205 protein-coding genes, 3 tRNA genes, 2 pseudogenes and 1 riboswitch (2 of these 211 only partly in view) are annotated in these 230,686 nt (G+C 42.3%); of the genes and pseudogenes, 43 read left to right on the plus strand and 167 right to left on the minus strand.

Going from position 1 to position 230,686, the window contains the following annotated elements; translation table 11 throughout:
* From ppk1 to pheA, 5 genes are all read right to left on the minus strand, one after another.
* Positions 1-64: the 5' end (the start) of a polyphosphate kinase 1 gene (gene ppk1 / locus NQ488_09840; protein UWN94880.1), read on the minus strand. 2,024 nt of this gene lie to the left of the window's left edge; only the first 64 of its 2,088 coding nucleotides appear in the window; it begins with the start codon at positions 62-64; its stop codon lies off the left edge, out of view.
* A 165-nt stretch (positions 65-229) separates the two neighbouring features.
* On the minus strand, positions 230-1,714 hold the full coding sequence (locus tag NQ488_09845) for a beta-lactamase family protein (protein UWN94881.1): 1,485 nt from the start codon (positions 1,712-1,714) through the stop codon (positions 230-232).
* Positions 1,715-1,758: 44 nt separating this feature from the next.
* Positions 1,759-3,879: an RNA degradosome polyphosphate kinase gene (locus NQ488_09850; GenBank protein ID UWN94882.1), complete on the minus strand. Its 2,121-nt coding sequence runs from the start codon at positions 3,877-3,879 to the stop codon at positions 1,759-1,761.
* Between the two features lie 42 nt (positions 3,880-3,921).
* Positions 3,922-5,424, minus strand: coding sequence for an HD domain-containing protein (locus NQ488_09855; protein ID UWN94883.1), 1,503 nt, complete (start codon positions 5,422-5,424; stop codon positions 3,922-3,924).
* Between the two features lie 38 nt (positions 5,425-5,462).
* The gene (pheA, locus tag NQ488_09860) at positions 5,463-6,593 is read right to left on the minus strand and encodes a prephenate dehydratase (protein UWN94884.1); all 1,131 of its coding nucleotides are present in this window, start codon (positions 6,591-6,593) and stop codon (positions 5,463-5,465) included.
* 145 nt (positions 6,594-6,738) lie between these two features.
* On the opposite strand from pheA, the gene NQ488_09865 reads away from it, so the two are divergent.
* Together NQ488_09865 and NQ488_09870 are read left to right on the plus strand one after the other, a co-directional pair.
* Positions 6,739-7,761, plus strand: a complete 1,023-nt coding sequence (locus tag NQ488_09865; protein UWN94885.1) for a DUF5050 domain-containing protein — start codon at positions 6,739-6,741, stop codon at positions 7,759-7,761.
* Between the two features lie 64 nt (positions 7,762-7,825).
* The gene (locus NQ488_09870; GenBank protein ID UWN94886.1) at positions 7,826-8,932 is read left to right on the plus strand and encodes an iron-containing alcohol dehydrogenase family protein; all 1,107 of its coding nucleotides are present in this window, start codon (positions 7,826-7,828) and stop codon (positions 8,930-8,932) included.
* 111 nt (positions 8,933-9,043) lie between these two features.
* Here NQ488_09870 and NQ488_09875 read toward each other — a convergent pair whose 3' ends face one another.
* The 8 genes from NQ488_09875 to NQ488_09910 form a co-directional block, all read right to left on the minus strand.
* Positions 9,044-10,009 (minus strand): SseB family protein, encoded by a 966-nt coding sequence (locus NQ488_09875; protein ID UWN94887.1) that lies wholly within the window; start codon positions 10,007-10,009, stop codon positions 9,044-9,046.
* Between the two features lie 36 nt (positions 10,010-10,045).
* Positions 10,046-10,381: a cupin domain-containing protein gene (locus tag NQ488_09880; GenBank protein UWN94888.1), complete on the minus strand. Its 336-nt coding sequence runs from the start codon at positions 10,379-10,381 to the stop codon at positions 10,046-10,048.
* Positions 10,382-10,443: 62 nt separating this feature from the next.
* On the minus strand, positions 10,444-11,583 hold the full coding sequence (locus tag NQ488_09885; GenBank protein UWN94889.1) for a glycoside hydrolase family 88 protein: 1,140 nt from the start codon (positions 11,581-11,583) through the stop codon (positions 10,444-10,446).
* A gap of 191 nt (positions 11,584-11,774) precedes the next feature.
* A complete protein-coding gene (locus NQ488_09890) occupies positions 11,775-13,109 on the minus strand; it encodes a sensor domain-containing diguanylate cyclase (protein ID UWN94890.1) in 1,335 nt (444 codons plus the stop codon).
* A 31-nt stretch (positions 13,110-13,140) separates the two neighbouring features.
* Positions 13,141-13,665 carry an adenine phosphoribosyltransferase gene (locus NQ488_09895; GenBank protein ID UWN94891.1) on the minus strand — a complete coding sequence of 175 codons (525 nt, stop codon included), beginning with the start codon at positions 13,663-13,665 and terminating at the stop codon, positions 13,141-13,143.
* A gap of 54 nt (positions 13,666-13,719) precedes the next feature.
* Positions 13,720-14,556, minus strand: coding sequence for a sugar phosphate isomerase/epimerase (locus NQ488_09900; protein UWN94892.1), 837 nt, complete (start codon positions 14,554-14,556; stop codon positions 13,720-13,722).
* Positions 14,557-14,652: 96 nt separating this feature from the next.
* Positions 14,653-15,654 carry a phosphotransferase gene (locus NQ488_09905; protein ID UWN94893.1) on the minus strand — a complete coding sequence of 334 codons (1,002 nt, stop codon included), beginning with the start codon at positions 15,652-15,654 and terminating at the stop codon, positions 14,653-14,655.
* A gap of 14 nt (positions 15,655-15,668) precedes the next feature.
* Positions 15,669-17,789 carry a methyl-accepting chemotaxis protein gene (locus NQ488_09910; protein ID UWN94894.1) on the minus strand — a complete coding sequence of 707 codons (2,121 nt, stop codon included), beginning with the start codon at positions 17,787-17,789 and terminating at the stop codon, positions 15,669-15,671.
* Between the two features lie 205 nt (positions 17,790-17,994).
* Between NQ488_09910 and NQ488_09915 the strand changes: the two genes are divergently transcribed.
* Positions 17,995-18,066, plus strand: a tRNA-Thr gene (locus NQ488_09915).
* Here NQ488_09915 and NQ488_09920 read toward each other — a convergent pair.
* The 19 genes from NQ488_09920 to NQ488_10010 form a co-directional block, all read right to left on the minus strand.
* A complete protein-coding gene (locus tag NQ488_09920) occupies positions 18,058-18,669 on the minus strand; it encodes a sigma-70 family RNA polymerase sigma factor (protein UWN94895.1) in 612 nt (203 codons plus the stop codon). The two genes, NQ488_09915 and NQ488_09920, sit on opposite strands and share 9 nt — an antisense overlap.
* A gap of 24 nt (positions 18,670-18,693) precedes the next feature.
* Positions 18,694-19,434, minus strand: a complete 741-nt coding sequence (gene rlmB / locus NQ488_09925) for a 23S rRNA (guanosine(2251)-2'-O)-methyltransferase RlmB (GenBank protein UWN97141.1) — start codon at positions 19,432-19,434, stop codon at positions 18,694-18,696.
* A complete protein-coding gene (locus NQ488_09930; protein UWN94896.1) occupies positions 19,424-19,888 on the minus strand; it encodes a ribonuclease III in 465 nt (154 codons plus the stop codon). Before NQ488_09930 ends, rlmB begins: the two co-directional genes overlap by 11 nt.
* Positions 19,873-21,279 carry a cysteine--tRNA ligase gene (gene cysS, locus NQ488_09935; GenBank protein ID UWN94897.1) on the minus strand — a complete coding sequence of 469 codons (1,407 nt, stop codon included), beginning with the start codon at positions 21,277-21,279 and terminating at the stop codon, positions 19,873-19,875. The genes NQ488_09930 and cysS overlap by 16 nt, the downstream gene beginning before the upstream one ends.
* 1 nt (position 21,280) lies before the next feature.
* Positions 21,281-21,952 (minus strand): serine O-acetyltransferase, encoded by a 672-nt coding sequence (cysE, locus tag NQ488_09940; protein UWN94898.1) that lies wholly within the window; start codon positions 21,950-21,952, stop codon positions 21,281-21,283.
* Positions 21,953-22,076: 124 nt separating this feature from the next.
* Positions 22,077-22,628, minus strand: a complete 552-nt coding sequence (gene ispF / locus NQ488_09945; protein UWN94899.1) for a 2-C-methyl-D-erythritol 2,4-cyclodiphosphate synthase — start codon at positions 22,626-22,628, stop codon at positions 22,077-22,079.
* Between the two features lie 129 nt (positions 22,629-22,757).
* Positions 22,758-22,831 (minus strand) — tRNA-Met (locus tag NQ488_09950).
* Positions 22,832-22,865: 34 nt separating this feature from the next.
* Positions 22,866-22,938 (minus strand) — tRNA-Val (locus NQ488_09955).
* A 107-nt stretch (positions 22,939-23,045) separates the two neighbouring features.
* A complete protein-coding gene (locus NQ488_09960; protein ID UWN94900.1) occupies positions 23,046-23,390 on the minus strand; it encodes a HEAT repeat domain-containing protein in 345 nt (114 codons plus the stop codon).
* 106 nt (positions 23,391-23,496) lie between these two features.
* Entirely contained in the window at positions 23,497-23,970 is a 474-nt protein-coding gene (locus tag NQ488_09965; GenBank protein UWN94901.1) for an HD domain-containing protein, read from the minus strand.
* Between the two features lie 15 nt (positions 23,971-23,985).
* On the minus strand, positions 23,986-24,537 hold the full coding sequence (locus NQ488_09970; protein ID UWN94902.1) for a phosphatase PAP2 family protein: 552 nt from the start codon (positions 24,535-24,537) through the stop codon (positions 23,986-23,988).
* Between the two features lie 5 nt (positions 24,538-24,542).
* Complete coding sequence (locus NQ488_09975) at positions 24,543-25,307, minus strand: GTP pyrophosphokinase family protein (GenBank protein UWN94903.1); 765 nt, start codon at positions 25,305-25,307, stop codon at positions 24,543-24,545.
* 166 nt (positions 25,308-25,473) lie between these two features.
* Positions 25,474-26,787 carry an O-acetylhomoserine aminocarboxypropyltransferase/cysteine synthase gene (locus tag NQ488_09980; GenBank protein ID UWN94904.1) on the minus strand — a complete coding sequence of 438 codons (1,314 nt, stop codon included), beginning with the start codon at positions 26,785-26,787 and terminating at the stop codon, positions 25,474-25,476.
* Positions 26,788-26,803: 16 nt separating this feature from the next.
* Positions 26,804-27,238 carry an Rrf2 family transcriptional regulator gene (locus NQ488_09985; protein UWN94905.1) on the minus strand — a complete coding sequence of 145 codons (435 nt, stop codon included), beginning with the start codon at positions 27,236-27,238 and terminating at the stop codon, positions 26,804-26,806.
* A gap of 25 nt (positions 27,239-27,263) precedes the next feature.
* Positions 27,264-28,196 (minus strand): cysteine synthase A, encoded by a 933-nt coding sequence (gene cysK / locus NQ488_09990; protein ID UWN94906.1) that lies wholly within the window; start codon positions 28,194-28,196, stop codon positions 27,264-27,266.
* A 198-nt stretch (positions 28,197-28,394) separates the two neighbouring features.
* A complete protein-coding gene (locus NQ488_09995) occupies positions 28,395-29,186 on the minus strand; it encodes a ZIP family metal transporter (GenBank protein ID UWN94907.1) in 792 nt (263 codons plus the stop codon).
* A 3-nt stretch (positions 29,187-29,189) separates the two neighbouring features.
* Positions 29,190-29,621 carry a flavodoxin gene (locus NQ488_10000; GenBank protein UWN94908.1) on the minus strand — a complete coding sequence of 144 codons (432 nt, stop codon included), beginning with the start codon at positions 29,619-29,621 and terminating at the stop codon, positions 29,190-29,192.
* Positions 29,622-29,650: 29 nt separating this feature from the next.
* Positions 29,651-30,241, minus strand: coding sequence for a DUF3793 family protein (locus NQ488_10005; GenBank protein ID UWN94909.1), 591 nt, complete (start codon positions 30,239-30,241; stop codon positions 29,651-29,653).
* A gap of 427 nt (positions 30,242-30,668) precedes the next feature.
* Entirely contained in the window at positions 30,669-31,187 is a 519-nt protein-coding gene (locus NQ488_10010; GenBank protein UWN94910.1) for a histidinol-phosphate aminotransferase family protein, read from the minus strand.
* A 123-nt stretch (positions 31,188-31,310) separates the two neighbouring features.
* On the opposite strand from NQ488_10010, the gene NQ488_10015 reads away from it, so the two are divergent.
* Positions 31,311-31,673, plus strand: coding sequence for an amidohydrolase family protein (locus NQ488_10015; protein UWN94911.1), 363 nt, complete (start codon positions 31,311-31,313; stop codon positions 31,671-31,673).
* Between the two features lie 92 nt (positions 31,674-31,765).
* Here the strand turns inward: NQ488_10015 and NQ488_10020 are convergent, their stop codons facing one another.
* Both NQ488_10020 and NQ488_10025 read right to left on the minus strand, forming a co-directional pair.
* Entirely contained in the window at positions 31,766-32,893 is a 1,128-nt protein-coding gene (locus tag NQ488_10020; protein UWN97142.1) for an ATPase, read from the minus strand.
* Positions 32,894-32,921: 28 nt separating this feature from the next.
* Positions 32,922-33,467: a hypothetical protein gene (locus tag NQ488_10025; protein ID UWN94912.1), complete on the minus strand. Its 546-nt coding sequence runs from the start codon at positions 33,465-33,467 to the stop codon at positions 32,922-32,924.
* 152 nt (positions 33,468-33,619) lie between these two features.
* Between NQ488_10025 and NQ488_10030 the strand changes: the two genes are divergently transcribed.
* Complete coding sequence (locus NQ488_10030) at positions 33,620-34,519, plus strand: LysR family transcriptional regulator (protein ID UWN94913.1); 900 nt, start codon at positions 33,620-33,622, stop codon at positions 34,517-34,519.
* Positions 34,520-34,760: 241 nt separating this feature from the next.
* Positions 34,761-37,043, plus strand: coding sequence for a 5-methyltetrahydropteroyltriglutamate--homocysteine S-methyltransferase (metE, locus tag NQ488_10035; GenBank protein ID UWN94914.1), 2,283 nt, complete (start codon positions 34,761-34,763; stop codon positions 37,041-37,043).
* A 12-nt stretch (positions 37,044-37,055) separates the two neighbouring features.
* On the opposite strand, the gene NQ488_10040 is transcribed toward metE, so the two are convergent.
* Positions 37,056-37,820, minus strand: a complete 765-nt coding sequence (locus tag NQ488_10040; protein ID UWN94915.1) for a TIGR03915 family putative DNA repair protein — start codon at positions 37,818-37,820, stop codon at positions 37,056-37,058.
* Positions 37,802-39,292: a putative DNA modification/repair radical SAM protein gene (locus tag NQ488_10045; GenBank protein ID UWN94916.1), complete on the minus strand. Its 1,491-nt coding sequence runs from the start codon at positions 39,290-39,292 to the stop codon at positions 37,802-37,804. Before NQ488_10045 ends, NQ488_10040 begins: the two co-directional genes overlap by 19 nt.
* Positions 39,293-39,845: 553 nt before the next feature.
* On the opposite strand from NQ488_10045, the gene NQ488_10050 reads away from it, so the two are divergent.
* The 3 genes from NQ488_10050 to asnB are packed head-to-tail and all read left to right on the plus strand — an operon-like array spanning position 39,846 to position 43,178.
* Entirely contained in the window at positions 39,846-40,700 is an 855-nt protein-coding gene (locus tag NQ488_10050; GenBank protein ID UWN94917.1) for a dipicolinate synthase subunit DpsA, read from the plus strand.
* Positions 40,701-40,740: 40 nt separating this feature from the next.
* Positions 40,741-41,337, plus strand: a complete 597-nt coding sequence (locus NQ488_10055) for a dipicolinate synthase subunit B (protein ID UWN94918.1) — start codon at positions 40,741-40,743, stop codon at positions 41,335-41,337.
* Positions 41,325-43,178, plus strand: a complete 1,854-nt coding sequence (gene asnB / locus NQ488_10060; protein UWN94919.1) for an asparagine synthase (glutamine-hydrolyzing) — start codon at positions 41,325-41,327, stop codon at positions 43,176-43,178. The genes NQ488_10055 and asnB overlap by 13 nt, the downstream gene beginning before the upstream one ends.
* A gap of 79 nt (positions 43,179-43,257) precedes the next feature.
* Here the strand turns inward: asnB and NQ488_10065 are convergent, their stop codons facing one another.
* From NQ488_10065 to NQ488_10095, 7 genes and pseudogenes are all read right to left on the minus strand, one after another.
* Positions 43,258-44,613 carry a methyl-accepting chemotaxis protein gene (locus tag NQ488_10065; GenBank protein ID UWN94920.1) on the minus strand — a complete coding sequence of 452 codons (1,356 nt, stop codon included), beginning with the start codon at positions 44,611-44,613 and terminating at the stop codon, positions 43,258-43,260.
* Positions 44,614-44,767: 154 nt separating this feature from the next.
* Positions 44,768-45,787, minus strand: coding sequence for a magnesium transporter (locus tag NQ488_10070; protein UWN94921.1), 1,020 nt, complete (start codon positions 45,785-45,787; stop codon positions 44,768-44,770).
* Between the two features lie 222 nt (positions 45,788-46,009).
* Positions 46,010-47,341, minus strand: coding sequence for a Na+/H+ antiporter NhaC family protein (locus tag NQ488_10075; protein UWN94922.1), 1,332 nt, complete (start codon positions 47,339-47,341; stop codon positions 46,010-46,012).
* Between the two features lie 132 nt (positions 47,342-47,473).
* Entirely contained in the window at positions 47,474-48,685 is a 1,212-nt protein-coding gene (locus NQ488_10080; protein ID UWN94923.1) for a hypothetical protein, read from the minus strand.
* Positions 48,686-48,835: 150 nt separating this feature from the next.
* Positions 48,836-50,350: a glycosyltransferase family 39 protein gene (locus tag NQ488_10085; protein UWN94924.1), complete on the minus strand. Its 1,515-nt coding sequence runs from the start codon at positions 50,348-50,350 to the stop codon at positions 48,836-48,838.
* Entirely contained in the window at positions 50,350-52,689 is a 2,340-nt protein-coding gene (locus tag NQ488_10090) for a phospholipid carrier-dependent glycosyltransferase (GenBank protein UWN94925.1), read from the minus strand. Before NQ488_10090 ends, NQ488_10085 begins: the two co-directional genes overlap by 1 nt.
* A 75-nt stretch (positions 52,690-52,764) precedes the next feature.
* Positions 52,765-54,321, minus strand: a pseudogene (locus NQ488_10095) (NAD(P)/FAD-dependent oxidoreductase).
* 152 nt (positions 54,322-54,473) lie between these two features.
* On the opposite strand from NQ488_10095, the gene NQ488_10100 reads away from it, so the two are divergent.
* The gene (locus NQ488_10100) at positions 54,474-54,809 is read left to right on the plus strand and encodes a hypothetical protein (protein ID UWN94926.1); all 336 of its coding nucleotides are present in this window, start codon (positions 54,474-54,476) and stop codon (positions 54,807-54,809) included.
* A gap of 103 nt (positions 54,810-54,912) precedes the next feature.
* Here the strand turns inward: NQ488_10100 and thrH are convergent, their stop codons facing one another.
* From thrH to NQ488_10135, 7 genes are all read right to left on the minus strand, one after another.
* Positions 54,913-55,512 carry a bifunctional phosphoserine phosphatase/homoserine phosphotransferase ThrH gene (thrH, locus tag NQ488_10105; protein ID UWN97143.1) on the minus strand — a complete coding sequence of 200 codons (600 nt, stop codon included), beginning with the start codon at positions 55,510-55,512 and terminating at the stop codon, positions 54,913-54,915.
* A gap of 76 nt (positions 55,513-55,588) precedes the next feature.
* On the minus strand, positions 55,589-56,872 hold the full coding sequence (locus NQ488_10110) for a glycosyl hydrolase family 28 protein (GenBank protein ID UWN94927.1): 1,284 nt from the start codon (positions 56,870-56,872) through the stop codon (positions 55,589-55,591).
* Complete coding sequence (locus tag NQ488_10115; GenBank protein ID UWN94928.1) at positions 56,872-57,774, minus strand: dihydroorotate dehydrogenase; 903 nt, start codon at positions 57,772-57,774, stop codon at positions 56,872-56,874. Before NQ488_10115 ends, NQ488_10110 begins: the two co-directional genes overlap by 1 nt.
* Positions 57,771-58,550 (minus strand): dihydroorotate dehydrogenase electron transfer subunit, encoded by a 780-nt coding sequence (locus NQ488_10120; protein UWN94929.1) that lies wholly within the window; start codon positions 58,548-58,550, stop codon positions 57,771-57,773. The genes NQ488_10115 and NQ488_10120 overlap by 4 nt, the downstream gene beginning before the upstream one ends.
* A 48-nt stretch (positions 58,551-58,598) precedes the next feature.
* Positions 58,599-59,519 (minus strand): orotidine-5'-phosphate decarboxylase, encoded by a 921-nt coding sequence (pyrF, locus tag NQ488_10125; protein ID UWN94930.1) that lies wholly within the window; start codon positions 59,517-59,519, stop codon positions 58,599-58,601.
* A 33-nt stretch (positions 59,520-59,552) separates the two neighbouring features.
* Positions 59,553-60,827, minus strand: a complete 1,275-nt coding sequence (locus NQ488_10130; GenBank protein UWN94931.1) for a dihydroorotase — start codon at positions 60,825-60,827, stop codon at positions 59,553-59,555.
* 151 nt (positions 60,828-60,978) lie between these two features.
* Positions 60,979-63,159, minus strand: coding sequence for a sodium-translocating pyrophosphatase (locus NQ488_10135; GenBank protein UWN94932.1), 2,181 nt, complete (start codon positions 63,157-63,159; stop codon positions 60,979-60,981).
* A gap of 222 nt (positions 63,160-63,381) precedes the next feature.
* Here NQ488_10135 and NQ488_10140 point away from each other — a divergent pair, with 222 nt between their 5' ends.
* Positions 63,382-64,227 (plus strand): PHP domain-containing protein, encoded by an 846-nt coding sequence (locus NQ488_10140; protein UWN94933.1) that lies wholly within the window; start codon positions 63,382-63,384, stop codon positions 64,225-64,227.
* On the opposite strand, the gene pap is transcribed toward NQ488_10140, so the two are convergent.
* The 16 genes from pap to NQ488_10220 all read right to left on the minus strand — a co-directional run bounded on the left by pap (position 64,224) and on the right by NQ488_10220 (position 82,695).
* The gene (pap, locus tag NQ488_10145; GenBank protein UWN94934.1) at positions 64,224-65,702 is read right to left on the minus strand and encodes a polyphosphate:AMP phosphotransferase; all 1,479 of its coding nucleotides are present in this window, start codon (positions 65,700-65,702) and stop codon (positions 64,224-64,226) included. The genes NQ488_10140 and pap overlap by 4 nt on opposite strands.
* A 104-nt stretch (positions 65,703-65,806) precedes the next feature.
* Entirely contained in the window at positions 65,807-66,661 is an 855-nt protein-coding gene (locus NQ488_10150; protein UWN94935.1) for a S8 family peptidase, read from the minus strand.
* A gap of 116 nt (positions 66,662-66,777) precedes the next feature.
* Positions 66,778-68,367, minus strand: a complete 1,590-nt coding sequence (locus tag NQ488_10155) for a DUF4179 domain-containing protein (GenBank protein UWN94936.1) — start codon at positions 68,365-68,367, stop codon at positions 66,778-66,780.
* The gene (locus tag NQ488_10160) at positions 68,351-68,896 is read right to left on the minus strand and encodes a sigma-70 family RNA polymerase sigma factor (protein ID UWN94937.1); all 546 of its coding nucleotides are present in this window, start codon (positions 68,894-68,896) and stop codon (positions 68,351-68,353) included. Before NQ488_10160 ends, NQ488_10155 begins: the two co-directional genes overlap by 17 nt.
* Before the next feature lie 136 nt (positions 68,897-69,032).
* A complete protein-coding gene (locus tag NQ488_10165; protein ID UWN94938.1) occupies positions 69,033-70,475 on the minus strand; it encodes a glycoside hydrolase family 28 protein in 1,443 nt (480 codons plus the stop codon).
* Between the two features lie 58 nt (positions 70,476-70,533).
* Positions 70,534-71,169, minus strand: coding sequence for a methyl-accepting chemotaxis protein (locus NQ488_10170; protein ID UWN94939.1), 636 nt, complete (start codon positions 71,167-71,169; stop codon positions 70,534-70,536).
* A 41-nt stretch (positions 71,170-71,210) separates the two neighbouring features.
* A complete protein-coding gene (radA, locus tag NQ488_10175; GenBank protein UWN94940.1) occupies positions 71,211-72,572 on the minus strand; it encodes a DNA repair protein RadA in 1,362 nt (453 codons plus the stop codon).
* A gap of 93 nt (positions 72,573-72,665) precedes the next feature.
* Entirely contained in the window at positions 72,666-73,079 is a 414-nt protein-coding gene (locus tag NQ488_10180) for an endosialidase (GenBank protein UWN94941.1), read from the minus strand.
* Positions 73,080-73,225: 146 nt separating this feature from the next.
* Positions 73,226-75,685 (minus strand): ATP-dependent Clp protease ATP-binding subunit, encoded by a 2,460-nt coding sequence (locus tag NQ488_10185; protein ID UWN94942.1) that lies wholly within the window; start codon positions 75,683-75,685, stop codon positions 73,226-73,228.
* Between the two features lie 16 nt (positions 75,686-75,701).
* On the minus strand, positions 75,702-76,733 hold the full coding sequence (locus NQ488_10190; GenBank protein UWN94943.1) for an ATP--guanido phosphotransferase: 1,032 nt from the start codon (positions 76,731-76,733) through the stop codon (positions 75,702-75,704).
* 21 nt (positions 76,734-76,754) lie between these two features.
* A complete protein-coding gene (locus tag NQ488_10195) occupies positions 76,755-77,300 on the minus strand; it encodes a UvrB/UvrC motif-containing protein (protein ID UWN94944.1) in 546 nt (181 codons plus the stop codon).
* 12 nt (positions 77,301-77,312) lie between these two features.
* Positions 77,313-77,684 (minus strand): GntR family transcriptional regulator, encoded by a 372-nt coding sequence (locus tag NQ488_10200; GenBank protein UWN97144.1) that lies wholly within the window; start codon positions 77,682-77,684, stop codon positions 77,313-77,315.
* A 113-nt stretch (positions 77,685-77,797) separates the two neighbouring features.
* Complete coding sequence (locus tag NQ488_10205; protein UWN94945.1) at positions 77,798-79,372, minus strand: polysaccharide biosynthesis protein; 1,575 nt, start codon at positions 79,370-79,372, stop codon at positions 77,798-77,800.
* Positions 79,373-79,394: 22 nt separating this feature from the next.
* Complete coding sequence (locus NQ488_10210) at positions 79,395-80,504, minus strand: hypothetical protein (protein ID UWN94946.1); 1,110 nt, start codon at positions 80,502-80,504, stop codon at positions 79,395-79,397.
* Positions 80,505-80,517: 13 nt separating this feature from the next.
* Positions 80,518-81,621 carry a phosphodiester glycosidase family protein gene (locus tag NQ488_10215; protein UWN94947.1) on the minus strand — a complete coding sequence of 368 codons (1,104 nt, stop codon included), beginning with the start codon at positions 81,619-81,621 and terminating at the stop codon, positions 80,518-80,520.
* A gap of 15 nt (positions 81,622-81,636) precedes the next feature.
* Complete coding sequence (locus NQ488_10220; protein ID UWN94948.1) at positions 81,637-82,695, minus strand: bifunctional glycosyltransferase family 2/GtrA family protein; 1,059 nt, start codon at positions 82,693-82,695, stop codon at positions 81,637-81,639.
* A gap of 162 nt (positions 82,696-82,857) precedes the next feature.
* Between NQ488_10220 and NQ488_10225 the strand changes: the two genes are divergently transcribed.
* Complete coding sequence (locus NQ488_10225; protein UWN94949.1) at positions 82,858-83,112, plus strand: chorion class high-cysteine HCB protein 13; 255 nt, start codon at positions 82,858-82,860, stop codon at positions 83,110-83,112.
* Positions 83,113-83,197: 85 nt separating this feature from the next.
* On the opposite strand, the gene NQ488_10230 is transcribed toward NQ488_10225, so the two are convergent.
* Positions 83,198-83,386 carry a hypothetical protein gene (locus NQ488_10230; protein ID UWN94950.1) on the minus strand — a complete coding sequence of 63 codons (189 nt, stop codon included), beginning with the start codon at positions 83,384-83,386 and terminating at the stop codon, positions 83,198-83,200.
* Positions 83,387-83,494: 108 nt separating this feature from the next.
* Between NQ488_10230 and NQ488_10235 the strand changes: the two genes are divergently transcribed.
* Positions 83,495-84,070, plus strand: coding sequence for a hypothetical protein (locus NQ488_10235; protein ID UWN94951.1), 576 nt, complete (start codon positions 83,495-83,497; stop codon positions 84,068-84,070).
* Positions 84,071-84,073: 3 nt separating this feature from the next.
* Positions 84,074-84,319, plus strand: a complete 246-nt coding sequence (locus NQ488_10240; GenBank protein ID UWN94952.1) for a hypothetical protein — start codon at positions 84,074-84,076, stop codon at positions 84,317-84,319.
* Here the strand turns inward: NQ488_10240 and NQ488_10245 are convergent.
* The 14 genes and pseudogenes from NQ488_10245 to NQ488_10310 all read right to left on the minus strand — a co-directional run bounded on the left by NQ488_10245 (position 84,299) and on the right by NQ488_10310 (position 100,894).
* Entirely contained in the window at positions 84,299-84,589 is a 291-nt protein-coding gene (locus NQ488_10245) for a DUF1294 domain-containing protein (GenBank protein UWN94953.1), read from the minus strand. The two genes, NQ488_10240 and NQ488_10245, sit on opposite strands and share 21 nt — an antisense overlap.
* An 18-nt stretch (positions 84,590-84,607) precedes the next feature.
* The gene (gene leuS / locus NQ488_10250) at positions 84,608-87,055 is read right to left on the minus strand and encodes a leucine--tRNA ligase (protein ID UWN94954.1); all 2,448 of its coding nucleotides are present in this window, start codon (positions 87,053-87,055) and stop codon (positions 84,608-84,610) included.
* Between the two features lie 254 nt (positions 87,056-87,309).
* On the minus strand, positions 87,310-91,095 hold the full coding sequence (locus tag NQ488_10255) for a phosphoribosylformylglycinamidine synthase (GenBank protein UWN94955.1): 3,786 nt from the start codon (positions 91,093-91,095) through the stop codon (positions 87,310-87,312).
* A gap of 109 nt (positions 91,096-91,204) precedes the next feature.
* Entirely contained in the window at positions 91,205-92,140 is a 936-nt protein-coding gene (locus NQ488_10260; protein UWN94956.1) for a M14 family metallopeptidase, read from the minus strand.
* 60 nt (positions 92,141-92,200) lie between these two features.
* Positions 92,201-93,136, minus strand: coding sequence for a M14 family metallopeptidase (locus tag NQ488_10265; protein UWN94957.1), 936 nt, complete (start codon positions 93,134-93,136; stop codon positions 92,201-92,203).
* A 77-nt stretch (positions 93,137-93,213) separates the two neighbouring features.
* Positions 93,214-95,616, minus strand: a complete 2,403-nt coding sequence (locus NQ488_10270) for an ATP-dependent DNA helicase (protein ID UWN94958.1) — start codon at positions 95,614-95,616, stop codon at positions 93,214-93,216.
* A gap of 2 nt (positions 95,617-95,618) precedes the next feature.
* Positions 95,619-95,906, minus strand: coding sequence for a hypothetical protein (locus NQ488_10275; protein ID UWN94959.1), 288 nt, complete (start codon positions 95,904-95,906; stop codon positions 95,619-95,621).
* Positions 95,903-96,688, minus strand: a complete 786-nt coding sequence (locus NQ488_10280) for a hypothetical protein (GenBank protein UWN94960.1) — start codon at positions 96,686-96,688, stop codon at positions 95,903-95,905. The genes NQ488_10275 and NQ488_10280 overlap by 4 nt, the downstream gene beginning before the upstream one ends.
* On the minus strand, positions 96,672-97,844 hold the full coding sequence (locus NQ488_10285) for an aminotransferase class I/II-fold pyridoxal phosphate-dependent enzyme (GenBank protein UWN94961.1): 1,173 nt from the start codon (positions 97,842-97,844) through the stop codon (positions 96,672-96,674). The genes NQ488_10280 and NQ488_10285 overlap by 17 nt, the downstream gene beginning before the upstream one ends.
* A 64-nt stretch (positions 97,845-97,908) precedes the next feature.
* The gene (locus NQ488_10290) at positions 97,909-98,763 is read right to left on the minus strand and encodes a DegV family protein (protein ID UWN94962.1); all 855 of its coding nucleotides are present in this window, start codon (positions 98,761-98,763) and stop codon (positions 97,909-97,911) included.
* 32 nt (positions 98,764-98,795) lie between these two features.
* Positions 98,796-99,242 (minus strand): D-aminoacyl-tRNA deacylase, encoded by a 447-nt coding sequence (dtd, locus tag NQ488_10295; GenBank protein ID UWN94963.1) that lies wholly within the window; start codon positions 99,240-99,242, stop codon positions 98,796-98,798.
* Between the two features lie 18 nt (positions 99,243-99,260).
* Positions 99,261-99,530 carry a hypothetical protein gene (locus NQ488_10300; GenBank protein UWN97145.1) on the minus strand — a complete coding sequence of 90 codons (270 nt, stop codon included), beginning with the start codon at positions 99,528-99,530 and terminating at the stop codon, positions 99,261-99,263.
* Positions 99,531-99,767: 237 nt separating this feature from the next.
* Positions 99,768-100,442: a DNA alkylation repair protein gene (locus tag NQ488_10305; protein UWN94964.1), complete on the minus strand. Its 675-nt coding sequence runs from the start codon at positions 100,440-100,442 to the stop codon at positions 99,768-99,770.
* 191 nt (positions 100,443-100,633) lie between these two features.
* A pseudogene (locus NQ488_10310) lies at positions 100,634-100,894 on the minus strand (cysteine-rich VLP domain-containing protein).
* 218 nt (positions 100,895-101,112) lie between these two features.
* Between NQ488_10310 and NQ488_10315 the strand changes: the two are divergent.
* From NQ488_10315 to NQ488_10340, 6 genes are all read left to right on the plus strand, one after another.
* Positions 101,113-101,286 (plus strand): hypothetical protein, encoded by a 174-nt coding sequence (locus NQ488_10315; GenBank protein UWN94965.1) that lies wholly within the window; start codon positions 101,113-101,115, stop codon positions 101,284-101,286.
* Between the two features lie 44 nt (positions 101,287-101,330).
* A complete protein-coding gene (locus NQ488_10320; GenBank protein UWN94966.1) occupies positions 101,331-101,528 on the plus strand; it encodes a hypothetical protein in 198 nt (65 codons plus the stop codon).
* A gap of 130 nt (positions 101,529-101,658) precedes the next feature.
* Positions 101,659-102,183, plus strand: a complete 525-nt coding sequence (locus NQ488_10325; GenBank protein ID UWN94967.1) for a flavodoxin family protein — start codon at positions 101,659-101,661, stop codon at positions 102,181-102,183.
* 164 nt (positions 102,184-102,347) lie between these two features.
* Positions 102,348-102,959, plus strand: a complete 612-nt coding sequence (locus NQ488_10330) for an N-acetyltransferase (GenBank protein UWN94968.1) — start codon at positions 102,348-102,350, stop codon at positions 102,957-102,959.
* A gap of 70 nt (positions 102,960-103,029) precedes the next feature.
* Positions 103,030-103,653 (plus strand): class I SAM-dependent methyltransferase, encoded by a 624-nt coding sequence (locus NQ488_10335; protein ID UWN94969.1) that lies wholly within the window; start codon positions 103,030-103,032, stop codon positions 103,651-103,653.
* Between the two features lie 290 nt (positions 103,654-103,943).
* Positions 103,944-104,180 (plus strand): DUF6061 family protein, encoded by a 237-nt coding sequence (locus NQ488_10340; protein UWN94970.1) that lies wholly within the window; start codon positions 103,944-103,946, stop codon positions 104,178-104,180.
* 151 nt (positions 104,181-104,331) lie between these two features.
* On the opposite strand, the gene NQ488_10345 is transcribed toward NQ488_10340, so the two are convergent.
* From NQ488_10345 to NQ488_10380, 8 genes are all read right to left on the minus strand, one after another.
* Positions 104,332-104,940: an ATP-binding cassette domain-containing protein gene (locus NQ488_10345; GenBank protein UWN94971.1), complete on the minus strand. Its 609-nt coding sequence runs from the start codon at positions 104,938-104,940 to the stop codon at positions 104,332-104,334.
* Complete coding sequence (locus NQ488_10350) at positions 104,937-106,877, minus strand: DUF1430 domain-containing protein (GenBank protein UWN94972.1); 1,941 nt, start codon at positions 106,875-106,877, stop codon at positions 104,937-104,939. The genes NQ488_10345 and NQ488_10350 overlap by 4 nt, the downstream gene beginning before the upstream one ends.
* A complete protein-coding gene (locus tag NQ488_10355; protein ID UWN94973.1) occupies positions 106,878-107,327 on the minus strand; it encodes a hypothetical protein in 450 nt (149 codons plus the stop codon).
* Between the two features lie 67 nt (positions 107,328-107,394).
* Positions 107,395-107,739, minus strand: a complete 345-nt coding sequence (locus NQ488_10360) for a hypothetical protein (GenBank protein UWN94974.1) — start codon at positions 107,737-107,739, stop codon at positions 107,395-107,397.
* Positions 107,740-107,802: 63 nt separating this feature from the next.
* Positions 107,803-108,537 (minus strand): DUF6040 family protein, encoded by a 735-nt coding sequence (locus NQ488_10365; protein ID UWN94975.1) that lies wholly within the window; start codon positions 108,535-108,537, stop codon positions 107,803-107,805.
* Positions 108,476-110,197 carry a MobA/MobL family protein gene (locus tag NQ488_10370; protein ID UWN94976.1) on the minus strand — a complete coding sequence of 574 codons (1,722 nt, stop codon included), beginning with the start codon at positions 110,195-110,197 and terminating at the stop codon, positions 108,476-108,478. The genes NQ488_10365 and NQ488_10370 overlap by 62 nt, the downstream gene beginning before the upstream one ends.
* Positions 110,198-110,525: 328 nt before the next feature.
* On the minus strand, positions 110,526-110,840 hold the full coding sequence (locus NQ488_10375) for a DUF3847 domain-containing protein (protein ID UWN94977.1): 315 nt from the start codon (positions 110,838-110,840) through the stop codon (positions 110,526-110,528).
* Between the two features lie 140 nt (positions 110,841-110,980).
* Complete coding sequence (locus NQ488_10380; GenBank protein UWN94978.1) at positions 110,981-111,211, minus strand: helix-turn-helix domain-containing protein; 231 nt, start codon at positions 111,209-111,211, stop codon at positions 110,981-110,983.
* A gap of 171 nt (positions 111,212-111,382) precedes the next feature.
* Between NQ488_10380 and NQ488_10385 the strand changes: the two genes are divergently transcribed.
* The 6 genes from NQ488_10385 to NQ488_10410 all read left to right on the plus strand — a co-directional run bounded on the left by NQ488_10385 (position 111,383) and on the right by NQ488_10410 (position 115,389).
* Complete coding sequence (locus NQ488_10385; GenBank protein UWN94979.1) at positions 111,383-112,012, plus strand: helix-turn-helix domain-containing protein; 630 nt, start codon at positions 111,383-111,385, stop codon at positions 112,010-112,012.
* Positions 112,013-112,098: 86 nt separating this feature from the next.
* A complete protein-coding gene (locus NQ488_10390) occupies positions 112,099-113,394 on the plus strand; it encodes a site-specific integrase (protein ID UWN94980.1) in 1,296 nt (431 codons plus the stop codon).
* Positions 113,395-113,569: 175 nt separating this feature from the next.
* Entirely contained in the window at positions 113,570-114,220 is a 651-nt protein-coding gene (locus NQ488_10395) for a sodium ion-translocating decarboxylase subunit beta (GenBank protein ID UWN94981.1), read from the plus strand.
* Positions 114,221-114,267: 47 nt separating this feature from the next.
* On the plus strand, positions 114,268-114,669 hold the full coding sequence (locus NQ488_10400; GenBank protein ID UWN94982.1) for a hypothetical protein: 402 nt from the start codon (positions 114,268-114,270) through the stop codon (positions 114,667-114,669).
* Positions 114,670-114,732: 63 nt separating this feature from the next.
* Positions 114,733-115,140, plus strand: a complete 408-nt coding sequence (locus tag NQ488_10405; protein UWN94983.1) for a hypothetical protein — start codon at positions 114,733-114,735, stop codon at positions 115,138-115,140.
* A gap of 39 nt (positions 115,141-115,179) precedes the next feature.
* Positions 115,180-115,389, plus strand: a complete 210-nt coding sequence (locus NQ488_10410; protein UWN94984.1) for a hypothetical protein — start codon at positions 115,180-115,182, stop codon at positions 115,387-115,389.
* Positions 115,390-115,580: 191 nt separating this feature from the next.
* Here NQ488_10410 and NQ488_10415 read toward each other — a convergent pair whose 3' ends face one another.
* From NQ488_10415 to NQ488_10430, 4 genes are all read right to left on the minus strand, one after another.
* A complete protein-coding gene (locus tag NQ488_10415) occupies positions 115,581-116,798 on the minus strand; it encodes an IS256 family transposase (protein UWN97146.1) in 1,218 nt (405 codons plus the stop codon).
* 169 nt (positions 116,799-116,967) lie between these two features.
* Positions 116,968-117,141, minus strand: a complete 174-nt coding sequence (locus NQ488_10420) for a hypothetical protein (protein UWN94985.1) — start codon at positions 117,139-117,141, stop codon at positions 116,968-116,970.
* Positions 117,131-118,780, minus strand: a complete 1,650-nt coding sequence (locus NQ488_10425; protein ID UWN94986.1) for an ABC transporter ATP-binding protein/permease — start codon at positions 118,778-118,780, stop codon at positions 117,131-117,133. The genes NQ488_10420 and NQ488_10425 overlap by 11 nt, the downstream gene beginning before the upstream one ends.
* Positions 118,780-120,510, minus strand: a complete 1,731-nt coding sequence (locus NQ488_10430; GenBank protein UWN94987.1) for an ABC transporter ATP-binding protein/permease — start codon at positions 120,508-120,510, stop codon at positions 118,780-118,782. The genes NQ488_10425 and NQ488_10430 overlap by 1 nt, the downstream gene beginning before the upstream one ends.
* A gap of 161 nt (positions 120,511-120,671) precedes the next feature.
* Here NQ488_10430 and NQ488_10435 point away from each other — a divergent pair, with 161 nt between their 5' ends.
* Positions 120,672-121,517 carry an AraC family transcriptional regulator gene (locus tag NQ488_10435; GenBank protein UWN94988.1) on the plus strand — a complete coding sequence of 282 codons (846 nt, stop codon included), beginning with the start codon at positions 120,672-120,674 and terminating at the stop codon, positions 121,515-121,517.
* 496 nt (positions 121,518-122,013) lie between these two features.
* Here NQ488_10435 and NQ488_10440 read toward each other — a convergent pair whose 3' ends face one another.
* The 21 genes from NQ488_10440 to NQ488_10540 all read right to left on the minus strand — a co-directional run bounded on the left by NQ488_10440 (position 122,014) and on the right by NQ488_10540 (position 150,042).
* On the minus strand, positions 122,014-122,187 hold the full coding sequence (locus tag NQ488_10440) for a sortase B protein-sorting domain-containing protein (protein ID UWN94989.1): 174 nt from the start codon (positions 122,185-122,187) through the stop codon (positions 122,014-122,016).
* 90 nt (positions 122,188-122,277) lie between these two features.
* Positions 122,278-131,391, minus strand: coding sequence for a cell wall anchor protein (locus NQ488_10445; GenBank protein ID UWN94990.1), 9,114 nt, complete (start codon positions 131,389-131,391; stop codon positions 122,278-122,280).
* On the minus strand, positions 131,388-131,741 hold the full coding sequence (locus NQ488_10450) for a glycosyltransferase (protein ID UWN94991.1): 354 nt from the start codon (positions 131,739-131,741) through the stop codon (positions 131,388-131,390). Before NQ488_10450 ends, NQ488_10445 begins: the two co-directional genes overlap by 4 nt.
* Before the next feature lie 159 nt (positions 131,742-131,900).
* Positions 131,901-132,530, minus strand: coding sequence for a PrsW family intramembrane metalloprotease (locus NQ488_10455; GenBank protein UWN94992.1), 630 nt, complete (start codon positions 132,528-132,530; stop codon positions 131,901-131,903).
* A complete protein-coding gene (locus tag NQ488_10460; protein UWN94993.1) occupies positions 132,527-133,153 on the minus strand; it encodes a histidine kinase in 627 nt (208 codons plus the stop codon). Before NQ488_10460 ends, NQ488_10455 begins: the two co-directional genes overlap by 4 nt.
* A complete protein-coding gene (locus NQ488_10465) occupies positions 133,140-133,502 on the minus strand; it encodes a DUF4179 domain-containing protein (GenBank protein UWN94994.1) in 363 nt (120 codons plus the stop codon). The genes NQ488_10460 and NQ488_10465 overlap by 14 nt, the downstream gene beginning before the upstream one ends.
* Entirely contained in the window at positions 133,489-134,037 is a 549-nt protein-coding gene (locus NQ488_10470; GenBank protein UWN94995.1) for a sigma-70 family RNA polymerase sigma factor, read from the minus strand. Before NQ488_10470 ends, NQ488_10465 begins: the two co-directional genes overlap by 14 nt.
* A gap of 53 nt (positions 134,038-134,090) precedes the next feature.
* Positions 134,091-134,300, minus strand: coding sequence for a helix-turn-helix domain-containing protein (locus NQ488_10475; GenBank protein ID UWN94996.1), 210 nt, complete (start codon positions 134,298-134,300; stop codon positions 134,091-134,093).
* A gap of 299 nt (positions 134,301-134,599) precedes the next feature.
* On the minus strand, positions 134,600-134,908 hold the full coding sequence (locus tag NQ488_10480) for a hypothetical protein (GenBank protein UWN94997.1): 309 nt from the start codon (positions 134,906-134,908) through the stop codon (positions 134,600-134,602).
* On the minus strand, positions 134,887-135,420 hold the full coding sequence (locus NQ488_10485) for a hypothetical protein (protein ID UWN94998.1): 534 nt from the start codon (positions 135,418-135,420) through the stop codon (positions 134,887-134,889). The genes NQ488_10480 and NQ488_10485 overlap by 22 nt, the downstream gene beginning before the upstream one ends.
* Before the next feature lie 44 nt (positions 135,421-135,464).
* Positions 135,465-135,995, minus strand: coding sequence for a hypothetical protein (locus NQ488_10490; GenBank protein UWN94999.1), 531 nt, complete (start codon positions 135,993-135,995; stop codon positions 135,465-135,467).
* 34 nt (positions 135,996-136,029) lie between these two features.
* Complete coding sequence (locus tag NQ488_10495) at positions 136,030-136,575, minus strand: hypothetical protein (protein ID UWN95000.1); 546 nt, start codon at positions 136,573-136,575, stop codon at positions 136,030-136,032.
* Between the two features lie 44 nt (positions 136,576-136,619).
* Positions 136,620-137,153, minus strand: a complete 534-nt coding sequence (locus tag NQ488_10500) for a hypothetical protein (protein UWN95001.1) — start codon at positions 137,151-137,153, stop codon at positions 136,620-136,622.
* A 166-nt stretch (positions 137,154-137,319) separates the two neighbouring features.
* The gene (locus NQ488_10505; GenBank protein ID UWN95002.1) at positions 137,320-137,796 is read right to left on the minus strand and encodes a hypothetical protein; all 477 of its coding nucleotides are present in this window, start codon (positions 137,794-137,796) and stop codon (positions 137,320-137,322) included.
* Between the two features lie 15 nt (positions 137,797-137,811).
* Positions 137,812-138,066, minus strand: coding sequence for a hypothetical protein (locus NQ488_10510; GenBank protein ID UWN95003.1), 255 nt, complete (start codon positions 138,064-138,066; stop codon positions 137,812-137,814).
* A 110-nt stretch (positions 138,067-138,176) separates the two neighbouring features.
* Positions 138,177-139,097, minus strand: a complete 921-nt coding sequence (locus tag NQ488_10515) for a hypothetical protein (protein UWN95004.1) — start codon at positions 139,095-139,097, stop codon at positions 138,177-138,179.
* 187 nt (positions 139,098-139,284) lie between these two features.
* On the minus strand, positions 139,285-141,036 hold the full coding sequence (locus NQ488_10520; protein ID UWN95005.1) for a hypothetical protein: 1,752 nt from the start codon (positions 141,034-141,036) through the stop codon (positions 139,285-139,287).
* A gap of 28 nt (positions 141,037-141,064) precedes the next feature.
* Entirely contained in the window at positions 141,065-142,549 is a 1,485-nt protein-coding gene (locus NQ488_10525; protein UWN95006.1) for a glutamate synthase subunit beta, read from the minus strand.
* Between the two features lie 29 nt (positions 142,550-142,578).
* Positions 142,579-147,123: a glutamate synthase large subunit gene (gltB, locus tag NQ488_10530; protein ID UWN95007.1), complete on the minus strand. Its 4,545-nt coding sequence runs from the start codon at positions 147,121-147,123 to the stop codon at positions 142,579-142,581.
* 382 nt (positions 147,124-147,505) lie between these two features.
* Positions 147,506-148,408 carry a diacylglycerol kinase family lipid kinase gene (locus NQ488_10535; protein ID UWN95008.1) on the minus strand — a complete coding sequence of 301 codons (903 nt, stop codon included), beginning with the start codon at positions 148,406-148,408 and terminating at the stop codon, positions 147,506-147,508.
* 26 nt (positions 148,409-148,434) lie between these two features.
* On the minus strand, positions 148,435-150,042 hold the full coding sequence (locus NQ488_10540) for an MBL fold metallo-hydrolase (protein ID UWN95009.1): 1,608 nt from the start codon (positions 150,040-150,042) through the stop codon (positions 148,435-148,437).
* 131 nt (positions 150,043-150,173) lie between these two features.
* Here NQ488_10540 and NQ488_10545 point away from each other — a divergent pair, with 131 nt between their 5' ends.
* Positions 150,174-151,901 carry a S8 family serine peptidase gene (locus NQ488_10545; GenBank protein ID UWN95010.1) on the plus strand — a complete coding sequence of 576 codons (1,728 nt, stop codon included), beginning with the start codon at positions 150,174-150,176 and terminating at the stop codon, positions 151,899-151,901.
* A 33-nt stretch (positions 151,902-151,934) separates the two neighbouring features.
* Here NQ488_10545 and NQ488_10550 read toward each other — a convergent pair whose 3' ends face one another.
* Genes NQ488_10550 through NQ488_10560 form a run of 3 tightly spaced genes read right to left on the minus strand, consistent with a single transcriptional unit; the run spans position 151,935 to position 154,883 of the window.
* The gene (locus NQ488_10550; GenBank protein UWN95011.1) at positions 151,935-153,362 is read right to left on the minus strand and encodes a glycoside hydrolase; all 1,428 of its coding nucleotides are present in this window, start codon (positions 153,360-153,362) and stop codon (positions 151,935-151,937) included.
* Between the two features lie 41 nt (positions 153,363-153,403).
* Entirely contained in the window at positions 153,404-154,234 is an 831-nt protein-coding gene (locus tag NQ488_10555; protein ID UWN95012.1) for a hypothetical protein, read from the minus strand.
* The gene (locus tag NQ488_10560) at positions 154,215-154,883 is read right to left on the minus strand and encodes an ATP-binding cassette domain-containing protein (GenBank protein ID UWN95013.1); all 669 of its coding nucleotides are present in this window, start codon (positions 154,881-154,883) and stop codon (positions 154,215-154,217) included. The genes NQ488_10555 and NQ488_10560 overlap by 20 nt, the downstream gene beginning before the upstream one ends.
* A 176-nt stretch (positions 154,884-155,059) precedes the next feature.
* On the opposite strand from NQ488_10560, the gene NQ488_10565 reads away from it, so the two are divergent.
* Entirely contained in the window at positions 155,060-155,722 is a 663-nt protein-coding gene (locus tag NQ488_10565) for a phosphatase PAP2 family protein (protein UWN95014.1), read from the plus strand.
* A 131-nt stretch (positions 155,723-155,853) separates the two neighbouring features.
* On the opposite strand, the gene kduD is transcribed toward NQ488_10565, so the two are convergent.
* The 12 genes from kduD to NQ488_10625 all read right to left on the minus strand — a co-directional run bounded on the left by kduD (position 155,854) and on the right by NQ488_10625 (position 167,434).
* Positions 155,854-156,615, minus strand: coding sequence for a 2-dehydro-3-deoxy-D-gluconate 5-dehydrogenase KduD (gene kduD / locus NQ488_10570; protein ID UWN97147.1), 762 nt, complete (start codon positions 156,613-156,615; stop codon positions 155,854-155,856).
* Positions 156,616-156,679: 64 nt separating this feature from the next.
* Complete coding sequence (locus NQ488_10575) at positions 156,680-157,711, minus strand: glycosyltransferase (GenBank protein UWN95015.1); 1,032 nt, start codon at positions 157,709-157,711, stop codon at positions 156,680-156,682.
* A gap of 24 nt (positions 157,712-157,735) precedes the next feature.
* Positions 157,736-158,383, minus strand: coding sequence for a CPBP family intramembrane metalloprotease (locus tag NQ488_10580; protein UWN95016.1), 648 nt, complete (start codon positions 158,381-158,383; stop codon positions 157,736-157,738).
* Positions 158,384-158,415: 32 nt separating this feature from the next.
* Entirely contained in the window at positions 158,416-159,795 is a 1,380-nt protein-coding gene (locus NQ488_10585; GenBank protein ID UWN95017.1) for a HAMP domain-containing histidine kinase, read from the minus strand.
* A gap of 30 nt (positions 159,796-159,825) precedes the next feature.
* Positions 159,826-160,548 (minus strand): response regulator transcription factor, encoded by a 723-nt coding sequence (locus tag NQ488_10590; protein ID UWN95018.1) that lies wholly within the window; start codon positions 160,546-160,548, stop codon positions 159,826-159,828.
* Positions 160,523-161,197 (minus strand): UBA/TS-N domain protein, encoded by a 675-nt coding sequence (locus NQ488_10595; GenBank protein UWN95019.1) that lies wholly within the window; start codon positions 161,195-161,197, stop codon positions 160,523-160,525. Before NQ488_10595 ends, NQ488_10590 begins: the two co-directional genes overlap by 26 nt.
* A 115-nt stretch (positions 161,198-161,312) precedes the next feature.
* A complete protein-coding gene (gene argS, locus NQ488_10600; GenBank protein ID UWN95020.1) occupies positions 161,313-163,079 on the minus strand; it encodes an arginine--tRNA ligase in 1,767 nt (588 codons plus the stop codon).
* 67 nt (positions 163,080-163,146) lie between these two features.
* Positions 163,147-163,887, minus strand: a complete 741-nt coding sequence (gene truA, locus NQ488_10605) for a tRNA pseudouridine(38-40) synthase TruA (GenBank protein ID UWN95021.1) — start codon at positions 163,885-163,887, stop codon at positions 163,147-163,149.
* A gap of 105 nt (positions 163,888-163,992) precedes the next feature.
* Positions 163,993-164,856, minus strand: a complete 864-nt coding sequence (locus NQ488_10610; GenBank protein UWN95022.1) for a hypothetical protein — start codon at positions 164,854-164,856, stop codon at positions 163,993-163,995.
* A 66-nt stretch (positions 164,857-164,922) separates the two neighbouring features.
* Positions 164,923-165,093 carry a hypothetical protein gene (locus NQ488_10615; GenBank protein UWN95023.1) on the minus strand — a complete coding sequence of 57 codons (171 nt, stop codon included), beginning with the start codon at positions 165,091-165,093 and terminating at the stop codon, positions 164,923-164,925.
* A gap of 226 nt (positions 165,094-165,319) precedes the next feature.
* On the minus strand, positions 165,320-166,780 hold the full coding sequence (gene guaB / locus NQ488_10620; GenBank protein UWN95024.1) for an IMP dehydrogenase: 1,461 nt from the start codon (positions 166,778-166,780) through the stop codon (positions 165,320-165,322).
* A gap of 153 nt (positions 166,781-166,933) precedes the next feature.
* Positions 166,934-167,434, minus strand: a complete 501-nt coding sequence (locus tag NQ488_10625; protein UWN95025.1) for a DUF6106 family protein — start codon at positions 167,432-167,434, stop codon at positions 166,934-166,936.
* Between the two features lie 168 nt (positions 167,435-167,602).
* Here NQ488_10625 and NQ488_10630 point away from each other — a divergent pair, with 168 nt between their 5' ends.
* A complete protein-coding gene (locus NQ488_10630) occupies positions 167,603-167,836 on the plus strand; it encodes a small, acid-soluble spore protein, alpha/beta type (protein ID UWN95026.1) in 234 nt (77 codons plus the stop codon).
* Between the two features lie 121 nt (positions 167,837-167,957).
* Here the strand turns inward: NQ488_10630 and NQ488_10635 are convergent, their stop codons facing one another.
* The 4 genes from NQ488_10635 to glnA are packed head-to-tail and all read right to left on the minus strand — an operon-like array spanning position 167,958 to position 172,041.
* Positions 167,958-169,172: an LL-diaminopimelate aminotransferase gene (locus NQ488_10635; protein UWN95027.1), complete on the minus strand. Its 1,215-nt coding sequence runs from the start codon at positions 169,170-169,172 to the stop codon at positions 167,958-167,960.
* 58 nt (positions 169,173-169,230) lie between these two features.
* The gene (gene dapF, locus NQ488_10640; protein UWN95028.1) at positions 169,231-170,127 is read right to left on the minus strand and encodes a diaminopimelate epimerase; all 897 of its coding nucleotides are present in this window, start codon (positions 170,125-170,127) and stop codon (positions 169,231-169,233) included.
* Positions 170,128-170,140: 13 nt separating this feature from the next.
* Entirely contained in the window at positions 170,141-170,686 is a 546-nt protein-coding gene (locus tag NQ488_10645; protein UWN95029.1) for an ANTAR domain-containing protein, read from the minus strand.
* A 17-nt stretch (positions 170,687-170,703) separates the two neighbouring features.
* Entirely contained in the window at positions 170,704-172,041 is a 1,338-nt protein-coding gene (gene glnA, locus NQ488_10650) for a type I glutamate--ammonia ligase (protein ID UWN95030.1), read from the minus strand.
* A 210-nt stretch (positions 172,042-172,251) separates the two neighbouring features.
* Here glnA and NQ488_10655 point away from each other — a divergent pair, with 210 nt between their 5' ends.
* Positions 172,252-173,535 carry a CapA family protein gene (locus NQ488_10655; GenBank protein ID UWN95031.1) on the plus strand — a complete coding sequence of 428 codons (1,284 nt, stop codon included), beginning with the start codon at positions 172,252-172,254 and terminating at the stop codon, positions 173,533-173,535.
* A gap of 93 nt (positions 173,536-173,628) precedes the next feature.
* On the opposite strand, the gene NQ488_10660 is transcribed toward NQ488_10655, so the two are convergent.
* From NQ488_10660 to NQ488_10695, 8 genes are all read right to left on the minus strand, one after another.
* A complete protein-coding gene (locus NQ488_10660; GenBank protein UWN95032.1) occupies positions 173,629-175,314 on the minus strand; it encodes a GGDEF domain-containing phosphodiesterase in 1,686 nt (561 codons plus the stop codon).
* A 211-nt stretch (positions 175,315-175,525) separates the two neighbouring features.
* A complete protein-coding gene (locus NQ488_10665) occupies positions 175,526-175,924 on the minus strand; it encodes a metalloregulator ArsR/SmtB family transcription factor (protein UWN95033.1) in 399 nt (132 codons plus the stop codon).
* A gap of 18 nt (positions 175,925-175,942) precedes the next feature.
* Positions 175,943-177,808: a heavy metal translocating P-type ATPase gene (locus tag NQ488_10670; protein ID UWN95034.1), complete on the minus strand. Its 1,866-nt coding sequence runs from the start codon at positions 177,806-177,808 to the stop codon at positions 175,943-175,945.
* A 160-nt stretch (positions 177,809-177,968) separates the two neighbouring features.
* On the minus strand, positions 177,969-178,187 hold the full coding sequence (locus NQ488_10675) for a cation transporter (GenBank protein UWN95035.1): 219 nt from the start codon (positions 178,185-178,187) through the stop codon (positions 177,969-177,971).
* Positions 178,188-178,343: 156 nt separating this feature from the next.
* Entirely contained in the window at positions 178,344-179,273 is a 930-nt protein-coding gene (locus NQ488_10680) for an AEC family transporter (GenBank protein ID UWN95036.1), read from the minus strand.
* Positions 179,274-179,310: 37 nt separating this feature from the next.
* Positions 179,311-180,165, minus strand: coding sequence for a polysaccharide deacetylase family protein (locus tag NQ488_10685; GenBank protein UWN95037.1), 855 nt, complete (start codon positions 180,163-180,165; stop codon positions 179,311-179,313).
* Positions 180,166-180,224: 59 nt separating this feature from the next.
* Positions 180,225-183,902, minus strand: a complete 3,678-nt coding sequence (gene addA / locus NQ488_10690; GenBank protein UWN95038.1) for a helicase-exonuclease AddAB subunit AddA — start codon at positions 183,900-183,902, stop codon at positions 180,225-180,227.
* A complete protein-coding gene (locus tag NQ488_10695) occupies positions 183,862-187,137 on the minus strand; it encodes a PD-(D/E)XK nuclease family protein (GenBank protein ID UWN95039.1) in 3,276 nt (1,091 codons plus the stop codon). The genes addA and NQ488_10695 overlap by 41 nt, the downstream gene beginning before the upstream one ends.
* 444 nt (positions 187,138-187,581) lie before the next feature.
* Here NQ488_10695 and NQ488_10700 point away from each other — a divergent pair, with 444 nt between their 5' ends.
* Complete coding sequence (locus NQ488_10700) at positions 187,582-188,016, plus strand: hypothetical protein (GenBank protein ID UWN95040.1); 435 nt, start codon at positions 187,582-187,584, stop codon at positions 188,014-188,016.
* Positions 188,017-188,160: 144 nt separating this feature from the next.
* Here NQ488_10700 and NQ488_10705 read toward each other — a convergent pair whose 3' ends face one another.
* From NQ488_10705 to NQ488_10715, 3 genes are all read right to left on the minus strand, one after another.
* Positions 188,161-188,385 carry a phosphopantetheine-binding protein gene (locus NQ488_10705; protein ID UWN95041.1) on the minus strand — a complete coding sequence of 75 codons (225 nt, stop codon included), beginning with the start codon at positions 188,383-188,385 and terminating at the stop codon, positions 188,161-188,163.
* A gap of 87 nt (positions 188,386-188,472) precedes the next feature.
* Positions 188,473-189,723, minus strand: a complete 1,251-nt coding sequence (locus tag NQ488_10710; GenBank protein ID UWN95042.1) for an alanine racemase — start codon at positions 189,721-189,723, stop codon at positions 188,473-188,475.
* Positions 189,713-191,236, minus strand: a complete 1,524-nt coding sequence (locus NQ488_10715; GenBank protein ID UWN95043.1) for an amino acid adenylation domain-containing protein — start codon at positions 191,234-191,236, stop codon at positions 189,713-189,715. The genes NQ488_10710 and NQ488_10715 overlap by 11 nt, the downstream gene beginning before the upstream one ends.
* A gap of 80 nt (positions 191,237-191,316) precedes the next feature.
* Between NQ488_10715 and NQ488_10720 the strand changes: the two genes are divergently transcribed.
* Complete coding sequence (locus NQ488_10720; GenBank protein UWN95044.1) at positions 191,317-191,517, plus strand: hypothetical protein; 201 nt, start codon at positions 191,317-191,319, stop codon at positions 191,515-191,517.
* A gap of 67 nt (positions 191,518-191,584) precedes the next feature.
* On the opposite strand, the gene NQ488_10725 is transcribed toward NQ488_10720, so the two are convergent.
* Positions 191,585-192,880, minus strand: a complete 1,296-nt coding sequence (locus NQ488_10725; protein UWN95045.1) for an adenylosuccinate synthase — start codon at positions 192,878-192,880, stop codon at positions 191,585-191,587.
* 287 nt (positions 192,881-193,167) lie between these two features.
* On the opposite strand from NQ488_10725, the gene NQ488_10730 reads away from it, so the two are divergent.
* On the plus strand, positions 193,168-193,851 hold the full coding sequence (locus NQ488_10730; protein UWN95046.1) for a hemolysin III family protein: 684 nt from the start codon (positions 193,168-193,170) through the stop codon (positions 193,849-193,851).
* A gap of 90 nt (positions 193,852-193,941) precedes the next feature.
* On the opposite strand, the gene NQ488_10735 is transcribed toward NQ488_10730, so the two are convergent.
* The 3 genes from NQ488_10735 to NQ488_10745 form a co-directional block, all read right to left on the minus strand.
* Positions 193,942-194,658: a LytTR family DNA-binding domain-containing protein gene (locus tag NQ488_10735; GenBank protein ID UWN95047.1), complete on the minus strand. Its 717-nt coding sequence runs from the start codon at positions 194,656-194,658 to the stop codon at positions 193,942-193,944.
* Between the two features lie 40 nt (positions 194,659-194,698).
* The gene (locus NQ488_10740; GenBank protein UWN97148.1) at positions 194,699-196,249 is read right to left on the minus strand and encodes a DEAD/DEAH box helicase; all 1,551 of its coding nucleotides are present in this window, start codon (positions 196,247-196,249) and stop codon (positions 194,699-194,701) included.
* A gap of 194 nt (positions 196,250-196,443) precedes the next feature.
* A complete protein-coding gene (locus NQ488_10745) occupies positions 196,444-197,808 on the minus strand; it encodes an MATE family efflux transporter (protein UWN95048.1) in 1,365 nt (454 codons plus the stop codon).
* A 172-nt stretch (positions 197,809-197,980) separates the two neighbouring features.
* On the opposite strand from NQ488_10745, the gene NQ488_10750 reads away from it, so the two are divergent.
* The 4 genes from NQ488_10750 (at position 197,981) to NQ488_10765 (ending at position 202,239) form a co-directional block, all read left to right on the plus strand.
* Positions 197,981-199,918, plus strand: coding sequence for an ABC-F family ATP-binding cassette domain-containing protein (locus tag NQ488_10750; GenBank protein UWN95049.1), 1,938 nt, complete (start codon positions 197,981-197,983; stop codon positions 199,916-199,918).
* Positions 199,919-199,992: 74 nt separating this feature from the next.
* Positions 199,993-200,283: an HU family DNA-binding protein gene (locus NQ488_10755; protein ID UWN95050.1), complete on the plus strand. Its 291-nt coding sequence runs from the start codon at positions 199,993-199,995 to the stop codon at positions 200,281-200,283.
* A 148-nt stretch (positions 200,284-200,431) separates the two neighbouring features.
* Positions 200,432-200,932 carry a CYTH domain-containing protein gene (locus NQ488_10760; GenBank protein ID UWN95051.1) on the plus strand — a complete coding sequence of 167 codons (501 nt, stop codon included), beginning with the start codon at positions 200,432-200,434 and terminating at the stop codon, positions 200,930-200,932.
* A gap of 29 nt (positions 200,933-200,961) precedes the next feature.
* Positions 200,962-202,239 carry a chloride channel protein gene (locus NQ488_10765; GenBank protein UWN95052.1) on the plus strand — a complete coding sequence of 426 codons (1,278 nt, stop codon included), beginning with the start codon at positions 200,962-200,964 and terminating at the stop codon, positions 202,237-202,239.
* A 79-nt stretch (positions 202,240-202,318) separates the two neighbouring features.
* Here NQ488_10765 and dapB read toward each other — a convergent pair whose 3' ends face one another.
* Positions 202,319-203,074: a 4-hydroxy-tetrahydrodipicolinate reductase gene (dapB, locus tag NQ488_10770; GenBank protein ID UWN95053.1), complete on the minus strand. Its 756-nt coding sequence runs from the start codon at positions 203,072-203,074 to the stop codon at positions 202,319-202,321.
* 73 nt (positions 203,075-203,147) lie between these two features.
* The gene (gene dapA / locus NQ488_10775; protein ID UWN97149.1) at positions 203,148-204,035 is read right to left on the minus strand and encodes a 4-hydroxy-tetrahydrodipicolinate synthase; all 888 of its coding nucleotides are present in this window, start codon (positions 204,033-204,035) and stop codon (positions 203,148-203,150) included.
* An 83-nt stretch (positions 204,036-204,118) separates the two neighbouring features.
* Positions 204,119-204,316: riboswitch (Lysine riboswitch) on the minus strand.
* Positions 204,317-204,461: 145 nt separating this feature from the next.
* On the opposite strand from dapA, the gene NQ488_10780 reads away from it, so the two are divergent.
* A complete protein-coding gene (locus tag NQ488_10780) occupies positions 204,462-206,057 on the plus strand; it encodes a GGDEF domain-containing protein (GenBank protein ID UWN95054.1) in 1,596 nt (531 codons plus the stop codon).
* 139 nt (positions 206,058-206,196) lie between these two features.
* Here NQ488_10780 and NQ488_10785 read toward each other — a convergent pair whose 3' ends face one another.
* Both NQ488_10785 and typA read right to left on the minus strand, forming a co-directional pair.
* Positions 206,197-206,883: a single-stranded DNA-binding protein gene (locus NQ488_10785; protein UWN95055.1), complete on the minus strand. Its 687-nt coding sequence runs from the start codon at positions 206,881-206,883 to the stop codon at positions 206,197-206,199.
* Positions 206,884-207,154: 271 nt separating this feature from the next.
* A complete protein-coding gene (typA, locus tag NQ488_10790) occupies positions 207,155-208,981 on the minus strand; it encodes a translational GTPase TypA (GenBank protein ID UWN95056.1) in 1,827 nt (608 codons plus the stop codon).
* A gap of 199 nt (positions 208,982-209,180) precedes the next feature.
* Here typA and NQ488_10795 point away from each other — a divergent pair, with 199 nt between their 5' ends.
* Both NQ488_10795 and NQ488_10800 read left to right on the plus strand, forming a co-directional pair.
* Positions 209,181-209,762, plus strand: a complete 582-nt coding sequence (locus NQ488_10795) for a xanthine phosphoribosyltransferase (protein ID UWN95057.1) — start codon at positions 209,181-209,183, stop codon at positions 209,760-209,762.
* 35 nt (positions 209,763-209,797) lie between these two features.
* Positions 209,798-211,171, plus strand: coding sequence for a purine permease (locus tag NQ488_10800; GenBank protein ID UWN95058.1), 1,374 nt, complete (start codon positions 209,798-209,800; stop codon positions 211,169-211,171).
* A gap of 116 nt (positions 211,172-211,287) precedes the next feature.
* On the opposite strand, the gene thrS is transcribed toward NQ488_10800, so the two are convergent.
* The 4 genes from thrS to NQ488_10820 all read right to left on the minus strand — a co-directional run bounded on the left by thrS (position 211,288) and on the right by NQ488_10820 (position 217,089).
* Positions 211,288-213,045: a threonine--tRNA ligase gene (gene thrS, locus NQ488_10805; protein UWN95059.1), complete on the minus strand. Its 1,758-nt coding sequence runs from the start codon at positions 213,043-213,045 to the stop codon at positions 211,288-211,290.
* A gap of 359 nt (positions 213,046-213,404) precedes the next feature.
* Positions 213,405-214,613 carry a nicotinate phosphoribosyltransferase gene (pncB, locus tag NQ488_10810; protein UWN95060.1) on the minus strand — a complete coding sequence of 403 codons (1,209 nt, stop codon included), beginning with the start codon at positions 214,611-214,613 and terminating at the stop codon, positions 213,405-213,407.
* Complete coding sequence (locus NQ488_10815) at positions 214,610-215,443, minus strand: NUDIX hydrolase (protein ID UWN95061.1); 834 nt, start codon at positions 215,441-215,443, stop codon at positions 214,610-214,612. The genes pncB and NQ488_10815 overlap by 4 nt, the downstream gene beginning before the upstream one ends.
* A 329-nt stretch (positions 215,444-215,772) precedes the next feature.
* On the minus strand, positions 215,773-217,089 hold the full coding sequence (locus tag NQ488_10820) for an MATE family efflux transporter (GenBank protein ID UWN95062.1): 1,317 nt from the start codon (positions 217,087-217,089) through the stop codon (positions 215,773-215,775).
* A 396-nt stretch (positions 217,090-217,485) separates the two neighbouring features.
* Between NQ488_10820 and NQ488_10825 the strand changes: the two genes are divergently transcribed.
* Positions 217,486-218,823, plus strand: a complete 1,338-nt coding sequence (locus NQ488_10825; protein ID UWN95063.1) for an MATE family efflux transporter — start codon at positions 217,486-217,488, stop codon at positions 218,821-218,823.
* Between the two features lie 25 nt (positions 218,824-218,848).
* Here NQ488_10825 and NQ488_10830 read toward each other — a convergent pair whose 3' ends face one another.
* On the minus strand, positions 218,849-219,592 hold the full coding sequence (locus NQ488_10830; protein UWN95064.1) for a methyl-accepting chemotaxis protein: 744 nt from the start codon (positions 219,590-219,592) through the stop codon (positions 218,849-218,851).
* Positions 219,593-220,321: a hypothetical protein gene (locus tag NQ488_10835; GenBank protein ID UWN95065.1), complete on the minus strand. Its 729-nt coding sequence runs from the start codon at positions 220,319-220,321 to the stop codon at positions 219,593-219,595. It lies immediately after the preceding gene.
* A 226-nt stretch (positions 220,322-220,547) separates the two neighbouring features.
* On the opposite strand from NQ488_10835, the gene pckA reads away from it, so the two are divergent.
* Positions 220,548-222,152 carry a phosphoenolpyruvate carboxykinase (ATP) gene (gene pckA, locus NQ488_10840; GenBank protein UWN95066.1) on the plus strand — a complete coding sequence of 535 codons (1,605 nt, stop codon included), beginning with the start codon at positions 220,548-220,550 and terminating at the stop codon, positions 222,150-222,152.
* Between the two features lie 145 nt (positions 222,153-222,297).
* On the opposite strand, the gene NQ488_10845 is transcribed toward pckA, so the two are convergent.
* From NQ488_10845 to NQ488_10885, 9 genes are all read right to left on the minus strand, one after another.
* The gene (locus NQ488_10845; protein UWN95067.1) at positions 222,298-223,119 is read right to left on the minus strand and encodes a hypothetical protein; all 822 of its coding nucleotides are present in this window, start codon (positions 223,117-223,119) and stop codon (positions 222,298-222,300) included.
* An 11-nt stretch (positions 223,120-223,130) separates the two neighbouring features.
* Positions 223,131-224,204 carry a hypothetical protein gene (locus NQ488_10850; GenBank protein ID UWN95068.1) on the minus strand — a complete coding sequence of 358 codons (1,074 nt, stop codon included), beginning with the start codon at positions 224,202-224,204 and terminating at the stop codon, positions 223,131-223,133.
* Positions 224,205-224,207: 3 nt separating this feature from the next.
* Positions 224,208-224,975 carry a DUF6033 family protein gene (locus NQ488_10855; protein UWN95069.1) on the minus strand — a complete coding sequence of 256 codons (768 nt, stop codon included), beginning with the start codon at positions 224,973-224,975 and terminating at the stop codon, positions 224,208-224,210.
* Between the two features lie 117 nt (positions 224,976-225,092).
* On the minus strand, positions 225,093-226,028 hold the full coding sequence (locus NQ488_10860; GenBank protein ID UWN95070.1) for a hypothetical protein: 936 nt from the start codon (positions 226,026-226,028) through the stop codon (positions 225,093-225,095).
* A gap of 38 nt (positions 226,029-226,066) precedes the next feature.
* On the minus strand, positions 226,067-227,377 hold the full coding sequence (locus NQ488_10865) for a putative ABC transporter permease (protein ID UWN95071.1): 1,311 nt from the start codon (positions 227,375-227,377) through the stop codon (positions 226,067-226,069).
* 17 nt (positions 227,378-227,394) lie between these two features.
* Entirely contained in the window at positions 227,395-227,985 is a 591-nt protein-coding gene (locus NQ488_10870; protein UWN95072.1) for a nitroreductase family protein, read from the minus strand.
* Between the two features lie 57 nt (positions 227,986-228,042).
* The gene (locus NQ488_10875; protein ID UWN95073.1) at positions 228,043-228,552 is read right to left on the minus strand and encodes a CarD family transcriptional regulator; all 510 of its coding nucleotides are present in this window, start codon (positions 228,550-228,552) and stop codon (positions 228,043-228,045) included.
* 188 nt (positions 228,553-228,740) lie between these two features.
* Positions 228,741-230,111 (minus strand): NCS2 family permease, encoded by a 1,371-nt coding sequence (locus NQ488_10880; GenBank protein ID UWN95074.1) that lies wholly within the window; start codon positions 230,109-230,111, stop codon positions 228,741-228,743.
* Between the two features lie 55 nt (positions 230,112-230,166).
* Positions 230,167-230,686 carry the end of a hypothetical protein gene (locus tag NQ488_10885; protein ID UWN95075.1) on the minus strand. The gene runs 2,687 nt beyond the window's last position, so the window shows 520 of its 3,207 coding nt (coding positions 2,688-3,207); its start codon lies off the right edge, out of view — the gene reads right to left on this strand; it ends in the stop codon at positions 230,167-230,169.

A 230,686-nucleotide genomic window follows, 5' to 3' on the forward strand; every position in this document is an offset into this window, starting at 1 on the left:
GCACTCTTTCGTTAAATTTGAGCCATGACAGCTCCCTGTTCTGATAGCATCTGATATCTTCCATTGTACACCTCGCATAATTATTTATGCATAAGTATATAGTATTCACATATTCCGGAATATCCTGCTATCGTAAACGTAATGTAAAATTACCGTAAATTTAGGAAACTACATGCTGTGTATCTGCTGTATCTGCTGCATCTGCATCATATGCCGCATAATATTGCAATCACGCCTTATGTGCGCAGAAAAAGCCGCTGAATTCATTAAACTTGTTCTCCTCATGCTTGAGCATCATCACAACAGCATCATTATGTCTGAATGTTATCTGGATAATTATATTGCCTACACATTCATCAATAATCTGTGCATTAATAAGAAGTGTATCCCTTCCTGTCCATCCGGCAGATGACGCAGCAGTATACTCCTTACCATCATCAGGTATTCCGCATTCAATATTATAGTTCATACCGAATGGCAGGCTTATATCCATTCCGGCAATATCAAGCCTGAGCATTCCAAAATCATCCCTGAACTCTATATCGAATCCATTGAACTGTATGTCGTTATCATCGACGGCATACTGACCGCTTATATTCTTCATTCCGCCTGTATATTTATTTACCTCATCACCTGTACATTCATTTTTTACAGATGCAAGCTTTCTTCCTGCAAAGAATGTTTCATACTCTTTGCGACGGTTATCTGTAAGCGGCTCAAGCTCTCCGTCACCTGCATTATCATATATCTCATCCCAGAACGCATCATATATCTCCTGCGTTCCATCTTTGACTGCCTGCGTATCGGCAGTTGTCACATATATTATGTCCTTATCTGGAATATATACCGCATACTGACCGCCCATTCCGTAACATGCATAGCCACCGTGTCTTGTCATCCAGAACTGATATCCGTATCCGAAGCTCTCCTCGTATGTTGCTGCCTTTGCCGTTGTTGAAATCTGTTTTGAAGTTGCCTCTTTAAGATATTCTCCCGGAAGCAGCTGCTTTCCGTCATATACGCCTCCTGACGCAACCACGCTCATAACAGCCAGAAGATCTCTCGGAGTACACATAAGTCCGGAACCTCCGAGCGTATTGCCCACAGGGTCTTTAACAGCGTATGCATCCTTAGAAAATCCTATCTCATCCAGGAAAATACTCCTCAGATAATCAAGCATTGTCATACCCGTCAGCTTTTCCACAAGAGCCGCAAGCGTATGCGATGCTGACGTATCATATGAGAAGCATGTACCCGGTATATGATTAGGATGTGCAATAAAAAATGTCTTCACCCAGTCATCCATATCAAACTGTTTGTATGTAGTCTTATCATACGGTGATGCCATTCTCAGCATATCCCTGATGGTTGTCATTGCAAGCAGCGGATGTGCACCGCTTTTTGGAAGCTTATCCGCAAAATAGTCTGTTATCTTATCATCCAGCGATATCTTTCCTTCACGGACCAGGCAGCCTATTGCTATAGATGTAAAGCTTTTTGTTATTGAGAACATCCTATGCATCGTATTACGGTCATATGGTGCGTAGTACACTTCGCTTACCAGCCTGCCATGTCTCATAAGAAGAAATGAGTGTAACGGTATGTGTTTGTTCTCAAGCCTTGTAAGAAATCTCTTAACTGAATCAGTAGATATCCCCTCCTGTTCAGGTGTAGATAATACAAATCCGCTTCTGTTATCTGCCATGATATTCATTATTACTCTTTAAGCCTCCTGCGTTCTATATATGTAATTATTAATCATTCTTTCCCCATTCTCGGTTTGAATGTCCTTGTCTTACGTCCCTTACTAATCTCACTGTTTCTCCGGATTGCTTCTTCACAGAATATCTCCTGTGCGTTAATAACTTCCTTCCGGCCTCTTCTGTCGATTTTTTCATAGGAACCGTCAGGCTGCATTATATGCGCTTTTTCATTATCGGCAAGCTGTATCTCAAGAACATGAAGTACCTTTTTCTTAAGCTCTTCATCCTCAACCGGGAACATAATCTCAACTCTCTTGTCCAGATTACGCGGCATCCAGTCTGCACTTGCCATATAAACTTCCCAGTTACCGCCATTCTCGAAGTAGAATATTCTGGCATGCTCAAGAAAATTACCCACTATCGACCTTACTGTTATATTCTCGCTTAAGCCCTTTATACCAGGCTTGAGGCAGCATATACCTCTGACAATAAGCTCTATCTTAACTCCGGCGCATGACGCCTCATACAGCTTCTCTATGATTTCTTTGTCGCAAAGCGAATTCATCTTAGCCATTATGTGCGCCTGTGAGCCATCTTTTGCATTCTGTATCTCTCTGTCAATAAGCCTCATAAATCTTCCACGCAGCCACAGAGGTGCAAGAGCAAGCTTATTCCATCTTATCGGTTCGGAATATCCTGAAATCATATTGAATACAGCGGTCGCATCCTCACCAATCTGGTTGGCACACGTAAGCAAACCAAGGTCCGTATACAGCTTGGCAGTTGAATCATTGTAGTTACCTGTTCCAAGATGCACATATCTGCGTATACCATCCTCTTCGCGCCTTACAACAAGTGTAATCTTGCAATGCGTCTTAAGTCCCATAAGTCCGTATATTACGTGGCATCCTGCTTTTTCAAGCTTCTTTGCCCATATTATATTATTCTCTTCATCAAATCTAGCCTTAAGCTCTACAAGGACCGTAACCTGCTTGCCACTTTCCGCCGCCTCTGCAAGGGATGCTATTATAGGTGAATTACCGCTGACACGATACAGCGTCTGCTTGATTGCCAGTACCTTATCATCCTTTGCTGCCTGTCTCACAAAATCAACAACATGCTCAAACGAATCATACGGATGGTGAAGCAGTATGTCATGCTCTCTGATTCTTGCAAATATGTCTGCGTCATCCATAAGCTCCGGAAGCTGCTGCGGCGTATACTTCGGATGTTTCAGATGCTCGAATCCGTCAAGTCCGTATACCTTCATAAGAAATGTCAGATCAAGCGGACCATTTATATAATAAATGTCATCATCCGCAATATTAAGATTCTTCTTCAGGATCTTAATGAGCCTTTTATCCATGTCATCCTGAACTTCAAGCTTGATTGCCTCGCCCCACTGTCTTTTCTTAATCTGTCTCTGAATCTCCTGCAAGAGATCTGCAACCTCTTCCTCATCAATCTCAAAATCAGCATTACGCATAATTCTGTATGGATGCGTTGCTATTACATGATAGTTAAGATAAAGCTTCTGGATATTCTTCTCAATAATCTCTTCAAGCAGAATAACCATTCTCTTATTCTTTTCAGATGAAGGAATCTCCACAATTCTCGGAAGCACCGACGGTACCTGGACCGTTGCAAATTCAAGTTCCTTATCTCCGTTCTTTTTGCGCATAAGTGAAGCCAGATTCAGTGTCTTATTCCTTATAAGCGGAAACGGTCTTGATGAATCGACTGCCATCGGCGTGAGAACCGGATATATTTCATTCATAAAGTACTGGTCGACAAATTCATTCTGTTTTTCATCAAGCGCTTCATAGCTTTTTACAAAAATAAGATTATTTTTTTCAAGCTGCGGAATAAGCGATCTGTTAAGTGTTGAATACTGCAGATTAACAAATTCATGCTCTTTGCTGCTGATAAGCTCAAGCTGCTGCTTAGGTGTAAGACCTGCTATATCTTTTTTGTTATAGCCGGCATTAACCATGTCATTAAGTGATGCAACACGTATCATTACAAATTCATCCAGATTGGATGACGTTATGCTTAAAAACTTCAGCCTTTCAAACAATGGAATACTCTTATCTCTTGCTTCTGCCAATACTCTTGAGTTAAATTCCATCCAGCTTAGTTCACGGTTAATAAAATTTCCTGAATCCGAATAATTCATATCCTTCCTCCAATTCCACAGACGCTTAATGCACACACCTGGTTATCTTGTATTTTTGCGCTGTCTTAATACCGGTCTTACTCCATATATCTCCTCGAATAATTCTGTCTTTTCCTTAAACAATCCGTATTCCAGAGTTATATCCTCATAAGTTGATGTAGCAATTATAAGCTCGTCTCCCTCAAGTGATATCTTAAGGTCACTCATCTTCTGCTTGTGGCTTCTGTCAAGTGCGTTGGCAAGTCTTAACATTGCAGTAAGCTTCGACTGTGTCAGATTCATCTGCCTGTAATCAAAATCCCTTGTATTATATTTTATTATCTTGGCAACTGTCTCACGTTCTTCATGCGATATACCTATAATCTCTGATGCCATAATTATATCATATCCGGCTTCTGACGGATACATAAGACTTACGAACTTGCCGCTGTCGTGCATAATTGCTGCAAGCTGCAATATAAGCCTCTCGCGCTCACCAAGGCCATGAAGCTTCTTCATTGCGTCAAATATTCCAAGCGCTGCTTTCTCGACAAACCTGGTATGTGGAACATTGCACTGATAACGCTCTGCAATCTGTCTTGTTGCCGACAGAATATCATCATTAAAATTATGCTTAAGCTTAATCAGCCTGCTCTTCTGTGCATAATCAACCGCAAGACCATCTCCAAGCTTTACATCCGGCATCCACAGCCTCTTTGCATCAGTGAATGCAAAAAGTCTTGCAAAAAGCATAAGTCCCGGTGTAACCAGGCTTGCATGTGTCTGCGGTATATCCAGCTGCTGTGCTATCTCATCCTCGCTCTTGCCGATTATCCGGTCATATATACCGGCAAACTCCTTCTTTGTTACATACTTTTTGTCTTCTCCCGCAAGCTTGATATATGAAAGGTTCTCTCCCGTACCTACAATATTAGTTACTTTATATCCTTCAAGAAATATCTTTGTAAATGTCTCCAGGTCATTATCAATATACTCCTCAAGTATACATCTGTACTTGTCTGCATTCTGTGCAAGACGTGCAAGCAGCTCTCTTACTCTTAACACTCCGAGCCTTATATTCTGTGTTGTTATTAGCTTTCCGTTATTAAAAAGCGTAATCTGTGCACTTCCCGAACCTATATCCGCAAGCAGTGTACATTCATTCATAGCCTGCTCAATTATCTCATCCTGCATTGAAAATGCTTTGTAACTTATAAACCTTTGCTCTGAATTAGACAGAAGTTCAATATCAAGCCCCGTTCTTACCTTTACACGGTCAAGTACATTCTTTGAATTCACAGCCTCCCTTATGGCGCTTGTTGCACAGGCTCTGTATGCCTTAACCTTATATCCTTTCATTATATAGCTGAAATCATACAGAATACCACACAGCTTATCCACCATCTCAAAGCTTATCTTATCTTTGTTATATGTGTCACGTCCAAGCTCAATAACGTGTGATATACGGTCAATCTCACGTATTCCTGTCTTGGGAGATATCTCGAATATCTTCAGTTCAATTTCATAAGACCCGATACTTATTGCTGCAAATGTTGTTACAGACATCCTGTACACGCTCCTTCCCCACGCCGGTGTATTGTCTATTAATAATTCCCCAGAAACTTAAGCTTATTAGCTTCCTCCTGTATTCCGTGAAGTGCATTTATAACATTGGTGTCATCAATATTACCCATAAAATCAACAAAGAATCTGAACTCCCATTCTCTTCCCTCAATAGGTCTTGACTCTATCTTGGTCATGTTCAGTTCATTATATATGATATGGCTCAGCAGATTATACAATGCACCCGGTTTGTTATTCGTCTCAAAGCATATTGTCATCTTTCCTGCGCCCTTAACAAACCTTCTCTTATTGGATACAATAACAAATCTTGTAGTATTCCTGTCACTGTCATTAATCTTTGACTCAAGCACTTTAAGACCATACACTCTCGCTGCTTCTTCACTGGCTATTGCTGCCTTGGAGATGTCATTCTGCTCAACAACCATCTTCGCACTCACTGCCGTATTAAGCTGGCTTATCGAATTCCATTCCCTGTGTGAATCAAGATACTTCTGGCACTGCATCAGCCCCTGTGGGTGTGAATATACCGTCTTAATATCACTTATTGCTGCAGCCGGCAGCCCCAGAAGTGAATGCTCAACCTTAACAAACTGTTCTCCTATTATGTAATTGTCATATTCCTCAAGCAGGTCATATACCTGATTAACCATTCCGGTAGTCGAATTATCGATAGGAAGTACTGCATAATCAGCACTTCCATCCTTGACAGCTTCCATTGCATCACCAAATGTCTCAACATTAAAGTTATTGACATCTTCCCCAAAGAAACGCTTCATGGCAATGTAGCTGTATGCTCCGGGAACTCCCTGATATACAACAGTGCAATGCTTCTTATCTATCGCATCCATAGTCTCATATGGTTCTCTTAATGTAAGTCCGTGTTCTTCTATAAGCTTGTACTGCATCTTTCTGCTTGTAGACATAAGCTGTGAAAACAGCTCTCTTACGCCATGTATATTCTTCTCATCGGATACAAGCTCTGCAACCTTATCAAGCTTCTGCTTCTCTCTTGTTTCATCAAATACTTTCTTGCCTGTCTCTATCTTGTACTCTGCAACCTTAGTTGCAAGAGCAATCCGCTTCTCATATAATGCAGCAAGCTGTCTGTCTACGTCATCTATCTCTGTTCTTATCTCATTCAAATCAAGCATCTTATATCTCCTCGTTACTTAACATCATAATTATTGTCATTATAGCACATGTAGTGCTATAATAACAATAATTATGATAACAGGCTTCGCATCTGCGCACAGACTTGTTATGCCCTGAGAAGATGGGCAGGAATGGAGGATTAACATGAAAGAACGACGTGCCAAAATAATTGTTCTGTCAATTCTGGCTGTTATACTTGCTGCAGCCGGTGTATACATATATTCTTATATCAACAGGTTCGTATATAATGATCCGAATCTTGCCGGTAACACTGCCGGTAACATTAATAACGGCGGATTATTCTGTGAATATAACGGATATATATACTTTTCCAATCCTTACGATGACGGTGCTTTATACCGCATGAATTCCGATTGTACCAATGCCCGCAAGCTGAGTGACGACCGTGTGGCTTATATTAATGTTGACGGCAATCATATTTATTATGTCCGCAACAATTCAGGTTCTGACCGCGTTGCTTCAATTCTTCACGGATATCTCTTCGGTTTATATCGTTGTGAACTTGACGGTTCCAATCCGGCAGACCTGTATGAGAAGCAGTCAGGCACAGCTGCCCTATGTGGCAACTACATTTATTATCAGCATTATAATACAAAAGAAAGTCCTTCATTCACATTATACAGAGCCAAGATTGACGGAAGTGAGGATGTAAAGGTATCCAATACAACTTATGAACCTTCAAGTTATTACAACGGAAGATTATACTTTGCCAACATTGACGAGAACCACAATCTATGTTCTCTAGATGTCAACACAGGTTCAATATCAACCGTCCTCGAAGCCAATGCTTATATGGCCGATATGGAAGGCCAGTATATATATTATATTGATATGAACGACAACTACGCACTTATGCGCTACAACACAGCCAACCGCATAAAAGAAAAACTGATTGACGGCAGATGTGTACATTATAATGTATACGGCACAAAGGTATTTGCAATGATTGAGGGTGATGATGTCCACGGCATCTACAGGATGAATGTTGACGGTTCCCAGAAAGAACTTATCGCACAGGGTGATTTCAACAATATATCATGCACATCACAATATACATTTTTCCAGTATTTCAATGATAACGTAACTCTTTACCGTGTTCCGACTATCGGTAAGATTACAACTATAGAGCAGATTAATGTCCGGTAAAGTGTTGTATTCATAAAAGCATAGTGCTACAATTGTTGTAATTTTATTGAGAGGAAGCGATTTAATGTTAGGTTACAGCGTATTTTTACCAAGCTACAGTGTCGGGGAGAATTGTTACAAAGAGATTCCTTACGTGACAAGAAAGTTTGGCACCAGAGCCGTTGTTATCGGTGGTAAGACTGCAATGTCCAAGGCTAAGCCTGAGCTTGAAGCAGCAATTAAGGATTCAGATGTTGAGATTCTTGATTATATATGGTATGGTGGTGACTCCAGTTATGAGAATGTTGAAATGCTTAAGAACAATCCGCTCGTTACAGGAGCCGATATGCTTTTTGGTGTAGGAGGCGGACGCGCATGTGATACAGTCAAGACACTTGCTGATATGCTTGACAAGCCGTTCTTTACATTTCCTACGCTTGCATCTAATTGTGCAGCATGCACGGCAATAACAGTTATGTATAATCCTGACGGTTCATTCAAGGAATATTACTACATGCACGGACCTTCATATCATACATTCATAAACACAAAGATAATTGCAGACTCACCTGAGAAGCTCCTGTGGGCAGGAATCGGTGATGCATTGTCCAAAGAATGTGAAGTGCTTTATGCAGGCCGTGACAAGTTCATGTACCACACCCCGCTTATGGGACAGTGCATTGCAAAGATCTGCACAACTCCGCTTATTGAATATGGTGCAAAGGCTCTTGAAGCATGCCGCAACAACAAACCGGACTTTGCTCTTGAGCAGGTAGCTCTTGATATAATAATATCGACAGGAATTGTTTCTAACTTTGCAACACATGAGAATCAGCCTGACCCGGCAGATAATTATTACTATAACAGCTCTCTCGCACACTGCGTATATTACGGAGCTTCAACACTGCCACAGTGTGAGCGGCACCTTCATGGTGAGATTGTGGCTTTTGGCGTTCTCTGTCTTCTTACATACGACGGCCAGCTTGAAGAACGTGACCGCATTATGAAGTTCAACAAGAGTGTCGGTCTCCCTGTAACACTTGACGAGCTTGAGATTACACATGACGACCTTACAAAGATTGCTGACAAGGCTGCAAGTGTAGTTGAATGGACATACGTTCCGGGAACACCTTCCAAAGAGAAGTTTATCCAGGCTATGATTGATACTGATAAAGCCGGAAAGAACATGTAATTCATATCAGAACATAACAAAATAGCAGTCCGCATCTTATTTTAACCGGTGCGGGCTGCTATTTTATTATATGCCGGATAAATAAGCCGGCTATGATTCTGCAATGTCTCTCTACAATGCCTCAAGTGTCTTTACACTCATATAATGGCTTATTCCAAGTGCATTGATTATAATTCCTGACGCCCCGAGTTCAACGACAGTTGCAACAAGCTCATCAAATGTGCAGAGCATATCTTCTGTCTTGCCGGGATAGCACTTATTCATCTCAAATCCATCTGTAAATACCGGAATTGCTATTACCTTCTCTCCGTTATCGCTTCCTATCTGTTCTGTAACATCAAGATACTGGAATGATATCTCTATCTCTTCTCCATTCTCAGTCTTAACACATGGCACCATAAACTCAGCATTCTTGAGAGCTGTCACGAATTCCTCTTCACGCTTTTTAAGCATCCTTGTAAATGCCTCCTCAGGGGCACCCTCTTCTACCTTAGATGTCTTTCTTGTCTCCTGGAACAGCGCAATCATAGCCTGTGAAAGTGCCGGATTAGTTACATAATCTTCCTTCATGAACTTATCATACGGGTAGAGTTCTTCCCTTGATACAATGAACGGTGTCTCATTGCCACCGACAAATCTTACATTCTTATATCCGTTACGATACATATGAGCTACTTCATTAGCAAACTGTTCAGGTGTTGCAAGTGAAAGCACTGCAAGATATCCCTGTGCATTAAGTCTGTCTGTAATCTCCTTTGACTTATTGTAATCATATACAACAAGCATATCTCCGTCAACATCATACGGATATCCGTTAACATCACTGTATATTACCCAGAGGTGTGATTCATTGCGAATCTTATCGATTATTATAGGTCTGAATGCTTCCTGCATATCCCCGAAAAAAGCAGCATCATTTGCATTCTTCTTTTCGTCAGCTTCCTTAATGCATGCATTAAGGAGGTCACCTTCAACAGCAATTGCCTCGTCAAGCGGGAGCTTCTGCATCATTGCCACACCGTAATCTTCATCCCCTGTAATATGCTTTAATATATCCTGTGCCCTAAGTGAATTCATAATAATACAATTACCTCCAAATTTCGCTAACAACAATTATACCGCAGAATGGAACCATAATACTTTAACCGGTCTGTCAGCCATTTTACACTTTATGGTGTGCTTTACTCCGGCAAGTGCAACAAATGCATCTCCGGGCTTAATATCAATTTCAAGGTCTCCAAGTCTTGCGGTTCCTTCCCCTTCAAGCACATAAAACCCTTCCTGATCCTCATGTGCGCCATAATCGGGAGGAAATTCCGTATTATCATATACTGATACGCCGCATCGGCATCCATTGGTACATCCGTTCTCCCCATCAAGAAGTGTATATCCCTTTTTCCCCGGCTTTCTTGAAGCTAATGCTTCTTCAAGTGTTGTATATGGCTTCATATTCAGGCCTCCTTATAAAATAAGGGCTGTGATACACAGCCCTATAGTATTCTGATAAATGATTAATCCATCTTCTTATATCTTAAAAGCTCTGTATATGCAAGAAGGAATGGTCCAACTCCCTTAGCATCATCCTCAACAACAGGCTCTGACATGTAATAATCATATGTACCATGACGTCTTGTCTTGCCGCCAAGTCCACCTACAAGGCAGATACCACCAAGATGCATCTCGCCATCCTTAGTTGTAAGGTACTTGTCACAGATTCCATCAATAGCTTTTTCAGCATACTGTCTGTAGCTATCAGGAAGATATCCGAATCGTACACCCTTGAGAATTGCATATGCCATAATTGAGCTTCCGCTTGTTTCAAGATAGTTACCATCCATTCCGCCAAAGTTAACTATCTGATACCACATTCCGCTCTCATCCTGATACTTAAGCATTGAATCAATGAGATCAACGAATGCATCTCTCATAAGCTTGATATCATCAGCGTACTTCTCATCTGTCTGGTCACACTTATCAATAGTGTCAAGAAGTGCCATTGAGAACCATCCGATAGCCCTGAGCCAGCTAAGCTGTGAAAGTCCTGTAACCTTATCGCACCAGAACATCTTCTTAGATGTGTCTATTGCGTGGAAATATAATCCATTAAGAGGGTTACGCATATTCTCTATAACGAATCTGAACTGCTGGAAAATATCAGGATAATTCTTCTTATTATTATATCTTGTCTCATATTCCATATAGAATGGCATACCCATGTAAAGTCCGTCAAGCCATACCTGTTCAGGGTATATATCCTTATGCCAGAAGCTTCCGTTCTTCGTTCTTGGCATGATTGAAATCTGATTGTAAATGAGGTCGATTGCCTTACGGTACTTCTCCTTACCTACAACATCATACAGTTCAAATAATGTCTTGCCTGCATTAACATTATCTATATTCTTCTCATTAATATCATATCCTTCAATTGTTCCATCATCATGTACACGATAATCAATAAATGCATCTGCAAAATCAAGATACTTCTTGTCCTTAGATATAGAATACATCTCAAGAACTGCCTTAATCATGCATCCGTCGATATAATTCCAGTTTGACTTCAACCCCTGCTTAATCTTCTCGATGTTCCACATTGGAGCTTCAGGAGTACTTCTCTCAAGCAGCTCATCAATATACTTAACAATCACGTCCATTATAACTAGCACCCTTCTATTGTATTTTGGTCTGTATCCCACATATATTCATTGCAGACCGGATATAATTATTATATACTAAACCATGCTTTTTTGCAACACATATGCCATTTATTAATCTCTGCCGCGAATGTGCACATACCGGCCATCAGCCAATACATGTAATGCCTTTACTGCCGGCATATTCCTCCTTAACGTCTGCGGTCAATATTTGCATTCGCATAATATCTCGCTTTATCTTCATACATTAGTTTTTCAGACTCTGACAACAGCCTGTCCATGCTCTCTTTGTTGCTGCTGCGCCATATTGCGCCAACTGCCATAATTACATTATAATCCGGCATGTCAGTACGGAGTTTTTCTACAAGAGCCGTCATATCATGTTCGCTGATTCCGGGACACAATGCAAGAAGCTCGTCACCGCCTATTCTGAACACACCATATCCGTCAAATGTCCTTGCAAGACACTGTGAGGCCCTTATTATGAGGTTATCTCCGGCAATATGTCCCTGACTGTCATTAACTCTCTTGAGGCCTGTTATATCACAATATACCGCACCTATACTGCTCTCAGGTCTTATCTCAGATATATATCTGTCCATTGCAAATCTGTTGCCAAGCTTGGTCAGCTGGTCTGTCATTCCCATCGTCTCAAGTTCTTTTACCAGATCACGGCGCTTCAGTGCAGATACTATAAAATGCCCCATTATCTTGAGCATATTGGTCGAATACTCAAGTGATCTGGCCGGTGGATTGTCAACACCGTAGAAGCCGATTATCTTTCCATCGTCATACAGCGGTACTACCGCCAGCGAATGAATATTCTGCGGTGCAAGCACATTGTAAAGCATCCTGTTGCTGTCCTTAATATCCTCCAGATACTCTATCATTATATTCTTATCATGGCTGAAATTGTGGTACCAGCTCTCACAGACATCCGGTGACAGATTCTTCAGGTTCTGTATCTGTGGTTCTACTCCGCTTGTACACCACTCGTATGTATTATTATCGTATCCCCTGTCATCCTTTTCAAATATATATATTCTCTCACAATCAAGCTCTTTGCCTATGTATTCCAGAAGAACATTAATCGAATCATCCGGCATAGGTGCTCGAAGCGCAAGTCTCAGCCCTTCGTTCACAATCTCCTCAAGATTCTGATATTCCCGAATCATTCCGTTCTTCACTTCTTCTGTTGTAGCATCCAATGCCAGCTCTATTCTGTATCTTCTGCCATTATCCTGCATCATTGTATCCTTAAGCAGCAGATGCTTGTTCAGCAGCGGATTAAAATATCTCCATTCCTTGAATCTGCCTTCTTCAAGCATGGCATTATTGCATATTGTGCATGGCGTTGCGCTTTTTTGCAACACTTCATAACATTTTTTCCCTTTAACTTCATCCAATGAGCTGTATCCATATTCATCAAGTGTTTTTCTGTTCATATACACTATCTCATATGTGTCTATATCAGCAACATATACAAACTCATCAAGGTTTTCAAAAAACTTACATAATTTTTCCATACACGTAATCTCCGCAATATATAAAAGTACTCTATTTGCCCGGATATTTAATTACGGAATCCATTGAATATCCTGCAAGCTTATCTCTTCCCTTAAGGCCTTCCAGCTCCATAAGGAATGCAATTTTAACAATCTTTCCACCAAGTTGTTCTACAAGCTTTATGATAGCTTCAGTTGTTCCGCCTGTTGCAATAAGATCATCAATAATTACTACCTTCTGTCCCGGTCTGATTGAATCCTTATGCATCTCTATTGTTGCCGTACCATACTCAAGTGCATATTCCTGTGAAACGGTCTCACACGGAAGCTTTCCCTTCTTACGCACCGGAACAAATGCCTTGTGCATATTATATGCAACAGGAACTCCGAATATAAATCCTCTTGATTCCGGACCTACTACAACATCAAAATCAACACCATCAAGAATATTCTGTAATCCATCTATTGCCAGATGCAGTCCGTCCGCATCCTGAATAACACTTGTTACATCACGGAATATAATTCCTTTTTCAGGAAAATCCGGTATACTTCTTACATATTCTTCTAACTTTTTCATTACAATCTCCATTTCTTACCTGATATCCGGGTATCTTAAGTCTGTATGCAGCCATTAAACCTCTGCATATAACTTTTCCATAAATTCTCTTGTTGCCACTGCATTAGATGGAACTGTGTTCTCAAGCGTAACATGTACATATGGCTTATGTTCCTTAATCTTCTTAAGGAGAAGAGGATAGTTCATCCCGCCTGTACCTGCTGCTATAGACTTAAGTTCTCCATTCTCTATAACATAATCCTTGGCATGCACAACAGCAATATCAGGTCCAAGCAGGTCAAATGCCTGCTCTATAATCTCATCCTGCTGCTTATAATTATCAATACTGAGCAGATTGACAGGATCAAATATTATCTGCAGGTTAGGCGAATTGATTGCATCAAGCACCTTTCTTGCACGCTCCACGTTATATACAATATGCTTGTAAACAGGTTCAATAGCAAATATAACTCCCATCTTCTCCGCATATTCAACAATCGGTCTTACGTTCTGTATAAAAAGCTCAAGTGCCTCTTCTGAATGGTTAGCAGGTTCATACTTATACTCTGTATTAACCGCACCTGTCTCCGTTCCCACGACACCGCATCCAAGCACACTTGCAAAGCGTATATGTGTCTTATACTGCTCAACAATTGCTGCATGCTGTACGCTGTCAGGATTACAAAGGTTCTTGTAGCATCCAAGCACAGCAACATCAACATCGTTCTTGCGGCATAATTCCCTGATATAACATGCAAGCCCCGGTGTCATTGTCTCAAGTGCCGGGTTGAATTCTTTTATTGATTTATTAAGCGCTATATGCATACAGTGAAAGCCCTGGTTATGTATATTAGGTATAAGCTCTGCGAGCGGTGCATATGCAACATCATGCGCACGAATTCCTATTCTCATCGTATATTAACCTCCGTACAATATTAGTCTATTACCTATTAATTATAATATAAAACAATCATAAAAAAAAGAGCAAATATATAAATATATTTACCCTTATTCTCCCGAAAGATATTTGTGCGCAAGCGTCTTTGTATTCTTTATCCAGTTCTCTTTATACAGCTTCACAGGCGAAGATTCGGGATGTCCCGCCATCCACGCAGTAAGCTGGAGCCTTCTCATCATTACGAATGTATCTATCATCCCTATGTCCCTGTCAGAGAGTGTCCTCACCGCGCTATATCCGTTAAGCCATGCATCTTTGAGGTACGGCACGATTGCCCTCTCTTCCATAAAGCTTACTGATGACGCAAAATCACTTACAAACCATCCAAACCCACAGTCATCAAAATCGATTACTCTCATTGAATTATCGTCATTTGCAATAATAATGTTGGCAAGCCGCATATCTGCATGGATAAGTCCGTAATTTGCATTATTTATGCCATAATCCGACAGTCTCAGCTTTATTATATCAGACGCTTCTGACATTACGTATGCCGAACACCTGTCTATATCCTTTCTATCCTGCCACCTTCCCCAGTCAACTTGTTCTCCTATTATATTTTCGTAGTTAAAATGCATTCTGTGAATGGATACTATATCTTTCCAGGATGCAGACTGTATATGCATCCACGCTGTCATATGTCCGAGTGTTTTAAAGCATTCCAATATCTTTTCATTGATGCATTCTTCAAGACATACACCATTAATATATTCAAACATAATGCAGTAATATTCAACTCCATCATCACCAATGATGCTCCGGATGCAGCTTCTATCAAGTGACGGCAGGACTTTTGCAGGATTTATCCCATGTCCGTATCCGGCAAGTGCATCTATCCATCTTACCTCAGAAACAAGCTCAGCCAGGGTATGATACCCCGGCCTGCTTATTCTAAGTACTGCGTCCGTACTTCCCGTCATTCTGTTAATAATTGCATATGATGCATTCTCAGAGACCATTATCATCTTTGCAATGTGTGTGTGCTGCCACCCGTATAACGGAAGCACTCTCCCGGCAATTCTGTCTGTAACGGTTCTATCCTCAAATGCCATTCTAAAGTGACCTCTTATAATGTAAATTTGTTAATTGAAGCCTTAAGTTCCACTGCAATGTTATTAAGCTTCTCTGCAGCACTTGCAACATCTTCCATAGTTGTGTTAACCTGGTCTGCCGATGCAGTTACTTCCTCTGCAGCCGCAGCTGACTGCTCTGACACATTAGCTATATTCTCCATGCTGTTAACAACAGTAGTCTTGTTATCTGCCATGTTGTCGTTGAGTTCACCAATCTTGGAAAGTCCTTTAATAAGCTTACCGAGTGATTCCGAAATCTTATTAAAGAGCTGAAGCGTCGAATCAATTGTCTTACTCTGCTCTGCCTGAAGCTTATTACTCTCTTCAAGTGTATCATTAACCTCACCTGACTTAGTTGCAATCTCAGCTATGATAGCCTTAATCTCATCAGTTGATGTTCTCGACTGTTCTGCAAGCTTACGAATCTCGTCTGCAACAACTGCAAAGCCCTTGCCAGCCTCTCCGGCTCTTGCTGCCTCGATGGAAGCATTAAGTGAAAGAAGATTCGTCTGCTCTGTTATATCGGCAATCGCATCAGATATGTAGTTAACCTTCTCTATGCTCTGAAGCATCTCATTTATAATCTGGCTTGATGCCTTGGCATTCTCTACAGTCTTGTCTGACTTTTCAACAAGCTCCTTAACAACATCCATGCCCTGTGCACTAAGCTTGTCAGCCTCTTCTGACTCTTGGTTGATATTCTCAACATAAGCCTTAGTCTCTTCAAGACTTGCAGCAAGCTTATCCACTTCACTGTTGGCATCCTGTGTACTCTGAGCCTGTTCCGTAGCTCCCTGGGCAACACTCTGTATTGCCAGTGACACCTGGCTAGTTGTCTCCTTTGTATTGCTTGAAATTCCGGAAATATTCTCTGCTACTCCAAGTACGACCGTGAACTTATCATTAACTTCATGAATCAGTGCAGACACCGCCTCTACCATATCATTAAAGTTAGCCTGAAGCTCTCCGAGTTCATCATTACGTGTCACATCCATATGTACAGTAAGGTCACCCTTTGAAATCTTCTCTGTAGCACCCTGAATCTTCTTAATAGCCTTGGCAATTGAGAATGCCACGAATATTGCAATTGCTGTTCCGATGAGTGCACCTACAACAGCTGCTATTATAACTGTATTAAGAAGTGCTTTCTGGCTTGATGCGTTCTCAACACGGCTCTGTATAAGCCCTACAAGCTTCCATCCCGTAATCTCATCCTGAAGAACTGTTACATAATAGTTCTTACCATTAATCTTTTCTTCATAGCTTACAGCCTCATTATCATCTGATGCTTCTGACCAGCATTTAAGATTTGAAACACTGCCCTGAACTGCATCGTTGGCATCATTATCAACAATTATATTGCCGCTGCCATCTACGAGGAGAACATAACCTGTATTCATAAGACTGATATTCTTCACATACTCTTCAACGGTACTGAAGTCAATATCCATGCCGACTACACCGACCACTTCATCATTAATCTTAATCTCCTGTGATACAGTCATAATCTTAGAGCCTGCAGGTCTGTCAGTCTGTGACTGTGTATCTGTATAAGGCTCTGTAAACGTAGCATATATATTAGCTCTCTTCTTGCTTCCGATACACTTTGTATACCAGTCCTTAGAAGTATTGTTAACACCTGTCTTGATTTCCTTAGTCTGCTTAACCTTGCCCGTTCCCGGATCATTCCAGAGGTAAGCATTAAGCAGATATCCTGATTTTGTTGAATAATACGCTCTTACCGGATTCTCAGTAACCTTCAGTGACGCAACAAGTGAATCCTGGATTGCACTGACATTCGTGTCAAAATCACCCTGATCCTCAAGATGTTTTACTTCCTGTTTACGGGTAAGCAGATCGACAGGAATACTGATCGTATTCAGGTATGTCTGAAATCCGTCAAGTGCCTCATCAAGCGTCTGCCGGCTTGTAAGCTTCATGTTATCGTCAAGTATTGCCGTTACACGATTGTCTACAAGTACAGCACTAAGAATCATCGATATAAGTATAACAAGCAGGAAATATGCCACAAGTTTTACTCGTATAGGCGTCCTGATGCTCCTGATACCTGTTCCTTTGATACCTGTTCCTTTACTACTGTTTTTCTTTTTCATTTTCCTCTCCGTTCCGGCATCACCGATGCCAAATCCATTCATATCACCAATCTATTATATTTTAACAGAAATCCATTGAACTTACAACCTTTCAAATGATATCCGGCTGCACTCATGCTGACATGCACAATAAAACATATTGACAATATATTATCTGTTGTAATATACTTTAATGGTTGGTTTGAATATAACACATACATCACATGCTGCCGTAGCTCAGTGGTAGAGCACTTCATTGGTAATGAAGAGGTCGGGGGTCCGACTCCCCTCAGCAGCTTTTTCTTATTTTGGAGCGTATGCGCTGAAGCGCATTATCTACTGATTTGGGCTGTTTATTAAGCAGCCGTGCAATCGCAACATAATCATTACCGTCAATATAAAGATCAAGGACCTGTTTCTCATATTCACTGAGGCAGGTCCTTATTGCTTCATATATTACATCAACGCGCTCCTTGTCAATGTACATATTCTCAGGGTCCTGAGCCGAAGACGCTACAACCACATCTATAAGATGAGTCTGCGGTTCATCATATGCCTCCTCATCAACCGCTACCGGCATATCAAGAGAAAGCGACTCATTAAGGAGCTGATACTTCTTGCGGTTGGATTTTGCTACTGCAGTGCACATATTCCTGTTTATGCACATACTTGCAAATGTTGCAAATGAAGCCTCCCTGCCTGCGTCATAATCCTGCACCGCCTTATACAGACCTATCATGCCTTCCTGAATCAGGTCCTCTTCATCGCCTCCGGCTATATACATTGCATGTGCCTTGCGCCTTACACAGCCTTTGTAACGCTCAAACAGCTCATCTATGCTATCCCTGCTGCCATCCCTGTACATCTGTATAAGTGCTTCATCACTAAGCTTACCAGTCAAAATTCCCCCTTGTACAAATAACATTTATAACATTCTCTGTCTTACTATCTCATAAGCAAGTACTCCCGCAGCAACAGAAGCGTTGAGTGAGTCTATATTGCCCTTCATAGGAATTGAGGCCGTAAAATCACACTTTTCACGGACAAGACGGCTCACACCTTCACCCTCTGCACCTATTACAAGGCCTATAGGACCTTTGAGATCAAGATTATACATAACCTCTCCATCCATAGCCGCGCACACAAACCACATTCCCTCTTTCTTGAGTTCCTCAATTGTCTGTGCTATATTGGTAACCTTGGCTACGGGAGTATAATTGATTGCCCCTGCACTTGTCTTTGCGACCGTAGCAGTAAGACCTACAGCTCTCCTCTTAGGAATAATCACACCATGTGCTCCCGCAAGGTTAGCTGTTCTTATTATAGCCCCAAGATTATGCGGGTCTTCTATTCCGTCAAGAATAAATATAAACGGCGGTTCGCCTTTTTCCCCGGCTGCATCAAGAATATCCTGCACCTCAGCATATTCATAAGCTGCGGCATATGCAATAACACCCTGATGTTTACCTGTCTCAGACATTGAATCAAGACGCTCTTTAGATACAAAATTAATTATTGTATCATGCTTCTTAGCTTCACGTATTATTGTCCTTACAGGGCCATCCTGACATCCGTCAAGCACAAACAGCTTATCAACCGGTCTTCCCGAACGCAATGCTTCCGTGACGGCATTACGTCCTTCTATTGTAAGTTCTTCATATCTCATCTGCATCCAACCTTTCAATAATACCTGCCCTGATAAGTTCGACCATTCGCACATACCTTCCCTGCAGGTACAGATATCCCATAAGTGCTTCAAAACCGGTTGCGCGTCTGTAATCTGCAACAGTAGCATTCTTTGCCTTTGTATAAGACTTGGCATTGCGTCCGCGCTTATACACCGCATGTTCCTCCTCATCGAGCATAGGCTCTATAACGTCCATCATATCTGACTGTGCTTTGGCCCTTACCAGTCCGTCAGCCATTCTGTTAAGCTTATTAACAGGCATGTTGCCTTTGCCAAGCAGATATGTCCTTATCACAAGGTCATATGCGTCATCACCTATATACGCAAGTGTAAGCGGCGAATATGACATGACATCAACCTGCTTTACATCGAGCACCTGCCTTATTATTCCAATGAAATCCTTATTATCTTCCACAATCAGCTTCTCTTCCATCTCACGCCTTCTCTTGTATCCTCAAGCACAATGCCTTTGTCAAGAAGAAGCTGCCTTATCTCATCAGCTCTTGCAAAATTCCTGTCTTTTCTTGCCTGCTGTCTCTCCTGAATAAGATTGTCTATATCTTCATCCAGAAGCTCCTTCTCACTTACAACTTCAAGTCCTAGTATCCCGCATGTTCCGGCTATCTTATCAAGGACATCCTGTAAGAACTTCTTTGAGTCTGATGACTTGCACGACGTATTGGCAAGCTTAACCATATCAAATATTGCCGTTATTGCATCAGCTGTATTAAAATCATCATCCATTGCATTTTCAAACTGCTTAATCATGCCATCAAGCTGCGCAAGAATATTCTTTTCTTCTTCTGAGACTTCCCTGTCCTGTGCATTGTCTATCATATGGTTAAGATTGCCGGCTGCAGTTGTAATTCTCTCAAGACTGTTCTTTGCTGACTCCATAAGCTCCTCGCTGAAATTAAGCGGATTGCGGTAATGGGCACTAAGCATAAAGAATCTGAGTACCTGAAGATCATACTTAGCTGCTATATCTCTTACCGTAAAGAAATTGCCAAGTGACTTTGACATCTTTACATTATTAATCTTGAGGAATGCATTATGCATCCAGTATTTTGAGAATTGCACACCATTAGCTGCTTCGCTCTGTGCTATCTCATTCTCATGATGAGGAAATATAAGATCCTCTCCGCCTGCATGTATATCTATGCTCTCTCCAAGATACTTCTTGGCCATTACAGAACACTCTGTATGCCATCCCGGACGTCCTTCACTCCATGGTGATTCCCAGTAAGGTTCTCCTTCCTTCTTAGGCTTCCAGAGTACAAAATCAAGCGGATCTTCCTTTTCTTCTCCGCCTGCGACCTTAATATCCCTGTGTCCTGCCTCGAGGTCATCAATATTCTTCTTGGAAAGTTTGCCGTAGCCCTTGAACTTTCTTGTTCTGTAATATACAGTACCATTGACATTGTATGCATATCCTTTATCAATAAGGGTCTGTATAAGTTCAATCATTCCGTCTATCTCTTCTGTTGCAAGGGGATGCTTTGTTGCAGGCTTAACATTCATTCCTGCCATATCCTTCTTACATTCTGCGATATATCTTGTTGATATCACATCAGCTGTAACACCTTCTTCATTGGCAGCCTTAATAATCTTATCATCAACATCAGTAAAGTTAGATACATAATTAACTTCATATCCCTTATACTCAAGATATCTTCTTACAGTATCAAAAACTATCATTGGACGTGCATTGCCGATATGGATAAGATTGTATACTGTAGGCCCGCACACATACATCTTCACCTTGCCTTCTTCAAGTGGCACAAATTCTTCCTTTTTCGCCGTAAGTGTGTTATATATTTTCATGTTAGTCTTCTCCTCCACTCTGCGCATTCTTGTGCGCATCTCTGCGCAATTCATTTATCTCTCTCTGAAGTCTTACATTCGCCGCCTTAAGTGACTCTATATCATTCATTACAGGGTCAGGAAGATGTATCTGGTCAAGGTCATTAACCCTTACATCATTCTGTATTACAACTCTTCCCGGCACTCCGACAACAGTTGAATTATCAGGAACATCCTTAAGTACAACCGAGCCTGCACCAATCTTAACATTGTTGCCTATTGTTACCGAACCCAGTATCTTGGCACCTGCTCCTACCATTACATTATCACCGAGCGTCGGATGTCTCTTGCCTTTTTCCTTACCCGTGCCTCCAAGTGTCACTCCCTGATAAAGTGTAACATTATTGCCAAGAATGGCTGTCTCTCCTATTACGACTCCATGTCCATGATCGATAAAAAGGCCTTCCCCAATCCGTGCACCCGGATGAATCTCTATTCCGGTCTTTCTTGCACACCTCTGTGATATCCACCTTGCAAGGAAGTAATGCTTCTTAAGATAAAGCTTATGAGCTGTCTTATACTTTATTATTGCTTTAAAGCTCGGATACAGAAAAACTTCCGCTGACGTCCTTATGGCAGGATCACGGTCCTTAATTACTGCCATTTCCTGTTTTATAAATGTTATCATTCCCATGTCTACATTCCGCTCCTGATTATTGCATTAATATGATATGCATTATGCTCACTTATGTGCATTGCTCATTTATGTGCATTATGCTCATTTATGTGCATTTCATATCATATTACATAGCTTTCTCTTATCGTCTTGTACAGCCCTGACATCCTGCACATCCGCCATCCGAACCTGTTACATAGGAATTCTCATACATATAGTTAGCTACAGAATTAATACTTGCAACAGCCTGTGCGCTTATTCCTTCACCATTTCCTGTAAATCCCAGACCTTCTTCCGTTGTTGCCTTAATATTAACTCTGTCGGTATCTATGCCGAGTGCGCCGGCAACATTCTCTCTCATCCGGTCAATATAAGGGCGCATCTTTGGTCTCTGTGCAATTATTGTTCCGTCAATATTCTCTATTATATAGTTCTTATCCGCAAGCATCTTTCCGACAACCTTAAGGAGTTCAATACTTGATGCTCCCTCATATTCAGCTGCCGTATCCGGAAAATGCTTACCTATATCTCCGAGTGCCGCTGCACCAAGAAGCGCATCCATAATTGCGTGCAGAATAACATCTGCATCTGAATGCCCCAAAAGTCCCTTTTCATATGGTATCTCAACTCCGCCCATTATAAGCTTACGTCCTTCAACGAGCTTATGGACATCGTATCCCATTCCAACGCGCATAAATTTCCTCCAAAAACAATCCATATAGAGTTTATGCTATACGTTTTCAGGGCTGTTGTCAAGGGCATGATGTCCATTTTTCTGATTAAAAAAAGCATCTGAAGATTCTTCTTCAAATGCTTCCGTTAGTAGCGAGAGGGGGATTTGAACCCTCGACACTACGGGTATGAACCGTATGCTCTAGCCAACTGAGCTATCTCGCCATATGTAATTAAGTTGCTTAAGGATTCGTTGTAGTGGGGCCTACAGGGCTCGAACCTGTGACCCTCTGCTTGTAAGGCAGATGCTCTCCCAGCTGAGCTAAGACCCCGTCTGCAGCTGTCCTATCGCGAACTTGCTTTGCTATTATATAACCATATAAGGGCATTTGTCAAGCGCTTTTTTAACTTTTTCAAAAAAGTTTTTTTAAAAAAGTTTTTACATTCTCTTGTGCAGTTCTGCAACTGTTCTGCTAATCTCATCACGCAGCTTAGTCTCTGACTGTGGGAGCTTCTGAAGTATAGTAAGCAGATCTGCCGTATCATGGTCATCTCCTACCTGTCTGAGTGTCTCACATGTTGCAAAAACAACATCTTCATCCTTATCATCAGCCAGTCTTAAAAGCAGGTCAATTGACTGTTGCGAATCCGACTTGGCAAGTGCCTTGGCAAGTGCAAGCTTGTTCTCCTTGGTATCGAATACATACTGTGAAAGTTCTCCCCAGTCATTCCTCTTAATCATCTTTTCCATCTTTTCCTCAGGCGTCTTCTTTGCAAATAACATAGTCTGCTCCAATCCGAGGTGTAATATTACATCTCTTTTTATTTTGACTATATTATAGCACCGTTTGTCAAGATTTTAACATGGTGTAATGTGTAATTATGACGGGTCAGCCTACAGGCTTAGCGTGAAGTCTGAAATTACCTGCCGTCTCGTATGTCGCACAAATCTTATCTGCCATACATACAATCCACGCTTCCCTGTTATTAGGCGGAATTATTGTGAGCGGAAACATATGCTTAAGTATAATATCCGCTTCCTTATCTGATATATTATAGTCCTGCATTGCATTACGCAGTGCATGTCTTGGATGATAGAATCCATGCAGTCTGTGATTCTTGTTCTTCTCGTGCCAGTCATACAGGAAATAATCATGTAAAAGTGCGCCCTTAACAAGTGCCTTACGATCAACCCTGATGTGAAGCCGGTCTGCAATAAGGAGGCTTACATATGCAACATTGCGGCAGTGCTTGAATACCGACACCGTACCGTGCTGTATATAGTTATTAAGCTCTCTATACCTTCCGTCCTTCTTGAGTTCCCCGATGGCAGTGCTTATCTCATCTGCATACTCTCGATTCATTAAAAATATCCCCTTTCAAAACAAATCCCTGGCCTGCTTCTTTCTCTTATCAAGCCTCTTCATTATACGTTCCGCTATATAGTTACCGCTGTATCCGTATGCTATACCCAGAATTATCCCCGCAATTACATCTGTAGGATAATGAACAAGCAGATACAGTCTTGAAAATGCAATCTGTGCTGCAAGCACCAGCGCCGCAGTTCCTTCCTTCTTCCTGTTAAGGAATAATGCGACTGCCGAACCTATCGATGCCGATGTATGCCCTGAAGGGAATGAATAATCCCTCGGTTCACGAATCTTAACATTAAAGCTCTTATCCTTCCAGAATGGTCTTGCCCTGTCCACTGCATTCTTAATTATCGTGTTACTGAAAATAAACGAAAATAACAGGGCTATTGCCATAGAAAGCCCGCTCTTCCTATACTTGTCAGACTTGACACATCCGGCAGACAGTGCAATCCAGAATCCGCCCGCATCACCCATTCTCGTAACAGTACGCATAAGTCTGTCTGCAAGTGGGCTGTGCCGGTCTTTAAGCCAGTGTAGAAATCTCATCTCCCAATTCATAATATTCATTCTTCCTCATTACGCTTCTTGAGCCCTATAATCATCTTATGTGTCTCATCCATCATATTATCAAGGGCAGCACTCTGGTCTGCGCATTGCTTGAGTCTGTCAGAAATCTCACTGTACTCATCATACATCTGCAGATTCTTCTTATACCTTATCTTATGTTCAAGACTTGCCCAGAAATCCATGGCAATTGTTCTTAACTGCACCTCAACTTTCATAAAGCGCTTCTCATTAAGCAGGAATATAGGTATCTCAACTATAAGATGAAGGCTTCTGTATCCGTTATCCTTAGGATGCTTTATATAATCCTTAACTTCGAGGACCTTAACATCATCCTGCTTGGCAAGGCTGTCGGCAAGCATGTATATATCTTCCTGAAATGCACATATTACACGTACACCTGCTATATCAAACAGATTCTTCTCAATAGATGCAACGTCCATTGGAATATTCTTACGCTGAAGCTTCTCTACTATGCTCTCAGGTGACTTGAGCCTTGACTTGATTGTCTCAATAGGATTAGACTCACGTCCTCTTGAAAGCTCTACGTTAAGCACGTTAAACTTAGTCTCAACTTCCATTATGGCACATCTGTAGTATGCCATAAGTCTTCCGTATTCACTCGCATCTGATCGTATATTCTTAATAATATCAAGGAGCTGGTCATTCACATTAATACTGAGTGCCATAAGCTCGTTATCATCAACCACTTTTCTTTCCTCGCAATCAAATTCTTTTTGCGAATATATTTTATCAAATTCCACACTACTTTTCCATAGATATTTGCATTTTAATGCATTTTACAAACTTTTTTCACAAATCACATGCAAAGCAAAAATCTCCCCAAAGCATTCATCTTACGACTATGCTTTGGGGAGACCGGCAATTATTCAATATTCCGGGCTATATTAACAGGCTGCGTGCCGGCTGTTACTGTATAGCTTTGAAAGCGCCCTCAAGGTCCTCAATAATATCATCAATATGCTCTGTACCGATTGAGAGGCGGATTGTGTTAGGCTTAATTCCCTGATCTGCAAGTTCTGCCTCGTTAAGCTCTGCATGTGTTGTTGAAGCAGGGTGGATTACAAGACTCTTAACATCTGCAACATTAGCAAGAAGTGAGAATAACTGAAGGTTATCAATAAACTTCTTAGCTGTATTATCATCGCCCTTAATCTCAAATGTAAATATAGAACCGCCACCGTTAGGGAAATATCTCTTATAAAGTTCCTGCTGCTTTGGATCATCTGACACTGAAGGATGGTTAACCTTCTCTACAAGCGGATTGCTGTTAAGGTACTGTACAACCTTAAGTGCATTCTCTACATGACGCTCAACACGGAGTGAAAGTGTCTCAAGTCCCTGAAGGAATATCCATGAGTGAAGAGGTGAAAGCGTTGCACCTGTATCACGAAGAAGTATCGCACGGATTCTTGTAACGAATGCTGCAGGACCTGCTGCCTGTGCAAAGCTGATTCCATGATAGCTTGGGTTTGGCTCTGTGAGCTGTGGGAACTTACCTGAAGCTGCCCAGTCAAACTTACCGCCGTCTACTATAACTCCACCGATTGTTGTTCCATGTCCGCCAATGAACTTGGTTGCTGAATGAACAACGATATCTGCTCCGTGCTCAATTGGTCTGATAAGGTATGGTGTACCGAATGTATTATCAATAACAAGCGGAATCTTATGTGCATGTGCAATTGCCGCAACAGCTTCAATATCTACAACTTCTGAATTAGGGTTGCCAAGTGTCTCAATATAAAGAGCCTTAGTATTGTCCTGAATTGCTGCTTCAAAGTCAGCCGGATCTGTAGGGTCTACGAATGTAGTTGTTACACCGTAATCAACAAGAGTATGTGCAAGAAGGTTATATGTACCGCCATAGATATTCTTTGCTGCTACAATGTGGTCTCCGCTAAGTGCAAGATTCTGGATTGTATATGTAACTGCTGCTGCGCCTGATGCTGTAGCAAGTGCTGCCACACCGCCTTCAAGAGCTGCAATTCTTCTCTCGAATACATCCTCTGTAGGGTTAGTAAGTCTTCCATAAATATTACCTGCATCCTTAAGTGCAAATCTGTCAGCAGCATGCTGTGAATTGCGGAATACAAATGATGATGTCTGGTAAATAGGTACAGCTCTTGCATCTGTTACCGGATCAGGCTGCTCCTGTCCTACGTGAAGCTGTAATGTCTCGAATCTGTAATTTCTGTTATCTGCCATAGTCTTTTTCTCCTCCATAAATGTTTTAATCAGATTATATTATATAGTTATCAGACTTCTCCATCTGCCACTGCACCAGATCCTGAAGTGTGATATTATCTACAACACTCTTTATCGCGTCATTAAGCTTTTCCCAAAGAATCAGTGTTACGCATTCATTCCGCCTCTCACAGTCATTCGGTTCATAGTCAAGACACGCTACAGGGGCAAGACTGCCCTCCGTGAGCCGCAGAATCATTCCCACAGTGTATTCCTTCGGCTCACGGTTAAGCATGTATCCGCCCTGCGGACCTCTGATGCTTCGCACAAAGCCCGCCTTATTAAGTATCGATATTATCTGCTCAAGATATTTGTCTGATATTCCCTGTCTCTTCGAAATATCCTTAAGCCTTATCGGCTCTCCATTATTATTGACGGCAAGGTCAAGCATCATTCTGAGCGCATATCTTCCTCTTGTTGAAATCTTCATTCTTTCACCTCTTCACTGCATCTGTTTAACGGTTGAACAATGCAGTTGAAAGGTATCTGTCACCTGTATCAGGAAGAAGTACTACTATATTCCTGCCTTTATTCTCAGGTCTCGCCGCAACTATCTCTGCCGCATGAAGTGCTGCTCCCGAAGATATACCTACAAGTATTCCTTCAGCCTTGGCAAATTCACGACCTGCATCAAATGCATCCTCATTCTCAATTGTTACTATTTCATCATAAATCTTGGTATTAAGTACATCAGGAACAAATCCGGCACCAATTCCCTGAATCATATGAGGGCCGCCCTTGCCTGTTGAAAGCACCGGTGAACCCGCAGGTTCTACTGCTATAACCTTAATATCAGGATTCTTAGACTTAAGGAATTCTCCGATACCTGTAACTGTACCACCTGTACCTACACCTGCGATAAATATGTCTACATTGCCTTCTGTATCTTCCCATATCTCAGGTCCTGTTGTAGCCTTATGTGCTGCTGGATTGGCAGGATTAACAAACTGTCCCGGTATAAATGAATCAGGTGTCTCCTTAGCCAGTTCTTCAGCCTTAGCAATTGCACCCTTCATACCCTTAGAACCTTCTGTAAGAACAAGCTCTGCACCATAAGCCTTAAGGAGGTTTCTTCTCTCAATGCTCATTGTCTCAGGCATTGTAAGAATTATTCTGTATCCTCTTGCTGCTGCGATTGAAGCAAGCCCGATTCCTGTGTTACCGCTTGTAGGCTCGATTATAACCGAACCTTCCTTAAGGATTCCTCTCTGCTCTGCATCATTAATCATTGCAAGTGCTACTCTGTCCTTAACGCTTCCTGCAGGATTAAAGTATTCAAGCTTGGCGAATATGTTAGCTTCAACACCTCTCTTCTTCTCAAAATTATTAGCATGTAAAAGTGGTGTCTTACCTATAAGTTCCGCTACGTTCTCATAAATCTTTCCCATGGTATAATTGTCTCCTTTCAATCCCCTGAATATTCAATGAACCATATAGAAATTCCTTTTCCCTATTCTCATATAATTCATACTGAATTAATATGAAATCTATGTTTAGGATTATACCATGTACAAAGCATTTGTCAATACTTATTTCAAAAAATATTTCACGAAAAATATTTCATTAAGTTTTTAATGTTTTTCCGCTCATCCCAGCGCTACGTCAAGCATCATCATTACAGTAAAACCAAGTCCGAACATAAGGGTCGCCGCATTGCTGTGCCTGCCTGCCGACATCTCAGGTATCAGCTCTTCTACCACGACATATAACATTGCCCCGGCAGCGAATCCAAGAAGATACGGCAGGGCCGGAATGACCAGCCCTGCCGCAATTATTGTAAGAACAGCTCCTATAGGCTCAACCACTCCTGACAGTGCCCCATACAGAAATGCTTTCCATGTTCCTACTCCTTCTGATTTTAATGGCAGGGAGATTATCGCACCTTCAGGGAAATTCTGAATTGCAATTCCAAGAGAAAGCACCACTGCTCCCGTCAGGGCTATCTGTGTACTTCCCGCAGCCCAGCCTGCATAGACAACTCCTACTGCCATTCCTTCCGGTATGTTATGCATTGTAACTGCAAGCACCAGCATTGTTGTCTTTTTAAGCTTACTTCTGATTCCCTCTGCCTCATCGCTGTACATATGCAGATGTGGGATGATATGGTCCAGCAAAAGCAGAAAAAGTATTCCTGCCCATATTCCGGCAAACGCCGGTGCAAAAGCCAGTCTTCCCATCGACCCGGACGCTTCTATCGCCGGAATTATAAGACTCCATATTGATGCTGCTACCATAACTCCTGCCGCAAAACCCGTAAGTGCTTTCTGTATTCTCTCATTCATGGCATTTTTAAGTAAAAATACGCTTGCAGACCCGAGTACTGTTCCGGCAAATGGTATAAGCACGCCTTTTATAACTTCTGCATTAATGTAATTCATATATTAAAGCTTTGCAAGACTGCTGCCAAGTTCGCGGCAGACCTTAAGATCTGCATCTTCCGGCATCTCCTGGCAGATTGCACTCTCCCCTCCTATAACATTGGCTCCTGCTGCCTTCATTCTGTCTGCCCATGTTCTCATCCATTCGCCGTCTCCCCAGCCATATGAGCCGAAGAGTGCGATTGTCTTGCCTGCTGCAATCTTTTCAACTTCACTCACAAACGGTTCCATCTCTGAATCCTCAAGCTCTTCTGCACCCATTGCAGGGCATCCGAGTGCAAATCCGGCTGCATCCTTTATATCACCGATATTGGCTGAGCCTACCTCCAGAACATCCGCCTGTGCTCCTGCCTCCTCAATTCCTGCTCCGATGGCGTTAGCCATTGCCAGTGTGTTGCCTGTCTGGCTCCAGTAGATTACATATACCTTTGACATTTTCAAATCCTCCATATAATTTTCTTTATCTATGCATATACGGCAATAATCTGCCTCATATCCATCCCGCCTGATATTTTCTCAAGGATATCCTGTTTTGCTTTTTCAAAGCTGTCAAACAGCCTGCATTTCTCTTCCGGCTTATCATAAACCTTCCAATACCCTGTATATAATGACTCCTGTCCCCGTTTCTCAATAAAGCCTTCCACATCCTCCGCCGGATAATCAAGGAGAAGTCCAAGCTCATGTGGAAAATCTTTATTATCGGAAATATATCTTCTGTATCTTGTTTTGAATACAGGAAGTATCTTTTCAAGTTTACAGTCTTCATATCCGAATTTCTTCATAAGTTCCGATGTATGTTCACTTTCAAGATACGCTCTCAGTTTTTCTTCATTATACATAAGCATCGTAATTCTTGTGTCTGTCATCACAAGTACATAACAGCTTATCTTAGTTCCTTTTATTATCTGCATAAGCTGCCTGTAATATCCACGGTCAATCGTCATCAGATTCGATGCTTTAAGCCCCGCAATAAGAGGAGCGCACTGCATTGCCGTCTGTGTATTCAGATTGTTGAGACTAAGCTTTTTTATAAGCTCATATACTTCGCTGCTCATGTGTCGGACTCCTTTCTGTCTTTTAGTTAGTTATAACTAACCTTACAGTTAAATAATAACCGCATTGCTGCTTTTGGTCAACACGGCTATTATTAGTAATTTCTCAATTCAGGCAAAATTGACCTGCAATTGAAAAATATTTGATATGTAATTTACATTATTACGCTCGTCGGAGTTCCCTTGTACCAGTTAATAAGATTGTCCGCAGCTATTTCTATTGCCCTTATCTTAGCTTCGGGAGTTGCAAATGCAATATGCTGCGTTATTCTTGTCCATTTTCATTCTGCCGTAATATGATACATCCAGTTCCGGACATACTGACAGTTTTTCTTTCCAGATATCAAGCAGCTTTTCTCTTGTGAGGCAAGCACTTCCCTTAATGCATCAAGGAATATCCTGTTCTGATGCGGCAGCCCTATTGTCACTCTCATATACATCCGAGACATGCCGTAATATCCTTATTTGCCACACTGTAGCCCACACGCAGTCCCGCCATCCCGTATATCTTGGAAAATGTCCTGAGCACTATTACATTATTTCTGTCATTTACAAACCTGAGTGCGCTCTCATAATTTTCCTCTGTAATCCAGTCATAATACGCCTCATCTATCACGCATATTACATGTGGAGGCAGCTTTTCCACAAATTCATCAAGCTTCCTGTTATCAACCAGCGTTCCTGTCGGACTATTAGGGTTACATATAAAAACCAGCTTTGTTTTGTCCGTAATCGCATTATATAATGCATCAAGGTTCGTACTGACACCATCTGATGAATGTGCTTCGGCAAGCTTTGCACCGAATCGGAACGGGAGCTTATAATAAAGCATATAAGTTGGCGAACATACAAGCAGTTCATCATCATGATTGAGAAATGTTTCACATATTGTCTGTATTGCCGCATCCGCACCGCAGTACATTGTCACACATTCCGGTTCTTTCCCCACATATTCTGCCACTTTTGCCTTAAGTGCAAGCACAACCGGACGCGGATACAGATGTCCGCGTTTTATCTCATCATGCTAAAATATAAAAGCTCGACAATTATGCCGGCATGGAAATGCTTACGAATGGCTACGATTGAAGGTGCACGTGCAATAGGCATTGACAAGCTTGTCGGTTCAATTGAAGTCGGTAAGCATGCGGATATAATATGTGTTGACCTAAACACTCCAAGTATGGCTCCGGTCTACACAACTCCTATGCGTAACATGGTTCCTAATCTTGTATACAGTGCGCGCGGCAATGAAGTTGCAACTGTTATTGTTGACGGACGCATACTTATGGAGGAACACGTACCGGTGACCTTCAACGTACAGGAAGTAGTTTCCAATGCACAGCATCACGCCGATATTATAGGCGAAAAAGCTGCTCCGCTGTTCAACGAGATTCATGGAATGAACGCAATATATATGGAGGAAGACAAACTTTAACCATAAAAAGCCGGATGCAATAATCAATTGCTAATTTATATTGATTATTCTGTCCGGCTTTTATCATGTTCTTTTAATAATTACTACTCATCTCATGCATCATAATCATCAAGGAAATGATGTCTTACACCCTTCTGCTTGTATCCGACAACTGTATCAATATTAACATTCTCAACGCTCTTGAATATATTGCCTTCCACAAATGGATTAACTTCCTTAAGGCTTCTTATGAGTTCCTTGACTTCAACTCTCTTGGAACGGTTTTCATTATTATTACATGTTGTACATGTGTCCGTAAACTTACATGCACACTGTATAAAATGCAGGTTATTGTAGTCTCTCCATGCCTTAATATCATCTTCCCTTACAAGATATAACGGACGTATCAGTTCCATTCCCTCAAAATTCGTACTGTGGAGCTTAGGCATCATAGTCTGTATCTGCGCTCCATAGAGCATTCCCATAAGAATCGTCTCAATTACATCATCATAATGATGTCCGAGTGCTATCTTGTTGCAGCCAAGTTCCTTTGCATAACTGTAAAGATGTCCTCTTCGCATCCTTGCACACAGATAACATGGTGACTTCTCTATATGATATACTGACTCAAATATATCTGATTCAAATATCGTAATCGGAATATTGAGATTACGCGCATTATCCTCTATTACCTTACGGTTTTCAGGGCTGTATCCCGGATCCATTACTATGAACTTAACCTCAAAAGGAAACTTGTTATGAATCTTCAATTCCTGAAACAGCTTGGCCATCAGCATTGAGTCCTTGCCACCTGATATACATACGGCAATTCTGTCACCTTTCTTAACGAGCTCATACTGATTAATCGCCTTGGTAAACTTGCACCAAATTGATTTGCGGAACTTCTTACGGATGCTCTGTTCCACATCCTTGGCAAAGTCCATTGCCTGCTTCTGCTTTATGTCATCAAGCAGCCATGCAATATACCCGCCTTCAAGACTTACGGCATCCAGCCCTTTTTCATTAAGCTCGTCAGCCACATCCTCACTTATTCTTCCATGCATGCAGCATATGACAAGCTTTTTTGAAAAATCTATATTCTCATTATCCATGATATCTTCCGCATGTACACATATTGCTCCCGGCATTGCGCCGCTGTCTATGTCTGATTCATCCCTGATATCTATTATACTGTAGGTATCCTTGTCAAGCTTCTTTAATTCTTCTAATGTTATTCCCATCATCTTCTCCGTTCCTGCTGATATATATTCAGATTTCTTTTAACAGTATGGCTCTTGCCACCCCGCCATACTTTTTCTTAACTTTCATTATTCTGTATCCGCTTCCCCAAAATGTATTCAGGCTTGGTTTGTTATACGGAGCTGCCGTTGCCATAAGATACCTGTATCTGTTATTATCAATCTGCCGTTCGCCTTCTTCAAGCATTCTCTTTTGCAGATGATGCCCCCTGAACTTACTCCGTACAACAACTGTATCCATATGCACTACTTTTAAAAGTTCTTCCTTAGTAAGTCCTATATCATTACCAAGATTATCTTCTGATTCCCCGGGATATTCAAAAACAAATATTCCTGCCGGTTCCATTGTCATACTTTCTTTGTGATATGCAATAAGTGCAAATCCCGTATCTTCAATATTACGCCTCACATAGTCAATATCACCGCATACAAGGACTGACTTATCTTCAAGCCCGGAATACACTTCCATCATCATGTCATATATAAGACCGGCATCATCCATTGACGCACGGCATATTACAAAATCATCATTATAATAATTATATTTTTCTTCCATAAATGCTCCTATACTGATATAAAATATCACATCTGATGTACTATGTACAAGATTTCCATGCAACATTCTTTAAAATACTGTATAATGATACTGTTGACTTTTGTATCCATCATATTATATCAGAATATTCAGATAAAGGACCGGTACGCAATATGACATTACAGCAGTTAAGATATATCATAACAGTAGCTGAGACTGGAACTATGACTGAGGCTGCCAACGCACTGTTTATATCACAGCCAAGTCTTTCCAATGCAATACATGAGCTTGAAAAAGAGATGGGCATCAGGATATTCGACCGTACTAACAAAGGTATCATTGTATCAAAGGACGGCGAAGCCTTCTTAGGTTATGCCCGGCAGGTTGTAGAACAGGCTAACCTCCTTGAGGACCGATACAAGCATGGCATTGGCGGCAAGCAGAGATTCTGCGTATCAACCCAGCATTACTCATTCGCTGTCAACGCTTTTGTTGATCTGATAAAGCAGTTCGGTCATGACGAATATGACTTTAGTATCCGTGAGACCCAGACTTATGAGATCATAGATGATGTAGCCAAGATGAAGAGTGAAATCGGGGTTCTGTATCTTAACAGCTTCAATGATACTGTTCTTTGCAAGATACTGAAGGCCAACGGACTTGCCTTCAATGAACTGTTTGTGGCACAGCCTCATATATTCATAAGCAGGCACAACCCTCTTGCAGGCAGGAAATCAGTTACAATGGATGAACTTGCGCCTTATCCTTATCTCTCATTCGAGCAGGGTGATCACAATTCATTCTACTTCTCGGAAGAGATATTCAGTTCTGTTGAGCGTCCAAAAAACATACGTGTACGTGACCGTGCAACATTATTCAACCTTCTCATAGGTCTTAACGGCTATACTGTATGCAGCGGAATAATCGATGAAGAACTCAACGGTGCTGATATTATTGCAATTCCTCTCGAAGCTGAAGGCAATATGCGCATAGGATACATAACACATGAAAAATGCATTCCAAGCCGTCTCGGAGAAGTATATATTGATGCATTGAAGCGTTACTGCCTGTAATTGTCATAGCTTTTTTCTATATCAAACTGTAATTCAAAAGTATTTTTCTTATATCCGTTTTCAATCTATAATACATTCTGACAACACTCATACCAATCCCAATTCTGCAGGCACAAAGTGCCGCAGATATTCATGACCTTCCGATTAAGTTCTGATATAAACACAATTCATGAAGGCTCCGTGGATTCGTATGGCAATAATAACAGGGATACATATGTAATTCCCGGACAGGAGTATAAAATTGAAAACATCAGTTATTGGTTACCCACGAATCGGTTCACTTCGTGAACTTAAATTTGCAGAAGAAGCATATTTCAGAAATGAGATATCTGAAACCGAACTCCGCCAGACAGCCGGCACACTTCGCAGGGCTCACTGGCAGTCACAAAAAGATGCCCTTATTGACTATATACCATGCAATGACTTTTCATTCTATGACACAGTCCTTGACACCGCAGTTTTGTTCAATGTAATACCGGCAAGATATAAAGCTCTCGGCCTCTCCGTTCTTGACACCTACTTCTCAATGGCACGTGGTTATCAGGGCTCTAATGGTGATGTCAGAGCTCTTGCAATGAAAAAATGGTTTAATACTAATTATCACTATATCGTTCCCGAAATCGATGATGATACAACAATACAGCTTACAGGCACAAAACCTCTTGATGACTATCTTGAAGCACGCAAAGCCGGAATTAATGCCAAAGTCGTAATCACAGGTGCTTATACATTCCTTAAACTCGCAAGATATACAGGACAATATTCTGCAGAGCATTATGCCGGTGATCTTATAAATGCATATATTGAACTGATTGGCAAATGCTCCGGGGCCGGTGTATCATGGATCCAGTTTGATGAGCCATTCCTTGTACATGATATGAATGATGCTGATATTAAACTATTCAGCAGAATATATGATTCTATTCTTGCCAATAAGCAGAATTGCAATATTCTCTTGCAGACATACTTCGGAGACATACGCGATATATACAGCAAAGCCGTAACAATGCCTTTTGACGGAATCGGTATTGACTTTGCAGAAGGCCGTCAGTCATTATCGTTAGTAGAAAAGTATGGCTTTCCTTCTGATAAACTGCTTTTTGCAGGTCTTGTCAACGGAAAAAATATATGGAAAAATCATTATGCCGTCACTTTAGACACTCTCACATTGCTCAAAAAGCTCACAGGTGATAATAATAATATAGTTCTCGGTACATCGTGTTCTCTCCAGCATGTACCTTACACACTGGCTAATGAAAGCATACTCGGTCATGAATACACAAGCCACTTTGCTTTCGCAGTGGAAAAGCTTGATGAACTCCGTGAATTAAAGGTTCTTGCTGACCTTGATTCTTATAATGATATTCCTGAATATGCTGCCAATTGTGAATTATTCGCCAATGGCCGTAACTGCGGCAATGAGGCTGTTGCAAAACGCCTTACGGAAGTGACTGACAATGAGTATACACGTCTTCCAAAGCGTGCCGAACGTCTTAAAATTCAGAAAGATACTTTCAGGCTGCCTGTACTGCCAACAACTACAATAGGTTCCTTCCCGCAGACAAAGGCTGTCAAAGCTAACCGCTCTGCTTACAAAAAAGGCAGAATATCAAAGGAAGAATATGTTGCATTCAACCGCAGCAAGATAGCTGAATGTGTCAGGCTTCAGGAAGATATCGGCCTTGATGTACTTGTTCATGGCGAATATGAACGTAATGACATGGTTGAATACTTCGGCGAATGCCTTAACGGATTCCTATTCACCGAAAAAGCATGGGTACAGTCTTATGGTACACGTTGTGTTAAGCCCCCTGTAATATGGGGTGATATCTCAAGAGAAAAGCCTATGACTGTTGATTGGTCAGTATATGCCCAGTCTCTTACCTGCAAACCTATGAAGGGTATGCTTACCGGGCCGGTTACAATACTCAACTGGTCATTTCCAAGAGAAGATATCTCACTTAAAGACTCTACAATGCAGATTGCACTTGCCATCAGAGATGAAGTGCTTGATCTTGAAGCCAACGGTATCCGCATTATCCAGATTGACGAAGCTGCTCTTAGAGAGAAGCTTCCTCTCAGGAAAAGCGACTGGTATGATGATTATCTTGACTGGGCAATTCCTGCCTTCAGGCTTGTTCACAGCGGAGTGAAGCCTGATACGCAGATCCACACTCATATGTGCTACAGCGAATTCACAGATATAATTCCGGCAATAGAAGCTATGGATGCTGATGTAATAACATTTGAAGCATCACGCTCCGATCTTCAGATTCTTGACGCATTAAAAGCTGATAACTTCCAGACTGAAGTCGGTCCCGGTGTATATGACATCCACTCTCCAAGAATTCCTTCAGTTGAAGAGATTAAGGCTGCCGTTAACAAAATGCTTACAAAAATCGATTCAGACAAGCTCTGGATAAATCCTGACTGCGGTCTCAAGACACGTGGAGAGTACGAGACAAAAGCCAGTCTCATCAATCTGGTTGAAGCTGCAAGACAGCTTCGCAACGAATTGAAATAATATTAATATACGTTATCGTTCTGCACTCATAAATGTACGATATCTTAATGGCATCATTGTCATCTGCTGCCTTCTGTTGCGGCGTTCTTCTATTGAGACTGAATTTAAAAAACTGCTCCACAGTTTTTTAAATTCAGTCTCATCTGCTGATTCGGTTGTCAGAGCCGCTATACTGTCACCTGATATTCCCATCATAATAACAGGTTCCATATATGCCCTATGAATTGCAGCACATCCCCGGTTCACATCTGCTATAATCCAGTTCTCCTGTCTTAATCTGTCCGCAAAATGATCTGCAATCAGCGGCACAATATTATTCTTCGGAGCAATCCGTGCTACAAGCACTCCGTTCACATTCTCTTCAAATCTTACAAATCCTGTATACTTATGAGCTTCCCTTCCTGCGTATTCAGACATTCTGCACACAGCATTCACATCTTCATCCTGCCTGTAATCAATTACTGATGCTCCCATTCTAAAACCCTTCCGTAAGAATCTGTATATATGCTCTGCCTTATCAGCCCCATCTGATAAAGCCGCCCGCCATACTATGTTATAGACTTCTTCCGACAGCCTGTTCCTTATAGTATCAGCTACTTTTAAAGCAATCCCATAATCTGCCTCAACATCGGCATACTGTACAAAAAGCCTCATCGTTGCACATATATTAAGCTCTACACTGCTTCTCGATGTTCCATATTCCCATGCCTTATATATAGCTGTAAATATTCCATCAACACTGTCCTCACAACGGAATATCATGCGTTCTTCTGCCATAACTTAACGTCTCCAATCGTATCATCAAACAGCGAAAGCTGCCGGTAACTATGATGATGCTCTATCTGATAATTATTAAGCTTCTCCACGCCAATAAGTCCATTCGTTATATAGTCCTCATCTATTCTCGTGTTGTACATCATTCTGCCATTACATGTTATAAAATACAGTGCCCTCTTAAGCACAACTCCCATCTTCTTCAGATCGTCGAATCCCAGTATGGCACAACGTCTTGCCTTAACAATTCTCCTTGCGGATGTAACACCTATTCCCGGGACTCTTAGAAGTGTGTAATAATCTGCTCTGTTAATCTCTACCGGAAACAACTCAAGATGGCTTATTGCCCAGTCACACTTAGGGTCAAGCAGCACGTTAAAGTTAGGCTTCTGTTCTGATAACAGTTCATATGACTTAAATCCATAATACCGCATAAGCCAGTCAGCCTGATAAAGTCTGTGTTCCCTGAGAAGCGGCACACCTTCGCCATCAGGCTGTGCCGGAAGGCTGCTGTCATGATTGACATTGATAAATGCAGAATAAAATACTCTCTTAAGATCAAACTTCTGATACAGAGCTTCTGCCACTGTGACTATATGATAATCCGATTCCTCAGTTGCGCCTATTATCATCTGTGTACTCTGACCTGCCGGTGCATATCTTGTATTGGCACCTCTCCCCTTAACTACAGACAGTGCTCCTCCGGGTGATATGTCATTAATATTATGGAGCATGCCGCCATGTTCCGACAGAATGCTGTCAGACATCTCTGCCCTGACATCGGCTGATGCTTCTGCCCCGCCATGTAATGATGCCTTACCATAATGTGCCGAATCTTCCCCAAGCAATATATTGCCATTGGCTATAATCTGCTTCTGTATTCTACGCATAGGCGTAAGAATATTCTTCCTGCTCTTATGTGGTGCAAGCTGCTTGAGACCATCTGCCGTCGGCAGTTCAAGATTAACACTCATCCTGTCCGCGTACCATCCCGCGAGATCTATGTAATCCTGTGAGGCACCCGGGATACCTTTAAGATGAATATAACCACCAAAATTATATCTGCTTCTGAGCATAATTACGGTCTCACACATAAGTCTCATGGTATTATCCGGAGAACCGATTATTCCTGAGCTTAAGAAAAGCCCTTCTATATAATTACGTCTGTAAAACTGCATGGTAAGTGTACATATCTCTTCAGGGGTAAAAGCTGCCCTTACAACATCATTAGATGAACGATTGATACAGTACCGGCAGTCGTATATACACTCATTGGTAAGCAGTATCTTCAGCAAAGAGATGCATCTCCCATCAGACGAAAAACTGTGGCATATTCCACATGCAGCCGCATTACCTATGCCCATGCCGTTGTTCTTCCTGTCAACTCCGCTGGATGTACATGCCACATCATACTTAGCTGCATCTGACAATATCTCCAGCTTTTGTTGTAATGACAATTGTTCCTGTATTACCATATTACGCTCCGTTTCATGATTCAAAACAAATATTTGCAAAATCTGTTATATGCATATTATCCAAACTCAGGTAATCGAATATCTGTTCTTTATAAAGTAATATTAACGCAGTGCTATGGTTTTGTCAATATTAATGCGAATATTTGTTTGCCATTATTTTACATTTTGGACCTACATTTTGGGATTACTAAAAAGACTAAAAAGATTTGTTATTTGCAGACTGAATATATTCTTTTCACGGAAATTTATCTTTTGTATTCTATGAATCTTCAGTAATGTATTAACGCCTGTCAGGATCCGCTAAAATCACAGAAAAGCGTCAGCCATTGCATCATGCCTGCAACAGCTTTATATACTATAGCAGAAATTTTTGCTCTTGTGTTGCTTTTGGCACCAATTGCAGTTTTCAGGTCACCAATTGTTTATTCATCACCAAAAACGCCCCGTTTTATAATCTCTGGTTGTCTTTTAAAGGTCAATTTTTTTATTTTTTTCGCTGCCAATACCAAACTTGCATGCATATAATAAATAAAGACAAAAAGGAGCATCGATATTGGATTATGAATATGCTGTTATCGGCGGAGATAAAAGACAGGTATATCTTGCCGATGAACTTGTATCGCGCGGTCACAGCGTTATATCTTTTGGACTCGAATGCACTGCCGACCATGCGGCATTCTGGGAGATAGCCGCCGGTTCATCCAAATATATAATATGCCCGGTTCCCATTACATCGGATTTTTCCGTTTTTGAGTCAAAGCTTGCTAATACTGATGTAACTATCCGGATGCTTGTTAATCAGCTTCATCCCGGGCAGCATCTTATCGCAGGCTGCATAAGCCCACAGCTTAAATCAGAACTTACTGCAAAAGATGTGTCTGTATATGACCTTATGAAAAATGAAAATCTGGCAATATATAATTCCATCGCAACCGCAGAAGGCGCATTGTGTGAGGCCATAAAAGGAAGTCCTGCTAACCTGTGTAAAAGCCGTTGTGCAGTCCTTGGTTACGGTCGCTGCGGCCGCGCAATTGCAGACCGTCTTAGCGGCATGCACTGTATTACAGACATATATTCCAATGACAGCCGTGAACTTGCTATGGCCGGCTCATTCGGATATTGCTGCCGTACAATATCCAGTTTTGGTCAGAATGCTGCCGTATACGACTTTATTTTTAATACTGTCCCATCCGGTATAATCACCTCAGACATAATACGCACGCTCAATAAAAACACCACAATTATAGATATAGCCTCAGGTGGAGGAACAGATTTCAACGCTGCCGGCATTGCCGGTATTAATGCACATCTGTATCCCGGACTTCCGGGGAAATACGCCCCCATGTCAAGCGGCATAATGCTCGCCGGAATAATAGACTCACTGACATCCGAATGTAATAATTTGTAGTATATAGGCGTTTACACGTCCTGGAAATGGAGCTTAACTTATGTCTTTAAAAGGAAAGAATATCGGAATTGCAATAACAGGTTCATTCTGTACTTACGAAAAAACTTTTACACAGATGGAAAGTCTTGTACGGCAGGGTGCTTCCGTAAGAACTATATTTTCTAATTCGGCCGCCTCATTAGACAGCCGTTTTGGCAGTTCAGATAAGTTCTTAAAGCTTGCCACAGATATAACCGGATATCCGCCAATACTTACAATTCCCGATGCAGAACCTATAGGTCCCGGAAAAATGTTTGATATACTCGTACTTCTTCCCTGCACCGGCAACACTATAGCCAAACTTGCTAACGGGATAACAGACACTCCTGCACTTATGGCTGCCAAGGCTCATCTTCGCAATAACAGGCCTCTCCTGATATCACTGTCAACCAATGATGCTCTTGGCATGAATATGAAAAACATAGGAATACTTATGAACACAAAACACATATTCTTCATACCTTTTGCACAGGATAATCCCGGGAAAAAGCCTAATTCCATGATATCACACACAGAACTTCTTATTCCGTCGATTGAGGCTGCTCTTGAAGGCCGCCAGATTCAGCCGGTAATCGGAGGTGCTCCATGTGTGGAATAGCCGGTTTTTATAATATTAACGGTGGATATTCTTCGGAATCCCCGCACTGGATCAGCATTCTCAACGACATGAACCGTACACAGTTTCACCGCGGACCTGATGGTAACGGGACATATCTGTGCGATTGCTGTGGCCTTGCGCATGTGAGGCTTGCCATTATAGATCTCGTTAACGGTTCGCAGCCACTTGTGAAGAGCCACGGGGGACTGAAATATGCAATTTCATATAATGGTGAAATTTATAATATGAAAGAACTCCGTTCAGCACTCAAGGCAGAAGGCGCCACATTTGACACTGCCAGTGACACAGAAGTCATTCTTGAAGGCTACATGCGCCATGGCAGTGATTTTATCAAATGTCTTAATGGCATATTTGCTGCCGCCATATTAGATGAAAACCATAACCGACTCATTTTGTTCCGCGACAGACTTGGTGTAAAACCTCTGTTTTATACACATTATGAAAACACTCTTGTATTTGCATCTGAAATCAAGGGAATATTTGCATATCCTGGGATACCACACATAATAGACCGCGACGGACTCTGTGAGGTTTTTGCACTTGGTCCTGCCCGGACACACGGCAGAGGGGTCTTTAAAAATATTTTTGAAGTCATGCCAGGACAATGTATAACATTTGAAAATGAACGCTGTGATAAGCATTTTTACTGGAAGCTCGAAAGCCACGAACATACAGATTCTCTCGAAACAACCATTGAAAAAACTTCATGGCTTATAAAAGATGCCATCAAAATGCAGATGTTATCCGATATCCCGATAAGCACATTTCTATCAGGCGGAGTAGATTCAAGCATCGTAACCTCAATATGTGCGGAAGAGCTCCACAAACAGGGATTACAGCTCAATACATTTTCTTTTGATTTTACAGGCAATGACCGTTATTTTAAAGCAAACAGCTTCCAGCCAAGCCGTGACCGCCCATATGTGGAAGAGATGGCAGACTATACGGGAACAAGGCACCGTTTTCTCGAATGCACAAGCAGGCAGCATGCTGATTACCTCTATAAAGCAGTAAGGGCACGCGACCTTCCATGTATGGCAGATGTAGAATCTTCAATGCTCTATTTCTGTTCCGAAGTTAAAAATTATAATAAAGTAACGCTTACCGGTGAATGCGCAGATGAGATATTCGGAGGATATCCTTGGTTTCACAATGAGAACGCATTTTCCACGGACGCATTTCCGTGGTCATATGACATGTCTGCACGACAGATTCTATTGTACGACGAGCTGATAAACAGCCTGAATATGGAAGAATACGCTGATAACGCATACCGGCAGACTATTGCCGAGACTCCGGTTCTTCAGAGTGATTCCGCCAAAGAGCGCCGCCGCCGTGAGATATCGTATCTTAATATACGCTGGTTCATGGCTACGCTTCTTGACAGAATGGACAGAACAAGTATGTATAACGGTCTGGAAGCCCGTGTTCCTTTTGCAGACCACAGAATTGTCGAATATGTATTTAATGTACCGTGGGATATGAAATGCGCCGGAGGTGTAACCAAAGGTCTTCTCCGGCACGCCGCAGCCGGACTCCTTCCCGACAATGTCCTCTGGCGCAAGAAAAGTCCTTATCCTAAGACTTACGACCCTTATTATGAGAAAATGCTTGCCGGCAAACTCCGTGAAGTTGTATCAGACACAGCCTCGCCAATAAGAACTCTGCTCGATATTGCCAAAGTAAACAGATTCATTGAAGCCCCATCTGATTATGGCAGGCCATGGTATGGACAATTGATGGCCGGTCCGCAGATGCTCGCTTACATGCTTCAGGTTAATTACTGGCTCAGTGAATATAATATAAGCATAGAATACTGATAACAAAAAAGGCTGTGTATGGAAACCTGCACCATATAAAATACCGGTGCAGGCCTGCATACACAGCCCTAATATTATATCAGTCATTGAACAAAAGCTTTACTTTTTCCATTGTCGCAGCATATACTCCATATTCTTCCTGTGCCTGCCGGAAATAATCCATGGCAGCCTCTTTGTCACCATTCTCGTTAGCGTTATAACACTCAACTGCAAGATGATGCAGTTCATCATGCACACGACCTGCTTCAGCAAACACCGGATTGCTTCTCAGATAATCCTTATCTTCCGCATTATACCAAAGACCGAACTTACATCTCTGGGGTCTGTTAAGATTCTTAAGTTCAAGTGTCTCAAATCCGGCAATCATATTATAAAGTCTCCACGTAAATATCATGTGGTCAACAATATATATATCTATCCACTGGCTGTTGGAAAGCTTCGCCTGCTTTCTTGCAACATTACCTCTGATCTTATCTATCGTCCTGCTTATGGTATACATGTCTCTTGCAGGATCCTGACAGTGCTCAATAAGCGACTCCGAATCTTTTTCTACATTGGCAAGCTGGTCAAGAAATATCTTTGCGGAATCATTCTGTGTCGTTGTCTGTGCAAATGCATCATCAATCTGATCCATTATCGAGTTCATTGAGTCACCCATATTGGCTATATGCTTATCTGACTCATCTGCATTAACCTTACATGCATCAAGTGTATTGCGAAGCTGGCTCATCTGCGTAACAAGCACATCAATGTCACTTTTAATTGCAGACACATATTCTGATATTCTGCTCATCGACTTCTGCGTGTCAGATGAGAGCCTGCCTATCTCATCAGCCACCACACTGAATCCTCTTCCGTACTCTCCTGCCTTGGTTGCTTCTATCTTGGCATTGAGTGAAAGGAGCTGTGTCTTGGTGCTGAGCGAGGCCACAAGCTTCATTATGTCATCAATCTGTTCTGCCTTTTTCTTAAATCCTTCGAGTGCCTCACAGGACGATAACAGTTCTTCGTAACTGCCATTAACACTGTTAACCGTATCACGCATTATTCTGCTGCACTCCTCAGACTGTGCATCCGCTTCCTGCACATTCTGCTGTATGTTGCCAAGTATATTCTCACTCTCAGCTATTGAATCCGTAAGTTTCTTACTGTCTTCCACAATTGTTGCTATAGAGCGCTTCTGGTTAGCTGCAATCTCAAGCAGTGACTTGACATTACTGCTGTTGCCTATAACACTCATTGCATTATTAAGGTCCATTGCAACCTGATTATCTGCATTGATAAACTTCTTAAGCATCTGGCTATAGGCTTCGGTAAGAGGCTTACTGCCTTCCTCTGCCGCATCCGGAAAGATGTATTCGTTGCGTGCTGCCGAATTCATATAGGAAATAATCTGCTCTGTCTCGTCATCCTGTTTCTTTGCATGTAATATCATATATTATCCCCCAAGCATATTGTATAATCATTCATACAATACACAGTACAAATTTACATAATCATTAGGATAATAGTACCACAATTTTGCTGTATTTGCTATATTAATCGTTATATATTTCAATGCACCATAAATACATCGTGCATTCATAAAATTACAAATGCATTATCTCAATAAGAAATATTCCTGCCAATCCATAATATGTAACAACTGCAACGAGATCATTAACAGTTGTGATAAGCGGACCTGATGCTACTGCCGGGTCAATATTTACCTTATCAAAGATAATCGGTGTTAATGTGCCTATAAGACTTGATATCACCATTGATATAATCAGCGCAGCTCCCACGCATCCTGCTACTGCCAGCGCATATATCATATTTTCATGCTTAAAAAGCATTATGTATCCTGTTATGAATATGAGTGCCATTGCGCCAAGAATAAGTCCGTTGGCAAGTCCAACTCTCATTTCCTTAAAAATCAGCTTAATCTTCTGTGCAAATGAGATATGCTCATCCATAAGCACACGGATTGTTACGGCAAGCGACTGTGTACCTACATTACCTGCCATGTCAAGTATAAGTGACTGGAAGCACACTATAAGTGTAAGCTGCTGCACAATATTCTCAAATACGCCTACTACCGTTGACACGCCCATTCCAAGGAACAGAAGAAGTATAAGCCATGGAAGTCTTTTCTTAATACCTACGGTTATAGGTTCATCCAGATCTGATTCCTCCGAAAGACCGGCAAGCTTGGCATAGTCATCGCCCAGCTCATCATCAATAATATTAGCGGTCTCAGAAGCCGTAATTACTCCGACTATGTGCTTATCCCTGTCAAGTACCGGAATTGAGTCCTCCTCATATTCCTTAAGTTCCGAAGCACAGTCCTCAGTCTCTTCATCAGCATACAGATAAGGGTAATCCCTTACAATAAGTGTTTCCAGACTGTCTTCTTTTTTTGCTGCAAGAAGTTTTTTAAGTTCAAGTATTCCGTAATAAGTTCCGTCCGGTTCAATAATATAAAGTGTTTCAATGTTATCGTGATTCCTGGCCTGCACAAGCAGCTGATTCATTGCTTCCTTAACAGAATCAGTTCTGTCGATACAGATAAAGTTTGTAGTAATGTGGCTTCCAATCTGTGTTTCTTCAAAAATGTACTTTGTCATCATAATTCCATACCTCTCTTTCCGTTATTACGAGGTATTTTTCAAAAAAAAATGCCCCGTTGTACGGAGCATGAAAAAAATCAGACACAACAATCAGACCAGCCGCAGCAAATAAAACCGCAGACCGGTAGCGTGTTCCGAATTATAATTCATGTTCCAACTTCGATAACTACTATCGCAACTGTCCATTTGCTGCACCTTCCTTCCGACTTCTTTAAAGTCATGTTATTTTATCCTCTGCCTGCTATTTTTGTCAACCCCCGGAATCAAAAAAATCCATATAACTGAACTGACAAAAAGCAGCATAGGATAATAAAGCTTAGGTATTATCTGCATCGCAGATATCTCATATCCAAGTTCTGCCACAGCTGAGATGGCTACAAGCATCTGTGCTCCGTAAGGGATTATTCCCTGGGCTATACATGAAAATGTATCAAGCAGCGATGCGGATTTTCTTGGAGTTATCCCATAATTATCAGCCATCTCAAGTGCAATGGGATTCGCCATAACTATTGCAACGGTATTATTAGCCGTCGCAATATCCATTGCGCCTACAAGCAGCCCTATTCCAAGTTGTCCGCCTTTATTACCTTTAAACATCTTCCTTATTCCTCCAAGAAGAGCCTCAAAGCCGCCATTATCGCGTATAAGCGCACACATTGCAGCCACCAGCACCGCAACCATACACGTCTCAAACATGCCAGATACACCGGAGCCTATTCCTGCCACAATGTCAGCAATTCCCATATGTCCGGTAATAAGCATAATGCATATTCCCGACAGAATGCCTGTAATCAATACTGCAAATACATTAAATCCGGCAATTCCTCCTGCCATAACAAGTACATAAGGAATTATCTGTACAAGATTGTAGTTATGCCGGACGCCTCCTGCAATGTCAGTTCTGAATGAAAGCACAAGTATTATAATAAGCGCTCCGATTGCCGCCGGAAGTGCTATAAAAAAATTCTCCCTGAACTTATCTTTCATCTTACATCCCTGGCCATTGCATGCTGCTATTGTCGTATCAGAAATAAATGACAGATTATCTCCAAACATTGCACCACCCATTACAGATGCTACACACAATGCCATGTCAAAGCCTGATGCTTCCGATACTGCAACTGCTATAGGCGTTATAAGTGTAATCGTACCAACTGAAGTTCCCATAGCCGTTGATACAAAGCATGCAACTGCAAATAATACTGCGACAGCATATTCTCCTGGAATAACCGACAACATAAAATATGCAACGCTCTCTGCGCTGCTTCTTCCGACAACTCCTACGAATACACCTGCCGTAAGAAATATAAGAAGCATTGTGATTATATTTTTGTCAGCCATACCATTCGCCATTATCTGAAGTTTCTCATCAAATGAGGCCTTTCTGTTCTGCATGCATGCAACAAATATTGCTATCATAAACGGCACTACAATCGGTATATTATAGAATCCCATCGGAATCTTCAGTACATATTCAAATAATACTCCTGTTCCAAGGTAAAGTATTAAAAATACTAAAATAGGCAGCAATGCTGCTATATTGGATTTTTTCATAACAATCTCCATTTCTTCTGATGACACAACCGTGCTGCAAACATATACTGCCTATTATACATTATTAATTTTTTGTTCTCAACTTATTCTTTGTTGATTTGATTTTCATTGAGTTGATTTTTCCAGGACTGATTACTTACACTGTCTGCCCTTTGCAAATGTTACAACAAATGCACCGATAGCCGCTGCCATGCAAAGTGCCCAGAATACAACTCCTGTTGTATCTGCTGTCTTAGGGCTTGTTACCTGTGCACCTGCCAAAGTTGTGCTTTCTGATGCGTTATCTGTAACATTGCCGTCAGCACTTCCTGAACCTGCTGTCATCTCTACCAATGCATACTTACTGAAATGTGACGCATCAAATGAAACAATTCCATTATTAATCACAGCATCCTGATATACATTGTAAGTAAGGTCATATATCTTGTACTCAGCCGTAGAAATATATGCTAAATCAGAAGGAAGTGCAAACTGTACATTAACTTTATATCCAGGTGCTACCTGCGCTCTCACGCCGCCCGAATATGGGTTAATGTCCCATCCAAGCTTTGCATTAATTCCATTATTGTTAAGCATCACAATGTCGTCATCTGACATATTGCCTATCATCCATACTGTATCTTCAGGCAATGCTCCGTTTTTAAAACTGAACTTCTGGATTATAATTCCATTGGAATCCGTCTTCTGACTTACATTAATACTGTCTGATGAAGAATCATCACTGTCTGTATCATCAGAATCACCGGAAGCTGCAGTCGTACTCTCTGTTGAAGCTACAGTCGTACTTTCTTCAGGCTTATCAGAGCCTGTCACAACAATTCCTACATATGCATTTCCGTTATCAAAAGCTAATGTAACCATATGCTTTCCGGTACCAATAGTATCAATCCATGAGGAATTAAGAATAATCTCTGTACACTTATACGCTGATGCAGCTGCGCTGCCTGATTCAGGTGCTGCCGCAAAGACTGCTACGGCATTCGAAGATAAATAGCTGTAGCCTGTCGCTGCCGGGGTCTCTGTTGTTACTGCAGGTGCCTCTGTTGTTGCTGGTACCTCAGGCTCAAATCCTTCCGGATATCCAACCGCCTTAACAGACTTAACCGCATATTCAGGTGCCACTTTGCCATCGACAGCAACTGACTTAAACTCATCAGCCGGTGCCTCCAGCACTATGCGCCAATCTTCTGCGCAGCCGACGGTATACCTCTTACTGTTGCCGATGAATACATCGTACATATCAGCTGCTTTGACCTGTCCTGCGTTAAGCGAGCTTACAAGTCCGCCTCCCGCAAGTACTGCCGCCATAAAATACGTCAGTAATTTTTTAGTTCTTTTGCTCATTATTAATCCTCCTTTTACTTATTCAGGGGTACTCCCCTCCGGCATACTGACCTGCCGGGATTTATATTTATCTGCATTAAGAGGCAACGCTTTAATTATTAATGCAGCTAAATATCATTTTTAATATCAGTCAAATGTTTTCGGTTCACATCACTGAACCATAACATACATAATAACTGATGCCAGACAAAATACTGTCAGCATGAATACGATATATTTATTAAGTTTACAGGTATTCATGACTATGTTTCTGAATCTGATTTCAATAGTATTCTCACACATTCTGCCAAGAGCTGCACCCGCCATAACGGATAACAGCCCCATATAGCGGTAATCCATGCTGCATCCGTAAGGATATTTCATATAGAAATACGTAACGCTCGCATACATAAGTACGCTTACAACAGGTACGGCATAATATGCAATACTTTTATTTTTCAGATGTATCAACTGATAAATAAAAGCAACCACTGCAATAAATGTTATAAACAACGCTGCAAACAGAAGTACTGCCGGAATTATTGCCGGAACTTCATATCTGTATTCACCAAAAAGTGATGATTTCAGATAATATGCAGGTGCATTATAGTCATTAAAGACATCCGCATATGGACCTTTCATAATATTATCAATTGAAAATGTAAATATTCTTGCTGCTATCGAACGGTCTCCCGTATACAGCTTAGAGCGGCTTCCGCCTATATCCAGAACATATCCGAGAGGCTGACCAAACATCCTGTAATTACGAACGCTGTACCATAATCCCAGCGGCAGGCTTATTAAGCCAAATACTATATAGCGCAGCATGAGCATTTTCCATTGTTTTGCGTCTGTTTTAACAGTCTTTACAAGCCTGATTACAAACACAACTGCGGTAAACAGTGCAATCACTCCGACAGATACCTTGGTCATGACGCCAAGTCCGTATATAACTGCCAATAATACTGTATTCTTCCACGAACAGTCATTGCTCCATTTTATTGTGTACAATACTGCAAGTACCATAAGCAGTGTACTTAATGAATCAGGTGTCAGCATTCCGGCTGTCATGTAGAATACAGGCGAACATGCCACTAATGCTGTTGAGATAACACGTCCCCTGCCACCTATGCCACATTCTCTGCAAAGTGCATCTGATGCCGGCAGCATAAGACATGATGCCGTACATGCCGCTGTCCTTGCAGCATCAGCAAGTTCATACGCCGATGAAGTATTAAGAATTGAATTAACAACAAATGACATCAGGCTTCCAGCAATATAAAAGAACGGCTGCTGGTAAAACTGAAGTTTATTGCTTAAAGGCAGCCTGTGATACTGCATCAGGTTAAGAATATACGCCGCATGGCCTCCTGCATCAGCATCAAATCCCCACAGATCATGCTGTCTTATATTACATGGCGTATAAAGCATGTATCCAATCCTCATTATTATTCCGGCTGCCATAATTGCAATAATAATCACATCATAATAATGGATATCACGGCATGTCATAGTTCTGACATTAACGGAAGCTATGACTGCTGTTAATGCAAGAGCCATGCACATGGCAATCTTTATATATAACCGGCTCTGCTGCGCTCCGGTAAGATGTGCAACGACATACGAAGCTATAACAGTAATCACTATAACTGCTGTCGCGACAGATGTTTTTTTAATCTGATTCATCACACAAACCTCCATCCCGGCAGCCACTTGAGTGCAGCATTTATATATTCACGCGGCACATCCGCTCCTGATAATACAGGATAAAACATCGCAAAAAGCGCAATTGATATTATTGCTGTCACAATCATGACTTTCTTCCGCTTTGAACCATCCCTGATTCCTGTCCTTACCGAATATGATATCATCAGCACAAGAATACTCAGGCAGGTAAGATAATGATATATAAACACAGTCCTCTTAACAAACATCCACGGAATTATCAGAGATGCATACGCAATAACAAGCATTGCCGATACGCGGTCTTTTTTTACACTCCATCTGTATATCTGATGAAAAAATGCCACAATGCCTCCCCAGCACACGACAGGCCCCGCAAAAGTTGCAACACTGCTTATGCTTCCGTCTCTATTAACCGTAAGCGCATCAAGCAGTGACTTTTTGTCAAATATCCACTCATACCACTCCGATGCATACGGATGCTCAAATATAGTTTTACTGTGGTATGAAAGCATAAGCTTTCCGTTAGAGATAACATGCTCTATAGCATTTTTATCTGTATATACCTGCGCAAACTGGACATATGAGAGTGTATATATGATAAGCGGAATAATTATGAAGCATGCCAGGCACTCAGCCCCAAGCCTTAGCCAGTATGCGTTCCGGCCGCAATCTTTGTTCATTTTAATGACTTTGTTGTTCAGTATGCCATCATTGCTTCCCAGAGTATTTTTCTTGTTCAGGCACCACAGCAGAAAAATAATTGCCAGCCCTGCCCCCGCATATATTCCCGTCCACTTGACAGAAATTGCGGCACCCGATACAATTCCGTCCAAAAGAAGATATGCTCTTTTTTCCGTCTGCATAAATGCAGTCATAAAGTAAAACATTGCAATGATAAATACCGCCGCCATAATATCTATTGTGGCAATCCTCGACAGCGTAAAATGCATAAACTCTGTCATCTGCAGAAGCATTGCAAATACTGCACATTCCCTGCTTCCGGTGATTCTCAGTGCAAATGCATACACAAGCGTAACGATAAAGCTGCCGCACACAACGCTCATAAAACGCCATCCAAACGGATTCATTCCGAACATTTTTATTCCAATTGAGATTATTGTCTTACCAAGCGGTGGATGCGTATTCTCATATATCGGCAGGTCATTGGCAAATTCATATGCCGTCCTTGCATGATATACTTCATCAAACATAGTCCTGTAGTAATATGTCTCATCCTCAGGATAAAGCGCCTGCTCATCAAACAGTTTCATATATGCACCTGCATTCTGCGGAAGGATTTTATTACCCTTGTCATCAAAGAATATCATCTCACCAACATATGCATCATTATCGAGAAATACACAGCCAAGCACTTTCTGGGTGCTGTCAAGCTTAATCTCATTCCAGCAGTATGCAGCTGTAACTTCCTGTCTGCTCTTAAAGACATTCCATGCATCATCCTCAAGCTTTGAAAATGAAACCGTTCGCTTACCTTCATATCCGAGAAATATCTCTACTTTTGATATCGTTACATCTCTTCCAAAATCAAGCACCACATCCCTGTTCCTGTCAGCCTGAATGTGAAGCTGGCTTGATGGTATCGTATGCGTTCCAAGCCCTGTAATTCCCATTATAAAAAATGCTAACGTACCTGTTATCATTATCAGGGCATCCACGCACTTAAAGCCTGAAAAGCCACAGTCCAATAAGCCTCTGCCAGTGGCACCGGAACCTGCTGATTGTGTCTGCAGCTGCAATATTCTCAAATCATTACCGGACATTCCTATCAATACACTCACCAGTGCTGCAACCATCAGAAGAATCGAAAACACCAGAAGCATTGGCGCATTTCCGCTGTTATCTGCAAGCATTCCGATATACTGTCCATCAATATCCCTCGCAAAAAAGAACATAAGCACTGCCATTCCGCTAAAGCAGTACAAACCAGTTCCGTTCTTAATTCTGACAGGCACTGACCTGACAATATACAAATATCCTGCAAGCAAAATCTCCGCAGCCAGTATGTATGCTGCTCTTCTAATGCTTCCGGATGCTGCCGCTATAATTGTTCCCGGCCAGAAAATATATTGCATGGCAACATTACCTGCTGCGATATTAAGAACCACATATACAACCGCGTCCACCGTAACACATATAAGCTTTCCTTTAATATTCCCAGGTGACATCAGCAGTACTGCACATCTTGTAACCGCATACCACATGAAGCGGCTGAACCTGTCGCTGTTATTATATTGTTTGGAAGTACATCTGTCTTTCCAGAAATATACCCATATATAAATTACAAATATAACTCCAATTGCGTAATATGTTGAAGCCAACTCTCTCTCCCCATTCCTGTCAGTTAACCCGTATTCATTCTTCGTAATATAACCAATGCTTACGCAGCGTTAATGCTACGCCGTTGCCTTATCCTCATGATACGACTGCTCTGTATTAACATTCCATATATTGCTGTTGTCGCTGTCATTGGCAAGAAGATTGCTGACCGCTTCCATTGCGGTAAGCATTGAATGATCCATATTGTTGTAACGATGCTGTCCATTCCTGCCGATGCAGTAAAGCTCATCAATATCATCAAGCCATCCAATAACCCTGTCTATTCTGTCATACGTGTCAAAATATGCCGGATATGCCTTTTCAACACGCTCACAGTGTGTTGTGATTATCTTTGTATCATTATCTATGATATTCATCTGCTTCAATTCATTCACAGCAAGTGAACTCCACTCTTCATCCGATCTGTTCCATTCTTTATCATCACCGCAGAAATATTCAAGTCCCATCCACACTGTTGACTTAGGATTCTTAACAAGATATGGCGACCAGTTATTAAAAATCTGGATTCTACCCATAGTAACTGACGGCTCCTGAACATATATCCAGCAGTCCGGAACAATATCACCTACAGTTGCATAGTTAGTTTTATTCTTGAGATTAATCCTGTCGACAAGCACACCTATCGTCACAAAGTTGCGGTACGGAAGTCCCTCGCTTATGCTTCTGACATCTGCCGGCACGTTGTTCATGCCTCTTATAAGATTTTTAACAGGCATACTTGAAAATATCACATCTACGCAGAAGGTCTTCTTCTCCCCACCGCATACACATTCAATTCCCTGTACACTCCCATTTTTCACAATAATTCTGTCAACACGGCAATCCGTTATAATACGGCCTCCCATTGTCCTGAATCTTTACGAGGCACACTCCCATAACTGTCCCGGACCATATTTGGGATACTTAAATTCTTCTATAAGCGATGTCTCTACATTACTGTTTTTTATATGCAGAAGTCTTCCAAAACAGTCTTTAAGCACCGCTGCCACAGACAGCCCCTTAACTCTCTGTGCACCCCAGTCTGCCGATATCTCTGAAGGATGTCTTCCCCACAGCTTGTGTGTATAAGATTCAAAGAACATAGAATAAAGCTTTCTGCCAAATCTGTTAATATAAAAATTCTCCAGTGATGTCTCGGGAAGCTTATGTATACATGCCCACAGAAAGCTGAAGCCTGCCTGAATTGTTGTTACAGGTCCCATTGCACATATCGTATTAAGATTCATCTTCACCGGATAATCAAAAAACTTCTTATTATAATAAATGCGTGAAACCCTTCTTCTCAGCAGCATTACCTCGTCCTGCTGCTCCGGGTCGGGTCCTCCTTCACTGCAATGTACGTCTCTCGAGGTTGCTATATCATCAGATGACGGACTTCCCTGCATCTTAAGAATCTCTTCCCACCATCTGTTAACTCTCTCATCCTTTGAAAAAAAACGGTGGCCTCCCATATCCATGCGGTTGCCCTCATGGTTGACTGTACGTGATATTCCCCCTATACTGTCGCTCTGCTCAAGTATCACCACATCATATTCATCCGAACTCTTAAGCAGCTCACAGCCCGCCGTTATTCCCGCAGGTCCTGCCCCTATGATTACCGCTTTCTTTTTCATACTCTCCTCCATTATTCAGACAAAATGACACCATGACAGCCTGTCTGACTCTGTCCGACTAATCCAAACCATAACTGCATTTATATTACTATATTTATTCCCACATTGGAGCGTTATAGTACGAAACGACATAATACAGTACGAAAAGCACTGTGACACAGACTGTCGCAGCTACTCAGGCAGCTACTCAAGCTGTTACTGTGGCATCGGAGGCGGCTGCAGAAGTTCCGGCTCAGTCAGTTACAGAAGAAGCTGCATCTGCCGTAACAGCTATTGACTACAGCAATTTAAAAAAAGTAGGTTGGTTCAAATACGTTCCGGGTGAAGAAGCCGTACTTTCTGATTTTATAGATAATGTCGGAAAAAGAACAGTTGCATACGGCGAAACTATTGACCTGAGTGATTGTATGGACTTTTCACAATGCAGCGGTGATACAATATTAAGTATTTCTTCCAACATACTTTCATCCCATTACAAAAAGACCTGAGCCTCACGGCTCAGGTCCCTAATAATATAATAAATACATACCATAATACAGATATTTCCGGATTGTTCCGCGCTGCGCACTCCCACAAACCTTATCTGTAATTTTACAGTGCCTTCTTGATTGCATCCATAAGTTCATCATATGTCTCATATGCAGGAAGCTCAGGATTGTCCTTCTTAATCTGCTCTGTGCTTCTGAATAAGAAGCCTGCCTTGCTTGCCTTGATCATGCCAAGGTCATTGTGGCTGTCTCCGCTTGCAATTGTGTCATATCCGATTGACTGCAGAGCCTTAACTGTTGTGAGCTTTGAATTCTCAATTCTCATCTTGAAGCCTGTAATCTCTCCGTTGTCAGCAACCTCAAGTGTATTGCAGAATATTGTAGGCCAGCCGAGCTTCTTCATGAGAGGTCCCGCGAACTGTGTAAATGTATCGCTTATGATAATTACCTGTGTAATGCTTCTAAGCTCATCAAGAAATTCCTTTGCACCAGGCATAGGGTCAATCTTTGCAATTGTCTCCTGAATCTCCTTAAGTCCGAGTCCGTGCTCCTTAAGGATTCCAATTCTCCACTTCATAAGCTTATCATAATCCGGCTCATCCCTTGTAGTTCTCTTAAGCTCCGGAATACCGCTTGCCTCAGCAAATGCGATCCAAATCTCCGGTACAAGTACTCCTTCAAGGTCAAGACATACAATATTCATTCCCATCGTTCATCCTCCACTTATATACAGGCGTCTGCGCACTGTTTAGTCAACTAAAATCATTTGTAAGTATACATTATTCAGCCTGTGTGTGCAAGTTATTGCTCAAATTATCTTCACTCAGATTATGGTTCTCCGGCTGTTTTATACAGTTGTCCTCAAGCCTGATATCCTCAAGAATATACTGTTCGTGTGCCTCCTGCACATTATAAGCGTTGATGCATTCGCACTGACACTGCCTCATCATAATGTGTCCCGCATACGAAAGCGGAACATCGCTGCGTCCCTGCAGATTGAAAAACTGCGTCCACGGATTAATATTTATAAAATTATCCGTCCTGCCACTCACATCCTCAATCAGAATATATTCATAACGCTGGGGCGTATCAGGCCGCATCTTAAGCCACAGAAGATTATATCCGTCCTGCACATTGATTCTTCTCATTATGATATTTCTGTTATGCACCGACTCAGAGCCGCACGTCAGACAGCCATGACAGAATCCGAATGTGCAGTCTTCGATAATAATATTCTGATTAGCACCATTCTCCGGTGCCTCATCCGCCCACGGTCCCTTGCCGCCCTTGAGTGCCACGGCATCATCATTGACCTCCATGCGGCATCCCTTTATAAGCACACAGCTGCATGCATCAATATCTATTGCGTCAGTGCTTGGCGCTTTCACGGGCGTTCTGGGGCTGAATATTGAACAGTTGATGTATCTGACATGACTACATTTGTAAATGTGATTGGTCCAGAACTGCGAATTCTGCAATCTAAGCCCTGCAACCGTAACATTGGTACAGCCTGATATATATACAAGCCGCGCTCTCTGTTCGTCCTTATTGGTGCAGGCAGGATTCCAGCTTCTTCTGAGCCAGAAGCTCTTCCATGACCTCAGACCGCTGCCATCTATCGTTCCTTCACCGCACATCGTGAATCCGTCAATTCCGTCAGCATTTATCAGGGCTGCATAATATATGCAGTTCTCGCCCTCTATGCGAGTCTTAATTACCGGGTAGTCCGATATATCATCGCTCCCCTTGAGCATTCCATCCGCCTTAACATACAGATTAACGCCCTGTCTGAAGAACAATGCTCCCGTCAGATAAGTGCCTTCCGGAACAACAATCACACCTCCGCCATTATCTGCCGCTGTATCTATCAGCTTCTGCAGCTGCTCCGTGTGTATATTTCCGTCAGCATTTATTCCGTAATCGGTAAGTATATACTGCCTGCCAAGCTCACCAAGCTTTGGCACATGTACATCATGAAACCACTCATCGACAACACTCCCGTCCGGGAATCTGTCCTCATAGAATCTGTCATTCATATAATGTCTGCAATCTGTGTAATCCATTATCGCACGATTCCGATAAGCTCATTAATATCTTCAACCTTATACTTGTTCATATAAGCTTCAATTCCTGCTGCAACCTCTTCTGTTGTCTTAGGATTATGGAAATTCGCTGTTCCGACTGATACTGCCGTTGCACCTGCCATTATGAATTCGAGTGCATCATCGGCACATGTTATTCCTCCCATACCTATTATAGGAATCTTAACTGCATTGGATACCTGATATACCATACGTACAGCAACAGGTCTTATTGCAGGGCCTGACAGACCGCCGGTCTTATTGGCTACTGCAAATGTACGTCTGTTAATGTCAATCTTCATGCCTGTAAGAGTGTTAATGAGTGATACAACATCTGCTCCACCCGCTTCAACGGCACGCGCCATCTCAGTTATATCAGTGACATTAGGACTAAGCTTCATGATTACCGGTTGCTTTGCGACTGCCTTGACTGCCTTTGTAATCTCATATGCTGCCTCAGCCTTCTGTCCAAATGCAATCCCGCCCTCTTTTACGTTAGGGCAGGAAATGTTAATCTCAAGCATGTCAACCGGCTCATCAGCAAGACGCTCAACCACCTCAACATAGTCTTCCTTACTGCGTCCGCATACATTTACAATAATCTTTGTATCATACTGCTTAAGAAATGGTATATCTCTCTTGCAGAATACATCTATTCCCGGATTCTGAAGTCCTACGGCATTAATCATTCCGCCGTAAGTCTCCGCAATTCTTGGTGTAGGATTGCCCGGCCACGGCTCGTTGGCAACTCCCTTGGTAACTACCGCGCCAAGCTTATTAAGGTCTACGAACTGTGCATACTCCATACCTGAGCCAAATGTTCCTGATGCTGTCATAACCGGATTCTTAAGCTCAACACCTGCAAGATTTACTTTTGTGTTCATAATTCAACATCCTCCGCGTTAAATACAGGTCCTTCTTTGCATACTCTCTTGTTATGCACATGTGAATGGTCATCAATCTCCTTTGACTTGCACACACATGCAAGACACGCTCCGATTCCGCATGCCATCTTCTCCTCAAGTGAGAGGTAGCACTCTATTCCATTCTCCTTTGCATAGGCCTTGATTGCACGAAGCATAGGTGTAGGGCCGCATGCGTATATGACATCACCTTTTATTCCTTCAGCCTTTATCGCATCAAGGACATTGCCCTTAGTTCCGGCACTTCCGTCCTCAGTAGCAATAGTAACACGTCCGTACTGTGCAAGCTCCTCATTAAGGAAAAGCTCATCCCTGTAACCAAGTACTATATCTGCATCACTCACATCATATCCGCCGTTCTTAAGCTCCCTGGCAAGCTCAAGCATAGGAGGAATACCTATTCCTCCACCCATGAGGATAGCTTTCTTATTAAGCTTTGTATATCCGTTGCCAAGCGGTCCCATGACATCGAGCGTATCTCCGGCTCCGTATCCTGAGAATTCCTTAGTACCCTTGCCGACAGTACGGTATACAATTCTCAATCTGTCACCTTCAACCTCACATATACTTATAGGTCTTGGCAGAAGTCTTGAGCCATCCTTTGAATATACTGATATAAACTGGCCTGCCCTGGCATTCTTTGCAATATCCTTAGTCTGTATCCACATGCTGAATACATCTGATGCAAGCTTTTCCTGACTTACTATGCTTACATTCTCTCTGTAATTGTCTGACATATCTGCTCCTTGTTTGTTCATCGGTTAGGGCAATATGCCCCTGCATTATTATTTTCTTGCTGAATTAATATCCTCAATCATATCAAGAGCTGCCTGTCTTGATGCTTCTGCATAATGCTCTGCACCAAACTTTGCATATTTTTCCTGCTTGAACGCAGCTATAATTCCTCTTGAACTGTTAACGATTGCACCAAGTCCGTCCTTATTAAAGAAATGTGCGAGGTCAGAGCCCTTACCGCCCTGTGCGCCATAACCCGGCACAAGTATATATGCCTTAGGCATAACCTTGCGGAGAAGCTCTCCCTGCTCAGGATATGTAGCTCCGACAACAGCACCTACATAGCTGTAATCATTACCCATGCAGTCGCTTCCCCACTCATTAACCTTCTCACCTACTATCTCATAGAGAGGCTTGCCGTCAATAAGTCTGTCCTGGAACTCGCCGCTTGAAGGATTGGATGTCTTAACAAGTACAAATATACCTTTCTTCTCTTCCCTGCATACATCAACAAATGGCTTAATTCCATCTGTTCCAAGATATGGATTAACTGTTGCAAAATCTTCATCAAATGCTGCAATTCTCTTAGAGCCTACCGTAACCCTGCCAAGATGTGCAATCGCATATGACTCAGATGTTGAACCGATATCGCCTCTCTTAACATCGCCGATTACTACCATGTCCTTTGACTTGCAGTAATCAACAGTCTTCTTAAATGCCTTAAGTCCCTCAAGTCCGAACTGCTCATACATAGCTATCTGCGGCTTAACTGCAGGAACGATATCATAGATTGCATCAACTATTCCCTTGTTGTACTCCCATACTGCCTCAGCGGCTGCCTCAAGAGTCTCACCATACTCCTCTATAGCCTTCTTAATAATGTAATCCGGAATATTCTTCATTGTAGGGTCAAGTCCTACAACTACCGGTGCATCCATCTTCTGAATCTTCTCAACAAGCTTGTTAATCATGGTCTTTCATACCTCTCGTTTTAGTTTTATTATCTAGGCTTCGTATATTACCTCGCCGCCTACAAGTGTATATCTTACTTCACCCTTGACTTTCTTCCCGTCAAACGGCTGATTCTTACCCATTGATACAAATGTGGAACTGTCAATTACATATTCCTTGTCAGGGTCGATAATTGTAATATCCGCAATCCTGCCCGGAAGCAGTGTTCCTTTATCTATTCCAAGAACCTTTGCAGGATTATAGCTCATCTTCTCAGCCATCTGCATAGGTGTTATATGTCCCTTATGTACAAGCTCTGTCATGGTAAGTGCTACTGATGTTTCAAGACCTACTATTCCAAACGGAGCCTCTGCAAACGGAAGATCCTTCTCACTCTTATGATGTGGTGCATGGTCTGTTGATATAACATCCATTATATCCGATGCAAGTCCCTGAATAAGTGCATCCCTGTCTGCCTTAGTCCTTACCGGAGGATTCATCTTATAGTTAGAATCTGTTCCGTCAACATCGTCCTCTGTAAGTGTAAAATGATGAGGACATACTTCTGCTGTTACAGGGAGTCCTGCTTCCTTGGCAAGCTGCACCATACGCACACTGTCTGCCGTAGAGCAATGGCACAGATGGAGCTGTGCTCCCGTATTCTTGGCAAGCAGAATATCTCTCGCAACAATTGTATCCTCAACCGCATTCATAATTCCGTAAAGTCCAAGCTGCTTAGCCCTTGCACCCGCATTCATTACACCTCTTGCGACAAGATTCTTATCCTCACAATGTGCAAAAATAGGGATTCCAACCTCAGCTGCAAGCCTCATTGCCTGTCTGTATACACGTGCATTCATAACAGACTTTCCATCCTCGCTGAGTGCCACGGCTCCTGCTTCGTGAAGTTTCTCAATGTCTGTAAGGAATTCTCCTTCCTGTCCTGCCGTAATTGCTGCGATAGGAAGAATATTAACTTTTGTGACATCCTTAGCCTTATCTATAATATACTGAAGTGTATCTACATTGTCCACTGCAGGTCTCGTATTAGGCATAGGACATACCGATGTGAATCCACCCTTGGCTGCTGCCATCGCACCTGTTCTTATAGTCTCCTTATGCTCAAAACCCGGCTCCCTGAAATGCACATGCAGATCTATAAGTCCCGGCATAACATAATATCCCGATGCATCAATAACCTTATCCGCTTCTGCGGATATACTTCCGGCAACATCTGCAATCCTGTCATCCTCGATAAGGATATCGTATATTCCATCCTTACCGCTTGCAGGGTCAATCACTCTTCCACCTTTGATTAATGTCTTCATTATTCACCTCATATATTGTACATTATTGGTTACTATAATAAGTCCCACGATTCAAGACTTTATTAGTGATATTGTAGCACAAAAAAGAGGCCTTGTACAGCCGCATAATAGCAACTTACAAGACCTCATGTATGTGTTGGTTACATATTCATTACATCATCTTCATAATCCAGTCAAGAAGATTGTAATCTCTGAACAGTACTGCTGCAACAAGTGATACTGTTGACATAATCTTAATCAGGATATCAAGTGAAGGACCTACCGTATCCTTAAGAGGATCACCTACTGTATCACCTACAACCGCTGCATCATGTGCAGGTGAACCCTTGCCCTGTCCTTCGATAGCACCGGATTCAATATACTTCTTGCCGTTATCCCAGGCACCGCCTGCATTACCTGTAAATATAGCAAGCATGATTGCAGAAAGTGTTGCACCGATAAGAAGTCCGCCTACAAAATACGGTCCAAAGAGGAAACCGCATACAAGCGGGAACAGGATTGAAAGTATCGCAGGAACTCTCATCTCCTTAAGAGCGCCCTGTGACGAAATCTCAATACATGTCTTATAATCAGGCTTAGCCTTGCCTTCAAGTATTCCCGGAATCTCCTTGAACTGTCTTCTTACTTCCTCTACCATCTTACGGGCAGCATTAGCAACAGCCTCGATAAGCATACCTGAGAACAGATAAGGAAGGGCAGCACCTACAAGCGCACCTGCAAGAATCTTAGGATCCGTAAAGTTAAGGTCAAGTGTTGAACCCTCCGGCTGGAACGCATAAAGGAAACTTACCATAAGTGAAAGTGCTGCAAGTGATGCAGAGCCGATTGCAAATCCCTTACCGATTGCTGCAGTAGTATTACCTACTGAATCAAGCTTATCTGTTATGTTACGTACATCTGAATCAAGTTCTGACATCTCAGCAATACCACCCGCATTGTCTGAGATAGGACCATATGTATCAACTGATACAGTAGCAGATACGAATGAAAGCATTCCTACTGCTGCCATAGCTATACCGAACATACCTGATACTGCATAAGATGCATATGTTGTGATACCAAGTACGATAAGCGGATACATACATGACTTCATTCCTACTGCAAGTCCCTGCGTGATTGTAAGTGCAGGACCTTCCTTAGATGCCTGCGCAATAATCTGTGTAGGCCTGTAATCATAGCTTGTATAGTATTCTGCGATAGCTCCGATGATTACACCACTGACAACTCCGAGTGTTGCTGCAATCCATGGTGAAAGCCATCCTGCATTAAACTTTGCAAATGCCATATCCGCTGCACCTGCTTTGCCAAACATAAGATATGTAACAACAAGTCCGCCAATAACTGTTATAGCCGCAGCAGCCCATGTTGAAATATTAAGATCCTTGTGAGGATTATCTGTTGCCTTCTTAAGAAGTACATATGCAATACCGAGTATACATGCAACAAGTCCTATTGCAGCAAATACAAGCGGATAATACATCATCTTCTGGAGCATATTCTCTGAAGCAGCTCCGCTTGAAGCAATGTTAGAAAGGAACAGGCTGACTGCAAGTATTATTGATGATGTGATTGCACCAACATATGACTCAAGAAGGTCTGAGCCAAGTCCTGCAACATCACCTACATTATCACCTACATTATCAGCTATTGTTGCCGGGTTACGCGGATCATCCTCAGGAATGTGTGCCTCTGTCTTACCTACAAGATCCGCACCCATATCTGCTGCCTTAGTATAGATACCACCGCCAACTCGGTTGAACATTGCAACTATTGAACATCCGAGTGCATAGCATGAAAGACACTGCGTAAATATATGTCCGCCCGTTGTAAGTGCCGTGATATCAAGCAGTCCGAGCAACATACCGAATACTATATAAACAATAAAAAGACCGAGCAGCGCAAATCCGCCGACACAAAGTCCCATTACCGAACCGCCCTTAAGTGCAACCTTAAGTGTCTCACCGATATTTCTTGTCTTATTCGCTGCATTGGCAACCCTGACATTAGCATATGTCGCTATCTTCATGCCAACCCATCCTGCGCATGCACTCATTACCGTACCGATAACGAAGCATACAGACGGCTGCCACATAAATGTGCTGCTCTGCAGACTGAATATTACCGCAAATGCAACTGCAATAATTGCAACTACCACTGCGATTATCTTGTACTCGTATGTGATGAATGCATTGGCACCAACCCTGATTGCCTCTGCTATCTCTGACATACGAGCGTTGCCCTCATCCATCTTCTTCACACTTGCGAAGTTGAATGCGGCATAGCCTAGTGCCAGCAACGCTGCCACTATTACGAGAACTAATAAAACCTCCATTTCCTAAACCCTCCAAACATTTATGTTGTGTAAAACATATGTACAATTTTACCAATTCTTAACTGCAAGGTCAATAAATATATGAAAAATCGCACAAATAATTGTATACAAAATTACACATAATATTTTGTCAGTTTTGACATATTTAAGAAATATATGTACAATACTGATGTATTTTCTTATATACAGGCATGTTCCTTATAGACGGAGGTTATAGAATTTATGAATGCTATAGATTTACACGTTCACTCAACATATTCTGATGGCACATTTACACCAAAGATGCTTATAGATGAAGCTGTCAGGAAAGGGCTCTCGGCAATGGCGCTTACAGACCATGACACAACTGACGGAATAGATGATGCACGCCTGGCTTCAGCCGGTACAAATGTCGAGCTTATTCCCGGAATAGAACTTTCCTGCAGCTACAAAGGCTTTAAGGAAATCCATATAGTGGGACTTTTTATTAATGATAAAGATAAAGCTTTCAACGCGAAGCTTGAAGAGCTCCGCACTACAAGGGATGAGCGCAACCACCTGATGTGTGGGAAGCTCAGGATGCATGGAATTGATATATCCTTTGATGACATGGATAATGATTATGGAAATGCCGTAATAACAAGAGCACATTTTGCAGATTATCTTATGAAACATGGATATGTGAGCAGCAAAAAAGAGGCATTTGACCGTTATGTCGGTGATAATGCCCCTTGCTTCGTTCCCAGACGTTATCTGAGTTCCGGCGACGGAATCCGCATAATACTCGATGCCAAAGGTGTGCCGATACTTGCACATCCAACTCTGTATCATCTCGGCAATGATGTCATGCGTGACATGCTTGCTGCCCTCAAAGCAGACGGTCTTGCCGGCATGGAATGTATATATTCAACATATACAATGGGAGAAGAGATCCAGATGCGCAGGCTTGCTAAGGAATTCGGGCTGATTCCGTCAGGCGGCTCTGATTTTCATGGTGCCAACAAGCCGTCAATAAGCCTTGGCACAGGCAAAGGCCACCTGTTTGTTCCGGAATCAATACTTGAACCGATTCGTAAGCATGCACATTAAGAAAGTCTGCTTTCTATTGCATCGACAACAGTCTCTATTGCCTTTATACGCGCGTAATACTTGTTGTTTGATTCAATGATATGCCACGGCGCATCCTTGGTAGAGGTGTATTTTATCATATCGTTAACAGCGACTTCGTACTTATCCCATTTATCACGGTTGCGCCAGTCTTCATCGGTAATCTTCCACTGCTTTGCCGGATTATTCTCTCTTTCCCTGAATCTTGCAAGCTGCTCATCTTTGTCTATCTGGAGCCAGAACTTGACCACAATTGCTCCCCAGTCCATAAGCTCCTGTTCAAATTCGTTAATCTCATTGTAGGCTCTCTTCCACTCAGTCTCCGTATTAAAGCCTTCAAGACGCTCTACCATTACACGTCCGTACCATGTACGGTCAAACACAGCTATGTGTCCCGTCTTAGGCAGATTCTTCTGGAATCTCCACAGGTACTGTCTTGCCTTTTCATATGAATCCGGTGCAGCTACCGGGTTAACGTCATAATCCCTTGCATCAAAACATGATACCATTCTCTTAATGTTACCGCCTTTGCCTGCCGCATCCCATCCCTCATAACAGATAATAAGCGGAATCTTCTTTTTGTAGAGCTTATATGAGAGCTTAAGAAGCTTATCCTGAAGCTTGTCAAGCCTCTTATGATATTCCTTCTCTGAAAGCGTGCAGTCAAGGCTTACATCCTGAATAAGCGGCTTCCTGACAAGTTCAAAATCCATCTTTGACACAGGTATTCCCCTGCCTTCTATAGAATGTATACCATCCTTTTCTACTTTACGGCACAGCTTTTCAAGACGCTTGACAACTGTCTCGAGCACTTCTTTGAGAGCCACGTCTCTTTCCATTCCTGATATTACATTCCAGCCCGCATATTCAAAGTTCGTCTTCTCAAGCATAAAGTCATATTCTTCCTTACATACGGCATATGCTTTGTTCTGTTTCCAGTCATGTGCGCTTACGCGCCACTTTGTTGCTTTGGATGCTTCAAGCTCATTAAGCCTTTTGCTCTGTTCTTTTTTGGTTATATGCAGGAAGAATTTAAAAATAACATATGCATCATCCGTAAGCTGTCTTTCAAACACTTCTATATCCTTAGAATGACTTTCTTTACCGCTTGTCATCCAGTCATGGTACCAGCTTCTGTCAAATATGGCTATCTCGCCTCTTCCGGGTATCTTCATCCAGAATCTGTTCATGTATGGTTTTCTTGATTCCTCATCACTTGGAGATGTAATCGAATACATCTTCACGCCTCGCGGATCAAGATACTTAAGCAGCTTCCCTATAAGACTTCCCTTACCCGAAGCACTCCAGCCCTCAAATGCAATAATAACCGGAATTCCGGCCTTCTTAAGTCTCTGCTGGAGCTGTGCAAATCTGTCTCCCAGCTCATCAATCTCTGCTTTTATGCTGATCTCTTCATCCAGTGTATACTCTCTCTTTAAATCAATTTCCTCAAACATCGCTAATCTCCGTTCCCGCATCTAATTGCGCACGCAGCCTCTGCCACATAACATGGCTTTTCAATGTGTCTTTTTAATTATACCACTTTTAAGTCCACAGTAAACTATGAATCAAGCAGTGCCTTTACATCAAGCATTCCCCATCCCTGCTGCTCCTTTGGAAGTCTTATGGAAACTGCCGTGTCATGGAGGCGCATCTTCACCATTGCCGGTGTAAGATACGGCTTTTTCTGAAGCAGAAGAGCTATTGCCGCCGTAACTATAGGTGCAGCCATAGATGTGCCGGATTTCACGGTATAGCCGTCCCTCTTATTAGAACACGACACTATTCCGGAACCGGCAGTAACAATCTCCGGCTTGACAATACATGATTTTGTAGGCCCTCTTCCGGAGTAATTGGCATATTTTCTTCCACGTTCATCTGTATATATCCTGTCATCAAGTGACCCTACAGTTATTATCTTGCGGCTTATTCCGGGAACAGTCACGGTTCCACGTCCGGGTCCGTTATTTCCCGCCGCACTCACAACTGTTATACCACAGTCCCATGCCTCCTCAACAGCCTTTACCAGAACCGAATCTTCCCCCTGAGTCGATTCAGGTGTTGTTCCAAATGAAAGATTTATTATTCGTATTCCATATTCTTCCGCATGTTCAATGACCCACTTTATTCCTTCAACAACAGTCTTAGAACTCCCTTCCCCATTTCTGTCAAGTACCTTGACTGCCGCAATATTACATCCGGGTGCAATACCTCTGTATTTGCCGCGAGAAGCCGTACCGTCACCTGCTATTATTCCCGACACATGCGTTCCGTGTGAATTGTCATCATATGCATTAGAATGACCATTTATAAAATCTTTAAATACAGCTATCCTGCTGCCAAAATCTCTGTGTGGATATATTCCGGTATCAAGAACTGCTACCGTAATATGGCTGCCCGTCTGCTCATTTTCCAAAAAAATCACCCGCACATATAATGTTATAATAATAGTATATTACACATTATACGTGCGGGTGAACACATCTGCCCGAATGTCAGTCCGTTCTTTGGTATCAGATTCTGTACCGGTTTTTATTCAAACTTAAACAGATGTCCTCCAATCTCTATACCTACGGCATCATCAGCATCAATGAATGTAGGAAGCCTGCCGTCCATCTCGGCTGCCGTCTCTCTGTCTGACCAGCCGCCGCCAACCTTATTGCCAAGTGATATCTTACTTCCGTTGCTCATTACAATCTTTATGCTCTTCTGGAACTTTGTGAACAGAGTCTTGTCATTGCCCCACTTTGTATAATCTGTATCAAATTCCATTGCAAATTCAGTATCGGTAAGTGTAACCTGTCTTATTCCGGTAACTGCGTAGTTACTTGTTATGTCCGGTGTGATATCAAGATCCTTTAATACCCTGTCTGCTACTGCCTGGCTCTCATCTGACTTAACAGTGAACTCCCATGTGCCTTCATATCTGTTGCCTGTAAGCGGCTCCTTATCAGGGTTGTTCAGCACAAGGCGGTAATTCTTAAGCATATCTGTTGTGGAATTCTGATATACACCGCTGTTGGTCCTGGAATACTGTCTGTCCTGATTAGGCGATACGGATACCTGTATTCTTCCGTCATCAAGCTTTCTTATTGATGTTGAATTATACATCATTCCCGTTGTCTTGTTCTGGAAACACAGCTTCTCAAGAGCATCTGCATCCCTGCCCGGAACAACAGTTATATAAAATGCATTCGTATTGTCATAATCTGTTCTTGGTCCAAAGCCCATATTATCGATATATGCATCAGGATACTGCTCACTGAACTTAATCTTATAGCTTCCCGGATTAAGTGCATACTCATACTGTGATGAGCCGTCCGCGTACTTACCTTTCTCAACCTTCTTAAAGCTGCTGCTGTCAGCCGCCTTGCCCTGCGCAAGGATATCGGCAACGCTGTCATAACTGAAGCCTATACCTTTGGTTACTTCCCATGAATCCACAAAGTTTGTAAGTCTGACCTTCATATCCTTGCCGGCAAAGTCAACACTTGATGCTCTTACTGTAAGCTCAAATCTTGCCTCGGAAGGAACTGATGCATCATCAACCCTCTGGACCCATACGCCGGAAGAAACTCCCGAGCCGCTGATTGGAACATCATCTACAATTACCATTGCAGTCTCAAATCTCTGACGTGCGGGATATGATAACCTTGTCTCATCATTATATACAATAGGCTCTCCGTTCTTACTCTTAACAGCAAGTGTGATCACTGCCTGATGTGCCTCGGTTATCACATTTGTTGCCTCTACCGACAGTGCATCCGAGCTTGATACCGCTGTCTCGTTTACCTTCTGTGCTGCATCATATGAATAAACATTGCCATCCTCATCAACGCTCTGCCCCATGTGGTCTAATGATGATGCCGTGTTAGACATTGAATACTTTGCAACATACTGATTATATGCATAAACACTTCCCCCTGATACGGCAATAAGCACTCCTGCCACAACTGCCGCCTTAACGATATTGCCTGCTCCCTTATGCATCTTTACTACACTGCCTCGCTTTTCCTCTCTTCTTCGTCCCCTGTTATCTTCCTTTCTTGAAGTCATATTAAGCGTATCTTCAATCCAGGAATCCGGTGTCTTAATATCATCAAGTTCAGATAACCATTTCATTGCCCATTCCTCCTATCATAATCTTAATCTTATCTCTTCCCCTTTTAAGAACCGACTTAATTGTATTCTCATTGGAGCCAAGCAGCTTTGCAATCTGTGCCACGCTGTACTCCTCATAATAGTAGAGATAAAGAACATCCTTATACTTATCCGGCAGCTTTTTTACCATAAGCAGGAGTTCTGATTCTTCTTCATACTCATCGCTCTTTCCCGAATGTATATCTAATTTTGTAATATCATCCTCAAGTGCGACCTTTCTGTTCCATGCCTGTCTGTGATAATCCGTACACTGGTGTATTGCAACCTGAATCAGCCATGCTTTAAGATATTCCTCCGTCTCAAAATGCTTTTCCGCGGTATAAAGCTTAATGAAGACATTCTGGAAACAATCCTTGGCATCTTCGGTATTTCCACACCGCATAATGCAGATTCTTGTTATCATGTCAGCATATTTTCTCATTGCCTGTTCGTAATCAAGTCCTGCATAGTAAGACCCGGCAGTGTGTGCCTCTTTTCGTTTTCCAAACATTGTCTGTCCCCCTTTCACTTACCATACGAAAATTTACTCCGCTAAGGTTGCACATATTTGAAAAATTTAAAAAAGCTGCACAAAACCGTCATTTTATCCATACGGCTTTGCGCAGCAGTCTGCCCTCGCAATTGTTCTATCTTACATTCTCATCATTATCTATGCGGATATCCTCACCGGCAATATGCAGTGTCACATTCTTCATGTGGATATCCTGTGCATTGCTTATTGTAAGTCCGCTGTCCGCGGTAATCTCCGAATCCTCAAGGGTTATTCCATATACCGTAGGCATGCCCTTCCCCTCAGGGAATGCAATTCCTTCTGCCTTGAAGGCTGTCTTAGCGCCAACGCAGGTGATATTCTTCATATTGACATTACGGAATACCGGAATATCTTCAGTGCTCACAAACACATCCTCATCCTTCTTCTCATGCTCAAGCTTATAAAGAGAATATCCCATTGTAAATATTATTGCTTCACCTACAATGCCTGTCATATTGATATTCTCAAGATTAATATTCTCAACAATACCACCTCGTCCAAGCTGGCTCTTGAATCTTATTCCCACGTCAGTACCCATGAATGCACAGTTCTGCACATAAACCTCGCTCATGCCGCGTGACATCTCACTTCCGACAACAAATCCGCCATGTGCATGCATTACGGTACAATCATGGATATATACATACTTAGTAGGAGTCTTGATTCTGCGTCCAATCTCATTCTTACCGGACTTAAGACAGATTCCGTCATCACCTACTTCAAACTTTGTATTGTAAATCTCCACATACTGACATGATTCAACATCTATACCATCACCATTCTGTGCATAATATGGATTCTTTATAAATGCGTTACTTACTGTAAGATTGGTACAAAGAAGCGGATGCACGTTCCATGCCGGTGAATTCTGAAGCGTAACTCCATCGATAAGCACTCTGTCGCATCTTACAAAATTAACCATTACCGGCCTGTAAAAATCATAATGTCTTTCTGCCTTCTTAAGCGCATCCGGGTCATCCAAAGACGGTTCACCTTCCATGCAGCCGTCATATGAAGTAACTGTAGGAAACCACATTCCGCCTTCATTAGTCGGAATTACTGTATCAGGGCTTGTCGCAACAAACTTGTCCCACTGCCTCTGTGTAACCTTAAACTTCTTAAGAGGTCTCCACAGTTCTCCATTACCGTCTATTGTTCCTTCACCTGTTATGGCAACATTCTGCGCGTCTGCTGCCATTATCGGAGACACTGTCCTGATTCTCGGCTGTCCCTCATAATCTGAGATAATAAGCGGATATTCCTCCCTGTTCTTGTCAAACATAAGCACCGCACCATTCTCTACATGAAGGTCAACACCCGTAAGTATTCTTACCGGTCCCGTAAGCCACAATCCGGAAGGTACAATTACATGCCCACCGCCTTCTTCCGAGCATGTTCTTATTGCAGCATTGATTGCTTCTGTATTGGACACACGTCCGCCCGCTACAGCTCCGTAATCTCTTATATCATACTGTGCTTCCCTGAATACGGGACGTTCAACTTTAAAGCTTATATCCATCTTAATATCAGTCTCCATTCCAATGATTTCCTAATTGTTAAATTCATTTAATCCGATTACAATATCGCAATGCGGATTACTTATTAATCTTCTTTTTTGCCTCATCCGTTATGTCACGCTGTACGGCGACCTCATTCTCAATATTACGTGCAGCCTCGTTAGCTGTATATGCAGCATCAACAACTTTATTAAGTACGTCGCTGACCACACCTGCCTTCTCCTGCTGTTTCTGTGCATTATCATAAATGCTGTGCATTGAATCTATTGCATCCTTTACCGATGACTGCACCTTGGCAATCGTGTCAGTTATCTCTCTTGATGACTTAGATGACTGCGCTGCGAGATTACGTACCTCTCCTGCCACAACCGCAAATCCTCTTCCCTGTTCACCGGCCCTGGCAGCCTCTATCGATGCATTAAGTGAAAGGATATTCGTCTTGTTGGCAATTCCGCTTATTACAGTGACAAACTTCTCAATCTGTGCTGAAAGCTGTTCAAGCTGGTTTATCTTCTCAGATGCATCATTAACAACTTCATTCATGTCGCTTATCATCTTAAGAATCTCTTCTACACTTCCGATGCTGTCTCTTACCATATTAAGAGAAGTATCAGACGAATTAATAACGTCAAATGCATCCTTTTCAAGTCTGTCCTGTGACTCATCAAGTCCTTCCAGGATAGTTCCGAGTTCCTTAAATGAATTGTCTTCCATAGTAATCTCCAATCATCATAATATCCGTTCATAACAATATATTACACAAATATTTCCAGCGCATCACTCAGATTACGCACACCTATAAGCTTGATTTTACCATTATCTGTAACATTTTTCAAGCATACCTCCGGCAAAATACACGTGTCAAAGCCAAGCTTAACCGCTTCATTAATTCTCTGCTGCGGCTGGCTTACCGCCCTTACTTCTCCGGCAAGTCCGACTTCTCCGAATATTATCGTTCCCGAATCTATCTCACGATTTCTGAAGCTCGACACAAGTGCCATTACAATTCCAAGGTCAAGTGCCGGCTCATTAACCTTAAGTCCGCCGGCAACATTTACATAGGCATCGCAGCCTCCGAGATGTATTCCTACCCTCTTCTCAATAACTGCCATAAGGAGATTGACACGGTTGTAATCTGTTCCTGCCGCCGTTCTCCTTGCCATTCCAAAGCCGGAATCGCAGACAAGTGCCTGAACCTCAACAAGCATAGGTCTTGTTCCCTCCATAAGGCATACAACAACCGAGCCTGACGCCCCCTCCGGCTTACCGCTCAGCATATATTCTGAAGGATTGGCGACTTCGTTAAGACCATTCTCTCTCATCTCAAACACACCAATCTCATTAGTGGAACCGAATCTGTTCTTGACACTTCTTACAATTCTGTATGCCGCATTGCGGTCACCTTCAAAATACAGCACTGTATCCACCATATGTTCAAGCACTCTCGGGCCCGCAACAACACCTTCCTTAGTCACATGGCCTACAATAAATATTGATATTCCCATGCTCTTTGCTATCTGCATAAGAACAGAAGTAGATTCCCTTACCTGGCTTACACTTCCCGGTGCAGAGCTTATCTCCTCACGATACATAGTCTGGATTGAATCGATTATTACAATATCAGGCTTAACTGACTTAATTGCCGACTCTACCGCCTCAAGATTCGTCTCGCACAAAAGCTGCATATTATCCGTAAAATCACCAATACGTCCTGCTCTTAACTTAATCTGCTTAAGTGACTCCTCACCTGATATATACAGTACATTCTTACCCGCTGCAGAGACATTGCGGCACATCTGAAGAAGAAGTGTTGACTTACCTATTCCCGGGTCTCCCCCTACAAGAACAAGAGAACCTTCTACAATCCCGCCCCCAAGCACTCTGTCCATTTCTTCAAAGCCCGTAGGTGTCCTGTCCGCATCCTCAGTGCTTATATCCTTAAGTGTTACAGGGGCAGCAGACTCATGTAATGACGCCGCACGCCCCTTTGAAGTCTTTGCCCCTACAGGCTCCTCAACAAATGTATTCCACTCCTTGCATGCCGGACACTGCCCCGACCACTTGGCAGATTCATATCCGCATTCCCTGCAGAAGAAAGCTGTCTTACTCTTCGCCATTATTATCTCCATTCTATTACGCATATTGTCAAAAAAGGCTGCCACACTGACGCGACAGCCCTTTTAAACAATATATAAATCTTAAATATCTGATTATGCCTTAGTGATAACCACTGTTGTAGCATTACCTTCCTGAAGATCTACACTTAAAACAAGCTTACCGCCGATGTTAGTCTTCATCTTGCCTGCATAATCCCCGTTAACCGAGACCTCATACTCAGCTCCCTCTTCCATCTCAAGAGTAATCTGGGCATCATTATCTCCTTCTACCTTAAAGCTTGTCTCTTTCTCATTCTGTCTGAATTCATTGACAGCCGTTCCCGGTACGGACTCATATACGAACATTCCGTTACGCTCAAGCTTTGTAATCTCATTAAACGTCTTGACCTTATAGGAATCTCCGCAATATTCATAATCTGAAAGCTTTGACTTTGTATCTAACTTATAGTTACCGAAACTAAGTGTTCCGTCAGCTTCGGTACGGATAAGCTCTTTAACTACTGGCATCTATCTGTCCTCCTCTAATGCATTTTTAAACCTAGCTAAATTATACAATAAAATCGTCTGTATTTCTATCCTTTTATTTTAAATTTTTTGTGAAATCAGTATCACATTATAATAATTTCTGAAATATCAGGCGTCACATTCCCTGACTATCTGTTATAGCCTCTCTTGCGCTCAAAATCAAGCTTTCCATCCTTACATGTAACAAGGACACGGTTTCCCTGCTTAATTGTTCCTTCAAGAATCTTCTCAGCCATAGGGTCTTCAATCTCCGTCTGTATCGCTCTCCTCAACGGTCTTGCGCCATACTTGGAATCATATCCTTTGTCGATTATATATTGCTTTGCCTCTTCAGTGAGTTCAATTGAAATCTTCATCTGCTCAAGAGTTCTTGCATTAACATTCTTAATCATGATATCAACAATCTTCTCCATGTGGCTCTTATTAAGAACATGGAACACAATTATCTCATCAATACGGTTAAGGAATTCAGGCTTGAAGAGTCTTCTTACCTCTTCCATCACACGGCCCTTCATCAGCTCATGATTCTGCTTCTCATCGCTGCCGACATTGAATCCAAGCGTCTTAGGTGCAACAATATTCTCAGCTCCGGCGTTGGATGTCATTATGATTACCGTATTCTTAAAATCGACAACTCTTCCCGTAGAATCAGTTATATGTCCATCATCAAGCACCTGAAGAAGTATGTTAAATACATCCGGATGTGCCTTTTCAATCTCATCAAAAAGTATTACGGAATATGGATTACGGCGTACTTTTTCACTAAGCTGGCCGCCCTCATCATATCCTACATATCCCGGAGGTGAACCAATTATCTTAGAAACCGTATGCTTCTCCATATACTCAGACATATCAACTCGTATGAGTGCACTCTCACTTCCAAACATTGCGTCTGCAAGTGCCTTTGAAAGCTCCGTCTTACCTACACCTGTAGGTCCTAAGAACAGGAATGAACCTATAGGTCTCTTAGGATCCTTAAGTCCTACACGTCCACGCCTTATAGCCCTGGCAACGGCCGTTACCGCTTCATCCTGACCGACAACTCTTGCATGAAGAGTCTCCTCAAGCTTCATAAGCCTCTCTGACTCTGCAACTGCCAGCTTCTGTACCGGAATCTTAGTCCACATTGCAACAACATCAGCAATCTCATTCTCACCCACAAAAAGCTGCTGCTCTGTCTTAGTCTTCTCCCATTCTTCACGGCTTTTCTTAACCTTTTCACGAAGCTTATTCTGCTTTTTCTTTATCTCTCCTGCATCCTCATATGCCTCATGGCGTATGCAGTCTTCTTTTTCATTCTCAAGCTGTGATATCTGGCTCTCAAGCTTCTTAATTGAATCCGGCATTGCGTATGATGAAAGCCTTACCCTTGAAGCTGCCTCATCTATAAGGTCTATAGCCTTATCAGGAAGAAATCTGTCATTAATATATCTTGATGACATCTTTACTGCTGCTTCAACCGCCTCGTCAGTAATCGTTACCTTATGGTGTTCCTCATACTTAGGTCTGAGACCCTTGAGTATAAGAACTGCCTCTTCTTCTGAAGGTTCTTCAACCCTTACCGGCTGGAATCTTCTTTCAAGCGCCGCATCCTTCTCAATGTACTTACGATACTCTTCAAGTGTTGTCGCACCTATAAGCTGTATCTCACCTCTCGCAAGTGACGGCTTAAGTATATTGGATGCATCAATTGCTCCTTCCGCACCGCCGGCTCCGATTATTGTATGGAGTTCATCGAGGAACAAAAGCACATTACCTGCCTGCTTTACTTCAGCAATTACCTTCTTTATTCTCTCTTCAAATTCCCCACGATACTTGGAACCTGCAACCATGCCTGAAAGATCAAGCGTTACAAGTCTCTTGTCCTTTATTGTGTCAGGCACATCGCCTGCGGCTATCTTGGCAGCTATGCCCTCAGCAATTGCAGTCTTACCAACACCCGGTTCGCCTATAAGGCACGGATTATTCTTAGTACGTCTGCTTAATATCTGTATTACTCTCTCGATTTCTTTTTCTCTTCCTATGACAGGGTCAAGCTTACCTTCCCTGACAAGCTGTGTCAGATCTCTGCTATACTGATCGAGTGTCTGTGTACTGTTCTTTCTGTCTCTCGGCTTTCCATTCTGGAAATCTTCTTTGTAATTGCCTGTATCTTCGCCCATGGCCATCATAAGATCCACATAAAGCTTTTTGATATTGACACCTATTGTGTTAAGAAGCCTTGCTGCAACACTGTCTGACTCCTTGATTATTGCAATAAGAAGATGCTCTGTTCCGATAAGCGGAGACTTAAATCTAATCGCCTCTCTTGAAGCTGCCTCAAGAATTCTTCTTGCCCTCGGTGTGTAACCTGACGGTTCCTTAACACCAATCCCATCATCAGGTGTTATCAGCTGGTTAACAAGATCAATTATCCTTTCTTCGTCAACATCGTGTCTTTCAAGCACCGCAGACGCAAGCGAATCCTCTGTCTGAAGAAGTCCGATAAGTATATGTTCTGATCCTATATACCCGTGTCCAAGCTGGACTGCCACAAGCCCTGCAGCCTGCAGCGCCTCTTCTGCTTTCTTTGTAAATCTGCTCTGCATATATTCATCTCCATTCTTATACTATTTGAGGAAGATTATTCCTTATAAATGTTGCTCTCGCAACTTCAAGCTCAGTAAGCTCCAGCCTGCTGTTGCAGGCAAGCTGCAGATTATATGGCTGTATTCCTATCATAAGCTGATATACGGAATACCCTTTTTCAATATTATCTCCAAACATGCCGAGCGCAAGCCCCATTCTGAATTCAGACAGCAGCACAAGTGCATCCTTAAGCGACAGCTTCCTTGCATATCTTAACACTCCGTATGACCTGTAAGCCGCATCCTCTGCTGCTACCTGCTGAAGCTTCATATACTGCTGTCTTCCAAGACGCTCCTGTTCAATTATCTGCCCTGCTATATTATCAAGATTATCAATCAGTTCCTGTTCGGTAAGCCCAAGCGTAGTCTGATTGGATATTCTGTAGATATCCCCCGGTGAAGAACTTCCCTCACCAAACACACTTGTCATCTTAAGTCCGAATCTTCCAAGCTCACCTATAATTCCTGCAAGCTGCCCCGTACCCGACAAAGCCGGAAGGTGAAGCATATATGACGCTCTCATTCCTGTTCCCACACTTGAAAGACACGTTGTCAGATATCCGTACTTCTCGTGATATGCATACGGTACATGCCTGCCTATTATATCATCTGCCGATGAAGCCTTTTGGTACGCACTCTTCATATCTCTGCCTGAGACAAAGCTCTGTATCCTTATATGGTCTTCTTCATTAATCATAACTGATACATCTTCTTCAGGTGATACAAGTCCCGCAGCATACTTCTGCTCCATAAGGAATCTGCTTATTGTATGCCTCTCTTCCATCGCATGCTTCTGATATTCGTTAAGATCCTTAAAATTATATCCTGTGTAATCTGCAAATTCCATACACCCGGATAACTCTGTCATAGTCTTATCTATCATGTCAGAAGCTGATTTCCCATCCAGCTTCAATGAGAAATTATAATCCCTGATATTCCTTGCAAGCCTGACACGGCTCGATATTACGACATCACTGTCAGGCCCATTATTCTCAAACCATCTGGCCATAATTATCTCCATTCCCACACGTTAATTACCATTCCGTAACTCACGTATCCTGTCTCTTAACATGGCAGCATCTTCATAATTCTCAAGTTCAACTGCCTCTTTCAGCTTAGCCTGAAGAAGATCTATCTCTTCTTCTGTATTAATCCCATCATCACCTGTCTCATCAGCCGTATCAGCCATCGGTGCCTCAGCATATTTCTTGCCTGTATGAATATTGCTTCCGTGTATCTTTCTTATGTTATCGTCTATAAGCGGTCCGAATACATTATAGCACTCTGCACATCCGAACTTGCCAACCCGTGTAAATTCTTCAAAATTCATTCCGCACTTAGGGCATACAATATGTGCCATCGGGTCATCCGCCGTACCGGCATCAGCTCTTCCTGCCGCAAAAAGTCCCGTCAGGAACTTTGCAAATGGCATATCGGCACCAAACATGCTTCCATACTCTGCCGGCATAAGCTTTGATGCACACTCACTGCATATGTGGTGCTCGCTTCTGACACCGTTAACAAGTTCCGTATAATGAATCGTTGCTTCCCTTTCATTACATCTCTCACAAAGCATAACGCTCAACTCCTATTTTATATAGTCATCAATAATATTATCAACCATCGTATGAATCTCATCCTTAGTTATGCACTTGCACATAGCCTGTGCTATTACAACCCTGAGCTGCTTCTCAAGCCTCTCCAGCGCCTCGAGCTTATCAGAATCAACGGCTATGATTGCGCCATGTCTCCTGTCAAGCTTAATATAACCTTCCTGCTTAAGTATAGTATATGCTTTATTAACTGTGTGCATGTTGATTCCGACATCATCCGCCATCTGCCTTACTGAAGGCAGCGAATCCCCCTCTTGAATCTGTGATGTTGCAATTCCCAGAATAATCTGATTACAAAGCTGCATATACAATGCTTCATCACTGTTAAAATCTACTGTTACAACAATCATTGCCTGCACCTCCCAGTATCTTTTGTTATATATATGCTATAACAAGAAAGGCATTTTGTCAATATATCCCGGTGCATGAGTAATAATTCTCTCCTGCACCGGCAGATATATTAATAAATGCCTTTTTTACGGCAGACATACAGCTGTCCAAAATATACCACTGCAGCAATCATAAGTGCTGCAAGAAGCGACACCGTGTTGCCTGCAAATACATGAAAAAGCCTGTATGTAAGCCATGCTGCGATTCCCATTACAACTGAGCAGATAAGCGGAACCACATAAGTTATTTTGATTTCCTGTCTGTAACCTATTTCATTATACAGCTCTATAAGATTCAGTATAAATATTATTACCGGGAATGATGCACTTCCTATTACAAGCGCATATATTCCAAGTCTTGTAAACTTAAGAAGTCCCCATGTCAGAACTATATGGACAATAAGTGAAATAAACGAATGTCTCACCGGAGAATTAATCCTGTCAATTCCCTGCAGCGCAGATGAAGTAACTGTTGACATTGTGTAGAACACAACCGCAATTGCGCCTATCTTAAGCATCATTGCACCCTCAGCGCTGTTATATCTCGGAAATAAAAGCTGTATTATCGGGCCGCCAAGCATTATAAGACCGATAAATGACGGAGTAGCAATCATCATATTAATCTTTATCGTCGCTTCAATCTTGCTTCTTATATCATTAATCTTGCCCTGTGCATACGATGCCACAACACTCGGAAGCATTGATGACGACATTGCAGATGCCACACCCATCGGAAGATTAATAAGCATTATATAACTTGAATTATAATTACCGTTCGTCTTGGATATCACATCCGAAGCAGTTCCTATTGACTTCATGATATTGGCATACATAATATCATCAATTGCCGCACTGATCTGATAAAATGTCTGGCCTATCATTATAGGGATAGCAGTAAGAGCAATCAGCCTGCAAAGCTCTGCCGTTGTCTCAGTGGCTCCCCATCTGTCATGATTCATCTTTCTTGTAAATGCAGGCCGGTACACCATATACACAAAGCCTACAAACAGCAGTGCAGTAAATGCACCCATTGCCGTACCAAGTGTTCCACCCGCCGCACCATATGCCGCAACATCAGAAGCACCTTTGTAAGCCTTTACAAGAAGATACCCTGCAAGCACGCTCACTATTGCATTGACAACCTGCTCTGCAAGCTGGGATACGGCAGTTGGAATCATCGTCCCATGTCCCTGAAAGAAACCACGGAACACTCCGAGCGCCGCAACTATAAGGACTGTGGGTGCAAGCACACGAAGAGGCATTGACACTCCCGGATAGCTGCCTGCATATACAACATTTTCAAGGAAATCCGCACCAAAGAATATGAGAAGTGCTGCCGCACCACCTGTACATAATGACAGAAGCAGTGCTGTTTTGAACACTCCGAAAGCATTACTGTACTGTTTTTCAACAAGTCTTGCCGAAACCAGCTTTGATACTGCCATTGGCAGCCCGTAACAGGATATTATAAGTGCAATATTATAAATATTATATGCGACACTATATATTCCATTGCCTTCACTGCCAATAATATTAAGGAGCGGTATTCTGTATACCATTCCGATTATCCGAACCAGAATTCCTGCCATGGCAAGAATTCCACCATGAATTATGAACTTTTTTCCTATACTGTTATTCTCAGACATGGCCAGTCTCTCCGAACCTTTATCACTTAATTGCAAAATCCGCAAGATACCACTTGCCGCTCTGCTTTACAAATACATATGAAAGGTTAGTATCATAAGTCTTATCGCCTGTATTCCAATTAACATACAAATCAAAATGGACATCACAGGAGAAGCAGTCATCTGAATACTTAACAAAATTGCTTATCTCATTGGATTTGAACTCATATGTATAATTCTTACCCCAAAGGAACGCCCATACAGCCGGAATGTCACTTACATACTTTTTGGCATTACCTGTCATATAACTCTTAAGACGTGTAAGGCTTCCTTTATTAATGATATATTTACCATATTCAATATTAATATTCTTAATATTGTCACTCTGGCCTGCAAGAAGTTCATCATCTGAAGGATATGCTGCCGTATATGTTCCATCAGCACTCTCATCTTTCTTAAGTTCGAGCTGCCTTCCATTAAGGACAGCCGTAATCTCCGGCTCAGCCATAAGTCCCTCAATCCTGTAGACATTATTACACGGAACCTTAACATAATCGCCGACATTCTTTGCTATCTCTACAGGTACACCCTGCTCCCGGATAATATCTTCTCCTGCCTGCTTTCCGTTAATTGTAACAACTGCATCTGAAGGAGCTGTTATCGTAATTGCATTATCTTTGCCAAGGAATTCGCCGAATGTAACTGCGTCAACAGCCCATACTGAGAATCCTCTTCTGTTCTTGCCTGTCTCCTTAAGAGACACCTTGGCAATATTCTTATCATCTGACTTTACAAGATATACCGGACTATCATTGGTATATTCACCACTTTTTCTTGCAAATGTAAGGTTGCCGTTTACGGTATTCTCAAGATATTTTCTCACATTATCAACATCTTCATAAGGACTTATTTCTCCAGCATTCTGATTAACAAGATTATCAATATTCTCAGATGAGAATTGTGTCCTGATTATATTATCCATTGCCACATCCGGCATACCTTTTTCGTACGCACCAAGCAGTCCGTACACCCATATCAGGCCTATAACAATAAGTCCGGCAAGTACGCCCGAATATATTGCCAGGAACTTCCAGTAGCCTTTAAGCCTTCTTTTCTTCTTATATCTTCTATCTGACTTCTTATCTTCGATCATCTGCTTATCCCTCTTATTTTACAAGAAATGCCGTAGGACACTGTCTTGGTCCTGTTGGCGAATATGGTGTGTTAATTACCGAGCCTTCATAATACATCTGTGTTGATGTTCCGCCATCCATAGTAGACGCATTAACGGCTCCGTACTGCTGCATTATATAGAGAAGATCCGCAAATGACGCCCCGAGGCTGTTAGCCTGACGTCCGTCTATTGCAAGCAGAAGAACTGCGCCATCCGCTCTCTGACCTACAGCCGTACGCGGATTAAGTCCTCCGCCTACACCTGATACATCCTGTGCCTCGCCATTGATAATAAGAAATGGTCCTATGCTGCTGCTTATACTTACACAGTCACGCATCCCCATATCAAGAGCCTGCTGTCCTGTCATGTTACCTACAACAAGTATGTTATCCTTTGTAAATCCCGTAACATGGCATCTTGTAGCTGTATCCCCGTTAACAATCCTGCCATCTGTCATTACAAGACCTACAGGCATAGCAGTATATGTAAGCTCTCCGTCAACAAATTCTCCTCCGTTGACACCACCCACTGCATTATACCGGGCTGCTATCTTGGCAACGACCTTACCGTCTCCCTCAAAGAACTGCGGAACTGTTCCCACAAACACCCTTGAAGGATCCTTAATAATCATAAGCTTGCCGCGATAGGTTGTTCCCTTAATATCAACAATCTCTATATCCTGACTCTGTTCTTCGCTCTCATCAGAAGAATCTGTTCCCGATGCCATTGTCACAAGGCTTGTGTTTGTAATGACATCAGTATCTTTTATTGAATTCTTCTCTATGATAGCCTTCACCTCATCCTCTGAGAAAAACCAGTTGGCAATGAATCCAATGGCACTTGTCTCTCTGAGTGACATAACAAACTGTTCCTGCGCAGTCCTGGACGGGCCATATACAACAACACACATAAGTGCATATATTCCTCCGCACAGTATCACCAGCGTTACGATTATCGTAAGAAATACCTTTCCTATAGCACTAAGAACCCTTCCGGGCTTTCTGTCCTTTCCATCGTCCTCCGGGTCAAGCATCTGTGAGTCATCCACTTCAAACAATTCTACTTCTTCCCTCTTCCTTCGTCTGTTCTCTGACATTACATTTCTCTCTTTCTATTTTCTGAATACCCATCTTCTCTGTATCTGAAAACTTATTAAAAATAATATTGTGTCTATAACTGCTTTGGACACCACAGTAAGCACGCCGCCCAATGAAAGCACATCTGTTACCATCCACACAAGGTAGTACGAAACCAGCATCTGTACAACACAGAGTATATAGTATCTTACGAGTGACTTTCCAACGTTGCCGTCATCCTTGAAAACTGCTTTTCTGTTCATCGTATAATTAAACAGTGATGATATAATTCTGGCAGTCACAGTTGCCGTAAATACAGCCGTCTTAGTCTCCATGACCTTAACACACAGCCATCTGATTATTGCAAACGCTCCAAGGTCGATTCCCGATGATGCAAGTGAGCTGGCCATAAACTTAAGTATCACGCCATATATCTTGAATGAATCCCTGAAAGGGTGAAAATGCGTTGAGGCATTCTCTTCTATGTACACAGTCTCTATAGTAACTTCACTGTACCCTATTCCAAGTCTTCCCATCTCAAGCAGCATATTGGTCTCATATTCAAACCTCTCACCGCTTATTCCTGCAAATGTCTTAAGATACTCAGCAGGTATTGCCCTAAGTCCTGTCTGTGTATCATGTATATTGATTCCACATGCCGTCCTGAATACAAAGCTTGTTATATTATTGCCAAATCTGCTCTTAAATGGTACATTATCTCCGGAAAAATCTCTTGAACCAAGTATAACCTTATCCTTAGATTCCAGCATGGCATTAACACACTTCATTATATCTGATGCCTGATGCTGTCCGTCACCATCAACAGTCACAACACCATCTATGTCCGGTCTGTTCGCCAGACAATATTCAAATGCTGTCTTAAGTGCACGTCCCTTGCCTTTGTTAACCTCATGGTTAAGCATAGTGCACTGCGGATATTCCCTGACCCTGTTAAAAGGTTCCATATGCCCGCTGTCACTTCCGTCATTCACGAGAATGATATCTTCAAATCCATGCCGGATTAACGAATCCACCACCCTGACAAGCTTCTCATCCGGATTAAGTGATGGAATTATGACTGATATATTCTTCATATTGCCTCATTTCTGCAATGTTGATGCTATGTTTTATGCTGCTGCACATACTCTATTATTTTATAACATCTTATACTTTTTTGCAAGAAAGTTGTAACACTGACAAGCCGCCTGCCATATTAATGTATTGTAAACATAATAATCTCCCTGGGAGGATTTAACATGAGTGATTTAGCAGCAACAAACTGTGGATGCAACAGCTGCGGATGTGGCAGTAACTGTGGAGGATTCGGTAACAATTCATGTCTGTGGCTCATCCTCATTCTCTGCTTCTGCGGATGTGGCAACAATGGTCTCTTCGGTAACTGCGGCGGATGTGGCTGCGATGACGGCTGTGGAAGAAATGGCGGCTGCGGTGACAATTCATGCATCTGGCTCATCCTCATTCTCCTCTGCTGCGGTGGCTGCGGCTGCTAATTTTGTAAAATTACAGCTGCACCACAACTGCATAAGCATCTTTGAAGAAATGCACCGGCATCGGTCCGGTGCATTTTTTGTTTATTTATTCAAAAAATACACTGACTTTTTCATCAGCAGCTTTTGTATTGCAGTCTTTGGCGTTATCTTCCCCGGTTCCGTGTACCATAGAAAGCTTCACTTCATTTTCAATCACGTCTCCATATTTCTCCTGCCGGCACTGCGCATCTATCTCATAAACCGCATTGCCTTCAATAATGTAATTCTCATTCAACTGCCATACCTCTTTCCACAAATACTGTCAATATTATTATATGTTCACTGTTCTATGAATGTAATATATCGAATATAAATGATACAAGCAGACAGATATGGAGCATGTATGGGATGTCAGACAACCATGCCAATGACTGAGTTTGATATTATAACCACAGACGATACCACACAGATGATGAAAGCAATTATTCCGTACATTGACTTTCCTCTTCAAAAAAATATGGCCATAATGATAAGAATCAAAGAACTTCAGGATACCATACGCTGCTACAGCAGCAGCCAGTGCATATTTCTCAACAAAGCCTCGTGCGGAAGCAATGATATGATGGATGCTTTATGTAAGTACGGTCCACCCGATATTGCTTCAGGCATAAATACAATCCGTCAGATGTCACAATTCTCTGATATTATGAAAATGTACAATGATCTGGAACAGTCTTCCGGTAATGTCATGAATGATGCTGCATCACAGGACACTAACGAATCCTTCAATACCCCTAAGGACAACATTGACAATATTGGGAATATGGACAATATGGAACAGAATCCACAAATGAAGAATATAATGAATATGATGAATGATACAGAGAGCTTAATGGATGACAGCCAGCGCAGTCTCTATAATGAGTATCTCGAACAGCTTGATGATATCATCGCAAAATCTGAACAGGCGGAGGACTAGATAATGGAAAATATTCCAAACATTGACCCTAAAAAAATGGCATTAATCAATGAATTTAAAAAAATGGCTGAAGGCAAAAGCAGTAATGAAATGCTGCCGCTCCTTCTTGCAGTCTCAAAAAAGTCAAAATCACTTGGATTAAAATTCTCGAACGAAGAAATGAAAATAATAATTGATTCGCTGATGTCGGAGGCAACGCCTGCACAACGCCAGCAAATCAATATGATGTTAAACATTATGAATCAGTAGAAATATGACAGCTGCTATCCATGCAGCCATTATTACCGGCACGCCTATTGTAAACTTTGCGTGCTTTGTCTTATGGTGAAATACTTTCATACCGGCATAAGCACCTACCGGGCCGCCCGCAAGGGCAAGCCCGATAAGCGTTGCTTCCGGTATACGCCACTGTCCCTTAACTGCTTTCCTCTTATCCATTCCATACGCTGCAAATGCTATAAGATTAATCAGTATAAGCCAGATAATGGCAATTATTATCAATATCTGTCCGAATGTCATGGTGTATATGCCTTCGGCTTACTTTGCAACGATGTTGACAATCTTGCCCGGAACATAGATTTCCTTGATAATTGAGCCTGTAAGCTTATCACCAAGCGCTGCCTTGCCTGCTGCAAGCACATCATCCTTAGCTGCGTCTGCTGCGATTGTAATTACAGTCTTTGTCTTGCCGTTAAGCTGTACAGCAATCTCAACCTCATTATCCTTCATTGCATCTTCATCATACTCCGGCCATCTGTTGTTCTCGAATACGCTTGTATCATGTCCGAGTACCTCCCAGAGTTCCTCAGCTACGTGAGGTGCAAACGGAGCAAGAAGTGTTACCATTATCTCAAGAGTCTTCTTATCTATTCCGCCCTGCTTCTTTGCAAGCTCAATGAACTTATTGTTGTATTCCATGAAACCGCTTATTACAGTATTAAGACTGAAGCTTTCAAGACGCTCAGTAATATCATGAACCATCTTATGCTGAAGCTTTGTACACTCATCTGTCTCAGGAACATTCTTGCCGGCATTCTCATGTACAAGATTCCAGAAACGTGTGATGAATCTGCGGACACCGTCAATACCTCTGTCATCCCACTCTGCATCTGTCTCAGGTGGTCCTACAAAGAGCTCATACATTCTCAGTGAATCACAGCCGTAGTCATTAACAAGTGTATCAGGCGATACAACATTGCCCATTGACTTACTCATCTTCATAGCCTTAGTACCATACTTCTCAATATCATCAGGCTTCTTGCAGATCATACCCTGATTAAAGAGCTTCTTGAATGGCTCGTCAAAGTCAATAACTCCGATGTCATGAAGGAACTTTGTGTAGAATCTTGAATACAGAAGATGAAGAACTGCATGCTCTACACCACCGATATACATATCTACAGGAAGATACTTATCAGCCTTCTCACGGCTTACAAGCTCCTTATCATTCTTATTGTCAACATATCTTAAGAAATACCATGAAGAACCTGCCCACTGAGGCATTGTATTAGTCTCTCTCTTAGCAGGCTTGCCACAGCATGGACATGTTGTATTAACCCATTCATCAATTGCAGCAAGTGGTGACTCACCTGTTCCTGTAGGCTCATACTTCTCAACCTCAGGAAGAAGAAGCGGAAGCTGATCCTCAGGTACAGGAACACAGCCACAGTCAGGGCAGTGTACTATAGGAATCGGCTCACCCCAGTATCTCTGTCTTGAGAATACCCAGTCACGAAGCTTGTAGTTCGTAGTCTTTCTTCCGAAGCCCATCTTCTCTATCATAGCAGGAGCTTCCTTCTTAAGTACTGAAGATTCCATGCCGTTCCAGTCGCCTGAATTAATCATTGTTCCGGCAGCTTCTGTATATGCTTCTGTCATGTTCTCGATTTCCTTACCATCCTTGGCAATTACCTGGATGATTGGAAGGTCGAACTTCTTGGCAAATTCAAAGTCTCTGTCATCATGTGCAGGTACACACATAATTGCGCCTGTACCGTAATCAGCAAGTACATAATCTGAAAGCCAGATTGGAACCTTAGCTCCGTTCAGAGGATTAATAGCATAGCTTCCCGTGAACACACCTGTCTTTTCCTTATCCTGCATTCTGTCGATATTAGAACGTGTTGATGCTCTGTAAATGTAATCGTCAACAGCCTTGCGTGTCTCATCCGTAGCAAGCTGCTTAGCCATCTTATGCTCAGGAGCAAGCACCATGAATGTTGCACCATAGAGTGTATCAGGACGTGTTGTATATACAGTTATGCTGTCATCTGTTCCTTCAACCTTGAAATCAACCTCTGCACCGTATGAACGTCCGATCCAGTCTGTCTGCATCTTCTTAACCTTCTCAGGCCAGTCAAGCTTGTCGAGGTCATCAAGAAGTCTGTCTGCATAAGCTGTAATCTTAAGCATCCACTGCTTAAGATTCTTCTTGGTAACAACCGAATGACATCTCTCACAGCATCCGTTTACAACTTCCTCGTTAGCAAGACCTGTCTTACATGATGGACACCAGTTAATAGGCATCTCCTTCTCATAAGCAAGACCAGCCTTGAACATCTTAACGAATATCCACTGTGTCCACTTATAGAACTCAGGGTCTGTTGTGTTAACTTCCATATCCCAGTCATATACTGCTGAGATTTCCTTAATCTGTCTCTTTATATTAGCAACATTGCTTGCTGTAGATATCTTAGGGTGAACTCCTGTCTTAATAGCGTAGTTCTCTGCCGGAAGACCGAATGCATCCCAGCCCATCGGATGAATTACATAATATCCGTGGAGCATCTTGTAACGGCTCCATACATCACTGATAACATATCCTCTCCAATGTCCTACATGAAGACCACTTCCTGACGGATATGGGAACATATCAAGACAATAATACTTTGGCTTCTTGCCATCGTTCACGTTAATCGGCTTTGCCTGCCAGTTACCGCGCCACTTTTTCTCTACTTCCTTATGGTTATAACGTACTTCTGCCATAACACTCCTCCTATATTCTGGCTATTTCCAGCGAAAAATCGCATTTGGGCGCAATACACCCGAATACCATAAAACACATAAAAACATTTTATCATATGACTTTGAGAAGTCAAGAAAAAACAGAAGTGAAAGTTTATTCCAGCATTTATACTTTCACAAAAAAACCTTGCAGATTGGATTGCTCTTCTCTGCAAGGTCAGTAATTATTAATATCTAATTGTATCTAAAATCAGTCACTGCTGCTTAGAATAATCCTACTGGAAATACTTAACACCTGACTCAAATATCTTAAGATCCTGCTCACCATAGATATTGATTGCAACGCTTCTGCCGCGTCTCTCAACATGCGCCATCTTACCAAGGCAGCGTCCGTCAGGACTTGTAATACCCTCGATAGCCATGTATGAGCCGTTGACATTCCACTCGCTGTCCATAGTAACATTGCCTTCAGGATCACAGTACTGTGTAGCAACCTGTCCGTTGGCAAAGAGCTTGTCAATCCATTCCTTAGGAGCAACAAAGCGTCCTTCCCCGTGTGATGCAGGAGTTACATAAACTCCGCCAAGTTCTGCACCGGCAAGCCAAGGTGACTTGTTGGTAACAACCTTTGTATATACCATTCTTGATATATGGCGGTTGATTGTGTTGAACGTAAGTGTAGGAGAATCGGCATTCTGTCCGACAATCTTACCTTCAGGCACAAGACCAAGCTTAATCAGCGCCTGGAATCCGTTACAGATACCAAGTGCAAGTCCGTCTCTCTCATCAAGCAGCTTCTGTACAGCTTCCTTCATCTTTGCATTACGGAATGCAGTTGCAAAGAACTTGGCTGAACCATCAGGCTCATCACCGGCTGAGAATCCTCCCGGGAACATAATAATCTGTGACTGGTCAATTGCCTTTGTGAACTCATCAACAGAATCTCTGATTCCCTGTGCATCAAGATTCCTGAATACCTTTACGATAACATTGGCACCGGCTCTCTCGAATGCCTTAGTGCTGTCATATTCGCAGTTAGTACCCGGAAATACCGGAATAAATACTGTAGGCTTTGCTACCTTATTCTTGCAGATATGGATATCCTTTGTATCGTAAAGCTTTGTCTCTACGACTGCTGAATCACTCTTTGCTGCCTTGGCAGGGAATACTTTATCAAGCTTCTCTGTCCATGCCTTAAGGGCTTCATCCATAGTTACAGTTACATTACCGTATGTAAATGCTGCTGAATCATTAACTTCACCCACAAGTGTATAGCTCTCTGTTACACTGCCAAGCTTATCAGCAGGAACCTCAGCTATAATGCATCCAAACTCAGGTGAGAATAACTGTGCAGCCTTAAGCTCACTGTTAAATGCAACTCCGAGCTTATTACCGAATGCCATCTTGCTGACTGCTGCAACAATACCTGTTCTGTCCGGAACATAAGCTGACACGATTGTCTTATTCTGAATCATGTCATGGACTGCATTATAGAGCTTCTTAATCTGATCATAATCAGGAAGGTCATACTCATCCCTGGCAATTCTGAACATAACAAGCTTATTGCCTGCTGCCTTAAGCTCAGGAGTAATTATATCTGCCTCCTTTGCAACATCTACGGCAAATGAAACGAGTGTAGGCGGAACATCTATCTCATTGAATGTTCCTGACATTGAATCCTTACCACCGATAGATGGAAGTCCAAAGCCGAGCTGCGCATTATAAGCACCGAGAAGTGCGGCAAATGGCTGGCTCCAGCGTGAAGGATCTTCTGTCATTCTTCTGAAATATTCCTGATATGTAAAACGAATCTTATTAAAATCACCGCCTGCGGCAACAATCTTGGCAACTGATTCGATAACCGCATAGATTGCACCGTGGTATGGGCTCCATGATGAGAGATATGGATCGAATCCGTAGCTCATCATAGTTACTGTATCACATGTTCCCTTAAGTACAGGAAGCTTCGCTACCATTGTCTGTACCTCAGTGAGCTGGTACTTACCGCCATATGGCATATATACTGAACCTGCACCGATTGATGAATCGAATCGTTCTACAAGTCCCTTCTGTGAACATACATTAAGATCATTAAGTGTCTTAAGCCACTTAGCCTTAACATCTGCCTCTATATTCTTCTCTTCACACTCAGTAAAGCTCTTATCATCAAGCACCTCATCACCCTTCTTCTCAGGGATATCAACGAGTACCTTAGTCTCCTGATGTGCTCCGTTTGTATCAAGAAATGCTCTTGAAATATTAACGATGTCCTTGCCTCTCCAGCTAAGAACAAGTCTTGGTGATTCAGTTACTACAGCAACCTCAACTGCTTCAAGGTTCTCTTCCGCAGCATATTCAAGGAACTTCTTAACATCCTTAGGTGCAACTACAACTGCCATTCTCTCCTGTGACTCAGAGATAGCAAGCTCAGTTCCGTCAAGACCTTCATACTTCTTAGGAACCTTATCAAGGTCAACCTTAAGACCGTCTGCAAGCTCACCGATTGCAACCGATACACCGCCTGCACCGAAGTCATTACATTTCTTTATAAGGCAGCTTACCTCTTCTCTTCTGAAAAGTCTCTGAATCTTACGCTCTGTAGGTGCATTACCCTTCTGAACCTCAGCACCGCATGTCTCAATAGACTTCTCTGTGTGTACCTTGGATGAACCTGTAGCACCGCCGCAGCCGTCACGTCCGGTACGTCCGCCGAGAAGGATTATGATATCGCCCGGATCTGATGTCTCACGGATGACTGCACGTCTTGGAGCAGCACCCATAACAGCACCGATTTCCATTCTCTTTGCAACATAATCCGGATGATAAATCTCCTTAACATAGCCTGTCGCAAGTCCAATCTGGTTACCATATGAGCTGTAGCCGTTAGCAGCGCCTGTAACAAGCTTCTTCTGTGGGAGCTTGCCGTGAAGCGTCTCTGACATAGGAACCGTAGGATCAGCGGCACCTGTAACACGCATAGCCTGATATACATATGTACGTCCCGACAATGGGTCACGGATTGCACCGCCAAGGCATGTTGCAGCACCACCGAACGGCTCAATCTCAGTAGGATGGTTATGTGTCTCATTCTTGAAATTAACAAGCCATTCCTCTGTCTTACCGTCAACCTCTACAGGTACCACGATACTGCATGCATTAATCTCGTCTGATTCCTCCTGATCTGCGAGCTTACCCTCTGCCTTAAGCTTACGCATTGCCATAAGTGCAAGATCCATAAGACATACGAACTTATCCTTACGTCCCTTGAAAATCTGTGCACGGTCAGCAAGATACTGATTATATGTAGCCTCCATAGGCTTTCTGTAATAGCCGTCCTTAAAAGTAACGTCTGTGAGTTCTGTTGAAAATGTTGTATGACGGCAGTGATCTGACCAGTATGTATCCAATACACGAATCTCCGTCATAGTAGGATCTCTGTGTTCCTCATCATGAAAATAATTCTGTATATGAAGGAAATCCTTGAATGTCATTGCAAGTCCGAGTGAATCATAAAGCTTCTTAAGCTCACCCTCAGGCATATCCTTGAATCCGTCAAACACCTTGACATCTGCCGGTACTGCAAACTTAGTGATAAGAGTCTCAGGGACTGCCTCATCTGCCTTACGTGAATCTACAGGGTTGATACAGAGTCCCATAATCTGTTCCTTCTGCTCATCTGTAAGCTTACCACTGATTACATATGTTGTAGCAGACTTGATTACAGGCTTTTCTTCCGCATTAAAGAACTTAACACACTGTTCTGCCGAATCCGCTCTCTGGTCAAACTGTCCCGGAAGGAACTCTACGGAATAGATAAAATCATCTGCGCCCGACTCAAATGTCATCTCATATACATTATCTACAGGCGGCTCTGAAAATACAGTTGTAAGTGCCTTATTGTAAGTATCATCTGACAGATTCTCAATATCATAACGAATCAGTACTCTTACGTCTGTTACAGTTTCAACTCCAAGATAACCCCTTATCTCATCAGCGAGTTCCTTGGCTTTGACGGCATATGGTGCCTTCTTTTCAACATAAACTCTTCTTACGCTACTCATCGGTAGACCTCCATAGTTCTTTAATAAGCTTTAATTTTATCATTATTGCGGCTATTTCTCAAGCCGCAAATAATTTTTATATTATGAAAATGCTTAATTCTTTTAACAATTATTCGTGCATCCTTCTGATAATTTTGTATATGACTGCATTCTCCATTACCATCGGTGCCGTATGTGCAAAGAATATAATTCCGTCCGTAGGCGACGTTATCTCTCTGATTACCTCTCCCTCGTACGGATCCGTTACCTGTGCAATCACATCTCCGTGATACACCGGATCCCCCGGTTCCTTGAGCCTTTTATAAAAACCTGCCGTATCAGACTTGACAGGCATAAGCTCATGCTCCTCTATCACGCTTGCTATATAACCGCTGTGATTGTTATATTTGACAATTCCCATTCTTGTAAGGAATCGAAGCACAGCTGACACAGCCTGTCTTGCTGACTTTTCATCAACTGTGTCCGTTGCATTGGTATATATCGAAAATGCATTCGTGCCATTCATCTGCCAGCTGTAATTGAGTGTGACTGTGTCCATCGGCTTCGGCTTACGCGTTACAACATACTGTAATCCAAACAGATTGGCAAGACTTGGACTCTGAAAGCCTGTCTCCATCATTCTTACATGGGGGATAAAATCTCCCGGCATATAAAATGATGCAAACTGTATGCCGTAGCTGTACCCCTGTACACTGTCAAATAATGCCTTTGCTATCCTCTTTGGAGAATCCGCGTTCATGCCACCCGGAAAGCATCTGTTGATATCAACATTATCAATCGGCCAGAAACGCTTTTCAACATTAATTCCGTACATATTAACTGTAGGAACAACAAGTATCTCCTTATTATGTGATATGGCACCATGCTCCTCAAGCGTCTTAAGTGTCCTGATAAGCTGCGAGCATATATAAAGCTGCTGAAGCTCATTGCCTCTCATTGCCCCTATTATACATGCAGCCTTCTCTCCATGCCCGAATCTGTATCCTGTTATCTCATTATCTTCACGGTAAAGTCCCTCTACCGAAAACAAAACTTCTTTATGCATAATAATCCCAAACGCCTCTGCTCTTCATCTTAACTTTCTCCCATACAGATATGCATATGCCTAACGCACTGCATATACACGTGCAAGAAGTGTTCCTTTGTAAATGACCGGATTCTCTCTTAACGAAAATACAATTCCGTCAGCCGGCGATATTATCTCCTGAAGAATCTCTCCATCAACAGGACTTATTATATCACCTATCCGTTCTCCTTTTTTAATGTGTCCCATCTGCTCACCGAGAGCTGATACAAAGAGTCCGGCATGCTCAGCATGTATAAAATCCACCTGTCCTTCTGTTGACATTATAGGCTCCTTAACCGCCGGTCTTTCTCCCTGCCATATTCCGAGCTCTATCATTATATTAAATATTCCGTCTATGAGTTGTCTGCAATATGCATTATTTATTCTTAATCCGACTCCCATCTCTGTTACAAGTGTCGGAACACCAAGCTTGTTAAGGCTGTATGCAAGTGTTGCCTCACGTACCGTAATTGATGAATATACCCATACAAAATCCGCATTCATAATCTTGGCATACGGAAGAAGCTTGTCCGCACAGTCTTCATTAAGTCGTACCTGCGGTGCCTCTTTTATATATACGTTACTTGAATGTACATCAATGCACAGATCACTTCCTATTATGTCATTGACAACCTCTGCCGCAACATATTCAGCCATTGCACCATTATTATCTCCCGGAAATACCCTGTTCATATCAAGGTCAAACATCGGAATTCCTCTCGCTCCCATGTCCATTCCGAGAGGGTTAATGCACGGATACACGTCAACCGTTCCAGTAAGCAGTTCAGGATGTGCCTTAATCTGTCTTATTACTTCATAACACACATACTGTCCGTCAAGTTCATCACCATGAATGCCTGTAACAAGTGAAAGCCTCGCTTCTCTCCCGGTAGCATTCTCCGGTTCAAAATGATTCTTAAGTATTCTGATTTTTTCTTTTACCGGCATCTTAACCGAAACAACTTCATTAATCATATCTACCTCATTAATACACAGATAATTATATCTTATCATTGTATATGACTTAATGCAATGGGCTATTGTGGGGAAACTCATACGCTCTCCCAGAATTCACGAAGTGTCTGCGCTGCCTGCTCTTTGCGGACAGCAATGTAATTATTCCATTCTCTTGGGAATATGTCACGGTATTCTCTGTACAGGAAGCGTTCGTCGAGCAGGGCTATGACTCCTCTGTCTTCTTCTGTGCGGATGACGCGTCCCGCTGCCTGCATGACCTTATTCATGCCGGGATATACATATGCATAGTCGAAACCGTTTTTGCCGGAATCGTCAAAATACTCCTGCAAGAGCTTCTGCTCTGTACATACCATCGGAAGTCCCGCGCCGACTATTACTGCGCCTATAAGCTGCTCGTTCTTCAGGTTTATTCCCTCCGAGAATATGCCGCCCATAACACAGAAGCCTGTCACGGCATCACCGGCTCCGTTGTCAAATGCCTTCAGGAAGTTCTCGCGTCCCTCCTCGTTCATTGATGAATCCTGACACATTATGCTTTGTTCAAATTCATCAGGGAAGCAGCCCTCGTCAGTCATATCATATATAACCTTAAGTACCGACTGCATAAAGCCGTATGATGGAAAGAACACCATATAATTACCGCGTTTCGCGTCTGTAACTGCAAATATATATTCCGCAATTTTTCTGTACTCAGCATCACCTCGTCTTGAATATCTGCTGCTCACATCACGTCCAACAATTATACGGCGCATATCGGTATCAAATGAAGATTTTGCGTATACCGCCATATCGTCAGCCTTGCCGGTAAGCATTTCCTTGAAATATCTGACCGGAAGAAGCGTTGCCGAGAACAGCACGGCGCATATTCCCTGCTCTATACATGAATTAAGATTATCCGAAGGGTCAACGCAGAACAGCCTGACAAAGAACTGCCCCTGTGAATCATGCTCCGTATATATCACATATTTATCGGTCAGCAGATCATGCATATTAAGAAAATGCCTGATTGAAAGAAATATCTCCATCAGGCGTTCCCTGTAATCAATATGCGGATTCTGCCTGTTTTTATCGAGGAACTTCTGCAGCATCGAATATGCCCGTTCAAGATGCATTGCAAATGCCGACACGCTGCTGATTACATTGTAATCCCCGCATTCCCTTTTAAATTCAAGCATGTCTTTGTTGCATTTATCGAGGGCCGAGGCAAGCCCTTTATCGATTCCTTTTACATATTTGCGTGCCTCAAGGAAATCCTCTTTCACAACCGCAGCACTGTACATGCTTCTTCCCCTGTCAACAAGGTTGTGTGCCTCATCCACAAGAAATATATATCCGCCGCTCATTCCGTCCGCAAAGAAACGCTTCAGTCTTACATTAGGATCAAATACATAGTTGTAATCACATATAATTCCGTCACACCACAGCGATATATCAAGAGACAGCTCAAACGGGCATACATTGTGCAATGCAGCGTATTTTACGATAATGTCACGCGTTATGGCCGTCTCATGCGTAATGACATCATAAACAGCATCATTTACACGGTCAAAATGTCCCTTTGCATACGGACACGCATCAGGATTGCAGTTGCGCTCCTCAAGTATGCACACCTTATCCCTTGCAGTAAGCGTGACAGTCCTGTAATGAAGCCCGCCCTCACGCAGTATTCCGTATGTCTGTTCAGCAACGGTTCTTGTTATCGTCTTAGCCGTAAGATAAAATATCTTGTCCCCATGCCCTTCACCGACCGCCATAACAGCCGGATATATCGTGGATATCGTCTTGCCTGTTCCGGTCGGAGCTTCTATATAAAGATTGCTGCCTGACGCACATGCCCTGTACACGCTTGCCGCAAGCTCCTTCTGTCCCGGTCTGTATGGAAACGGAAACTTAAGCCCCTTTATCGAAGCATTGCGCTTATCCCTCTCCTCAAATACAAAATCCGTCCATTTTGAGAATTCTTCTATAAGCCCGTCGAACCATTTTTCAATCTCATCAAATGAAAAATCCTCATAAAAATATTTAACCGCTTCATCATCAATGCTGCAGTATGTCATTCTTACGCGGATACGTTCAAGCTCCATCTCGCATGCACAGATATACGCGTAGCACATGGCCTGCGCCTTATGCACATATACCGGCTCCTTAACCCTGCCTACATCGCCGGTCACAGTCTTAATCTCATCGATGCACACATCGGGATTCTCTTCATCGCCTGATGATATAACGCCGTCAGCCCTGCCTTCAAGAGCTATTATATACGAATCATGCACCGGTATATTTATCTTAAAAGGAACCTCGGCAGCATAATCCGCACCGGACTTCTTCTGTATCGCCCGGTGTATTCTGGCGCCCTCCTGCATTCTTGCAACATCCTGCGAGGAGCCTGTCCTGTTATCAATATCTCCGCTGTTATACACGAATTCAACAAGATTTCTTACCGATATCCTGATTGCACCATCTTTAATGACATACATACTTAATGTTCCTTCGGCTCCCAACTGCCTTTTTCATATTCTTCATTAAGCCACTCTATCGCAGCAAGCCTGCCTTCTTCCGAAGCCTCAAACTCAGCCGTTGTCTTATCCTCATCCGGAATATATGCATACGCCATAGGCCCCGCCCATGCACATGCCACAAGTATGAAATCCGGCTTTTCTCCCGTACGCCATATCCTGTAGCGCATATTGCCAAGCGCACCTGTGTATATCCCTTTGTAAGCAAAAAAATTATATGGAAGGATATCCTTATCCTCTATTCTTTTCACCAGTCCGACACTCCTTCATAAATATACGAATTGCCTTTTTTACCTGTCCTTCTTACCGCTCCGACATAATAGAGTATATTGAGCACCTGCCTTGCCGTCTTCACATCAATATGCGCCGCCTTTGCAAATGCAGCCGAATCAAAGCCGCCTTCAAGCGAATCCAGTTCATAAGGCACAAACTGCAGATAATCCTCAGGCTGTTCAATGACAGTCTCCTCCCTTATTCCGAGTGGGATTCTGTCGTATCTTGTTGAGCCGCGCTTTCTCGTCTCGTTCCATCCGTTAAGGAGCCTGTACTCCTCAATATCCATCAGCACGATACGAAGTTTAAGATTGGGATTCTTAAGAAAATCCTTTATCTTGTACAGCTCATAAAATGCGTAATATGCATTCCATTTCTTAGGTGCTTTGCGCCGTTTCCCTGTCTCTCCCGTCTGCGGGTCTATCCACGAAAGCCATTTGGTATAAGGAATCGGATATACCACTGTAACCGGATAAAGATTAAGAAACACTGCAAGCTTCTGCCGCAGCTTATTAAAATTGGCTGTCTGTATCTCTATTATTCCGTCATTATTGCAGATGTCTGCAACGTAGCCTTCTATGGCAACCTCCTGATAATTATCATCAGGCTCGTACATATTCTTGAGTATCGCATGCACCGTCTTCTCGCCAAGAGTCCCTATTCCGCTTTTTTCACGGATGACACCCACCACCTTATTCTTTGCGGCTGTGAATTCTTCATTTTTAATGTAGCTGACCGTCTCATCACTCTTTGAAGCCATCAGCCTTTGCCCTCAGTGTTGCAAGATTATCAAGTGCCGCATTAAGCGTCTCGTCCTTCTTTGCAAAATGGAATCTTATAAGGTTATGTACATCCTCCCTGAAGAAGCTTGAGCCGGGAACTGCTGCCACTCCCACATGCTCAGTCATCCATTCGCAGAACTTAACATCATCCTTTACGCCGAATTCCGACACATCCATAAGCACATAGTACGCACCCTGCGGCTCTGTAAATGTAAATCCGAGATTCTTAAGGCCGCCGCAGAACAACTCCTTCATATGTGTATAATGCGCGGCAAGCCCTTCATAATAATCATCACCGAACTTAAGTCCCGTAACCGCAGCCTCCATAAGCGGTGCTGCCGCTCCGACAGTAAGGAAATCATGAACCTTTTTGACACGGTCAATAACCTGTGGATTGGCAATAACATAACCAAGTCTCCAGCCTGTAATCGAGTATGTCTTTGAAAGGGAATTACATACTATCGTCCTCTCCCTCATGCCCGGAAGCGATGCCATGTAAATGTGCTTATTGGGTGCATATACTATATGCTCATACACCTCATCCGTGATGACATATGCATCATACTTTATCGCAAGATCTGCAATTATCTTAAGCTCGTCATATGTAAATACCTTGCCGCACGGATTGGAAGGATTACACAGTATAAGTGCCTTTGCACCCTGTCTGAATGCATCCTCAAGAAGCTCCGCGTCAAAATCAAATGCCGGCGGAACAAGCGGTACATATATCGGCTGTGCTCCTGACAGAATCGTATCAGCCCCGTAATTCTCATAAAACGGTGAGAATATTACCACCTTATCTCCCGGATTAACCACCGACATCATAGATGCCATCATAGCTTCCGTACTTCCGCATGTGACAACAATCTCGCTGTCCGGGTCGACCTTTATCCCTGAAAAATGCTCATATTTATCAGCAAGTGCTTCCCTGAAATTCTGCGCGCCCCATGTAAGTGCATACTGATGAGGACCTTCTGCCGCAACCTGCGCAAGCCTGTCCGTCATAGCCTTCGGCGGGTCAAAGTCAGGAAATCCCTGTGAAAGATTCACCGCACCGTACCTGTTGGCAATCCTTGTCATTCTTCTTATTACTGAGTCAGTAAATTCAGATGTTCTTTCACTTAATTCTCTCATATCTTCTCCAGCTTTCTGTCTCTTATTTGTCGGGCTATATCTTAAACTTCTATTTTCAGCTATACTATCCGGCTATAAAAAGCACACCAAGCGTTCCCGGTCCGCAATGGCTTGATATAACTCCGCCTGCTCTTGTCTCTAATATCTCATCAAATATCCCCAATGATTCAAGGTATTCGCGTACATTATCCACAATCTGCCTGTCACAGCCCGAATGTGTTATGAATACTCTGTCAGGACGTGCATTTTTAAGCTGTTCTTCCATATCCTTTGTATAAGACATTATCACAGATGACAGCTTTCCTCTGTATTTTTTAGCCGCATCCATAGCACCATTCTCCACAACTATCCTTGGGTGAAGCTTAAGCACACTTCCTGCCATTGCCGCAACCGCACTGCACCTGCCGCCTCTGTACAGATATGTAAGAGTATCCACTACAAAGCTTGCACGCACATATGGCTTAAGTTCCTCCATCCTTGCCTTTATCTCTGACGCACTGCAGCCCTTATCAGCCATAATTGCAGCCTCTATCACAAGAAGCCCTATTCCGGTTGAAAGATTAGCCGAATCAATAACCGTCACAAGCTCATCCGCATCAAGTTCACCTGCCGCAAGCCTCATAACATTGCCTGATGTAGACATGCTCTCAGATATGGAAAAGCATACAATCTCTCTTCCTTCTTCAACATACGGCCTCATCAGCTCCACTGCTTCAGTTATCGCAGGCGCTGATGTCTTAGGTGTTGTCTTATTGTCATCTGACCATGCAAATATCTCATCCGGCGTAATCACACCGTCCTCATATTCCTTATCTCCAAGAAGAATATGAAGCGGCAGGATGTCTATATCGTATCTCTGAACAAGCTCCTTGGAAAGATCACAAGTGCTGTCTGAGATAATCTTTACCTTTTTATTCATAATAATCCTCCATTCCGGCAGGCACACATTCACTACCACCAGTCACTGTCCCACAGTACCGTAAACGGGCCGTCATTTTCAAGCTCAACCTTCATATCAGCTCCGAATACTCCGCATTGGACGCTTCCAAATGTATCCGCACAGCCCTTTTTAAAATATTCATACATTTCATTGGCAAAATCAGGCGCTCCCGCTTTTACAAAGCTTGGCCTGTTGCCCTTGCGGCAGTCTGCATACAGTGTAAACTGCGACACAACCATAACTTCACCGCCAACATCCGTGAGTGAAAGGTTAGTCTTGCCATTCTCATCTTCAAATATTCTTAATCCCGACAGCTTCTTTATGTATCTGTCTGCCATTTCTTTTGTATCTCCGTCAGCAATACCAAGCAGTATCAGGAGTCCTTTACCGATACTTCCCACAACACTGCCATCCACCTTAACCGATGCATGGTTAACACGCTGTATAACAAGTCTCATAATCAATCACCATTATTCCTATATCCACTCGTAATCTCCGCCTGTAATCGCAAGACTGAGGAGTGAATCCATCTTTGCAACCTCTTCCTCTCCCTCAATCTTTTCAATAAGCTGCGCCGTATCAGTTATATCTTCAAGTGACTCATCCGGTCCTATCTCGTAATCCACTTCCGCCTCACAGTCAGGGCATGGAATCTTACTAATTGTCTGAAGTGAAAGAAACCTCTTGCCACATTGCTTACACTCATAATATCCACATTCTTTTGTTCCGTCAGGTACATAATACATATTGATTCCCGAGCCTCCATACATTATTAATGCGTTATTAATCAGCATTAACATCTGCCGATTTCATTATATTATACATTTGTATTTTTGTCTTGTGTATAGAACAATATCATTACATAATTATCTTATGTGGAGGTGCATTAAAGCCTAAGCCATCCTTGACTGCGATGGCATCAATGTAGAAGTTGTACCTGCATGGAAATGGCTTCTGGATAATCCGCATTAGAAATGTATATATTATCTGAACCCCTTCAGATACTCCTTCTGCTCCGGTGTAATGCGATAGCTCTCTACCGCCTTCTGTATCGTCTTTTTATGTACCCATTCAGGAAGCCTCCGTTCCTGTATATAAGGAATTGCCGCATTCCACTGCTTTGCAAGTGCTGTCGCCATGTACCACGCAATCATCATATTAACATAGTACTCCTCAGACTTTACATCTGCGACAATCTGCAAGTACTCTTCCTTAAAATCTTCATCAAGAAACAGACGCATCATGACGCCAATCCCGTATCTCTTAACGTACGCTGCATCTGAAGCAATCCACTTCTTTGCCCTCAAAAGAACATCTTTCTTATTTTTATTAAAGCATTTTGGAACCGGAAAATCACAGGTAGCCCAATTATCAACATACGGAAGGAACTTTTCAAGTTCAAAGATACATTTATCATAGTCCTTAATCTGCCCAATCAGCATCATCTGAAGATTATTCTCTTCATAATATTTATGCGGAAGTTCATCCATAAACCGGGCTGCTTCCTCCGTCTTAGCGAATTTCTTTGCAAATGTCCTTAAAACCGGCGTTCTAATTCCTATAATATCCGATTTATCAATTCCCGGCATAAGGCTGCTGTGGAAATCCCTGTACGCCGTGTCCTGTAGCTCAAACAATTCTTCCTGTAAGTGTGTCATAAAAATCTCCATTCCGCAGGCACAAATAGCCGTGTAAAACCAGATATCAAACTGATTTTTACACTATCTCCTCATCGACCCATCCAGACTTTCCCCAATTGTAGTTCTTTGTATAATACATGTCAATTTGAAATATACTTTTTATTCGTTCCAATGCTTCCATTTATATAACTGCCCTTTGTATTCCAGATTTAAATGTTTCTCTTTATCCAGTCGCTTATCCAGCCTAACATCATCCGTTCACTTTCTGTTTTCTGTCGCCTGTGAACTCTGGCGACACAGCCGGGGCAGTATTTTGCCCGGTTGGATTTGGGGACGAATACGCCGCCGCAGACCGAGAAAGAAGCCGTCTGCGGGCAGGCGCAGGTGTCCCCATCGTCAAGGACAATGCAGTTGCCGTCCTCACAGCAACAGCACTCCCGGCGGATCAGGGCTTTTGCCTGTTTGCGCTGCTTCCCATGCCGGGTTATTCCTTTTCGGACGGTCATTCGATTTTCAAGGTGCTGTTCACCGATGAACTATCTCAAGTGTATACTTTTTTGATTGCCTGTGCCATATGTCCATAAAGTCGGAAATCAGCCTGAAATCTCTCTATTTCCACGCTCTCGGAATTGTGGTAAAATAAAAATGACGGAACAACAAATCGGCGGTTGTAAAGGAGCGTTATGCGATGGAAAAAAGAAAAATTGTTCGTGGGATTATATTGGCAGTATTGCTGGTTTGTGCGGTGTTTTTGATTTATTCCATAGTAACAGACCCATTAGGCGAACATGATATTATGCTTGCCCTAGCTGTTACCGCTGGATTTATTGCATTAGAGCAGGACAAGCGAAAAGAAAGATAACTCCCTATTTGACTGTATAGCAATAAGTTATTGGAGAAAAAAATATGAAATGTATGAAGTGTAGCTGTGAAATGATAACAGCAAAATTATGTGGGGATGTAAGCGGAATGAGTGTTCGCTTAACCAATAAAAAGAAAGGAGTTTTTGAAACAGAGCATATAAGTACGGTTTCATGCTTTGTATGCACAAAATGCGGATATGTTGAGCTGAAAGCTGATAATCCAAAGGATTTGATTTTGTAAACATCCGATTTGCAAGCAAATGAGGACAGATACGGATATGATTACTTATCTACTATTTTGTGCAAGGTGCAGTGGATAACTATATAAACAAAAAGTTCGAGTGATAAATCGAAAGTTGGAGGATACACGCATGAAAATTGTAATCATTAATGGAAGTGCCAGAAAAGGAAACACGCTGACAGCAATCAATGCATTTATAAAAGGAGCATCAGAAAAGAATGAAATTGAAATCATTGAACCTGACAAACTCAACATTGCACCATGCAAGGGATGTGGTGTCTGTCAATGCTCTAAGGGATGCGTCGATAAGGATGATACAAATCCTACAATTGATAAAATTGCTGCCGCAGATATGATTCTTTTTGCTACACCAGTTTATTGGTGGGGAATGTCAGCACAATTGAAACTTATCATTGATAAGTGCTACTGCCGTGGATTGCAGTTAAAAAATAAAAAAGTTGGCACGATTGTTGTAGGCGGTTCTCCCGTAGACAGTATCCAGTATGAGCTGATTGATAAGCAGTTTGACTGTATGGCAAAATATCTTTCATGGGATATGCTTTTCAAAAAATCATATTACGCAACAGCCAGAGATGAACTTGAAAAAAACAAGGATTCCATGAACGAACTTGAGGGGATCGGAAAAAATTTATAAAGCACGTTCCAAATTCCAATTTGTTAAATTCAATTCCACTATCCTCCCCATGTTCCCTTGTAACTTATCCACAATATCAGTTCATTATAAAAATCTTAGATTTTTGTCTTGAAACTGAGCCACTATAGAGTAACGATATATGAAAAAGATGTGAGAGGGAAATCATGAAGGTTGAAACATTATCAGAAAAAGATATCAATGCGATTGGGCATGCATTCGGTTATTATGAATATGCACAGGGCGAGAAGGGGCTTGTTTCCGCATACAGCAGCAAAGACGCAGTCGTCAGTTATATCAACGGCTATGTGGAAATGGTACTGCAGGCAGGTATGCTTTATACAACCGGTCCGCAGCAGGAAGCATTTATTGCCTATAAGCGCTGTGATGAAAAAGTGGGACTGAAGGCAGGTCAAAAGCTGATAAAAGGGATGTTTGCAGGATCATCCTTTGGTGAAGTGGTACGGATGCTCAGCATTCTCGGAAGCGGTGGATCATCTTCCATTGAAAAGAAACTGAAAAAGAAAAAACAAAAATACCTGTTTGTCGGATTGGTATGTGTGCGGGAAGAATACCAGGGGCAAGGCTATATGAGGAAAGCGCTGGAGCTTGCGTTTGCCGAGGGCAACAGACTGGGACTCCCGGTCGTACTGGATACCGATGCCAAACTGAAAAGTGATAAATACAGACACCTTGGCATGGAACTGGCAGGCGTCCGTACCTGCAAAAACGGCAGTAAATTATACGAACTGATCAAATATCCTGATTCCACGGTCTAATGAAATTAAAAATCATACACTGTCTAATGAAACTGGAAGTTGTATTATTGAATAAAATGGAGATTTTGATATGAAAGACAGGGCAAACAAGGGTTATTGGCAACGACTTGCAAAAATATATGCACCTTTGATGGAGTCAGATAAGAAATTTTATAATGCAATCTGCGGATATATTAGAGATTATCTCAAATCTGATATGAATGTATTAGAATTAGCTTGTGGAACAGGGCAGCTATCTTTCCCATTGTCTGATTGTACTAATAGCTGGACGGCAACCGATTTTTCGGAAAATATGATTAAGCAAGCGAAAAGGAGAGGTACAACAGAAAAACTTAGTTTTTGCGTAGCCGATGCAACGGCACTTTCATATGAGAATGAAAATTTTGATTGTGTAGTAATTTCAAATGCACTGCACATTATGCCAGAGCCTGAAAAAGCAATGCAGGGAATTCGTAGAGTATTAAAAAAAGATGGTATTTTGTACGCACCAACCTTCTTATGGGCAGAGAAAAAATCAAGTGGTTTACGAAAGCGATTGATGTCTATTACAGGATTTAAAGCATACAAAGAATGGAACAAGGAAAATTTTTGTGAGTTTATTACGGATTATGGCTTTACAGTCGTCAAAGTGAATTTGGTGGATGGCGGTTTAGCTCCTGTTGGAGTCTTGATTGCGAAAAAAACTAATTATTAAATCCCAGTTGATATTTCACATATTTTAGGAAATTTAATAACTGTTATATTTAATTATCAAATTCTTCGCAAACCCTTGAAAATACTAAGTTTGTAGCAAGTGAGCTTTCCCTTACTCTTTCCCTTGTGTTATATTCTCACATTGGTTTTCATGAACCTTAATATGGGAAAAAATAAGGGAAAGAAAATTTCATAACACAGTATAACAATAACGACATGGTGAACTGATTGAAATGTTTTCGATATTTAACTCTATAACTGATTATTAAAAGAAAATGGAGATAAGATACGATGAGAACAATTTATGCAGAATACAACATAAATCACGATAGTATTGATGTTTACACAAGTGCCGGATATATGCTTCGCATTGATTGCTGGAAAGCTGAAAAAAATCTAAAAACCACATACGGATCAGAATGTGCGCTTACTTCATTGGCTGTGGATGAGCCTTTGGAATATGCAAGATTATATCTTGAGGGTAATTTACAGATGTGGGTAGATGCAGAAGACTCACTAGAGTTATAATCCTTATCCATATAAATAATATGCAAATATATATCCCATCAATATAGCGAATATACTGAAATAAAAGTATCTTTATAATCAATTTTAACCAAAAGAATATGTTCTTAGAGGAGGTGTCTCCCGAAAGAACATATTCTTCTATTATGGGTAATTATAAATATAGAACATGCTTTTCTTGTGCTACAATTTCTTCACTATGAGTTACAACAATAACTGTTTTTCCCTGTTCACTTAACTCATGCAATATATTCATAACAATCTCACTATTTTTTTTGTCTAAGGAACCAGTTGGTTCGTCTGCTAATACAATCGAACATTTCTTTAGCATTAAACGAGCTAACGCAACTCTCTGCTGTTCGCCACCAGATAATTGATAGACTTTTTTGTTAATTACTTTCTGTAAACCAACTTTTTCAAGAGCTTCATTTATTGAAATATCCGTTCTACCTGATTTTTTTATTATTTCTAGATTTTCTTTTACTGTTTTGTTTTCCAAAAGGGCAAAATTTTGAAATAAAAATCCAACAACTTCTTTGAAATATTTCTGCTTTTTTCCTTTTTTTGCCACATCAAAACCATTCACAATAATAGAACCTTTGTCAGGAGTTTCAATACCTCCAATCATATTAAGTAAAGTACTTTTTCCGCATCCACTTTCGCCACTAATTACCAAAAAACGGCTATCTGGAATTTCCAAATGAAAATTTTTGAACAAAATTTTATCATTATATGCTTTGCATAGATTTTCAATTGTTATCATAAGCAACCTCCTTTTAATGATTTCGGTATGTTTGTTTTTTCAACAATTGTGATATTAAAGAAAATAATTGTAAATTCTATTAGTGCCATAAATGAACTAACAAGAATGCTAATTCCTACTTCAGTCTGTACCGATAATAAAGAATAGATAAGCATACCTACTAATATCACAAAATTTTCCACTACAATCATTTTAAGAAGTGTTTTGTGCCGTTCAAATAAACTATATCCAAAGATTTTCATCAAGGAAATTTTCATTGCATTTTCTCGGAACTCTAGTCTACTTACTGTAACAATAATCATAATATTTAAAAGCAATACAATCGTACAAAGAGAACTTAAAAATCCCACGAGTTTTATTAAAAATGTGTGATTATATAAATACTGTTCATGTACGTTTGTAATTACTAGCTGATAATTTCCAAGCATATCTTCATACTTTTTGCTGATATTTCTTAGCTGTTTTTCATCACATTGAAATAAAACTGCTCCTGCTTTATAGCTTTCAAGATACCCACCATTGACTGCTAAATCTTTGTTTGCCTGATAAATAATTATCGGATTTTTGCTTTTTTCGATACCATTTATTCTACTTGTATCTAAATAGGAAAAGTATTCTGTTTCGCTATACTCTATGTACTGAATATTTAATTGTTGTAAATTATCATGATTTAAAACATGGCTCAAGGAGTCATAGGCTAATTGCTTGTTTTTAGCAAAATATCTATTCTTTGGAATGAAAATAATCAAATCAGAAGATTCATTCTCTACTGCATTTATCTGCTTCGTAAAACCTTGTAACATATCTTTTGCATGATTATTTACATATATCACATCATTTTTATCATTTAAAATATTCAAGCATATTACAGGCTTTAATGTGTTATATTCATTCTTGTATAGTTTATTCCAAAAAGCTTCTTCTTTTTCAGCATTAAAATCAGTAGTCTTTACGGTAAAATAATTTGCATCATAATATTCTTCTAACAAATGTTCATTTGTAAATAGGTTATTATGAATACTACTAATATTAGTGGTAATTGTAAAAACAGCGGCTACCCCTGCTATAAATTTTAACGAATAAATTAAAAAATCCACTCCTCTTTTGTGTGTTGCATTTGCGAATGCCTTTCTAATATCAAAAAAGCAAAAAGAACAATATGGAATAGTGGAAAGAATAATTCCAATGGAATATAAAATTGTGACGAGTCTATTCTCATATGCTCCCGATATATAATTTGACAGCAATATTTTTGCAACAATAAATAATGCAATGTCAAAAGTTACATCGAATAAAGCAGCCTTAAATGCTATGAAACCAGCACTTTCTCCTAAGGAAACTCGTACAACAACCTCTTTTTTTCGCCTAACCACTTCAATTACATTTAGAACAATCATCAATGCAATAATCATACCCCATATAATAAAAATCATGTCCTTTTCCGTAGAATTCCAATATTCTGGATAAGTTAAGCTATATTTTTCTGATAATTTCTGATATGTAGAGATAATATTGTCCTCATTTCCTATGTATGAGATAAAGTTTTCATAACCCACAGAGGTACTTTGCAATTCTGAGAGATTATGAAATTTTACTTTCGTAATTCCGGAAACTAAAGCGGTATATTCTGATTCTTCTATGTTTGCAGTATTTTTTAATGTTTGTCTGATTACTTTATCATCGCCATAAATATGAAGTGTTGAAAGGTATTTATTATTGATTTCATTGTACTGAGAAAAAATATGTACATCATTCTCCGTTGCAGTTTCTGATACATCTTTCAGAAACTGCGACATATCTTCACTAGCAACTTCATAGCGTGATGACGTAAAATATGCTGTAGAAAAGTTCCAAAGCTGATCTTGAAATATTTCAGATTGCATAAGTATTCCAAAAATCAGGAAACAAAACAAACATAAGTTTTTAATTGCTTTCATTTATTTCAACCCCAGATTCCATACTTTATTTGCTTTTTCAAATATCGTAGTCAATATTGTGCTATTTTCATCAACAATCCATTGATCTTCTTGATCTTCAGCTTTTTTGCTACTTGACAACATAATTTGAGTATTCAAATCCTTATAGTCATTAAATAGCACGCCTTGACTTATTCCTTGGTGAAATGGTTTTATCCAAATAATTAGTGCATATCGAACATCTGACTCAGCTATCGCAAGATTTCCATTCCAAAGCAAATAATCAGGGACAGACACACTATACTGGAATCCATCTTTATCTGTGTAAATTTTTACTCCAGATTCTTCTATTTCAGGGAAGTCTTTCTGAAATTCGTTATATGGTTTATAACTCCCGAAGTACCAAAATAAATTATAGCAACAGAACAAAATAACCAAAACAATTCCTATATATTTTATTTTTTTCTTCATTTATATACACTCCACAAAAAAGAGTGGTTGGAATTCCAACCACTCAGCCATTATCCCGAACCTTTGTTTAGTAGCTATTACCGTAGGTAATACTATTTCCTTTATGAGCAACCTCAATTTTAGACCAATTACCTTTACCAACATTTGAACCCGAAAAAGAACCATTTCCATTCTTGACATATGCGTAATGATCTTTAGTTGAATGATATGCGTGTGCATAATCTTCATTAATAGCAAGAGTATTATAACCATAAGTCAAAACACCTTTTCCGCCATCAGATGTAGTGCTCAATTCCCACTTTTTATCAAATGTCTTATTCCCGTTTGTAACAGAAAATGCCATTACTGGAATTGATGAAGAAATTAACATTGCACTAATAGCTACCCCTACAATCACTTTCTTTGCTCTCATAAGTTTTACCTCCTATGATCTGCTGTATTTCTATTTATATTTTATCAAATATTTTGTATCTAGTCAATCAGTATCTTGACTTATATAGCGTCGAATTGTAAGATATATTCCTTGTAAAATTAACCAAAAGAACAACAGATTTATTGATAATGCTTTTTTAATTACTTCTCCAAAATAAATGATGACAGCCGCACTTGTCAGTATCATCAGTAGGGTAATAACATCCCAACAGTTTTTCTTATATAATTCTATAACCTTTATTTCTATCAGTATTGCCAGTATCCCTGTCCCTGCCACACATATTCCAACAACCAATATCATCAATAACCAATATATGATTCCGGCTATAATCTCATTTGGAATTTTTGTGCTGATTTGTGCCACAGATTGCCCGGCATCAATCGTCCAACCGATAAAAGTTTGTATGAATGATGCTGCATCATGGAAGAATGATTTGCAATCGGAAAGGAACACATCTGACTGTACTGCCTGAAAAAGAGTGGTTGTCAGCGAATACCATGCAAGAAGGAACAAGGTTGTTTGGAACATTACCGTTTTTGCTTTATATTGTCCTGCAAGTTGCTCTTTTTGTGTTTCGTATCTTGCTTTTGCATTCTGATAGGCTGTCCGGTCACAGGCTTCGCATTTTTTATAGAGTACCGGCTTTTCTACCGGTATCTCTACGATTTTCTGATGTGTCCGGGCATAATCCCGTTGTTGTGTTAAGCATCGTATTTTATCTTGACATTCCTCTATCGTGACGTTTGCGCTTCGCAGCTTCTCTTTCTCGCTCCGCAATGCTCTGTCTGCCAGCTTCAAGTCGTTCTTTAATGCTTGAATATTCCCGGCTCTGTTCTCTTTGTTTAATTTCTCGTTCAAGGTCAGAGATTCGTTGAGCTGCGTCTTCAGTTCCACGATAAGCTGGTCTTTCTGTTCCAACTCTTCTTGTATCTCCTCGGTCAAGAGCAGAAGTTCTTCCAACTGTTCGGCGTTCTTTAATTCTCTGGATTCGTTCATCTATATCACGTCCTTTCTCTACCTGCTGTTCCAGTTCAGCAATTCGGTGTTCTGTTTCAGTAATAAACTGTTTTCGCTGTTCAGCTTCTGTGCCAATATCTGCCATTGCTGATTTTCGTTTTCCAAAAGTTCTATCTTCGTTTTCTGTTCTTCCATCTTGGAAAGTAGTTCCTCGGTATTTGGCAAAATGTTGAGCAGCTCGGATAACTCGCTGTTTAATTTTTGCAATTTCTGATTCTGTTCCTGCATAAGAGAGAGTTGGGTGTCCCGGTTCTGCATTTCCAGAAGCATTTCTGCCATTAAGGTCTGCTGTTCTTCGATTTGCCCAATCATGGACTCCATTAAGGGTATAATTTCCCGGCTTTCTTCTAATGTCATTTAATCGCTCCTTCCATAATGATAATGCACCTGATACTTTCCCAAAGGTGTCCAGTATCTTTTGCAATAACGTGTTTTGTTGTTTTATGATTTGATTTTCCGCTACTTTCCACGAACCTTTTATTTCCTGCCCGGCAAGAAACTTTTGTTCAATCTTTCTTGCGTCAGCACCTTCATGGATGGTAGGAATCTGGAGTTTTCCCTGCTTTTCGTAAGAACGGTGATCGACCTGATTATGCAAAGGCAGATGTTCATTACACACCTTTGCCCACTCGCTCCGCCACAGTTCACAGTTTTTTGGATTGTTCCATCCCGTAGCATCGGTCAGTACCCGTTTCCATTGCAGGCGGTTTCTTGCACCAATCTTCTGGATTCCGTTTTCATCTAATACAGGGATACGGATTCCATGACGGTCAGGGTTTTTCTTATCCTGCCACCAGTTCGGATGGGATTCATCAATCACGATATTTCCGCTTTTATCTCTGACAAAATCCCAATCTTTGACTTCTTTCTTCCCCCAAGAATGATCCGGGTTAAAAGGGCGCATTGTCAGAAGCAGATGGACATGAGGATTGCCATCCCCTTTGTCGTGGATACTCCAATCAGCACACATTCCCTTATCCACAAATGTTTTTTTGATATAGTCGGCTGTATATTGAATCTGTTCCTGTCTGCTCCATTCTTTGGGGAGGGCAAATTCAAATGACCTGCCAAGTTGGGCATCTGCACTTTTTTCAATCTTCAATACCTCATTCCATAACCGTTGTTTCTGAAATGTGATTTTAAATTTTTCTAAAGCAGCTTCTTTATCTTCTGACCTTTTGTATCGGACAGATTTTTGAAAGCGTTTTATATTTTCTTCTGGTACTATCTGCCATTCAGGAGGTGCGTTTTCGCACATCATCAGACTGGTGTAGACCACTTCTTTTTTAGAAGTGTAATAACTGATTCGCCCGGTTTCCTCGTTTTTCATCACATCCCCATTGAGATATGCGGAAGCGGAGATAACAGATTTCCCTTTACTTCGTCCGACTATTTTGATTGTGTAATGAAAAATCGCCATGTCTGGATTCCCCCTTTCTGCACATCCGGCATAGATTTCCGGCAACATTGCTTTCAGTTTTAGAAAAAGCAGTATTGCCGGAACGCCCTCTGCGTAAGAGTGCCCTGCGCATAGCAGCCTGCATGGAATGCGCCCCTCTGGCGAAGAGTGCCTCCTGCGGCATGAGCAGGTCTGGCTGAAAGCCCCGCCGACGGAACGAGCCCGGCAAGCGTGAGCGAAGACCGGTTGCCACTTGTGGCAAACTTATTGGGACGACCTCTGGTTGTCCATAAGTGCGCCCTTCATGAAAAAGCAATGAAGGGAATGAAAAACTCATCCCCCCCCGCCATTACACTTCCTCCATATCGGTATGTGTTTCTTTCTGCATTGCCTTTGAAAAAAATTTCCCATTGGCTTCCTGCTTTTTCAGAAAACCAATCAGCTTTGGGATGTCCTCTTCCTCGATAGGCGCACCGAGAACGGATTCCACCGCACCGCCAACCTGACAGAGCCTATGGGTTCGTTTTTTACTTTCTTCGGCTTTCTTTCGTTTCAGAAGTTCTTTCTTCTGTGCTGCATATCGTTTTGCTTTTTCAAGGCTTTCCTGTTCCTTCTTTTCCATTTCAAGCATTCGTTCTTCATAACTTTTTGTTGATTTTGCCATGATTACATTCCCCTTTCTTTTACAAACATAAGTTCTCGGTTGCGTATCAGAAGAAGCACATGGTATAATCTTCTTGCGTGTAGGTATATCATGGCTTCGGTCTGATAGAACCTTTGGCGGTTTCTTTGGAAGCCGCCTTTTTAATTTGCCGCAGTTCTTGTTACGGCTTTTACATTTCCTCTATCCCTCAAATCACGACCTTCATTCGCTTCCATAAACATTTCCAGAATATCGGTTTTAATCAGGACTTTGCGACCAACCTTTAATACTGGAAGTTTCTTCCATTCTACAAGCTGTCTTAAGGTGTTTCTGCCGATTCCCGTATAGTCAGCAGCTTCTTCGATGGATAATGCAATTTTTCTTTGCGTCATATAATCACCTCCTTATAAATTGCATTATGCAATTCTTGTGATGTAAGTATATCCTTTTCATATCTTTTTGTCAAGCGTTACGAAATATTAAAAATAATTTTTAAGTTGCATATTGCAATTACAGAAAAACAATGCTATAATTCATACATACCGAAAAAGGAGGCAGTCAGCATGAAAGATAAAGAACTACGCAAGCTGATAGGCAGCAGAGTAAAACAGCGCCGTCTGGAATTGAATCTGACACAGCCTTATGTCGCAGAAAAGATGGGTGTTACCGCTTCTACAATCCTGCGTTATGAGAATGGTTCGATTGACAATACGAAAAAAATGGTGCTGGAAGGTCTTTCGGAAGCACTCCATGTATCTGTGGAATGGCTCAAAGGGGAAACAGATGAATATGAAACCGACATTACGGATAAGAGAGAGTTACAGATTCGTGATGCGATGGGAGATATTCTGGAACAGTTACCGCTTGCCCTTACCAAAGAAGAAGATGCTTTTTCAAAAGATTTATTACTGCTGATGTTAAAACAATATGGTCTGTTTTTGGATTCCTTCCAGTTCGCCTGCAAAAACTTCAAGGGGAATGCTGGTCAGACGGATATTGCCAAAACAATAGGGTTTGAATCGAATGATGAATATAATGAGATTATGTTCTTAAGGGAAATCACTCACACCATCAATGCTTTTAATGAGATGGCAGACGTTGTAAGGCTCTATTCCAAGAAACCAAAAACAGCAGAACAAAGGCTTGCAAATCTTTTATCAGAAGTCTTATACGAAGATTCCGAATCGGTATAGTAAGACAACCGGAGTTATGATATACTTACACGCACGAAGCATTTCATCAGTTCCGATTGTCTAATATCGAAAGGAGACATACGATTATGGCAAAAGGATCTGTAAGAAAAAAAGGAAAGAAATGGTACTACCGCTTCTATGTAGAGGACGCAAGCGGCAATCTTGTTCAGAAAGAATGCGTTGGAACAGAAAGCAAAAGTGAAACTGAAAAGCTGCTCCGTCAGGCAATGGATGATTATGAGAAAAAGAAATTTGTTGCCAAAGCGGAAAATCTCACAGTCGGACAGCTTTTGGATGTGTGGGCAGAGGAGGAATTAAAAACAGGTACGCTCAGCAATGGTACGGTGGAGAATTACCTCGGAACAATCCGAAATATCAAGAAACACCCATTGGCAGAACGGAAACTGAAAAATGTAACCTCTGAACATTTGCAATCCTTCTTCGATTTGCTTTCCTTCGGGGGAGTTCATCCCGACGGAAAAGAGAGAAAGGGTTACAGCAAAGATTATATCCATTCTTTTTCCGCAGTCATGCAGCAGTCCTTCCGTTTTGCAGTATTTCCAAAGCAGTATATTACGTTCAATCCCATGCAGTATATTAAACTGCGGTATCAGACGGATGAAGTGGATTTGTTTTCCGATGAGGATATGGACGGAAATGTCCAACCAATTTCACGAGAAGATTATGAAAGATTGCTTGCTTATCTGCAAAAAAAGAACCCAGCCGCAATACTTCCAATCCAGATAGCCTATTATGCCGGGCTTCGTATTGGAGAAGCCTGCGGTTTGGCATGGCAGGACGTAAATCTGGAAGAACAATGCCTTACCATAAGACGCAGCATCCGATATGATGGCTCAAAGCGCAAATATATCATCGGACCAACCAAGCGGAAAAAAGTAAGGGTTGTTGATTTTGGAGATACACTGGTAGAGATTTTCCGTAATGCCCGGAAAGAGCAGTTAAAAAATCGAATGCAGTACGGAGAACTTTATCACACGAACTACTACAAAGAGGTCAAAGAGAAAAACAGAGTGTACTACGAATATTATTGTTTAGACAGAACAGAGGAAGTCCCGACAGATTATAAAGAAATTTCTTTCGTCTGTTTAAGACCGGATGGTTGTTTGGAACTTCCAACTACTTTGGGGACTGTTTGCAGAAAGGTGGCAAAAACATTAGAGGGATTTGAAGGCTTTCATTTCCACCAGTTACGTCACACCTATACAAGCAACCTTTTAGCAAATGGAGCTGCCCCAAAAGATGTGCAGGAATTGTTGGGACACTCAGATGTCAGTACCACAATGAACGTCTATGCTCACTCCACAAGAGATGCGAAACGAAAATCAGTTCGGCTTCTTGATAAAGTGGTGGGCAATGACTAAAAAATTTCCCTTATTTCCCTTGTGATTATCTCATAAGGGCAAAAATAAGGGAAACTACATATCATTTCACTAATGGACAGGCGGGAAAGCCTATAAAATGGGGAAAGTTAGAGGAATAATTATATAAATCCCAGTTTATATAGCTGAAAAATCTGGATTTGTGAGGAAAAGATGAATGGAACAAAAGAGTAAAAATGGGGTTTCAATCATAGGTGGTGCAGATGGTCCTACAAGCGTTTTTATAGCTGGACATTCAAAAAAACACCCATTAAAGCTTAGGATTAAAAATAGCATATATAGATATAAGAGAAAAAAAGTAGAGAAGACAATAGTGGCAAATCCGCATTCACTTTCTGAAACAGTGCGGTATGCAAAAGAAAAATACGGATTGACAGAAACTGCTTCAGTCGATAGAGAATATATTGAACAAATAAAATGCCTAAAAGAAAGTTTGATTTTGCAACATGAACCAGAACTTTTGGGAGAAATGAAGGATATTCCATTACCAGATTATTTTAATGAAGCATCTGTTAAAGAGTATTTGAGTAAAATAAAGACTCGGAGTGAAATGATTGCTGAAATGCCCGATAGTGTAATTCCTATGGATTTTCATTTGTATAAAATAGAAATTAATGATAATTTTCTTACAATGGAAATAGATTATACTTGGAATATATTTGGAATGTCTTATTCAGGAAATAAAGCGGTAATGAAAAAGTTTAAGAAAATAGCCAGAGATTTATACGGTTATTATGGTGTTACCGAGGAAGATATTGTAAATAAGACAGAAAGATATTCGTCACTGGTAACGAGCTTGAGTTCATAACTTAAAGTTTAATGAGCTGGAAAATCGGAAGTTTGTGAGGTGTTGGCATGAGTGAATTTATGATATTAGCGATTGTATTTATTTCAATGTTGGTTTTGTTTTATTTTTTATGGGTCAACGGATATATGATTTTGAACGCAAAACGAGCCTTATTATTTGTTGGTTCTCTCAGAGGGAAAAATAAATGCGAAGTTTCTTTTTCATCTTGTAGCGGATATGTAAAAAAGGTAATAAAATTTAACGAAAGTCGTGAATATACTTTTAAGTTGGATGGCGATGTCTCAAAAGGAAGTATCCATGTTATTGTAGAAAATAAAAATAAAGAGACCATATTAGATTTGACACCAGAGATAAAAACCGGTATGTTGACTGTCGATGAAAAATGTAGATATTATCTAATGCTTAAATTTGAAAAAGCAGATGGCAAGATTAAGTTACAATGGGATTAGTGGGTATATAGTTTATAAAATCATCACTTTTCAAATCGAAATTGACAAAGGAGTTGAGCTGATATGAAAAAGAAAATCATCATATTACTGTCTGTTGTGATAATTCTTTTGATGGGCATTGTTGTATGGTTTAATATTCCACTCGACTTGATGGACTTAGACCCTAATGAGGTCATAGAAATAGTTGTTTTCAATGGCAATAGCGGAAACGCAACACATATTACCTACAAAGAGCAGATTCAGCATATTGTCGAAAATTTGAATGGCGTCGAAGTAAAGCGGTCAAAGCCATCTTTGGGATATATGGGATATAGTTTCAAAGTTACTATTTATTTGTCTGATGGCAACGAGGCAGGCGATTGGAATAATTTTATTATCAATTCAGATGATACAATTAGAAAAGATCCATTTTTCTATTCTGTTACAAAGGGAAATATTGATTACAGCTATATTGAAGGTATCGTAGAATAACAAAAATCCCAGTTTGCAAGAGAAAGGTATGGTGAGCGAATGAGAATATTATACGAACTTTTATGGTTATGGGAGACGCTGGTTATTGCGCTTGCGGCTGCGGCTGTTTGCGTGGTTTGCGCCATGCTAATCTGCAAGGCAGTAAAGAAGAACCTCAGCAAAAAAACGGCGGCAGTTATCGGCGCAGCAGCGTTTGCGGGCGCTGTTTTGGCAGTCATTGTGATTGCCCGGACTCCGATGCCGCTTTGATTAAACGGGATGAGCCGCTTCAAATGCCGTTGTCCTCGAGACCGTTTCAAGTTTTGTGTAAACGTTAAAAACTGATATAAGATTTGTGAATAGTTACAAATGGGCAGAGCCGATTTTCCGGATTCTGCCCATATCTGCATTATACAGTAGTTTTTTGGCATGTCAATAAAACCTGCCTAAAATTGACTGCTTTACAGGTTCCGTCCTGCCAGACGTTCTTCAAAATAAATTTCAAGCTGGGAATGGATCTGTCCCCAGTCCTGCCTGTGTCCGGTCCATTTTTTCGTGATATCCATGGTTGCCAGATACAGCATTTTCAAAAGGCTGTCATCTGACGGAAAAACGGTCTTGCTTTTGGTCACTTTCCGAAGCTGACGGTTGAATCCTTCAATGGCATTTGTGGTATAAATCAAACGTCTTACAGCTTCTGGATACTTGAAATAAGTGGACAGTGTTGCCCAGTTATCATGCCAGGATTTATAGATTTTTGGGTACTTGGAATCCCATTTATCCTTGAACAATTCTAACTCATTTAAAGCTGTTTCTTCCGTTGGAGCTGCATATACAAGCTTCAGATCAGCCATCAGTTTTTTGATGTCTTTGTATGAAACAAACTTCGTTGAATTACGAATCTGATGGATGATACACTGTTGAATCTCTGTTTTTGGATAAACAGCCTCGATTGCCTGTGGAAATCCATTTAAACCATCAACGCATGCAATCAGGATATCCTCAACGCCTCTGTTTTTTAATCCATTCATGATAGAAAGCCAGAACTTTGCACTTTCGTTTTCTCCAACATACATTCCAAGAACATCTTTTTTCCCATTCATATCGATACCAAGGGCAATGTAAACCGCACGTTTTACAATACGTCCTTCACTGCGGACGTGATAGTGGATTGCATCCATAAATACTACAGCATACACTTCTTCCAAAGGGCGTTCCTGCCATTCTTTTACAATCGGCAGGATTTTGTCTGTGATCCGGCTGATTGTGCTGTCAGAAATATCAATATCGTATAATTCACGCATGTGGGATTCAATGTCTCCAGTTGTCATTCCCTTGGCATACATGGAAAGTATTTTTTCTTCCATGTCCTGAGTTACGGTATTCTGATATTTTTTAATCAGCTGTGGTTCATAATCACCGTTACGATCCCTTGGTATAGCTACATCCATATCTCCATAACTGGTGTGCATGGTTTTGCTGGAATGTCCATTTCTACTATTGTCTGTTTCTTTGTTCCGATAGTCATACTTGGAATATCCTAATTCTTCATCTAGTTCTTCATCCAAAGCACCTTCCAAAATGACAGACATCATGTCACGCATGATGCTGTTAACATCAGTGCCATCTTTGATGCTGATATCATTATTTTTCAGATAGTCACGCATCATTTCTCTCATTGCTGCTTTTTGTGGGCTGTCTTTTCTTCTTGCCATAAAAATAACCTCCAAACTGAGTAATTTTATCTTACATCAGTTTGGAGGTTTACACAAACTTTGGGATACTCCCTTGTCCTCTCCGGCGGCAACGGCATTTTCACGGTCTGCGTATAGTTCCTTGTAAACTGACCTAACCCTCTGTTCCGATAAACTCTCCCATACTGACTGTTGAGCCGTCCGTCATTGTAACTGAAGCAACATTTCTGCCCGTGTCATCGCTTGTACTCAATGATATTGATTTTATTCCGGCATCGTTCAATGCTGCCAACTCATCCTGCTGGCTTATTCCACATCTAAACTTCAACAATACTATCTGCCATTTGAATAGTCTTTTTTCTATGTGCAATCATAATTACTGTTTTTCTCTTTTTTAAACTTGCTATTGAATCCGCAATCATTTGCTCTGATTCATTATCAAGTGCCGATGTTGCCTCATCCATAAGTATAACAGGAGAATCTTTCAATATAGCTCTGGCAATAGCTATTCTCTGTCGTTCTCCTCCTGATAAATTGTTTCCTCTATTTATGATTACTGTATCATATCCATTTTCCATTTTTGATATGAATTCATGTGCATTTGCCAACTTTGCTGCTTCCATTACCTCCTGCTTCGAAGCAGTTTTTCTCGCATATCGAATATTATCCAGAATACTCACATTATATAAATACGGCTCCTGTGGTACATACGCTATCTGTTCCCTAACCTTTGAAATTCCCAATTCACTAATTGATTTTCCAAAAATCAGAATATCTCCCCGGTCTATCGTATAGAATCCCAGCAAAAGTTTTGCTAATGTACTTTTTCCACATCCGGATGGACCAACTGCAGCAATTAGTTTATTTGCCGGAAACTCATATGTAGCTCTATTAAAGAGCTTTTCTTTGTCTTTATATCCAAAGGATATATTGCTAAACACCACTGCATCTTCTTTTTGAGTGACTGGCTTAACCAATATAGACTTTGAAATAATTTCTTTATTTTCTTCCGGCAGTTCTAAAAATTCAAATATTCTTTCTGCATATGCTATGCAATTAACAAGTTCCGGAAAATTTTTACCAAGTTGTAAAAATCTAAAACTTAGCGATGTATATAATGTATATATTGCTGCCACCTCTCCAATAGTTGCAAATTTCTGCTGAACCAATATAATTCCAAGCACAACAAACATCAATGCACAAAATAAATCAAATCCACTATTAAACATTTCTAGTAAAGCAGCCAGACGCATTTTTTCTTTTTGTTCTACAGTATATTGATTATTAACCGTTTTATACTTAAGTACTCCTTTATGATTGATATCATAAATTTTGCTAATACCTGCGCCAGCAATCATATCAGAAAGTATATTTGTCATTACGGCATTATTTTTTGAAAGCTTTTTTCCCACCTTCTTCATCGGATTGGAAAGCAAAGCATTAATCAAGAACAATATGACATTAAATGCAATTAACACGATTGTCATAAAAGGATTAATAATCATCATTGCAACAGCGAAGACAGCAACAAAGATTATCGGAGCCAAAACTCTTCTTAATCTTGACGAGTATATATTTGATGCGATGTCTGTATCATATACCAGCTTTGACAGAATTTCTCCACTATGATGTTCTTCATAATACACATATGGGAATTTCATGGATTTTTCAAATACCAGCATCTTCAATTTTAATGACATTCTCTTTGCTTCATTGTTATAAATACACATAAAAATCGATGCCATTATAATTGCCAATATTCCCATAATAACCGTAATGATTATTTGTGATTTTCTTTCATATACACTTCCCTGGTTAGCACAATCGAATATAATTTTCATAAATACAGAGCCTGCAACCTCAAACAAAGCATTTAATGCAGTCATCATAAATATGGACAGCAGATATAATGGCAGTCTTCTTTCCATCATCTGCAAACTTTTTACAAGATTTTTTGCAATACCCACTAATTATGCGCCTCCTTACCATATAATGCAGCATATATTCCATTTTTCCTAATCAGTTCTTCATGGTTTCCTACTTCAACAATTTCTCCTTTATCCATGCAGTAAATCCTATCAACATTTTTAATGGTAGATAATCTGTGTGCAATGATAATAACTGTGTTTTCATGATTTTCTGAAATTGTTTTACTAATTATCTTCTCTGTTTGCTCGTCCAATGCTGATGTTGGTTCATCTAACAAAATTATCGGACTATTTTTATATATTGCTCTTGCAATAGAAAGCCTCTGTCGTTCCCCTCCCGAAAGATTCGCACCCCGTTCTCCAACTTCTGTGTTAAATCCATCTGGCAGCTCACAAACTTTCTGATATATGCCTGCTTTTTTACAAGCATTTTCTACTTTCTCAATATCAATATTCTTTGCTCCATATGCTAAATTCTCTAATATAGTTTCAGGAAACAAAAATGAGTCTTGCGGTACATACGAAATCAACCTTCTTGCTTCATTTATATCCCATTTGGAAAACACTTGTCCACACAAGTAATAATCGCCCTCATCAACCTCTTCAAATCCACACAACAACTTAAGCAATGTAGATTTTCCAGCTCCTGATGCACCAACTATCGCCACTTTTTCTCCTTGTTTTATACTCACATTTATATCTTTTAGAATTCTATTCTCAAAACATTTCGTATTACCACTTGCATATGAAAATGACACATTCTTCAATTCGATAATATTTTCCACATTCTTTAATTCACTACCCTTATAGTCACCGCTTACTTCTTTTGGCGCACAAAGCAACTCCTCTATTCGTTTTACCGAAATCAGCATTTCCCTGGCATCAATTATTCTAAAAGGTAATTCACTTAACGATGTAGAAATCTTACCAAACAACACAAGAAATGACATAAATTCACCTATCGTAATCGTATTCTTTAATACAAGAAATAAGGCAATTAGAGAACAACCAACGGACGGTACCCATTTCATTAATAAAACAATACCATTAGCTAATGCCTGATATCTATTCCTCGAATATTCATTCTTAAGTATTTCTTTTGCCTTTGATGAAACCCGCAACCCTAATGTTTCTTCTATTGCATATGCTTTTGCAACCTCAATACCCTCTATGTTGTCTAATGCAATATCCGCAAGTTCGTCATACTTTCCTCTACGTTTTCTTGCTAAATCATTTATTTTTTTTGCAATCATGTCACTTGTAAATATAACAAGCGGAAACGTGACCACGATTCCTGCAAAAATGAGCCAATTCATTTTTACTAAAGCTATGCTGATAGTTATAATGGTTACTGCATATTGTAATATCTCCGGGAATATCTCCGACAGCAGCTTTCCCATATCATTAATATCAGAAGTAAGTTTGTTAATTATAGTTCCTTCGTTCTTTTCAAAAAATCTATACTGTACCCTTTCCAACGATTCAACAGTTATATTCTTACAATCTTTTTGTACTTTAATGCTAAAAAGTTCATTAGTAATACTTTTTATATAAGTTACCACCATAGATATTATAATTATCAATAAGGTATTACCTGCAACATACTCAATATCAATATTATCGCCATCGAACATTGCATTAATTGCGTTGGAAATAATTTCAGAACCAATAACCACTAACTCAGATAAAATATATGAAAGAATTCCAGCCACAACGAATAAATAGCAATATTTCAACATAATCCTTCTAATCGTATGCTGCGTTCTCATAATAATCCCTCCTCTTGTTTTTACTTTTGCATTATTATATAATATTAAAAAAGTGATTTCATCAATTATAAACGCAATTTTCATCACATATCTATAATTTGATGCTTTTTATAAAATAGCATTAATCACCCATTAATCACAGACGAAAGGAATGATTATATATGCCACTACCTTTAAAACCTGAAGAAAATATTTATATTGACCATAAAATCTTAGATGGAACTTACTCTATGCCTACCATGCAGGCAGCATCCGATCATTATACGATAGGTTATATGGTATCAGGCGATCGACGATGGATTTCCACTAAAGCAATTCGTACTTCTCACGCTGGAGATGCCGGCATATCCAAACCACATGTGTATCATCGTAATTGCTCTATGTCCGACACTCCGTATGACAGATATGTGATTAAAGTCAAAACACAAATCTTTCAACCCATAATTGATATTATAGGAGAGGAAGAATTAGACTTTATATGTTCCAACTATCTTCATTTTACAAAAGATTCTCAAAAAATTATTCACTCTATGTATGAAGAAATGCTACAAGAATACAACAAAAATACCTCTTATTCTCAACTTATCCTTCAAGGTATGGTTTATAAATTATTTTTTTATATGTATGAAAACCATATTCCATCTGAAGAGGATGAACATACCTTGTATATTAATAAATTTGATGAACGTATCCAAACTTCCTTATGTTACATTGAAGACAATCTTATGGACGGTTCATCTATTGAAGATGTCGCAGCTTATGTTTCGCTATCACCCTCGCATTTTTCACGACTATTTAAGAATGTTACCGGTTCTTCATACACAGATTATATTACTGACGTAAGGTTACAACATACGCAAATACTACTTGGAACAACTGATTTGTCAATAAATGATATTGCAGCTAAAGTTGGAGTATCAAATGGAAATTATATAAGTACATTGTTCAAAAAAAGATATGGGATTACTCCCACCGATTACAGAAAAGAAATTAAAAAGAGCATGTAAAAAAACTCCATCCTGTGTCAGCATGCAGCCGATTGTGGAGCCTGGCCTTGGGTTATGCGATAACATCAAACCGGATAGATTCTTCGGAACTGAACGAAAACGCTTTTAAGGGTCTTGCATTAGCGAGGCTCTTTGTTTTTGCAAAGGACTAAAGAATTATGAATCTCTTACAGCAGTCTGCACAAGCTTGGAAAGAAATAACTGAATATAGATATTTATTTACATATGGCTATAAGAAGCAGTTATATCCTATTAATCTTAGTGTAAAAACAAGATAAAGCAGGTTCCATCGACCTGCTTTCATTACTTAATTCTTTTTCCCACCACAACAAATCTTCCGTCTTCTGTATGGTAAGAACAGCAGGACAATACCAATTATGATACAAAGAGAAAAAAGAATCAGGCAGAGATAATAAATTCGCTTTCTGATGAATTCTTTTGTCTCTGCCCTTCTTATTTTCTCCCACAAAGTGTTTTCGTGGGAATATTTTTTCATTTATTTTCTTACAGCTTTCTTTTTATGAGTGATACAAAGTACTGTTCCGGAGATAAGCATAAGAGCAAACAGCCCTGCTATCGGAGCATTATCTCCGGTCTTTGGAACATCATCCTTTATTGTACTTCCAGATTGCAGTGTATAGTTTGCTGCATCCACAAGTTTATCATCCATCTTCGCTGTTGTGGTTCTTCTTCAGTCCAAGCGAAAGGGCGATGACGGCAATGTCCGTCACCGCCCTTTGCTCAAAGGTTCGCAGCTGATTTATTCAGCGTTTTCTTTCTTCTTTTTGCTGTAAACGGTGATGCCGATCACTGCGCCGCCGCTGATAAACAGCAGTGCGATCCAGAGGATCATATTGCTGTTGTCACCGGTTTTCTGGCTTTCTGCACCGGTGTTCGGGTTGGTTTGCGTAGGATCGGTCGGTTTTGTTGCGGAGCCGGTAGCCGGAATCTCAACTGCCGCCTTCTTGTAGCCGCAAACCTTGCACTCCTCATGCTTGGAGCCCTTTTGGGTTGCGGTCGCTTCCTTATCTACCACCCACTTGAAGCTATGTGCTGCAACATCGTCCTTGTCACCACAGGAGCACTCATGCCAGTGGTTCGTAGCATCGTACTTCCACTCGCTGCCGTAGCTGTGAGTATGCTCACCGCCGCCTGTTGCCGGGATAGTTTCGGTTGTCATCGTATAACCACAGATGGTGCATTCCTTATGTTTTGAGCCGCTTGTGGTAGCTGTTGTCGGGGTGTCGATAATCCATTCACCGGCGGTATGTGCCGCCTTATCGGCCTTATCTCCACAGGAACACTCATGCCAGTGGTTCGTAGCATCGTACTTCCACTCGCTGCCGTAGCTGTGAGTATGCTCACCGCCGCCTGTGCCGCTATTGCGCAGAATCGTCAGCGTGTAGGTTTTAGCACCGATTTCCACAACAATGTCGGTTGTGCCGCTGTTGGGGATGGCAACGGTTGCGCTGCCGCCGGTGGACAGAGCCTGTCCGTTGATGCTCACGGGCTCGCCGTTTCCAGACACCGCTGTGACTAGCGTAGATGTTGCTCCGCTATCATTTTGCAGCGTATAGGTATAGTTCGTTCCGTTGGCGGTAAAATCGCCGAGCCCTACTGCCAGCCCTTCAAAGGTCAGAAGGTCATTACCGGGCACTGCGGCTCGCACCACTACACGGGTGCCAAGCTGGGAGAAGGTGACGGTTTCCGTCCGGAAGGTTTCCCCGGAGATGGCACCGCCAATACTGGTCTTTTTCGTTTCCAGAGCGGTCCCGGCAGCATCCAGCAGCGTGGCCACCAGCACTGCGCTAGTCTGAGACTGCAGGGAGTTGTTGCGCAGGGTAATGGCGGCGGTGCTGTGACCGTTGCCGTCGTTCCCCTGTGTCACATCCATCGTCATCTGCTCTCCGGTGCGGGCCAGTGCGCCGGTCATATGGACGCTGGCCTCGCTGTCACTGCCGTCATACTCCGGCAGGCGCTGATTGCTTCCCGTTCCACCAATCTGACCTTCCGCCCACGCCTCGGCGTACAGATAGGTACCCACATCGGGGATCTCGGCTTTGCCAATGGATGTCATATACTCGCCCAGATCATAGGTCAGGTCCAGTGTAAAGGTTCCCTGATCGATGCGGGCAAGGGCGTTGTCTTCGGAAATGGTGATTTCATTATCGCGAACCGATACGCCGTTTGTGGTGCAGGCTACCTCTGCATGTTTGGTATGCAGATCATCCGCATAGAACGCAAGCTTCACCTCGCGGTTCTTTCCGCCGGCCAGAGTGGCGGCAGAGGAATTATAGAGGGTCATGCGCACCGTGCGCTTGCCGGCACTCTCCGCAATCACTTCCATTTGCGAGATTCCAATGTCGGGATAATCCAGATACACTGTGCCTTTTTCGTTGATGCCGCCGGCGGCGGTGATGGTATAGCTCGGGTCGGTCACGAGGTTCCCCACATGGTGCCAGACGGTAATGGTGGTGCTTTCATTGGGCAGCAGTGTTTCCGTAAGGGTGGCGGTTTCCCCGCTGCCAATGCTGACCTTTAGGTTTGTCACATCGTTCAGCCCGGTGTTGCGGATGGTAAAGCGAACGGGTGTCAGGCTGTTCAGCGCCAGCGTTGCATAATCCACACCGATCTGTTCCACTGCCACCGCATCGGTGACAAAATCAGAGGTAGCGGTATAGAGGTTCGTTTTCTCACCCGGAACGGTCACGCCGCCGATTACCTGCGGGTTTTCATCGTCATAGAAGGTGGCCTGAATGGCAGCCTGCACCTGATTGGTGCCGCTGACATAGGCATCAAAGTGGTCAGCCAGCGTGCGATCCGGCAGCTCTGCCAGTTCCAATGGTGCGGACAGAGTGTAGGTATTTGTGGCATAGCGCAGCTTGGCCGCCTTCAAAATGCCGTGATCTACCGCGCCGTTGACGTCATTGACAGTCTCATTCCAGACGATGGTAAGATCATTGAGGCTGCGATGATCCCCGCTAAGAGAAGCGAAGCGGAAGTCTCCGCCCACGACGGCGTTGCCGCTGCTGGTCAGGGCAGACAAAGAGCCGGGGAAACTGTTGGACATGGTGCCGCTGCCGTCCACAGCCAACAGCTGGATATCGTTGCTGCCGTCTCGGACACTATGCCAACCGATGACAAATCGGTCATCCCCGCTGCCGAAGTTAGCTGCAACGACCTGTGGGTTTTCGTCAAGATTACTGTCACAGGTCGCCAGCATGGCTGTACCGGGAGTTCCGTCAGCAGCCACGGTACAATAGGCGATCTCGTAGGCGGATGTATCTCCGGTTCCGCTGCGGTCCAGCGAGTAAACTGCCATAGCGGTTCCGTCGGGCAGCATGGCCGCCTGCAACGCCTTCACTCTGCCAGTAGCACCGTTATAAAGCATTTTGGACTCGCTCCAGGTGCCGTTATTCCTGTCATAGCAACGGTACATGATACAATCTCTGGTCGTGAAGTTCAGCAGGTTGCTGCCCTGCGTACCGGGATCGGGGGTGTAGACGCTGCGCCAGAACACAATGGCCTTGCCGTCGCCGCCCACTGCCGTGGCTGGGGCCAGATCCGGCGTGCCGTCGTTGGTTAGGCGGATGGAAGTCCAGGTTGTGCCGTCATAGACGGACGCTACAATCTCCGTGCTGTTCATCAGCAGGTTTTGCTCTTCCAATGTCACGGGATCACCGGCATTTTTACCCGGCAGGTCGGTGCCCATGCGAACCCAGGCCGCCGCCGCGAAGCTGCCAGTGCCAGACAAAGAAACGCTCGTGTCTCCGTAGCCGGGGAACCCTGTGGGATCGTCAATTTGGCTGGAGACAGAATAGCCGCCGCCATTGAGGGTGGAGAAATGCGCCCGGCTGTCGTAAATACTGCTGCTGTTGCCGTCGTTGATGTAGGCCAATACCTTCCCGTCATCGCTGAGCTGTGGATAGGACGTAGGGTTGGCATTGGTCTGGATGTTTTCCAGCCCGCTGGTGGAGTTCAGAGAGAACAGCATCATCCGCTGCTGGGGCTGGCCCCAAGTACGGGCATATTGCTCCAGATAGTCCCGGCTTTGGAGCGTTGCACTGCCAGAAGCCACCTGCATTCCGCTCTGAGCCGCCGCCATCCGCAGCGAGGCAAGGCTCAGCCCACTGGTGGCGTTATTCCAGTAGTTGTCGATTGTTTTCCAGTCATTAAAAGTCTTGGTACCTTCAAGGGTTCCGGAGGCGATCACCGCCTCGTAGGAGATAAACAGGAAGTTTGCCACAAATTTGATTCCCACTTCGCTTTGGATCCCCAGGGCCTGACCGTTGATCTGGCGCTTTGTCTCGTCGGCAAGATAGGTGCGGGAAAGGAACTTATTCTGACTGTCCACATCCAAATTGCCGAATAGGCCGATCTTCAGCGCCACGACCGAATAGTCAAAGCCAATGCCGCCAAACGCGTGGACATAGGCGTTGATACGCAGCGTGGTCAAAAAGTCATTCACCGCCGTGGCCGTGGGATCGCTCCAGGCAAGCTCTGTACCCTCGCCCTGCCGGCCGTAGCGCACTGCGGTACGGAAATCCAGCTGAATGGCACCACCCAGCTCAAAGGTTGCTGTCAACGGCACGGGGCCAGCCATGGCGTTCACGCTGAAGGTGAAGCCCACGCCAACGCCGGCTGTAAAGCCGCCGCCTACGGTGAAAACCTCCCACTCCTTTTTTTCGGCGTTATAGCGGATTTCCGCTTCGTAAAAGCCCTCCAACTGCAAGTTGAGATCCGTGTTGGTGACCTTGCCGGCCATGGAGTTGGCGTTGTACTCCCCCTTGGGATTATAGGTACCCTTGGCCATCTGGCTCAGATCCCCGGTCCCGGGTACGCCTACTTCCAGGTTCTGCGTCAGCACATTCGCACCCAAGGCCACGCCGTCCTCGGAATAGTCCATGTCCTCCATCTCCAGCGTATTGTACCCGGCCCAAATCATGGCACGGAACACGGAGGGATCTTCGCTAGGGGTGATAATCATTTTGAACACGGATGTGTCCACCGGACCGCTCAGATCATCCAGCCGTCCGGTCAGCACCTTGAGAATGTTACTATCGCCCACTCCGCCAAAGTCAACGTCATTCACTCCACTGGAGTCTTGCATCGTCAGCAGAATACCGGTGACGTGCTCATCCTCTGTCACCTTTGGCACTCGGGTCAGATCAACGACCCGGAATGGCATTATTTTCTCTTGCAGCAGGCTGCCGTTCAGGCTCAGCTGCGTTTTCATACCTACATCCTTGCCGTCGGCGATCCATCCAGAGGTGGTCATGGTGGCCTCGGTGAGGGTCAGATCGTTTTCCGCTACAGGGATGGATGAGAAGGGATACTGTTTGGTACTGCTGCTCTGGGCGGCAGGAATAACGCCGTATTCGTCCGCCAGCTTGAGACTGTAATTCTTCGCGTTGGCAATCTTCTCGCCCCAGAGGAACATGGTGGTGTGCAGGGTTGCTGTTTTAAAGCTGCTGTTAGGGCCAATCTTTCCAGTCGAGCTGCGGACATCCACCTTCTGACCGTTGGCAAGACCGTAATCAACGCTTTGCGCCACAATGAAGGGTTTGTTTTCCTCCCCCTCCGGCACGCGCTCAAGAGAGACAACGCCCTCTGCGGTGCGCATTACATCGTCCACGCCCAGCTTGCCGTTGACGGTCAGCAGCAGCGGATAGTACTTGTCGCCGTCAATTGCGCTGATCTCCAGAATGTACTCCAGCTGATCCAGAGCGGAAAGCGCCGTGGTGTTGCTCTCGCCCTTTTCGGCCGACCAGAACTGGGTGGAATCCAGATAGACGGTTATATTTCCCTCCGCATCCGTGGTATAGGTGTCGCCGGTGATGCCGCTGACAAGTGCTCCTGCCCCGGAGCCCAGCAGAGCTGTCTCGCAGTAGCCTCCGTTTTTATAAACGCCGCCGCGAACGGTCACCGTCTTGTTCGCCAGCGGATCGCCGCCCGGCGTGATGAGCGTCACAGATGCCCGGGCGACTCGCCGAAGGCTGAAGGTATTCAAGGGATAAAGCTGCAGTTTTGTGGCATCCCGCTCGCCGGAACGCAGATTTTCTTTATAGATGGTGCCCAGATAAATATCCGTGCCGGAGCCGGACCGCAGAGACACCTCACTGGCAATTCCGTTGGGTTCGTAAAGCGCCAGCACGCCTTCACTGTTGGTCGTGACCGTTTTGGGCACACCTTTGCCGTCGGTGTATTGCAGCGTAGTTTCCGCTGCAGGCGTTAGCTGGAAGAGATAGAACTTATTTTGCAGCGTTTTCGCTGTCACCTGCACGTCGGTACGCATGCCCGTGGCGGCATGGGTAGCCGTGACGGTTGCGGTGCCGTTGGCCAAGCCGGACAGCGCCATTTTGGTTTCGGGAAGGTAGGAATCAAAGGAGAAGTTTCTGATGTCCTCATACAGTCCGCCCTGCTTGTAGTTGACGGAAATGGCATTGTTGTTGCTGGAGAGCCACCGGATGCCGTCTTTAAAGGAGTTCCATCCGTACTCGTCATAGTTGATGCCTATGTACTCGATCAGCCCCAACTCCTGGCGCAGCTGCAAAATTTCAGCCGTATCGGTGGGCAGGCTGCCGCTGACCTTGGAGGTATTGTCCATGGTCAGCTTAGAAATCGTGTCTCCTTTGTCGTTCTGCACCTTCAGTGCGTCGGCATCGTAGACATACAGGGGGAAGGAGTCGGTGCTGGGAGATTCCTCACCAGGGTTCTCCACGCTCAAAACCACTTGATAGGTGTCCTTTAGATTGCCGGCCTTCACACTCTGTAATGACAGGGAGAAGCTTCCGGAGGTACCGGATAGGTGCTCACGGGCCACCTCTTGGGTGTTGTTGTCCTCTGTGACCCGGGTAATTGTCAGCGTTGGCTGCGGAGAGGCCCCGTCAGTGGCGTTTTCCACCGACCAGTCGATATTGACGGCGCCGTCGGTATCCTTGAGGTAAATGCTCTGGGGCGGTGTCAGCTTGGCTGTGGCAGGTGGTGCCTGCACGATGATCCAGGCAAGTGCCGACAGGCGGACGTTCTCACCCTCGGCGTTGGGGTGCGGCATGGAGACCAATACCGTGTAAGCAGGGGTATTGCCGTTGGAGAGCTTGGAGAGCACATTCTCCTCGATCCGCACGCTGTTTTTATCCTTGCCGGCGGTATAAGTCGCAACGGGCTTGAGACCGCTCAGCGCCGCCTCATTCGCGTAGTTGCCCTCATACAGGTCAATCCTGTAATTGAACTCTTTGTTCGGTGCCATCAGCGCGGCGTTGGAGCTCCACAGCACGGTGGCGGGCTGATTTACCCGCGTCACGATGGACGAGCCGCCGGGAATCACCAGTGCCAGGGAATCGCCTGCCGTCACGGTATAGGACTCTGACTCGCCCGTCACATCATCGGCAGCGTCCTCAGTCCCGTTGTCTGCCGTAAAGGTAAAGGTGACGGCTCCCACCTTGGTTCCTGTGGTGGCAACAACACCGGTATCCTCGTTGATGGTGGCAATGAGCGGGTCACTGCTGCTCCATTTGCCGGTGGTGTAGCTGGCCGGCACACCGCCTTCCCCCAAAACCTCTGCCTGAAGCGTGCGGCGGGCGGTTTCGCCGAGGGAAATCGTATAGTCGGCGTCATTCGCTTCCGGGACGATGGTCACCGTGTGCGCGGAAACTTTCTTTATCACCGTGAACTGCCGGGTCAGGGGAAGAACATTTACCCAGTTAGGAGCGGCTTTCGTGCCCTCGTTGGCCTGCAGCGTCACCGTATAGGTGCGGGTGTAAGCCTCGGGTGCGATTGCATAGTCGCTAATGGTGAAGGCTTCCTTCTCTGTGTCCAGATAGACCTGCAGATGGATTGGTTCAACCGCGGAGTCGTACCTCAGTTCGAGGCGGAAAGGAGCTTCCTTCGGCTCTGTTCCTTCCGGGGTGTGATAATTGCTGTATACGGTCTTGTAGTCCTTCGCCATGTTGGCCTGCATCGTGAACGATGCCTTGCCGTTGTCATAGTCGGCGGTCAGTGCGGTGGGGGCGTTGCGCATCAAGACGCTCTTCAGCTCAACGCCGGCAATCGAGTTGCTTTGATAGGGCGTGGTATCCAGCGTATGACCGAAAACATCTTCCACACCAGTCATACCATTGACGGTGACCGTGGTGGCATCCGCATCCTGCACCGGGTACCAGAGCATTGCCTTGACGCCGTAGTCGTTCATGGAAAGCTCATCGGCGGTATACTCTTTGCCATTGATGGTCACGCGGGCGTTTCTAAGATCCACGAACTCGTTAAAGGTAACTGTGATTGGCACGTGCTGTCCGCTGGCATAGGTTCCCGCCGGGGCCGTGACGCTTTGAATGATGGGGGCGTCCGTGTCCAACAGCTTGGCAGTGACGTTGCTGGTATTGACGGTGGCGGAGGCATATGGTTGGTCGTCAATTACACTCTTCATATACAGTCGGAAGGGCAGCCAGTACTTCTGATTCCCTCTGTTTTGCGTGGTAGACTGCAGGGAGATTTTGACCGGACTGCCCTTTTGAATCGTACAGTTCCCCGGTTTCTTTCTGTCGCCGCTGGTGGGCGTCAGATCTGCTTCATCGAACTTGTACTCCATCAGATAGAACGGGGCATGGGGTTGTGTGGCACTATCATAGCCATACGGCGCAGGGCCGGTATAGGTCTCTTTGCCGGGGTTCCAGTCAAACTTGATGCTGGCGTCGATTTGGTATGGCTGATAAAATTTGGAGGAGCCGCCGGGAAGCACCGAGTTGCGGGCGCCCTCCAGAATTCCGATGGTATCGCTTAGCGCAACGAAATCCGGATTTTTGGCACCCTCGCCGGCATTGTATTCATACGCCAGCAAAGGAATATACATATCCCCCTGTATTGTGCCTTCACTTTTGTATGTTTTCTCATAGCTCGGCGCGTCCATTGATGTTTTTATTGCGGAGGCGTCAACCGTCTTTTTTAGCTTGAGCTGACAGTGGTCGGCATAACCGGCGCCGTCATCGAACACCAGATTTTCCGCATCGTAAAATTCAATCATCCCCAGCAAATCGCCATAGGAATAAGAATTCTCGAGCCAGGCTGGGTTTCCTCCTTTGGTTGTAACCTTGACAGTGATTTTACAACCACCTAAACTGTAAGTTTCGCCTACGTCATAGGTCAGCCTGTAGGACCCGTCGCTTTGCTCGACCCCACTCGTCCCGCCTATCGAGACCTCCACATCGGTGATATACTCGCTGAGCTGACCTTTTTGAATGCGGTAGGAAAAGCCGACCGGTTTTCCGCGGTATACAGTAAAAGTCCCGGAGCTCCAGGTGTTGTTTGCGGAATTCCCCAGCGTTTGGCTCATCATGCTGCTCATATCCACCTTCTCAACGCCCACAGGCGCTGTGGCAGAGGCGGAATACTGCAAACTGATGCCTTGTAGCTCCAACTGCTCCATCAGGCTATTGAGATTCTCCAGAGCTTCCCCGGTAAACTCCCTGCCGGAGAAATAGGTGTCCTTGATCCGCAGCAGCTCCTGTTCGATTTGGATCATGGTCTTCAAATCGCCCAGCGCCACCGGAGTCCCATCCACGTCGGCTATACGGGTGAGATCCGTGGCGGGATTTTCCAGCAGCTCCATGACAGACGTCAGTGTCAACACCTGGTCGTCCAGCGTGATGGTTTGATCCACCTTGAAATTGCCGGCTTCATCCAGCAGCCCCAAAGCCTTCAGCATGGAAAGCACCTGGTCGCTGCTACCGCCAGTCATGGCGGAGAGCTGCTCCAAAATCGCCTGATTTTCCTCGGGTGTGTTGCCCAGCGAATCGCTCACCGATGCAAACGCAGTTGTCGGCAGCATGGTCAGCACCATGCTGCATATAAGCAAGATACTGAGTATTCGTTTTTTCATTGACTTTTCTCCTCCTTTTCGTGTCGGGCGGGCTTATCCGCTCCGTCTTTTCTACGGTTTTCTCTGTTTCTGAGCCGGAAGCACAGCGCAGTGATTGCTGCCGCCGCTGCAAAGGAGACGACGCCCACCAGCACATAGCCGCCTGCGTCCTCCCGCAGCAGCATCGCGCCGAAGCTGCCCCATGCGGCGGTCTGTCCCTGCACTGCAAATGCGTCCACCGCCTGCGTCAGCGCTGCGCACAGCAGCATACACACTGCGGAGAGGCTTATTGCCTCGCGCCGCTGCCTTCGGCGGGTGTTTTCCCGCACTCGCTGCTTGACGAGTGCGACCCGTATTGCGGTATCGTACATATCGTTTGAACCTCCTCTCTGGATTCTTTGAAATGCGGCTTAAAAACCCCTTCATTTATATAGGTACAAAAAATCGAAAAAACTCTCACCCAAAACGCAAAATTTTTCAAAAAAAATTGAGAGCCGCAAAAAAGCAGCTCTCAGGGAGTGGATATTCGGTTATTGCTTCCGTGATAATCGGAAAACGGATAGCCTTCCTGCCGCCACCAGCAGCACCGGCAGGGCGTAGGCGATGTACTGCGCCGCGCCGCCATAGGCGATCAGCAGATTATAGATGGCGTGGAGGGTGATGGCCGCGCCCAGCAGTCCGCAGGTGCCCGCGACCTTCAGACACGTCCGCCGCCATGTGTAGGCAAGCCCGCCGCCCACAATCAGACCGCAGAGGACGTGCATGGCTCCCGTGCCGAAGCCACGGAAGAAGATGAATGAGAAGCGGTCAGCGCCGTTCTGTATGAGATAGCACACATTTTCAAAGGTGGCGAAGGCAAGGGCAACCGTGATGGCGGCAGCCTTGATTTTATCCCCCTCCGGCTCAAACACCAGCAGATAGAACACCAGCGGCAGCAGCTTCATCATTTCCTCCACCACCGGCGCGATCTCCGCCGTGGCGGCAAGGGCATCCGCCTGACACACCGCCGCGAGGAAGGTGTTGATATAGGCCGAGAGCAGGCACACCCCCATTCCGGCAATGCAGAACAGGAAGAAGCGGAGCTGCCGCCTGCCCATGCACAGAGCGGCCACCAGCAGGGGAGATACCATGCAGAGGAAGATGTTTTCAATATAGGTCATGTTTCCACCGCCCTTCTCGTGGCGAGCAGCAGCCCCAGAATCGCAAGCGTCAGCAGCATATCGCACCAGAAGGTTGGGCTGGCCGGTGAGGTATCCGGCCAAAAGCAGCCCGCCGTCCAAAGCAGATACTCCGCGAACGCAAAGCACAGCACGCCGATGTGAAACCACCGCATATTCCGCGCTGCGCCCATCTGCGTTTTCGCATAGGCAAGCCCTCGAATGGCGCAGAAGGAGAGCCATATCATCATGCCGCACCAGATCAGGTTGGAGAGAATGTCCCCGAAAGTGCAGTAGAACGCCAGCAGCGGCACGCCGAACGCAGGCGCAAGCCATGCCCTGCGGCAACGGAAACTGCGCTCATTTGTTCCGGTCAGCGTAGCCTGCAAAATGCGCAGGAAAATTACACTGGCCACCCAGCCGAACTCCGACACATAAAAGACCCGCGGCGTGGTATCGAACAGCAGCAGATACAGCGTCCAGTAGAGCGCACCGAGGGCAAAGCAGCCGTAGAAGCACAGCAGCAGGAAGTACGCCTGCCGCCCACTTTTTCGGCAAGAGATACCCGAAAGCAGCGCGCCGACGAATGTGGTCAGTAATTGCAACAGGTTCTCAATCAGCTCCATGAATCCCCTCGCTTTCTTTGTCCTGCCCGTCCTCACGGTTCATCTGCCGCAGCCGGAAGCACAGAACGGTCACGCACACGCCGAGTAAAAACGCCAGAAGCCCGATGACAACGTATCCCAAAGCTACGCCGCTGTGAAAGATGCTTGCCGCAGTTTCAAAGCCGAAATAATCGCCTGTCTGGATGCCTGCGGCAATGCCGGGCATGGCGAAGGACGCGCCTATGAGCAGCACAAGGCACGCCGCCACAGCGGAAGCCATGGTAATCGTATTGCGCCGCAGCCGTTTCTCCTGTTCAATTTTAGCGATGCGCCGCTTGGTCTCCGTGACCCGTTCCTCATGACTCCGCATTTGTGATTCCCTCCCGTTCTAAGAGCCTTCGCAGGCTCTCTTTTCCGCGATACACCATGTTGGTGATCTGTTTTACCGTTTTTCCCGTGACCTCCGCCGCCTGTGCGTAGCTCATATCCTCAAAATAGGTGAGATACAGGACTTCCCGATAGTCCGGGTTCATTTCGCTCATGCAGAAATGCAGAATGCGGTTTCGCTCCTCCGTCCGGATGACCTCCTCCGTCAGCAGCCGTCCGTCCGGCTCATCGGTCAGCGCATCAAGGCTGAACAGCAGCTTTCGTTTGCTCTTGTGGCGCAGCGCCATGTGCCGCGCCGCCTTATAGAGATACGCCTTGAGGCCGCCGTCCCGGATGCGGGGCTTTTTGGTGAACAGATAGGCGAAAACATCCAGCATCAGCTCCTCCGCCTCGTGAACGTCGTGCAGATAGCCGTCGATATACAGGGTCAGGGGGTCGCCATATTTTTTCATCAGGGCATTGAGCCCTTCGTCATCGCCGCTCAGATATTGGCGGTATAAAGCCTCGTCACAGTTCATAGCGTTCACTTCCTTTTTGCGGATGCTTCCAATTCCAATGCGGAGGGAATCCGTCAGGTGCTTGTCCTGCCGGGATCGCGGTGCTGTTCCTGAAAGCGCGGGTCGGACGGCTTTTCCGCGTTTTCCGGAATCGCCCATGAACGTCCGAACCGGGACGCGCCGGGAATCCGCCCCTCGGCGCAATACTGATTGACCCGCCGCTCTGATACGCCCCAACGGTAGGACGCCTCCCGAATGGAGATATAGCCCTTGATCCCGTTCATACCGCACCTCCGCATGGATAATACTCAATATAATACATTATGTACGAATATCCGAATAAAAGCAAGCCCACACAGACGACTTTGCACGAAGTTTTTCGGGGTTGTCAAATTCATCTGCGATTAATAATCGGGAGACGGTGTTGCATATCCGTCCGGCAGTATCCGAAACAGAGGATATATTTGCAGATTTTTCTCCATGATCAGAGCTGTGTCATATTTGAGTGAAGTCAATTCATGCAGTTTTGTTCAGCCTGTACATATCCTGCATGTTGTGAAATACATATATTTGCGGTTATCTTCTACTTTCCTCCATTGGCGATAGCTGCCTGTGTGGACGATATATATCCTGAACTTTTGGTAGCATCTTTACATATAAGATCAACACACTGCCACATATTAATATTTCCATCACTTCCAAAATACACATATGCACTTTCAGCAGTTGTTTCAAATGAGAAATTATCCGCAATAAACCTTTCTATATTTTTTATTGTTTCTGCATTATCACTGCCTGAAAGTTTATAATTACGAGCTACCTCTGCCCAATCATCTAATTCTGTTGTATTTCCACTATTGATTGCTTCTTTTATTCGTTCCAATGCTTCCATTTATATAACTCCCCTTTGTATTCTAAGTTTAATATTTTTCTCCCATTTTTATAATCAATTCCACCATGTCCATACATTTGCATCTCTCCTATGAGATATATAATTTCATCTCTATCAGAGCGCTTATCCAACCCTACATCATCCATTAATTTACCAGTAACTTCGTCTATATATTTATTTTCTACATAAACCTTTTTGCGGTCTGTAAAATCTATTACAACCCTAAAATATTGATCATCAATTACAAGTATAAAAATATCATCATAATCTTCCGCTGATTCTCTTCTTAGAACCGGCAATGGTTCAAACGCCTTAATATACACTATCCGTTCATCTTCTGAATGGACATAGTAATTATACCAAGTTGTAAAATATTCTCCTTTACATGAAAAATATTTCATTGGATAATATGGATTCTTTATTTTCATAGCATTTATTTCCTGGCATCGTTTTTCACTTATCTTACCATACTTTAATTTTAGATTTTTTAACACATCCTTGGTTATAAGCATGAGTTCACCTTCCCTTTTTAATTATCTATCTTGAAATATACCTTTTATTCGTTCCAATGCTTCCATTTATATAACTCCCCTTTGTATTCCAGATTTAATCGTCTCTCCCTATTTTTAGCCATACCGCCATAAGCAAATATATCCATTTCTTCTATTAAATACACAATTTCATCCTTATCCGGTCGATTATCCAATTGTGCATCTGCTATTAATTTATAAGTCATATCTTCTATACATATGTTATCCACATATGTCTTCCTATGATTAATGTAATCAAACTTAATCTTAAAACATTCATCATCAATTATCATTATAAATATATCATCATAATCTTCGGATGACTCCCGCCTCAAAACCGGCAATGGATGGAATGCATTAATATACACTATACGTTCATCTTCTGAATGGGTAAAATAATTATATGAAACAGTAAAATATTCTTCCTTACACGAAAAATATTCAAATGGGTAATAAGGATTCTCTATTTTCATAGCATTTATTTCCTGGCATCGTTTTTCACTTATCTTTCCATCCTTTAATTTCAGATTTTTTAACACATCCTTGGTTATAATCATGAGCTCACCTTTCCTCTATATTGAAATATACCTTTTATTCGTTCCAATGCTTCCATTTATATAACTCCCCTTTGTATTCCAAATTTAATCGTTTCTCCATGTTTTTATAAATCATACCGCCAAAGGCAAACATGTCCATTTCCTCTATCAGATACACAATTTCATCTTTATCCGGTCGATTATCCAATTTGGAATCTTCCCTTAATCTATAAATCATATCTTCTATACATATTTTTTCCATACATGTTCGCTTACGATCAATATAATCTAATATAACTTTAAACCATTCATCATCAATAATTAGAATATATATAGAGACAAAATTCTCAGAGGCCTCTCTCTCTCTATACCAAAGCATTAGTGGTTCAAACGCATCTATATATACTATACGTTCATCTTCTGAATGTGCATAATAATTATCTGTATCTGTAACAGTGAAATATTCGCTGTCGCATGTACAGTACAATGATGGATAATATGGATTCTCTATTTTCATAGCATTTATTTCCTGACATCGTTTTTCGCTTATCTTACCCTTTTTTAATTTTAGATTTTTTAACACATCCTTGGTTATAAGCATGAGTTCACCTTCCCTCTTTAATTATCTATATTGAAATATACCTTTTATTCGTTCCAATGCTTCCATTTATATAACTCCCCTTTGTATTCTAAGTTTAATATCTTCCTCCCATTTTTATAATCAATTCCACCATATCCATACATTTGCATCTCTCCTATGAGATATATAATTTCATCTCTATCAGAGCGCTTATCCACCCCTACATCATCCATTAATTTACCAGTAACTTCGTCTATATATCTATTTTCTACATAAATCTTTTTATGGTCTGTGAAATCAATTACAACACTAAAATACTTATCATCAATTACCAATACAAAAACATCATAATAATCATCCAAAGATTCTCTTTTTAAAACCGGCAGAGGTGCAAACGCCTTCATGTACACTATCCGTTCATCTTCTGAGTGGACAAAACAACTATCTTGAATAGTAAAATACTCCCCTTTGCAGGTAAAAAATGGTAATGGATAATAAAGATTCTTTATTTTCATAGCATTTATTTCCTGACACCGTTTTTCGCTTATCTTACAATATTTTAATTTTAGATTTTTTAACACATCCTTGGTTATAATCATGATTTCACCTTCCCTCTATATTGAAATATACCTTTTATTCGTTCCAATGCTTCCATGTTCATTACCATTATAAATATATAATCATAATCTTTGAATGACTTTCTCTTCAAAACCGGCAACAAATGTCATCATCATAAAATAAAAAGGGAGACCTAACCTTAAATTATTAATTGTTGCTTATCTCAAAATACACTTCTGTGCCTTTAATACTTCTATTTAAACAATCGTAATTAGGGTCTGCCTCTTCAAACTTAAACCATGGCGTATAGCCTTCACCTTTATATGCTATTAAAGCTCTCTTCAAAAAGTCTTTCTTTTCTTCTATATCATTTTTTGTATAAAATTCTTTTACTCTCCATATTTTTATCCAATTTTCACATGTAACATATACTGTAAAAAATATAACCTCACCCTTATAATCTAATATTCCGTATTGTGTATAAGAATCCTTCATATCCCAGAAAGGACTTTCATATGGTCTCATAGCATTTCCATATATAAACATTCTCACATCGTTTTCATCATCTATAACTCCACCGGGAAATTCAGCCACATAATTACTAAAACGATATCTTATTACCTTTTCTTTAAGAACATATTTTCTTATTTCATCTTCCTTTAATTTCCTAATAACAAATCCCATAGTCTTTCATCTCCTTTAATAAGCCATATGTGCGTTAAATATAACCGTCTCTAATACCATCTCATAACAATTAATATTTTTAGGGAAAACACCTGCTACTTTTCCTGTTATTTCATTTAATACGAAACCAAATACAGCCGGCAGCATTTTAGTATCTACATTAAATGGTTCTATATGTTTTATTACACCATCATAGATGACAGAAAATTTTTCTTTTTCAGCATATGGATTGTGTTTGTTATTCCATAATCTATACTCTGCCTTCCCCATATTGGCACTATTTTTCTCAACTATCTTTTGAATATCTGGTAGAATAACATCTTTTTGTTTGTTTCTGTATAGTGAATAAAAGACATTCAATTACCATATGTTTCTGGTAACTATCTGACATGTAGCATTCCATCACATTTGAATAATTTTAACAATGCAAACACCATTCTAAGCTTATCATTGGCTATCATGTGGTCTATTAATTTAGTACCATTTTGAAGCTCATTTTTTGAAACTTCTAAAACTTTTATTTCTGTAGCACCTGTAGCTTCCACGGTAATTTCAAATGTATAATGTAAATCCTTAATTTCACTAATCTGGGATGCCTTCAACACATTTGTAACATAATCGTATTCTTCACCTTTAGGTGCAGCTTCTTTTAGTTTTTGAATTAGACTTTTTTCTATACCATTGATATTTTCAATGCTGTCATTCAAAAAAATCTGCTCCAATTCTGTACGGCAGAATGCATTAAGTCCCTTATTGTTGCGCGCCAGAATATCTCCAGAGAAAATAGTCTTTATATTTTTTGATTTTATTCCTTTTATATAGTTTTCAGAGAAAAAATCATTCAGAGCCTGAACTTCCTTTGTCTCATTATTACCTGCATCTATAATTACTTTTCCGGAGGCATCGGTACCCTCATATAATGCACTAATTCCATTGATTTTTTCAAATAAATAAGCATCTTTTCCTAATGCGTCATCTAAAAATGCATAAAATCCATCATCGTTAAATAGTATTCCAGCCTGTGTGGACGATATATATCCTGAACTTTGGGTAGGATCTTTACATATAAAATCAACGCACTGCCACATATTAATATTTCCATCACTTCCAAAATACACATATGCGTTTTCAGCAGTTGTTTCAAATGAAAAATTATCTGCAATAAACCTTTCTATATTTTTTATTGTTTCTGCATTATCACTGCCTGAAAGATTATAATTACGGGCTACCTCTGCCCAATCATTTGGTTTTGTTGTATTTCCACTATTGATTGCTTCTTTTATTCGTTCCAATGCTTCCATATTCATTACCATTATAAAGATATAATCGTAATCTTCAGATGACTTTCTCCTCAAGACCGGCAATAAATGTCATCATAAAATAAAAAGGGAGACCTAACATTGTAACAACAACTATTAGTTCTCCCTTACAACCATCACCTCCATTAAGTCTATTGCGCGTTACTTCATATTTATCAGCCTAGTTTTCTCAATTGGTCCAAAGCTGAACATTTGATTCTTTAGCACCGGTACTTGCAAGCAATGATGAATCTGATACATTTCCTGATACATCTGTACTCATATCCTGAATTATCAGTTCGGTCATCTTTGTAATACTATCGCTTGAAGCTGATAATGTTTGGCTCGTATCTGCTATGGAAGTATATTCGTTCTCAACTTTAACAACCTCAATATTAGAAATAATATTGTCAACTGTCTTTACTTCCTTTTCTAAAGATGTGTTACCAGCTTCCTTTTTGTTATCGCTTGTTTTTGTTATAGACACGTCTGGCTCTGCATCATTAAAACTACTTTTTTTGTCTAATACAGCATGATTATTGTTTACAGACGCTTCTTTTTCTTTTGTTGATGTTATCTCTGATTCATTGCTGACCGATACAGTGTATTCATTTTTTACCACATCCGTCTTGCTCTGACTTTCTGTATCTTTTATCTCTTTTACTATTTTTTTATCCTTATCCGTTTCATTTGCCACCTTTAATGAATTATTATCAGATGTGCTTCCGGATGTTGTAACATGAATGCCAGTTGAACAATTACTGCTTTCTTCCTTAGATGTTACTGTCGCTGTATTTTTGCATAAAGTATCACCTTTCTTTTTGTTCTGTTCTGATGTACTTTTTTCTGTAATTGCTGTCTGCTTATCTGCACTCTTTTCTTTTACACATTCTTCGTCTTCATACTCTATATTTTCAAGATAGTATCTATTGTCACCGTAACTGTTATTGTAAGCCTCCTTTATTGTTACAGTTTCTTTACCCACAATATCACGGATTACCATATCATTACCGCTGCGACTTATTTCAACTTCGGACTCTTCTATTCCTTTCAATATGAGTTTATCAGAAGTCCTGCCGTCTGATGTATCGTAGTTATTAATGACATCGTTGCCATCTCCTCTTGCGTGGATGTATGTATCCGCACCGGCTCCTCCACACATGAAGTCTTCTCCCTTGCCTCCTATAATGACATCATCGCCGTTATCGCCATACAGTGTATCATTGCCATCCCCACCATAAATAGTATCGTTGCCATTATAGCCATGCACTGTATCATCGCCTACTCCTGCGTAGATTGTCTCATCCTCGGAATAATTGTATGCTGCTCCATAGCCTTCTATGGTTTCGCCCACATCATTCCCATGTCGGACTGATGTTATCTGCTCCAGCTCTTCCTTTCCGTATGAGCCGTCATCAAACTCCACGTTTTCAAGGTAGAATATACCGTTTCCATAGCTTGCGCTGTACGCATCCTTTATTGTTATGACTTCATTTCCGACAGTATCACGAATTATCATGTTCAAACCACTGCGGATGATTTCTACATCTGACTTCTTAACGCCTTTCAGTACAAGCTTGTCTGATGTTCTGCTTTCCCATGCGTCATAATTGTTGATTACATCGTTGCCATCCCCTCTTGAATGGATGTATATATCTGCTCCCGCATCTCCGGCGAGATAATCGTCTCCAGCTCCGCCCATAAGAACATCATCTCCATTGCCACCATACAGTGTATCATTGCCTGCTTCTCCGTAGATTACATCGTCACCGTTATTGCCATGCACTGTGTCATCGCCTGCTCCTGCATAGATTGTCTCATTCTCGGAATAATTGTATGCTGCTCCATAACCGTCTATTACGTCATTAGCATCACTTCCTCTGCGGATTGATGTTATCTGCTCCAGCTCTTCCTTTCCGTATGAGCCGTCATCAAACTCCACGTTTTCAAGGTAGAATATGCCGTTTACCTTACAGATTCGTATATCCCATCAGGTATTCGTCAACCTCTCTTGCCGCATCACGGCCTTCTCTTATAGCCCATACGACAAGTGACTGTCCACGGTGCATATCTCCTGCCGTAAATACCTTATCGACATTGGTTGCGAACTTGCCCGGAGCGGTCTTTACGTTAGTTCTCTCGTTAAGCTCCACGCCGAATGCATCGGATACGTACTTCTGTGTACCAAGGAAGCCGGCAGCGATAAGAACAAGCTCACAGTCAACCTCGTACTCGCTTCCTGCGACCTCAGACATCATCATTCTGCCTGTCTTTTCATCCTTCTTAGGCTCAAGCTTTACAAGCTTAACCTTGCACAGGTTACCCTTCTTGTCCTTGATGAATTCCTTAACAGTTGTCTGGTATACACGAGGATCCTCACCAAATACCGCAATTGCCTCTTCCTGACCGTAATCAGTCTTAAGCACCTTAGGCCACTGTGGCCATGGGTTGTTAGGAAGTCTGTCTACAGGTGGCTTAGGCATCATCTCAAGCTGCATTATTGACTTACAGCCATGACGGATTGATGTTCCGACGCAGTCATTGCCTGTATCACCACCGCCTATAACTATAACATTCTTGCCCTTTGCTGATATATACTTACCGTCTGTAAGTCCTGAATCAAGCAGGCTCTTTGTTGTAGACTTAAGGAAATCAACTGCAAAATATATTCCGTTGGCATCTCTTCCGGGTGCCTTGATATCTCTCGGGTTAGATGCGCCGCATGCAAGAACAACACTGTCATATTCCTCAAGAAGCTTCTTAGCCTTCACATTCTCACCGATATTGGCATCTGTGATAAATGTTACTCCCTCTGCCTTCATGACCTCAATCTTACGGTCAATTATATGCTTCTCAAGTTTCATGTTAGGGATTCCGTAACGAAGGAGTCCTCCGACACGGTCTGAACGCTCATAAACAGTTACAAGATGACCTCTCCTGTTAAGCTGGTCTGCAACCGCAAGTCCCGAAGGACCTGAGCCTACAACCGCAATCCTCTTGTCAGTTCTTACCTTAGGAGGCTTAGGTGCAGCCCAGCCTTCCTCATAAGCCTTCTCGATGATTGCCTTCTCATTCTCCTTGGTACATACAGCTTCGCCGTTAAGCCCGCATGTACATGCCTTCTCGCAGAGTGCCGGACATACCCTGCTTGTGAATTCAGGGAAATTGCTGGTCTTGTGCAGGCGGTTATACGCCTGCTGCCAGTTGCCGTTATACAAAAGGTCATTCCACTCAGGAATCAGATTGTTAAGAGGACATCCCGATGCCATTCCCTTAATCATCATTCCTGCCTGACAGAACGGTACACCACAATCCATGCAGCGTGCTGCCTGAGTTCTCTGCTTCTCCAAAGAAAGCGGAGTATGAAATTCATCAAAATTCTTAATACGCTCCTTTGGTTTTATAGCTGCGCTTTCTTCGCGCTCGTATTCCATAAATCCGGTTGCTTTTCCCATCTCGTCTCTCCTTTCACGCTGTCATGTAATCACGCCTTGCTCTGTATTGCATAGAATGCTTCAATCTGAGCCTGCTCACTGCTAAGACCTTTTTCTTCCATCTGTACAATCTTGTTCATCATCTTCTTATAATCGTTAGGAACAATCTTCTTGAACTTAGGAAGATACTCGCCGAAGTTATCAAGGATTTCCTTGCCCTTCTTTGAATTAGTGTAAGCAACATGCTCTGTGATTATCTCTTTTAATTCCTGAACATCATACTTATCAGTTACAGTTTCCGAAGAAACGAGCTGCTTGTTAAGCTTTGTGTAAAGCTTTGAATCTTCATCAAGTACATAAGCTATACCACCGCTCATACCTGCTGCAAAGTTCTTGCCTGTCTTGCCGATTACAACCACACGTCCGCCTGTCATGTATTCGCAGCCATGGTCGCCAACGCCTTCAACAACTGCCGTAGCGCCCGAGTTACGGACACAGAATCTCTCGCCGGCAACACCGTTTACAAATGCTTTACCGCTTGTAGCACCATAAAGCGCAACATTACCGATGATAATATTCTCATCTTCCTTGAACTGTGTACCTGTCGGAGGATATACAACAAGCTTACCGCCTGAAAGTCCCTTACCGAAGTAATCATTGCTGTCACCGACAAGCTCAAGTGTAAGTCCCTTAGGGATAAATGCACCGAAGCTCTGTCCGCCTGAGCCGTTACATTTTACTGTAAATGTATCTTCATCAAGGTTATCAGCATATCTTCTTGTAATCTCAGCACCAAACAGTGTACCTACGGCACGGTCTGTATTGTGGACATCAATCTCAATGCTTCTCTTCTGTCCGCTCTCAAGTGCCGGTCCGAGCTTCTTGAGGAGAATCTTCTCATCTATTGTCTTCTCAAGTTCAAAGTCATATACCTTCTTGTGGTTGTAATCCATCTTGCCGCCTTCCTTGATATATGGATTATCAAGGATTCTTGACATATCAATACGTGATGCTCTTCCCGAACCCGGTACGTCACGTCTTGTAAGAAGGTCCGTCCTGCCGACAAGCTCATCAACCGTCTTAACACCAAGCTTTGCCATGTACTCTCTGAGTTCCTCGGCAATGAACTTCATGAAGTTAACAACGTACTCCGGCTTGCCTGTGAATCTCTTACGGAGTTCAGGATTCTGTGTTGCTATACCGACAGGGCATGTATCCTTGTTGCAGACTCTCATCATTACACAGCCCATTGTTACAAGCGGAGCTGTTGCAAATCCGAACTCCTCGGCACCAAGCATTGCTGCTATTGCAACGTCACGGCCTGTCATAAGCTTACCGTCTGTCTCTATTACAACCTTATTACGAAGTCCGTTCATAATAAGTGTCTGATGTGTCTCAGCAAGTCCAAGCTCCCACGGAAGTCCCGCATTGTGGATAGAACCTACAGGAGCAGCTCCCGTACCGCCGTCATATCCTGACACAAGAATTACCTGCGCGCCTGCCTTGGCAACACCTGCCGCTACAGTACCTACACCGGCCTCAGAAACAAGCTTTACAGAGATTCTTGCATCCTTATTGGCATTCTTGAGGTCATATATAAGCTGCGCAAGATCCTCGATTGAATAAATGTCATGATGTGGCGGAGGTGATATAAGGCTTACACCCGGTGTTGAAAGTCTTGTCTTGGCAATCCACGGATATACCTTCTTGCCCGGAAGATGTCCGCCTTCACCCGGCTTAGCACCCTGTGCCATCTTAATCTGAATCTCTTTTGCACTTACAAGGTAACGTGATGTAACACCAAAACGTCCTGAAGCAACCTGCTTAATGGCTGAACATCTGTTACGTCCGTCAGGTCCTACAGTAAGACGCTCTATGCTCTCACCGCCCTCACCCGAATTAGACTTTCCATGAAGCATATTCATTGCGATTGCAAGTGTCTCATGTGCTTCCTGTGAGATAGAGCCGTAAGACATTGCACCTGTCTTGAATCTCTTAACAATGGACTCAACACTCTCAACCTGCTCAATAGGGATTGATTTCTTAGGATATTTGAAATCAATAAGTCCTCTCAGGTTCATAGCTCCCTGCTCCTTGTCAAGCAGTGCCGAATACTCCTTGAATGTATCATAATCTCCGGTTCTTGTTGCAAGCTGGAGAAGATGTATCGTCTGAGGATTGTAAAGGTGTTCCTCCTTGCCGCTTCTCATCTTGTGGTCACCTGAGCTGTCAAGTGTTGTGTCAACAGTAAGGTCAAGAGGATCAAACGCCTTATTATGAAGGTTCTCTATATCATCCTCTATATCCTTGATACTGATTCCTTCGATTCTGCTTACCGTACCTGTGAAATACTTATCAACAACCTCTGAATCAATACCAATTGCCTCGAATATCTTAGCACCCTGATATGACTGGATTGTTGAGATACCCATCTTAGATGCAATCTTGACAATTCCGCTTATTATAGCATGGTTGTAATCATCAACCGCTGCATAATAATCCTTATCAAGCATCTTCATATCAATAAGCTCCTTGATACTCTCCTGTGCAAGATATGGGTTGATTGCACTTGCACCATATCCGAGAAGTGTTGCAAAGTGATGAACATCTCTTGGTTCACCCGTCTCAAGGATTATTGATACGCTTGTTCTCTTCTTAGTTCTTACAAGATACTGCTGAAGAGCTGATACTGCAAGAAGTGAAGGAATTGCAACTCTGTTCTCATCAACACCCCTGTCTGAAAGGATGAGGATGTTAGCACCGTCAAGATGTGCTCTGTCTGCCTCAAGGCATACATGGTCGATAGCCTTAGGAAGTGATGTTCCTTTATAATATGTAGTAGGAATTACTGCAACCTTGAATCCCTCTACATTCATATTCTTAATCTTAAGAAGGTCTGTGCTTGTAAGAATAGGATTATTAACACGAAGCATCTTACAGTTCTCAGCCTTCTCCTCAAGCAGGTTGCCCGACTTACCGAGGAATACCGTCGTTGAAGTAACAACTGCCTCACGGATTGCATCTATAGGCGGGTTAGTTACCTGTGCAAACAACTGCTTAAAATAGTTGAATAACGGCTGATGACGGTTAGACAATACTGCAAGCGGAGTATCAATACCCATGGCACCTATCTGCTCTGAGCCGTTCTGCGCCATAGGAAGAATTGACTCCCTGAAATCCTCATATGTATAGCCAAATGCCTTCTGGAGCCTTGCTCTCTCTTCCTTAGTGTACTCAGGTACTCTCTTATTAGGAATCTTGAGGTCATGAAGATGTACAAGATTGCTGTCAAGCCATTCACCATATGGCTGCTTGCCTGCATAATAGCTCTTAAGCTCTTCATCATCAATAATCTCGCCCTTAGTCGTATCAACAAGAAGCATCTTGCCCGGACGAAGTCTTTCCTTAACCTTAATTCTTGTAGGATCAAGATCAAGCACACCAACCTCTGATGAAAGAATTACATATCCGTCATTAGTTATGTAGTAACGTGATGGACGAAGTCCGTTACGGTCAAGCACCGCCCCCATCATATCACCATCCGAGAAAAGGATTGATGCAGGTCCGTCCCATGGCTCCATCATTGTTGAATAATACTGGTAAAAATCCTTCTTCTCCTGTGACATTGCATGATTATGTACCCATGGCTCAGGTATTGTGATCATAACCGCAAGTGGGAGAGGCATTCCGTTCATAACAAGGAACTCAAGCGTGTTATCAAGTCTTGCTGAGTCAGAACCGTTAGGATTAACAACAGGAATTATCTTTGTCATATCATCCTTAAGATACTCTGATACCATCGACTCTTCTCTTGACAGCATTCTGTCGACATTACCCTTGATTGTATTAATCTCACCGTTATGTACGATAAATCTGTTCGGATGGGCACGTTCCCAGCTTGGCTCTGTATTAGTTGAGAATCTTGAATGTACCATGGCAATCGCTGATTCACAGTCATCATCCCTGAGATCCTCAAAGAATGAACGGAGCTGTCCTACAAGGAACATACCTTTATATACTATAGTTCTGCTGGACATTGACACAACGTATGTATTATCACATGTCTGCTCAAATACTCTTCTCGCAACATAGAGTCTTCTGTCAAACGGAAGTCCCTTTTCAACATCCTTAGGTCTCTTAACGAACGCCTGATATATATTCGGCATACATGCAACAGCCTTATGTCCGAGAACATCAGGAGCTGTAGGAACCTTTCTCCAGCCAAGGAACTTAAGATTCTCCTTCTCGACAATAATCTCAAACATCTTCATTGCCTGCTTCATCTTAAGCTGATCCTGTGGGAAGAAAAACATTCCGACACCATAATCTCTCTCATCACCAAGCTCAATTCCAAGAGGCTTAACTGCCTTCTTAAAGAACTTGTGAGGAATCTGTAAAAGAATACCGACACCGTCACCTGTCTTGCCTTCAGCATCCTTACCTGCCCTATGCTCAAGATTCTCTACAATCTTAAGTGCATCTGATACTGTCTGGTGTGACTTAATGCCCTTAATATTAACTATGGCACCGATACCACAGTTATCATGTTCAAAGCTTGAATCATAAAGGCCTTGATTTTTCATCTCGTTTTCCATACGTTTGTGTCATCCTTTCTGCGAAAATGTCTCAAAGTCTCAAAACTTGTACTTAATATACACCCGCAGGCGGATCTTGTAAATAGAAAATATTCTTATATTGTCTGATAATTCGTATATTTCTTATTTTTGTATAAATAGTCTGATAATATAGCAAATTATTTTTGTATTTTATCATTATAAAAACAATTATCATTGTTATACGTGCTTATATTCTGATTTCCGGTGTTATATATTTTACATATTTTCACTTGAAACAGCGAATTGTGTCAAAGTTGTCTCGGTTTTTATTGCAAAAAATATGCCATCAAAAGCAAAAACTAAAAAAATAAAGAAGAGCAGCCGGAATATTTTCCGATTGCCCTTCTCTGATTTAATATTATTAAATATCCTGTGTTGTTATAAGCCGTACCGCCGACCTTTTAACCTCAATTACCATCTTTGTGTGCTTTCCGCCATACTCTCCGTCAAGCACCCATTCGACTTCCTGTGGTGATTCTATCTCCACTCTGCTGCATTTGCAGCTCAGCACCTGTGTCTTATCCTGCATTGACTGTGTCATAAATCCATTAAGCAGCTGCTGCAGATCTATAGGATTCTTAGGCTTTCTTATGAAAGTAAGCTCAAACAGCCCATCGTTAAGCCCCACGCCCGTTCCTATAAGATTCTTCATGCCTCCGACCGATGTTGTGTTACTTATCATCCCATAGATAAATTCATCACGTATAATATTGCCATTCACATGAATCGTAAGCGGTATCGGACGTATGTCAGTAACTCTCTTCATAGCCTCTATCAGATAGGCCTGATGTCCCAGGACATTCTTCATATCCTGCGGAGTTGCATAAGACACATCCGTAAATGCTCCAAACGCAGCAACATAATTGAATGTCCTGCCATTAAAATCACCTACATCACACGGGTGCGGAGTACCTTTGACAATACATCTCGCGGCATCCTTCATGCTCTTAGGTATCCCAAGAGTATTAGCAAAATCATTCGTGCTTCCGCTTGGGATATATCCAATAGGAGGTCTGTCCTGAGGCTCCATTGTAAGCAGTGCATCAACAGTCTCATTAAGAGTGCCGTCACCGCCGCTGCACGCAATAACATCATACGCCGCGCCATTGCTGACAACATACTTATATCCGTCTCTCGGCGCCTTTGTCGGGTATACCGTAAGGTCATATCCTCCGCGTGACAGTATCTTAATTATATCAAGCAGAACATATTTTATTCTTGCTTTACCCGAATTAGGGTTAAATACAAAAAGCATCTTCGGCATATCTGTTAATTCCTTTCATATTCCAATCAGCGGTCCCATTTATCACAGAGTGCATTAATCTGGTCTGTGAACTTAGCAAGGTCTTTGTTAGAACCGCCCTGATTATGGGTAATAACAGTAAGAAGACGTTTGCCGGCAGAAACAAGCCTGTCGTATATGCTCTGGCTTCTCGCACCTGCAACAGTTCTTCTTGTCTTCTTCTCTTTGTTGCCCTCTTTAAGACATTCGCCAGTAGCAGCATCATACACCGCACCATTATATGGAGCTATCGCATCAAAACCATACTCATCCCTCAAGCACTGTGTGAATGAATCACATACCGAATCCTCACCGTGGACAACATATACTCTCTCAGGCTTCTTCTCAAAGGCATTAATCCACCGTATAAGCCCTTCCTTGTCAGCATGGCTGCTTGCTCCCCCAAGCTGTGCAATCTCAGCTCTCACCTCGATAGGCTCTCCAAAGAGCTTCAGCTCCTTAGCACCTTCAATCAGTGCCCTTCCCATCGTGCCTACTGCCTGATAACCGACAAACAGGATTGTACATTCCGGCCGCCACAGATTATGCTTGAGATGATGCCTTATACGGCCCGCTTCGCACATTCCCGATGCTGATATTATTACCTTAGGCGTCCTGTCGAAGTTAATCTGTCTTGATTCATCACTTGTGATTGCAAGCTTAAGTCCTTTGAACATGATAGGATTGATGCCTTTGTTGATGAGTTCCATTGCATCATCATCAAAATATCCCTCATAATTCTTATTAAATATGCTTGTTGCTTCAATAGCAAGCGGACTGTCGACATATACATCAAATTCCGGAAGATAATTGTCCTTTTCATTATCCTCCTTAATCTTCCTGATAAAATACAGAAGCTCCTGTGTACGCCCTACCGCAAATGACGGAATTACGACATTGCCTCCTCTTGCAAATGTTCTTTTGAATATCTGCTTAAGTTCCCCGACATAGTCCGGCGTTCCGCCATGGCTTCTGTCTCCGTAAGTCGATTCCATTACAACAATGTCTGCATCTTTGATATATGCCGGGTCTTTAATAAGCGGCTTATTAACATTGCCGATGTCCCCGGAGAATACAAACTTTTTACTTACTCCGTTCTCCTCAACCCACACTTCAATGCTCGCCGAACCAAGCAGATGACCGGCATCTGTAAATCTTATATTAATTCCGTCACAGATCTCAATTATGCAGCCATAATCATATCCTTCAAACTGCCTCATTACATTCTGTGCATCCTCCATGTCATACAGAGGAACAAACTTCTTAAGAGTTGCCGAACGTTCAGCCTTACGGTTACGCCACTCAGCCTCAAACATCTGGATATGCGCACTGTCGCGGAGCATTATGTCACAGAGCTGCTTCGTTGCATTGGTTGTAAATATGCGTCCGCGGAACCCCTTTGCATACAAAAGCGGTATAAGTCCCGAGTGATCGATATGCGCATGTGTAAGCAAAAGATAATCAACATCCGCAGCCGGAATCGGCAGCTCCTGATTCTCATACACATCATTCCCCTGCTCCATACCACAGTCTACAAGGATATTTTTACCGCACGCCTGCAGGTAATGGCAGCTGCCCGTTACTTCATGATCAGCGCCTAAAAATGTTAATCTCATATCATCCGCCTCCCTCGCTTAAATTTACATACATTATAACAAATTATTTCAAAAATTAGTACAATATACGAAAAAATTTACATAAATATTATATAAACATACAATAAAACCACTCAAAGGAACATAAGCCCATGAATGACCAGAAAATAGAGAATCTTCTTAATGCAAGTCTTTCTGTGACATCCGACGAACGTGCCAAATCCGTCAATCTCGAAACCGGATATAATCCCTCAACAAGAATATGGGAAATAATAGTCATGTACAGCTCCACCAAAGAAGCATTCGCCGGAGTTCTTGCCGGGTATGACAATCTGTCCGTCATATGGCTTCTGGGAAGATTTGCAATTATTAATACCATTCAGGAAAATATTGAATTGCTTGCGGGAGAACCTCTTGTAGAATTTATAGAAAAACCAAAACGGCTGTATTTTGAAGATGCAGCCGGTAATACCGCATCATGCATATCCGCAATTCAGGCCGATAACAGCATCAATCTGCGGGGAAAAGGCGTAATAACAGGAATTATAGATACAGGCATTGACTACGCCGCTCCTGCATTCCGCAATTCCGACGGAAGCACCCGAATTCTGTCCATATGGGACCAGACAGCTGTATCTTCTGTTGGAAGAGTTCCCGATTACGGATTTGGCACGGAATATTCTGAAGATGACATAAATAATTCCCTTAATCTGTCCGGGACTGCAGGTTCTTCCGATGGTACCTTCAGCGTAACCGATGTATCAGGGCACGGCACGGCTGTTGCAAGAATTGCCGCAGGCAATGATGGTGTTGCGCCGGAAAGCAGCATCATATTCGTTAAGATGGGACTTGCGAGAGAAGATTCTTTTCCGCGGACTACACAGCTTATGTGTGCAATTGACTATATAATACGCAAAGCAGTCAGTTATCTTATGCCTGTTGCAATAAACATAAGTTTTGGCAGCAACTACGGAGACCACACAGGTACATCCCTGATAGAAACATATATCAATTCTGTATCATATGCCTGGAAAAACAGTATCTGTATAGGAACCGGCAACGAAGCCGATGCTGCAACACACACCTCGGGCATTCTTAAGACACGTCCGGAAAATGTAGACCTTGCAATATCCGCCTATGAACGTAACCTTAACATGCAGATATGGAAACAATACTGGGACCGTATCAGTATTTCAATACTGTCACCGGCAGGCAGACTATTCGACCTTCCTGATGTAACTGACAGCGTTATACGAATACATACCGACAACACAACACTGCTTATATACAATGGGCTTCCGTCTCCATTCGCAATTATGCAGGAGATATATTTTGATTTTATTCCCGACTCCGAATATATAGGCTCAGGAATATGGCGTTTTATCCTCACTCCACAGAAGATAATATCAGGTGAATATAATATCTGGCTCCCCGCATCCGCTGCGCTTAATAATGCGACAGGCTTTCTTGCGCCTAACAGCGAGAAAACATTTACAATACCGTCAACCGCATCCCGTGCCATATCAGTAGGTGCATATAACAGTTCCAATAACTCATACGCTGCATTCTCCGGCCGCGGTTATTCACTTACCGGGGCAGGATTTGCGCTGGCAAAGCCCGACATATGTGCCCCCGGAGTCTCAATCAATGCAGGCGGGCGCACATTCACAGGTACATCTTTCGCAACGCCTTTTGTAACCGGCAGCGCCGCAATTATGATGGAATGGGGAATAGTCAGAGGTAATGACCCATTCCTATACGGAGAAAAGCTTAAAGCATACCTGATAAACGGTGCAAAACCTCTCCCCGGCTACAAAGAAGTCCCCAATGCATCAACAGGCTGGGGCGCATTATGCACACGCTCCAGCCTGCCTTTATAAAACATATTAAAATTATCAGCAATTGCCATACTGTTATTTGGATGTTTTTGTATCAATCTGCTCAATGTACTTCCAGGTTACGCCGCCATCATCAGATACATATCTTGCCGCAAGCGTCGGATTATTGTATGTGCTTCCGGCCGCCTGTGTAACAAGCAGCGACAGCTTGCCCGAAGAATCCTGTACCGGCGTATTAGCCTGTACAAATACTCTGTTCCACTGATACGTGCCGCCCACATTGTCGCTGAGCTGCTGTTCCTCAAGCATTACTGCCGAGAATGTTCCGCCGCCATCAAATGTTGCATACAGTGTCGTTGCCATATCAGAATCATACTTGTAAGTGATGAATCCCGTTGATGTACTAATGAACTTTGCACCCACTATTGCTTTTGCAATAGGTGTCGTGCCGACAAGCCTCCAGTTCTCACCGCCATCTGTCGTCTTATATATCTGTGAGCCCTGCATATTCTGGCTCTTTGAATAACCTGCAACAATCACACCGTCATTATCTGACAGCATATTAATATACGCAAAGCTGACATCTGTAAGTTCTGCCACCTGTGAACTTGTCCAGTGCTCTCCCTTATCCTTTGTAAATATAACCGTAAGCGGAACTGATTTTCCTCCTATTGCCACACCACCATACAGGAACGCTGCATTCTGCGAATCAATCACATATATCCCCTCATCAACCGCCTTTTTGGAAGCCTCGCTGCTGTCATCCTTATTAGAATAACTGTGAAGAAGATATGCCGACTCAGCAGGAACCGTTGTCCACTTTTCTCCGCCGTCGAATGTTACCTGCACCTTATCGTCAACAAGCTGATACCTGTAAAGATTAGAGCTGTCCTTTGTACTCTGCTGCAATGCCGCCTGGTCCGTAACATATGTCTTAATTCCATATTCTTCAGGCATCTGTACTGATGCCGCAGATATTCTTGCAGTTCCGTCATACATATCTTCTATATTCAGGCGCACGACCCACTCACATATCATCCTGCCGTTAGAGACATAGCCTTTCCACGAGTCAAAGTAGTCGCTTTCCTTATTGTAAGCCTCCGCCGTGAATCCAATAATTACAGTATTATCATTACTGTTAATTACATTAATATCATTAACAGAAGCATTTTTTACAGCCTTGACACTTGGAACAAACCTGCCCTGCATCTGGTTAAGATATGCCGTCATCCATATACGTGACACATCAAGCAGCGACAGCGAATCTATCCAGTCATCACTTTCTTTTGCCGCAACAGCACCCGGCTGCACATCGCTGCCGCCGGCATCATCTATAACATTAAGATCCTTATCTATTCTTATTCCAAATGTATATTGTGACTTTATCTGCGTATCATTCTGATGAATCCTTCCATATTCATAATATGTAATCAATGCAACAACAGCTATAAAGCCGGCTGCCGCCAGTATTCTGATTCCATATCTGCTAATGAATCCTTTCATAAGCTTCATCTCTCCATTCAAAACGTGTAATCAAATAATACTTAGTTAAAGTCTTCTCTCCTTGCAAATACAAGTTCTCTTACGATAGCCTGATATCCCTTGTAATTCCATATTATGTACAAAGAAGCTGACGCCAGTACTGCCGCCGTAACAAGCACAGGAACACTTGTAACACCATTCCACGACTCAGCAATCCTGCGGTATGCATACGGACAGGCATACGCAATTATTATGGCAACCGATATGACAACTCCGTCATACAGAGCCTTCTTATTATGAATCCTCTTAAGATACATATACACAGTAAGCCCAAAGACCTCACCAACAGGTCTGAAAAGTGCCGTAATCACTGACAGCATAAATGCCTGTCCGGCTCCCACTCCCGCAAGCACAAGTGCAATTCCTCCAAATACCGCATCCATAACCATTCTGTAGACAATTCTTCCAAAATAGTATCTGGCTGCATTAACACCTGCCGTATTAAGCAGAAATGAATCATCCGGAGTCATTGTAAATATCGTCGTGTTGGTTATCGTTCCGCATACCGTTGACAGGATAAAGAATATATACACTATTGTCAATCCCTGCTGGCGCGCTATAAGCGGACATGACATTGCAAGTATCTTCCACGGAAGCCATGCCACCGCAAACACAAACGCAGTCTTTTTGGCAAGCTCCCATACAAGAAGCGCAAGCTGGACGAACACTTCAAGTACCGTCTTAAGTACATTGTCCTTGTGCGCATAAGGTTCATCCTTCATATGCTGCTTTATAAAATCAATTCTCAGCAGCATGTGTATCAGCATATTGCTGCCTTCCTGAAGCTTTATCACCCTGTCCGGAAACAAATCTCTAATTAATCTCATCATCATCTTCTCCTCCGGCAAGCAAGTCAATAACAGCCTGTCTTATCTCAGGTATCTCAAAACTCTCATCAGTTACTGCATTGAGTTCACCATTATTAAGGACAATAACATCTCCTGACAATGACCTTGCAACATCCACATTACCGCTTGTCACAATTATGATATGCTTATCTTTAAGTTCATCGATAATAGGCATCATATCATTAAAGAATTCCTCACTGCAATAATCAAATGGTGCATCGAGTGCTATTACATACGGCTTCTTTATCAGCACAACCGCCATCTGCAGGCGTTTTCTCGTCTCCTTGTCACACGCACCGATCAGATGGTCATACACTTCCTGCGGTACTCCCGCCTCTTCACATGCCACATCCGCCTCTTCACTGCTGCACATATATCCGAGATATTCCCTCACCGTAAGATACGGCGGCAGTGTCGAATCTTCATGCACCATAATTGCACTTCCGTCACCGGATATGTATATCTCTCCGCCATCAGGCCTGCACAATCCGGCAATACACTCACACAGAAGCGTCTTGCCTGAGCCATGCGCTCCTATTACCGGATATACGCCGCCCTTGTCAAATGTGTAATTCGCATCAACAATCATCTCGATTTTATTGAATACTTTTTTCAAATTAGTTATCTGTAACACAGCAATCCCTCGTACATCTGTTATTTATAATATTTACATTCATCTTTGTAATATTTGTATCATTTTATTATAGTATAATACAAACAGCTTTGTAAACATGAAATCTTGTTCATTATATTGATAATCACTCATAATGTGTGATATAATTAACAATATTTGTGGAAATGAGGTTATTTATGAGATTTAAGGATTTTGCCCGAAAGCACTGGCGGATTTGGTATGTATCATATATTTTTATATATCTGCCATGGTTCTTTGCCATGGAGCATCTTGTAACAGATGCAACTCCCAACCTTCATATTATGCACTCTTTTGTTGATGATATGATTCCATTCTGTGAATATTTTATTATTCCTTATGGCATATGGTTTGTGTACATAGCTGTATCATGCTTCTTCATGTACTTCAAAGGAACCGATGAAGAATACCGGCGCTTTGCATGGTCGCTTATAATCGGAATGTCCACATGCATGATTATATGTCTCATATATCCGAACGGAGTTGACATGCGTCCCGCTTCGCTTGAACACAACAATATATGTGCAAGGATAATCAAGCTGCTGTGGGCGACAGATACGTCAACGAATGTATTTCCAAGCATCCATGTATATAATTCACTCGCAACACATATAGGTCTTGTACGTTCCAAAGCGCTCGAGAACAACAAGGGACTTAAAGCTCTCTCCCTTGTTACATGCATACTCATATGTATGTCAACTCTCTTTCTTAAGCAGCATTCATTTATCGATGTACTTGGGGCATGCGTACTTATGACGATAATATATTACTTTATTTATGTACCTGCAGAAGAACGCCGGCTTTCGTTCAGGCGCGCTTAAGCGGTCTGAGACGCTAATATCAATTGAATACCTGCAAAAAGGCTGACAGCCCGACCGGTGATTGCATCAATCCCGTTTCAGGCTGTCAGCCTTTTTATATACGCTTTTATGTACTTAAAGCTCCGGCATTACTATCTTGCAAGCCATCCTCCATCAACAGCTATTGTAAATCCGTTAACATAATCAGAAGCAGCTGAAGCAAGCCATACTACAGTTCCCTGCATATCCTCCGGAGTTCCCCAGCGTCCGGCAGGAATTCTGCCAAGAATCTCTTCGCTTCTATCCTCATCATTGCGAAGCTGTGCTGTATTGTTAGTAGCCATGTATCCCGGTGCAATTCCGTTAACATTAATATTGTACTTAGCCCATTCATTAGCAAGTGCTCTTGTAAGTCCAAGTATCGCACTCTTACTTGCCGTATATGCAGGAACGCGGATACCTCCCTGATATGAAAGCATTGATGCAACATTTATAATCTTGCCGCCCTGACCCTGCTTAACATACTGCTTTGCAAATGCCTGTGAAAGGAAGAACACAACCTTCTGGTTAACACTCACAACCTGATCCCAGCTCTCCTCATCATACTCTATGGCATCTATTCTCTTGATAAGCCCTGCATTGTTAACAAGGATATCAACCCTGCCATATGCAGCGAGTGCCTCATCAAGGATTCTCTGTACAGGCTCTGTTGTAGAAAGGTCTGCTATAACCTCTGTAAATTCACCGCCAAATTCTTCTATCTTCTTCTTAGTATCTTCACATGAACGTCTTGCAACGCCAACTACCTTAGCCCCTGCCTGTCCGAGTGCTACAGCCATTCCCTGTCCAAGTCCTGTGTTGGCACCTGTTACAACGGCAACTTTTCCTTTGAGATTAAACATATCAAGTATCATCATTATTCTCCTCCCTTTTGATTGTCTAATGATATCTATGTGATTCAATGCTGTTTACGCAGCATTAATTGAATCCTATTATTCTGTTCATGATTCTGTATCCTCTTGAAGATACTGCACGTCCGACCTTGCCCGGAAGGTTGACTGTCCACCCGAGAATGCTGTAACGCAGCTTTCTGTACAGTTTCTCATCCTTCCTTCTGGCATACTGCCACAGCTCTTCCTTCTTGGCAAGAAGCTTATCATCCTTAGATATGATAAGCATTATCGAAGACACTTCCATCATTATTCTTAAATACTTTATCATATAATTAAGGCATTTGTCATTGTCTGTTATGTCAAATGAGAAATAATCCAGCATAATCTTAGTGACCCTTATCTGCTGGTCTATACGCTTTATCATTATCTGCTCATTAACGGACTGATCCTCTCTCCCGATAAAATATCTGTAAAAATTCGTATCAAGATAATACATATTCTTAACGCTCGGAAGCGGCTCAAACACAAATATGTTATCCACATAAAATGTATGCTTCGGGAGCTGTAATCCACAATCTTTAAGAAGCTGTGTCCTGTATATTACCGAATGCATAAGTATATACTGGTCAAGCTTAAAATGTCCTATCTCATCCCATGTGAACATTCTGTCCTTAGGAAATACATTCTCGTATCTTATAACCTTCTTATGCTTTGCACCAACCTTGTCATAAACATAATTGCATACAAGCATATCAAGCTCATCATCCCCCTCAGATGCCTTCCTGTCAAGCTCCTTAAGCGTTGCAAGCACTCTCTTATAGCTCTTTGCATCAACCCAGTCATCGCTGTCAACAACCTTGAAGAACTTGCCGGTTGAATTCTTAAGGCCGGTATTAACAGCCTCACCATGACCGCCGTTCTCCTGATGTACGGCCTTGATGATGCCGGGATACTTTGCAGCGTAATCATCTGCAATCTGTGCTGTATTATCCTTCACAGAACCATCATCAACAATTATAATCTCGACATCATCACCTCCCGCAAGAAGTGATTTGATGCATTTGTCCATGTAAGCTGCTGAATTGTAGCATGGTATCGCCACTGATAAAATCTTCATTCCAATTACCGTTCCCTTCCGCTATTATAACTTTATTAAAATAGTTATAAGATTGGCAGCCATATGCATCGCAACCGGTGCCAATATTGTATTACGCCTGTCATACAATACCGCAAATACAATTCCCATAATAAATCCATACACAAGCTGTAGTACGCTTGCATGCCCCACCGCAAAAAACAGTGCTGATACTATTATCGCAGTGTGTCCCCTGAATACACACTTCATCCTTCTGTACATCAGCGCCCTGAATAAAAGTTCTTCAACCACCGGTGCAAATATTACAGATGAGACTATTGTAACAGCAATATTCTGTCTGTACACAGTCTGTATTCCTTCAAATCCGGGATCTGCCGATGCAAGCATTCCTGCTGCCCACGTTGCAGCCGCACCTATTATTGCGCCTGCTGCAAACGGAATTATCAAATCCCTGACCGCATCTTTTTTCCATTCAAATACAAACTTAAGCATGCATTCCCTGTGCAGCATAAAAATCAGCACCGGAATCATTATTATCTGTCCGGCAAGCCCTGCCGTAACAGAGCTGCTGTCTGTTCTTCCTGTAACATACGGCACTATCGCCGTAACAAATTCCATAACAATCAGATATATAATATACGGGAATAATGCTTCCCATACCCAGACCGTATTTTTCCTTTTATTATCACACATGTCTTTTATTATACTTCCTGTCACATTAACAGTCAACCGCGCATAATTACCGTTATTCTCGTTCCTATATCTTTGCGGCTCAGCACATCAAAATATCCGCCGTGCCTGTCAATAATCCATTTGGCGATTGACAGCCCCAGCCCGCTTCCCTGGGCTTTGCTGTATCTTGCATTATCAGCCCTGTAAAACCTTTCAAACACATGCTTTACATCCTCGCTGCTCATTCCGATTCCGTTATCCTGAACATAAAGCATCGGTCTGCCGTCATCATTATATCCGCATCCCAGTGTAATCCCGTCACCCTTGTCAGTATACTTTGCAGCATTATCAACAAGTATTCTTACAGCCTGTTTAAGCATAGCCTCATCAGCATCAGCCTCAATATTCCCGCTGCTTTTGAATTCATATGTATGATTCCCGTCTATCATAAGAGATTCCTCATACACTTCCTTCATAACCTCATTAATGCTGATATGCTCTATATTGACCGGCTGCCTTCCGCTATCTCCTCTCGCAAGGAACAGAAGCTGCTCAACAAGTTCGTTCATATGTGACGATTCCTTACGTATCGCCGTTATTGACTCCTCAAGAATCTTAGGGTCATCCTTTCCCCATCTGTCAAGCATGTCAGCATAGCCCTTTATTACTGCTATAGGTGTTCTCAGTTCATGTGATGCATCCGATACAAAACGTACCTGCTGCCTGTATGAATCCCTCAGCCTGTCAATCATTGAATTGATGGCAGCCTCAAGTCCCTTTAACTCGCTGTCATTTGTCACAAGCTTCCCCTGCGGTCCGTCAGGCGTTATGCGCGATATGGCATTCTCCAGATCATGTATTCTCGTCTCATCAAATGGCATAGTACTTATCTTGAATGCATCTTCTGATATCTCATTAAGCGGCTTCAGCCTTTTTCTTATAGGACGTATTCCCGTAACAGCATATACAGCAAGTCCGATAAGCTGCCATATATTGAGTACAGTCCACATCCATATGAACATTCTCGCAACAAACGTAATATCCGTTGTTTTTGTCAGACTCCCCGAATACAGTTCATACTCAGCCGTTCTGTCGCGCAGGTTAACGCGCAGCAGATATCCGTCTGCAGGCATGTTATATGCTGCCCCCGCATCCCTGTTAAGCCTCGCTTCGTATACTAATGTATACTGCTGCTTATCATATGATACATTACGTGTCACAGCAGGCACTCCCACAGGTGCATACACATACATTGCTTCAGGCAGCCCACGTCCCCATGCAGTCCTGTTCATATATATGACTGACAGCACAACAAGCGTAACCGCAAATATAATGTTAAACCCTGCAATTCTTCCCACAAGCTTCACAATCCACATAATATGCAGATTGCGCGCTGTCGAACCGAGTTTTTTTGATTTTCTGTCACCCTTCATAGCCAAGCCCCATTCTTATGACATCTTCAGTCAGTGTGACCTTATAACATAACCCACACCTCTTACAGTCTGTATCAGCTTAATTCCAAACGCATCATCAATCTTGCTTCTCAGATATCTGACATATACGTCTACGATGTTAGTCTCTCCTACATAATCATAACCGCACACCTTATCAAGGAGTGTCTCTCTCGACAGGACTATATCCATATTCTCAAGAAGTGTCTGCAGCATTGCAAATTCTCTCTGCGTCAGTTCAACATTATTGCAGTCAACAGTTACAATATGCTGTTTCTTATCAAGCTTCACGCGTCCGTCACCATTAGCAAGAACCGCAGCTTCTTTTACATCATCAGCACTCCTGCCGTCAGTTCCCGCACCGTCAGCCATGCTGCTCTTCTTAAGTGCACGCCTGATTCTCGCAAGCAATTCCTCTATTGCAAATGGTTTTGTAATATAATCATCTGCCCCGGCATCAAGTCCCGATACCTTGTCCATGACCGCATCCCTTGCTGTAAGCATTATAACAGGCAAATTGGAGGTTCTGCGCAATCTGCGCAGGACCTCCAATCCATTAAGTTCAGGCAGCATGACATCAAGCAGTACAAGATCACATTCTCCGGACTGTGCTGTCTCAAGACCGCTTCTTCCGTTATCTGCCTTGCATGTCGTATATCCCTCATGCATCAGCTCCAATTCCAGAAATCTTGCAATCTGTTCCTCATCCTCAACGATCAGAATTGTTGCCGCCATTGAATATATCCTCCCTTATATCGTCAGCCTTATCCGCTGCTTTGTCCATAAAGTCATTCACGCTGTCAACAGTGCTGTCCTTGATATCCTTGCCCTGAATCGAATATCTGAAACCCATGAAAAGACCTATAAGCATAACAATGACAACCGGCCAGAAGCCTACTACAAGCAGAATGACAAATACCGTTATCGGGAGTCTTATCATCTGTGATCCTGTCTTTTCGGCACATAAATAGTTCTCATTGCCCTTGCGCAGCGTATCGGCGCACCATCTGAAGAAAGCATTTATATAGTCGGAAAATGTCTTCTTATCAGCTGATGACTGCGTATTCTGGTAATCTCTGTACTGCTGCGCATACTGTGTCATCGGCGGGTTAGGTGCCTGTGTAGAGTAATGCGTTTCCTCCGGAGCCTTAACCTTACCAAGCTTTTCAAGATAAACAACTGCATCAAGCATATCCCACCCGCAGGCATCCAGCGCCGCTTTTGCATCCTCATAGGTTACTCCGGTCTTTTCCCTGAGTTTTTCAACTTTGTCCATTCTTTCCATGTCATCCATATTAATCTCCATTCCGCAGGTGTCAGAGTTCCGGAAGTTTCTCTCAATCTTCCAGCCTGACATTATGTCCGCCTGCATATTTTTAATCATTTCTGCATCCATGTCTTATTGGTTCTTCTGAATGTATCTATATAATAAATTCATAAGATTAAGATAAAAATGTGAAAAAGATTAAAAACAGATTAAAAATTAATACATAAATTAATTACATTCTCTCAGGAGTCCTGATTCCAAGGAGGTCAAGGCAGCATTCAAGGACATTACGTGTAAGTCCGAGAAGTGCAATGTAGCCCTGCTTCTTCTTTTCGTCAGTCTCTGCAAGAATCATCGTATCATGATAGAATCCGCCAAATGCATCCGCTACCTCATAGATGAACTGGCAGAGCTTATGCGGTGCATTGTCCTTATATGCGCTTTCAAACACCTCATTAAACTTAACAAGTGAAAGCATAAGCTTTTTCTCACTTGCATTCTTAGCCGTATCAATGCTGCACTCCTCAGGTCTGCCGCCATTCTCGGCATATTTGTTGAAGATTGACTTGATTCTTACAACTGTGTAGAGGATATATGGACCTGTATTACCCTCAAATGAAGTAAATCTGTCAATATCAAATACATAATCCTTAGATGCCTGATTAGACAGATCGCCATACTTAAGCGCTGCAAGTCCTACAATCTTAGCTGTGTTCTTTGCTTCTTCTTCACTCATCGAACGGTTTTCAGAAGACTTCTCATATACAGCCTTGTCAATATCTTCAATAAGATACTGAAGACGCATAACGCCGCCGGATCTTGTCTTGAAAGGCTTGCCATCCTTGCCGTTCATTGTACCGAAGCCAAGGAACGTCATATCTGCATCCTGCGGTACTATTCCTGCCTTCTTTGCAGTTCTGAATACCTGTGTAAAATGAAGCTCCTGTCTCTTATCAGCAAGATAAATGTATGCATCAGGGCTGTAAAGCTTCTCTCTCTCAACAAGTGTTGCAAGGTCTGAGGTCGCATAAAGTGCCGCACCGTCTGACTTACGGACGATACATGGAGGAAGCTCCTTCGTATCAGTCTCCTCCTGAATATCTACAACAATTGCTCCCTGGCTCTCATGTGCAATGCCATCATCAATCATCTTCTGAATCATATCCGGAATATATGGCTGCGCATCACTCTCTCCTTTCCAGAGGTCAAATGTAACATCAAGATTATCGTAATTCTTCTTAAGGTCTGCCTTGGAAACAGCCATTATGTGATTCCATATTGCAGTACATGCAGGGTCACCATTCTGCAGCTTTGCCGTTGCAAGATGTGCTCTCTCCATGAATGCAGGGTCTTCCTTGGATTTGGCACTAGCTGCAGGATATATCTCCTCAAGTTCTGATATTGTAAATGGTGCCTCCTTCGGATATTCGCCCTTGTAATTCTCATCAAAATATACAAGCTCCGGCTTTCTGTCGCGAAGCTCTTCTATAATAAGACCCATCTGAAGTCCCCAGTCTCCAAGGTGGACATCGCCGATTACCTTATTACCTGCAAAGCGCTGTATTCTCTTAATACTCTCACCGATTACCGCTGAACGCAGATGCCCTACATGAAGAGGCTTGGCTGCATTGGCTCCGCCGTAATCAACAATAACCGTCTTCTCTTTACCTGCATTGGAATAGCCGTATTTGTCATCCTTTGCCATATCAGCAAGATAATTCTTAAGAAATTCCCCACCAAGTGACAGATTGATAAAGCCCGGCTTAACACTCTCAACCTTCTCAAATACTTCACTGCCTGCAAGCTTTGCAGCTACATCATCCGCTATCATAAACGGAGCCTTCTTATATGCCTTGGCTGCTGCCATCGCTCCGTTACACTGGTACTCGCACAGATCCGGACGGTTAGATACGGTTACTTTCGCATACTGCTCGTCATAGCCGCATTCCGCAAATGCTTTCTTAAGCTCGTCCGTTAAAAGTTCAACTACTGTTTTCATTAATTCGACCTCATTTCACTGAATTTATCATGTTAGTTCGCATTATAAGCAACATATATAAGTACTGTTAATATTCTACCTCAAGCAGATACAGGCCATAGCTCTCCGCCGGCTTGCTTATCTCTACTCCCTTTACTCCGTCAAGAAGCTTCCTGACATCCTCCGGCCTGCGCTCTCCGCTGCCGATATCAAGAAGTATTCCTATCATAAGCCTTGCCATATTATGCAGGAAATCATCTGCCTTTATTGTAATCTCAAGAGTATCTCCGTCATCATATATATCTACACTCTCGACATTCCTTACTGTAGACTTGTTCTTTTTGACTGTTGAGAACACCTTGTAATCATGCTCCCCAAGGAAATACTGCGCCGCTTTATTCATTGCATCAACATCTGGCTTGTGGAATGTATGATACATGTATCTTCGTTCAAATACGTTGGCTATATTCTTAGTGTCAACTCTGTATACATAAGTTCTTGACTTTGCGTTAAGCTGGCTGTGAAACCGCTCCTGAGTCTCTTCCAGCTCAAGAACCGCTATATCCTGAGGCAGATATCTGTTAAGGTAATTCTGAATCTCCCTCGCCCTGTATTCACGGTCAAGCTTAAAGTTAGCCACCTGCCCGTATGCATGCACTCCCGTCTCTGTTCTTGAGCCGCAGAATATCTCCACATCACTACCGGTCATCTTTTTAAGTACTTCTGTTATCTTGGCAGATACCGTATTGGAATTATCATCTCTTCCCATTCTCTGCCAGCCTGCATATCTTCCGCCGTCATATTCAAGCGTCATCCTGTAATTATACATATCTCTCCATTCCCGTGTCAGCAAATCTGACTTATCAATGATGTCTGAAGCAATTATATTTTGCTTATTGTTTATCATAAAGAATCAAATGCTATTATACACTACCTATTTCTGCTTTGGCAAGGCTATCATCATATCCTCAAGCATCTTACGCCCTTCCTCCGGGTCTGCCTCCAGCAGATATCTTGCAGCCTGTAGCTGCCCGTAGAAATCATGGCGCAGCTTTGCCATCGCTTCTATTCGCTCAAGTGTCCGGTGGTAGCTCTCCTCCTCAAGGCTTCTCGCCGTCTCCAGACGGGTAAGGCGGGATTTTAGTTCGAGCTCGGCATTCTTCATATATGCAAGCACAACAGCAGCCGTAATAAAAATCAGCATGCCGGCGGTTATGAGTGCTATCACCACAGTGTATCCGGAAGATTTGTATGCAAACACTGAACTCATCTGCAACAGTGCTGACAACGCCAGCGTATATGCTGCAAATGCCATTGTAAGTAATGCTATATTCCACTCAAGCCCTATCTTCTTTTTCTGCATTCTCCTGAATAGCCCTGATATAATTTCCATCTGGACATACAATATAGGAATCGTACACAGATATCCTATTGTTGTACCTATCTCATTATTAGCTGCATTACCATCCGGCATATACATCCATATCATACTGTTCAATATATTAGCTGACACATACATTGCATGCACAAACAGGCATTTAAAATATTTATCCAGATAAAATATTTTAAATGTTAAAAGGGCTATCAGATTATTTATTATAGCCAGCAGGAAATCCCAGCCTCCATATACCGGCATAAAGAACTTAATTGTTCCGCAAATTATAACTATCATCCACAGGGCTAATATTGTGCCTGCCGAAGCCTTTGGTGTAAGCGTTTTGATTTCATAACCGAAAAACATCAAGCCTCCAATTGTATACAATATATAATTAATGGCAAATATCACATTCTCATTCATACGCTTTCACCTGCTTCGGTACAAGCATCTGCATTGTTGCCTGAAACCCACCGTCCGTCCGGAATTTCAGTCGATATCCATCATGACAATATCGTAATAAATACCTGTATTTATCCTTTCCATAAATGCATCCATATCACTGTAGTATTCTGCCTCATCAACTACGCTCAGCTTATTGATAACACTGCGTACCTGCCGCAGAGCGTTTTCCTCATCATCGCACACTGCAATCCTCATACTTTTATCCCCATATTAATGCTGCTCTTTACTGCTTTTTGTATATAGCGTCTTATATTTGTGTATTTTTATACATTTATATTCTATATTATCATATTTTCCTATAATACACCATAGTAATAAAAAAGGATACTCCACCGGCCTTACAGGTCTTAATGAAGTATCCTCTTAATAAAATAAACCAGATATTAAATTCTTAAATTAACCGTGTCAAAAACTGTCAGAATCAATCCTTATCGCCAACGCTGTAGTTAGGAGCTTCCTTTGTGATATGAATATCATGTGGATGGCTCTCTCTTAATGCTGCTGATGTAATCTTGACGAATCTGCCGTTCTCCTGAAGTGTTGGGATATCAGGAGCGCCGCAGTAACCCATACCTGAACGTAAACCGCCCATAAGCTGGAATATTGTATCTTCAACAAGTCCCTTGTATGCAACACGTCCTTCAACGCCTTCAGGAACAAGCTTCTTGGCATCTGTCTGGAAGTAACGGTCCTTGCTTCCATTCTCCATGGCTGCGATAGAACCCATGCCTCTGTATACCTTATACTTTCTTCCCTGGAAGAGCTCGAATGTTCCCGGGCTCTCGTCACATCCTGCAAATATGCTTCCGAGCATACATACAGAACCGCCTGCTGCGATAGCCTTAACGACATCACCTGAATACTTGATACCACCATCTGCGATAAGTGGGATTCCGTATTCCTTAGTAACATTGTAAACATCCATAACTGCTGTAATCTGTGGTACACCGATACCTGCAACAACTCGTGTTGTACAGATAGAACCAGGTCCGATACCAACCTTGACTGCATCTACGCCGGCCTCAATAAGAGCCTTGGCAGCCTCACCTGTAGCGATATTACCTGCAATTACCTGAAGATCAGGATAAGCAGCCTTAATCTCCTTAAGGGTCTTAATAATATTCTTTGAATGTCCGTGTGCCGAATCAATTACAATAACATCTACTCTTGCCTTAACAAGTGCATCAACACGCTCAAGTACATTCTTAGTAATTCCTACTGCCGCACCGCAGAGAAGTCTTCCCTGTGCATCCTTAGCTGAAAGAGGATACTTAATCTGCTTCTCAATATCCTTAATTGTGATAAGTCCCTTAAGATTGAAATTCTCATCAACAATAGGAAGCTTTTCCTTTCTTGCCTTAGCAAGAATCTTCTTAGCCTCATCAAGTGTAATTCCAACAGGAGCAGTAACAAGATTCTCTGAAGTCATGCACTCCTTGATTGGTCTTGAGAAATCCTCTTCAAACTTAAGGTCTCTGTTAGTAATGATACCAACAAGCTTGCCGTTCTCTGTAATAGGAACACCTGAAATTCTGAACTTAGCCATAAGATTATTGGCATCTTCAAGTGTATTATCAGGACTCAAATAAAATGGATCAGTGATAACCCCGTTCTCTGAACGCTTAACCTTATCAACTTCCTCTGCCTGCTGCTCGATTGACATATTCTTGTGGATGATACCTATACCACCCTGTCTTGCCATCGCAATTGCCATTCTGTGCTCAGTTACGGTATCCATGCCGGCACTCATCAAAGGAATATTCAACTTGATCTTCTTAGTTAAATGCGTGGACAAATCCACCATGTTTGGTGTGACTTCTGAGTATTGAGGCACTAACAGTACATCATCAAATGTAATGCCTTCACCAATAATCTTACCCATTTTACTTTTTTCCTCTCTTTCTCTGTATTCTTTTATGCAAACACCATAATGCCAAAAATATCCGAGTACGTCGGATATTCATGGTGTGGCGTCATTGCCGCTTTAATGTATTTGTACAAGTGTAGCAGATTCATTTTGTAAAGTCAATACTAATTATCTGTCATATACCTTACCCTGTGCAACTGCCTTAATTGCCGCAAGCATTCTCTCATCCGGCTGTATGATAATCCTCACCATCTCGTTATTGGACGGAAGGTATAATACATAGCAACCATCATCTCCCTTATTGGAAGAATAATCGGAGGTCTTAAGCTTCTGATGCTTTCTGTATTCAACCTTCTCTGAGCCTGTCGGAGCCATTATGTCCATTCTCGCAACATTATATGTTCCGCAATGCTTTCTTGAAGACTTAGCCATTATTCTGTCAATTGAAAGTTCCCCGTCAACCAGCTCATACTCATATTCCGCATCATAATAACGCCACAGGAGTATAAGAAAAAGCCCGAAGCACGCTGTCAGGATAACTCCGAATCCAACAAGATATCTTATAAGGAATACCGAGACGAGTGTAAGTATTCCAAGTCCAATCTTGTAAAATAACGCCATCTTCGGCGGATTAACCTTTATAATCTGTTCAACACTGATGTCTTCCATAAATTCTCCAATCCAGTTCGTATTGCATGTAGCAAAAGTCTTATGTCAGTAATATTATAAGCCAGACTTTCTATGTAATCAACTTTAATTTTCCACGCAGCATTTACATATTTTTGCATGTAATGCACATTATAATAAAAACAGGTCAGAAATGAATCGGAGGTTACTATGACTGGCAGGAAAAAGGAGCTTATAAAATATGAAATTCACGGCCGCATCGTCGAATGTGAACCTGACGAAACTCTCAAATACGAAGTTGCTGATGAACTTGGTCTTCTTGATAAAGTAATTGATTCGGGCTGGAAGCAGTTAAGTGCGCGTGAAGCCGGAAGAATTGGCGGAATTATCGGCAGAATACGTAAGAATGAAGATAATAACAAGTCCAATGCAAAGCATTTATAACCGGCTTCTGTTACACGTTTCATCCTGATGCATGCGCATTAAAAAAGCCTTCCATAATCATATGAGGTTCAAAACCAGATTATGGAAGACTTTTTATTATACATTATCGCTATTGTATATATTACAGTGCTTTGATTCTGTCGATAGCCTTAACTGTATTCTCATATGAACCAAATGCTGTCAGACGGAAGTAGCCCTCGCCGCTTGGACCGAAGCCTGAACCAGGAGTACCAACAACATTAGCTTTCTCAAGAAGATAATCAAAGAACTCCCATGAAGTCATGTTGTCAGGTGTCTTAAGCCAGATATATGGTGCATTAACACCACCTGATACAGTGTAGCCTGCTGATGCAAGTCCCTCACGGATAACCTTTGCATTATTCATATAGTAAGCGATCTGCTCTGCTGTCTGCTTTCTGCCTGCCTCTGAATATACAGCCTCGCCTGCACGCTGTACAATATAAGGAGCGCCATTGAACTTGGTTCCATGTCTTCTTGCCCAGAGGCTGTGAAGCATAACACCATTGCTCTTAAGGTCCTTAGGAATAACTGTAAATCCAAGACGAAGTCCTGTAAAGCCTGCATTCTTAGAGAAGCTTCTAAGCTCGATTGCACATGTTCTTGCGCCCTCGCACTCATAGATCGTATGAGGCACATCAGGCTCTGAGACATATGCTTCATAAGCTGCATCGTAGATGATGACTGCGCCAACCTTGTTAGCATAATCAACCCATCTCTGAAGTTCTGCCTTATTGATTGTAGAACCTGTAGGATTATTAGGGAAGCAGAGGTAGATAATATCAGGAGTTTCCTTAGGAAGCTCAGGTGCAAAGTTAGTTGCCGCTGTACATGGCATGTAGATAACATTGCTCCATCTCTGCTCATCAGCGATATAATCACCTGTTCTGCCTGCCATTGCATTAGTATCAACATATACAGGATATACAGGGTCACATACTGCAATCTTATTGTCAACTGAGAAAATGTCTCCGATGTTACCCGAATCACTCTTAGCTCCGTCACTGACAAAAATCTCATCTGCGCTGATATCTGCACCACGCTTCTTATAATCGTTCTCAGCTATAGTTGAACGAAGGAACTCATATCCCAGATCCGGTGCATAACCTCTGAATGTCTCAGCCTTGCCCATCTCATCAACTGACTTGTGAAGTGCTTCGATAATTGCCGGTGCAAGCGGCTGCGTAACATCACCAATACCAAGTCTTATAATATTCTTATCAGGATTAGCCTCCTGAAATGCTGCAACCTTCTTGCCGATTGTTGAGAAGAGGTAACTTCCCGGCAGCTTAAGGTAATTGTCATTAATCTTAAACATTAATACTGACCTCCGTTTATTATGAAATGTTTATCTGCAATACATCATTGCTATCTTATCACTTTATCCCTGATATATCAATATCGCCATCGAACACTGTAACCGCAGGTCCTTCCATATATACTGTATTCTCTTTGCGGTTCCAGCTGATATTAAGCTTTCCTCCAAGCACATGCAGAACTGCCTCATCCTCAGCAAATCCGTTGAGTACAGCAGCTACAAGACTGGCACAGCAGCCTGTTCCGCAGGCAAGTGTCTCTCCTGCTCCGCGCTCCCACACACGCATCAGAAGATTATTTTTATCAATAACCTTGACGAACTCTGTATTGGTTCTCTCCGGGAATACTTCATGATTTTCAAAGAGTGGTCCTATCTCCTCTATCCTGAAATTATCCATATCAAAATCATCATCCATGAATACTACGCAATGAGGATTACCCATAGATACACATGTCACCTGATAATCCCTGCCTGCAACCGTAAGCGTCTCACTCACAACAGCATCCCTGATTGTATCTTTTGTAATTCCTTCTATGTCCTTACCGCTGATATTGACCGGAATATCGGATGCTTTGAGAATAGGGCTCCCCATATTGACCCTCACACTCACAACCCTGTCTGTCGCAGGGTCTACATTAAGCTGTATGTACTTAATCCCGGCAAGTGTATCTATTGCAAGCTCCTTCTTATCAGTCAGCCTGTAATCATATACATACTTAGCCACACATCTGATTCCGTTGCCGCACATCTGCGCACGGCTTCCGTCAGAATTATACATCTCCATGAAGAAGTCCGCCTTATCAGACGGCTTTATGAGGATAAGTCCGTCTGAACCTATTCCAAAATGTCTGTCACTCACAAACTTTGCAACTGCCCCGGCATTCTCAATCGATGTCTTCGTACAGTCAACATAGACATAATCGTTGCCTGCACCATGCATTTTTGTAAATCTCATAAAATACCTCATTCTACGAATAAATTCCAATTACCATCTGTGCAGATTCAACAAAACTGTTACCACTGTCCATGCTGCACTTCTGGATGTAGCGATGTGCCTCAGGCTCGGTGAGGTTATTCTTCTCCATAAGGAGAATCTTAGCCTGATCTATTATCTTCTGTTCTTCTTCCGATCTCTGTCTCGGCTGTATGCGTGCCTTACGCCTTCTCCTGAGCTGTGACTGCATCATCATCTGCAGAGTACTTAAAAGGTCATTAACCTTGATTGGCATGGCTGCACATACTATGTCATTATATTCACAATCACTCCAAAGACTCTTAGATGCAACCAGCAGAAGCTGAAAACTCCTTGGCTTATACTCATAAAGGTCTGTATAAAGCATGTCGCTCAGCTTATATCCGCATATTATAATTCCATCCGACAGATTATCCGCAATGTTAATTGCCTGCGCTCCTGTAGTGCATGGTGGTGCAACAGTATAGCCGTTGCGGACAAGCAGACCTTTTATTGCCTTGGCGTCCTCAATCTTTGGAAATGCTACTACTATCGTTGCCATATTAAAATTCCCTGCAATTAATATTTGTTAAGGTACTCATCTAATTCCCACTGTGTAACCTGTCTGCGGTATGAGTTCCACTCCTGCTCCTTAGCCTCAAGGTACTTCTTTGAAACATGAGGTCCGAGTACATTCATGATAAACTTATCTTCTCTTAAGCACTGGAGTGCCTCATAGAGGTCTACTGGAAGACTGTCGATTCCGACAAACTTTCTCTCGTCATCTGTCATGTCAAATATATTGCAGTCGATTCCTGAAGGTGCTGCAAGCTTATTCTTAATTCCGTCAAGTCCTGCTGCAAGGCATACAGCAAGTGTAAGATACGGATTAGCTGTAGGATCCGGGCTTCTGAGCTCGATTCTTGTGCTCTGTCCTCTTGATGCCGGTATTCTGATAAGCGGGCTTCTGTTAGTTGCTGACCATGCAATATAAAGCGGTGCCTCAAAGCCCGGAACCATTCTCTTATATGAGTTAACAAGCGGATTGGCAATAGCTGTTATAGCCTTCATATGCTTCATAAGTCCCGCTATAAAGTGATATGCATCCTCACTTAATCCGAGCTTGCCATCTGTTCTGTCGAATATATCCCTGCCTGTATCCTTATCTGCAAGTGACATATTTACATGCATACCCGAACCGCATGAATTCATTGTAGGCTTTGGCATGAATGTTGCATGAAGTCCGTGTCTCTGCGCAATAGTCTTAACCGTGAGCTTGAATGTCATGAGATTATCTGCCGTTGCAAGTGCCTCGTCATATTTGAAATCTATCTCATGCTGTGCAGGAGCCGTCTCATGATGTGAAGACTCAATCTCAAATCCCATATCCTCAAGAGTAAGAATCATGTCACGGCGTACATTCTCAGCCCTGTCAGATGGTCCAAGGTCAAAATATCCTGCCTTCTCATGTGTTATTGTTGTCGGAAGTCCGTCATCATCCGTATGGAACAGGAAGAACTCACATTCAGGGCCCACATTGAATGTATATCCCATCTCATCAGCTTCCTTAAGCACTTTCTTAAGGATATATCTCGGGTCACCCTCAAAAGGTGTTCCGTCTGTCTTATATACGTCGCAGATAAATCTTGCAACTCTTCCCTGCTGCGGCCTCCATGGGAATATCTCAAATGTATTCAGATCAGGATGCAGATACATATCTGATTCCTCAAAACGAACGATTCCCTCAAGTGCCGAGCCGTCAAACATACACTTGTTATCAAGTGCCTTCTGAAGCTGGCTTGAAGTAATTGCGACATTCTTAAGAACGCCAAAAATATCAGTAAACTGAAGTCTTATGAACTCTACGTCCTCTTCCTCTACAATCCTGAAAATATCTTCCTTAGAATAATCATGCATATCGCATAAATCCTCCCAAAAATAGTGTACGGCAAAAGTGCCACTATGATTATAAAATCCATTTAATCTCTTGTCAATAAAATCAGTATTTTCATGCGCTTTTCACAGGCAGACTGTGACATAATATTTTGTCATATTTCCAATATTGCAAATTTCGACATCCCCATATATAATTAAGTCTGATATTAATAAGAAAAGAAAGGGTTAATCATGAATTTCATCAGACAAAAAACAACTCGTCTTCTGGCGATGCTGCTTGTTATGTCATCCTTACTTGTGTCAGGATGCGGAAGTAACGCAGCAACCGCAGTTGATGCCACTATTGGAAACACATCGGAGACAGTGGCACAGGCTGTTACCGAAGCCGAGACTACCACACCGGCACCCAAGAGCACCGAAGTCAGTCTTATGATGATTGGCGACATGCTTATACATGAGGGAGTGTATAAGAGCGGACTTCAGGATGATGGCACATATAATTTTGACCATCTCTTCAAGAATATCCTTCCTGATGTCAAGGCTGCCGACATATCAATTGTCAATCAGGAGACAATACTCGGAGGAACAGAGCTGGGACTCAGCGGATATCCGGCCTTCAACAGTCCTTATGAGATTGCGGATGCAATAAGTAAGGCAGGTTTTAATGTGGTTCTCCATGCCACCAACCACACACTTGACAAAGGGCTTAAAGGCGTAAACAATGACATTAACTACTGGAAGAACAATTTCCCTGATATAAAAGTATTGGGAATAAATGAAAATGAAGAACAGTACAACAGCATTTATGTATACGAAAAAGATGATTTCAAGATATCAATCCTTAACTATACATACGGAACAAACGGAATACCGCTTCCATCCTCTAATCCATACGTTGTTAATCTTCTTGATGAAGATAAGATAAGAACCGATGTTGCCAAGGCGAAGGAGCTTTCAGACCTTGTAATTGTATGCCCTCACTGGGGTACGGAATATGTCTACACGCCTGACTCATGGCAGAAAAAATGGACAAACCTCTTCCTTGAGCTCGGTGTTGATGTAGTAATCGGTGCACATCCTCATGTTATCGAACCTGTAGAGGTTAAGACACGCGATGACGGACATCAGATGCTTGTATACTATTCACTTGGTAATTTTGTGTCTAATCAGGACCATTCTCCGCGAATGCTTGGTGCAATGGCCAAGGTTACAATGGTTAAGGATGATTCCGGTGCATACGTTAAGAGCTACAGTGTAGTGCCTCTTGTAACACAGAAGCTCTTCGGCAAAGGCCAGATAACAACTTATAAGCTTTCTGATTACACACAGACTCTTGCATCCCAGAATGCAATAAGGCGTGACGAGAACGGTGCGGATTTCTCACTCAGCTTCTGCCAGAACCTCGCACAGCAGGTATTCGGTGATTTATGGACAGGTGAGGTACAGATGATGCCTTCTGATGATGCAGACGCCGCATCAAAAACGCAGACTTCAAAAGCCGCAAAAAGTAACTAATACTCTGCTTACAATTTGATCACAATAAAAATCGCAGATGAGCGTTACGGGTGATGATTCCCGTATTCGCCATCTGCGATTATTATTTGTATATCAGCATTCATCAAGCAGCTTTTCAAATTCACTCTGTGGAATCGGTCTGGAGAAATAATATCCCTGAATATAATCACTTCCGCATTCCTTAAGAAACTCTACCTGTTCCCTGGTCTCCGCTCCTTCGGCGACTATCTTTACTCCAAGCTCATGTGCCATGCTTATAATTGAGCGGATAATCTTCCCGCTCTTCTTATTCTTTCCGAGCATCCTTATAAACTGCATATCAAGCTTTATAATATCAAAATCATAATTGGCTATCGTTCCATATGAAGAGAAACCGCTTCCAAAATCATCAAGCAGCAGTCCTACTCCGAGCGAACGCATCCTGCCAATCATCTCTTCTGCCCTGTCATTAAGAGACATATAAGCCGACTCAGTAATCTCAAACATTCTGTAAGGCCTGAGACTGCTCTTCGCTATTATCTCATCTATAATTGCTGACGGAGTCTTGGCATCATAAAAATCCATTCTTGAGAGGTTGACTGTTACCGGTACCACATGCCTGCCACTGTTAAGGCGGTCTTCGATAAACTTATTCACTGTGTGTGATACAAAATAATCGACTTTGGCAATATGCCCATTCTTCTCAAGCGTAGGAAGAAACAGTCCCGGAGATATCACATCCCCATTGGGCATAATCCATCTTATAAGTGCCTCAGCCTCAACAATCTTCTCTGTATAAGGATCATATATCGGCTGATAGAATACCTGAAGCTCATTTCTCTCAAGTGCGTACGGAAGATTGCTGTGTATCATGCACTGCTTTATATACAGGTCGCTCATATCATTATTAAATACGATATACGGCTGCATATATTCGTTAGTTAAATTATTACAGGCAAGCTTTGCCATATCATACATTGCATCTACATCGGCCGGGAACCTGTCAACCTTACAGATTCCGCACCTTGCATATACATTAATACTCTTACCATCATATATGAACTCAAATTGAAATATATCCGCAAGCCTGTCGTAATCCAGATTCTTACACTCAACAAGGCAAGCAAAGTGGTCTGCACTGTTACGTGCGGTAAGCACCGGGTTGAGGGGTGAATTATTTATGTATTTTAAAAAATATCTGAGTAATGCATCTCCGCCCTTGAAGCCTATAATCTCATTAACTGACTTAAAGTTCTTAAGGTCTATATACAATAACGCATATCTGTCCGTTGCAGTCTCACCCTTAAAAATCCTGTCCGCAAGTCTCTTGAAGCCCTTACGGTTAGCTCCTCCCGTTACCATATCAGTCTCTTCAAGACTTGTTATATCCTTCATTGTAGTAAGTATAACTGTATGTTCTTTATCAAAATATATATATCGATATCTGAAAAGAAGAACCTCACCACCCATCACGTGATGTGTAGTAAACTCATATGTACCATTATCATCCAGATTCTTAATTATTGTCGTAAGATCTACGGCTCCTTCATAATCCTCACGTTCCTCGTCAGAAATCCACTTATCAGTAATAGTTCTGCGCACGCTATCATATTCATCACTTCTGTCTATAACATCTTCGTCATTGCTGAATATCATTCTGCATCTTGTAAGTACCCCACTGCTTATATCAATCAATGCAACTGAATAATATTCATCCTCATATAGGAGCTTAGGAAGCATCGCTGCAATCTCCCTTGCCGAAAAACTCTTAAGTACACTGCCCAAATCATTATCAACCATACTAGTAATCTCCATTCAACAGATATGACCACGCCATGATATAACTAACATCACCGTCTCCTTCCCGGTCTCTCATGGCACTATCATAAGACATTGCGCCACGGCTGTCATGACGCAAAAACAGCAGCGTAAGTGTATATTATGCTATAATTGTAAATTTACACCTACACTGCCATTTTACTATATGCCGGATTATATTTCCAGCATTAAATTATTCTTCTATATGCTCACGTCCCTGATCTATAATTGCCCTTACATGATCATCTGCAAGCGAATAGAATATTGACTTGCCATCCCTGCGGCTCTTAACCAGCTTATTCTGTTTCAATATCCTCAGCTGGTGAGAGATTGCCGACTGAGTCATGTTAAGTGCCTGCGCAAGATCACACACGCATACCTCTGCTTCAAAAAGCACAAACAGTATTCTTATTCTGGTCGAATCTCCGAACACTTTGAACAGTTCCGCCAGATCATAAAGCTCTGTCTCCTCAGGTATCGTATCATTTACTATCTTAAGGAGGTCTTCATGCACTTCAACTGATTCGCAACATTCTGAGCAGTCATTTTCATTGTCGTTAGTGCCTTTTACAACTATCTTTTTTTCAGTCATATTAAACCTTTATTCCTTCTACAGTTTCTTTACAAAAAGCGCCCTGATTGCATTGATTACTGCAATAACCATAACTCCTACATCTGCAAATATAGCCACCCACATATTGGCTATGCCAAGTGCACCAAGTATAAGACATACTATCTTTACACCTATTGCAAAATAAATGTTCTCATATACTATTCGCAGGCACTTCTTAGCAATCTTTATTGCCTTGGCAATCTTAAGAGGATCATCATCCATAAGCACAATATCTGCAGCTTCAATTGCCGCATCAGAACCAAGTGCCCCCATTGCGATACCTATATCTGCCCTTGAAAGTACAGGCGCATCATTGATTCCGTCTCCTACGAATGCAAGAGCCTCCTTACTGTGTTTCTTTGAGAGAAGTTCTTCTACCTTGGCAACCTTATCTCCCGGAAGAAGTTCACTGTATACTGTGCTTATTCCGAGGTCTCCGGCAACCTGATCAGCTACCTTACCGGTATCTCCCGTAAGCATTACAGTCTCTTTGATTCCCATTCTGTACAGCTGTGCTATTGCCTCCTTAGAATTAGGTTTCTCTCTGTCCGCTATAAGAATATGTCCTTCATATCTTCCGTTAACAGCCATATGGACTATCGTTCCTACGCTGTGGCAGTCTGAATATTCTATACCGAGACGTTTCATAAGCTTAGTGTTACCGGCTGCCACACTGACACCGTCAACCACAGCAGTCACACCTTCGCCGCTTATCTCTTTGACATCTGTAACTCTTGACTGATCTATCTCTTTTCCATAAGCACGCTGAAGGCTCTTACTTATAGGATGTGACGAAAAACTCTCCGCAAGCGCAGCATACTCAAGAATCCTGGCTTCCTCGAGCTTGCTGTGATGTACTCCCACAACTTCAAACACACCCTGTGTAAGTGTTCCCGTCTTATCAAACACAACATATTTTGTCTTTGAAAGTGTCTCAAGATAATTAGATCCCTTAACAAGTACACCGGCATTACTTGCTCCGCCAATTCCCGCAAAGAAACTTAGTGGTATACTTATCACAAGTGCGCACGGGCAGCTTATTACAAGGAATGTAAGTGCCCTGTATATCCATTCTCCCCACATTGCATCAAATCCAAGGAACATACTCACTACAGGAGGAAGTATTGCAAGCGCAAGTGCACCATAACATACTGCCGGTGTATAGTAGCGGGCAAATTTGGAGATAAAATTCTCAGATCTTGACTTCTTGGAGCTTGAATTCTCAACAAGGTCAAGTATTCTTGATACTGTGGATTCGCCAAATTCCTTTGTTGTCTTTATCTTAAGAACTCCTGTCATATTAATGCAGCCGCTTATTACATCATCGCCTGCCTTAGCTTCTCTTGGCACGCTCTCTCCTGTAAGTGCGCTTGTGTTAAGTGTAGTACTGCCTTCAATGATAACACCATCAATAGGAACTTTTTCGCCTGGCTGCACAACTATTACAGAGCCAATCCCAACCTCGTCCGGATCAACCCTCTCAAGCTTTCCGTCACGCTCAATATTGGCATAATCAGGTCTGATATCCATAAGCTCGCTGATATTCCTGCGGCTCCTGCCGACAGCATAGCTCTGGAACAGCTCACCAATCTGATAGAACAGCATAACGGCAACGCCTTCTTTGTAATCGCCAAGTGCAATAGCACCTACAGTTGCAACCGCCATAAGGAAATTCTCGTCAAATACCTGTTTGTTCTTAATTCCCTTGAACGCCTTGAGCAGTATATCATATCCGATGATAAGATACGGAATCATAAAAAGCACAAACTCAAGCCATCCCTCCACCGGAATAAAAGCAAACAGAATCATCGTTACCGAAGCGGCTATTATTCTTATTAAAACCTTTTTCTGCTTCTTATTCATATTACTCTCCATTCCGCAGGCACAAAGTGCCGGAGGAATCGCGGGCCAAATATAGAATTTGGCTCTGCGATAGATGCCATTTGTGGCGCCTGCGACACAAATGGCTGTGTGAAAAATCAGGTATCAGGCTGATGTTTCACACTATCTCCATTCCGCAGGATTACAGGTAAATCTCGCAATCATCCTCTACCTTCCTGCAGTTCTTAAGAACCTCCTGCATAACAGTCTTAGGGTCCTGTCCTTCCTCAAACTCAACATTCATCTTCAGTGTCATAAAATTAACAACTGCATCCTTAACTCCCGCTGTATTCTTAGCAGCCTCTTCCATCTTGTTAGCGCAGTTGGCACAGTCAACCTCAATCTTATAACTCTTCTTCATAAAATCCTCCGTTTCTAAAGCTCATGCTTTAACATTAATATCATATTATTCTTTGTTTTTATAAACATATGAACAATCATTCATATGTTTAAATATATTATAGCATTGGTAATTTATATGTCAATATTTTTATTACATTTTCTAAAAATTCCGATGCTACCGCATCATCATTGTCAACAGCATTGCACACGCCGGAAGTGTAATTATACTTAGCAGCGTTGTCAGGACAACAGAGCCGGCTGCTGTCTCTTCATTATATTCAAACTGTACTGCAAATACCGAAGTTATTGCGGCACTCGGACATGCCTGAAGCAAAAGCACTACCTCCGGAACCATTCCCTTAACACCGAGTAATGCAAATACAGCAAAGCTTATCGCCGGTATAAGGAACATCCTTATTGCTATTACCATCATAATTTCCCTGTTTTTAAGCATTGACCTGACGTCACCTGATGCTATAAGCATTCCTGTTATGAACATTGATAACGGCGTATTCATGTTACCTATGATATTAAGCGGCTGCTCAATAACTGATGGCACAGGAATACGGCAGAGATATATTATGAGGCCTATAACAACAGATATTATTACCGGTGTCGTAAGTATTGTATGTAATACCTCTTTTGCATTAACTTTCCTGCTTACCATCGCATATCCGACGGTCCACAATAAGATATTAAATATCGTAACGTATACGCTGGCATAGAGAAGTCCCTCTGACCCAAACAGTGCCTGAATCAGCGGGAATCCCATATATGCAGCATTAGAAAACATACATGCAAATCTTAATATCGGCAAATCCTTACTTGTAACTTTCATTGTTATTACAAGCGTGACAACTATGCCTATTATCATAAGTATAGTACTCAGCACAAGCGACCTTACAAGATTTGTAAGTATCTCCTCATTAAAATCCATTATGTATGAATGTATTATCATTGCCGGAACAACAAGGTATAAAAGCAGATCTGAGAACGCTTTTTTCCCTTCAATCTTAACCGCCTTAGTCTTAACGCACACAAAGCCTGACATAATAAGAATAAACAGGACTACAACCTGTTTTGCCGTAATTAATGCAAGATTCATCTGTATTTTTCTCTCTTTCCTTTAAAATATATCACTCTCAGTCAGCTATCTGCTTTCCTGTCGTGTCCATATGAAAATCATCTCTTATTATTAACTGTGATATCGGAACAAGCTCATAGCCCTTCGCCTGAATGCCTCCTATCAGGCTGCCAAGCGCTTCTGCCGTATATTTGGCACCATTATGGCACAATATTATAGCTCCGTTATCAAGATATTTGCTTTCTACAACCCTTTTTATAATTGAATCCACCCCGTAGTCTTTCCAGTCAAGACTGTCAATTGACCATTGTATCGGATAGTAATTCATTCCGTATACGGTTTTGATAAGTTCAGAATCATAGTCTCCGTACGGAGGTCTGAATAAAAACATGTCATATCCGGTAAGCTCTTTTACTTTATCGTGAACTTTCATAATCTCTTCCTGATTCTGTGCCTCAGAAAGCTTGCTCATCTGTTTGTGATTTTCACTGTGATTACCGAGGTCATGCCCTCTTGCATATATCTCCTTAACCATATCGGGATAGTCATTAACCCATCCACCCGTCATGAAAAATGTCACTTTGACATTATATTTATCAAGCGTATCAAGTATCCTTATTGTATCATCTGCTCCCCATGCTGCATCAAAGCTTAATGAAACCTGCTTTGATGCGTCATTCTGCCTGTCTACACAATATATCGGCAGGTCTTTTCCATTAATCGTACTGTTCTTTGCATCGCTTATCACATTAGCCGACGATACCGTCTTTTCATTGCTGCCTCCACCTCCAAGACACCATTGCAAAGATACCGCAGTGACTGCAAACATTATCCACGTTGCGCGAACCCCCTGCGGCATCTTATACCATGTCTTTTTGATTCCATCTGACGCATAGCGCATAAGCTGGTTCATATATATCTCCCGAATCAACGGACTTGGTATATTATTATGAACCGGCTGCTTGTCATATGTCAGACATTAACCGCCTTGTCTAACGTAAATGAATATATAAGTTTCTCACTGACTTCCATGCCTAATGCACGTTCAAGTGCTTCCGAATATAATTCAAGCTGTATTGTATAATGGTCTCTCAGTATCTTTTCAGCGTTACTTCCTGATACTCTGTCTGTCTTGTAATCAACAAGAACAACTTTGCCATTCTCTTCAAAATACATATCAATTACACCCTGAATCAGTACTGTCTCTTCATCAAGCAGTGAGTAAGACACATTATATCTGTCAGCAAGTTCCTGATATATCTTTATACTGCCCGCCGGTATACCCATTACAAACGGCTGCTCCCTGTATAATCTTCCTGCCCTGAATGCTTCCGCGGTCCTTGCACCTATACTGCTGTTACAGAAATCATATACCTTCTGTGGATTCACAGCATCCGCCTGCCGCCGCGTCATCATATTCCTATCGACAAGCTCATCAATATATCCTCTTATATCATCGACACTGCCGCAACGGTTGTAATCAAGACACTCCATAACCCTGTGAAATGCGGTTCCGCGCTCAGCCGGTGCCACATCCTCTTTTTTGCTTATGAACTGTGGCACACACGGCTCGTAAGCAGGCTGTACACCTTCTATACCGCTCTCACTGCCGCTCTTCCCATTGTTTGCCGCATTAAGTTCCGGCAGGACATCTCTTGTGAACTCTTCCTGTTCCTCATATTCATGCAGCTTAATCTCAGATACTGACAGCTTTGTCTTCATTGTAACCGCATATCCGTACCGGTAAGGTTCAATGCTGACAGCCCCTTTCTTAGCTGCTTCATGAATATCAGCTGCATTGTGAGCCATTATATCATGCTTATCCCCATTATACTCATCCTCATCCGGCTCCTTATTAATTTCGGTAACACTAATATCAAAATTCACTGCGTCACCGCATGCTACAGGCATAATCATATCCATATAGCTTGAGCAGCCCTGAATTCCGTCAAATGTTGATACGTCAGTCGTCTTCCACTTTGCACACATCTTATCATAATTTTTCAGAGTACCGGTCATTATAAGCTTTTCCTTGGCTCTTGTCATCGCAACATAGAGAATACGCATCTCTTCTGCCAGATTATCGTCAACAAGCTTCATCTCTACAGCGCTTTTCACCGGTGTAGAAACTTTCGTACGCATCACTGTGTCTATTATATCCGCACCTACGCCTATATCGGAATCTACAACAACGCGGCCTCTCGCATCCATATTATTGAACTTTTTGGCAATTCCGGCAACTATTACTATCGGGAACTCAAGACCTTTGCTCTTATGTATACTCATTATCTGTACAGCATTATTGTCAGACATATCCGATGCCCCTGACTGCGAGTCAAGATTATACTTTCTTATCTTCTCAATATACCTGAGAAAATTAAATAAACCATGATAACTTGTCCGGGCATAACTTTCTGCCTTATCACAAAGCATGTCAAGATTCTGCTGCCGCATGCTTCCCGCCGGCATCATCCCCACATAATCATAAAATCCTGTGTCATATATTATCTTCCATATAAGTTCATTAATTGTAAGATATACTGATTTGGTCCTGTAACCCTCAATCATTGTGAGCAGATTATTGATTTTGGCACATATCTCATCCTGATTGTCCGCATGCGAATTAAGATATCTGTTCATCGATTCATAAAGCCGGGCATCCGGATATGCACTCTTAACTAATGCAAGATCATTTACATCAAGTGTGCCAAAATAAGACAGTGCAACAGCTGCAAGAGGAATATCCTGTGCCGGGTTGTCTATAACCGCAAGGAGATTAAGTACCTGTTCAATCTCGTATGTATCGTAATAACCGCTTGAGCTCTGTGCAGCCGCCGGTATTCCCGCATTCATAAGCTCGTCAGCGAACACATCAGCCCATCCGTCAAGCGACCTTGTCAGCACAACTATATCTCCATATTCAGCTTTTCTGTATGTGCCAAGACGCTCATCATACACCGGCATTCCCGTATCTTCATCAATAACCTCTTTTATTATTGATGCGATAAGCCGCCCCTCACATTCCCTTGGAGTATTAACGTCATCTTCATCATATTGAATATTCAGGTCTGCCAGTCTTATTGATGTTCTGTTATCCATCATTCCTGAGTCTGTCCTCTGTGCAAATTCAAGTCCCGGATTAAGTCTGACATCCTCTGTATATTCAATTCCACCGCATTCTCTGTGCATAATCTTCTCAAAAACCGAATTGACAGAATACAATACCTGGCTTCTGCTGCGGAAGTTGTTGCGCAGTTCTATTACTTCACAGCCGTCAGCATCAGGATACTTCACATACTTATCAAGAAACAGCTCCGGTCTTGCAAGCCTGAACTTGTAAATACTCTGCTTGACATCACCCACCATAAAAAGATTGTTGCGGCTGCTGTCAAGCCTTCCGCGTGATACCGCTGTCAATATCATCTCCTGAAGCATATTGCTGTCCTGATATTCATCAATCAGAATCTCCCCGTAATATGATGCAAGATCATCAGCAAGCTGTGTGTATTCGTCTGTATCATTCTCATGTTTTACAAGCAGACTGCACGCCATGTGTTCTATATCGTTAAAATCTATAATATTCTTTTCTTTTTTGGCGGCATCCACCGCATCCATATATTCGGATGCAAGCGTAATAAGCATTCTCAGAGGTGCCCCGTTAGCCGAAAGCTCACGCAGATACTCCTCAACGCTCATTGAACACAGCCTGTCACGAAGCTTTCTGAATGAATCACGGTACTTTGTCCTTGAATTCCTGACAAGCTCCTTCATATCAGGATCAACGCCGCTTCCACGCTTTCTGCTAAGATCCGTGAACTGTATTCTTGCGGCAGTCTCCATCCACTGTGAGATGTTCTCTGTATTAAGCAGCATATCCATGCCTTCAAGGTCTGACAATATATTATCAATGTACATATCAGGCCCTGCAACATCTTTACATATGTCAAGAAGCCGTCTGAACTTTTCACGGCTTCCCTGAATATATTTTGTGACATAATCAAACAGATACTGTGCCGGAAGCGATTCATTGAACTCATCCACAGTTGACGCACTTCCCGTGTCGATGCAGCTTTGCAGCCATTCGTGCGGCCATGGGTAGCTTCTGGCATAATTATATATTTTGTTAATAAGGTCTTCTATTGCCTTGTCGCTCTTTTTCCCCGAATACGAATTGATAAGTGCGTAAAAATCCTCGTTGCCGCCGGCATAATATTTTTCAAGCAGCTCACCCATAACATCGGCCTTAATAAGTTCAAGCTCACCTTGGTCTGCTATCCTGAATCCCGGGTCAATATCGAGATTCATATAATTATTACGCAGTATGTTAAGGCAGAAGCTGTCTATTGTTGTTATCTGTGCCATATGTATCATCGCAAGCTGCCTCTGGAGATTCCTGTCAGACGGATTCTCCTCAATCATACTCTCAAGTGCAGCTCCTATACGCTCGCGCATCTGTGCCGCAGCTGCGTTGGTAAATGTTACGACCACCAGCCGCTCTATATCCACATGGTTATCAGGATCCGTTATCATGCGTATTATTCTCTCAACAAGGACTGCCGTCTTGCCGGAGCCTGCTGCTGCTGAGACAAGAATATTTTTATTATGGAGTTCAATTGCCCTCTTCTGTTGTGCTGTCCAATTCCTTGCCATCAGCCATCTCCTCCTGTTCACGATCCATATAAAGGCGTTCCCATACTTCATTATCCTTAAGATGCCTTACTCTTCTGTATGAATTACCCGGAATATCACTGTAAAATCCACACACAGACCTGTACGGACAATACTCGCAGGAATCCTTTCCGCTGTCTGCTACAGGATTAATATATGCATTTCCATTAAGCATATTATCCGTCATCAGGTCCATAGTATCCGTAATGTGCTCCGACAGTCTTGCAAACTGTCCTGCCGTAATATTCTTATCACCTTTTACCGAATCCGCACTGCTTCCCATCAGTTCCTGCGGCATCTGTCCGTTGACGATGCCATCATATGAAAGCTGTGCAAGAATCTTCTTTTCTACCTTCTCCCGGCTGTCCTGCCTGTCTACTATCGGATCGTCAACCACATAGTAAAATGCTCCTGCCGGCACTATATTCTTTCCCGGATGCAGCTTTTTTTCATGCTCCATCGCCGCAATCATATATGTCATCAGCTGTATCCTGAGTCCATAGTATGTCTTATAAAGCGAGAACTTTTCATTTCCCGTCTTGTAGTCAATTATCTTTATGTATATGTTGTCGCCGTCCTCGCAGACATCTATCCTGTCAATGCTTCCGACCAGCTCAACTTTTCTTTTGCTGACAGACTCATTCATCGGAAGTGAGAATCTGACCTCAAAGCTCTCCGGAACAAACTGCTCCTGTTCAAGCTGTCTGCCGATTGCCCATACAGTCCTCTGTGTAAGCTCCTTGACCTTCTCAATCATATACTCATTGCGGCTGCTGTCCTTAAATACCGCATTGCCGTATTCTGCAGCAACCGTGTCAACCACTCTGCCGACTATCTCATGGCGCTGTTCATCTTTCATATCCGCGAAGCTCATACCGCTCCTTATCACTTCTGATGATATGCATTCCATCGACTTGTGCAGAATTGAACCCGTATCGCTTGCACTTATCGTATATACGTCACGTTCATCAAGACCGAGTCCATACCTCAGAAAATGTGCGAACTCACACGAAGCGAACTGTTCAAGTCTTGTAACACTCTCCCTTACATCAGTTCCATATAGCGCATCAGCTGCTGCCTGCACAAGATTAATCTGTGAATCTTTTATATTCCATTCCTTATCAGCCTTCGGAATTGTAAGCCACATATCATTATTCATATCATCACATGTGCGCATTGAAAGCTTGGGATAAAGCTTATACATTGTTCTTACAAAATAGGACGGGCGGCGCTCTCTTGCATCAATTCCCCTCGCCGCATATGTAAGATACAGCTTCCATGAAGGCTTGGTAAGATTCATATAAAGATAAAATCTCTCAATAAATGCTTTCTTCCTGGCATCCGGTGACAGCGTTACGGAAGCATTCTCGAGAATATACCTGTCAAGCTCCGACAATATCCCTTTATTCTCACTCTTCTTTGGGACTATGCCGTCATTAACTCCCGCAAAGAAAAGAACCTTTATATTGTCGAGTCTTGTTCTTTGCATATCACCGATAAGAACACAGTCAGCCGTCGGAGGAATAAGCCCTACCTTAATCTCTTCAAGCCCTGAGTCAAGAAGTCTGGCGAACTCTTTTCTCTTAATCTTTTCTTCACCCAGCAGGCTGTATATCTCGTCAAACAATGACATTACCTTAGGATATATCTGCCTGTACTGTGATGCAAGTGCATTTTCTTCATTAAGCTCAAGCCGGTCAGCCAGTTCATTCATCTTATGCTCAATATCTGATGCCGCTACGAACTCATACAGAGCTTCCAGAAGCTCACCAACACTTACTGTCGTTCCTGATGCCGCCGTATATGCCCTGTCAAGCGGTTCAAGTATCTTAACAGTCCTGTAACGCAATTCATTAAGCTGCGTAAGATCTGCCTTTTCCCTGTTTTTCTTTATATAATTGCGGTCCCACTGGCTGTACCAGCGTTTTCTGCCGCGTATACCGAGTGCAAGACAGTAATTTTCAAGCAAATCCGTCTCATTTGGTGTAATTGCAGTTATGCCGCTCCTTAAGAACCTGAACATGCTCTCATACGAATATCCGCTCTCTATTACTGCTATTCCGCTTCTCATAAACTCTATCATCGGATTATTCATGATATTTCTCTTATAGTCAACAAATGCAGGAATATCATTCTGTTCAAATATGTTGGCAGCAAGCATGCCATATGTCTCTATATCAGCAGATACCACGGCAATATCCCTGTATCTTATACCTTGCTCCCTTGTAAGCCTGAGGATCTCAGCCGCGATGAACTGAAGCTCCTCCTTAGGCGTTATTCCGCAGTATATCTCTATATTCTCAGGTTCATCCCTGTATACACGGCCATTATACCTGAACATATTCTGCTCAAGAAATGCCAGCTCCGGTGCCCTGTCAAATCTGTATGTATGTTCACACAGTGTATATGGTGCAACTTCTACATGACTCTCATCAGCTATTCTTAACAGTGACGATATCGTCTCCTTACTCATCGCAAATAACGATTCCGGGCCATCCTGAACATTAATATGCTCATTGCTGTCTATCGTCACTGTAACGTAGACTTCCGCTGCTGTCTCAAGCAGCCTTGCAAGAAGACCATACTGCACGGGTGTAAATCCTGTAAAACCGTCTATCGCTATCACACTGCCTTTGATGAGCTCCGATTCATGCACATGCTGCGCAAGTAATGAAAGAAGGCTCTCAGACGTTATGTAATCACGCTCTGTGTACTCCATAAATGCACGGTATACGACCTCTATATCAGTAAGCTTGTCTGCCAGTGCTCCATTGCCTGCAACTGCCGTGATTATCTGCGGCATATCATCCGGTGCAATTGCATACTGCAGAAGTTCCGATATAACAGACTTCACCTCTGATACAAAACCCGTCTTATCAAGATTACCTGCAAATGCTCTGAGTTCCTTCCGGTGGTTCTCCATAACTTTGCGTATTATCAGATTCTTGCCGGTATCATCAAGTATGGTCTGCCCTTCAAGTCCAAGCTCCGCAAATACACGGCTTGCAAGTCTCTGAAAGCTCAATATATCCGTTCTGATTATCGAATGTCCCGGATGAAGCTGCACAAGCTTCTTCTGTGTAGCCATCGTATACTGCTCAGGTACAATGACAAGAAAATTCCTATCTTTCTGTTCTCCTGAAGCCTTTATTATGCTTTTATATAACAGCTCCGACTTTCCGCTTCCGGAAGAGCCGAGAATAAAATGTAGTGACATGTGTATACCTCCAAGGTGGTGGCAGAAGGTGTTGTGGCAAAGCCGCTTCCGCTGCATGCAGCTCGCAACGGTACTAAGCGGCTAAAAGACAGCCGCTAAGTGCCGGCGGCTGCATAAGCCTTTGGCACAACACCTTCTGCCACCTAAAGGGGGCCGCTGCCCCACTATGTTGTGGTTAAGGGACGCCTTCGCACTGGCGTGCCGGGCTGGTATAAATCTCTTCTATGTCGGACGTTATGCGCAGGGCTGCCGCGGGGTTCCCCCGCGCAGCCCGTCAGCCCGTCCCTCAACGGGAAGTATATTGTTATTTTCAGGCGTGCTGCATCAAGCGCAAGCGCGCCTGAAAATAACAATATACTTCCCGCTTTTTTATCATATCATAAGTATTAAAGGAATAAAATGATATTATCAAATTATCCCTTAAGGGATAGAAAGGATAGCACCATGGGTTCAAAAACCAAGATCGTTGTCATAAGATGTAAGGAGCTGATTGCAGGAATTATTCTGTCCGTGATTGCTCTTGCCATACTTGCCCTTATTGTGATTTCTCTGATGAATCGCAATACACATGATACAACACCACCCTCCGGACGTTATACGGCAGGCGTCTACTCTTCTTCCGTTATACTCAACGGCAATCCCGTCGACATCCGCGTAACTGTAGACGAAGACAATATTAATAATATTGAGATGGTGAACATTTCCGATTCCGTTACAACCATGTATCCGCTTATACAGAATTCTTTTGAAGAGATTAAGAGCTCTGTAATTGCCAACGGCGGTGTTGAAGGTGTTACATATTCTTCCGAAAATAAATATACGTCAGTTATGATTCTCAAAGCAATCGAAAATGCTCTCGATAAATGCCGCACATACTAATTTTATCCTGTATCTGCCATTGCCTCTATTATATTTATAACCAAAATAAAGCTGCCACATAAGTACATCAGCATTCCGTGTTAAAGGAATATCAACATACTTATGCGGCAGCTTTATTATCCCGGCCGGATTATTCTCTTGAAATTAGTCCTGAAGCCTCTGAATCATCTCCCACATAGACTCAGCTGAGTTAAAGTTCTCCGGTACGATATCTGCCGGTGTAATCTCGATATCAAATGCATCATTAAGCTCGCCTACGATTGTAACAATGTCAAATGAATCAAGCATCTCATCATCAATAAGTGTGTCACATGTCTCAAAATCTACATCCGGCTTAATCTCAGAAAGAATGTCAATTAATTCGTCCATTTCAAATACCATCCTTATAAAAAAATAACAAATCAATAATATTGTGTTTTATGTATATAGTCAAGCCTTTTTTATCATAATTAATAATTAATTATGAATTTGGCTGTTTATCACATATGTAGGATTCTGTCCGCGAAGAAGTCTTGCGCCGTTTTTGCTGCTGTATTCAATAATGTTAGGCAGATTTCTGCTAAGGAACAGATATATTCCCTCCGTCACAGAATAAGCTCCTATGTTATGGAAAACAAGCATATCACCAATCTTAAGGTCTGTAAGTTCAAGATTCTTCACAATAACATCTCCGACTGTACAGAGTGAACCGCATACATTCCAATGAACCGTTCCTTCTGACTTCTGCACAAGTTCATTGCCAAGAAGGGCACATGCGTCACTCATTGCAAATGTCTTTGACGCATCCACATCCATCGGAATATGTTCCGTTACAGGCAGTTTCATTGCCATAGTCTGTCCATAGTAATTAATATGGTTAATTCCACCATCCACTATACAGTAATGCTGCTCCTTATTATACTTAATGTCCTCCACTCTTGTAAGGAATAATCCGCATGTTGCAGCAATATACCTTCCCATCTCAAGAGATATGTGATACTTGTCTCTTATTGTGTCAAGCTTAGCTGCAAGTGCCCTCAGCATGTCATAGTTATTATTATCCACACCCGGCTCGAAATATGACACAAATAATCCCGGACCATACTCAAATTCTTCTGCCTTGTAGCCATACTTTTCATAAAGCCTGTCGCACAATGAATCGAGCCAGTCAATCTCTTTGTCTATGTGGTCTGATTTCTTCTTCTGTGTTCCTGTATAACACTGGATTCCCCTGATATCAACATATTTGAATTCATCTCTTTTGCTGATGATATTCTCAATATCTTCCTCATCAAGTCCAAACTGGTTGCCGCTTGTAACTCTGAGAAGAACGTGTATTACTGTACTTCTCTTCTCTGCCATTGATGCAAGAAGCTGGAAATGTCTTACTGATTCAACGGTATATATTCCTACGCCGCCGCAGTCATCCATTACATGTTCAATATCTGCACGTTCCTTATTAACACCGGAGAGAACTATATCCTGCATATTCACATGTTCATTCTCACATATTGCAAATTCTCCCGGTGAACACACCTCGAATCTCATTCCAAGTCTGCTCATGACCGGTACAAGAAACGGATTAGCTTTCATTGCATAAAGCACATCTATTCCCTCGCCCAGAATCTGTTTAATTGTGTTAAGTCTTGATTCAAGCTCATCTACATTGAATATATATGAAGGTGTTCCATATGTATGTGCAATATTTTTTAATATATCAGCATTCACTCTTGTAGTCCTCCATAAGTTTGTTACGGTCTATCTTACCATTCTTAGTTATAGGCATTGAAGCCACCTGACTGAACACGCTTGGTATCATGAACTTCGGAAGCTTGGCAGACAATTCATGCACAATTGTCTTCTTGTCTGTATCACCTTCATAGAAGCCGATTATCTTATTGTCATCCTTATCGAATATGCAGCATGTTCTTACAACATTATCAACTGCTCCCATTGCAGCTTCAATCTCACCAAGCTCTATTCTGTGTCCCATATGCTTAATCTGGAAATCTTTACGTGATGAGAAACACATCTCGCCGTTATCATTGTAATAGCCAAGGTCTCCTGTACGGTATATCATCTCAATATATCTGTCATTAAGAGGGTTCTGTACAAATGCCGAATCAGTCTTTTCTTTGTTCCTGTAATATCCAAGTGAAAGTGCTGTTCCGGATACACATATCTCACCGAGCCTGCCCGGCATTGTCACGTCTACAAGCCTGTCATCATCATCGAGCAGAAATACCTTTTCATTAGGGAATGCCTTACCCATAGGAAGCTTCTCATCAAGCCCGAATTCTCTGTCTACAATATAATATGTACAGTTGCATGTAATCTCAGTAGGACCATAAACATTAACAAACATTGCGTCCGGATACTGCTCTCTCCATGCATTAAGATGCTTGATTGGCATCACCTCACCACTGAATATTACCTTATTAATGCATGATGGTCTCTTATACTCAAATCCGTTAAGCGTCGTAACTATGCAGAGTGCGGAAACAGCCCACACAAGTGTTGTAACCTTGCGGTCTTCAAGGTAATCAAGAAGCTTCGTAGGAAATGAGAAAAACTTCTTCGGGATAATCTGCAATGTTGCACCTGTATAAAGAGCTGAATATATGTCCTTAACAGATACATCAAAGTCAAACGGTGCCTGATTGCCTATAACATCATCCTCTGTAATGTTAAATATCTTTGTAAAATATCCAATAAAATCTATAACTGAACGATGGCTTACGATAACACCCTTCGGCACTCCCGTTGAGCCGGATGTAAATATTGAATAGAGCGGATCGATATCAAGTGCCTGCTCACGTACCTTTCCAAGCTCGTCCTCATCAATTATATGATCCATAAGTTCATCAGCCAGCAGAACCTTACCGTTAAAATCGAGCTTCTCTACCTTAGCCCTGGACTTCTCATCCACAATCATTACATCAGGTTCAAGTGTCTTAATTATTGTATCAAGTCTTGCCGGTGGCTGTGAAGGGTCAAGCATGACATAAAAGCAGCCTGCATATACCGCACCCATGAATACGGCAAGTGCTTTGCAGCCTTTGTCCATGAATACGGGCACAGGTCTTCTTACGCCTGTAACCTCAATAAGTGCCGAACCTGCCCTTCTGGCACGGTCTGCAAGTTCGTCATAACTGTACGCTTCTTTCTCATCAGCACATGCTGTCTTTGCCCCATTCCTTGCCACAGATTCTTCAAGGAATTCCAATACATTAATCGCCATTACATCCTCCTATTGCGCATAGCAAATCAATAATATATAATATTATCATATTATGAATTTTTATGAAAGGATTATTTGATATGGATAAATTAAAACGTATAGGAGCTATTGTAATTGTTGTTATTCTGATTGCGCTGTATATCACCACACTTATCCTTTCATTTATGCAAAGTCCCGAAGCAAAGCTTTTCTTCCGGGGCTGTGCGATTGCAACCGTAGGTCTTCCGGTTGTTCTGTACGCAATGATGCTTGCGTACAAATTCATGTCCGGCAAAAAATAAAACCAACAAAAACAAATAAAAAAGGCGTAATGATTACGCCTTTTTCTTTATATCTGCATCTGCTGTATTACTTTGTGTAGCTGCTTACACGATGAATTATCTCATGTCTTCCCGGACCGTTAGATACCATTGTGATAGGAGCTTCAATCTCCTGCTCAATTGCCTCAATATAATTGCGGCATTCAACAGGGAGGTCTTCATAATTCCTGATTCCCCTGATATCACACTTCCATCCCGGGAACTTCTTAAGAACAGGCTTAGCCTTCTCAAGCTGGTATGTTGTAGGGAATTCCTTTGTTACCGTGCCATCTATCTCATAACCTACACACATTGGAATCTCATCAAGATATCCAAGTACATCGATTACAGTAAGTGCTACTTCTGATGTTCCCTGCATACGGACACCGTAGCGTGTTGCAACGGCATCGAACCATCCCATTCTTCTAGGTCTTCCTGTTGTAGCACCGAATTCGCCGCCGTCACCGCCGCGCTTGCGAAGTTCATCTGCCTCTTCACCGAATATCTCACTTACAAATGCTCCTGCACCTACTGCTGATGAATAAGCCTTAACTACAGTAACAACATCCTTAATCTCACTTGCAGGAATACCTGCACCGATAGCACCATATGCTGAAAGTGTTGAAGATGATGTAACCATAGGATATATTCCATGGTCAGGATCCTTAAGTGCTCCGAGCTGTCCTTCAAGAAGGATATTCTTGCCTTCCTTAATTGCCTTATGAAGAAACGCTGATGTATCCGTTACATAAGGTGCAATCATATCTCTGTATGAAAGAAGAAGCTTAAATATATCGTCAGCCTTCATAGTCGGCTTATGATAGAGATGCTCAAGAAGAATATTCTTATAATCAACTACTCTTTCAACCTTCTCCTTAAGAACTGCCTCATCCTCAAACAGTTCACTTACCTGGAAACCAATCTTCGCATACTTATCTGAATAAAAAGGTGCAATGCCTGACTTTGTAGAACCGAATGACTTACCGGCAAGTCTCGCCTCTTCATATGTATCAAAATCAACATGGTAAGGCATAAGAATCTGGGCTCTGTCAGAAACGAGAATCTTAGGCATTGGAACATTGCGATCCGTAATACTCTTCAGCTCGTTGATAAGATAAGGAATATTAAGGGCAACACCATTGCCGATTACACTTGTTGTATGATTATAAAATACTCCTGATGGAAGAAGATGAAGTGCAAACTTACCGTAATCATTAATTATAGTATGTCCTGCATTGCTTCCACCCTGAAATCTTACAATGATATCTGACTCTTCTGCGAGCATATCGGTAATCTTGCCCTTACCTTCGTCGCCCCAGTTAGCTCCTACGATTGCTTTTACCATATGTCTATGTCCTCCGTGCACATATAATTGTCATTGACAAACCAATAACATCTTTATATTAACACATATCAATCCATAATTACAATCAATACTTATTATATTATTCATAATTTGTGCTTATCCGCAAATAAATAAATATTTAGCTGCGGGTATTGCATTTCATTTCTTCATGTGCTATTATTCATCTATAGATGATGTAGTATTTAAAACTACATTGAATATTTTCAAATACTACAAGATATAATATATATAATCAGGTAAGTGCTCCTGCACTTTGTACCTGCGGAATGGAGGCTGTTATGAAAAACATTAAAAAATTAAAAGATCCCGGTAGCGCAATAACGCACTTTATAGGAATGATTATGGCTCTGTTTGCAGCAACGCCACTGCTTATCCGTGCCACCCACGAACCTGATACAATACATGTCGTATCACTGGCCGTATTTATCGTAAGCATGATACTTCTGTATGCAGCAAGCACGGCATATCATTCATTTAACCTTTCTGCCAGAGCCAATCTTATACTTAAGAAGATTGACCATATGATGATATTCGTCCTTATCGCCGGAACATACACCCCGATGTGCCTTATTGTCCTCCACGGAAGAACAGGCTATATTCTGCTTGCTACAGTATGGGGAATTGCAATCGCCGGAATTGTTATCAAAGCACTCTGGGTAACATGTCCAAAGTGGTTCTCATCAATACTCTATATTGCAATGGGATGGGTATGCGTGCTTGCATTCACACAGATACTCAATTCCCTCTCACCTGCTGCTTTTGGGTGGCTTCTTGCCGGAGGCATTATTTATACCGTCGGTGGTATTATATACGCCCTCAAGCTTCCGATATTCAACGCAAAGCATAAGCAGTTCGGTTCACATGAGATATTTCATCTTTTTGTAATGGCCGGAAGTCTGTGTCATTTTATACTGATGTTTAATTATGTGTGCACGATGCCTGTAATCTGATCTGCATATAATCATAATGTAATAATGCCCTGAAGCAGTTCATATCAATCTGTGATACTGCTCAGGGCATTATTGTTATATTTTTGAATTTTAATCCATAAGTCTGAAAATAGCATTTTTGATATCGTTATACTTTGACCTAGATATCGGAAGCACATCACCATTGCTCATCCTGACACCATCAGGCTTTACTACACTTACATGTCTTGCATTAATAAGGTAGCTCCTGTGTATCCTTATAAACCTGCCTCCCAGCCTTTCTATATAATCACTGAAAGCTCCTCTTACTTTGTATGTGGCATTTTCACAATTCCCGCAGAAATGAAACATCATATAATGCCGGCGGCTTTCTACATATACGACATCATCCGGAAGAAATATCTTAAGACCCTCACTGAATTCAACAGCCATCTTGGCATCCATCTCACCGATTTTGTCAAATATGGCATTCATGCACTCGGTAATCCTGTCCTCAAGCAGTGCATCTTTTATCAGATATCTGATTGCTCCTACTTTATAGCCTTCCGTCGAATAGTCGAGATATGCCGTAACAAATACTATAAATGCATCTTTGTTATATTTTCTTATCTCAAGTGCGGCATCATATCCACTCATTCCCTGCATGTTGATATCCATGAAAATAATGGTATACTCCCTGAGGGCTTCCATTTTACCAAGGAGTTCCTCGCCGGAGCTGAATATGTTCACTTCACACTCTTCCCGTCTGTGTGACATATAACCATTAATATATCTGTGTATAGAATCATAAAAACACTGCTCATCATCACAAATTGCAATCTTTATCATGTCTGCCTCTGCTGTACTTCATCTGCCTGTTCAAATGAGATTAATGACGTTTTCTGCCTTTTTTCTTGCCGGCCTTCTCTATGTTGACAGTTCGTCCCTTTATCTGTACATTGTTAGACATTGCCTTAAGCACAATATCGGCATACTTTCTAGGCACTTCAACAAATGTGTACGCGTCATACATATCAATAGAGCCCACAAGCTTGCCCGGCATTCCCGATTCACCGGCAATTGCCCCGAGAATATTAGACGGCTTAACCTTGTCCTTCTTACCTATATTAATGAAAAGACGCACCATCTTGCTTCCGTTGCCGTCATTGTCATCAAAATGTACAGGAAGTACATCGTCTTCTCTGTCATGGTCATCACCGAGAACCATCTTAAGAAGCGCTGCTGCAAGATCTATTGATGTATAATCCTCGTCATTTATCTTCTCTTCAACGATAGCACGCATATCTGCAAGTCCGCCTGCCTCAAGTGTCTTACGCACCTGCTCAAAGAGATTGTCTATTCTTGTATTCTTAACATCATCCAGTGACGGAATCTGACGTGCCATAATCTTAGTCTTGCAATATCTTTCGATATCCTTAAGCTTGTAGATTTCCTTGCCTGTCACAAATGAAAATGCAAGGCCAGCACGTCCTGCACGGCCGGTACGGCCGATTCTGTGTACGTAATACTCCTCATCCTGAGGAAGGTCATAGTTGAATACGATGTCAACATCATCAACATCAATACCTCTTGCAGCCACATCTGTTGCAATAAGAATCTCAGTCTTGCCCTTACGGAAGTCATTCATAACCCTGTCACGCTGTGCCTGCTTCATATCGCCATGAATTCCGTCAGCAAAATATCCTCTTCCCTTAAGTTCTGATATAAGGTCATCAACCTGCTTCTTAGTGTTACAGAATACAACCGAGAGCTTAGGATTATATATATCTATAAGTCTTGAAAGAATCTCATCCTTATTCTTGGAACGGACTTCAAAGTAGTACTGCTCAATATTCTCCACAGTAAGCTCCTTGCGTACTACCTTAATGACTTCGGCGTCATTCTGGAATGTTCTTGCTATATCCATAATTGCCTTAGGCATTGTTGCTGAGAACATTACAGTCTGTCTCTCCTCCGGCATCTGCGTAAGGATAGTCTCCATATCCTCACGGAAGCCCATATCAAGCATCTCATCCGCTTCATCAAGAATTACCATCTTAACCTTGTCAAACTTGACTGTCTTGCGGCGCATATGATCCATGACACGTCCCGGAGTTCCGACAACTATCTGCACACCTGTCTTAAGCGACTTTATCTGTCTTACTATCTCCTGGCCGCCGTATACCGGAAGCACCTTGATTGAGCTCATGTACTTGGCAAGCTTCCTGATCTCATCAGCCACCTGTATTGCAAGCTCTCTTGTAGGGCAGAGTACAACAGCCTGTACACATTTTAACTTTGGGTCAATTGACTGGAGCATAGGAATGCCGTATGCTGCTGTCTTACCTGTTCCTGTCTGTGCCTGACCTACAATATCCTTTCCCTCAAGCACCACAGGAATAGCCTTAGCCTGTATCGGAGATGCCTCCTCAAAACCCATGTCGCCAATCGCCTTCAAAATCTTCTCATCAACATTTAATTCTTCGAACTTCAAATTTTCCTCATTTCCACGCCCTGCGCATATGCGTTCCGGGCAATAATTAATACTGACACAAAGCTGCGCCGTCATGACGTCAGCCTTTTAATAGTACATCCTAGGCATTTTCATGTCAATTATTTTTTCATCCTGTTCCGCTATGCAGCTCTCTGTGCGTGCATAAGCTTTCTGTAGCTTACTGTAAAGTATGCTATCTCCGCTATTGCAGTTATAGTCCAGGAACAGCTGTATACAAGATAAAGTGAAGGAACCGTGTGGAAATATGCAAATATCGTGTACACCCAGATGATACGGAATATGCACGAACCCATTATCACTATAAATGTAGGAACAATACTTTTGCCTATTCCACGGCACGCTGCTATTGTACAGTCCATGAATGCACTTATGAAAAATGAAAATCCCATAACATGAAGTCTCTGCAGTCCTGCGTCAACTACTGCAGTCTCTGTTGTAAATACCGACAGGAACTGACGTCCGAATATAATAAGAAGTCCTCCGCCAATAAGACCTACAAGTGCCGAATAGAACAGGCTTATAAAATAACTCTTTAGCACACGTTCATGTCTGCCTGCACCGAGATTCTGTCCCATGAATGTCGCGCATCCTGTGTAGATTGCAGCCATTACATTGAACATAAGCGCATCCGCATTGGCAGCCGCTGAATTACCGGACACCATAACCGCATCGAATGAATTGACACCGGTCTGTATAAACAGATTGGCAAGTGCAAATATTGAATTCTGAAGTCCTGCCGGAAGTCCCAGCACCAGAACTGCCTTTGCAAGCACAGGGTCTATCTTAAGCTCGTCCATGCGAAGGCGGCAGCTGTCATTTCTTCCAAACATATGCTTAACAGTAAGGCCCGCTGATATGTACTGCGCAATAATACTTGCTATTGCAACACCCTCAGCAGCCATTCCGCATCCTATTACAAATACAAGATTAAGAATGATATTAACCACACCGCCACAGGACAGGTAAATAAGAGGTCTGTTGGTCTCACCTTTTGCACTGAGCACACCATTACCGAAGTTGAATACTGCAAGAGCCGGCATTCCAAGCCCGTATATTCTGAAATACAGAACTGCTCCGTCTATGAGTTCCTCCTTGGTATTGAGCATCGTAAGCATCGTTCTCGCAAATCCGACACATATAGCACTTAATATAACTCCTATTATTATACACAGCAGCAGCGATGTATGAACCGTGCGGGCTGTTTTCTTATCATCTCCCGCACCAAGCTGCTGTGCAGCTCTTACATTAATTCCGCTTCCCATACCTATAAGAAGTCCGGTAAATAATGTAACCAGCAGTGTTGTCGAGCCTACCGAACCAAGTGCCTCATAGCTTGCAAATCTTCCGACAACAGCCACATCAGTCATATTGAAAAGTATCTCGAGTACCTGTGAACACATCAGCGGAATGCTGAATATAATTATATTCTTCCACAAAGAGCCTTGTGTAATATCTATTTTTTTCTTATCTTTATAATCTGCCATATTATTTTCCGATCTTATCTTTCCATATAAATAATCATTGCGGTACAGATTAGGATATTATCACTACATTTACATAATTTCAATATATTTATTATAATTGCACAGCTATACTTTAAATAAAAAATAGTGTATACTAACTCTTGATATTTACCAGAAACGGAGAAATGTTTTTATGATTTTATCATGTAATGATATATGTAAGGCATTCGGCACGGACGAGATTCTTAAGCATGTTTCCTTTCACATTGAAGACCGTGAAAAGGCTGCCATAGTCGGAATAAACGGTGCCGGCAAGTCTACATTAATGAAGATAATTGCCGGGGACAGCACGCCTGACACAGGACAGGTCATACTTGCCCACGGCGCTACAATGGGATATCTCGCGCAGCATCAGAACCTTGATACTGACAATACCATTTTTGATGAGCTCTTAAGCATCAAGGCTGACATACTTAATATGGAAAGCACTATGCGCCGGCTTGAGGCGGACATGAAGAATGTAGAGGGTGCTGAGCTTGAGGATATGCTTGAACGTTATTCAAGACTTACACATTCCTTTGAGCAGATGAACGGTTACGCCTACAAGAGCGAGATTACCGGTGTTCTTAAGGGACTTGGCTTTACAGAGGAAGATTTTACTAAGAAGGTTAATACCCTCTCCGGCGGACAGAAGACAAGAGTTGCGCTCGGACGCCTGCTGCTTACAAAGCCTGACATTATCCTGCTTGATGAGCCTACCAACCATCTTGACCTCGAATCCATCAAGTGGCTTGAGACTTTTCTTCTCAATTATCCGGGAAGCGTGCTCATCGTTGCGCATGACAGATATTTTCTTGACCGTATCGTTACTAAGATTGTTGAACTCGATAACGGCGTATGTACCGTGTATCAGGGCAATTACACACAGTATTCCGAGAAGCGTGCAATCGTGCGCAATATGAAGCTTAAGGAATATCTTAACCAGCAGCGTGAGATTAAGCATCAGGAAGCCGTAATAACCAAGCTTAAGCAGTTCAACCGTGAAAAGTCCATTAAGCGCGCCGAGAGCCGTGAAAAGGCTCTTGATAAGATTGAGCTTGTTGAGAAGCCTACAGAAGTCAATGACAAAATGCACATAATGCTTGAGCCTAAGATTGAGAGCGGCAATGATGTTCTTACCGTAACAGGGCTTACCAAAGGCTTTGACGGCAGAACTCTTTTCCATGATGTCAATTTTGACATAAAGCGCGGCGAACATGTTGCACTTATCGGAAGCAACGGAACCGGCAAGACAACAATACTTAAGATTATCAACGGAATATTCGGTCCTGACAGCGGTGAATTCAGGCTTGGCTCTAAGGTCACAATAGGCTACTATGACCAGGAGCATCATGTCCTTGATCCGGACAAGACCCTCTTTGATGAAATTGCGACTGCTTATCCCGATCTTAATAACACTAAGATAAGAAACACGCTTGCTGCATTTCTTTTCACCAACGATGATGTATTCAAACGTATCCGTGACTTAAGCGGTGGTGAGAAGGCACGCGTATCACTTGCCAAGCTTATGCTGTCAGAGGCTAACTTTCTTATTCTCGATGAGCCTACCAACCATCTTGACATGGTATCCAAGGAGATTCTTGAGAATGCGATTAACAGCTATACGGGTACTGTCTTTTATGTATCGCATGACAGATATTTTATCAATACAACCGCTACAAGAATACTCGAACTGACACACAGCACGATTCTTAACTACATAGGCAACTATGATTATTATGAGGAAAAGCATGATGCAGTCATGGCGCAGTATCTTGCTCTTAACCCACAGACTGCTGCTTCTTCAGGCACTGCTTCAGTTTCAGGTGCAGCCAGTGCCGGTTCCAGGGAGGAATGGAAAGCTGCCAAGCAGGACCAGAGCGCAAGGCGCAAACGCGAGCGTGAGATTGAAAAACTGGAGGCTTCAATTGAAGAATACGAAGCAAGGATTGCTTCCATTGATGAAGAATCTGCCGACCCTGAAGTATGTACCAACACCTCCAGACTTATTGAGCTTCATAACGAACGTACAAAACTCGACGATGAGCTTGCGCAAATGTACGAAAAATGGGAAAATCTGTCCTCTGAATAGCGCATTTTTATTGACAAAGCCTGTAAAATACGATATATATATTTTATAATATTTTGAAGGAGGACTTGTTCGAGATGAATAAGACTGAGTTAGTTGCTGCTATGGCAGAGAAGGCTGAGCTTTCAAAGAAGGATGCTGAGGCTGCTCTTAAGGCACTTACAGCTACAATCGCTGAGGAACTTACAAAGGGTGAGAAGGTTCAGTTAGTTGGCTTTGGTACATTTGAAGTATCTGAGAGAGCTGCCAGAACAGGTAAGAACCCACAGACAGGTAAGGCTATCAAGATTCCTGCATCTAAGGCTCCTAAGTTTAAGGCTGGTAAGGCTTTAAAGGATACTGTTAACAGCACAAAGAAGAAAAAGTAATTAATTATTACTTAACCGGAAGCCAAGAGCAGCTGCTTTTGGCTTTTCCTTTTTTATAGATATTATTTATGATACCAGGGTCAGAATCCGAAGCTTTTGCCCCGGCATCTATTTATAGAATTACAGTTATCAGCAGATTGGAGTAAACATGGAAATAGAGCGCAAATTTCTCGTATCACAGATACCCGGCGACATAGCACAGTATAAGTGCAGATTTATTGAACAGGCATATCTTTGTACGAATCCTGTTGTCCGTGTACGCCGTGACAACGATGATTATTATCTCACATACAAATCCAACGGCTTTGTTGCCCGTGAAGAATATAACCTTCCGCTCACGCAGGAAAGCTATGAACATCTTCTTGGCAAGGCTGATGGCAACATAATCACCAAAAGAAGATACGAGATACCTATAGAATATGACTACTATATGCCTGATGAGATATGCAGGAACAATCCTGACCACGCACCTTTTCTTACGATAGAGCTTGATATATTTGAGGGGAAGTTCGCCGGAACGGTTCTTGCCGAAGTTGAATTCGCTTCAGAGGAAGAGGCCGGAGCTTTCATTCCTCCCGACTGGTTCCTGGAAGACGTGTCATACTCATCCGAATATCATAACAGTAATATGAGCATGCGCACATTCTGATATGAGTATGCACAGGAATGGAGATTATAATGGATATCACAAAGATAAAAAAACAGTTTAAAATACTTTTAGCAAGTTTTGAACATTCTGCCAAAATTCTTTTAAAATGGCTTGTGTGTTCAGTAATTATCGGTCTTTTAATCGGACTTATAGGCTCATTGTTCTATTGGGCAATATCAGCTGCTACAACATTCCGCACAGAGCATTCTTATATACATTTTCTGCTGCCGTTAAGCGGTCTTTTGATAATCGGCCTGTATCAGCTCCTGCATTCTCTTAAGAATTCAGGTACCAACCTTGTTATTAAAGCTATACAAAGCAACGAAGAAGTCCCTCTTAAGGTGTCATTCCTTATAATAGTATCGACTTTCATAACTCACCTTTTTGGCGGTTCTGCCGGCCGTGAAGGAGCTGCGCTCCAGATTGGCGGTTCATTCGGCAATTACATTGGCAAAAAGCTTAAGTTTGACGAGCGTGACACCAAGATTCTCATTATGTGCGGAATGAGCGCATGCTTCTCCGCACTGTTTGGCACTCCGATGGCGGCTGCCGTATTCTCAATGGAAGTTGTAAGTGTCGGACTTATGCACTATGCTGCTTTGGTTCCGTGCGTACTTGCCTCTTTAATTGCTGCAGGCGTTGCGGGATTTTTCAATATAACACCAACTGCATTTACAATAGGCAGTATTCCGGCAATGACACTGTCAGGCGGAATCAAAACAATTATTCTCGCTGCACTGTTTGCCGCAGCAAGCATACTGTTCTGCGTTACTCTTCATAAGAATGAAGAGATTTTTGCAAAACTGTTTAAAAATCAATATATCCGCATACTTGTAAGCGGCTGTATCGTTGTGCTTCTTAACACACTTCTCGGCACAACCGATTACATGGGTGCCGGCGGCGGCGTCATCGCACGAAGCTTCACAGGCAGTGAGGCATGGTATGTATTCCTTCTCAAAATTATATTAACCGCATTGACGCTGTCCGGAGGTTTCAAAGGCGGTGAGATTGTTCCATCACTCTTTATAGGAGCAACTCTCGGCAGCTTTTTATCATCAATATTCGGCCTTCCTCCGGCACTTTGTGCAGCATGCGGCATGGTCGCCGTCTTCTGCGGCGTTACGAACTGCCCTATTACATCTCTTCTCATGGCTGTTGAGATGTTTGGAACAGGGGCGGTACATTATTGCATACTTGCAATCGCAATAAGCTATCTTCTTTCCGGATACTACAGCCTTTACAGCAGCCAGAAGATTGTATACTCCAAGTATGAACCGCGCTACATCAATCGTAATGCAAAGCAATGATATAACATAAATCATGGTCAGAATTAAAAATGGGATGTGAAAAATAAACCACTTTTCACATCCCGTTTTTATTTTAATATCAGCCTATTACATCACTCATGTCATACATGCCTGCCGGCTTACCTGCCAGGAACTTGGCAGCTTCAATAGCACCCTTTGCAAATACAGCCTTAGAGTAGGCAGTATGCTTGAATTCTATGACCTCATCCTCTCCGGCAAATATCACTTCGTGCTCACCAACGATTGTTCCGCCTCTTACCGCACTGATTCCTATCTCCTTAGGATCACGCTTCCTGCGCTCCTGACTTCTGTCATACTTATAATAATATCCATCAGGAAGTACATCCTTAATTGAATCTGCAAGAGCAAGTGCTGTTCCGCTCGGTGCGTCAAGCTTCTGGTTATGATGCTTCTCTACTATCTCGACGTCAAATCCGGCAGGATTGAACACCTTCGCCGCCTGTGCAAGGAGCTTGAACAGAGTATTGATACCAAGTGACATATTGGCAGACTTAAGAACTGCTACCTGCTTTGATGTCTCATTGATTCTCTCTATCTGCTCATCGCTTAATCCTGTTGTACATACTACAACCGGAACCTGATTCTTAGCAGAGAACTCAAGGAGCTTATCTACTGCCTTGGCTGAAGTAAAATCGATTATTACATCTGCCTTGACTACGCAGCTGTCTATTGACGGAAATACAGGATATTTGTTGTGCCCGTCATCAAATGGATCAACTCCCGCAACTATCTGTGCATTCTCATCACCTTCCAGCAGATTGGTAATCATCTGTCCCATCTTGCCATTACAGCCGTGCATTATTATTCTTGTCATTATAATCCTCGTTTCTGCGGCATATACCGCTTATCGAATAGTTATACTATTACCGGTTCTTATAAAAGTATTATTACTTCAGAAGTCCGTAATTCTTAAGAGCATTCTTAAGAGTCTCAAGATTCTTGTCTTCCATTGGTGAAAGAGGCATTCTGAGTGGTCCTACTTCCATTCCCATAAGATTAAGCGCATGCTTTACAGGGATTGGATTAACCTCACAGAAAAGTGCATCTATAAGCTCAATAGCCTCAAGCTGAAGCTTTCTGCTGGCCTCAACATTGCCTGCAAGATACTCTGCGACAATATCATGTGTCTTCTTAGGAGCAACATTGGAAAGCACTGATATAACACCCTTGCCGCCAAGTGAAAGGATAGGTACTATCTGGTCATCATTACCTGAGTACATATCAATACATCCGTCTGCAAGTGACATAAGCTTTGCTGCCTGTGAAATATTACCTGTTGCTTCCTTAATACCTACAATGTTATCTACTGTCTTAGCAAGAGTAACTGCTGTCTCCGGAAGTATGTTACAGCCTGTTCTGCTTGGTACATTATACATGATTATAGGAAGGTCTACTGACTTTGCAATTGTTGTATAATGTGCAATAAGTCCCTTCTGTGTAGCCTTGTTATAATACGGTGTTACAACAAGAAGACCGTCAACGCCTACACTCTGTGCTTCCTGTGAGAGGAATACTGCAGACTCAGTGCAGTTAGAGCCTGTTCCTGCAATTACAGGAATTCTCTTATTAACATGTGATACAGTAAATTCAATTGCATCAAGATGTTCCTTCTCGCTTAATGTTGATGCTTCACCTGTTGTTCCGCACACAATAATGGCATCTGTTCCGTTATCTACCTGATAATCAATAAACTCTGCCATCTTATCATAATTAATCTCTCCGTTAGCCTTCATAGGCGTAATCATTGCAACGCCTGCGCCCTCAAATATTGCCATACTTCTTTTTCCTTTCATTATTAGATCTGCATCATTAAAAAAAGCCCTTACGGGGCTGCAAAAAGAGGACGTGAGAAGTCCATCCTTTAAGTAGCCCTCCATCTTAAGAATCTGCTGTCAAAAAGCTATCCTAAAGATGACAGTGACATGGCTGTTAACCATGCCCCCAGCAATGAAAGCCAGCACCTTCATCACTTCGGCGTCATCCCCTTTGAAATGGTTTCTTCTGTATCTGTTACATCCGCCATTCTACTCTTGAATTACGCACCTCTACTTTTTATATGCTTACTATAGCATTATGCTTCTTATATGTCAATAAATCTGCAAATCTATAATTTTTTTGTAATTTTCACATTGCCAAAGTACCAATCATATAGTATTATAGTACTATGTTTTGTAAATGTATTATCATGAATAAGGAGCTTAATGAAAAATAAAATTCTTACAATTATATTTCTGTTATTAATTGTTCTGTTATTTCCAGCCATATTAAAGTGCAATAATATAAAGCCTCATTCTGACAGGCTTATAAGCAGTAATGTGTCAGATATAACAGATTCTGTCGAACCGGCTGCGGCAGGCGATTATCCACCGGATTCATATAACTGCTCATATACTATATCAGATAATGAAAGCAAGCGTTTTGTCTACATAAAAGGCTTTTGGACATCTGTAACCGTATATGCAGATGACGATATCATATACTCCGGCAATGATAAGAACCCGAATAATGATATGTCTGTATGCTGGTTCAGTATTCCGGCAGGAACAGGTGAACACACTTTGTATATACATGCCGTTTCTAAAAAGACACATTATAATGATGAGGTAATTTCAGAAATTATCCTTGCAGACAAAGGTGATTTTAACGAATACATTTTCATGAACAACATTTATGCATTTATATTCTTCATATTTGCATTAATAACAGGTCTTCTGTGTCTTATAGGAGCATTAAGCATGCGCCGCCGTGTATCACAGAACAGTTATCTGACATTCACATACCTTGGCATATTTATATTACTTGCAGGCACATGGCTTCTGCTCGACTCGAAGCTGCTTCTTCTTGTAACTAACAGGACCGCACTTATATCACTTGCTTCATATACAGTATTTATGCTTATGCCTGCCGTACTGATAATGTATATAAGTGAGATGTCTTCCGGCAGCCAGCGTCCTTATTATATATTATGCGGAATAATACTTACCAACACTGTATTATATCTTATAAGTTATATCCTGGCACCTGTTATGATTCCGTATGTACTCTCAGCATGCCATATAATGATTATGTCCGCTATCATATATGTTCTGTACAGATGCATACGTAGTGCAGGAAGTTATAACACATATGAACTAAAAAGCATCCTTGCAGGATTTATATTTATGTGTCTGTTTTCACTTATGGCGCTTATATCATTCTATATAAGCAGCTCATCGCATTATTCTTATGTATACGCCATAGGACTTGCCATATTCATCACATGCATGATTACAGCATCTTTGCAGCGGATGTACAACTATATAACCGACAATGCCAACGTAAGCGCCTACAAGCAGCTGGCTTACATTGATTCGCTTACCGGTCTCATGAATAAAGCTTCATTCACGACCGAACACATTAAGCCGATTACATCTCCTACAGCATATATCATGTTCGACCTTAACGGACTTAAGCACACCAATGACACTTACGGACACAAAGAAGGCGATGAGCTGATAGCTGCAGCGGCTGAATGTATCCGTGCAGTATTCGGACGCATTGGCAAATGCTACCGTTTTGGAGGCGATGAGCTGATTGTCATTCTGTACGGATTCAAAGCCAGGGATATTGATGCTCTTCTCAATTACAAATTACCGGCTGTCATAAACTCATGCAACTCCAATAGAGACATTCCGCTTGATGTTTCATATGGATATGCGATATGTAACGATAATTCTGTAACACGTCACGAATTATTCAAACAGGCTGATGAACGCATGTATGCAATGAAAAAGAGTGTAGAAGGCTGCTCCCGGTAAACAGATAATGTATATGTGCTTCTCTCTTATTCAATATAAAAATGCTGCCATGCATGTGTCACTTCGTCTTCGGGCACAGTTCCCGGGCGATGTATTCATGCATGGCAGCATCCAATTAAGTGATATTTATATCTGCCGATTACTGTTCGTCTATATCTTCATGGCTTTCTGCAGCAGTAACCGTATCAGGCTCACTCTTATCCGCAAGTTCTATCTTGCTGATTGATACCTCATATGCCACTCTCTTCTCTACCTCAGTCTCACTGATCTTCTTGGCATATTCACGGCTCTGGACTCTTCCCCATACAAGGAGATGTGCTCCAACCTCAAGAGAAGCTGCATATCGTGCATTACGTCCCCATGCGATACATGGAATGTAATCCGACTTACCGTAAGGTCTGTTGACAGCTATAAGGACATCTGCTATCTCTCTTCCGAGAGGCGTCTTTCTATAAATAGGAGGCTTGCAGATGAATCCGTCAAGATATATCTGATTCGACTTATTCTGCTCTTCCGGCTCTTCATCAACAAACTGAAGCTCTCTGACAAATATTGAAAGCATAAGTCTGTTCTTTGTACCCTCATGCTTATTATATGATCTGAACTGGCCGATTACTTCAATCATCTTATCTCTGTAATCCTGTGTCACATCAATAAGTCTCTCCGAGATCATGAGAGGAATAACGTCTGCCATATTGCTCAGTCTGTTAACTGACACATTGACGATATAAAATCCTTCCCCAAATACCTCATGACTGTACTGAAACTCAGATACGATTCTGCCAACAATACATACCTTGTTATTTTCTATTACCTTGTCTACCATTTTGATTTCTCCCTTCGTTCTTCTCATTCTACTATATTGCGCGCTTAATAAGCATATTCCAGATATAGTAGTTTTGTCTATAAAATCTTATCGACCATATTTGATATAATACATCAAACACTCTACATATTGTAACATTTCACAAAATAATCACAAGTAAATTTTCGGTTAAGAATTTTAAATTTTAATAAAGCAAAAATCTCCTCACACCAGTATTCACGCCATTGTGAGGAGATTATCATGTTATATCTTATTAAAGTTTATACAATAATTACTTGCGGTTAGCTCTGTAACGCTGTGTCGAATCAAGTATCTTCTTGCGGATTCTAAGTGACTTAGGAGTTACTTCAAGAAGCTCATCCGTATCAATGTAGTCAAGTGCCTGCTCAAGGCTTAATATCTTAGGCGGTACAAGTCTGAGTGCCTCATCCGAACTTGAAGATCTTGTGTTGGTAAGATGCTTTGTCTTACATACGTTAACCTCAATATCCTCGGCACGTGGATTCTCACCAACTATCATTCCGGCATATACTTTCTCGCCAGGTCCGATGAAGAGCTGTCCACGCTCCTGTGCATTGAACAGACCATATGTTATTGCTTCGCCTGACTCATAAGCTATAAGTGAACCCTGCTTTCTGTACTGGATATCACCCTTGTATTCTTCATAGCCCTCAAATGAAGTATTAAGAATACCATTACCCTTTGTATCTGTCATGAACTCTCCACGATAACCTATAAGTCCTCTTGAAGGTATTGAGAACTGAAGTCTCGTATAACCGCCATTGATAGGTGTCATGCCAAGAAGTTCACCCTTACGCTGGCTGAGCTTCTGGATTACGTTTCCTGAGAATTCTTCAGGGACATCAACATACGCAAGCTCGATTGGTTCAAGCTTTCTTCCTCTCTCATCATAATGATAGAGAACCTCTGCCTTACTTACCGCAAATTCAAAGCCTTCACGTCGCATGTTCTCGATAAGTACCGAGAGGTGAAGCTCACCACGTCCTGATACCTTGAATGAATCCATTCCTTCATTCTCCTCAACACGAAGGCTGACATCTGTATTGAGCTCGCGGAAAAGTCTGTCTCTGATATGTCTTGATGTTACAAACTTACCTTCCTGACCTGCGAGCGGACTGTCATTAACCATGAAATCCATAGACAGTGTAGGCTCTGAAATCTTCTGGAAAGGTATTGCCTCAGGGTTATCTACTGAGCAGATTGTATCACCGATTCGTATATCAGGAATACCTGAAATAGCTACGATAGAACCTATCTTAGCCTCGTTAACCTCTATCTTGTTAAGTCCCTCAAACTCATAGAGCTTGTTAATCTTAACTCTCTTGCGGAAATCAGGGTCATGGTGGTTAACAAGCATTACTTCCTGATTAACCTTGATTGAACCGTTATCAACCTTACCAACACCGATACGTCCTACATAGTCGTTATAATCAATCGTGCTTATAAGTACCTGTGTAGGTGCATCAGGGTCACCTTCAGGTGCCGGAATACTGTTGATAATTGTCTCAAACAAAGGTGTCATATCCTTACGCTCATCATCAAGATCAAGTACCGCAAATCCGGACTTTGCTGATGCAAATACAAACGGACAGTCAAGCTGATCGTCATTAGCATCAAGATCGATAAATAGCTCAAGAATCTCATCTATTACTTCCTGAGGTCTCGCCTCAGGTCTGTCTATCTTATTAATACATACAATAACCGAAAGATCAAGCTCAAGTGCTTTCTGAAGAACGAACTTTGTCTGAGGCATTACGCCTTCATATGCATCTACTACAAGGACAACACCATTAACCATCTTGAGTACACGCTCTACCTCGCCACCAAAATCAGCATGTCCAGGAGTATCGATAATGTTAATCTTTGTTCCGTTATAATTAATGGCAGTGTTCTTAGATAAGATTGTGATACCCCTCTCACGCTCAATATCATTAGAGTCCATAACACGCTCTGCCACTTCCTGATTAGCACGGAATGTACCGCTCTGCTTAAGAAGCTGGTCTACAAGCGTTGTCTTACCATGGTCAACGTGGGCTATAATTGCAATGTTTCTTACGTCCTCGCGCTTAGTTCTCATCTTTAATCCTTTCCTGCCCGGCTGAGGGCTTCCTATTAAAATAAATGTCAAATAAAAATATTTTTTGTAACTTTAATATTCTATCACACTATAATCGGATTGCAAGAAAAACTTACAAATTATTTTTTATTGCGAACGCTCCCCGTATGTGGTAAGTTATATTTTATACAGTTTTATCATTAACAGGAGCGTACACGATATGAACTTTTTAGAAGAAAGAATTGCAAGGGACGGAATTGTAAAAGAAGGTAATGTGCTTAAGGTTGACAGCTTCCTTAACCACCAGATGGACATCAGGCTTTTCGATGAGATAGGCGCTGAATTCAAGCGTCGTTTTGCTGATGCCGGCATTAACAAGATTCTTACTATCGAAGCTTCAGGTATAGGCATTGCCTGCATTGCTGCCAGGCATTTTGACGTACCTGTTGTATTTGCCAAGAAATCAAAGAGCATTAATATAGAAGGAGAAGTATATGTTGCCGAGGTTGAATCATTCACCCACAAGTGTAAGAACAATGTTATTGTCTCCAAGAAGTTCTTAAACCCGGAAGACCGTGTGCTTATCATTGATGATTTTCTTGCCAACGGATGCGCCCTTCAGGGTCTTATCTCTATTGTGAATGAATCCGGAGCAACCGTTGAAGGCATTGGTATTGCAATTGAAAAAGGCTTCCAGCCAGGCGGCAGAATCATCCGCAATCTCGGATACCACCTTGAGTCTCTTGCAATTGTTGACAGCATGAATGCAGAAGACGGAACAATCAGCTTCAGAGAACAGTAATCACTATTATATTAATACACACGGAGAATAATTCAATGGATGATAAAATCAAAAACAAATCTAATAATTCAAATACTTCAAATACTTCGATAGATAATCTCTACAGGCTTGACGGCAGGGTATCCATACAACAGGCGGTTCCTTTTGGACTGCAGCACATTCTTGCCATGTTTGTAGCCAATATTGCTCCTATATTTATAGTAGCAGGTGCCAGCGGTCTGACAACCGAACAGTCGGCAATGCTTATCCAGAGTGCAATGCTTATTGCCGGAATAGGTACTCTTATCCAGCTGTTTCCTATATTCCGGTTAGGCTCAGGTCTTCCTATAGTAATGGGTATCAGCTTTACATTTGTTTCAATATTCTGTTATATCGGGCCGGTCTACGGTTATAATGCAATTGTAGGTGCCGTGCTTATCGGCGGTCTGATAGAAGGCTGTCTAGGTCTGTTTGCCCGGTACTGGATTAAGCTCATCACTCCTATCGTGGCTGCAAGTGTTGTTACGGCAATCGGATTCTCACTGCTGTCTGTTGGTGCTTCTTCATTCGGAGGCGGCAGCGGAAGTGAGGCTTTCGGTTCCGCAACCAACTGGATTCTCGGAAGTATAACTCTTATCTGCTGTATACTCTTTAATATATTTGCAAAATCATACCTTAAGCAGCTTTCAGTCCTCTTCGGCCTTGTTGTCGGTTATATTATCGCCATATTCCTCGGTGTTGTTGATTTCTCTGCACTGCATGGAAGCGCAATTATTGCATTACCGTCAATTATGCCTTTCAAGCCTGAATTCAATCTGAACGCCATTGTGTCGGTAACACTGATATTCCTTGTATCTGCAACAGAGACAATCGGCGATACATCCGCTCTTGCAGCCACAGGTCTCGGACGCGATGCTACACTTAAGGAGACATCAGGTTCAATTGCCTGTGACGGATTCATAAGTGCTCTCTCGTCAGTATTCGGCTGCCTGCCTATAACATCATTCAGCCAGAATGTAGGTCTTGTAGCCATGACTAAGGTAGTTAACCGTTTTGCGATTGCAACAGGTGCCGTAATTATGATTCTTGCCGGTGTATTCCCGATTCTCGGTTCACTGCTTGCCACACTTCCTGACGCGGTGCTTGGCGGTTGTACGATAATGATGTTCGGCAATATTGTAATCAGTGGTCTGCAGATGATCAGCAAATGCGGCTATACACAGCGCAATATTACCATTGCTGCCCTGTCACTGAGTGTCGGAATCGGCTTCACACAGGTACCTGAGATATTTGACATATTCCCTCATATCATCAGGACGGTATTTGCAGAGAACTGTGTTGCGGTTGTATTCATTGTGGCTATAATTCTCAACCTTGTGCTTCCTAAGAATATGGAGGCAGCGGCGGCTTCAAAAGAGGCTTCAAAATAATCGGAATTTTTATAAGATATAAAATATAATCAAAAAGCACCACCATCCCGGCACAAAGCAAGTGCTTCAGATGGTGGTGCTTTTTGATTTATCTTATTAATGAATCAGTGAACCGATTAGTGAACCTTGTTCTTAATCTCGCTGTCTATCTTCTCTACAAACTCATCAAGTCCGAGTACTGTTGTGTCTGCCTCTCCGTGAAGTCTGTATGATACAGTTCTGTCCTCCTTCTCGTTAAAGCCGATAACAAGAAGATACGGAACCTTCTGGATCTGACCCTCACGCATACGGTAGCCAAGCTTCTCGCCTCTGTCATCAAGTTCAACTCTTACATTCTTTTCTTCAAGAGCGCTGCAGATCTCATGTGCATATTCCATAAGCTCTTCGTTGTCTGTCTTAACAGGCATTACTCTTACCTGGACAGGTGCAAGCCATGTAGGAAGGTTGCCCTTTGTCTCCTCAAGGATGTAAGCCATGAATCTGTCAAGTGAACCGAGTATTGCTCTGTGAAGAACTACAGGTGTCTTCTTCTCGCCATCCTTATCAATGTATGTCAGATTAAACTTAGCAGGGAGACAGAAATCAAGCTGGCATGTTGAAAGCGTATATTCATTACCTACTGCCGGCTTAACATTAACATCAAGCTTAGGTCCGTAGAATGCAGCCTCACCAATCTCCTCAGTATATTCAATTCCAAGATCGTTAAGAACTGTTCTGAGGGCATCCTCTGCCTTGTTCCACATCTCATCATCATCATGGTACTTAACCTTGTCTGCAGGGTCCCTGAGTGAAAGTACGCAGCGGTAATCTGTAATGCCAAAATCCTTGTATGTGCTGAAGATAAGGTCAACTACCCGCTTGAATTCATCCTCTATCTGCTCAGGTGTTACAAAGATGTGTGCATCATTCTGGCAGAAATGTCTGCCTCTCTCAATTCCCTTAAGAGTACCGCTTGACTCATATCTGAAGTCATGTGCTATCTCACCGATTCTGATAGGAAGATCCTTGTATGAGTGCATTCTGTTAGCATATATCATCATATGGTGAGGGCAGTTCATAGGTCTTAATACAAATGACTCACCGTCAACATCCATTGCAGGGAACATATTCTCCTTGTAATGATCCCAGTGTCCTGATGTCTTGTAAAGGTTAACTGTACCGATACATGGTGTCATAACATGAAGGTATCCAAGCTTTCTTTCCTTGTCCTTAATGTAATTCTCAAGCTCCTGCCATATTACATATCCCTTTGGAAGGAACATTGGAAGACCGCGTCCGATAAGGTCATCTACCATGAAAAGTCCCATGTCCTTACCAATCTTTCTGTGGTCTCTCTCCTTAGCCTCCTCAAGAAGCTGAAGATGTGCCTCGAGTTCTTCCGGTGTAGGAAAACATACACCGTAGATTCTCTGAAGAACCTTATTATTGCTGTCACCCTTCCAGTAAGCACCCGAATGTCTTATAAGCTTAAAGTTACGGCAAAGCTTTACATTGTCAACATGAGGTCCGCGGCAGAGGTCTGTAAAATCTCCCTGCTCGTAGCATGTGATATTCCCATCCTCAAGATTATTAATCAGGTCAATCTTATATTCGTCATCCTTGAACATCTCAAGGGCTTCTTCCTTGGAAATCTCTTTTCTGATAATCTTCTTGCCTGTCTTGGCAATCTTCTTCATCTCTTTTTCGATTGCTGCAATGTCCTCATCCCTGATTACATCATCACCGAGGTCCACATCATAATAAAAGCCTTCCGCAACTACAGGACCAACCCAGAACTTAGCCTGTGGGTAGAGATGCTTAATAGCCTGTGCCATAAGATGCGCACATGAATGATTGAGTGTGTTAAGATTCTCATCTTCCTTAAAATTAACCATTGTCCTTCTCCTTTATATGTTAATAATGTTATTCATATTGAAAAAAGCACCCTCAGATATGCCGGCTAAGACTTGCTTAGCCTGATCTACCTAAGGGTGCCTGCACACGGTTCCACCTTATATTTCACTCTTGGCTTATAACGCAGCTACACGGTAACGCTTCAAAATCGTTCATGCCCTGATTCCTTCTACGCACAGCTCGAGAATGGTCTTCATGTACAATCTCCATAAGCAGCTTACACCAACTGCTGCCCTCTCTGAATGGTTCACGCACACTACTGTTTCTGTCATCGCTTTTTCAATATTCTTGCGTTATTGTACCACGGTCAATGCAAATAAACAATACCATTTTTTGTTTTTTATCTGCCGTACTGCATTCTCCAGTCAATACATCTCTGTAGGTAATTGATGTACTCCGGATTCTTGCACATTCCTTTGCCTGTTGTATCAGATATCTTGGCGACATCCATACCGTTGCATGCCGTTGTCTTCATGACAATGTTAAGTGCCGGCACGTCAGTATCATTTGCAATATATGTTCCTATTCCAAATGCAACCTTCGCTCTGTCCTTAAAGTATGAATTAAGCTTATCAGCTCTCTCAAAATCAAGGCTGTCACTGAATAACAGTGTCTTTCCTCTGTGGTCTATTCCAAGACTCTTATAATGCTCAATCATCTTATCTCCCCACTCATATGGGTCTCCGCTGTCATGTCTTACTCCTGAGAACAGAGTTGCATATGTAAGCTGGAAGTCCTTGAGGAAACAGTCTGTTGTGATTGCATCAGTAAGCGCTATACCATTCAGCACTCCATATTCTCTTACCCATGCATCAAGTGCATACCAGTTCGAGTATGCCGGATTATGCTTGTGGTTGCCCTGTCCCACACACATAATCCACTCATGTGCCATCGTTCCTACCGGAGTAAGGCCGAACTTTTTGGCAAGATATACATTGGATGTTCCGACAAATGCAGATGCAGGATACTTCACGCCGCTAAGCTTCTGTATTGCAAGCTCCTGCGCTTCTGACGAAAGTCTCCTTCTGAGACCGAATTCGCTGAAGGAACCGAGATTATACTCACCGCTGAAAAGCTTATTGACCTTGTCATCAAGTCTCTTCTTGAAGCTTTCAAACAGCTCGTCATAACTGTACTGCATTCTGAAATAGACTTCATTTACAATTGCAAGTGTAGGTATCTCATACATTGACGTATTAAGCCATGTACCCTTAGTCTCGATTGCAAGTCCGCACTCAGCATCCGACGTAATCTCAAAATCCTCAAATCTCGGCTGCCATAATCTGAGGAAATCAATATAGCTTCCCTTAATCCATTTTACATTATTGAGGTATTCAAGCTCCTCCTCTGTAAATCTGAGTGAGCAGTACGCCTTAATCTGCTCCTTTATCTCATCAACCATCTCATCCGTAAAATGCACATCCTCATTGCGGCATTTGAATGACCATGTTGTCTTATAATCACTGAACTGATGATAAATAGCCTGACCCATGCTGAACTTATACATATCTGTCTCTAAAAGACTTACAATAACCTGATTTAATCTCATACTAATCCTCCATTATATCTGTACAAAGCCGATGACTTTCTCCCTGTAATTGAAATACCCTTTTTATCAAGGAGCATTACCTTATCAACTATCTTATCCCTGAAATTAGCCTTATACAGCTTCTTTCCGAGAATAATCTCATATACCCTCTGAAGATCCGGAAGTGTGAACTCCTTAGCCATAAGATTGAATACAACATCCGAATACTCTGCCTTATTCCTAAGACGCATCAGGCCCTCAAGAATTATCTGTGCATGATCAAATGCAAGCTTCTCCTCTCCGACTGCTTCGGGTACATAATTTTTCACCTTGATGACACCATTTTTGAATATCTTCTTCTTAAGTGAATATTCAATGTGTATGCCCCTTCCCTCATTGCTGAAAATGAGGCTTCTTTCTGTCATCCTGATATCAAACCAAAGCGCATCCTTGGCATCATCTCCGGCTCTTACCATCGATTCAACATTCTTAAGTGGGACAAGTGCCATGTATGCAATATCAATAACACGCATTCTCGGATCTCTGTCCGGCTGGCTCATGGTATATATCTGTTCAAGATAAATATCCTTAAGCCCTGTCTCCTCTTCAAGCTCCCTGCATGCAGCTTCATATGCCGACTCGTCTATTCCGACAAAGCCTCCCGGAAGCGCCCAGCAGTCGATATACGGATGATTACGTCTTTGTACCAGCAGTGTCCTGAGGCTTCCGAGCGACTTGTCCATCGCAAGTATCATCATATCAACCGATACGGAAGGTCTGTCATAATCACCCGGACAATACTGCTCAAGGAATTCCTTCTCCGTAAGTCCGTCCGCATTGCGCTTTTCCATTCAAATCTCCTTTCGTAAAAGTATTTATTTACTACTTATGTTTTATATTATTACTACTCTTTGCGGCATATGTCAACACTTTACGTTGAAAAAGTTGTTTTTTGCTACTTTTAATTCATAAAAATACGGCTGCTCATAATGTCTCCGTGTCCCCATGCTTATGCGGTACATCTTCGCCACTTCACCTATAAGAAAAAGCTTTGCATTATCCACTTCATATGCTCTGTATGTCAGATTTTCTGTGTATCAAGCTTACCGCTGTTTTTCAGCCATATAAATGCTGCCACACATATTATGACTGACAGAAATGACCCCGCCGGTGCTGCAAGTCACATAGGCAGCAGCGTATCTGCAAACATTCTTGACGCAAGATACGAGCCGGGAACTCTGACAAGCACTATCGCTGCCATATTGTGGATAAACCCTATGTAGGATTTGCCGTAAGCACAGAAATATCCTGTAAAGCTGAAATGTATGCCTGCAAATATACAGTCAAATATGTATCCTCTTATATACCGGCTTCCCATAACTATTACGCCGCTGTCCTTAGTAAACATCGTAAGCACCGCTTCAGCGGCTATCTCTATGATGACAGTAACTATTATTCCGTATACAGTTGTTATCATCGTGGCATACTTAAGCGTCTTTTCGGCTCTTTCCGGCTTTCCGGCACCTATATTCTGTGCCGACAGGGCAGATACCGCTGCAAGCATCGATGATGGCACGATAAACAGGGCGCTTATAACCTTTTCAACAATACCTACTGCTGCCGCATCAGTAATTCCCCTGTGATTGGCTATTACTGTTATTATCATGAATGCTACCTGAATACATCCGTCCTGAACAGCCACAGGAAGTCCGACCTTAAGGATGTCTCCCATAATATTTCTGTCGGGAATGAAGTCTGATTTGGTAAGCTTAATCCCCGTATTCTTTCTCTTTATTGATATCAGCGCAATTACTACGCTTAAGGTCTGCGCAAGCACTGTACCGAGCGCCGCTCCCACAGGACCTGTATTCAATGCACCCATGAATACATAATCAAGGATGATATTGGCAATGCAGGCTATCCCAATAAAATACATCGGGCTTTTTGAGTCACCCAGACCTCTGAATATGGCACTTATAATATTGTACGCCGTTATGAACGGAATTCCGATAAAGCATATCGTAAGATAGCCGGCTGTACCGCTGACAGCCTCTGCCGGAGTTCCTATTATAATAACTATATGTCTTACCGCTATGAGAAGCACTATAGTAAGCACAACTGCCACTGTCATAAATAAAGTAATCGTATTGCCGATTGCTGCTGACGCCTTATCATTTTTCCGACCGCCTATGGCACGTCCGACCATTACCGTTGTTCCCATTGCAAGACCGACAAGAATTACCGTCAGCATATGCATAACCTGACTTCCGTTGGATACGGCAGTTATTCCGTCAACTCCGCCAAACTGTCCTATAATGAACAAATCCGCCATTCCATACAATGTCTGTAAAAAATATGACAGAAGATATGGCAGTGCGAAAAATACAATCGTCTTAAATACACTGCCTGATGTAAGATTCTTTTCCATGACCTGTACTTGTCCCGCCGCCCTGCGCACTGAATCTGTAATCCTAAGTCCGGCGGCATTTCCCTCCATAATTTAATTTATATCTGCCAGGACTGCATAATCCCAATACTATTTTAACAGAACTTCTATGCATGTAACATAGTCTTCTATATTGCAGAATTGTTATATTTATCGTAAATTTCATTTTCTACATTATGCGCATACTGGATATATGCGAGTTCTCAGCCTTGCTATCTGTTCGTCTATATATTTTTCCCTTTCAACAAACATCTCAAGAAATGTATCAGGGCTTCTTCTGTTAAAGAACTCCCACTAACTTTGCAAATTCTCCGGTTTTCATGTATATGTTATGTTACATATCTTTATATGTTTCCTTACTCTTTATTATTTATTCTTGACTATAGGGTTACACTATAGTATATCCTGTCATTTGTCAATAAATCAGCTACAGAAACGGAGATTATTATGAGCATGTCAATAAACCAGCATTTTACGCCTGTAAAGCTTATCCGCTTTGCAGCGCCGTCAATTATAATGATGATATTTATGTCCCTCTACACAATTGTGGACGGCATTTTTATATCAAGATTCATCGGAAGCAATGCGCTTTCATCCCTGAATATAGTATTTCCTGTAATTAATATTGCAATTGCAATCTCCACAATGCTTGCGACAGGAGGCAATGCAATAATCAGCAAATATCTCGGTGAGGGACGCAGACGTGAGGCAAGTGAATGTCTGACAATGTTTGTTGTTGTGACGGTGTCTGCAAGCATTGTAATTATGGTTCTTACATTTGCATTTCTTACACCAATCTCACGTCTTCTCGGAGCAACCGATATTCTTCTTGAGGACTGCCGCAGCTACCTTGCGACTGCGATTGCATTTGCACCAGCATGCATGCTTCAGGCACTGTTCCAGTCCTACCTTGTAACAGCCGGTCTTCCTGCGCTCGGACTTTGCCTTACGGTGATTGCGGGAATCCTTAATGCGGTGCTTGATTATATATTCATCGTAGTGCTCGGTCTTGGAATTGGCGGCGCTGCCGCCGCTACAGGCATAGGTCAGTGTGTACCTGCCGCTGCGGGCCTTATATATTTTACATTTATCGGTAAGACAATACATTTCACACGCTTCCACTTGCGCATAAAAGAACTTTTGGCTGCCTGCTATAACGGTTCATCCGAAATGGTAACCCAGCTTTCCAATGCAGTTGTGACATTTCTCTTTAACATGGTAATGATGCGTCTTGCAGGTGAAAATGGTGTTGCCGCCATAACAATCCTTCTGTACGGCCAATACCTTTTTAATGCATTCTATCTTGGATTTACAATAGGAATCAGCCCTGTTGTAGGCTTTCAGTTTGGAGCAAAGAGAAAGAATGAACTTAAGAATATATACAGAGTATCTTTTATATTTGTGATGTGTTCATCGCTGCTGCTTACATTGGCTGCAATACGGCTGTCCACACCTATCGTATCCGTATTCACGCATGATGCCGGCACATTTGCACTGGCTTCATCAGGCTTCCGGATATTTGCCTTCAACTTTTTATTCAGTGGCTTTAACATTGCTTCATCCGGATTTTTTACCGCATTGTCCAATGGGCGTGTGTCTGCGGTCATATCATTTGCCCGCACACTCGTATTCACTGTGCTGTCACTGCTTATTCTGCCTCAGATTATAGGAATTAACGGTGCATGGACTGCCATACCGGCAGCAGAGTTCCTTACGCTCATACTGTCGGCCGGCATGCATTTGAAATATTTTATAAGAAATAACAAATATAATTACTTTGAATGATGAAATGCAGTCTTAATACAGGATTCTATCCGTTCAGCCTGCTTATATCCGCTGCTATCTCTCCGAGGATGCTGTTAATCTGAAGAGTTCCCTGATATGACTCTTCAGACCGTGTCCTGGTTGACTCTGAGTTAGCCGTAAGTTCTTCGCTGAAGGCTGAGAGACCTTCTATACTGTGCATAATCTTACCGTTGGCATCACGTACCTCTTCCGCCTTGTGCGTCTGCTCGTCAATTGAATCTGCAAGTGCGTCAAGGCTGCTGCCAAGCGTTCTGAACTTATCATTAACAACATTTATGCATTCCATCTGCTTTTCTATTACGGAATTCATATCAGCCACACTGCTGCCTGCGATTTCCGTTTCCTGCTCAAGTTCAAGAATAATCCTGCTTATGCGGGCAGATGCTTCACCCGTCTGCTCGGATAACTTCTTAATCTCACCGGCAACAACTGCAAAGCCTCTTCCTGCTTCACCTGCACGTGCTGCCTCAATTGATGCATTAAGTGAAAGAAGATTTGTCTGTTCCGCAATATCTGATATCATTGCAATTATTTCGCTAACCTGCTCAGCCTTCTCCTGTAAACTCTTCATGGATACCATTACCTTGGAACTTCTGTCGTTAAGCCTGTCTGAATTATCTGTCAGTTCATTCATACTGTCTATTCCGTCAACAATATTCTGCTTTGAGGTATTACATTCTCCGAGAACATTTTCCGACAATACTGACATATCATCAATAAGATGCTGGATGCTGCCTGTCATCTCCATCTATCCCTGTATGCTCTGTGCCGTCTCCATCGTACCTGAAGCAATATCATTGACACTTGATTTGGTCATATCAGTACGTGTTCTTACATCCTCTGACAGCTCATTAATTCTATCTACATTGGCACTTACTTTACGGCTTATCTCCATGATACGCCCATAAGCCTCCCGCTGCTGCTCTTCGCGCACGCTTATATCGGCAATTGCCTGCGCATTGATTTTTATCAGAATCCTTGTTGCTGCAACCGCAAATGCCGTAAGCAGTATGAGCACTGCAAGCTGTATTTCAAACTCTGTAATATCGGTTGCCGTATTGGAAATACTGCCCAGATAATAAAAGACAAATATGACATTGGCTGCTATTGCTGCCGCACCGGCAGCAAGCACAAGCTTCCAGTCACGATACAGCGTCAATATTATTATCATAGGAATGATATATACAAAAGAAAGCTTCGTAACACTTGTAAGAAGTACAAACACATACAGCACGCCATATCCGGCCGTTATCATATACCTGAGTGCCGCCGATTCATTGTTCTTCTTATAAGTAAGCAGTGCAAGTGCCAGCGGAACAAGAAGTATTATGTCAAATATCATTATATATCCGACTGTCCTGTTGCCCTTAACAAGCTCCAGCATATATGCTGCAAACAATATAAACACCAACACCGCATAGCATATCATTGATGTCTGGTTAACCTTGCGTTTCTCGTTGAATCTTTTCTTCTCCATCCGTTCTCTCTCCCTTTCTTTTTCCTTTGCTATAAATTACCTTTATACGATATTAGCATATTTTTTCCCACTAACTCAATTAAACACTTACTCTCGTTAAAATTTTATCATTTTTTTGGAAAAATAACACTTTTTTTATTGCTTTTATCCGTTGATTATGTATAATTGTGGATAGAGAGTCCGGACAGCCGGACCTTACACTATTAAAGAAAGAGGTTAATGCAGGATGTCAAAAATTGATTTAAGCAAGTATGGTATTACTGGAACAACAGAGATCGTGTACAATCCTTCTTACGAGACATTATTCGAAGAAGAGACTAAGTCAGGTCTTGAAGGATTCGAGAAGGGACAGGTCAGCGAGCTTGGTGCTGTTAACGTAATGACAGGTATCTATACAGGTCGTTCACCTAAGGATAAGTTCATCGTTGTTGATGACAATTCAAAGGACACAGTTTGGTGGACATCTGACGAATACAAGAATGATAATCACCCGGCTACACAGGAAGCCTGGGCAGCAGTTAAGGATATCGCCATTAAGGAGCTTTCTAATAAGAGACTTTTCGTTGTAGATGCATTCTGTGGTGCTAACAAGGATACACGTATGGCTATCCGTTTCATCGTAGAAGTTGCTTGGCAGGCACATTTCGTAAGAAATATGTTCATTAAGCCTACAGCAGAAGAGCTTGAGAACTTCGAGCCTGATTTTGTTGTTTACAATGCTTCTAAGGCTAAGGTTGAGAACTACAAGGAGTTAGGTCTTAACTCAGAGACAGCAGTTATGTTCAACATAACAAGCAAGGAGCAGGTTATCGTTAATACATGGTACGGTGGAGAGATGAAGAAGGGTATGTTCTCTATGATGAACTACTTCCTTCCACTTAAGGGAATGGCTTCAATGCACTGCTCAGCCAACACAGATATGAACGGCGAGAATACAGCTATTTTCTTCGGTCTTTCAGGTACAGGTAAGACAACACTTTCAACAGATCCTAAGCGTCTCCTTATCGGTGATGACGAGCACGGCTGGGATGACAACGGTGTATTCAACTTTGAGGGCGGATGCTACGCTAAGGTTATCAACCTTGACAAGGATTCAGAGCCTGATATCTACAACGCTATCAAGCGCAACGCTCTTCTTGAGAACGTAACACTTGATGCTGACGGCAAGATTGATTTTGCTGATAAGAGCGTTACAGAGAATACTCGTGTATCTTACCCTATCGATCATATTAAGAACATTGTTCGCCCAATTTCTTCTGCTCCGGCAGCAAAGAACGTAATCTTCCTGTCAGCAGATGCATTCGGCGTACTTCCTCCTGTATCTGTTCTTACACCGGAGCAGACACAGTACTACTTCCTGTCAGGATTCACAGCTAAGCTTGCCGGTACAGAGCGTGGAATTACAGAGCCTACACCAACATTCTCAGCTTGCTTCGGTCAGGCATTCCTTGAGCTTCACCCAACAAAGTATGCTGAGGAGCTTGTTAAGAAGATGCAGAAGAGCGGCGCTAAGGCTTATCTTGTTAACACAGGATGGAACGGAACAGGCAAGCGTATCTCTATTAAGGATACACGTGGTATCATTGATGCTATCCTCAACGGTGATATTCTTAATGCTCCAACAAAGAAGATTCCTTTCTTTGACTTTGAGGTTCCAACAGAGCTTCCTGGTGTAGACACAGGTATCCTTGATCCTCGTGACACATACGCTGACGCTTCTGAGTGGGAAAAGAAGGCTAAGGATCTTGCTTCAAGGTTCATTAAGAACTTCGCTAAGTATGAAGGTAATGAAGCTGGTAAGGCACTTGTTGCTGCAGGTCCACAGCTCTAATTATCTGATGCTTATCTGATGATATGCATATAACTTACATATAAAAGAACTCCGAGCAGCCGGTCATGTACCGGATGCTCGGAGTTCTTATTTGTATTATTTGTATTATTCATTGCATCTGACGCCCAACCGGAACTCTTCCGCCCTAAGCCACGACACACGCCTCAGACACTTCTCCTGCCTTAAGTGCTCCATTCTCAATTGAAACTGTCATCTGCGTCTCATATCTCTCACCCGCTGATGCCTGTGCTATCGAAGCTTCACTGCCGTCACTATCTGTCTGAGTCTGATTATTCTCATCCTCCTCATCATACTGCGATTTGTACTTCTTGTGTTTCTTAGCAAGAACTGCCTGCAGCTTCGCCATCATATACAGCTTCGGGTTGAACTCCATAAGCTTTCTCTCATCCTTGGCAGGCACTTTGCCGCCTTTGGCTATGCGCATGGCTGTCTCATAAGCCTTTGCCTCTTCCTCGAATGCCTTACTCATCGTATCCGACTGCTGTTGTGCGACTTCCATGTTATGCTGCATAATCTGCTGCATAAATGCATTCACGCGGTTCTTCTCGGCTGACTTATCCGTATCCGTAAGTGACTTCTTCACCTTATCCGACAGGTCAAGCCTGACGCCGTTAATCGTTATGTATCCTCTCTGCACAGTTCTGCTTACTGATGCCGAATCTGTAAAATGAATTATGAACGTGCCGTCCTTACCTCTGCTTATTCCAAGATAATCCCTGCCTGACATTGCAACATCTTTGCTGCCCGACTTCTGTCTTGCATATGCATCATGCGTTATGCTGACTGTGTCCGAACCGGCTGTATCTGAAGTATCACCTGCTGACACCTCTGATGCCACACCTGAGTTCATGTCTGACTCTCCAACAGCTACAGAATTGGCATAACCATATCTTTGTGTCCTGTAATAAGCCGAGTAATTATTATTGTAAATATTATATGCCGTCACACTATTGCTCCCTAATAGTTAAAGTCGATCCTGATTCCCTTAAGATCCTCATTAATAAGCTTCTCATCATTAAGCATCTTCTGAATATGCTTCTGCACCTCTTCAACATTATTAACGTCCTTCCCAGACAGTCCGTTATTAATGTCAAGCATATCCGTCTTTGCATCATTCCTGATAATCTCACGCTGCTCCCTGGCATCCTGCTTTGAATCGTCTATGCGTTCCTGCTGCTCATCACGCTTTTTGGCAGCCTCTTCTGCCTTCTTCTGCTCTTCCTCCATCTTCTTGTCGATGTTCTCTTTGGCGTCATCTATAACCATTCCGAGCACATCCTTCTCTGCCGCATCAAGAATCTGGTCCGCAGAATCATCTGCCTTGAGCATATCCTGTGATTTGAGCCGGTCTATCTTGGAATCATGCACGCTTTCACTTATAGCCATAAGCTTGTACTCAGCCATAGATATCTGGTTGCGTACCTCTCCCCTGTAGCCGTTCAGCATAAGTGCCTTGTCCTGATATTCTGTTCTTGGAGTATTCTGAAGCTCCTTAAGTCTTTCAACCTCTTCCTTGGAGAAATCAGCATAATCAGAACCGTTGCTGTAATTCTGGTACTTTTTGAGGAGTTCAAGATCCTTCTGCTCTTGTGAATCCGGATCTATATTATATTCCTCCTGAAGCTGCTTCTCTCTCTCATCAGCTTCCTTAAGAGACTGCTTGTACTCACTGAGCCTGTTTAACTGATTCTGCTTATCCTTATTAAGAGCATCTATACCGTCTGCTGCCTTCTTATCGGCATCCCAGGCATCATTGATGAGCTTCATTGCCTGCTTTCTTGCCTGATCTCTCTTCTGTTGTATACGGCTCTCAAGCTGTGAACCCCTGCCTGTTATATTACCTGCAGACAGTGTAAGATTCTTTCCGTTCGCTCCTGTAGCCTTCCCTGCCGTTCCCGCAGCCTTATCCATGCGTGTTATACTACTTCTGTGCTTCTGACGCCTGCTCTTAGACTCCTCCTGAACAGACTGTGTCTGATTCTGACTGTTCTGTGCCGCGCCTGTATTACCTGAATTAATCGCTATCCCCATATCCTACCCCTTAAAGTCTATGTGCTGACCGACCTTCTGTTCACTATCGGTAAGCACATTGTCACTCATCGACATCTGTGTGTAATCACCAATCTTCTTGATGAGATCCTCTATTGATGATGCAGTTATTGTTATTGTGTCACTGTCCCCGTCATCATCATCCTCCTCCAGCTTATCCTTCCGCTTCTTCTCAGCCTTCTTAGCCTCGGCCTTCCTGTCTGCTGCTTTCTTAGCTTCCTTCTTTTCAGCCGCCTTCTTCTCTATACGCTCCTTCTGTGCTGCTGATGACTTCTCAAGAACAGCAAAGTACGATGCAGTTCCGTTATCGTTAACCTGCATGCCGAAGCCCTTAACATTAGCTCCTGACGCTGAGAGTGAGCTCTTAAGCTGTGATATTCCGCTTGCTGAGCTGGCTATTATCTGCTCATACTTCGCGCGGTAATTCTCATCCTCTGCCATTCTCTCAATCTTATCCTCGTCTATAAGGACAACCATTCTGCTGGCATTGGCATAGCCTGACGCCTGTGACTTTGCCTGTTCCTTCTGGTCCTCACTTACAAGAATAAAATCCATATTGGAATACTTCTTCTGCAGCTGTTCATAATACTTAGCTGCCTTATCACTTAATCTTGGAGTTCCGATTGTTCTTCCGGTTACATTAGCAGCCGCTCTCTTAGATGATGACGTCTCCTGTGCTGTATTCTCTGACTGCACTGCTGACGCATATGATGCTGCATTCGCAGCATTAGAAAATTCCGATACCATACCCATGTATATTCCTCCTTGTAATACGGGACTGCTGCCCCGTTAATCTGAGTATCCGGCCAAACTCCTTTTCAGCCATTAATCTACATATATGATATCGGAATAATAGAAAGATTTATTAACCTACATGAACTTTTTCTTCTTGAAAAATATAATGCATGCTACAACTACAATTATACTTAAAGCAATAACGCACTGATATCCGTAATCCCAGTATAATTCCGGCATATTCTTAAAATTCATTCCATACCAGCCCGCAATAAGTGTCAGCGGCAGGAATATTGTGGTAACCACCGTAAATATCTTCATAATCCTGTTAAGATTATAATCAAGTGCCGCATTAAGCGCCTCCCTCAAATGCACAAGATTCTCATTGAGCACCTGTGTATTGTCGCTCAGACGGCCCGCTTTTGCAGTGAATATTCCTATATATCTCAATTCAGAATCCTCAAAAACATTATTAGCATCCTGCTGTATAGCCTCTCCGATGTCAATGAGCTGTTCATAATAGTGCTTCTGAATCGTAAGTTCGTTACGCATTCTGAATATCTCTCTGTTAATCTCAGGATCTACGGAACCATTTACAAGACGTGCCTCAAGCAATGTTGTACGCTCCTCAATCTTCTCAAGCGCTTCTGTACTGCCATCAAGAAGGAGCTCCATAATCGAGCATATAATCTTCTCAAGTGTAACATTTTTCTCATACTTCTTAACCGCTTTTGAAAAAAGCTGCCCAACGCTGTCATCTTCATCCTCAATACGCACGAGTATGAACATTCCCCGCTTTATATAAAATCCGATTCTGTCACGTCTGCCCTTGATATTCTTCATATCAAGCATGCTTACTATGCCAAAGCTCACCTCATCATATGTGTCCATGCTTGTTCTGTGTCTCAATGAACTGCTCGCACACTCAATAACTGTCTCATACGGAAGCCCAAGTTCATCATAATTATCTTTAAGCTCATCAAGCGTAATATACCCAAAGCTTGGTATATCTTCGTTCATACGTGCTATTACTGCTTCTCTTACTTCACCATTATCAATAACATAATACATATTCAGCTCCACTGTTATGCGTAATACTAATTAATATCTCACCTGCTGACTGCGTTAGGATATATACGCTGCATTGCAGCATCATCATACATCCGGTCCATTGTAATCTGCCATGAGGATGACGCCTCTGTTCCATTAGAACGCTGGTCATACCTTATAAGTGCCATCATCGAAACAACTATATTACATGCCATGAACACCACAAGTGCCCATGTTATAATCTTCCCGATTTTATCAGGAATACTCTCTATAAGATGCGAAAGCGGCGGATAAAGCCATTTTATCCATACAACAGCAGCTATTCCCCAGAAGAAGCAGTACAGCAGATTAACACGTCCTCCTATATTAAATGGAATATGGCTGTAATCCCAGAATACTTTGCCAAATACAATCTCCGTAAACACGCTGCATGAATATTCATATACACCACCAAGTATTGTTCCAATCATGAAAATGTACGAATCCGGTTTGTCTTTATCTTTATGAAGAATTGCAGTTGCAAGAGCTATGGCTATTCCCCAGACAAGGCTGAACGGTCCCCAGACAACACTGCTGCGGCTCATCCACACGCCTGCCGTGTAACGGCAGAATAATGTCTCGACAATATCTCCAAGGAACGCTCCTGTCACAAACAGAAGAAACAGCTTATAAAAATTACAGCCGCTTGCAAAGCTTTCTTCCGCCCCTGTCTCAATTCTTTCTTCATTAAGCTTCGGATACGCTCCCGTAACTCTTCGTTCAACGCGGTCAACAATAAAATGCCCAAGTCTGTATGTAACATTGATTATTCCACTGTGTATCACATTGCCTGCATCATTGTCTTCGACATTCTTATGCTCTCCATACAATGACGCTGATACGGATGTAACCATATCAACAACAAGTATACATACAAGCACAATCATAACAACCTTAACAATGAAATGCGGGAACAGCCCAAGCAAATCCAGAAGAAGACCGTTAAGCCATTTAACCGATACTGTGCCAAGTACTCCCCATAATACCGAAAATCTCAGACATACATATCCGTCAATATTGAATCTGTATCCTGAATAGTCCCACCATCTGTGCTTCCTGAGCTTCTCAAGTGTTTTGCCAAGGAACCACTGTATAATGGTTGCGAGGCCTGCACATCCTATAAAAAGATAAAGTGTATAATCCTTAAGCTCCCAGAATACAATTCCCATAAGTGCTGCAGATATACCATATATCAGACATACAGGTCCATTGAGGAATCCCCTGTTAACAAATCTGTGATATACAAGATCAGCAGCTACAGTCTCCGCTACCCATCCGATGAATGAGTATGCCAGAATAATAAATATAAGCTGGTAAAATGTAAATGCCATCCGCCTCTCCTATCTTTCTACATGAACTTTACAACGTCTTCTATCTTCTTGCGCGGAACTACATAATCCCTGTTATCGTCAAGATAATATGAGAGCTTCTCATCATTACCGACCTCCACAATTGTGCTCTTATGTGTAGGATATCCAAAAGCAACAACACAGTTGACAGTGTACTCTTCACCTATTGACAACAGTTCTTTCAGCGCATCCTTCTTAACATTGGCAATTATGCAGCTTCCTATTCCGTGATTCCATGCTGCAAGCGTCATATTGCTGATTGCAAGTCCTGCATCTGTTCCGGTTATTGCATTCTTAAGCTTATTATCCTCAAGCACAACAACAAACATAACCGGATGCTCCCCGTCCTTTGGCTGTCCCTGTTCAGGTGGAAGAGAGGCAGCCCATCTTGTTATTCCAAATATCTCGTCAACAAGCTTCTCGTCTCTTACAACGATATACCTTAACGGCTGTCTGTTATTACCGCATGATGCATACTGCTGTGCACGCACAATATCATTCACCGCATCATCCGGAATCTTCTTTGTCTGGTCAAATCTTCTGTATGTTCTTCTTGTCTTAAGTAACTCCATGAGTCCATTCTGCTTCATGACAATCTCTCCCATCTGCTTTTATTCTGTGTTTCCTGATTCATGCTTTGTAATCTGTTAAGCATTCTCCTCATCCTTATCAAGAATACTCTCGATAAATGCTTCTACCTCATCTTTCTTCATTCCTAATGATACAGCTAATTCACCATATAAGCAATTCTTAGCCATCTTCATATAGCGTTCATCCATATTAATCGTCTTCTTGCCGGCTGCCGCTCTCTCCTCATTACGTCTGTACAAAGTCCTTATAATACGCACCCATCCCTCGGCCTGTGCAGGCTCCATACACGCCTTGTACTGTGATTCCCTTTCTCTGTCGCCTGCCAGCTCAATCTCGCTTATCGTCGGTATCTTTTTTATAAAATCCATAGCCTCATCTTTTGTCATAATATTTCTTATCGGTGTACTATGCCCTTCAACCGGAATATACACAGTGCTGCTCTTTTCATATACAGGCTGCATTATATAATAAAGCACCTCACTGTCAATGCTGTCCAGCTTTGATATCTTCTCTATGCGGCATACACCATTATTGCCACATACAACCATATCTCCTTTTTCAAACATATGTCTCTCCATTTCTCTTATGCCTTTAGTACTGATATGACACAAAAACCCATCCGCAGCATACATACGGATGGGCCTTCAAGCCTTCTTATATTATAGCACATATTGAGCTAAAAGTCAGCCGTGCGTTGCCTTTTGGCTGATTTTTGGTTAAAACGCGCATATACGAAAGATTATATTTGTGAAAATTAAAGAAGTATATACTTAAGTATGAAAAGCACCGTAAGCACGTACATAACTATGCTTATCTTCTTCTCCTTAGCCTTACCTGTGACAAGGTTAATAAGTGTCCATGAGATAACGCCTACTGAGATACCCTCTGAAATGCTGTATGCAAGTGGCATTGCAACAATGCAAAGGAATGCAGGGATAGCATCTGACATATCTTCAAAGTTAATCTTGGCAACAGCTCCCATCATATAGAAACCGACAATTATAAGTGCCGGTGCAATCGCAAATGATGGAATTGTAAGGAACAGTGGTGAGAATACGATTGAGAGCAGGAATAATACTGCGGTTACAATCGATGTAAGTCCTGTACGTCCTCCTGCTGTAACACCTGAAGCACTCTCAACGAAAGTTGTTGTTGTTGATGTACCAAATACAGCACCTACGCATGTAGCAATTGCATCTGAAAGCAGAGCCGGCTTAATGCGTGGAAGCTTACCGTTCTCATCAAGCATATCTGCCTTAGATGAAACACCTATAAGTGTTCCGATTGTATCAAACATATCTACAAATAAGAATGCAAACATTACAACAATAAAATCAACCAGCTTGATTGAATGGAAATCTGCTCTGAATACCGCACCAAATGTCTCCTTAAAAGGAGTAAAATCAAAACTTACGATTGAAGACGGAATTGTTGAGTACATTCCTGCCGCAGGATCAGGTACATATATTCCACATGCTTCACAGATCATACCAAGAACCCATGTAGCGATAATTCCGATAAGGATACCACCCTTAACATTCTTAATAAGAAGTATTGCTGTTATAAAAACGCCGACAAGTGCAAGTATGGCACCAACACCAACTGAATGGAATGTCTCACCCTTGAATGTCTGGTATGTTACAAGTGTAGAATCACTGTTAACAATAAGCTTTGCATCCTGAAGTCCGATGAAAGCTACAAAAAGACCGATGCCTACGCTTACTGCCGACTTAAGTGTCATAGGAATGGCATTGAAAATAGCCTCTCTTACACTAGTTACTGAAAGTATTATGAATATGATACCTTCTACAAATACTGCTGCAAGTGCTATAGTCCAATGATATCCCATTGTTCCGCAGACTGTATACGCAAAATATGCATTAAGTCCAAGTCCCGGTGCAAGTGCAAACGGATAATTGGCCAGCAGTGCCATAAGTACCGTACCTACAAATGCTGCAAGTGCTGTTGCAATAAGCAGTGCCTGCTTGTCCATTCCTGCCACAGACAGGATGTTAGGATTAACGGCAAGGATGTAAGCCATTGTCATGAATGTTGTAAGACCTGCGATGACTTCTGTCTTTACATCCGTACCATTCTCCTTAAGTTTGAAAAACTTTTCAAACATGATAAAATCCTCCTCTTATAATTATTAAGATTCGTTAATTCTATCACATTTTGTCTTATTCTGCTATAGCTTTTTTCTTCTTTCTTCTCTTCCTGCAGCGCATTATCAGTATTATCACAGAAATGAGAATTATTCCTGCAATTATTGCAGTCGGAAGTACTGATGCTGTCTTAACTGCCGCAAATGTAACCTCGCTGCCACTTACGGTAAATGTCATATATCTTCCGTCTGTGTCAGTACCGGTCTTATTCCACGTGCCGTTCTGCAGAATCATTATATCTGCATTCTTAACTTTCTCAGGCAGAATATAATGCACAAGATGTTCCTGCTGTCCGTCATCAGGTATATTAACCGTGAAGCATTCAGATGCATTCCTGCCGTTAATATCAGGATTATTCTCCTTAGTTACAGTTATTGCATCTTCTGTAGTGAACCTGCCTTCCACAAGAAGCATTGCCCTGTCATCTGTTCTCATCTGTCCGCTCTCAAGCGCAGTTACGTACTTGTCATATACGGCATTGATTGTGCCGTCAAATGTCAGGTCTGAATAATCATAATCTTCCCAATGTGCCTGA

Source organism: [Bacteroides] pectinophilus (genome assembly GCA_025146925.1).
Classification (GTDB): Bacteria; Bacillota; Clostridia; order Lachnospirales; family Lachnospiraceae; genus Bacteroides_F; species Bacteroides_F pectinophilus.

Excerpts from the sequence above, each read along its gene's own strand:
- NQ488_10435 (UWN94988.1), top strand. The coding sequence starts at position 120,672 with ATGCCACTACCTTTAAAACCTGAAGAAAATATTTATATTGACCATAAA.
- NQ488_10700 (UWN95040.1), top strand. The coding sequence starts at position 187,582 with ATGGGTTCAAAAACCAAGATCGTTGTCATAAGATGTAAGGAGCTGATT.
- NQ488_09865 (UWN94885.1), top strand. The coding sequence starts at position 6,739 with ATGAAAGAACGACGTGCCAAAATAATTGTTCTGTCAATTCTGGCTGTT.
- NQ488_10610 (UWN95022.1), bottom strand. The coding sequence starts at position 164,856 with ATGAATGAGAATGTGATATTTGCCATTAATTATATATTGTATACAATT.
- NQ488_10045 (UWN94916.1), bottom strand. The coding sequence starts at position 39,292 with ATGGTAATACAGGAACAATTGTCATTACAACAAAAGCTGGAGATATTG.
- NQ488_10720 (UWN95044.1), top strand. The coding sequence starts at position 191,317 with ATGGATAAATTAAAACGTATAGGAGCTATTGTAATTGTTGTTATTCTG.
- NQ488_10680 (UWN95036.1), bottom strand. The coding sequence starts at position 179,273 with ATGAATCTTGCATTAATTACGGCAAAACAGGTTGTAGTCCTGTTTATT.
- truA (UWN95021.1), bottom strand. The coding sequence starts at position 163,887 with ATGTATAATTACAGGATGACGCTTGAATATGACGGCGGAAGATATGCA.
- NQ488_10800 (UWN95058.1), top strand. The coding sequence starts at position 209,798 with ATGGATGATAAAATCAAAAACAAATCTAATAATTCAAATACTTCAAAT.
- NQ488_10135 (UWN94932.1), bottom strand. The coding sequence starts at position 63,159 with ATGGAGGTTTTATTAGTTCTCGTAATAGTGGCAGCGTTGCTGGCACTA.
- NQ488_10370 (UWN94976.1), bottom strand. The coding sequence starts at position 110,197 with ATGGCGATTTTTCATTACACAATCAAAATAGTCGGACGAAGTAAAGGG.
- NQ488_10215 (UWN94947.1), bottom strand. The coding sequence starts at position 81,621 with ATGTCAGAGAACAGACGAAGGAAGAGGGAAGAAGTAGAATTGTTTGAA.
- NQ488_10000 (UWN94908.1), bottom strand. The coding sequence starts at position 29,621 with ATGTCAAAGGTATATGTAATCTACTGGAGCCAGACAGGCAACACACTG.
- NQ488_09870 (UWN94886.1), top strand. The coding sequence starts at position 7,826 with ATGTTAGGTTACAGCGTATTTTTACCAAGCTACAGTGTCGGGGAGAAT.
- NQ488_09905 (UWN94893.1), bottom strand. The coding sequence starts at position 15,654 with ATGGCATTTGAGGATAGAACCGTTACAGACAGAATTGCCGGGAGAGTG.
- NQ488_09895 (UWN94891.1), bottom strand. The coding sequence starts at position 13,665 with ATGAAAAAGTTAGAAGAATATGTAAGAAGTATACCGGATTTTCCTGAA.
- NQ488_10415 (UWN97146.1), bottom strand. The coding sequence starts at position 116,798 with ATGAGAGAAATGATGCGTGACTATCTGAAAAATAATGATATCAGCATC.
- NQ488_10085 (UWN94924.1), bottom strand. The coding sequence starts at position 50,350 with ATGAATCAGATTAAAAAAACATCTGTCGCGACAGCAGTTATAGTGATT.
- radA (UWN94940.1), bottom strand. The coding sequence starts at position 72,572 with ATGGCGAAGAGTAAGACAGCTTTCTTCTGCAGGGAATGCGGATATGAA.
- NQ488_10205 (UWN94945.1), bottom strand. The coding sequence starts at position 79,372 with ATGTCTGAGAATAACAGTATAGGAAAAAAGTTCATAATTCATGGTGGA.
- NQ488_10170 (UWN94939.1), bottom strand. The coding sequence starts at position 71,169 with ATGGAAGACAATTCATTTAAGGAACTCGGAACTATCCTGGAAGGACTT.
- NQ488_10525 (UWN95006.1), bottom strand. The coding sequence starts at position 142,549 with ATGGGAAAAGCAACCGGATTTATGGAATACGAGCGCGAAGAAAGCGCA.
- NQ488_10340 (UWN94970.1), top strand. The coding sequence starts at position 103,944 with ATGAGAACAATTTATGCAGAATACAACATAAATCACGATAGTATTGAT.
- NQ488_09880 (UWN94888.1), bottom strand. The coding sequence starts at position 10,381 with ATGAAGCCATATACAACACTTGAAGAAGCATTAGCTTCAAGAAAGCCG.
- leuS (UWN94954.1), bottom strand. The coding sequence starts at position 87,055 with ATGGCAGAAGTACGTTATAACCATAAGGAAGTAGAGAAAAAGTGGCGC.
- NQ488_10065 (UWN94920.1), bottom strand. The coding sequence starts at position 44,613 with ATGATATTACATGCAAAGAAACAGGATGACGAGACAGAGCAGATTATT.
- NQ488_10380 (UWN94978.1), bottom strand. The coding sequence starts at position 111,211 with ATGACGCAAAGAAAAATTGCATTATCCATCGAAGAAGCTGCTGACTAT.
- NQ488_10765 (UWN95052.1), top strand. The coding sequence starts at position 200,962 with ATGGATATCACAAAGATAAAAAAACAGTTTAAAATACTTTTAGCAAGT.
- kduD (UWN97147.1), bottom strand. The coding sequence starts at position 156,615 with ATGATACTTGATATGTTTAATCTCAAAGGAAAAGTTGCCGTTGTAACA.
- NQ488_10815 (UWN95061.1), bottom strand. The coding sequence starts at position 215,443 with ATGGAAAAGCGCAATGCGGACGGACTTACGGAGAAGGAATTCCTTGAG.
- NQ488_10245 (UWN94953.1), bottom strand. The coding sequence starts at position 84,589 with ATGACATTCGGACAGATATTGATAATAATTGCCATTATCTGGCTTATA.
- NQ488_10235 (UWN94951.1), top strand. The coding sequence starts at position 83,495 with ATGGGATGTCAGACAACCATGCCAATGACTGAGTTTGATATTATAACC.
- NQ488_10475 (UWN94996.1), bottom strand. The coding sequence starts at position 134,300 with ATGAACGGGATCAAGGGCTATATCTCCATTCGGGAGGCGTCCTACCGT.
- NQ488_10315 (UWN94965.1), top strand. The coding sequence starts at position 101,113 with ATGGAAAAAAGAAAAATTGTTCGTGGGATTATATTGGCAGTATTGCTG.
- cysS (UWN94897.1), bottom strand. The coding sequence starts at position 21,279 with ATGAAAATATATAACACACTTACGGCGAAAAAGGAAGAATTTGTGCCA.
- NQ488_10080 (UWN94923.1), bottom strand. The coding sequence starts at position 48,685 with ATGAGCAAAAGAACTAAAAAATTACTGACGTATTTTATGGCGGCAGTA.
- NQ488_10185 (UWN94942.1), bottom strand. The coding sequence starts at position 75,685 with ATGCAGAGCAGATTTACAAAGAAAGCAGAAGAGGCGCTGCAGGCTGCA.
- NQ488_09900 (UWN94892.1), bottom strand. The coding sequence starts at position 14,556 with ATGAGAATAGGAATTCGTGCGCATGATGTTGCATATGCACCGCTCGCA.
- NQ488_10385 (UWN94979.1), top strand. The coding sequence starts at position 111,383 with ATGAAAGATAAAGAACTACGCAAGCTGATAGGCAGCAGAGTAAAACAG.
- NQ488_10335 (UWN94969.1), top strand. The coding sequence starts at position 103,030 with ATGAAAGACAGGGCAAACAAGGGTTATTGGCAACGACTTGCAAAAATA.
- dapF (UWN95028.1), bottom strand. The coding sequence starts at position 170,127 with ATGAGATTTACAAAAATGCATGGTGCAGGCAACGATTATGTCTATGTT.
- NQ488_10865 (UWN95071.1), bottom strand. The coding sequence starts at position 227,377 with ATGGCATTTACATTTTACCAGCTTATATTTATTATTCTGGCATACTCA.
- NQ488_10160 (UWN94937.1), bottom strand. The coding sequence starts at position 68,896 with ATGTTTGGAAAACGAAAAGAGGCACACACTGCCGGGTCTTACTATGCA.
- typA (UWN95056.1), bottom strand. The coding sequence starts at position 208,981 with ATGAGAACTAAGCGCGAGGACGTAAGAAACATTGCAATTATAGCCCAC.
- ispF (UWN94899.1), bottom strand. The coding sequence starts at position 22,628 with ATGCGCGTTGGAATGGGATACGATGTCCATAAGCTCGTTGAAGGACGT.
- NQ488_10505 (UWN95002.1), bottom strand. The coding sequence starts at position 137,796 with ATGGGATTTGTTATTAGGAAATTAAAGGAAGATGAAATAAGAAAATAT.
- NQ488_10260 (UWN94956.1), bottom strand. The coding sequence starts at position 92,140 with ATGCATAAAGAAGTTTTGTTTTCGGTAGAGGGACTTTACCGTGAAGAT.
- NQ488_10485 (UWN94998.1), bottom strand. The coding sequence starts at position 135,420 with ATGCTTATAACCAAGGATGTGTTAAAAAATCTAAAATTAAAGTATGGT.
- NQ488_09995 (UWN94907.1), bottom strand. The coding sequence starts at position 29,186 with ATGAATTACATTAATGCAGAAGTTATAAAAGGCGTGCTTATACCATTT.
- NQ488_10825 (UWN95063.1), top strand. The coding sequence starts at position 217,486 with ATGAGCATGTCAATAAACCAGCATTTTACGCCTGTAAAGCTTATCCGC.
- NQ488_10645 (UWN95029.1), bottom strand. The coding sequence starts at position 170,686 with ATGGCAACGATAGTAGTAGCATTTCCAAAGATTGAGGACGCCAAGGCA.
- NQ488_10355 (UWN94973.1), bottom strand. The coding sequence starts at position 107,327 with ATGAAGAAAAAAATAAAATATATAGGAATTGTTTTGGTTATTTTGTTC.
- NQ488_10695 (UWN95039.1), bottom strand. The coding sequence starts at position 187,137 with ATGTCACTACATTTTATTCTCGGCTCTTCCGGAAGCGGAAAGTCGGAG.
- NQ488_09980 (UWN94904.1), bottom strand. The coding sequence starts at position 26,787 with ATGGAGGAGAAAAAGACTATGGCAGATAACAGAAATTACAGATTCGAG.
- NQ488_09885 (UWN94889.1), bottom strand. The coding sequence starts at position 11,583 with ATGGACGTGATTGTTAAGTATATTGATGAGCTGCTTGAGAGAAGTACT.
- dapB (UWN95053.1), bottom strand. The coding sequence starts at position 203,074 with ATGACAAGAATAATAATGCACGGCTGTAATGGCAAGATGGGACAGATG.
- NQ488_10400 (UWN94982.1), top strand. The coding sequence starts at position 114,268 with ATGAGTGAATTTATGATATTAGCGATTGTATTTATTTCAATGTTGGTT.
- NQ488_10480 (UWN94997.1), bottom strand. The coding sequence starts at position 134,908 with ATGGAAGCATTGGAACGAATAAAAGAAGCAATCAATAGTGGAAATACA.
- NQ488_10635 (UWN95027.1), bottom strand. The coding sequence starts at position 169,172 with ATGTTTAAGATTAATGACAATTACCTTAAGCTGCCGGGAAGTTACCTC.
- NQ488_10665 (UWN95033.1), bottom strand. The coding sequence starts at position 175,924 with ATGACTGAAAAAAAGATAGTTGTAAAAGGCACTAACGACAATGAAAAT.
- NQ488_10445 (UWN94990.1), bottom strand. The coding sequence starts at position 131,391 with ATGAAAAAACGAATACTCAGTATCTTGCTTATATGCAGCATGGTGCTG.
- NQ488_09930 (UWN94896.1), bottom strand. The coding sequence starts at position 19,888 with ATGGAAGAGAAGCTGATTGTGGAAGATAATAAGGATTTCATTGGAATA.
- NQ488_10410 (UWN94984.1), top strand. The coding sequence starts at position 115,180 with ATGAGAATATTATACGAACTTTTATGGTTATGGGAGACGCTGGTTATT.
- NQ488_10555 (UWN95012.1), bottom strand. The coding sequence starts at position 154,234 with ATGATGATGAGATTAATTAGAGATTTGTTTCCGGACAGGGTGATAAAG.
- NQ488_10860 (UWN95070.1), bottom strand. The coding sequence starts at position 226,028 with ATGTATTATGTTATTGATAATGGTGAAGTAAGAGAAGCAGTAATAGCA.
- NQ488_10725 (UWN95045.1), bottom strand. The coding sequence starts at position 192,880 with ATGGTAAAAGCAATCGTAGGAGCTAACTGGGGCGACGAAGGTAAGGGC.
- NQ488_09965 (UWN94901.1), bottom strand. The coding sequence starts at position 23,970 with ATGAATCGAGAGTATGCAGATGAGATAAGCACTGCCATCGGGGAACTC.
- NQ488_09960 (UWN94900.1), bottom strand. The coding sequence starts at position 23,390 with ATGTTATTTGCAAAGAAGACGCCTGAGGAAAAGATGGAAAAGATGATT.
- NQ488_10660 (UWN95032.1), bottom strand. The coding sequence starts at position 175,314 with ATGGTTGATAATGATTTGGGCAGTGTACTTAAGAGTTTTTCGGCAAGG.
- NQ488_10300 (UWN97145.1), bottom strand. The coding sequence starts at position 99,530 with ATGTATTATGTACCTGACGGAACAAAAGAATGTGGATATTATGAGTGT.
- NQ488_10270 (UWN94958.1), bottom strand. The coding sequence starts at position 95,616 with ATGTATGTCATTAAAGATGGTGCAATCAGGATATCGGTAAGAAATCTT.
- NQ488_10290 (UWN94962.1), bottom strand. The coding sequence starts at position 98,763 with ATGAATAAAAAGGTAAAGATTATCTCAGACAGCACTTGTGATCTTTCC.
- NQ488_10225 (UWN94949.1), top strand. The coding sequence starts at position 82,858 with ATGAGTGATTTAGCAGCAACAAACTGTGGATGCAACAGCTGCGGATGT.
- gltB (UWN95007.1), bottom strand. The coding sequence starts at position 147,123 with ATGGAAAACGAGATGAAAAATCAAGGCCTTTATGATTCAAGCTTTGAA.
- NQ488_10155 (UWN94936.1), bottom strand. The coding sequence starts at position 68,367 with ATGAAATGGTTATCTGAACTTGATGATATTAAGACACCGGATTCCTGG.
- dapA (UWN97149.1), bottom strand. The coding sequence starts at position 204,035 with ATGGCAATATTTGAGGGCGCAGGCGTTGCAATGATTACGCCTATGAAG.
- NQ488_10240 (UWN94952.1), top strand. The coding sequence starts at position 84,074 with ATGGAAAATATTCCAAACATTGACCCTAAAAAAATGGCATTAATCAAT.
- NQ488_10545 (UWN95010.1), top strand. The coding sequence starts at position 150,174 with ATGAATGACCAGAAAATAGAGAATCTTCTTAATGCAAGTCTTTCTGTG.
- NQ488_10440 (UWN94989.1), bottom strand. The coding sequence starts at position 122,187 with ATGGATGATAAACTTGTGGATGCAGCAAACTATACACTGCAATCTGGA.
- NQ488_10675 (UWN95035.1), bottom strand. The coding sequence starts at position 178,187 with ATGAAGAAGAGTTATAAGATTGAGGTTGACTGTGCCAACTGCGCTAAC.
- NQ488_10120 (UWN94929.1), bottom strand. The coding sequence starts at position 58,550 with ATGTCAGACAATTACAGAGAGAATGTAAGCATAGTAAGTCAGGAAAAG.
- NQ488_10255 (UWN94955.1), bottom strand. The coding sequence starts at position 91,095 with ATGAGTAGCGTAAGAAGAGTTTATGTTGAAAAGAAGGCACCATATGCC.
- NQ488_09970 (UWN94902.1), bottom strand. The coding sequence starts at position 24,537 with ATGAATTGGGAGATGAGATTTCTACACTGGCTTAAAGACCGGCACAGC.
- NQ488_10055 (UWN94918.1), top strand. The coding sequence starts at position 40,741 with ATGTCTTTAAAAGGAAAGAATATCGGAATTGCAATAACAGGTTCATTC.
- NQ488_10670 (UWN95034.1), bottom strand. The coding sequence starts at position 177,808 with ATGAATAAGAAGCAGAAAAAGGTTTTAATAAGAATAATAGCCGCTTCG.
- NQ488_10685 (UWN95037.1), bottom strand. The coding sequence starts at position 180,165 with ATGAACCAGCTTATGCGCTATGCGTCAGATGGAATCAAAAAGACATGG.
- NQ488_10030 (UWN94913.1), top strand. The coding sequence starts at position 33,620 with ATGACATTACAGCAGTTAAGATATATCATAACAGTAGCTGAGACTGGA.
- NQ488_10820 (UWN95062.1), bottom strand. The coding sequence starts at position 217,089 with ATGGAGGGAAATGCCGCCGGACTTAGGATTACAGATTCAGTGCGCAGG.
- NQ488_10025 (UWN94912.1), bottom strand. The coding sequence starts at position 33,467 with ATGGAAGAAAAATATAATTATTATAATGATGATTTTGTAATATGCCGT.
- NQ488_10785 (UWN95055.1), bottom strand. The coding sequence starts at position 206,883 with ATGGTAGACAAGGTAATAGAAAATAACAAGGTATGTATTGTTGGCAGA.
- NQ488_10515 (UWN95004.1), bottom strand. The coding sequence starts at position 139,097 with ATGGAAGCATTGGAACGAATAAAAGAAGCAATCAATAGTGGAAATACA.
- NQ488_10880 (UWN95074.1), bottom strand. The coding sequence starts at position 230,111 with ATGTTTGAAAAGTTTTTCAAACTTAAGGAGAATGGTACGGATGTAAAG.
- NQ488_10110 (UWN94927.1), bottom strand. The coding sequence starts at position 56,872 with ATGGATTACACAGATTGCAGACATTATATGAATGACAGATTCTATGAG.
- dtd (UWN94963.1), bottom strand. The coding sequence starts at position 99,242 with ATGAGACTTGTTATACAGCGTGTTAACCATGCATCGGTTAAGGTGGAT.
- NQ488_10705 (UWN95041.1), bottom strand. The coding sequence starts at position 188,385 with ATGGACGAATTAATTGACATTCTTTCTGAGATTAAGCCGGATGTAGAT.
- NQ488_10015 (UWN94911.1), top strand. The coding sequence starts at position 31,311 with ATGGCTACGATTGAAGGTGCACGTGCAATAGGCATTGACAAGCTTGTC.
- NQ488_10470 (UWN94995.1), bottom strand. The coding sequence starts at position 134,037 with ATGAACTGTGACGAGGCTTTATACCGCCAATATCTGAGCGGCGATGAC.
- NQ488_10450 (UWN94991.1), bottom strand. The coding sequence starts at position 131,741 with ATGTACGATACCGCAATACGGGTCGCACTCGTCAAGCAGCGAGTGCGG.
- NQ488_10575 (UWN95015.1), bottom strand. The coding sequence starts at position 157,711 with ATGAAGATTTTATCAGTGGCGATACCATGCTACAATTCAGCAGCTTAC.
- NQ488_10500 (UWN95001.1), bottom strand. The coding sequence starts at position 137,153 with ATGATTATAACCAAGGATGTGTTAAAAAATCTAAAATTAAAATATTGT.
- NQ488_10740 (UWN97148.1), bottom strand. The coding sequence starts at position 196,249 with ATGGGTTTTGAGGAGGCATCTCCGATACAGGCTAAGGCTATTCCTGTG.
- NQ488_10210 (UWN94946.1), bottom strand. The coding sequence starts at position 80,504 with ATGATCGAAGATAAGAAGTCAGATAGAAGATATAAGAAGAAAAGAAGG.
- NQ488_10460 (UWN94993.1), bottom strand. The coding sequence starts at position 133,153 with ATGGAGCTGATTGAGAACCTGTTGCAATTACTGACCACATTCGTCGGC.
- NQ488_10430 (UWN94987.1), bottom strand. The coding sequence starts at position 120,510 with ATGAGAACGCAGCATACGATTAGAAGGATTATGTTGAAATATTGCTAT.
- NQ488_10550 (UWN95011.1), bottom strand. The coding sequence starts at position 153,362 with ATGAAAGGATTCATTAGCAGATATGGAATCAGAATACTGGCGGCAGCC.
- NQ488_10325 (UWN94967.1), top strand. The coding sequence starts at position 101,659 with ATGAAAATTGTAATCATTAATGGAAGTGCCAGAAAAGGAAACACGCTG.
- NQ488_10280 (UWN94960.1), bottom strand. The coding sequence starts at position 96,688 with ATGGCTTCAAAGAGTGATGAGACGGTCAGCTACATTAAAAATGAAGAA.
- NQ488_10130 (UWN94931.1), bottom strand. The coding sequence starts at position 60,827 with ATGAAGACATTAATCAAAGGTGGAAGAGTGATTGACCCTGCAAGCGGT.
- NQ488_10595 (UWN95019.1), bottom strand. The coding sequence starts at position 161,197 with ATGATTAAAAATATGCAGGCGGACATAATGTCAGGCTGGAAGATTGAG.
- argS (UWN95020.1), bottom strand. The coding sequence starts at position 163,079 with ATGAAAACAGTAGTTGAACTTTTAACGGACGAGCTTAAGAAAGCATTT.
- NQ488_09910 (UWN94894.1), bottom strand. The coding sequence starts at position 17,789 with ATGAAAAAGAAAAACAGTAGTAAAGGAACAGGTATCAAAGGAACAGGT.
- NQ488_10580 (UWN95016.1), bottom strand. The coding sequence starts at position 158,383 with ATGTGTGATAATAAAAGGAAAAATACGGTCTGGGTATGGGAAGCATTA.
- NQ488_10795 (UWN95057.1), top strand. The coding sequence starts at position 209,181 with ATGAACTTTTTAGAAGAAAGAATTGCAAGGGACGGAATTGTAAAAGAA.
- rlmB (UWN97141.1), bottom strand. The coding sequence starts at position 19,434 with ATGAGATATGAAGAACTTACAATAGAAGGACGTAATGCCGTCACGGAA.
- NQ488_09985 (UWN94905.1), bottom strand. The coding sequence starts at position 27,238 with ATGAAGATTTCAACAAGAGGAAGATATGCGCTCAGAATGATGCTTGAC.
- NQ488_10630 (UWN95026.1), top strand. The coding sequence starts at position 167,603 with ATGACTGGCAGGAAAAAGGAGCTTATAAAATATGAAATTCACGGCCGC.
- guaB (UWN95024.1), bottom strand. The coding sequence starts at position 166,780 with ATGGGTAAGATTATTGGTGAAGGCATTACATTTGATGATGTACTGTTA.
- NQ488_10190 (UWN94943.1), bottom strand. The coding sequence starts at position 76,733 with ATGGCCAGATGGTTTGAGAATAATGGGCCTGACAGTGATGTCGTAATA.
- NQ488_10760 (UWN95051.1), top strand. The coding sequence starts at position 200,432 with ATGGAAATAGAGCGCAAATTTCTCGTATCACAGATACCCGGCGACATA.
- NQ488_10395 (UWN94981.1), top strand. The coding sequence starts at position 113,570 with ATGGAACAAAAGAGTAAAAATGGGGTTTCAATCATAGGTGGTGCAGAT.
- NQ488_10585 (UWN95017.1), bottom strand. The coding sequence starts at position 159,795 with ATGAAGGGTGACAGAAAATCAAAAAAACTCGGTTCGACAGCGCGCAAT.
- NQ488_10510 (UWN95003.1), bottom strand. The coding sequence starts at position 138,066 with ATGGGGAAGGCAGAGTATAGATTATGGAATAACAAACACAATCCATAT.
- NQ488_10490 (UWN94999.1), bottom strand. The coding sequence starts at position 135,995 with ATGATTATAACCAAGGATGTGTTAAAAAATCTGAAATTAAAGGATGGA.
- NQ488_10165 (UWN94938.1), bottom strand. The coding sequence starts at position 70,475 with ATGGAGACTGATATTAAGATGGATATAAGCTTTAAAGTTGAACGTCCC.
- thrH (UWN97143.1), bottom strand. The coding sequence starts at position 55,512 with ATGAATATTGTATGTCTTGACCTTGAAGGAGTACTTGTACCGGAGATT.
- NQ488_10535 (UWN95008.1), bottom strand. The coding sequence starts at position 148,408 with ATGCCGAAGATGCTTTTTGTATTTAACCCTAATTCGGGTAAAGCAAGA.
- NQ488_09875 (UWN94887.1), bottom strand. The coding sequence starts at position 10,009 with ATGAATTCACTTAGGGCACAGGATATATTAAAGCATATTACAGGGGAT.
- thrS (UWN95059.1), bottom strand. The coding sequence starts at position 213,045 with ATGGTTAATTTTAAGGAAGATGAGAATCTTAACACACTCAATCATTCA.
- NQ488_10465 (UWN94994.1), bottom strand. The coding sequence starts at position 133,502 with ATGCGGAGTCATGAGGAACGGGTCACGGAGACCAAGCGGCGCATCGCT.
- pckA (UWN95066.1), top strand. The coding sequence starts at position 220,548 with ATGTCAAAAATTGATTTAAGCAAGTATGGTATTACTGGAACAACAGAG.
- NQ488_10220 (UWN94948.1), bottom strand. The coding sequence starts at position 82,695 with ATGAAGAATATATCAGTCATAATTCCATCACTTAATCCGGATGAGAAG.
- pncB (UWN95060.1), bottom strand. The coding sequence starts at position 214,613 with ATGAGATTAAATCAGGTTATTGTAAGTCTTTTAGAGACAGATATGTAT.
- NQ488_10750 (UWN95049.1), top strand. The coding sequence starts at position 197,981 with ATGATTTTATCATGTAATGATATATGTAAGGCATTCGGCACGGACGAG.
- NQ488_10375 (UWN94977.1), bottom strand. The coding sequence starts at position 110,840 with ATGGCAAAATCAACAAAAAGTTATGAAGAACGAATGCTTGAAATGGAA.
- glnA (UWN95030.1), bottom strand. The coding sequence starts at position 172,041 with ATGCATGATTATTCTAAGGAAGATATTTTCAGGATTGTAGAGGAAGAG.
- NQ488_10455 (UWN94992.1), bottom strand. The coding sequence starts at position 132,530 with ATGACCTATATTGAAAACATCTTCCTCTGCATGGTATCTCCCCTGCTG.
- NQ488_09850 (UWN94882.1), bottom strand. The coding sequence starts at position 3,879 with ATGAATTATTCGGATTCAGGAAATTTTATTAACCGTGAACTAAGCTGG.
- NQ488_10265 (UWN94957.1), bottom strand. The coding sequence starts at position 93,136 with ATGATTAATGAAGTTGTTTCGGTTAAGATGCCGGTAAAAGAAAAAATC.
- NQ488_10390 (UWN94980.1), top strand. The coding sequence starts at position 112,099 with ATGGCAAAAGGATCTGTAAGAAAAAAAGGAAAGAAATGGTACTACCGC.
- NQ488_10180 (UWN94941.1), bottom strand. The coding sequence starts at position 73,079 with ATGCCAGTAGTTAAAGAGCTTATCCGTACCGAAGCTGACGGAACACTT.
- NQ488_10005 (UWN94909.1), bottom strand. The coding sequence starts at position 30,241 with ATGAGCAGCGAAGTATATGAGCTTATAAAAAAGCTTAGTCTCAACAAT.
- NQ488_10195 (UWN94944.1), bottom strand. The coding sequence starts at position 77,300 with ATGCTTTGTGAGAGATGTAATGAAAGGGAAGCAACGATTCATTATACG.
- NQ488_10855 (UWN95069.1), bottom strand. The coding sequence starts at position 224,975 with ATGGGTATGGTATCGGAATTTTCTAATGCTGCGAATGCAGCATCATAT.
- NQ488_10875 (UWN95073.1), bottom strand. The coding sequence starts at position 228,552 with ATGTTTGAAAAAGGAGATATGGTTGTATGTGGCAATAATGGTGTATGC.
- NQ488_10285 (UWN94961.1), bottom strand. The coding sequence starts at position 97,844 with ATGAGAGAATTAAGTGAAAGAACATCTGAATTTACTGACTCAGTAATA.
- NQ488_10320 (UWN94966.1), top strand. The coding sequence starts at position 101,331 with ATGAAATGTATGAAGTGTAGCTGTGAAATGATAACAGCAAAATTATGT.
- addA (UWN95038.1), bottom strand. The coding sequence starts at position 183,902 with ATGGCAAGGAATTGGACAGCACAACAGAAGAGGGCAATTGAACTCCAT.
- NQ488_10345 (UWN94971.1), bottom strand. The coding sequence starts at position 104,940 with ATGATAACAATTGAAAATCTATGCAAAGCATATAATGATAAAATTTTG.
- NQ488_10615 (UWN95023.1), bottom strand. The coding sequence starts at position 165,093 with ATGAGGATTGCAGTGTGCGATGATGAGGAAAACGCTCTGCGGCAGGTA.
- NQ488_10735 (UWN95047.1), bottom strand. The coding sequence starts at position 194,658 with ATGATAAAGATTGCAATTTGTGATGATGAGCAGTGTTTTTATGATTCT.
- NQ488_10360 (UWN94974.1), bottom strand. The coding sequence starts at position 107,739 with ATGAGAGCAAAGAAAGTGATTGTAGGGGTAGCTATTAGTGCAATGTTA.
- NQ488_10350 (UWN94972.1), bottom strand. The coding sequence starts at position 106,877 with ATGAAAGCAATTAAAAACTTATGTTTGTTTTGTTTCCTGATTTTTGGA.
- NQ488_10870 (UWN95072.1), bottom strand. The coding sequence starts at position 227,985 with ATGAAGCAGAATGGACTCATGGAGTTACTTAAGACAAGAAGAACATAC.
- NQ488_10625 (UWN95025.1), bottom strand. The coding sequence starts at position 167,434 with ATGGAAGACATCAGTGTTGAACAGATTATAAAGGTTAATCCGCCGAAG.
- NQ488_10780 (UWN95054.1), top strand. The coding sequence starts at position 204,462 with ATGAAAAATAAAATTCTTACAATTATATTTCTGTTATTAATTGTTCTG.
- NQ488_10830 (UWN95064.1), bottom strand. The coding sequence starts at position 219,592 with ATGGAGATGACAGGCAGCATCCAGCATCTTATTGATGATATGTCAGTA.
- cysK (UWN94906.1), bottom strand. The coding sequence starts at position 28,196 with ATGGGAAAGATTTATGAGAACGTAGCGGAACTTATAGGTAAGACACCA.
- NQ488_10140 (UWN94933.1), top strand. The coding sequence starts at position 63,382 with ATGAATGCTATAGATTTACACGTTCACTCAACATATTCTGATGGCACA.
- NQ488_10730 (UWN95046.1), top strand. The coding sequence starts at position 193,168 with ATGGAGGCTGTTATGAAAAACATTAAAAAATTAAAAGATCCCGGTAGC.
- NQ488_10565 (UWN95014.1), top strand. The coding sequence starts at position 155,060 with ATGAGATTTAAGGATTTTGCCCGAAAGCACTGGCGGATTTGGTATGTA.
- pap (UWN94934.1), bottom strand. The coding sequence starts at position 65,702 with ATGTTTGAGGAAATTGATTTAAAGAGAGAGTATACACTGGATGAAGAG.
- NQ488_10715 (UWN95043.1), bottom strand. The coding sequence starts at position 191,236 with ATGGCGATTAATGTATTGGAATTCCTTGAAGAATCTGTGGCAAGGAAT.
- NQ488_10040 (UWN94915.1), bottom strand. The coding sequence starts at position 37,820 with ATGGCAGAAGAACGCATGATATTCCGTTGTGAGGACAGTGTTGATGGA.
- NQ488_10020 (UWN97142.1), bottom strand. The coding sequence starts at position 32,893 with ATGGGAATAACATTAGAAGAATTAAAGAAGCTTGACAAGGATACCTAC.
- NQ488_10755 (UWN95050.1), top strand. The coding sequence starts at position 199,993 with ATGAATAAGACTGAGTTAGTTGCTGCTATGGCAGAGAAGGCTGAGCTT.
- NQ488_09845 (UWN94881.1), bottom strand. The coding sequence starts at position 1,714 with ATGAATATCATGGCAGATAACAGAAGCGGATTTGTATTATCTACACCT.
- NQ488_10655 (UWN95031.1), top strand. The coding sequence starts at position 172,252 with ATGAATTTCATCAGACAAAAAACAACTCGTCTTCTGGCGATGCTGCTT.
- NQ488_10115 (UWN94928.1), bottom strand. The coding sequence starts at position 57,774 with ATGAACACAAAAGTAAATCTTGCAGGTGTTGAGCTTAAGAATCCGGTT.
- NQ488_10405 (UWN94983.1), top strand. The coding sequence starts at position 114,733 with ATGAAAAAGAAAATCATCATATTACTGTCTGTTGTGATAATTCTTTTG.
- NQ488_10540 (UWN95009.1), bottom strand. The coding sequence starts at position 150,042 with ATGAGATTAACATTTTTAGGCGCTGATCATGAAGTAACGGGCAGCTGC.
- asnB (UWN94919.1), top strand. The coding sequence starts at position 41,325 with ATGTGTGGAATAGCCGGTTTTTATAATATTAACGGTGGATATTCTTCG.
- NQ488_10835 (UWN95065.1), bottom strand. The coding sequence starts at position 220,321 with ATGGAGAAGAAAAGATTCAACGAGAAACGCAAGGTTAACCAGACATCA.
- NQ488_10075 (UWN94922.1), bottom strand. The coding sequence starts at position 47,341 with ATGAAAAAATCCAATATAGCAGCATTGCTGCCTATTTTAGTATTTTTA.
- NQ488_10305 (UWN94964.1), bottom strand. The coding sequence starts at position 100,442 with ATGACACACTTACAGGAAGAATTGTTTGAGCTACAGGACACGGCGTAC.
- pyrF (UWN94930.1), bottom strand. The coding sequence starts at position 59,519 with ATGATTAACAAGCTTGTTGAGAAGATTCAGAAGATGGATGCACCGGTA.
- NQ488_09855 (UWN94883.1), bottom strand. The coding sequence starts at position 5,424 with ATGTCTGTAACAACATTTGCAGCAATAAGTATCGGGTCTTATGAAATT.
- NQ488_10745 (UWN95048.1), bottom strand. The coding sequence starts at position 197,808 with ATGGCAGATTATAAAGATAAGAAAAAAATAGATATTACACAAGGCTCT.
- NQ488_10590 (UWN95018.1), bottom strand. The coding sequence starts at position 160,548 with ATGGCGGCAACAATTCTGATCGTTGAGGATGAGGAACAGATTGCAAGA.
- NQ488_10850 (UWN95068.1), bottom strand. The coding sequence starts at position 224,204 with ATGGGGATAGCGATTAATTCAGGTAATACAGGCGCGGCACAGAACAGT.
- cysE (UWN94898.1), bottom strand. The coding sequence starts at position 21,952 with ATGGGAATGATAACATTTATAAAACAGGAAATGGCAGTAATTAAGGAC.
- NQ488_09890 (UWN94890.1), bottom strand. The coding sequence starts at position 13,109 with ATGGAAAAATTATGTAAGTTTTTTGAAAACCTTGATGAGTTTGTATAT.
- NQ488_10495 (UWN95000.1), bottom strand. The coding sequence starts at position 136,575 with ATGCTTATAACCAAGGATGTGTTAAAAAATCTAAAATTAAAAAAGGGT.
- NQ488_10070 (UWN94921.1), bottom strand. The coding sequence starts at position 45,787 with ATGATGACAAAGTACATTTTTGAAGAAACACAGATTGGAAGCCACATT.
- NQ488_10330 (UWN94968.1), top strand. The coding sequence starts at position 102,348 with ATGAAGGTTGAAACATTATCAGAAAAAGATATCAATGCGATTGGGCAT.
- pheA (UWN94884.1), bottom strand. The coding sequence starts at position 6,593 with ATGCTTGATTTGAATGAGATAAGAACAGAGATAGATGACGTAGACAGA.